The 228,519-nt window shown below is 71.0% G+C and carries 206 protein-coding genes, 7 pseudogenes and 2 riboswitches (1 of these 215 running past the window's edge); of the genes and pseudogenes, 116 read left to right on the plus strand and 97 right to left on the minus strand.

The window, feature by feature from the left end; translation table 11 throughout:
• Positions 1–531 precede the first annotated feature (531 nt).
• The 3 genes from efeU to efeO are packed head-to-tail and all read right to left on the minus strand — an operon-like array spanning position 532 to position 3,808.
• On the minus strand, positions 532–1,386 hold the full coding sequence (gene efeU, locus ACFY1J_RS07430; protein WP_390709319.1) for an iron uptake transporter permease EfeU: 855 nt from the start codon (positions 1,384–1,386) through the stop codon (positions 532–534).
• A 3-nt stretch (positions 1,387–1,389) separates the two neighbouring features.
• Complete coding sequence (gene efeB / locus ACFY1J_RS07435; RefSeq protein ID WP_390709318.1) at positions 1,390–2,652, minus strand: iron uptake transporter deferrochelatase/peroxidase subunit; 1,263 nt, start codon at positions 2,650–2,652, stop codon at positions 1,390–1,392.
• A 10-nt stretch (positions 2,653–2,662) separates the two neighbouring features.
• On the minus strand, positions 2,663–3,808 hold the full coding sequence (efeO, locus tag ACFY1J_RS07440; protein WP_390709317.1) for an iron uptake system protein EfeO: 1,146 nt from the start codon (positions 3,806–3,808) through the stop codon (positions 2,663–2,665).
• 171 nt (positions 3,809–3,979) lie between these two features.
• Between efeO and ACFY1J_RS07445 the strand changes: the two genes are divergently transcribed.
• Entirely contained in the window at positions 3,980–4,507 is a 528-nt protein-coding gene (locus tag ACFY1J_RS07445; protein WP_390730851.1) for a hypothetical protein, read from the plus strand.
• Positions 4,504–5,199, plus strand: coding sequence for a PhzF family phenazine biosynthesis protein (locus ACFY1J_RS07450; RefSeq protein WP_390709315.1), 696 nt, complete (start codon positions 4,504–4,506; stop codon positions 5,197–5,199). Before ACFY1J_RS07445 ends, ACFY1J_RS07450 begins: the two co-directional genes overlap by 4 nt.
• Here ACFY1J_RS07450 and ACFY1J_RS07455 read toward each other — a convergent pair.
• A complete protein-coding gene (locus tag ACFY1J_RS07455) occupies positions 5,196–5,849 on the minus strand; it encodes a heme oxygenase (biliverdin-producing) (RefSeq protein ID WP_390730852.1) in 654 nt (217 codons plus the stop codon). The genes ACFY1J_RS07450 and ACFY1J_RS07455 overlap by 4 nt on opposite strands.
• A 100-nt stretch (positions 5,850–5,949) precedes the next feature.
• Positions 5,950–6,807 (minus strand): type I methionyl aminopeptidase, encoded by an 858-nt coding sequence (gene map, locus ACFY1J_RS07460; RefSeq protein WP_390709313.1) that lies wholly within the window; start codon positions 6,805–6,807, stop codon positions 5,950–5,952.
• A gap of 58 nt (positions 6,808–6,865) precedes the next feature.
• Here map and ACFY1J_RS07465 point away from each other — a divergent pair, with 58 nt between their 5' ends.
• Positions 6,866–7,099 carry a hypothetical protein gene (locus ACFY1J_RS07465; RefSeq protein WP_390709312.1) on the plus strand — a complete coding sequence of 78 codons (234 nt, stop codon included), beginning with the start codon at positions 6,866–6,868 and terminating at the stop codon, positions 7,097–7,099.
• On the opposite strand, the pseudogene ACFY1J_RS07470 reads toward ACFY1J_RS07465, so the two are convergent.
• Both ACFY1J_RS07470 and ACFY1J_RS07475 read right to left on the minus strand, forming a co-directional pair.
• Positions 7,100–7,420, minus strand: a pseudogene (locus ACFY1J_RS07470) (MFS transporter); the annotation flags it as partial.
• Between the two features lie 504 nt (positions 7,421–7,924).
• Positions 7,925–8,521, minus strand: coding sequence for a hypothetical protein (locus ACFY1J_RS07475; RefSeq protein WP_390730853.1), 597 nt, complete (start codon positions 8,519–8,521; stop codon positions 7,925–7,927).
• A gap of 126 nt (positions 8,522–8,647) precedes the next feature.
• Here ACFY1J_RS07475 and ACFY1J_RS07480 point away from each other — a divergent pair, with 126 nt between their 5' ends.
• The 3 genes from ACFY1J_RS07480 (at position 8,648) to ACFY1J_RS07490 (ending at position 10,768) form a co-directional block, all read left to right on the plus strand.
• Positions 8,648–9,721, plus strand: coding sequence for an exo-alpha-sialidase (locus ACFY1J_RS07480; RefSeq protein ID WP_390730854.1), 1,074 nt, complete (start codon positions 8,648–8,650; stop codon positions 9,719–9,721).
• 37 nt (positions 9,722–9,758) lie between these two features.
• A complete protein-coding gene (npdG, locus tag ACFY1J_RS07485; RefSeq protein ID WP_390709309.1) occupies positions 9,759–10,472 on the plus strand; it encodes an NADPH-dependent F420 reductase in 714 nt (237 codons plus the stop codon).
• 110 nt (positions 10,473–10,582) lie between these two features.
• Positions 10,583–10,768 carry a hypothetical protein gene (locus ACFY1J_RS07490; RefSeq protein WP_390709308.1) on the plus strand — a complete coding sequence of 62 codons (186 nt, stop codon included), beginning with the start codon at positions 10,583–10,585 and terminating at the stop codon, positions 10,766–10,768.
• On the opposite strand, the gene ACFY1J_RS07495 is transcribed toward ACFY1J_RS07490, so the two are convergent.
• The gene (locus tag ACFY1J_RS07495; RefSeq protein ID WP_390709307.1) at positions 10,758–11,561 is read right to left on the minus strand and encodes a site-2 protease family protein; all 804 of its coding nucleotides are present in this window, start codon (positions 11,559–11,561) and stop codon (positions 10,758–10,760) included. The two genes, ACFY1J_RS07490 and ACFY1J_RS07495, sit on opposite strands and share 11 nt — an antisense overlap.
• A gap of 104 nt (positions 11,562–11,665) precedes the next feature.
• Here ACFY1J_RS07495 and ACFY1J_RS07500 point away from each other — a divergent pair, with 104 nt between their 5' ends.
• Positions 11,666–12,109 carry a DUF6578 domain-containing protein gene (locus tag ACFY1J_RS07500; protein WP_390730855.1) on the plus strand — a complete coding sequence of 148 codons (444 nt, stop codon included), beginning with the start codon at positions 11,666–11,668 and terminating at the stop codon, positions 12,107–12,109.
• 14 nt (positions 12,110–12,123) lie between these two features.
• On the plus strand, positions 12,124–15,453 hold the full coding sequence (locus tag ACFY1J_RS07505) for a BTAD domain-containing putative transcriptional regulator (protein ID WP_390730856.1): 3,330 nt from the start codon (positions 12,124–12,126) through the stop codon (positions 15,451–15,453).
• A 15-nt stretch (positions 15,454–15,468) separates the two neighbouring features.
• Here ACFY1J_RS07505 and ACFY1J_RS07510 read toward each other — a convergent pair whose 3' ends face one another.
• The 3 genes from ACFY1J_RS07510 to panB form a co-directional block, all read right to left on the minus strand.
• Complete coding sequence (locus ACFY1J_RS07510) at positions 15,469–16,347, minus strand: ABC transporter permease (RefSeq protein ID WP_390709304.1); 879 nt, start codon at positions 16,345–16,347, stop codon at positions 15,469–15,471.
• A complete protein-coding gene (locus ACFY1J_RS07515; protein WP_390709303.1) occupies positions 16,344–17,369 on the minus strand; it encodes an ATP-binding cassette domain-containing protein in 1,026 nt (341 codons plus the stop codon). The genes ACFY1J_RS07510 and ACFY1J_RS07515 overlap by 4 nt, the downstream gene beginning before the upstream one ends.
• A gap of 176 nt (positions 17,370–17,545) precedes the next feature.
• Positions 17,546–18,412 carry a 3-methyl-2-oxobutanoate hydroxymethyltransferase gene (panB, locus tag ACFY1J_RS07520; RefSeq protein ID WP_390709302.1) on the minus strand — a complete coding sequence of 289 codons (867 nt, stop codon included), beginning with the start codon at positions 18,410–18,412 and terminating at the stop codon, positions 17,546–17,548.
• A gap of 299 nt (positions 18,413–18,711) precedes the next feature.
• Between panB and ACFY1J_RS07525 the strand changes: the two genes are divergently transcribed.
• The 5 genes from ACFY1J_RS07525 (at position 18,712) to ACFY1J_RS07545 (ending at position 24,739) form a co-directional block, all read left to right on the plus strand.
• A complete protein-coding gene (locus tag ACFY1J_RS07525) occupies positions 18,712–20,310 on the plus strand; it encodes an MFS transporter (RefSeq protein ID WP_390709301.1) in 1,599 nt (532 codons plus the stop codon).
• 87 nt (positions 20,311–20,397) lie between these two features.
• Positions 20,398–21,027 (plus strand): TetR/AcrR family transcriptional regulator, encoded by a 630-nt coding sequence (locus tag ACFY1J_RS07530; RefSeq protein WP_390709300.1) that lies wholly within the window; start codon positions 20,398–20,400, stop codon positions 21,025–21,027.
• 184 nt (positions 21,028–21,211) lie between these two features.
• A complete protein-coding gene (locus ACFY1J_RS07535; RefSeq protein ID WP_390709299.1) occupies positions 21,212–22,276 on the plus strand; it encodes an endonuclease/exonuclease/phosphatase family protein in 1,065 nt (354 codons plus the stop codon).
• Positions 22,277–22,389: 113 nt separating this feature from the next.
• Positions 22,390–23,613, plus strand: coding sequence for an MFS transporter (locus tag ACFY1J_RS07540; protein WP_390709298.1), 1,224 nt, complete (start codon positions 22,390–22,392; stop codon positions 23,611–23,613).
• Between the two features lie 883 nt (positions 23,614–24,496).
• Complete coding sequence (locus ACFY1J_RS07545; RefSeq protein WP_390709351.1) at positions 24,497–24,739, plus strand: DUF397 domain-containing protein; 243 nt, start codon at positions 24,497–24,499, stop codon at positions 24,737–24,739.
• A 42-nt stretch (positions 24,740–24,781) separates the two neighbouring features.
• Here the strand turns inward: ACFY1J_RS07545 and ACFY1J_RS07550 are convergent, their stop codons facing one another.
• The 4 genes from ACFY1J_RS07550 to ACFY1J_RS07565 all read right to left on the minus strand — a co-directional run bounded on the left by ACFY1J_RS07550 (position 24,782) and on the right by ACFY1J_RS07565 (position 30,386).
• A complete protein-coding gene (locus ACFY1J_RS07550; protein WP_390709297.1) occupies positions 24,782–26,830 on the minus strand; it encodes an NAD(+) synthase in 2,049 nt (682 codons plus the stop codon).
• A 108-nt stretch (positions 26,831–26,938) separates the two neighbouring features.
• Positions 26,939–28,882, minus strand: a complete 1,944-nt coding sequence (locus ACFY1J_RS07555; RefSeq protein WP_390709296.1) for a protease pro-enzyme activation domain-containing protein — start codon at positions 28,880–28,882, stop codon at positions 26,939–26,941.
• A 209-nt stretch (positions 28,883–29,091) separates the two neighbouring features.
• Positions 29,092–29,718: a DUF305 domain-containing protein gene (locus ACFY1J_RS07560; protein ID WP_390709295.1), complete on the minus strand. Its 627-nt coding sequence runs from the start codon at positions 29,716–29,718 to the stop codon at positions 29,092–29,094.
• Positions 29,715–30,386 carry a DUF3105 domain-containing protein gene (locus tag ACFY1J_RS07565; protein ID WP_390730857.1) on the minus strand — a complete coding sequence of 224 codons (672 nt, stop codon included), beginning with the start codon at positions 30,384–30,386 and terminating at the stop codon, positions 29,715–29,717. Before ACFY1J_RS07565 ends, ACFY1J_RS07560 begins: the two co-directional genes overlap by 4 nt.
• 142 nt (positions 30,387–30,528) lie before the next feature.
• Here ACFY1J_RS07565 and ACFY1J_RS07570 point away from each other — a divergent pair, with 142 nt between their 5' ends.
• The gene (locus ACFY1J_RS07570; protein ID WP_390709293.1) at positions 30,529–30,963 is read left to right on the plus strand and encodes an RrF2 family transcriptional regulator; all 435 of its coding nucleotides are present in this window, start codon (positions 30,529–30,531) and stop codon (positions 30,961–30,963) included.
• 12 nt (positions 30,964–30,975) lie between these two features.
• Here ACFY1J_RS07570 and ACFY1J_RS07575 read toward each other — a convergent pair whose 3' ends face one another.
• Positions 30,976–32,163 (minus strand): globin domain-containing protein, encoded by a 1,188-nt coding sequence (locus ACFY1J_RS07575; protein ID WP_390709292.1) that lies wholly within the window; start codon positions 32,161–32,163, stop codon positions 30,976–30,978.
• Positions 32,164–32,465: 302 nt separating this feature from the next.
• Here ACFY1J_RS07575 and ACFY1J_RS07580 point away from each other — a divergent pair, with 302 nt between their 5' ends.
• Positions 32,466–33,827, plus strand: coding sequence for a glutamine synthetase family protein (locus ACFY1J_RS07580; RefSeq protein ID WP_263208043.1), 1,362 nt, complete (start codon positions 32,466–32,468; stop codon positions 33,825–33,827).
• Positions 33,828–34,053: 226 nt separating this feature from the next.
• On the plus strand, positions 34,054–37,050 hold the full coding sequence (locus ACFY1J_RS07585) for a bifunctional [glutamine synthetase] adenylyltransferase/[glutamine synthetase]-adenylyl-L-tyrosine phosphorylase (protein WP_390709291.1): 2,997 nt from the start codon (positions 34,054–34,056) through the stop codon (positions 37,048–37,050).
• 505 nt (positions 37,051–37,555) lie between these two features.
• Here ACFY1J_RS07585 and ACFY1J_RS07590 read toward each other — a convergent pair.
• On the minus strand, positions 37,556–38,419 hold the full coding sequence (locus ACFY1J_RS07590; protein ID WP_390730858.1) for a phosphatase PAP2 family protein: 864 nt from the start codon (positions 38,417–38,419) through the stop codon (positions 37,556–37,558).
• A gap of 199 nt (positions 38,420–38,618) precedes the next feature.
• Positions 38,619–39,653 (minus strand): LacI family DNA-binding transcriptional regulator, encoded by a 1,035-nt coding sequence (locus tag ACFY1J_RS07595; RefSeq protein ID WP_363298842.1) that lies wholly within the window; start codon positions 39,651–39,653, stop codon positions 38,619–38,621.
• 432 nt (positions 39,654–40,085) lie between these two features.
• Here ACFY1J_RS07595 and ACFY1J_RS07600 point away from each other — a divergent pair, with 432 nt between their 5' ends.
• The 5 genes from ACFY1J_RS07600 (at position 40,086) to ACFY1J_RS07620 (ending at position 46,758) form a co-directional block, all read left to right on the plus strand.
• A complete protein-coding gene (locus tag ACFY1J_RS07600; RefSeq protein WP_390709289.1) occupies positions 40,086–41,360 on the plus strand; it encodes an extracellular solute-binding protein in 1,275 nt (424 codons plus the stop codon).
• Between the two features lie 105 nt (positions 41,361–41,465).
• Entirely contained in the window at positions 41,466–42,470 is a 1,005-nt protein-coding gene (locus ACFY1J_RS07605) for a carbohydrate ABC transporter permease (RefSeq protein WP_390709288.1), read from the plus strand.
• A gap of 13 nt (positions 42,471–42,483) precedes the next feature.
• Positions 42,484–43,404, plus strand: coding sequence for a sugar ABC transporter permease (locus tag ACFY1J_RS07610; RefSeq protein WP_390709287.1), 921 nt, complete (start codon positions 42,484–42,486; stop codon positions 43,402–43,404).
• Between the two features lie 162 nt (positions 43,405–43,566).
• Complete coding sequence (locus ACFY1J_RS07615; protein ID WP_390709350.1) at positions 43,567–45,249, plus strand: glycoside hydrolase family 13 protein; 1,683 nt, start codon at positions 43,567–43,569, stop codon at positions 45,247–45,249.
• Positions 45,250–45,384: 135 nt separating this feature from the next.
• A complete protein-coding gene (locus ACFY1J_RS07620) occupies positions 45,385–46,758 on the plus strand; it encodes an alpha-amylase family protein (RefSeq protein WP_390730859.1) in 1,374 nt (457 codons plus the stop codon).
• A 10-nt stretch (positions 46,759–46,768) separates the two neighbouring features.
• Here the strand turns inward: ACFY1J_RS07620 and ACFY1J_RS07625 are convergent, their stop codons facing one another.
• Together ACFY1J_RS07625 and ACFY1J_RS07630 are read right to left on the minus strand one after the other, a co-directional pair.
• Positions 46,769–47,209 (minus strand): carbohydrate-binding module family 20 domain-containing protein, encoded by a 441-nt coding sequence (locus ACFY1J_RS07625; protein WP_390730860.1) that lies wholly within the window; start codon positions 47,207–47,209, stop codon positions 46,769–46,771.
• Positions 47,210–47,329: 120 nt separating this feature from the next.
• Positions 47,330–47,473 (minus strand): annotated as a pseudogene (locus ACFY1J_RS07630) (RNA-guided endonuclease TnpB family protein); the annotation flags it as partial.
• A gap of 306 nt (positions 47,474–47,779) precedes the next feature.
• On the opposite strand from ACFY1J_RS07630, the gene pulA reads away from it, so the two are divergent.
• Positions 47,780–53,182, plus strand: a complete 5,403-nt coding sequence (gene pulA / locus ACFY1J_RS07635; protein ID WP_390730861.1) for a pullulanase-type alpha-1,6-glucosidase — start codon at positions 47,780–47,782, stop codon at positions 53,180–53,182.
• Positions 53,183–53,214: 32 nt separating this feature from the next.
• Positions 53,215–53,580: a 5-carboxymethyl-2-hydroxymuconate Delta-isomerase gene (locus tag ACFY1J_RS07640; protein WP_390709283.1), complete on the plus strand. Its 366-nt coding sequence runs from the start codon at positions 53,215–53,217 to the stop codon at positions 53,578–53,580.
• A 5-nt stretch (positions 53,581–53,585) separates the two neighbouring features.
• Here ACFY1J_RS07640 and ACFY1J_RS07645 read toward each other — a convergent pair whose 3' ends face one another.
• From ACFY1J_RS07645 to ACFY1J_RS07665, 5 genes are all read right to left on the minus strand, one after another.
• The gene (locus ACFY1J_RS07645; RefSeq protein ID WP_390709282.1) at positions 53,586–54,275 is read right to left on the minus strand and encodes a TetR/AcrR family transcriptional regulator; all 690 of its coding nucleotides are present in this window, start codon (positions 54,273–54,275) and stop codon (positions 53,586–53,588) included.
• 68 nt (positions 54,276–54,343) lie between these two features.
• The gene (locus ACFY1J_RS07650; protein ID WP_390730862.1) at positions 54,344–55,393 is read right to left on the minus strand and encodes a PDR/VanB family oxidoreductase; all 1,050 of its coding nucleotides are present in this window, start codon (positions 55,391–55,393) and stop codon (positions 54,344–54,346) included.
• Positions 55,393–56,289, minus strand: coding sequence for a metal-dependent hydrolase (locus ACFY1J_RS07655; protein WP_363298832.1), 897 nt, complete (start codon positions 56,287–56,289; stop codon positions 55,393–55,395). Before ACFY1J_RS07655 ends, ACFY1J_RS07650 begins: the two co-directional genes overlap by 1 nt.
• 81 nt (positions 56,290–56,370) lie before the next feature.
• The gene (locus ACFY1J_RS07660) at positions 56,371–58,287 is read right to left on the minus strand and encodes a hypothetical protein (protein WP_390730863.1); all 1,917 of its coding nucleotides are present in this window, start codon (positions 58,285–58,287) and stop codon (positions 56,371–56,373) included.
• 48 nt (positions 58,288–58,335) lie between these two features.
• Entirely contained in the window at positions 58,336–58,911 is a 576-nt protein-coding gene (locus tag ACFY1J_RS07665; RefSeq protein ID WP_390730864.1) for a tetratricopeptide repeat protein, read from the minus strand.
• Positions 58,912–58,996: 85 nt separating this feature from the next.
• Here ACFY1J_RS07665 and ACFY1J_RS07670 point away from each other — a divergent pair, with 85 nt between their 5' ends.
• Positions 58,997–59,416, plus strand: coding sequence for a hypothetical protein (locus tag ACFY1J_RS07670; RefSeq protein WP_390730865.1), 420 nt, complete (start codon positions 58,997–58,999; stop codon positions 59,414–59,416).
• A 101-nt stretch (positions 59,417–59,517) separates the two neighbouring features.
• Here the strand turns inward: ACFY1J_RS07670 and ACFY1J_RS07675 are convergent, their stop codons facing one another.
• The 9 genes from ACFY1J_RS07675 to ACFY1J_RS07715 form a co-directional block, all read right to left on the minus strand.
• Positions 59,518–61,062, minus strand: a complete 1,545-nt coding sequence (locus tag ACFY1J_RS07675) for a DUF1996 domain-containing protein (RefSeq protein ID WP_390730866.1) — start codon at positions 61,060–61,062, stop codon at positions 59,518–59,520.
• Between the two features lie 195 nt (positions 61,063–61,257).
• The gene (locus tag ACFY1J_RS07680) at positions 61,258–61,911 is read right to left on the minus strand and encodes a LuxR C-terminal-related transcriptional regulator (protein WP_390730867.1); all 654 of its coding nucleotides are present in this window, start codon (positions 61,909–61,911) and stop codon (positions 61,258–61,260) included.
• Positions 61,896–63,167, minus strand: a complete 1,272-nt coding sequence (locus ACFY1J_RS07685; RefSeq protein ID WP_390709275.1) for a sensor histidine kinase — start codon at positions 63,165–63,167, stop codon at positions 61,896–61,898. Before ACFY1J_RS07685 ends, ACFY1J_RS07680 begins: the two co-directional genes overlap by 16 nt.
• A 51-nt stretch (positions 63,168–63,218) precedes the next feature.
• Positions 63,219–64,271, minus strand: a complete 1,053-nt coding sequence (locus tag ACFY1J_RS07690; protein WP_390730868.1) for an SDR family oxidoreductase — start codon at positions 64,269–64,271, stop codon at positions 63,219–63,221.
• A 77-nt stretch (positions 64,272–64,348) separates the two neighbouring features.
• On the minus strand, positions 64,349–64,912 hold the full coding sequence (locus tag ACFY1J_RS07695) for a winged helix-turn-helix domain-containing protein (RefSeq protein WP_390730869.1): 564 nt from the start codon (positions 64,910–64,912) through the stop codon (positions 64,349–64,351).
• A gap of 248 nt (positions 64,913–65,160) precedes the next feature.
• The gene (locus ACFY1J_RS07700; RefSeq protein WP_390730870.1) at positions 65,161–66,081 is read right to left on the minus strand and encodes a DUF6891 domain-containing protein; all 921 of its coding nucleotides are present in this window, start codon (positions 66,079–66,081) and stop codon (positions 65,161–65,163) included.
• Between the two features lie 85 nt (positions 66,082–66,166).
• Positions 66,167–67,195 carry a glutamine synthetase gene (gene glnII / locus ACFY1J_RS07705; RefSeq protein ID WP_390709271.1) on the minus strand — a complete coding sequence of 343 codons (1,029 nt, stop codon included), beginning with the start codon at positions 67,193–67,195 and terminating at the stop codon, positions 66,167–66,169.
• A gap of 415 nt (positions 67,196–67,610) precedes the next feature.
• Entirely contained in the window at positions 67,611–68,336 is a 726-nt protein-coding gene (locus ACFY1J_RS07710; protein ID WP_390709270.1) for a hypothetical protein, read from the minus strand.
• A gap of 120 nt (positions 68,337–68,456) precedes the next feature.
• Positions 68,457–68,825: an arsenate reductase family protein gene (locus ACFY1J_RS07715; RefSeq protein WP_390709269.1), complete on the minus strand. Its 369-nt coding sequence runs from the start codon at positions 68,823–68,825 to the stop codon at positions 68,457–68,459.
• A gap of 235 nt (positions 68,826–69,060) precedes the next feature.
• On the opposite strand from ACFY1J_RS07715, the gene ACFY1J_RS07720 reads away from it, so the two are divergent.
• Entirely contained in the window at positions 69,061–69,375 is a 315-nt protein-coding gene (locus ACFY1J_RS07720; RefSeq protein ID WP_363298820.1) for a hypothetical protein, read from the plus strand.
• A 66-nt stretch (positions 69,376–69,441) separates the two neighbouring features.
• Here the strand turns inward: ACFY1J_RS07720 and ACFY1J_RS07725 are convergent, their stop codons facing one another.
• Positions 69,442–70,641 carry a winged helix DNA-binding domain-containing protein gene (locus tag ACFY1J_RS07725; RefSeq protein WP_390730871.1) on the minus strand — a complete coding sequence of 400 codons (1,200 nt, stop codon included), beginning with the start codon at positions 70,639–70,641 and terminating at the stop codon, positions 69,442–69,444.
• Positions 70,642–70,836: 195 nt separating this feature from the next.
• Here ACFY1J_RS07725 and ACFY1J_RS07730 point away from each other — a divergent pair, with 195 nt between their 5' ends.
• Positions 70,837–72,177, plus strand: a complete 1,341-nt coding sequence (locus tag ACFY1J_RS07730; protein ID WP_390730872.1) for a DUF2252 domain-containing protein — start codon at positions 70,837–70,839, stop codon at positions 72,175–72,177.
• Between the two features lie 261 nt (positions 72,178–72,438).
• Here the strand turns inward: ACFY1J_RS07730 and ACFY1J_RS07735 are convergent.
• Positions 72,439–72,483 (minus strand): annotated as a pseudogene (locus tag ACFY1J_RS07735) (hypothetical protein); the annotation flags it as partial.
• Positions 72,484–72,625: 142 nt separating this feature from the next.
• A complete protein-coding gene (locus tag ACFY1J_RS07740; protein ID WP_390730873.1) occupies positions 72,626–73,393 on the minus strand; it encodes an alpha/beta hydrolase in 768 nt (255 codons plus the stop codon).
• A gap of 99 nt (positions 73,394–73,492) precedes the next feature.
• On the opposite strand from ACFY1J_RS07740, the gene ACFY1J_RS07745 reads away from it, so the two are divergent.
• Positions 73,493–73,762 (plus strand): hypothetical protein, encoded by a 270-nt coding sequence (locus ACFY1J_RS07745; RefSeq protein ID WP_363298816.1) that lies wholly within the window; start codon positions 73,493–73,495, stop codon positions 73,760–73,762.
• Between the two features lie 19 nt (positions 73,763–73,781).
• On the opposite strand, the gene ACFY1J_RS07750 is transcribed toward ACFY1J_RS07745, so the two are convergent.
• The 3 genes from ACFY1J_RS07750 to ACFY1J_RS07760 form a co-directional block, all read right to left on the minus strand.
• Complete coding sequence (locus ACFY1J_RS07750; protein ID WP_390730874.1) at positions 73,782–74,366, minus strand: hypothetical protein; 585 nt, start codon at positions 74,364–74,366, stop codon at positions 73,782–73,784.
• A gap of 2 nt (positions 74,367–74,368) precedes the next feature.
• Entirely contained in the window at positions 74,369–75,286 is a 918-nt protein-coding gene (gene htpX, locus ACFY1J_RS07755; RefSeq protein WP_390709265.1) for a zinc metalloprotease HtpX, read from the minus strand.
• 133 nt (positions 75,287–75,419) lie between these two features.
• Positions 75,420–75,875, minus strand: coding sequence for a MarR family winged helix-turn-helix transcriptional regulator (locus ACFY1J_RS07760; RefSeq protein ID WP_390730875.1), 456 nt, complete (start codon positions 75,873–75,875; stop codon positions 75,420–75,422).
• A 128-nt stretch (positions 75,876–76,003) separates the two neighbouring features.
• Between ACFY1J_RS07760 and ACFY1J_RS07765 the strand changes: the two genes are divergently transcribed.
• From ACFY1J_RS07765 to ACFY1J_RS07800, 8 genes are all read left to right on the plus strand, one after another.
• The gene (locus ACFY1J_RS07765; protein WP_390709263.1) at positions 76,004–76,330 is read left to right on the plus strand and encodes a rhodanese-like domain-containing protein; all 327 of its coding nucleotides are present in this window, start codon (positions 76,004–76,006) and stop codon (positions 76,328–76,330) included.
• A gap of 52 nt (positions 76,331–76,382) precedes the next feature.
• On the plus strand, positions 76,383–76,961 hold the full coding sequence (locus ACFY1J_RS07770; RefSeq protein WP_390730876.1) for a YceI family protein: 579 nt from the start codon (positions 76,383–76,385) through the stop codon (positions 76,959–76,961).
• A gap of 620 nt (positions 76,962–77,581) precedes the next feature.
• Positions 77,582–78,769, plus strand: coding sequence for an aminotransferase class I/II-fold pyridoxal phosphate-dependent enzyme (locus ACFY1J_RS07775; protein WP_390709261.1), 1,188 nt, complete (start codon positions 77,582–77,584; stop codon positions 78,767–78,769).
• Positions 78,759–79,259 carry a DUF6190 family protein gene (locus ACFY1J_RS07780; RefSeq protein ID WP_390730877.1) on the plus strand — a complete coding sequence of 167 codons (501 nt, stop codon included), beginning with the start codon at positions 78,759–78,761 and terminating at the stop codon, positions 79,257–79,259. Before ACFY1J_RS07775 ends, ACFY1J_RS07780 begins: the two co-directional genes overlap by 11 nt.
• Before the next feature lie 22 nt (positions 79,260–79,281).
• Complete coding sequence (locus tag ACFY1J_RS07785; RefSeq protein ID WP_390709259.1) at positions 79,282–80,088, plus strand: dihydrodipicolinate synthase family protein; 807 nt, start codon at positions 79,282–79,284, stop codon at positions 80,086–80,088.
• Positions 80,085–80,921, plus strand: a complete 837-nt coding sequence (locus ACFY1J_RS07790; RefSeq protein ID WP_390730878.1) for an iron-containing redox enzyme family protein — start codon at positions 80,085–80,087, stop codon at positions 80,919–80,921. Before ACFY1J_RS07785 ends, ACFY1J_RS07790 begins: the two co-directional genes overlap by 4 nt.
• Entirely contained in the window at positions 80,918–82,213 is a 1,296-nt protein-coding gene (locus tag ACFY1J_RS07795) for a methyltransferase domain-containing protein (RefSeq protein WP_390709257.1), read from the plus strand. The genes ACFY1J_RS07790 and ACFY1J_RS07795 overlap by 4 nt, the downstream gene beginning before the upstream one ends.
• Positions 82,210–82,920 carry a DsbA family protein gene (locus ACFY1J_RS07800; protein WP_390709256.1) on the plus strand — a complete coding sequence of 237 codons (711 nt, stop codon included), beginning with the start codon at positions 82,210–82,212 and terminating at the stop codon, positions 82,918–82,920. The genes ACFY1J_RS07795 and ACFY1J_RS07800 overlap by 4 nt, the downstream gene beginning before the upstream one ends.
• 213 nt (positions 82,921–83,133) lie before the next feature.
• Here ACFY1J_RS07800 and ACFY1J_RS07805 read toward each other — a convergent pair whose 3' ends face one another.
• The gene (locus tag ACFY1J_RS07805) at positions 83,134–83,391 is read right to left on the minus strand and encodes a hypothetical protein (RefSeq protein ID WP_363298809.1); all 258 of its coding nucleotides are present in this window, start codon (positions 83,389–83,391) and stop codon (positions 83,134–83,136) included.
• Positions 83,392–83,702: 311 nt separating this feature from the next.
• On the opposite strand from ACFY1J_RS07805, the gene ACFY1J_RS07810 reads away from it, so the two are divergent.
• The gene (locus tag ACFY1J_RS07810; RefSeq protein WP_390709255.1) at positions 83,703–83,969 is read left to right on the plus strand and encodes a hypothetical protein; all 267 of its coding nucleotides are present in this window, start codon (positions 83,703–83,705) and stop codon (positions 83,967–83,969) included.
• A gap of 115 nt (positions 83,970–84,084) precedes the next feature.
• Here the strand turns inward: ACFY1J_RS07810 and glnA are convergent, their stop codons facing one another.
• Positions 84,085–85,494: a type I glutamate--ammonia ligase gene (glnA, locus tag ACFY1J_RS07815; protein WP_390709254.1), complete on the minus strand. Its 1,410-nt coding sequence runs from the start codon at positions 85,492–85,494 to the stop codon at positions 84,085–84,087.
• A 210-nt stretch (positions 85,495–85,704) separates the two neighbouring features.
• Between glnA and ACFY1J_RS07820 the strand changes: the two genes are divergently transcribed.
• Positions 85,705–86,172 carry an RDD family protein gene (locus ACFY1J_RS07820; RefSeq protein WP_390709253.1) on the plus strand — a complete coding sequence of 156 codons (468 nt, stop codon included), beginning with the start codon at positions 85,705–85,707 and terminating at the stop codon, positions 86,170–86,172.
• 255 nt (positions 86,173–86,427) lie between these two features.
• Here ACFY1J_RS07820 and ACFY1J_RS07825 read toward each other — a convergent pair whose 3' ends face one another.
• The 4 genes from ACFY1J_RS07825 to lipB form a co-directional block, all read right to left on the minus strand.
• Entirely contained in the window at positions 86,428–87,126 is a 699-nt protein-coding gene (locus ACFY1J_RS07825) for a DUF4191 domain-containing protein (protein ID WP_390709252.1), read from the minus strand.
• 59 nt (positions 87,127–87,185) lie between these two features.
• Complete coding sequence (locus tag ACFY1J_RS07830) at positions 87,186–87,383, minus strand: hypothetical protein (protein WP_263207964.1); 198 nt, start codon at positions 87,381–87,383, stop codon at positions 87,186–87,188.
• A gap of 271 nt (positions 87,384–87,654) precedes the next feature.
• Complete coding sequence (lipA, locus tag ACFY1J_RS07835) at positions 87,655–88,620, minus strand: lipoyl synthase (RefSeq protein ID WP_390709251.1); 966 nt, start codon at positions 88,618–88,620, stop codon at positions 87,655–87,657.
• A 134-nt stretch (positions 88,621–88,754) separates the two neighbouring features.
• Entirely contained in the window at positions 88,755–89,552 is a 798-nt protein-coding gene (gene lipB / locus ACFY1J_RS07840; RefSeq protein ID WP_390730879.1) for a lipoyl(octanoyl) transferase LipB, read from the minus strand.
• 239 nt (positions 89,553–89,791) lie between these two features.
• Between lipB and ACFY1J_RS07845 the strand changes: the two genes are divergently transcribed.
• Complete coding sequence (locus ACFY1J_RS07845; RefSeq protein ID WP_390709249.1) at positions 89,792–91,228, plus strand: regulator; 1,437 nt, start codon at positions 89,792–89,794, stop codon at positions 91,226–91,228.
• A 7-nt stretch (positions 91,229–91,235) separates the two neighbouring features.
• On the opposite strand, the gene ACFY1J_RS07850 is transcribed toward ACFY1J_RS07845, so the two are convergent.
• Both ACFY1J_RS07850 and ACFY1J_RS07855 read right to left on the minus strand, forming a co-directional pair.
• Positions 91,236–92,591, minus strand: a complete 1,356-nt coding sequence (locus tag ACFY1J_RS07850) for an NAD(P)/FAD-dependent oxidoreductase (RefSeq protein ID WP_390709248.1) — start codon at positions 92,589–92,591, stop codon at positions 91,236–91,238.
• Between the two features lie 161 nt (positions 92,592–92,752).
• Positions 92,753–93,652 (minus strand): TIGR01777 family oxidoreductase, encoded by a 900-nt coding sequence (locus tag ACFY1J_RS07855; protein ID WP_390730880.1) that lies wholly within the window; start codon positions 93,650–93,652, stop codon positions 92,753–92,755.
• A gap of 37 nt (positions 93,653–93,689) precedes the next feature.
• On the opposite strand from ACFY1J_RS07855, the gene ACFY1J_RS07860 reads away from it, so the two are divergent.
• Complete coding sequence (locus tag ACFY1J_RS07860; protein ID WP_390730881.1) at positions 93,690–94,178, plus strand: GNAT family N-acetyltransferase; 489 nt, start codon at positions 93,690–93,692, stop codon at positions 94,176–94,178.
• 33 nt (positions 94,179–94,211) lie between these two features.
• On the opposite strand, the gene ACFY1J_RS07865 is transcribed toward ACFY1J_RS07860, so the two are convergent.
• A complete protein-coding gene (locus ACFY1J_RS07865) occupies positions 94,212–95,405 on the minus strand; it encodes a MarP family serine protease (RefSeq protein WP_390709245.1) in 1,194 nt (397 codons plus the stop codon).
• Between the two features lie 187 nt (positions 95,406–95,592).
• Between ACFY1J_RS07865 and ACFY1J_RS07870 the strand changes: the two genes are divergently transcribed.
• Both ACFY1J_RS07870 and ACFY1J_RS07875 read left to right on the plus strand, forming a co-directional pair.
• Positions 95,593–96,441, plus strand: a complete 849-nt coding sequence (locus tag ACFY1J_RS07870) for a peptidoglycan recognition protein (protein WP_390730882.1) — start codon at positions 95,593–95,595, stop codon at positions 96,439–96,441.
• Positions 96,438–96,629, plus strand: a complete 192-nt coding sequence (locus ACFY1J_RS07875) for a hypothetical protein (RefSeq protein ID WP_390731022.1) — start codon at positions 96,438–96,440, stop codon at positions 96,627–96,629. The genes ACFY1J_RS07870 and ACFY1J_RS07875 overlap by 4 nt, the downstream gene beginning before the upstream one ends.
• Before the next feature lie 29 nt (positions 96,630–96,658).
• On the opposite strand, the gene ACFY1J_RS07880 is transcribed toward ACFY1J_RS07875, so the two are convergent.
• From ACFY1J_RS07880 to ACFY1J_RS07900, 5 genes and pseudogenes are all read right to left on the minus strand, one after another.
• Entirely contained in the window at positions 96,659–97,177 is a 519-nt protein-coding gene (locus ACFY1J_RS07880; RefSeq protein ID WP_390709349.1) for a DUF4240 domain-containing protein, read from the minus strand.
• A gap of 56 nt (positions 97,178–97,233) precedes the next feature.
• Positions 97,234–97,650, minus strand: a pseudogene (locus tag ACFY1J_RS07885) (WYL domain-containing protein); the annotation flags it as partial.
• 507 nt (positions 97,651–98,157) lie between these two features.
• Positions 98,158–98,718 (minus strand): annotated as a pseudogene (locus ACFY1J_RS07890) (helix-turn-helix transcriptional regulator); the annotation flags it as partial.
• Positions 98,719–98,798: 80 nt separating this feature from the next.
• On the minus strand, positions 98,799–101,501 hold the full coding sequence (aceE, locus tag ACFY1J_RS07895; RefSeq protein ID WP_390730883.1) for a pyruvate dehydrogenase (acetyl-transferring), homodimeric type: 2,703 nt from the start codon (positions 101,499–101,501) through the stop codon (positions 98,799–98,801).
• A gap of 293 nt (positions 101,502–101,794) precedes the next feature.
• Complete coding sequence (locus ACFY1J_RS07900; RefSeq protein WP_390730884.1) at positions 101,795–102,418, minus strand: GntR family transcriptional regulator; 624 nt, start codon at positions 102,416–102,418, stop codon at positions 101,795–101,797.
• 288 nt (positions 102,419–102,706) lie between these two features.
• Between ACFY1J_RS07900 and ACFY1J_RS07905 the strand changes: the two genes are divergently transcribed.
• Entirely contained in the window at positions 102,707–103,447 is a 741-nt protein-coding gene (locus ACFY1J_RS07905) for a hypothetical protein (RefSeq protein ID WP_390730885.1), read from the plus strand.
• Between the two features lie 60 nt (positions 103,448–103,507).
• Here ACFY1J_RS07905 and sucB read toward each other — a convergent pair whose 3' ends face one another.
• From sucB to ACFY1J_RS07930, 5 genes are all read right to left on the minus strand, one after another.
• Complete coding sequence (sucB, locus tag ACFY1J_RS07910; RefSeq protein WP_390730886.1) at positions 103,508–105,292, minus strand: 2-oxoglutarate dehydrogenase, E2 component, dihydrolipoamide succinyltransferase; 1,785 nt, start codon at positions 105,290–105,292, stop codon at positions 103,508–103,510.
• 61 nt (positions 105,293–105,353) lie between these two features.
• Positions 105,354–106,742 (minus strand): dihydrolipoyl dehydrogenase, encoded by a 1,389-nt coding sequence (gene lpdA / locus ACFY1J_RS07915; RefSeq protein ID WP_390709239.1) that lies wholly within the window; start codon positions 106,740–106,742, stop codon positions 105,354–105,356.
• Between the two features lie 259 nt (positions 106,743–107,001).
• Positions 107,002–108,522, minus strand: a complete 1,521-nt coding sequence (locus ACFY1J_RS07920; RefSeq protein WP_390709238.1) for a leucyl aminopeptidase — start codon at positions 108,520–108,522, stop codon at positions 107,002–107,004.
• Between the two features lie 214 nt (positions 108,523–108,736).
• A complete protein-coding gene (locus ACFY1J_RS07925) occupies positions 108,737–109,357 on the minus strand; it encodes an RDD family protein (protein ID WP_390730887.1) in 621 nt (206 codons plus the stop codon).
• Between the two features lie 45 nt (positions 109,358–109,402).
• Positions 109,403–110,188, minus strand: coding sequence for an adenosylcobinamide-GDP ribazoletransferase (locus ACFY1J_RS07930; RefSeq protein WP_390730888.1), 786 nt, complete (start codon positions 110,186–110,188; stop codon positions 109,403–109,405).
• A gap of 110 nt (positions 110,189–110,298) precedes the next feature.
• Between ACFY1J_RS07930 and ACFY1J_RS07935 the strand changes: the two genes are divergently transcribed.
• Positions 110,299–111,066: a hypothetical protein gene (locus ACFY1J_RS07935; protein WP_390730889.1), complete on the plus strand. Its 768-nt coding sequence runs from the start codon at positions 110,299–110,301 to the stop codon at positions 111,064–111,066.
• A gap of 49 nt (positions 111,067–111,115) precedes the next feature.
• Here the strand turns inward: ACFY1J_RS07935 and ACFY1J_RS07940 are convergent, their stop codons facing one another.
• From ACFY1J_RS07940 to cobT, 3 genes are read right to left on the minus strand one after another with little or no spacing between them, the layout of a single operon-like run.
• On the minus strand, positions 111,116–111,871 hold the full coding sequence (locus tag ACFY1J_RS07940) for a hypothetical protein (RefSeq protein WP_390709234.1): 756 nt from the start codon (positions 111,869–111,871) through the stop codon (positions 111,116–111,118).
• On the minus strand, positions 111,868–113,676 hold the full coding sequence (locus tag ACFY1J_RS07945; protein ID WP_390730890.1) for a phosphatidylglycerol lysyltransferase domain-containing protein: 1,809 nt from the start codon (positions 113,674–113,676) through the stop codon (positions 111,868–111,870). The genes ACFY1J_RS07940 and ACFY1J_RS07945 overlap by 4 nt, the downstream gene beginning before the upstream one ends.
• A 42-nt stretch (positions 113,677–113,718) precedes the next feature.
• Complete coding sequence (gene cobT / locus ACFY1J_RS07950) at positions 113,719–114,870, minus strand: nicotinate-nucleotide--dimethylbenzimidazole phosphoribosyltransferase (RefSeq protein ID WP_390730891.1); 1,152 nt, start codon at positions 114,868–114,870, stop codon at positions 113,719–113,721.
• 133 nt (positions 114,871–115,003) lie between these two features.
• Here cobT and ACFY1J_RS07955 point away from each other — a divergent pair, with 133 nt between their 5' ends.
• Positions 115,004–115,987 (plus strand): class I SAM-dependent methyltransferase, encoded by a 984-nt coding sequence (locus ACFY1J_RS07955; protein ID WP_390730892.1) that lies wholly within the window; start codon positions 115,004–115,006, stop codon positions 115,985–115,987.
• A 3-nt stretch (positions 115,988–115,990) separates the two neighbouring features.
• Here the strand turns inward: ACFY1J_RS07955 and ACFY1J_RS07960 are convergent, their stop codons facing one another.
• On the minus strand, positions 115,991–117,199 hold the full coding sequence (locus tag ACFY1J_RS07960; protein WP_390709230.1) for a bifunctional adenosylcobinamide kinase/adenosylcobinamide-phosphate guanylyltransferase: 1,209 nt from the start codon (positions 117,197–117,199) through the stop codon (positions 115,991–115,993).
• A gap of 235 nt (positions 117,200–117,434) precedes the next feature.
• Here ACFY1J_RS07960 and ACFY1J_RS07965 point away from each other — a divergent pair, with 235 nt between their 5' ends.
• Positions 117,435–117,647: a hypothetical protein gene (locus ACFY1J_RS07965; RefSeq protein ID WP_390709229.1), complete on the plus strand. Its 213-nt coding sequence runs from the start codon at positions 117,435–117,437 to the stop codon at positions 117,645–117,647.
• Positions 117,648–117,717: 70 nt separating this feature from the next.
• Here the strand turns inward: ACFY1J_RS07965 and ACFY1J_RS07970 are convergent, their stop codons facing one another.
• Together ACFY1J_RS07970 and ACFY1J_RS07975 are read right to left on the minus strand one after the other, a co-directional pair.
• Positions 117,718–118,419, minus strand: a complete 702-nt coding sequence (locus tag ACFY1J_RS07970; RefSeq protein WP_363296971.1) for a methyltransferase domain-containing protein — start codon at positions 118,417–118,419, stop codon at positions 117,718–117,720.
• A gap of 83 nt (positions 118,420–118,502) precedes the next feature.
• Positions 118,503–119,108: a DUF3043 domain-containing protein gene (locus ACFY1J_RS07975; protein WP_390709228.1), complete on the minus strand. Its 606-nt coding sequence runs from the start codon at positions 119,106–119,108 to the stop codon at positions 118,503–118,505.
• 344 nt (positions 119,109–119,452) lie between these two features.
• Here ACFY1J_RS07975 and ACFY1J_RS07980 point away from each other — a divergent pair, with 344 nt between their 5' ends.
• The 4 genes from ACFY1J_RS07980 to ACFY1J_RS07995 are packed head-to-tail and all read left to right on the plus strand — an operon-like array spanning position 119,453 to position 122,482.
• Positions 119,453–120,229, plus strand: a complete 777-nt coding sequence (locus tag ACFY1J_RS07980) for a PspA/IM30 family protein (protein WP_390709227.1) — start codon at positions 119,453–119,455, stop codon at positions 120,227–120,229.
• A gap of 30 nt (positions 120,230–120,259) precedes the next feature.
• Positions 120,260–120,538 (plus strand): hypothetical protein, encoded by a 279-nt coding sequence (locus ACFY1J_RS07985; protein WP_390709347.1) that lies wholly within the window; start codon positions 120,260–120,262, stop codon positions 120,536–120,538.
• 43 nt (positions 120,539–120,581) lie between these two features.
• Positions 120,582–121,802, plus strand: coding sequence for a sensor histidine kinase (locus ACFY1J_RS07990; protein WP_390730893.1), 1,221 nt, complete (start codon positions 120,582–120,584; stop codon positions 121,800–121,802).
• Positions 121,799–122,482 (plus strand): response regulator, encoded by a 684-nt coding sequence (locus ACFY1J_RS07995; RefSeq protein ID WP_390730894.1) that lies wholly within the window; start codon positions 121,799–121,801, stop codon positions 122,480–122,482. The genes ACFY1J_RS07990 and ACFY1J_RS07995 overlap by 4 nt, the downstream gene beginning before the upstream one ends.
• 95 nt (positions 122,483–122,577) lie before the next feature.
• Here ACFY1J_RS07995 and nadA read toward each other — a convergent pair whose 3' ends face one another.
• Positions 122,578–123,762, minus strand: a complete 1,185-nt coding sequence (nadA, locus tag ACFY1J_RS08000; RefSeq protein WP_390709224.1) for a quinolinate synthase NadA — start codon at positions 123,760–123,762, stop codon at positions 122,578–122,580.
• A gap of 252 nt (positions 123,763–124,014) precedes the next feature.
• Between nadA and ACFY1J_RS08005 the strand changes: the two genes are divergently transcribed.
• Entirely contained in the window at positions 124,015–124,371 is a 357-nt protein-coding gene (locus tag ACFY1J_RS08005; RefSeq protein ID WP_363296976.1) for an iron-sulfur cluster assembly accessory protein, read from the plus strand.
• A 210-nt stretch (positions 124,372–124,581) separates the two neighbouring features.
• Here ACFY1J_RS08005 and ACFY1J_RS08010 read toward each other — a convergent pair whose 3' ends face one another.
• Together ACFY1J_RS08010 and ACFY1J_RS08015 are read right to left on the minus strand one after the other, a co-directional pair.
• The gene (locus ACFY1J_RS08010; protein WP_390730895.1) at positions 124,582–126,762 is read right to left on the minus strand and encodes a hypothetical protein; all 2,181 of its coding nucleotides are present in this window, start codon (positions 126,760–126,762) and stop codon (positions 124,582–124,584) included.
• Between the two features lie 131 nt (positions 126,763–126,893).
• On the minus strand, positions 126,894–127,103 hold the full coding sequence (locus ACFY1J_RS08015; protein ID WP_390709222.1) for a hypothetical protein: 210 nt from the start codon (positions 127,101–127,103) through the stop codon (positions 126,894–126,896).
• A gap of 130 nt (positions 127,104–127,233) precedes the next feature.
• Here ACFY1J_RS08015 and ACFY1J_RS08020 point away from each other — a divergent pair, with 130 nt between their 5' ends.
• Positions 127,234–128,208, plus strand: a complete 975-nt coding sequence (locus tag ACFY1J_RS08020; RefSeq protein ID WP_390709221.1) for a carbohydrate kinase family protein — start codon at positions 127,234–127,236, stop codon at positions 128,206–128,208.
• Here ACFY1J_RS08020 and ACFY1J_RS08025 read toward each other — a convergent pair whose 3' ends face one another.
• Positions 128,209–129,585 (minus strand): cysteine desulfurase/sulfurtransferase TusA family protein, encoded by a 1,377-nt coding sequence (locus tag ACFY1J_RS08025; protein WP_390709220.1) that lies wholly within the window; start codon positions 129,583–129,585, stop codon positions 128,209–128,211.
• 279 nt (positions 129,586–129,864) lie between these two features.
• Here ACFY1J_RS08025 and coxB point away from each other — a divergent pair, with 279 nt between their 5' ends.
• From coxB to ACFY1J_RS08045, 4 genes are all read left to right on the plus strand, one after another.
• Positions 129,865–130,824, plus strand: coding sequence for a cytochrome c oxidase subunit II (gene coxB, locus ACFY1J_RS08030; protein WP_390709219.1), 960 nt, complete (start codon positions 129,865–129,867; stop codon positions 130,822–130,824).
• Entirely contained in the window at positions 130,821–132,557 is a 1,737-nt protein-coding gene (gene ctaD, locus ACFY1J_RS08035) for a cytochrome c oxidase subunit I (protein WP_390709218.1), read from the plus strand. Before coxB ends, ctaD begins: the two co-directional genes overlap by 4 nt.
• A complete protein-coding gene (locus tag ACFY1J_RS08040) occupies positions 132,554–132,952 on the plus strand; it encodes a cytochrome c oxidase subunit 4 (RefSeq protein WP_390709217.1) in 399 nt (132 codons plus the stop codon). The genes ctaD and ACFY1J_RS08040 overlap by 4 nt, the downstream gene beginning before the upstream one ends.
• Positions 132,953–133,097: 145 nt before the next feature.
• The gene (locus ACFY1J_RS08045; protein ID WP_390709216.1) at positions 133,098–134,363 is read left to right on the plus strand and encodes an Ig-like domain-containing protein; all 1,266 of its coding nucleotides are present in this window, start codon (positions 133,098–133,100) and stop codon (positions 134,361–134,363) included.
• Between the two features lie 27 nt (positions 134,364–134,390).
• Here the strand turns inward: ACFY1J_RS08045 and ACFY1J_RS08050 are convergent, their stop codons facing one another.
• Entirely contained in the window at positions 134,391–134,792 is a 402-nt protein-coding gene (locus ACFY1J_RS08050) for a hypothetical protein (protein WP_390709215.1), read from the minus strand.
• A gap of 190 nt (positions 134,793–134,982) precedes the next feature.
• Between ACFY1J_RS08050 and ACFY1J_RS08055 the strand changes: the two genes are divergently transcribed.
• From ACFY1J_RS08055 to ACFY1J_RS08085, 7 genes are all read left to right on the plus strand, one after another.
• Complete coding sequence (locus ACFY1J_RS08055; protein ID WP_390709214.1) at positions 134,983–135,603, plus strand: heme-copper oxidase subunit III; 621 nt, start codon at positions 134,983–134,985, stop codon at positions 135,601–135,603.
• 81 nt (positions 135,604–135,684) lie between these two features.
• Positions 135,685–136,497 (plus strand): c-type cytochrome, encoded by an 813-nt coding sequence (locus tag ACFY1J_RS08060; protein ID WP_390709213.1) that lies wholly within the window; start codon positions 135,685–135,687, stop codon positions 136,495–136,497.
• The gene (locus tag ACFY1J_RS08065) at positions 136,494–137,552 is read left to right on the plus strand and encodes a Rieske 2Fe-2S domain-containing protein (RefSeq protein WP_390709212.1); all 1,059 of its coding nucleotides are present in this window, start codon (positions 136,494–136,496) and stop codon (positions 137,550–137,552) included. Before ACFY1J_RS08060 ends, ACFY1J_RS08065 begins: the two co-directional genes overlap by 4 nt.
• Positions 137,549–139,180: a cytochrome bc complex cytochrome b subunit gene (locus ACFY1J_RS08070; RefSeq protein WP_390709211.1), complete on the plus strand. Its 1,632-nt coding sequence runs from the start codon at positions 137,549–137,551 to the stop codon at positions 139,178–139,180. Before ACFY1J_RS08065 ends, ACFY1J_RS08070 begins: the two co-directional genes overlap by 4 nt.
• A 137-nt stretch (positions 139,181–139,317) precedes the next feature.
• Positions 139,318–140,382, plus strand: a complete 1,065-nt coding sequence (gene trpD / locus ACFY1J_RS08075) for an anthranilate phosphoribosyltransferase (RefSeq protein WP_363296989.1) — start codon at positions 139,318–139,320, stop codon at positions 140,380–140,382.
• A 74-nt stretch (positions 140,383–140,456) separates the two neighbouring features.
• A riboswitch (SAM riboswitch) is annotated at positions 140,457–140,573 on the plus strand.
• Between the two features lie 161 nt (positions 140,574–140,734).
• Entirely contained in the window at positions 140,735–142,123 is a 1,389-nt protein-coding gene (locus ACFY1J_RS08080; protein WP_390709210.1) for an aminotransferase class V-fold PLP-dependent enzyme, read from the plus strand.
• 64 nt (positions 142,124–142,187) lie between these two features.
• Positions 142,188–144,827, plus strand: a complete 2,640-nt coding sequence (locus ACFY1J_RS08085) for a PQQ-binding-like beta-propeller repeat protein (RefSeq protein ID WP_390730896.1) — start codon at positions 142,188–142,190, stop codon at positions 144,825–144,827.
• Here ACFY1J_RS08085 and ACFY1J_RS08090 read toward each other — a convergent pair.
• Both ACFY1J_RS08090 and ACFY1J_RS08095 read right to left on the minus strand, forming a co-directional pair.
• Positions 144,824–145,105 (minus strand): Lrp/AsnC ligand binding domain-containing protein, encoded by a 282-nt coding sequence (locus ACFY1J_RS08090; RefSeq protein WP_363296992.1) that lies wholly within the window; start codon positions 145,103–145,105, stop codon positions 144,824–144,826. The two genes, ACFY1J_RS08085 and ACFY1J_RS08090, sit on opposite strands and share 4 nt — an antisense overlap.
• A gap of 41 nt (positions 145,106–145,146) precedes the next feature.
• Positions 145,147–145,908 (minus strand): rhomboid family intramembrane serine protease, encoded by a 762-nt coding sequence (locus ACFY1J_RS08095; RefSeq protein WP_390709208.1) that lies wholly within the window; start codon positions 145,906–145,908, stop codon positions 145,147–145,149.
• Positions 145,909–146,063: 155 nt separating this feature from the next.
• Here ACFY1J_RS08095 and ACFY1J_RS08100 point away from each other — a divergent pair, with 155 nt between their 5' ends.
• From ACFY1J_RS08100 to ACFY1J_RS08120, 5 genes are all read left to right on the plus strand, one after another.
• Positions 146,064–146,303: a hypothetical protein gene (locus ACFY1J_RS08100; protein WP_263207863.1), complete on the plus strand. Its 240-nt coding sequence runs from the start codon at positions 146,064–146,066 to the stop codon at positions 146,301–146,303.
• A 37-nt stretch (positions 146,304–146,340) separates the two neighbouring features.
• Positions 146,341–147,684, plus strand: a complete 1,344-nt coding sequence (locus ACFY1J_RS08105) for an NYN domain-containing protein (protein ID WP_390730897.1) — start codon at positions 146,341–146,343, stop codon at positions 147,682–147,684.
• Between the two features lie 211 nt (positions 147,685–147,895).
• Positions 147,896–148,927 (plus strand): NlpC/P60 family protein, encoded by a 1,032-nt coding sequence (locus tag ACFY1J_RS08110; protein WP_390709206.1) that lies wholly within the window; start codon positions 147,896–147,898, stop codon positions 148,925–148,927.
• Between the two features lie 197 nt (positions 148,928–149,124).
• A complete protein-coding gene (locus ACFY1J_RS08115) occupies positions 149,125–150,135 on the plus strand; it encodes an NlpC/P60 family protein (protein WP_390730898.1) in 1,011 nt (336 codons plus the stop codon).
• 29 nt (positions 150,136–150,164) lie between these two features.
• The gene (locus tag ACFY1J_RS08120; RefSeq protein ID WP_390709204.1) at positions 150,165–151,358 is read left to right on the plus strand and encodes a hypothetical protein; all 1,194 of its coding nucleotides are present in this window, start codon (positions 150,165–150,167) and stop codon (positions 151,356–151,358) included.
• Here ACFY1J_RS08120 and ACFY1J_RS08125 read toward each other — a convergent pair.
• Positions 151,346–151,521, minus strand: a pseudogene (locus ACFY1J_RS08125) (PadR family transcriptional regulator); the annotation flags it as partial. The gene ACFY1J_RS08120 and the pseudogene ACFY1J_RS08125 sit on opposite strands and share 13 nt — an antisense overlap.
• On the opposite strand from ACFY1J_RS08125, the pseudogene ACFY1J_RS08130 reads away from it, so the two are divergent.
• Positions 151,515–151,754 (plus strand): annotated as a pseudogene (locus ACFY1J_RS08130) (MATE family efflux transporter); the annotation flags it as partial. The pseudogenes ACFY1J_RS08125 and ACFY1J_RS08130 sit on opposite strands and share 7 nt — an antisense overlap.
• 243 nt (positions 151,755–151,997) lie before the next feature.
• On the opposite strand, the gene ACFY1J_RS08135 reads toward ACFY1J_RS08130, so the two are convergent.
• Positions 151,998–153,233 (minus strand): glycosyltransferase 87 family protein, encoded by a 1,236-nt coding sequence (locus ACFY1J_RS08135; protein ID WP_390730899.1) that lies wholly within the window; start codon positions 153,231–153,233, stop codon positions 151,998–152,000.
• Between the two features lie 128 nt (positions 153,234–153,361).
• Here ACFY1J_RS08135 and ACFY1J_RS08140 point away from each other — a divergent pair, with 128 nt between their 5' ends.
• Together ACFY1J_RS08140 and ACFY1J_RS08145 are read left to right on the plus strand one after the other, a co-directional pair.
• Positions 153,362–154,504: a glycosyltransferase family 4 protein gene (locus ACFY1J_RS08140; protein WP_390709202.1), complete on the plus strand. Its 1,143-nt coding sequence runs from the start codon at positions 153,362–153,364 to the stop codon at positions 154,502–154,504.
• 168 nt (positions 154,505–154,672) lie between these two features.
• Positions 154,673–156,259 carry a GMC oxidoreductase gene (locus ACFY1J_RS08145; protein ID WP_390709346.1) on the plus strand — a complete coding sequence of 529 codons (1,587 nt, stop codon included), beginning with the start codon at positions 154,673–154,675 and terminating at the stop codon, positions 156,257–156,259.
• A 19-nt stretch (positions 156,260–156,278) separates the two neighbouring features.
• On the opposite strand, the gene ACFY1J_RS08150 is transcribed toward ACFY1J_RS08145, so the two are convergent.
• Positions 156,279–158,075: an AMP-dependent synthetase/ligase gene (locus ACFY1J_RS08150; RefSeq protein WP_390709201.1), complete on the minus strand. Its 1,797-nt coding sequence runs from the start codon at positions 158,073–158,075 to the stop codon at positions 156,279–156,281.
• A gap of 316 nt (positions 158,076–158,391) precedes the next feature.
• Between ACFY1J_RS08150 and ACFY1J_RS08155 the strand changes: the two genes are divergently transcribed.
• The 7 genes from ACFY1J_RS08155 (at position 158,392) to ACFY1J_RS08185 (ending at position 163,614) form a co-directional block, all read left to right on the plus strand.
• Positions 158,392–159,189 (plus strand): metallophosphoesterase, encoded by a 798-nt coding sequence (locus ACFY1J_RS08155; RefSeq protein WP_390709200.1) that lies wholly within the window; start codon positions 158,392–158,394, stop codon positions 159,187–159,189.
• Between the two features lie 122 nt (positions 159,190–159,311).
• On the plus strand, positions 159,312–159,755 hold the full coding sequence (locus ACFY1J_RS08160) for an SRPBCC family protein (protein WP_390709199.1): 444 nt from the start codon (positions 159,312–159,314) through the stop codon (positions 159,753–159,755).
• 43 nt (positions 159,756–159,798) lie between these two features.
• Positions 159,799–160,968, plus strand: a complete 1,170-nt coding sequence (locus ACFY1J_RS08165; RefSeq protein ID WP_390730900.1) for an ArsA family ATPase — start codon at positions 159,799–159,801, stop codon at positions 160,966–160,968.
• A gap of 3 nt (positions 160,969–160,971) precedes the next feature.
• Entirely contained in the window at positions 160,972–161,166 is a 195-nt protein-coding gene (locus ACFY1J_RS08170; protein WP_390709197.1) for a hypothetical protein, read from the plus strand.
• A 110-nt stretch (positions 161,167–161,276) separates the two neighbouring features.
• Positions 161,277–161,747 carry a DUF5304 domain-containing protein gene (locus tag ACFY1J_RS08175; protein WP_363297005.1) on the plus strand — a complete coding sequence of 157 codons (471 nt, stop codon included), beginning with the start codon at positions 161,277–161,279 and terminating at the stop codon, positions 161,745–161,747.
• 67 nt (positions 161,748–161,814) lie between these two features.
• Positions 161,815–162,768 carry an ROK family glucokinase gene (locus ACFY1J_RS08180; protein WP_390709196.1) on the plus strand — a complete coding sequence of 318 codons (954 nt, stop codon included), beginning with the start codon at positions 161,815–161,817 and terminating at the stop codon, positions 162,766–162,768.
• Between the two features lie 99 nt (positions 162,769–162,867).
• The gene (locus tag ACFY1J_RS08185) at positions 162,868–163,614 is read left to right on the plus strand and encodes an endonuclease/exonuclease/phosphatase family protein (protein WP_390709195.1); all 747 of its coding nucleotides are present in this window, start codon (positions 162,868–162,870) and stop codon (positions 163,612–163,614) included.
• A gap of 15 nt (positions 163,615–163,629) precedes the next feature.
• On the opposite strand, the gene ACFY1J_RS08190 is transcribed toward ACFY1J_RS08185, so the two are convergent.
• Both ACFY1J_RS08190 and ACFY1J_RS08195 read right to left on the minus strand, forming a co-directional pair.
• On the minus strand, positions 163,630–164,202 hold the full coding sequence (locus tag ACFY1J_RS08190; protein WP_390709194.1) for a hypothetical protein: 573 nt from the start codon (positions 164,200–164,202) through the stop codon (positions 163,630–163,632).
• Positions 164,195–164,974 (minus strand): alpha/beta hydrolase, encoded by a 780-nt coding sequence (locus tag ACFY1J_RS08195; protein ID WP_390709193.1) that lies wholly within the window; start codon positions 164,972–164,974, stop codon positions 164,195–164,197. Before ACFY1J_RS08195 ends, ACFY1J_RS08190 begins: the two co-directional genes overlap by 8 nt.
• 148 nt (positions 164,975–165,122) lie before the next feature.
• Here ACFY1J_RS08195 and ACFY1J_RS08200 point away from each other — a divergent pair, with 148 nt between their 5' ends.
• From ACFY1J_RS08200 to ACFY1J_RS08220, 5 genes are all read left to right on the plus strand, one after another.
• Positions 165,123–165,857 (plus strand): lysophospholipid acyltransferase family protein, encoded by a 735-nt coding sequence (locus tag ACFY1J_RS08200; RefSeq protein ID WP_390709192.1) that lies wholly within the window; start codon positions 165,123–165,125, stop codon positions 165,855–165,857.
• 46 nt (positions 165,858–165,903) lie between these two features.
• Positions 165,904–167,139: a MacS family sensor histidine kinase gene (gene macS / locus ACFY1J_RS08205; protein WP_390709191.1), complete on the plus strand. Its 1,236-nt coding sequence runs from the start codon at positions 165,904–165,906 to the stop codon at positions 167,137–167,139.
• Positions 167,136–167,813 (plus strand): response regulator transcription factor, encoded by a 678-nt coding sequence (locus tag ACFY1J_RS08210; RefSeq protein WP_363297012.1) that lies wholly within the window; start codon positions 167,136–167,138, stop codon positions 167,811–167,813. Before macS ends, ACFY1J_RS08210 begins: the two co-directional genes overlap by 4 nt.
• A gap of 121 nt (positions 167,814–167,934) precedes the next feature.
• On the plus strand, positions 167,935–168,963 hold the full coding sequence (locus ACFY1J_RS08215; protein ID WP_390709190.1) for a 6-phosphofructokinase: 1,029 nt from the start codon (positions 167,935–167,937) through the stop codon (positions 168,961–168,963).
• A 61-nt stretch (positions 168,964–169,024) separates the two neighbouring features.
• The gene (locus ACFY1J_RS08220) at positions 169,025–169,246 is read left to right on the plus strand and encodes a hypothetical protein (RefSeq protein ID WP_390709189.1); all 222 of its coding nucleotides are present in this window, start codon (positions 169,025–169,027) and stop codon (positions 169,244–169,246) included.
• A gap of 29 nt (positions 169,247–169,275) precedes the next feature.
• Here the strand turns inward: ACFY1J_RS08220 and ACFY1J_RS08225 are convergent, their stop codons facing one another.
• Together ACFY1J_RS08225 and ACFY1J_RS08230 are read right to left on the minus strand one after the other, a co-directional pair.
• On the minus strand, positions 169,276–171,219 hold the full coding sequence (locus ACFY1J_RS08225) for an anthranilate synthase family protein (RefSeq protein ID WP_390709188.1): 1,944 nt from the start codon (positions 171,217–171,219) through the stop codon (positions 169,276–169,278).
• A 102-nt stretch (positions 171,220–171,321) separates the two neighbouring features.
• On the minus strand, positions 171,322–171,378 hold the full coding sequence (locus tag ACFY1J_RS08230) for a trp operon leader peptide (RefSeq protein ID WP_078912442.1): 57 nt from the start codon (positions 171,376–171,378) through the stop codon (positions 171,322–171,324).
• Positions 171,379–171,485: 107 nt separating this feature from the next.
• Here ACFY1J_RS08230 and ACFY1J_RS08235 point away from each other — a divergent pair, with 107 nt between their 5' ends.
• Together ACFY1J_RS08235 and ACFY1J_RS08240 are read left to right on the plus strand one after the other, a co-directional pair.
• Positions 171,486–172,838, plus strand: a complete 1,353-nt coding sequence (locus tag ACFY1J_RS08235; RefSeq protein WP_363297015.1) for a class II 3-deoxy-7-phosphoheptulonate synthase — start codon at positions 171,486–171,488, stop codon at positions 172,836–172,838.
• Positions 172,839–172,998: 160 nt separating this feature from the next.
• Complete coding sequence (locus ACFY1J_RS08240; protein WP_390730901.1) at positions 172,999–173,238, plus strand: bacterioferritin-associated ferredoxin; 240 nt, start codon at positions 172,999–173,001, stop codon at positions 173,236–173,238.
• Here the strand turns inward: ACFY1J_RS08240 and bfr are convergent.
• Positions 173,235–173,714 carry a bacterioferritin gene (gene bfr, locus ACFY1J_RS08245; RefSeq protein WP_390709186.1) on the minus strand — a complete coding sequence of 160 codons (480 nt, stop codon included), beginning with the start codon at positions 173,712–173,714 and terminating at the stop codon, positions 173,235–173,237. The genes ACFY1J_RS08240 and bfr overlap by 4 nt on opposite strands.
• A 175-nt stretch (positions 173,715–173,889) precedes the next feature.
• On the opposite strand from bfr, the gene ACFY1J_RS08250 reads away from it, so the two are divergent.
• On the plus strand, positions 173,890–174,522 hold the full coding sequence (locus ACFY1J_RS08250; RefSeq protein ID WP_390709185.1) for a sulfite oxidase-like oxidoreductase: 633 nt from the start codon (positions 173,890–173,892) through the stop codon (positions 174,520–174,522).
• An 18-nt stretch (positions 174,523–174,540) separates the two neighbouring features.
• Here the strand turns inward: ACFY1J_RS08250 and ACFY1J_RS08255 are convergent, their stop codons facing one another.
• The 6 genes from ACFY1J_RS08255 to thiO all read right to left on the minus strand — a co-directional run bounded on the left by ACFY1J_RS08255 (position 174,541) and on the right by thiO (position 180,432).
• A complete protein-coding gene (locus tag ACFY1J_RS08255; RefSeq protein WP_390709184.1) occupies positions 174,541–175,065 on the minus strand; it encodes a DUF4396 domain-containing protein in 525 nt (174 codons plus the stop codon).
• Between the two features lie 76 nt (positions 175,066–175,141).
• Complete coding sequence (locus ACFY1J_RS08260) at positions 175,142–176,035, minus strand: deoxyribonuclease IV (protein ID WP_390709183.1); 894 nt, start codon at positions 176,033–176,035, stop codon at positions 175,142–175,144.
• 47 nt (positions 176,036–176,082) lie between these two features.
• Positions 176,083–178,008, minus strand: a complete 1,926-nt coding sequence (pknB, locus tag ACFY1J_RS08265) for a Stk1 family PASTA domain-containing Ser/Thr kinase (protein WP_390709182.1) — start codon at positions 178,006–178,008, stop codon at positions 176,083–176,085.
• A 244-nt stretch (positions 178,009–178,252) separates the two neighbouring features.
• Positions 178,253–179,047 carry a thiazole synthase gene (locus tag ACFY1J_RS08270; RefSeq protein ID WP_390709181.1) on the minus strand — a complete coding sequence of 265 codons (795 nt, stop codon included), beginning with the start codon at positions 179,045–179,047 and terminating at the stop codon, positions 178,253–178,255.
• Between the two features lie 3 nt (positions 179,048–179,050).
• Positions 179,051–179,251 carry a sulfur carrier protein ThiS gene (gene thiS, locus ACFY1J_RS08275; protein ID WP_390709180.1) on the minus strand — a complete coding sequence of 67 codons (201 nt, stop codon included), beginning with the start codon at positions 179,249–179,251 and terminating at the stop codon, positions 179,051–179,053.
• Positions 179,248–180,432 (minus strand): glycine oxidase ThiO, encoded by a 1,185-nt coding sequence (gene thiO, locus ACFY1J_RS08280; protein ID WP_390709179.1) that lies wholly within the window; start codon positions 180,430–180,432, stop codon positions 179,248–179,250. The genes thiS and thiO overlap by 4 nt, the downstream gene beginning before the upstream one ends.
• A riboswitch (TPP riboswitch) is annotated at positions 180,430–180,541 on the minus strand. It overlaps the preceding gene by 3 nt.
• 158 nt (positions 180,542–180,699) lie before the next feature.
• Between thiO and ACFY1J_RS08285 the strand changes: the two genes are divergently transcribed.
• From ACFY1J_RS08285 to ACFY1J_RS08305, 5 genes are all read left to right on the plus strand, one after another.
• Positions 180,700–181,932, plus strand: coding sequence for an NAD(P)/FAD-dependent oxidoreductase (locus tag ACFY1J_RS08285; RefSeq protein ID WP_390709178.1), 1,233 nt, complete (start codon positions 180,700–180,702; stop codon positions 181,930–181,932).
• A gap of 64 nt (positions 181,933–181,996) precedes the next feature.
• Positions 181,997–182,362 (plus strand): Rv2175c family DNA-binding protein, encoded by a 366-nt coding sequence (locus tag ACFY1J_RS08290; protein WP_263207802.1) that lies wholly within the window; start codon positions 181,997–181,999, stop codon positions 182,360–182,362.
• 134 nt (positions 182,363–182,496) lie between these two features.
• Positions 182,497–183,150, plus strand: a complete 654-nt coding sequence (gene thiE / locus ACFY1J_RS08295) for a thiamine phosphate synthase (RefSeq protein WP_390709177.1) — start codon at positions 182,497–182,499, stop codon at positions 183,148–183,150.
• A gap of 121 nt (positions 183,151–183,271) precedes the next feature.
• A complete protein-coding gene (gene metF / locus ACFY1J_RS08300) occupies positions 183,272–184,195 on the plus strand; it encodes a methylenetetrahydrofolate reductase [NAD(P)H] (RefSeq protein ID WP_390709176.1) in 924 nt (307 codons plus the stop codon).
• Between the two features lie 56 nt (positions 184,196–184,251).
• On the plus strand, positions 184,252–185,187 hold the full coding sequence (locus tag ACFY1J_RS08305; protein WP_390709175.1) for a hypothetical protein: 936 nt from the start codon (positions 184,252–184,254) through the stop codon (positions 185,185–185,187).
• 45 nt (positions 185,188–185,232) lie between these two features.
• On the opposite strand, the gene ACFY1J_RS08310 is transcribed toward ACFY1J_RS08305, so the two are convergent.
• The 5 genes from ACFY1J_RS08310 to ACFY1J_RS08330 all read right to left on the minus strand — a co-directional run bounded on the left by ACFY1J_RS08310 (position 185,233) and on the right by ACFY1J_RS08330 (position 191,411).
• Positions 185,233–186,765, minus strand: a complete 1,533-nt coding sequence (locus tag ACFY1J_RS08310; RefSeq protein ID WP_390730902.1) for a phytoene desaturase family protein — start codon at positions 186,763–186,765, stop codon at positions 185,233–185,235.
• Between the two features lie 46 nt (positions 186,766–186,811).
• Positions 186,812–187,426: a DUF4126 domain-containing protein gene (locus ACFY1J_RS08315; protein WP_390730903.1), complete on the minus strand. Its 615-nt coding sequence runs from the start codon at positions 187,424–187,426 to the stop codon at positions 186,812–186,814.
• A 358-nt stretch (positions 187,427–187,784) separates the two neighbouring features.
• On the minus strand, positions 187,785–188,414 hold the full coding sequence (locus ACFY1J_RS08320; RefSeq protein ID WP_390709172.1) for a TetR/AcrR family transcriptional regulator: 630 nt from the start codon (positions 188,412–188,414) through the stop codon (positions 187,785–187,787).
• A 65-nt stretch (positions 188,415–188,479) separates the two neighbouring features.
• Positions 188,480–190,564 (minus strand): YhgE/Pip family protein, encoded by a 2,085-nt coding sequence (locus ACFY1J_RS08325; protein WP_390709171.1) that lies wholly within the window; start codon positions 190,562–190,564, stop codon positions 188,480–188,482.
• On the minus strand, positions 190,536–191,411 hold the full coding sequence (locus ACFY1J_RS08330) for an ATP-binding cassette domain-containing protein (protein ID WP_390730904.1): 876 nt from the start codon (positions 191,409–191,411) through the stop codon (positions 190,536–190,538). The genes ACFY1J_RS08325 and ACFY1J_RS08330 overlap by 29 nt, the downstream gene beginning before the upstream one ends.
• A gap of 170 nt (positions 191,412–191,581) precedes the next feature.
• Here ACFY1J_RS08330 and ACFY1J_RS08335 point away from each other — a divergent pair, with 170 nt between their 5' ends.
• The 3 genes from ACFY1J_RS08335 to ACFY1J_RS08345 all read left to right on the plus strand — a co-directional run bounded on the left by ACFY1J_RS08335 (position 191,582) and on the right by ACFY1J_RS08345 (position 193,792).
• Positions 191,582–192,145 (plus strand): SAV_6107 family HEPN domain-containing protein, encoded by a 564-nt coding sequence (locus ACFY1J_RS08335; RefSeq protein WP_390709169.1) that lies wholly within the window; start codon positions 191,582–191,584, stop codon positions 192,143–192,145.
• A gap of 208 nt (positions 192,146–192,353) precedes the next feature.
• Positions 192,354–193,124, plus strand: coding sequence for a methyltransferase domain-containing protein (locus ACFY1J_RS08340; protein ID WP_390709168.1), 771 nt, complete (start codon positions 192,354–192,356; stop codon positions 193,122–193,124).
• Between the two features lie 278 nt (positions 193,125–193,402).
• Entirely contained in the window at positions 193,403–193,792 is a 390-nt protein-coding gene (locus tag ACFY1J_RS08345; RefSeq protein ID WP_363297039.1) for a DUF3040 domain-containing protein, read from the plus strand.
• A gap of 105 nt (positions 193,793–193,897) precedes the next feature.
• On the opposite strand, the gene ACFY1J_RS08350 is transcribed toward ACFY1J_RS08345, so the two are convergent.
• The 4 genes from ACFY1J_RS08350 to ACFY1J_RS08365 form a co-directional block, all read right to left on the minus strand.
• The gene (locus ACFY1J_RS08350; protein ID WP_390730905.1) at positions 193,898–196,282 is read right to left on the minus strand and encodes a DUF3488 and DUF4129 domain-containing transglutaminase family protein; all 2,385 of its coding nucleotides are present in this window, start codon (positions 196,280–196,282) and stop codon (positions 193,898–193,900) included.
• The gene (locus ACFY1J_RS08355) at positions 196,279–197,643 is read right to left on the minus strand and encodes a DUF58 domain-containing protein (RefSeq protein WP_390709166.1); all 1,365 of its coding nucleotides are present in this window, start codon (positions 197,641–197,643) and stop codon (positions 196,279–196,281) included. The genes ACFY1J_RS08350 and ACFY1J_RS08355 overlap by 4 nt, the downstream gene beginning before the upstream one ends.
• Positions 197,643–198,683, minus strand: a complete 1,041-nt coding sequence (locus tag ACFY1J_RS08360; protein WP_390709165.1) for an AAA family ATPase — start codon at positions 198,681–198,683, stop codon at positions 197,643–197,645. Before ACFY1J_RS08360 ends, ACFY1J_RS08355 begins: the two co-directional genes overlap by 1 nt.
• 250 nt (positions 198,684–198,933) lie before the next feature.
• Positions 198,934–199,545, minus strand: coding sequence for a beta-class carbonic anhydrase (locus ACFY1J_RS08365; protein ID WP_390709164.1), 612 nt, complete (start codon positions 199,543–199,545; stop codon positions 198,934–198,936).
• 358 nt (positions 199,546–199,903) lie between these two features.
• On the opposite strand from ACFY1J_RS08365, the gene rsmH reads away from it, so the two are divergent.
• The 17 genes from rsmH (at position 199,904) to ACFY1J_RS08450 (ending at position 218,371) form a co-directional block, all read left to right on the plus strand.
• Positions 199,904–200,860, plus strand: a complete 957-nt coding sequence (gene rsmH / locus ACFY1J_RS08370) for a 16S rRNA (cytosine(1402)-N(4))-methyltransferase RsmH (protein WP_390709163.1) — start codon at positions 199,904–199,906, stop codon at positions 200,858–200,860.
• A 42-nt stretch (positions 200,861–200,902) separates the two neighbouring features.
• The gene (locus tag ACFY1J_RS08375; RefSeq protein ID WP_390709162.1) at positions 200,903–201,472 is read left to right on the plus strand and encodes a septum formation initiator family protein; all 570 of its coding nucleotides are present in this window, start codon (positions 200,903–200,905) and stop codon (positions 201,470–201,472) included.
• Positions 201,473–201,477: 5 nt separating this feature from the next.
• A complete protein-coding gene (locus tag ACFY1J_RS08380) occupies positions 201,478–203,460 on the plus strand; it encodes a peptidoglycan D,D-transpeptidase FtsI family protein (RefSeq protein WP_390730906.1) in 1,983 nt (660 codons plus the stop codon).
• A gap of 40 nt (positions 203,461–203,500) precedes the next feature.
• Complete coding sequence (locus ACFY1J_RS08385) at positions 203,501–205,156, plus strand: UDP-N-acetylmuramoyl-L-alanyl-D-glutamate--2,6-diaminopimelate ligase (protein WP_390730907.1); 1,656 nt, start codon at positions 203,501–203,503, stop codon at positions 205,154–205,156.
• A gap of 4 nt (positions 205,157–205,160) precedes the next feature.
• A complete protein-coding gene (murF, locus tag ACFY1J_RS08390) occupies positions 205,161–206,567 on the plus strand; it encodes a UDP-N-acetylmuramoyl-tripeptide--D-alanyl-D-alanine ligase (protein WP_390709159.1) in 1,407 nt (468 codons plus the stop codon).
• Positions 206,567–207,637, plus strand: coding sequence for a phospho-N-acetylmuramoyl-pentapeptide-transferase (gene mraY / locus ACFY1J_RS08395; protein WP_263216381.1), 1,071 nt, complete (start codon positions 206,567–206,569; stop codon positions 207,635–207,637). Before murF ends, mraY begins: the two co-directional genes overlap by 1 nt.
• Positions 207,619–209,085: a UDP-N-acetylmuramoyl-L-alanine--D-glutamate ligase gene (murD, locus tag ACFY1J_RS08400; RefSeq protein ID WP_390709158.1), complete on the plus strand. Its 1,467-nt coding sequence runs from the start codon at positions 207,619–207,621 to the stop codon at positions 209,083–209,085. The genes mraY and murD overlap by 19 nt, the downstream gene beginning before the upstream one ends.
• 85 nt (positions 209,086–209,170) lie before the next feature.
• Positions 209,171–210,523: a putative lipid II flippase FtsW gene (gene ftsW, locus ACFY1J_RS08405; RefSeq protein WP_390709157.1), complete on the plus strand. Its 1,353-nt coding sequence runs from the start codon at positions 209,171–209,173 to the stop codon at positions 210,521–210,523.
• A gap of 6 nt (positions 210,524–210,529) precedes the next feature.
• On the plus strand, positions 210,530–211,621 hold the full coding sequence (murG, locus tag ACFY1J_RS08410; protein ID WP_390709156.1) for an undecaprenyldiphospho-muramoylpentapeptide beta-N-acetylglucosaminyltransferase: 1,092 nt from the start codon (positions 210,530–210,532) through the stop codon (positions 211,619–211,621).
• A 46-nt stretch (positions 211,622–211,667) separates the two neighbouring features.
• Entirely contained in the window at positions 211,668–212,462 is a 795-nt protein-coding gene (locus ACFY1J_RS08415; protein ID WP_390730908.1) for a cell division protein FtsQ/DivIB, read from the plus strand.
• A gap of 279 nt (positions 212,463–212,741) precedes the next feature.
• A complete protein-coding gene (ftsZ, locus tag ACFY1J_RS08420; protein WP_390730909.1) occupies positions 212,742–213,941 on the plus strand; it encodes a cell division protein FtsZ in 1,200 nt (399 codons plus the stop codon).
• Positions 213,938–214,669: a peptidoglycan editing factor PgeF gene (gene pgeF / locus ACFY1J_RS08425; RefSeq protein ID WP_390730910.1), complete on the plus strand. Its 732-nt coding sequence runs from the start codon at positions 213,938–213,940 to the stop codon at positions 214,667–214,669. Before ftsZ ends, pgeF begins: the two co-directional genes overlap by 4 nt.
• A 6-nt stretch (positions 214,670–214,675) precedes the next feature.
• Entirely contained in the window at positions 214,676–215,395 is a 720-nt protein-coding gene (locus tag ACFY1J_RS08430; RefSeq protein WP_390709152.1) for a YggS family pyridoxal phosphate-dependent enzyme, read from the plus strand.
• Positions 215,396–215,522: 127 nt separating this feature from the next.
• The gene (locus tag ACFY1J_RS08435) at positions 215,523–216,164 is read left to right on the plus strand and encodes a cell division protein SepF (protein WP_263207751.1); all 642 of its coding nucleotides are present in this window, start codon (positions 215,523–215,525) and stop codon (positions 216,162–216,164) included.
• A gap of 49 nt (positions 216,165–216,213) precedes the next feature.
• Positions 216,214–216,498, plus strand: coding sequence for a YggT family protein (locus tag ACFY1J_RS08440; RefSeq protein WP_263207749.1), 285 nt, complete (start codon positions 216,214–216,216; stop codon positions 216,496–216,498).
• Between the two features lie 53 nt (positions 216,499–216,551).
• The gene (locus ACFY1J_RS08445; RefSeq protein WP_390709151.1) at positions 216,552–217,724 is read left to right on the plus strand and encodes a DivIVA domain-containing protein; all 1,173 of its coding nucleotides are present in this window, start codon (positions 216,552–216,554) and stop codon (positions 217,722–217,724) included.
• Between the two features lie 134 nt (positions 217,725–217,858).
• A complete protein-coding gene (locus tag ACFY1J_RS08450) occupies positions 217,859–218,371 on the plus strand; it encodes a hypothetical protein (RefSeq protein ID WP_390709150.1) in 513 nt (170 codons plus the stop codon).
• A gap of 9 nt (positions 218,372–218,380) precedes the next feature.
• Here the strand turns inward: ACFY1J_RS08450 and ileS are convergent, their stop codons facing one another.
• Positions 218,381–221,518, minus strand: a complete 3,138-nt coding sequence (ileS, locus tag ACFY1J_RS08455; RefSeq protein ID WP_390709149.1) for an isoleucine--tRNA ligase — start codon at positions 221,516–221,518, stop codon at positions 218,381–218,383.
• Between the two features lie 619 nt (positions 221,519–222,137).
• Between ileS and ACFY1J_RS08460 the strand changes: the two genes are divergently transcribed.
• The 6 genes from ACFY1J_RS08460 to ACFY1J_RS08485 all read left to right on the plus strand — a co-directional run bounded on the left by ACFY1J_RS08460 (position 222,138) and on the right by ACFY1J_RS08485 (position 228,006).
• On the plus strand, positions 222,138–223,316 hold the full coding sequence (locus tag ACFY1J_RS08460; protein WP_390709148.1) for a TraR/DksA family transcriptional regulator: 1,179 nt from the start codon (positions 222,138–222,140) through the stop codon (positions 223,314–223,316).
• 67 nt (positions 223,317–223,383) lie between these two features.
• Positions 223,384–224,007: a signal peptidase II gene (lspA, locus tag ACFY1J_RS08465; RefSeq protein ID WP_390709147.1), complete on the plus strand. Its 624-nt coding sequence runs from the start codon at positions 223,384–223,386 to the stop codon at positions 224,005–224,007.
• 52 nt (positions 224,008–224,059) lie between these two features.
• Positions 224,060–225,004 carry an RluA family pseudouridine synthase gene (locus ACFY1J_RS08470; RefSeq protein ID WP_390730911.1) on the plus strand — a complete coding sequence of 315 codons (945 nt, stop codon included), beginning with the start codon at positions 224,060–224,062 and terminating at the stop codon, positions 225,002–225,004.
• Positions 225,001–225,468 carry a GNAT family N-acetyltransferase gene (locus tag ACFY1J_RS08475; protein ID WP_390709146.1) on the plus strand — a complete coding sequence of 156 codons (468 nt, stop codon included), beginning with the start codon at positions 225,001–225,003 and terminating at the stop codon, positions 225,466–225,468. The genes ACFY1J_RS08470 and ACFY1J_RS08475 overlap by 4 nt, the downstream gene beginning before the upstream one ends.
• Positions 225,469–225,555: 87 nt before the next feature.
• Complete coding sequence (locus ACFY1J_RS08480; protein WP_390730912.1) at positions 225,556–227,142, plus strand: Na+/H+ antiporter; 1,587 nt, start codon at positions 225,556–225,558, stop codon at positions 227,140–227,142.
• Between the two features lie 123 nt (positions 227,143–227,265).
• On the plus strand, positions 227,266–228,006 hold the full coding sequence (locus tag ACFY1J_RS08485; protein WP_390709144.1) for an SDR family NAD(P)-dependent oxidoreductase: 741 nt from the start codon (positions 227,266–227,268) through the stop codon (positions 228,004–228,006).
• 48 nt (positions 228,007–228,054) lie between these two features.
• On the opposite strand, the gene ACFY1J_RS08490 is transcribed toward ACFY1J_RS08485, so the two are convergent.
• Positions 228,055–228,519, minus strand: partial view of a mechanosensitive ion channel family protein gene (locus ACFY1J_RS08490; protein WP_390709143.1) — the 3' end only. The gene runs 639 nt beyond the window's last position; the window shows 465 of its 1,104 coding nt (coding positions 640–1,104); its start codon lies off the right edge, out of view; it ends in the stop codon at positions 228,055–228,057.

The raw sequence follows: 228,519 nt of genomic DNA on the forward strand, positions 1-228,519 counted from the left end.
GCCGGGGTGAGCCCGTCGTCGTTCTGGCGCCTTGTCAGGTGTTGTTGTGCGCGGCAGGAGGCGTTGGTTGCTGCGGTTCTTCGGAGGCGGTGAGGCTGGTCGGGGCGGGGAAGGCTGCTGGTGTCCGGATTGGGTGCGGAAGCCACGTGGTGGGCCGGCTCGGGCGGGATGGCGGGTGGGTGCCGGGTTCCGTCACTGGGTGTGGTGGCCGGTGGCCGGGATGGCGGCGGTGTCGTCCGGTTCGGTGGCCCGGGGTGAGCCCGTCGTCGTTCTGGCGCCTTGTCAGGTGTTGTTGTGCGCGGCAGGAGGCGTTGGTTGCTGCGGTTCTTCGGAGGCGGTGAGGCCGGTAGGGGCGGGGAAGGCTGCTGGTATCCGGATTGGGTGCGGCAGCCACGAGGTGGGCCGGCTCGGGCGGGATGGCGGGTGGGTGCCGGGTTCCGTCACTGGGTGTGGTGGCCGGTGGCCGGGATGGCGGCGGGGTCGTCCGGCCCCGTGGCCCGGGCGACCCCGCCGTCGTTCTTCGGTGTCTTGTCAGACCTTGTCGTGGACGGCCGGAGGCGTCGGCTCGGGGGTCTTGCGGGTGAGGAGGCCAGTTGGGGCGAGGAAGATGGCCAGTGTCGGGATCAGGTACAGGAGCCATACCGCGACCTGGACGACCGTCGGGTCGGGCTGGAAGTTGAACACGCCCTTGAGGAGCGTGCCGTACCAGCTGTCCGGCGCGATGGTGTCGCTGATGTCGAAGGCCAGGTTCCGGATGCCGGGGATCCAGTTGGCCTCCTGGAGGTCGTGGACGCCGTAGGCCAGCACGCCCGCGGCGACTACGACCAGCATGCCGCCGGTCCACGTGAAGAACTTGGCAAGGTTGATCTTCAGCGCGCCGCGGTAGAACAGCCAGCCCAGGAAGACGGCGGTGAGCAGGCCGAGGGCCACGCCGACCAGCGGGCGCGGAGTGCCGTCGCTGGCCGCGTGCACCGACGCCCACACGAACAGCGCGGTCTCCAGACCCTCCCGGCCGACGGCCAGGAACGCGGTCGCTACCAGCGCGCCCGTGCCCATCGCCAGCGCCGCGTCCAGCTTGCCGTGCAGCTCCCTCTTCAGATGCCGGGCGGTGCGCCGCATCCAGAAGACCATCCACGTCACCAGGCCCACCGCGACGATGGACAGAGTCCCGCCGAGCGCCTCCTGCGCCTCGAACGTCAGCTCCTGCGAGCCGAATTCGAGGGCGGACCCGAAGCCCATGGCGATGGCGACGGCGGTGCCGATGCCGATCCAGATGGGCTTGAGGGCGTCCTTGCGGTCCGTCTTGACCAGATAGGCGATGAGGATGCAGACGACGAGCGACGCCTCAAGACCCTCACGCAGGCCGATCAGATAGTTGGAGAACACGGGCTACGCCTCCTCGGAGAACAGCGTCCGGCCCCACCAGTCGCGCTTGTCCCGGACACCGGGCGGAACCGCGAACACCGCCGAACCCACATGCTGGATGTATTCGTTGAGCGCGTCCTTCGCCGACAGCTGCCGCTGCAGCGGGATGAACCCCTTGCGCACGTCGCGCTGGTAGGCCAGGAAGAACAGCCCCGCGTCGAGGCGGCCGAGCCCGTCCGTGCCGTCCGTGAAGGAGTAGCCCCGGCGCAGGATCGTGATCCCGTTGTTGGAGTCGGGATGCGCGAGGCGCACATGCGCGTCCGGCTTCATCGCCTTCAGGAACGGCTTGTCGTGCTCCTTGGCCTTGCCGACCGGCGCGCCCTCGCCCTTGTCACGGCCGAAGATGTCCTCCTGCTCCTGCAGCGAGGTGCGGTCCCAGGTCTCGATGTGCATCCGGATGCGCCGGGCGACCAGATACGACCCACCGGTCATCCACGCCGAGTTCTTGCCGCCGTCGCCCTCGCCGACCCAGACGTACTTCTTCAGCCGGTCCGTCTCCGTCCCCGCGATGTTGCGCGTGCCGTCCTTGAACCCCATCAGATTGCGCGGGGTCTGCGCGTCCGGCGTGGTCGAGGAGGTCTTGCCGAAGCCGAGCTGCGACCAGCGGATGACGACCTTGCCGAAGCCGATGCGGGCCAGGTTGCGGATCGCGTGCACTGCGACCTGCGGGTCGTCCGCGCAGGCCTGGATGCACAGGTCGCCACCGGTGCGGGTGCGGTCGAGGTTGTCGCCGGGGAACTTCGGCAGGTCCACCAGCGCCTCGGGTCGCCGGTCCGCCAGATCGAACTTGTCGAACAGCGACGGACCGAAGCCGATCGTCAGCGTCAGCCGCGAGGGCTTGAGGCCCAGCGCCTCACCGGTGTCGTCCGGCGGTGCCTCGGCCAGTCCGCCGTACGCGCCCTCGCCGACCGCCTTCCCGGCGGTCATCCGGTGCGCGGCCGCCGTCCAGTCCTTCAGCATCTGTACGAACTCGGCGCGGTCCTCGGTCTGCACGTCGAACGCGGCGAAGTGCAGCCGGTCCTGCACCGGCGTGGCGATGCCCGCCTGGTGGGCGCCGTGGAACTCCACCTCGGCGCCCGCCTCGGCGGCGACCGGGTCCACGTCGTCGCCGGTCCTGGCCATCGCCACCGCACCGCCGGCCGCGGCGGCACCGAGCGCGAGCCCGGCGCCGCCCCAGCCGATCAGCGAACGGCGGGTGGGAGAGGTGCTCTCCTGGGTCTCGGTCATCGCAGCGGCCCTACTTCTTCACGACGGCGACGGCGGCGGCGAGCTTCGACAGCGGTTCCGCGAGGGCGTTCACCGCGTCGGACAGCTCCTTGCGCTGGTCCTTGGTGACCTTGTCGTAGGAGACGAAGTCGTAGGAGGTCTTGTCGGAGCGGTACTTGTCGAGTTCCGCGTTCAGCGCGGTGAACTGCTTGTCGAGCTCGGTGGTCAGCGCCTGGTCGTTCTTCGACGCGACCGGCTTGAGCAGCTCGTACGCCTTCTCGGCGCCCTCGACGTTGCCCTTGAAGTCGACCAGGTCGGTGTGCGCGTAGCGGTCCTCCTCGCCGGTGACCTTGCCGGTGGCGACCTCGTCGAGCAGTTCCTTGGCGCCGTTGGCCATGGAGGTCGGGGTGATCTCGGCCTTGCCGACCCGCTCCTGCCAGTCCTTCAGGTCGGTCACCAGCTGGTCGGCGAGGGCCTTCTCCTCGTCGCCGATCTTCTTGTCCTGCCAGAGGGCCTTCTCCAGGCGGTGCCAGCCGGTCCACTTCTGGCCGTCCTCCAGGCCGTCCTCACGGACGTCGACCTTGGGGTCGATGTCACCGAAGGACTCGGCGACCGGCTCGGTCCGCTCCCAGCCGAGACGCGAGGGCGCGTACGCCTTCTGCGCGGCCGCCAGGTCGCCGTCCTTGATCGCCTTCACGAAGGTCTCGACGAGCGGCAGCGTGGCGTCGGCCTGCTCCCGGACGTACTCGCGGTAGTCGGCGACCGCCTTGTCCAGCTGCGGGTCCCGCTTGGCGGTCGAGCCGCCGCCGGTGACCGTGAGCTTCTGCCGCACGCCGTGGCCCTTCATGCCCGGGACACAGGCGATCGCGTACGAGCCGGCCTTGACCTCGGCGGTCAGCGTGTACTTGGTGCCGGGGCCGATGTTCTCCTTCTCGGAGACGATCCGGTCGTCCGGGAAGAGGATCTCGACCTCGGTGGCCTTCGAGCCCTTGTTCTCGATCTTCAGCGTGACATGGCCGGCCGGGACCGACTCGGCCGAGGTCTCGCACTTCGAGTCGGAGGCGGTCACCTGGATCGCGTCGCCGTCCTTGGCATCACTTTTCGCCGTGCAGGCCGTGAGGGCGGTCAAGGCCGCCGTGGCGACGGCGGCGGTGACGGAGAGTCGGGCGGCTCGCATGCTGGCTCCAAGCGGAAACGGTGTGGTGAGGCTTGCCTAACTTACATGAGGCTTACCTCACCACTACCCGCCCGGATCGTGATTCACCTCTCACGGAAATCTCACAGGCACGGCTTGATCTCGACGGCTCAAAGTAGACCCCAAGGAATGGTAAAGGAAAGGTCAAGCGATGTGCTGCGGGAACACCTCGCCCGGCTGGTCGTGGACGCCCGAGAGCAGCCGCTCGCTGAGAAACCCGACCGATGGACCGTCGACCGCGGCACGACCGGCGCACAGCATCGCGCCCCGGCGCGCACAGCCCACCCCGAGCGCCGGACCGTGCAGCACCACACCCACGCCGTCACCGGCGTGCGCTCTTTCCCGACGCTGCCGACGCGAAGCACCTTCGGTGGAGGCGAGGGTGTGGCCGGGGGCACCGCGCGCCTGCTGGGGGACGCCCCGGAGAGCCGGCCGATCCTCGACGGGCACGACCGCGCGGTGGCCGCGCTCGCGGAGGGCCGCAGCCCGGAGTGCGTGGTGCTGAGCCTGCCGCCCGACCAGGGCACTTGGCGGAACCGGGCCGCGGCGTCGGCCGAGGAGCGCCGGCGCGGCCTGGCGCGGCGGGAGGCGCGCCCCGGCCTCCCCTGGCCGGCCCCTGCCCGGAGGAGCCGCGGCCGGGGACGAGTCGGCCGGTGCCGCGATGCTTCAATGCCGGGGTGACTGATTACGACGTGCTGCGCGTGTTCTGCGCGGCGAACGGCGGATACGGCAACGAGCTCGGCGTCGTCCGTGACGGCTCACGGCTGCCCGACCGGGACGACCGGCAGGCCTTCGCGGCGAAGCTCGGTTTCAGCGAGACCGTGTTCGTGGACGACCCCGAGCGCGGGGTCATCGACATCTACACCCCCACCCTGCGCCTCCCCTTCGCCGGTCACCCCTGCGTCGGCACAGCCTGGCTGCTGGACGTGCCCGAGCTGGTCACACCCGCGGGCGTTGTCGGGGCCCGGCTGGACGGCGAGTTCAGCTGGATCGAGGCGCTCCCGGAGTGGGCCCCGCCGCGCACCCTGCGCCGGTACGCCACCGCCGCCGAGGTCGACGCCCTGCCCGTCCCGTCACCCGGCGAATGGATTTACGCCTGGGCCTGGGAGGACGAGTCGGCCGGCCGGATCCGCGCCCGTGCCTTCCCCGGCCGCGACGACGGCATCGAGGAGGACGAGGCGACCGGCGCGGCGGCGCTGCTGCTCACCGCGCAGCTGGGCCGGGCGCTCAACATCACTCAGGGTGCGGGCTCGCAGATCCTCACGGCACCGCAGCCGGGCGGCTGGGTCGAGGTCGGCGGACGGGTATTCCTGGAACGCCAGCCCGAGCGTCAGGCTGAGCGCCGGGCCGAGCGCCAGGCCCGGTCGGTCTAGGCGCTCTGCGGGAACTCCTCGCCCAGCTCCCGGAAGACCGCCGTGTTCAGCGCGAACGCCCGCTTGCACTCCGCGACGATCCGCTGCTTCTCCAGGTCGTCGGCGACGACCGCGTCCAGCAGCTCCCGGTAACCCCGCTTGAACGCGGCGGGGTTGGGGATCCCCTCGAACACATAGAAGCGGACGCCGTCGCCCTTCTTCGTGAACCCCCACGTCCGCTCCGCCCGGTCACGGATGATCTGGCCGCCGGAGAGGTCGCCCAGGTAACGGGTGTAGTGGTGGGCGATGTACCCGGCCGGCCACCGCTCGGCGCACTCCCGCACCCGGTCCGCGTACGCCCGCGTGGCCGGCAGCGCCGTCAGCCCCGCCCGCCACTTCGGCCCGCGCAGATGCGCCAGGTCCCGCTCCAGCGCCGCCAGCCGGTACAGCTCGGGCCGCACGAACGGCCCGGCCAACGGGTCCGACGCCAGCCGCTCGGCCTCGCCCTCCAGCGCCTCGTACACGAACCACAGCTGTTCGGTGTACCGCGCGTACGCCGCCACGCCGAGCCGCCCGCCGAGCAGGTCGCTCATGAACGTCGAGGTCTCGGCCTCCATGTGCTGCTCATGGGACGCCGTGCGGATGAGTGTCGAGAACGAGAAGGGGTCCATGGGCAATGTCCTCGGTAGTTTTGCCGACACCCTGTCGGTAAAAGTCTACAAGAGGAAGCCCGCCCTCCAAAGGCGGCGGAGGACGGGCTCAGGCGCAGGTTCACGGCAGGGTCAGGATCTCCGCCCCGGTGTCCGTCACCACCAGCGTGTGCTCGAACTGAGCGGTCCGCCTCCGGTCCTTGGTCACGACGGTCCACCCGTCGTCCCACATGTCGTACTCGTGCGTCCCGAGCGTCAGCATCGGCTCGATCGTGAACGTCATCCCGGGCTGCATGACCGTCGTCGCGTGCGGGCTGTCGTAGTGCGGGATGATCAGCCCGGAGTGGAAGGACGAGTTGATCCCGTGGCCGGTGAAGTCCCGCACCACGCCGTAGCCGAACCGCTTGGCGTACGACTCGATGACCCGGCCGATGATGTTGATCTGCCGGCCCGGCTTGACCGCCTTGATCGCCCGGTCGAGTGACTCCCGGGTCCGCTCCACCAGCAGCCGCGACGCCTCGTCGACGTCACCGACCAGGTACGTGGCGTTGTTGTCGCCGTGCACCCCGCCGATGTACGCGGTCACGTCCAGATTGACGATGTCGCCGTCCCGCAGCACCGTCGAGTCCGGGATGCCGTGGCAGATCACTTCGTTGACGCTGGTGCACAGCGACTTGGGGAACCCGCGGTAGCCCAGCGTGGACGGGTAGGCGCCGTGGTCGCACATGTAGTCGTGGGCGACCTTGTCCAGCCGGTCCGTGGTCACACCCGGCGCGATGATCTTCGCGGCCTCGGCCATCGCCTGCGCGGCGATGCGCCCGGCGATCCGCATGGCCTCGACGGTCTCCGGGGTCTGCACCTCCGGGCCGGTGTACGGCGTCGGCGCGGGCTTGCCGACGTACTCGGGGCGGCGGATGTTTCCGGGTACCGGACGGGTGGGAGAGAGCTCCCCTGGTACGAGCAGCGACTGGCCAGACATGCCAGCGAGTCTAACCAGCGGACATGGGGGAACATGTCGTTGGCGAGAGGAGCTGGTCATGGCCCTGTTCAAGAAGCGCACGGTCGGCAAGCCGGGCGAGTGGTACTACTGCCTGGAGCACAAGAAGGTCGAGGAGGGGCCGGAGTGCCCGGCCAAGGACCGCTTCGGGCCCTACGCCACCCGGGCGGAGGCCGAACACGCGATGGAGACGGCCCGCGAGCGCAACCTCGAATGGGAGAACGACCCGCGCTGGCACGACGCGCCGGCCGGCGGCGACCCGGACGAGGACTGATCAGGCCTTGGCCGGTTCGGCGGCGGCGCGCCGCTCGTGCAGCCGCACCGCGTGCTCGTTCGTCCGCGCGTCGTACGTCATGAGCCCCGGCAGGCACAGCGCCAGCAGCCCCACCGCGCCCGCGCACGCCAGCCCGCCGGACCAGATGGCGGCCCGCACACCCGCCCGGGCGGCGAAACCGCCCGCCCGGACCTGACCGAGCTGCGGCCCCACCGAGTACGAGAGCAGCTCGATCCCGGCGAGCCTGCCGCGCAGCTCGTCCGGGATCGTCTGGTTCCACATCGCGGCCCGGAAGATCCCGCTGACCATGTCCGGAAGCCCCGTCGGCCCTTCGGAGAGGCTGGGCGGGTCGTCAGGGGTGGCCGGGGGGGTGGTGTCAGGCTCTCCGCCAGTTCCGACGGGCAGTCGCGGAATCCTCGTCGGCCCTTCGGAGAGGTCGGACGGATCGCCAGGGCACGGCCGGAGGTGCTGCCACGGTCTCCGTCAGTTCCGACGGGCGGTTGTGGGAGTCCCGCTGGGCGTTCGGGGAGAACCGGCGGCTCACCGAGGGGTGGCCGGGGGTGTCGTCGGGGTTTGGGTGAGTTCCGACGGGCGGTTGTGGGAGTCCCGCTGGGCCTTCGGGGAGAACCGGCGGCTCACCGAGGGGTGGCCGGGGGTGTCGTCGGGGTTTGGGTGAGTTCCGACGGGCGGTCGTGGGACTCCCGCTGGGCCTTCGGGGAGAACCGGCGGCTCACCAAGGGGTGGCCGGGGGTGTCGTCGGGGTTTGGGTGAGTTCCGACGGGCGGTCGTGGGAGTCCCGCTGGGCCTTCGGGGAGAACCGGCGGCTCACCAAGGGGCGGCCGGAGGGGCCGTCAGGGTTTCTGCCAGGCGTGACAGGCGGTCTCGGAAGCCGCGCCGGGCCCTCGGAGAGGCTCCGTTCTCGCCTGCTGCCGCGCTTACCAGGTGTTGCACCGTGTCCAGGTCCAGTTCTGCGCCCTCCGGTACGGCCAGTGACTCGTGGGCCATTGCCTCCAGTTCGCTCCCGCCGGAGCCCAGGGCCAGGACCGTCACCCCGGACCGCCGGGCGTCGTGCACCCGTTCCAGCAGTGGCGCGGGCTCCTCGGGGGCCACGACCAGCAGGGTCTCGCCGCGCTGCGCCGCTCCGATGCGTCCCGGTCCGACCGCCAGATGCGCGGGGTCCGAGGGACGCGCGTCGTGCCGGACGAGCGTCGGGGCCAGCTCCGGCGTGCCCGACCACGCGGCCTCGTCCACCAGATGGGCCGCCAGATGCCACGGCTCGTACTCCCGTGTGCCCACGAGCAGCAACCCGCCCCCGTGCGCCACCACGGACCCGCGCAGCGTACCGGCGAACCGCCGCGTGGCATCCAGCCATTCCGTCCCGGCAAGTACTTCGCGCAGCAGCGCGACCCGTACGGCGTCCATACGACCGCATCCTGCCGCAACCAGTCACTCGTGACGCGGAGTTCACCACGAATTCGCCCAACTCGGGGACAACGCTCTGACAATGCCCTGTCACCGGAGACCCACATCTGCTTGGGAGCCCGCCAGATGACAGCAGTCACCGTCCCCTTCCGCGCGGGTAAAGAGGGCTACGCCAGCTATCGGATCCCGGCGGTCGTCGCCACCGCATCCGGCACCCTGCTTGCGTTCTGCGAGGGCCGGGTCGGCTCCGCGAAGGACCACGGCCAGATCGACATCGTGCTGAAGCGCTCCACGGACGGCGGCCACACCTGGAGCCCGCTCAAGGTCGCCGCGAGCAACGGCGACGACCTCGCCGGAAACCCCGCCCCCGTCGTCCTCGACACCGGCCGCATCCTGCTCGTCCACGTCCGCGCGGCCGCCGCCGCGAGCGAGGACTCCATCCTGCGCGGCAGGGTGAAGGCCGCCGACGGCCGCCGCGTATGGGTGCAGCACAGCGACGACGACGGCGTCAGCTGGTCCGAGCCGAAGGAGATCACCAAGTCGGTGAAGAAGGCGGGCTGGCGTTGGTACGCCACCTGCCCCGGCCATGCGATCCAGCTGCGCTCCGGCCGGGTGCTCGTCCCCGGCAACCACACCGCGCCGCCCGCCGGCACCGACCTGGGCAACGAGCCCAGGTACAACAGCGGCCACTGCCTGCTCAGCGACGACCGCGGCGAGACCTGGTTCCTCGGCTACGTCGACGAGAACACCGACGGCTATGTCAACGTCAATGAGACCACCGCCGCCGAACTCCCCGACGGCCGCGTCTACTTCAACACCCGCAACGACTCCCCGTCCCCCGGCAACCGCGCCGACGCCCACTCGAAGGACGGCGGGAAGACCCTCGTCAAACCGTTCCGCCCGCAGGCCGGCCTCACCGGCCCCGTCTGCGAGGCGAGCGTCCTCCAGCTCCGCGACCCCGACCTGCTCCTCTACTCCGGCCCCGCCGACCCCACCGACCGCGCCCTGATGACCGTCCGCGCCTCCACCGACGGCGGCACCACCTGGCGCCCGGTCCACACGGTCGACGGGCTGCCCGCCGCCTACTCCGACCTGGTCCGCGTCGACCGGGACACCGTCGGACTCCTCTACGAGACCGGCGACTTCGGCCCGTACGAGACGATCACCTTCCGGCGGTTGCCGGTCACGGATCTCACCTGACGCGGTGCGCGAACGAGGGCGGACGTAGAGTCGCCGCATGACCTCTACCGACAGTGCACAGCAGCCCGCGAAGGCCCCCGCCACGGACCCCTGGGACCTGCCCGACGTCTCCGGGCTCGTCGTCGGCGTGCTCGGTGGCACCGGGCCGCAGGGCAAGGGCCTCGCCTACCGGCTCGCCAGGGCCGGCCAGAAGGTGATCATCGGCTCCCGGGCCGCCGAGCGCGCCGAAGCCGCCGCCGACGAGCTCGGCCACGGCATCGAGGGCTTCGACAACGCCGAGACCGCCCGGCGCAGCGACATCGTGATCGTCGCCGTGCCCTGGGAGGGCCACGGCAAGACCCTGGAGTCCCTGCGCGAGGAGCTGTCCGGCAAGCTCGTCGTGGACTGCGTCAACCCGCTCGGCTTCGACAAAAAGGGCGCCTACGCGCTGAAGCCGGAGGAGGGCAGCGCCGCCCAGCAGGCCGCCGCCCTGCTCCCGGACTCCCGGGTGACCGCCGCCTTCCACCACCTCTCGGCGGTACTGCTGGAGGACCCGGAGATCGAGCGGATCGACACCGACGTCATGGTGCTCGGCGAGGAGCGGTCCGACGTGGAGATCGTCCAGGCGCTGGCCGGCCGCATCCCCGGCATGCGCGGCATCTTCGCGGGGCGGCTGCGCAACGCCCACCAGGTGGAGTCACTGGTCGCGAATCTGATCTCCGTCAACCGCCGGTACAAGGCACACGCGGGACTCCGTATCACGGACGTGTGAGCGCGGCCATCACAGATGTGTGAGCGCGCGGCCACCGTCGTGTGAGACGGGCGGGCGCATGGGGGACACTGGACGCCACCAGCAGTGTCCCCCGACAGGAGTCCGCCCCCATGCCCCGCCTCGCCCTCTACGCCCTCGTCGTCTGTGTACTCGCCGTGGCCGCGGCGGTCGTCTCCTTCGTCCAGGGCAGCTGGCTGGGGATCGTCTGGGTGCTGCTCGCGGGACTGTCGTCCAACATGACCTGGTACTACATCAAGCGCGGCCGCGGCGCCGGCGGCAAGTCCGTCACGGGCTGACGGCGCAGTACTCGTCGGTGCCCAGCCAGAAGCGGTAGAGCTGCTGGCCGCAGTACCGGTCGTCGCCGGTGATCCCCAGACCGCGCAGGATCGTGTCGATCACATCGAAGAACGCGTGGTTGAGGGACGGCACCCACAGCAGTGCGAACACGAACAACAGGCCGAACGGCGCGAACGGCTCCACCTGGCGCTTCACGCTGTACGACAGCCAGGGCTCGATCACGCCGTAGCCGTCCAGGCCCGGCACCGGCAGGAAGTTCAGGATCGCGGCCGTGACTTGGAGCAGCGCGAGGAAGGCCAGCGCGTACCGGAAGTCGCGCGGCACCCCGTCCAGGGCGTCCAGCCAGAACGGGGCCGTGCACACCGCCGCGAACAGCACGTTCGTCAATGGGCCCGCCGCCGAGATCAGGCTGTGCCGCCAGCGCCCCCGGATCCGGCCGCGCTCGATGAACACCGCGCCGCCGGGCAGACCGATCCCGCCCATGATCACGAACAGCACGGGCAGCACGATGCTCAGCAGCGCGTGCGTGTACTTCAGCGGGTTCAGCGTGAGGTAGCCCTTGGCGCCGACCGAGATGTCACCGCTGTGCAGCGCGGTGCGCGCGTGCGCGTACTCGTGCAGACACAGGGACACGATCCAGGCCGCCGTCACGAACAGGAACACGGCGAGCCCCGGCTGCGCGGCGAACCCGGTCCAGGTGGCCCACCCCGTGACCGCAGTGACGGACAGGATGCCGAGGAAGACGGGACTGATCCGCCGGTCGCTGCGGCTGCGGGCGGTTGCGGAGGTCATCGGCGGGGCTCCCTGGGGGACTGGGGCGGTCGGCGAGCCCGACCGTACCGGGCACGAGGGGAAAACGTCTCGCGATGCGCCCTCGGTTCCTGAAGGGTGGGCGCATGGGAATGTGGCGGGTGTTCTACGAAAGCTGGCAGATGGAGTGCTGCGGTACACCGTTCTCGGTGGGGGAGGAGGTGAGCTGGCCGCTCGCGCCCATGGACCCCGAGGACATCCGGGCGTGGAGCCGGGAGGGGGAGCATGACCGGTACGACGGGACGGTCAGGTTCGAGGGCCACGGAGGCCGCCTGCCCGCGACCCGGGGCCGGGTCCTCGACATCCGTCTCGTGCGCCAGGAGTACGCGGAGCGCAGCCCGGGAGCGCACACTCTCGAACCGGTGTCCGACACGAGGTTGCTCACGCCCGTCGACGCCTGCCCGAAGTGGTTCGAGCACGAGGAACCCCGTACGAAGTCGGGGCTGCGCCGCGCCCGCCTCGCGACCGGCGTCCTCGTCACCCTCGACGTCCCGGGCGCCCCGCCGCCGGAACTCCGTGACCGGCCCTGACACCACCGGAGACAATGGACCCCGTGCGCTATCGCATCCTCGGCACCACCCAGGCGCTCCGCCCCGACGGCACGGCCGTTCCCGTGGGCGGGGCGCGGCTGCGTGCCCTGCTGACCGTGCTGGCCCTGCGACCCGGCCGTACCGTCCCGGTGGGCCTGCTGGTCGACGAGGTGTGGCACGGGGACCCGCCCGCCGACGCGGCCGGTGCGCTGCAGGCACTGGTGGGCCGGCTGCGCCGGGCGCTCGGCGCGGACGCGGTCGCCTCGGCGGAGGGCGGCTACCGGCTCGCCGCCGCCCCCGACGACATCGATCTGCACCGCTTCGAGCGGCTCACCGGCGACGGCCTGCGCGCCCTGGCCGACGGCGACCCCGCCAAGGCGGCCGGCGCCCTCGACGACGCCCTCGCGCTCTGGCACGACCCCGCACTCGCCGACCTGCCCGACCGCACCGCGGAGGCCGCCCGCCGGGAGGCCCGCCGCCTCGACGCCCTGCGCGCCCGGCACACCGCCGCGCTGGCCCTGGGCGAGGCCGAGCACTCCCTGCCCGAGCTCACCGCCCTGTGCGACACCCACCCGCTGGACGAGCCCCTCCAGTCCCTGCGGCTGCGCGCCCTGCGCGAGGCGGGCCGCGCGGCGGAGGCCCTGGCCGCCTACGAGGACGTACGACAGCTGCTCGCGGACCGGCTCGGCTCCGACCCCGGCCCCGAACTGCGCGCGCTGCACGCGGAGTTGCTGGACCTCTCGGCGGGCTCCCGGGAGCACACCGGCGTGGCACGGGCGGACCTCTCCGTCGGTGGCCGGGCCGCGGACGCCCCCGCCGAAGTCCGCCTGACCGGCATGACCGGCAACCTCCCCGCCCGTCTCACCTCGTTCGTCGGCCGGGAGGGCGACATCGAGGCCATCCGGGGTGACCTCGCGGCCGCCCGGCTGGTCACGCTGCTCGGGCCCGGCGGGGCCGGCAAGACCCGGCTGTCGCAGGAGGCCGCCGAGACGGTGCGGTATGCCACCCGGGACGGGGTGTGGCTGGCCGAGCTGGCACCCGTCGACGACCCGGACGCCGTACCGGGAGCCGTCCTCACCGCGATCGGCGCCCGCGAGACCGTCCTGCACGGCGCCGGTGCCGAGACCGTGCGGGCCGCCGCCGGCGACCGGCACGACGACCCCGTGGAGCGACTGGTCGAGCACTGCGGCCGCCGCCGCATGCTGATCATCCTCGACAACTGCGAGCACGTCGTGGACGCGGCCGCCCGCCTGGTGGAGCGGCTCCTGGAACGCTGCCCGGAGCTGACGGTCCTGGCCACCAGCCGCGAACCCCTCGGCGTACCGGGCGAGTTGCTGCGCCCCGTGGAACCGCTGCCGGAGCCCTTCGCGCTCCGGCTGCTCGCCGACCGGGGCACGTCGGCGCGCCCCGGGTTCCGGGTCGACGACGACCGCGCGGCCTGCGCGGAGATCTGCCGCCGCCTCGACGGCCTCCCCCTCGCCATCGAGCTGGCGGCCGCCCGGCTGCGGATGATGACACCGCGTCAGATCGCCGACCGGCTCGACGACCGCTTCCGGCTGCTCACCTCGGGCAGCCGCACCGTGCTGCCCCGCCAGCAGACCCTGCGTGCCGTCGTCGACTGGTCCTGGGACCTGCTCGACGAGGACGAACGGGACGTCCTGCGCCGCCTGTCGGTGTTCGCCGGCGGCTGCGACCTCGCGGCCGCCGAGGCGGTGTGCGGACCGGTCGCACTGGAGGCGCTCGGTTCGCTGGTCGACAAGTCCCTCGTCGTGGCGGCGCCCGCGCCCGACGGCGCGATGCGCTACCGGCTCCTGGAGACCGTGGCCGAGTACGCGGGCGAACGGCTCGACGAGGCCGGGCAGCGCAAGGAGACCGAGCGCGGGCATCTGACGTACTACCGCGAACTCGCCCGCACCACCGACCCGTTGCTGCGCGGCCCCGGCCAGCGCGACGCCGTACGGCGGCTCCAGCTGGAGTATGAGAACCTGCGCACCGCCCTGCGCCACGCCGTCGCCGAACAGGACGAGCAGGAGGGGCTCTGCCTGGTCCTCTCCCTGGTCTGGTACTGGCAGATGCGCGATCTGCGCATCGAGGCCCGCACCTGGTGCCACGAGGTCATGACCCTCGGCCCCGACCCCTTCACCGAGCCGCCGCGCCGCGCCGAACCGGTCTGGCAGCGCTGCATCGACACCCCGCCCCCGCTGACCGGCGAACTCCTCGTCGAGGCCCGTCGCGGTGTCCACCTGATCCATCTCTCCTGCATGGACACGGAGCTGGACGCCTGGCAGGTACCGGCGGCGCAGGCGAAGCTGCGCGTGATCACCGAGGTGTACGAGCCCGGTCTGCCGCAGACGTGCCGTACCCCCGGCATGTACTGGTTCTTCGCCGTGATGCTGACCGGCAGCGCGGACCGGCTGCTGGAGATCGTCGACGGCTGCGTGCGCACCTGCCGTCAGACGCCGGGCTTCGAGTGGGAACTGGCCGGATCCCTGCAGATGCGGGCCAACCTCCTCGCCAACCGCACCGCCTGGGCGGGCGACGCGACCCGGGACGCGGAGGAGGCGCTGGAGATCTTCCGGCGCCTCGGCGACGACTGGGGCACCGCCGAGGCGCTGTCCGCCCGCGCCGAGGCCCGGGAACGCAAGGGCGACTACGTACGGGCCGCAGACGACTACCGGGCGGCCGTCGTGCACGCCGAACGCCTCGGCGCCCGCGCCCAGATGGCGGTGCTCAGCGCCCGGCTGGGCAGCGTGCTCATCGAAGCCGGCGAGACGGAACGCGGCGAGAGGCTGCTGCGCGAGGTCACCGCCGTCGGTGACGGCACGACCCACGAGGCCATGCCCATCGCGCGGCTCTTCCTCGCCTGCCGGCTCAGCCTGACCGGCCGCACCGCGGAGGCGCGCGAGCAACTCCGGCTGCTGCGCGAGGAGTTCAAGATCGCGCACTTCATCGTCTTCGACGCGATGATCCTCGGCCAGGAGGCCTGGGTGGACGCCGTCGACGGCCGCCACGCGGAGAGCCTGGTCCGGGTCCGGGAGGCACTCCGGCACGCCGCCGACCCGCTGTCCCAGGTCATCACCCCGCACCTGGACTCCATCTGCCTGACCGTCGCGGCGATGGCCCTCGCCGGCCTCGACGGAGGCACCCGTGCCGCCGACGCCGCCCGCTGCCTGGCCGCCGCCGACGCGCTGCTGCCGCCGGGCCATGTCGCCTCCAGTACGGAGCGCGAGGTGCGCGAGCAGACCGTGGCCCGGATCCGGGGCATGCTCGACGCCGAGGCGTACGAGGCCGCGTACGCGCAGGGCGGTCGCCTCTCCCTCGCGGAGGCCACCGCCCTGGTCTGACAGGCGCGACGAACGTCAGTTCTTGGTGCGGAACTTGTGGATCGCGACCGGCGCCATCACCGCGGTGAGGCCCGCCGACCAGGCCAGGGTCACCCACAGCCCGTGCGTGACCGGTCCGCCGACCATCAGACCGCGCGCGGTGTCCGCGAGGGCCGACAGCGGGTTGTACTCGGTGAAGTTCTGCAGCCAGCCCGGCATCGAGGCGGTCGGCGCGAAGATCGAGGAGCCGAACTGCAGCGGCATCAGCACCAGGAAGCCCATGGCCTGCACGGACTGCGCGTTCTTCATGATCACGCCGAGGGTGAGGAACACCCACATCAGGGCCGAGCCGAACACCGCGGACAGACCCACCGAGGCGAGCAGCCCAGGCCAGTTGGTGATGTCGAAGCCCACGAGCACGCCGACGATCACCAGTACGACCGTCGCGAAGAGCATCCGCATCAGCTCCACCGCGATCTTGGCGAACAGCACCGAGCCGCGCCCGATCGGCAGGGACCGGAAGCGGTCCATGACACCGGAGTTGAAGTCCTGGTTGAAGCCGGTGCCCACGCCCTGGGCCATGTTCATGCCCATCATGGCCATGAGGCCGGGCACGACGTACTGCACGTACTGGTCCTGACCGCCGCCCAGCGACTGCCCGATGGAGCCGCCGAAGACATACACGAACAGCAGGGTGAAGATCACCGGGAACAGGATGGCGTCGAACATCGACTCCGGGTCCTGCCGGATCCACAGCAGATTGCGGCGGATGAGCGCGCCGGTGTGGCGCAGGTGGGCGCGCAGCGGGATGGGCGCGTCGGCCTTGGAGGCCACTGCGGCCGGGCTGAGAGTGTTCGAAGGGGCGGCGCGAAGCGCCTCGTTCAGGGTGGTGGTGGGCGACGGGTGGGAGCTCATACGGCGACCTCCTCGCGGATCTCGGTGGGCGTGGTGTCCTGCGGGGCACTGGCGCGATGGCCGGTGAGGGACAGGAACACCTCGTCCAGGCTGGGCAGTTCGGTGGTGATCGAGGAGAGGGTGATGCCGCGCGCGGTGACCGCGCCGACCACGGCGGTCAGCTGCTCGTCGCTGAGGATCGGCACCAGCAGGGAGCCCGCGGCGGTGTCCACGGTCGTACTGGCCAGACCGGTGATGCCCAGTTCGTCGAGCATCCCGGCGAGCGGGCGCAGCTCCAGCGGATCCGCGGGCCGGACGCGCAGCGTGCGTCCGCCGACCCTGGCCTTGAGTTCCTCGATGCCGCCGTTCGCGATGACCTTCCCGCGGTCGACGACGGTCAGCTCGGAGGCGAGCTGCTCGGCCTCCTCCATGTACTGGGTGGTCAGCAGGACGGTGACACCGTCCCCGACCATGGCCTTGACCTCATCCCACACCTCGTTGCGGGTACGGGGGTCGAGTCCGGTCGTCGGCTCGTCCAGGTAGAGGACGGCGGGCCGGCCGATCATCGACGCGGCCAGGTCGAGCCGCCGCCGCATACCGCCGGAGTACGTTCCCGCGGGCCGCCGGGCGGCCTCCGTCAGCGAGAACCGCTCCAGCAGCTCGTCGGCGCGGGCGCGGGCCTCCTTGCGCGGCAGGTCCAGCAGCCGCCCGATCATGTACAGGTTCTCCCAGCCCGGGAGCTTCTCGTCCACCGACGCGTACTGCCCGGTGAGGCCTATGACCCGGCGCAGCTGCCGGGGCTGCCGTACGACGTCGTACCCGGCCACGGTGGCGTGTCCGGCGTCGGGGGCCAGCAGGGTGGAGAGGATGCGTACGAGGGTGGTCTTGCCGGCTCCGTTCGGCCCGAGCACACCCATCACGGTGCCCTCGCGCACATCCAGGTCGACACCGTCCAGTGCCCTGGTCTCGCCGTAGTGCTTGACCAGCCCCCGCACGGTCACGGCGCTGTTCGCGCCACTGGGGTTGTCGTCGATTCGCGTCATGCCCCAGACGTTGTCAGCCCCGACCGACAAACCACCTACAGACCGCCTACAGCAACCGACGGCCCACCGACATGTGCCGGACATGCGACAAGCCCCGCCGACGGGGGACGATCGGCGGGGCTTGTCGGTGGTGCGGCAATGGCTCAGTGGCGGGGCCGTGCCTCAGCGGCCGCGCCTCAGTGGACGGAGTGCTCCTCCAGCGGGAACGTCCCGCCCACGACGTCCTCGGCGAACTCCTTCACCGCGCTGCCCATGACCTCACGCAGGTTGGCGTACTTCTTCACGAACTTCGGCATCCGGCCGCCCGTCAGACCGAGCATGTCGGTCCACACCAGCACCTGCGCGTCCGTCTCCGCACCGGCGCCGATGCCCACGGTCGGGATGTGCAGCACGCGCGTCACCTCGGCCGCGAGCTCGGCCGGGACCAGTTCGAGGACCACCGCGAACGCGCCCGCGTCCTGTACGGCCTTGGCGTCGCGCAGCAGCTGCGCGGCCGCCTCCTCGCCGCGCCCCTGGACGCGGTAGCCCATGGCGTTCACGGACTGCGGGGTCAGACCGATGTGGGCCATGACCGGGATGCCGGACTCGACGAGCAGCCGGATCTGTTCGTAGGAGCGCTCGCCGCCCTCCAGCTTCACCGCGCCGACGCCGGCCTCCTTCACCAGCCGGGTCGCCGAGCGCAGCGCCTGCACCGGGCCCTCCTGGTACGAGCCGAAGGGCAGGTCGCCGACGATCAGGGCGCGCTGGGTGCCGCGCACGACGGCGGCCGACAGCATGGTCATCTCGTCGAGGGTGACGGGCACGGTCGTCTCGTACCCGAGGTGGCAGTTGCCCGCCGAGTCGCCGACCAGGAGGACCGGGATGCCGGCCTCGTCGAAGACGGACGCGGTCATCGCGTCGTAGGCGGTGAGCATGGGCCATTTCTCGCCCCGCTCCTTGGCGAGGGCGATGTCGCGGACGGTGATGCGGCGTGTGCCCTTGCCCCCGTACAGCGCTTTGCTGCCGTCGGAGGGCTTGTTCTGGGCAGCCGAAAGCTGCGTCATTGCAACGGCTCCTTCAGTCATCTCGAGGCGCCCTCACGGCGTCCCCGGATCCCCTCCATGGTGGCACCTCGTGCCAGGGAGGGCCAGGGGACCCCCGTGTGATCCCTTACGTCGTCCCTTACGCCATCCCATCGCACTCCGCTCGCACCCCGCCCGTGTGCCGCTCGGTCCCGGGTGGGCCGTGAACGAGCGGCACAACGAGCGGCACACGGTGGGCCATGACCGCGCTGCGTAAGGTCTCGGTAAAGGAATTAAAATACGAGACGGTTCCGTATTGGAAGTGGCCTAGGGTCGTCAACATGACAACTCCTGCCGACCGTGCCTCTCACGGTTCCCGGATACCTGAAGCGGTGCACCGCCGCCGCTGGGCGATCCTCGGCGTCCTGATGCTGAGCCTGCTGATCGTTGTGCTCGACAACTCGATCCTGAACGTCGCCGTCAAGACCATCTCCACCCCGGCGCCCACCGGACTGGGGGCCACCCAGAGCCAGATCGAGTGGGCGATCAACGCCTACACCCTCGTCTTCGCCGGCCTGCTGTTCACCTCCGGCCTCATCGGCGACCGGCTGGGCCGCAAGAAGGTCCTGCTCGGCGGCCTCCTCGTGTTCGGCATCGGCTCCGCCCTCGCCGCCGAGTCCGGCTCCCCGGGCGAGCTGATCGCCTACCGCGCGCTGATGGCGCTCGGCGCCGCCTTCGTCATGCCCGCCACGCTCGCCGTGCTGATGAACGTCTTCGAACGCGAGGAGCAGCCCAAGGCCATCGGCATCTGGGCCGGCGGCGTCGGACTCGCCATCGCCATCGGGCCCATCACCGGCGGTGCGCTCCTCGACCACTTCTGGTGGGGCTCGGTCTTCTTCGTCAACGTACCCATCGTGATCCTCGCCCTGGCGCTGATGATCTGGCTGGTGCCCGACTCGCGCGACCCGAAGCCCGGCCGCCTCGACCCGATCGGCGTCGTGCTCTCGGTCGTCGGCCTGGTCCTGCTCGTCTACGGCATCATCAAGGGCGGTGAGCTCGCCGACTTCACGGACGCCAAGGTCCTGGCGACCATCGCGGCCGGGCTCGCGGTCCTCGCCGGCTTCGTCGTCTTCGAGAAGCGCAGCGACCACCCGTCCCTGGACGTCACGTACTTCAAGAACAAGGTCTTCTCGGCCGCCATGAGTGCCATCGCGCTGGTCTTCTTCGCGCTGATGGGCGTGACGTTCTTCGGTGTCTTCTACACCCAGAGCGTGCGCGGCTACTCGCCGCTGGAGTCCGGTGTGCTGATGCTGCCGCTGGCCGCCGCACAGATGATCTTCGCGCCGCGGGCCCGGCTGGTCGTCGACCGGTTCGGCAACAAGGCCACCACCACCGCCGGTCTGCTCCTCATCGCGGTGACGCTGGTCATCTTCGCCACCTTCGAGGCGGACACGCCGATCTGGCTCCTGGAGGTCGACTTCTTCCTCATGGGCACCGGCATGGCGCACATCATGACGCCGACCTCCGTCGTCATCATGCAGGCCCTGCCGCGCGAGAAGGCCGGCTCGGCCTCCGCGCTCAGCAACACCTTCCGCCAGGTCGGCGGCGCCCTCGGCATCGCCGTGCTCGGCTCGGTCCTGGCCACCTCGTACCGCACCGGCATCGAGGACAAGCTGAGCCTGCTGCCGCCCGGCCTCAGGGACACGGCGGGCGAGTCCATCGAGGCCACCCTGGGCGTCGCCCGCAAGCTCGGACCGCAGGGCAAGGCCCTGGTCGGCCCCGCCAACGACGCGTTCCTGCACGCCATGCACGTCACCGCGCTGTGCGGCACGGGCGTGGCGATCCTCGGCGCGATCGTGACGGCACTCTTCCTGCCTGGCAAACCGCAGGCACCGCAGGAGGGCAAGCCGGAGCAGGAGTTGGTCGCCGCCGCGGACTAGTCCGCGAGTCGGCGTCCGGAGAGGCACCACGGGGGGAGGAGGCGGCTGCGGGACAATTCCCGCAGCGCAGTGAAAGGACGAAACGACGTGAGTCTTGCCGACAGCCGACCGCAGCAACTCGGTCCCGTACGGGGCCGCCCGCGCAGCGAGGCCGTGGAACACGCCATTCTGGAAGGCGTGATGAAGCTCCTGGAGGAGGGCGTGCCCCTCGCCGAGCTCTCCATCGAGCGCGTCGCCCGCACCGCCGGCGTCGGCAAGGCCACCATCTACCGCCGCTGGAGCGGCAAGGAGGACCTCTTCGTCGACGTCATGCGCGCCGCCGAGCCCCCCGACCCCGTGCTCCCCGGCACCTCGATGCGCGACGACCTGGTCGTCCTGCTCGAATCGCTGCGCCAACGCGGCCTGGTCAGCCGCTCGTCGGCGATCCTGCACAACGTCCACGCCCAGATGAAGAGCAGCCCCCGGATCTGGGCCGCCTACCACGCCGGCGTGATAACGCCCCGGCGCAACCTGGGCCTCGAAGTGCTGCGCCGCGGACAGCGCAACGGCGAGCTCCGCGAGGACGTCGACATCGAACTGGCCAACGACATGTTCGTCGGCCCCATGCTCGTCCGCTCCATCCTGCGCCCCGACGCGGAACTCCCGGAGGGGCTGGCGGAGCAGATCGTCGACACGGTGCTCGAAGGCCTACGGCCCGTCAGCCGACCCGGCACTTAGCCCGAATGTGCGCGTTTCGTCACAGTCCAGGCGGGTGTCGCCGCAGCCGGAACCCCTCGCGCCGACTTGTTCGTCATCGTCTTCCGTACGGCCGTCACACGGCGGCAGGAACGGATCCGATCATCCCCTAGGGTCGTAACCCGGGGGGAAGACGGTGCGCACGGCAGGTTGTGAGGCAGACGGTATGGCGCGGCAGGCGTACATGACGGAGACGGACAACGGCGGCTCGGGGCCCGAGCACCAGGGCTCCCGGCTTCGGCACCTGCTGGGGCGGCTGCGCAGAAGCCTGTTCGACGGCTGGCGCGGAGATCCGCACATCTGGCGCCGCGGCATCGTCACGGCCGTGATCGCGCTGCTGCTCGCCCTGCTGATGCTGGTGCACTCGCGCATCCCGAACCGGGTGGGCAACCTCGGCAGTCTCACGGAGACGTTCCTGCCCTGGCTGGGCCTGCTGATCCCGGTGCTCCTCGTCCTCGGTGTCGTACGGAAGTCGGCGACCGCGCTGATCGCGGTGCTGCTTCCGGCCATCGTGTGGCTGAACCTCTTCGGCGGCCTGCTCACCGACAAGACGAACTCCGGCGGCGACCTGATGGTCGCGACGCACAACGTCAACGCCGACAACCCGGACCCGTCCGCCACGGCCCGGGACGTGGCCGCGTCCGGCGCGGACGTGCTGGCCCTCGAGGAGCTGAAGGCGTCGGCCGTGCCGGTGTACGAGAAGGCGCTGGCGGCGACCTTCAGGTACCACTCGGTGCAGGGCACGGTCGGCCTGTGGAGCAAGTACCCGCTCACCGGAACCAGGGCCGTCGACATCAAGCTGGGCTGGACGCGCGCCATGCGCGCGACGGTGACCACGCCCGCCGGGCAGGTCGCGGTCTACGTCGCCCATCTCCCCTCGGTACGGGTGAAGATGGAGGCCGGATTCACCGCCCGCCAGCGCGACAAGAGCGCCGACGCGCTCGGCGAGGCCATTGCCGACGAGCCGCTGCGGCAGGTGGTGCTGCTCGGCGACCTGAACGGCACCATGAACGACCGTTCCCTCAACGCCGTCACCTCCCAGCTGCGCTCCACGCAGGGCGCGGCGGGCAGCGGCTTCGGCTTCAGCTGGCCTGCCTCGTTCCCGATGGCGCGGATCGACCAGATCATGGTGAAGGGGGTCGAACCGGAGAGCTCGTGGACGCTGCCGAAGACGGACAGCGACCACCTGCCGGTCGCGGCGCGTGTGAAGCTCGCCACATCCGCCCAGTAAAAAGGTGCTGGTCACCCGGTCTTAACGCACCGGAATACTTCGCCAGGGAGACTTTGTTCCGTCGTTGAACATACGATGCACGGAACTCCGCTCCTGAAAGGCAAAGCCCCTCCATGCCCCTGGCCCTGCTCGCGCTGGCCGTCGGTGCCTTCGGCATAGGCACGACCGAATTCGTCATGATGGGCCTGCTGCCCGACGTCGCGACCGACCTGCACATCTCGATCCCCACCGCCGGGCACCTGGTCTCGGCGTACGCGCTGGGCGTCGTCATCGGCGCCCCGCTGCTGGCCGCGCTCACCGCCCGGATGTCCCGCCGCACGGTGCTCATCGGCCTGATGGTCCTGTTCGTGGCGGGCAACGCGCTCTCCGCGCTCGCTCCTGGCTACGACTCCCTCCTCGCCGCCCGCTTCCTCAGCGGCCTGCCGCACGGCGCCTTCTTCGGCGTGGGCGCGGTGGTGGCCACGGCGATGGTCCCGCCGGAGCGCAAGGCGCGCTCCGTCTCCCTCATGTTCCTCGGCCTGACCGTCGCCAACATCGCGGGTGTGCCGGTGGCCACGCTCATGGGCCAGCACCTGGGCTGGCGGGCGACGTTCCTGGGCGTGAGCGCGATCGGGGTGGCGGCGATAGCGTCCCTGGCGCTGCTGATCCCGCACTCCCGCACTCACGCCCCCTCCACGGGCCTGCGCGGCGAATTGTCGGCGCTGACGTCGCTGCCGGTGTGGCTGGCACTGGGTACGACGGTGGCGGGCTTCGGCGCGCTGTTCGCGGCGTACAGCTACATCACGCCGATGCTCACGGACGCCGCCGGTTACGCCGACTCCAGCGTGACGCTGCTGCTGGCGCTGTTCGGCGTCGGTGCGACGGTCGGAAACCTGGTGGGCGGCCGCCTGGCGGACCACGCGATGCGGCGCACGCTGTTCGGCGGCCTGCTGTCGCTGACGGCGGTTCTGCTCCTGTTCCCGCTCCTCATGAGCACGCCGCTGACGGCGGCCCTGGCGGTGATCCTCCTGGGCACGGCGGCATTCATCACGGGTTCCCCCCTCCAACTGATGGTCATGGAAAAGGCCGCCGCGGCCCCGTCCCTGGCCTCCTCGGCCAACCAGGCGGCCTTCAACCTCGCGAACGCGGGCGGAGCCTGGATCGGCGGCCTGGCCCTGGCGGCCGGCTTCGGGGCGACGTCTCCGGCGGTGGCGGGGGCGGGGTTGGCGGTACTGGGACTTGCCGTGGCGAGTACGGCGTACCTGGTGGACCGGCACCGGGCGACTCCGCCGACCGGCCTCGCCGAGCGGGTGGTTGCCTCACACGTGCCGGAGCAGCCGGGCGCGCTGCACCACTGACGCGAGGGGGGTTGGCGCGGGCGCAAGCTGAAGGGGTGCTGTAGGGGCCGCTCGCTTCTTGGTCAGTGTCGTGCTTCCGCGAGGCGAGTAAAGGGCGCTGCGTTCCACTTCGTTCCACTCCGCGTCGCCTGACGGCGATGGCCCTGCGGGCCACCCTTGACACGCCTCGCTCCAGCACGGGTGAGAAGCGAGCGAGCGGCCCGGAAGGGCGGGGGCCCGGCCGGGGTTGACCCTTCGGCTCCGCTGCGAGGGTGCCGTCGGCGGAGGGGGCGCGGTCGCGCCTCGCCGGCACGCCGGGTCGGCATAGCGGCGAGCGGTGGGTGGGGGAGTGGGGTGGGGGAGTGGGGTCGGGTGGGTGGATGGGTGGATGGGGCGCAGGCGCACGGCCGGTTGGGAGCGGGAGCTGGCGGGGCACGGTCAGTTGGGGCTGGGGCTGGGGCTGGGGCTGGGGCTGGGGCTGGGGCTGGAGGCGCAGGGCTCGGGTGCGCGGGTCGGTGCCGCGGGCATCCACGCCGCTGGAGCCCCCGGGAGCCCGCCGGTGGCCGTTGGCGGTCACGCCCTCCAAGGCGATTGGTCGATTTGGGCCAAAGGGCCGGGGCATGGCGCCAGGTGGAAGGAATAGCTCGGCTCGGACGGTGGCCCAAACCTGCCAATCACCGCCTTCATGTGACTTGAGAGGCAGATGTGACGACTTCGTGGGGCGGCCACAGCCGTAGGCCTGTAACCCGCCCGCCGACCCACCCACCCTCCCTCCGGCCGCCTGCCCCCCGCCCCCGCCCCCACCCACTGCTTGCCGCTAAGCCGACCCAGCGTGCTGGCGAGGCGCGACCGCGCCCGTCGGCGCCGGACGCGGACGCAGCCAACGGTTGCCCGCGAACTCCGCCTGGCCACCCGTCTTTCCGGGCCGCTCGCTCGCTTCTCATGCGTCGAAGTGGCCGGCGACTTCCCCGGCACCGCCATCTGGCGCAAGTCGAGCTACAGCAATGGTGACGGCGGCAACTGCCTCGAAGTCGCCGACAACATCCCCGGCCTCGTCCCCGTCCGCGACTCCAAGCTCCCCCAAGCCCCCGCCCTGATCCTCAGCGCCGCCGCCTGGGCCCCCTTCGTCGCCTCGCTCAAGAGGTGAACTAGCTCAAGAGGTGAACCAGGGGCCCAGGGGCCGTCACCCTCACGCCTCCGGCATGTCGAACCGATCCAGGTCCCGCAACCACGCCCGCGCGGAGCTGTCCGACGGCGCGCGCCAGTCACCCCGTGGCGAGAGCGAACCGCCGGCCGAGACCTTCGGCCCGTTGGGCATGGCGGAGCGCTTGAACTGCGCGAACCCGAAGAAGCGGCGGCAGAAGACCTCCAGCCAGCGTCGGATCTCCGGCAGGTCGTACGCCACCCGCTTGGCCTCAGGGAAGTTCGGCGGCCAGGCGCCGGACTCCGGGTCGTGCCAGGCGTGCCAGGCCAGGAAGGCGATTTTCGACGGCCGGAAGCCGTACCGCAGCACGTGGAAGAGCGTGAAGTCGTGCAGCGCGTACGGGCCGATCCTGGACTCCGTGGACTGCATCTCCTCGCCCGGCACCAGCTCCGGGCTGATCTCGGTGTCGAGGATCGCGGCGAGCGTCTTGCCGGTCTCCTCGTCGAACTGGCCGCTGCTGATGACCCAGCGGATCAGATGCTGGATCAGCGTCTTCGGTACGCCCGAGTTGACGTTGTAGTGGCTCATCTGGTCGCCCACGCCGTACGTGGACCAGCCGAGCGCCAGCTCCGAGAGGTCACCGGTGCCGAGCACGATGCCGCCGCGCTGGTTGGCCAGCCGGAAGAGATAGTCCGTGCGCAGACCCGCCTGCACGTTCTCGAAGGTGACGTCGTACAGCGGCTCGCCGGAGGCGAACGGGTGGCCCATCTCCTGCAGCATCAGCCGTGCGGTCGGCGTGATGTCCAGCTCGGCCGCGGTGACGCCGAGCGAGTTCATCAGCTTGTGGGCGTTGTCCTTGGTGTGGTCGCTGGTGGCGAAGCCGGGCAGCGTCCAGGCCAGGATGTCGCTGCGCGGGCGGCCCGCGCGGTCCATGGCGCGGGCGGCGACGATCAGCGCGTGCGTGGAGTCCAGGCCGCCGGACACCCCGATGACCACCTTCGGACCGCCGATAGCCGCGAGGCGCTGCTGGAGGCCCTCGACCTGGATGTTGTAGGCCTCGTAGCAGTCCAGGGCGAGGCGGTCGGGATCGGCCGGCACGAACGGGAAGCGCTCCAGACGACGGCGCAACCCCAGATCGGTGAGCGGCGGATCGAGCTCGAAGGAGACCGTGCGGAAGTCACTCGTCCGCGCCTGATGCGTGCGGCGGTTGTCGTCGAACGTGCCCGTCCGCTGCCGCTCCTGACGCAGCAGGTCGAGGTCCACGTCGGCCACCGCGTACTCGTCGCCGAGCGGGAACCGCTCGGTCTCGGCGAGCAGCGCACCGTTCTCGTAGATCATGGTCTGCCCGTCCCAGGACAGGTCGGTGGTCGACTCGCCAAGGCCGGCCGCCGCGTAGACGTACGCGGCGAGGCAGCGGGAGGACGCCGAGCGGCACAGCAGCTTGCGGTCCTCGGCCCGCCCGACCGTGATCGGACTGCCCGAGAGGTTGACGAGGACGGTCGCACCGGCGAGGGCAGCCTCCGCGCTGGGCGGCACCGGCACCCACATGTCCTCGCAGATCTCGGCATGGAGCACGAGACCGGGAACGTCCTGCGCCGCGAACAGCAGATCCACGCCGAACGGTACGGTCTCGCCGCCGACACGGATCGATCCGCCGCGCTCGTCGGCGCCGTCGCCGATCTGCCGGCGCTCGTAGAACTCCCGGTAGTTCGGCGGGTACGACTTGGGGACCACACCGAGGATCCGGCCGCGGTGCACGATCACCGCGCAGTTGTAGATCCGGTTGCGGTGGCGCAGCGGGGCACCGACGACCAGCACCGGCAGCAGGTCCGCCGACCCGGTCACCACCTCGCCGAGCGCCTCCTCGACCTGGTCGAGCAGCGCGTCCTGCAGCAGCAGGTCCTCGATCGAGTAGCCGCACAGCACCATCTCCGGGAAGACGGCGACGGCGACCCCCTCCTCGGCGCACCGGCGTGCGTGGCGCAGGACCGCTGGGGCGTTGGCGTGCGGGTCGGCGATGACGGTGTGACCCGTGCACGCGGCGACACGTGCGAAGCCGTGCTGATAGATCGACCAGAAGTTCAACGGAGGCACTGGCCCAGTGTAATCGTCAGAGCGACGCGATGAGGGGCGTGGGTGTGATGAGGGGCGTGGAGTGTTGTGTACCCCACGCCCCTCTACGGCACCTACCGCGTCAGCGGATCAGTGACGGCGGTACGACTGCACGTAGCCGTCCGCGGGCGAGCCCACGCCGGTGACGTCGTCGTAGCCCTTCACCGCGGACAGCGAGCTGTCCTTGCCGAGGCTGCGGACCGAGGTCGCGAGGCCACCGGCGGCGTCGAAGCCGTTCACGAAGTCGATACGGGCCACCGCCAGGCCGGAGCCGGTCGGGTTGTCCGTGACGTCGTGGAAGACACCCGTCTTGCCGTACTTGCCGTAGATCGCCGGGTTGGCGAAGCCGATCGCCTTGCCGCCCTGGGCCTCCTGGGCCAGCGCCTGGACCGCCGCGATCACCGGCGCGGCCAGCGAGGTGCCGCCGATGCGGTACTCGCTGTACTGCTCGGTGCCGTCCGGGAAGGTCTGGGTCTGGCCGACCTTGAAGCCGGTGTTCGGGTCGGCGATGGCCGCGATGTCCGGGACGACGCGGTTGCCGGCGGCGTTGTTGGCCGTGGCCAGCGCCTTCGGGACGACGTTCTTCTGGTAGTACGGCTGCGGCACGGTCTTGCTGGTGCCGCCGCCCGCGCCCGAGGTGAAGGCGCCGGGGAAGCCGGTCCAGCTCTTGCCGTCGGCCGACAGGGTCGCCTTCTCGGTGCCCCAGCCGGTCTCCCACTGGTACTTGTCGCCCTTGCCGACGGCCAGCGAGGTACCGCCGACCGCGGTCACCCAGGCCGAGTTGGCGGGGGTGTCGACCTGCTTCGTACCGGTGTTGGCGACCTCGTCGCCGTTGTCGCCGGAGGAGAAGTAGAAGCCGATGCCCTGCACCGCGCCGAACTGGAAGACCTGGTCGTAGGCGGCCGCGAGGTCCGGCGTCTGGTTGGCCTCGATGTCGCCCCAGGAGTTGGAGACGATGTCGGCCAGGTGGTTGTCGACGATCTTGCTGAGCGAGTCGAGCAGATCGTCGTCGTAGCAGGAACCGGCGCCCACGTAGGTCACGTTGGCGGCCGGCGCGACCGCGTGCACGGCCTCGACGTCGAGGGTCTCCTCGCCGTACCAGCCGGCCGCGCCGCACTCCTTGGTCTTCGTGTACTTCTTCGGCAGCACCTGGCTCAGCTGACCGGTCTTCCAGGCCGCGTCACCGTGCTTGTTCGCGTAGGTGGCCGCGTCGAAGGCGATGGTCGGCGAGGCGTACGCGTCCGTGATGGCGATGCGGACGCCCTTGCCGGTGTACGTACCGGCGCCGTAGGCGGCGCGCAGCTGCTTGCCGGTGTAGCCCTGGACGGCGTACGGGATCTTCGTGCCGTACGCCTCCGGCAGCGTGGTCGCGATGTTCGAGCCGTAGTACGAGGAGAACGGCCCGGAGTTCTTGAACACCGCGTCCGGCGGGGGCAGTTGGTCGTTGTGCGTCGCCTTGTGCGGCGCGTTGTCCAGGCCGGTGACGGTCAGGACGGCGCCCTTGAGGCTCTGCGGCACCGAGGCCGTCTTCGACGGCGCGTGGTAGGTCTTCGCGCCCTTGGTGTAGTTGTGCAGCTGGGTGCCGAACGCCTTCTCGGCGGCGGACACGTCACCGGTGACGGCGATGTAGTGCTGCGTGACCTTCGTGACCGTGAGGCCCGACGACTTGAGCCAGGACTTGACGGCGGCCACCTGGGCCTTGGTCGCACCGAAGCGGGCCTGCGTCTGCTTGGCGCTCAGGTACTTGCCGTACGCCTTCGAGCTCGGGTCGGACACCGCCTTGGCATAGGCGGCGAGGCCGGCCGCGTTCCGGCCGGAGAGGTACACCCGGGCGGAGACCTGGGCGCTGTTCGAGGTGGCGCCCTTGTCCGCCTTGGTCGTTGCCCAGGCGGGCTTGGTGCCCGCGAGGGCGTTTCGGCCCGGGTTGTCCACGGCGTGCGCCGCGGGTATGCCGAGCGCCAGCGCACCGGCGATCATGGGCAGTGTCGCTGCCATGCTCACGCCGGCGCGCACCTTGGCGCGGTTGGATCTCATAGAACCCCCTGCGATGCGGTTCGCATGCATGTAGTGGTCGGTACGTCGTGGATCCGGGCGCCGGCCCGCGGCGGTTAGGCCCGCGAATGGATCACACGATGGGGGCCACTCTTTCGATGAACCGTTCATGCCAGGGGAACGCAAAAGTCAAGAGAACCCCAAGGAACCGTCATCCGGGGTGAATTGCGGCTTTCGTCCTGGTGGCCGTGTTACGAACGCGGCTTGGCGCCCCGTGCCTTCAGCATGTCGGCCATCAGCTGGATCTCGGACTGCTGTGCGTCGACCATGCCCTGCGCGAGCTTCTTCTCCACGCCGACGGTGCACTTGGCGACGCACCCCTCGGCCATGTGGATGCCGCCCTTGTGATGGTCCGTCATCAACTGGAGGAAGAAGATCTCGGCCTGCTTGCCGCTGAGGGTGCCGAGCTTCTTCAGGTCGGCGTTGGTCGCCATGCCCGGCATCAGCGCGCCGTCCTTGCCGGACGCCATGCCGCCCATGCCCATCCAGGTCATCGGCGGTTTCGCCGACACCTTCGGCAGCTCCCACAGGTCCAGCCAGCCCAGCAGCATGCCGCGCTGGTTGGCCTGCGTCTGCGCGATGTCGTAGGCGAGCCGGCGAACTTCCTCGTCCGTCGTACGGTCGCGCACGATGTACGACATCTCGACGGCCTGCTGGTGGTGGACCGCCATGTCCCGCGCGAACCCGGCGTCCGCCGAGTCGGTGCCCGGGGTCCGTGTCCCCGAGCCACCGTCCTCGGCGACCGCGTAGGTGATCGCGCCGGCGGCGACGAGCACGGCCGCCGCGGCGCCCGCGATCCAGCCGATGTGCCGCCTCACTTCATCGTCCCGCCGGTGCAGGAGGCGCCCGGCTCGGGCGTCTGCTTGCCCTGGACGTAGGTGGAGAAGAACTTGTCGACGGCCGGGTCGCTCGCGCTCTTCACCGTGAGCTGGTGGCCCCACGCCGAGAGAACGAGCGGCGCGGCCTGGTTCTCGTACGGGCTCATGAGCGTGTACGGCGTCTTCTTCACCTTGGCCGCGAGCGCGTCGACGTCGGCCTTGTCCGCCTTGCTGGTGTAGGTCACCCAGACCGCGCCGTGCTCCAGCGAGTGCACGGCGTTCTCGTCCTTCACGGCCGAGGTGTAGACGTCACCGTTGCAGTTGAGCCAGACCGGGTTGTGGTTGCCGCCCACCGGCGGGTGCATCGGGTACTTCACGGGCGTGGTGACATGGGTCCGGGCCAGCTTGCCGGACCAGGTCTGCACCCCGTCCTTGCCCATGGTGAAGTGGCCCGAGTCCCCGGAGCCCTTCGAGTCGCTCGCCGTGCTGTCGCTGTCCTTCTGCGAGTTCACGAGCACCACACCGCCGACGACGAGACCGGCGACCACCACCACGCTCGCGGCGATGGTGAGCACCCGGTTGCGGCGCTCGCGGGCCTGCTCGGCACGCCGCATCTCCTCGATGCGCGCCTTGCGCGCGGTGGTGTTGCTGTTCTTGGCGGAACCCATGGCTGTTGTCCTTCTGGGGGAAAGGGCCGGAACGGACGGGACGGTCGGGCTCACTGATCGTAATGGGGAAGAGGCACCCTGCCGCAGGGAGGGCAGGGAAAGAATATTTGAACGCCGAATGCGCATTATTTACGCTGCGGGTATGCGGCTGCTGCGCTCCACCGACCTCGCCCTGCGTCTCTTGATGCGGCTCGCCGTCGCCGGTACCTCCACCCCCACGACGCGCCAGGTCGCGGCGGACATGGACGTGCCGTACACGCACGCCGCGAAGGTGGTGGCGGAGCTCCAGCACCTCGGCCTCGTCGACGCCCGGCGCGGCCGGGGCGGCGGTCTCGCGCTCAGCGAGAAGGGGCGCGCGGCATCGGTCGGAGCCGTGGTGCGCACGTTCGAGGGGGACGGCGAGACCGTCGAATGCGAGGGTTCCTCGCCCTGCCCCCTGAACTCCGCCTGCCGGCTGCGCGGCGCCCTGCGCCGGGCCCAGGAGGCGTTCTACGCGGCGCTGGACCCGGTCACGCTGGAGGAGATGGTCGCGGAGCCGACCGGCCCACTGCTGCTGGGGATCTCCTCGCGGCCTTAGTGCCGCGCGTCCTCAGTTCTGCGCAAGCCACAGGTCGGGACCGAACACCTCGTAGTGGATGTCGGCCGGGGCCACGCCCCGCTCGATCAGCTGGGTGCGCACCGCGCGCATGAAGGGCAGCGGACCGCACAGGTACGCGCGCGTGCCGGGCTCCACCGGTACGACCGTGAGGTCGACGAGCCCCGAGCGGTCGGCCGGCTCGGCGTCCTGCTCGTAGAAGAAGTGCGCGGTGCCGTCGGCCAGCTTGGCGGCGTACGCCTCGTGGTCGTTGCGCAGCGCGTGGTCGGCGGGGGAGCGGTCGCCGTGCACGACGGTGACCGGGGCGCGATGGCCGTCCTCCGCGAGCTGCGCCAGCATCGCGATCATCGGGGTCACACCGATGCCGGCGGAGGCGAGGAGCAGCGGGGTGTCCGTGACGTCGTCCAGGACCAGGTCGCCGTAGGGGGCGGACAGTTCCAGCACGGTGCCCGCCGCCACGCGCGCGTGCAGGTGGTTGGAGACCTCGCCCTCGGGCGTCGTACCGCCGGGGACCCGCTTCACACTGAGCTGCCGCTCGGTCGCGTCGGGCGCCCCGGAGAGGCTGTACTGCCGTATCTGGCGGGCGCCGTCGGGGAGGGTGACGCGCACGGAGACGTACTGGCCCGCGCGGAAGCCGCGCACCGGGCCGCCGTCCACCGGCCGCAGCCGCAGGGTGATGACGTCGGCGGTCTCCGTGACCCGCTCGGTGACCTCCCACTCGCGCCAGCCGGTCTCGTCGGCGCTCTCCTCGTACAGCCGCCGCTCGATCGCGATCAGGGCGTTCGCCATCAGCCAGTAGACCTCGTCCCAGGCGGCCGCCACCTCGGGTGTCACGGCCTCGCCGAGCACCTCGACGATGGCGGCGAAGAGGTGCTCGTGGACGATCGGGTACTGCTCGGACGCGACGCCGAGCGAGGCGTGCTTGTGGGCGATGCGGCTCAGCATCGCGTCGGGCCGCTGGTCGGGGTGCTCGACGAGATGCGTGGCGAAGGCGGCGATGGACCCCGCCAGGGCCTGGCGCTGGGTGCCGGCGGCCTGGTTGCCGCGGTTGAACAGGTCGCGCAGCAGTTCGGGGTGGGCCGTGAAGAGTCCGGCGTAGAAACGTTCGGTGATCTCGCCGATGGCGGCGCCGACGGCGGGAAGGGTGGCTCGGACGGTGGCAGCGGACTGCTCGGACAGCATCGGGGCTCCTGGGCTCCTGAGGTGGGCTGTGGTCGTCAGCCATTAAAACTTGCATCTTGAATGCAAATTAAAGCGGGGGTGGGGGAACGCGACCGGCCATTACTTATGTCACTCCGAGCAGGCAAGATGGGCGGCAGAGCAGTACACCTGCCGGACGCGACGCGTTCAGGCCGAGGTCGGCCGGGCGATCATGGTCCGCAACGCGCGTGAAATGGTGTTGTGGTGTGATGCTCAGGTGCCCGACCGCCTCCCGGCGCCATCCGGGCAGGACGGCCTGACCAGCAAGGATGGGGAAGCGGAAGATGGACAAGCAGCAGGAGTTCGTGCTCCGGACGTTGGAGGAGCGCGACATCCGGTTCGTGCGCCTGTGGTTCACCGACGTGCTGGGCTTCCTCAAGTCCGTGGCCGTGGCCCCCGCCGAGCTGGAGCAGGCCTTCGACGAGGGCATCGGCTTCGACGGCTCCGCCATCGAGGGCTTCGCCCGTGTGTACGAGTCCGACATGATCGCCAAGCCGGACCCGTCGACCTTCCAGGTGCTGCCGTGGCGCGCCGAGGCCCCCGGCACCGCCCGCATGTTCTGCGACATCCTCATGCCGGACGGCTCCCCGTCCTTCGCGGACCCGCGCTACGTCCTCAAACGCGCCCTCGCCCGCACCTCCGACCTGGGCTTCACCTTCTACACCCACCCCGAGATCGAGTTCTTCCTGCTGAAGGACCGCCCGCTGGACGGCACGCGCCCGACGCCCGCCGACAACTCCGGCTACTTCGACCACACCCCCCAGAACATCGGCATGGACTTCCGCCGCCAGGCGATCACCATGCTGGAGTCGATGGGCATCTCGGTCGAGTTCTCCCACCACGAGGGCGCGCCGGGCCAGCAGGAGATCGACCTGCGCTACGCCGACGCCCTGTCCACGGCGGACAACATCATGACGTTCCGCCTGGTCATGAAGCAGGTGGCACTGGAGCAGGGCGTGCAGGCGACCTTCATGCCGAAGCCCTTCTCCGAGCACCCCGGCTCCGGCATGCACACCCACCTGTCCCTCTTCGAGGGCGACCGCAACGCGTTCTACGAGTCCGGCGCCGAGTACCAGCTCTCCAAGGTCGGCCGCTCCTTCATCGCGGGCCTGCTCAAGCACGCCGCGGAGATCTCCGCCGTCACCAACCAGTGGGTCAACTCCTACAAGCGCATCTGGGGCGGCTCCGAGCGCACGGCCGGCGCCGGCGGCGAGGCGCCCTCGTACATCTGCTGGGGCCACAACAACCGCTCGGCCCTGGTCCGCGTGCCCATGTACAAGCCCGGCAAGACCGGCTCGGCGCGCGTGGAGGTCCGCTCCATCGACTCCGGCGCGAACCCGTACCTCGCCTACGCCCTCCTGCTGGCGGCTGGCCTCAAGGGCATCGAGGAGGGCTACGAGCTCCCGCCCGGCGCCGAGGACGACGTCTGGGCCCTGTCCAACGCCGAGCGCCGCGCGATGGGCATCGAGCCCCTCCCGCAGAACCTCGGCGAGGCCCTGACCCTCATGGAGACCAGCGACCTCGTCGCCGAGACCCTCGGCGAGCACGTCTTCGACTTCTTCCTGCGCAACAAGCGCCAGGAGTGGGAGGAGTACCGCTCCGAGGTCACCGCGTTCGAACTGCGCAAGAACCTGCCGGTGCTGTAGGCGCCGGCAGGCGGAGGGGCTACGCCGTGGCCCCTCCCTTGCGGGCCTCGCGCTCCTCGCGCGTGGGGTCGCCCGTCCGGCCGTACGGTGGAGATCCGGAGCGGCTCGGCCACCGCGGACCAGGCGGGTGCGGCGGCGGAATTCCTCGCCGACCGCTTCGGAGCCGGTGTCGGGCTCTGCGGTTAGGCTCGGGCCAGGACGACCTTGATCCGAGGGGAGGCCGCGGATGACGCCGGGGCGCAGGAGCAGTACCTTCACGCGGCTGCTGCGGCACGGTTTCACCGACCCGTCGGCGGCCGAGCGGCTCCTGGACAGCGCCGAGCTCTCCGCCGTCCGCGACGACCCGGTCCTCCTGGAGGCGCTGGGCGCCACCGCCGACCCGGACCTCGCCCTGCACGGACTCGTACGGCTCCTGGAGGCCCAGCCCGGCCCCACGGCCCACCGCGAGCTGCTGGACACCCTGATAGCCGCCAAGCCCCTGCGCGACCGTCTGCTCGGCGTCCTCGGCGCCTCCGCCGCCCTCGCCGACCACCTCGCCCGGCACCCGCGCGACTGGGAGGCGCTCGTCACCTACGAGCCGCGCGACCTGCACCCCGGGGTGGAGGAGTTCGAGCGGGGCCTGGCCGGCGCGATCGACCCGGTCTCCCTGCGCGTCGCCTACCGCCGCTGCCTGCTGTCCATCGTCGCCCGTGACGTGTGCGGCACCACCGGAGTCGCCGAGACCGCCGCCGAGCTCGCCGACCTCGCCACCGCCACCCTGCGCGCCGCCCTGGGCATCGCCACGGCCGCCGCTCCCGACGACGCGGCCCTGTGCCGGCTCGCGGTGATCGCGATGGGCAAGTGCGGCGGCCACGAGCTGAACTACGTCTCCGACGTGGACGTGATCTTCGTCGGCGAGGCCCTGGACGGCGCCGACGAGGGCAAGGCACTGCGGTCCGCCACCAAACTGGCCTCGCACATGATGCGGATCTGCTCGGAGACGACGGTCGAGGGCTCCATCTGGCCCGTGGACGCCAATCTCCGCCCCGAAGGCCGCAACGGCCCGCTCGTCCGCACCCTCAGCAGCCACCTCGCCTACTACCAGCGCTGGGCCAAGACCTGGGAGTTCCAGGCGCTGCTCAAGGCCCGCCCGGTGGCCGGCGACAGCGAACTGGGGCAGGACTACATCGCCACGCTCGACCCCCTGGTCTGGAAGGCCGCGGAACGCGATAACTTCGTCGCCGACGTGCAGAAGATGCGCCGCCGCGTCGTCGAGAACATCCCCGCCGCCGAGATCGAGCGCGAGCTGAAGCTCGGCCCCGGCGGTCTGCGGGACGTCGAGTTCGCCGTCCAGCTGCTGCAGCTGGTGCACGCCCGGTCCGACGCCTCGCTGCGCAGCGGCACCACCCTGGACGCCCTCAGGGCCCTGGCCGAGGGCGGCTACGTCGGCCGCGGCGACGCCGTCCAGCTCGACGAGGCCTACCGCTTCCTGCGCTCCATGGAGCACCGCATCCAGCTCTACCGGCTGCGGCGCACCCACCTCGTCCCCGAGGAAGAGGCCGACCTGCGCCGCCTGGGCCGCTCCCTGGGCCTGCGCGCCGACCCGGTGGCCGAGCTGACCCGGGAGTGGAAGCGGCACACGGGCGTCGTACGGCGCCTGCACGAGAAGCTCTTCTACCGCCCGCTGCTCGACGCCGTTGCCCAGCTCGCCCCCGGCGAGGCCCGGCTGAGCCCCGAGGCGGCACGCGAACGCCTGGTCGCCCTCGGTTACGCCGACCCCGCCGCCGCCCTGCGCCACCTGGAGGCGCTGGCCTCGGGCGTCACCCGCAAGGCAGCCATCCAGCGCACCCTGCTGCCGGTCCTGCTGGGCTGGTTCGCGGACTCCGCCGACCCCGACGCGGGCCTGCTCAACTTCCGCAAGGTCTCCGACGCGCTCGGCAAGACACCCTGGTATCTGCGGCTGCTGCGCGACGAGGGCGCCGCGGCCGAGAACCTCGCCCGCGTCCTGTCCGCCGGGCGCCTCGCCCCCGACCTGCTGATGCGCGCCCCCGAGGCGGTCGCCCTGCTCGGCGACGGCGACGGCGGCAGCGGGCTGGAACCGCGCGGACGCGCGCACCTGGAGCAGGAGATACTCGCCGCGGTCGGCCGCGGCGAGAACGCGGCGCAGGGCGTCACGGCCGCGCGTGGCGTGCGCCGCCGGGAGCTGTTCCGTACGGCCGCCGCGGACATCGTCGACTCCTACGGCACCGAGACGAAGCCCGCCGAGCCCGACCAGGGAGCACTGGTCGACCGCGTCGGCACCGCGGTCTCCGAGCTCACGGCGGCGACGCTCGCGGGCACGCTGCGGGCCGTGGTCCGCGACGGCTGGGGCGACACGCTGCCGACCCGCTTCGCGATCATCGGCATGGGCCGGTTCGGCGGCAACGAACTGGGATACGGCTCCGACGCCGACGTCCTGTTCGTCCACGAGCCACGGGAGGGCGTCGAGGAACGGGAGGCCGCGGACGCGGCCAACAAGGTCGTCTCCGAGATGCGCCGCCTGCTCCAGATCCCCAGCGCCGACCCGCCCCTGCTCATCGACGCGGACCTGCGCCCGGAGGGCAAGTCGGGCCCGCTCGTACGGACCCTGAAGTCGTACGAGGCCTACTACCGCCGCTGGTCCCTGGTCTGGGAGTCGCAGGCGCTGCTGCGGGCCGAGCCGGTCGCCGGGGACGAGGAACTGGCCGGCCGCTTCATCGAGCTCATCGACCCCCTGCGCTACCCGGCGGAGGGCCTCGGCGACGAGGCGGTCCGCGAGATCCGGCGCCTGAAGGCCCGCATGGAGTCCGAGCGCCTGCCCCGCGGCGCCGACCCCAAGCTCCACACCAAGCTCGGCCCCGGCGGCCTCTCCGACGTCGAGTGGACCGTCCAGCTGCTGCAGCTCCGGCACGGCTGGGTGGAGTCCGGCCTGCGCACCACGCGCACCCGCGAGGCGCTGGCCGCCGCCCGCGCGGCGGACCTGATCTCCACCGAGGACGCGGCGACCCTGGACGAGGCCTGGGTCCTCGCCACGCGCGTCCGCAACGCGGTCATGCTGGTCCGCGGCCGAGCCGGCGACACGTTCCCCTCGGAAAGCCGCGAACTGGCCGCGGTGGGCCGCTACCTCGGCTACGGCCCCGGCCACGCGGGCGACATGCTCGACGCATACCGCCGCACGACGCGCAGGGCACGGGCGGTAGTGGAAGAACTCTTCTACGGAGCGTGAGCCTCCGGCGGTTCGGCAGGGGGGTTCACTGGTGCTGCGGGGCTTCACTGCCGTGGCGGTTGGGGCGCGTGGGTGTCACTGCCGTGGCGGTTCGGGGGCGTGTGAAAGCCATGGTGGTCCGGGTACGCGGTGAAACCGCCGGTCACCGCCGTCGTGGCCGGGCGCCGCTGCGGCGGGTTATGGGGCCGCCGGCCCCAGAGGGCGGGTGCGGCTGCTGCCCGGCCGCGCAGCCGCACCGCTCGCGCACTGCCGCGAGGCATCACGACCGCCGGTCACGGCCCGCCGCGAGGTGCTGTGGCCGCAGTGTCGACCGGTGGTGGCGTACTCCGCGGCGCCCTTGCGGCCCCACGGCCCCTGCCGTCGCCCCCGGCTGCGCCGTCGCCCGCAACCCCACAGCCGCGAGAACACCGCCGCTCACCAGAATCCGCCGCCACGGCGCTGAGCCGACACGGTGTCGACCGGCGGTGCCGTACCCGGCTGAACCCCCGGCCGGGCCGCGCAGCGGTCACGCCTTGTTCGGGAGTAGGGGGCCCACCCTGCCCCGGCCCGGCACCACGCGCGGCAGTGCGTACGGCAGGGTGCCGTACCACAGGCCCGCCACCGTGTAGCCGAAGGTGAGGCAGAGGATGCCGCCCACCGCGTCCAGCCAGAAGTGGTTGGCCGTGGCGACGATGACCAGCAGGGTCGACGCCGGGTAGAGCAGGCCCAGGACGCGGATCCACGGGGTTTTGGCCAGTGCGAAGATCGTGAGGCCGCACCACAGGGACCAGCCGATGTGCATCGACGGCATCGCGGCGTACTGGTTCGACATGTGCTTCAGATCCCCCGAGGCCATCGAACCCCAGGTGTGGTGGACCATCACGGTGTCGACGAAGTGGCCGCCGTTCATCAACCGGGGCGGGGCGAGCGGATACAGGTAGTAACCGACCAGGGCCACGCCCGTCGTCGCGAACAACACCAGACGTGTCGCCGCGTAACGGCCCGGGTGGCTGCGGTACAGCCACACCAGCACGGCCAGCGTCACCACGAAGTGCAGCGTCGCGTAGTAGTAGTTCATGCCTACGACCAGCCAAGACACCGAGTTCACGGTGTGGTTGACCGACTCCTCGACGGCGATTCCCAGCCGGTGCTCGGTCCTCCAGAGCCAGTCGGCGTTGCGCAGCGCCGCACCCCGTTGCTCGGGAACCGCGTTGCGGATGAGCGAGTACGTCCAGTAACTCACCGCGATCAGCAGGACCTCGAACCAGAGACGGGGCCGCCGCGGAGTGCGCAACCGGCGGAGGAAACCCTGTTCGCCCTCGCCCGTGACGGCCTGCGGAACGGCCACCTGCTCGCGACCTTCCGGTTCTGTCACGGTCGAGTCACTCATAGGCACAGAGTCTGCCAGAAAAGGCTTGTCCGACCGATCATCCCAAGGTCGGGTTCCTGCCGCACGTTCTACCGCGGGACGACTCCCGGGCCTCCTACCAGCGCAGTGTGCGGAATGGGGGATTTCTCCCCCTCAGGGAGGACTCCAGGCGGGTTCAGGAACCAGGCAGGGATCAGGGAGGAATCGGATCAGGGAGGAATCAGGGACGATTCCGCTCCCCCGGGGCCGAAGCGGTCGAGCCGCGCACCACCAGTTCCGGCATGAAGACGAACTCGCTGTGCGGAGCGGGCGTCCCCCCGATCTCCTCCAGCAGCGTGCGCACCGCGGCCTGCCCCATCGCCGGCACCGGCTTGCGGACCGTGGTGAGCGGCGGATCGGTGAAGGCGATCAGCGGGGAGTCGTCGAAGCCGACCACCGAGACGTCCCGGGGCACTTCCAGACCCCGCTGCCGGGCGGCCCGTATCGCACCGAGAGCCATCATGTCGCTGGCGCAGACCACCGCCGTACAGCCGCGCTCGATGAGCGCCGTGGCGGCCGCCTGGCCGCCCTCCAGGGTGTACAGCGAGTGCTGCACGAGCTCCGTCTCGATCACCTCGGCGCTCAGCCCCACCTGGTCCTGCATCGCGCGCACGAAGCCCTCGATCTTGCGCTGCACCGGCACGAACCGCTTCGGCCCCAGGGCGAGACCGATGCGGGTGTGCCCCAGGGAGGCGAGGTGCGTCACGGCCAGCGTCATCGCCGCCCGGTCGTCCGGCGAGATGAACGGCGCCTGCACCTTCGGCGAGAAGCCGTCGACCAGCACGAACGGCACACCCTGCGCCCGCAGCCGCTCATAGCGCTGCATGTCGGCGGTGGTGTCCGCGTGCAGTCCGGAGACATAGATGATCCCGGCGACCCCGCGGTCGACGAGCATCTCGGTCAGCTCGTCCTCCGTCGACCCGCCCGGCGTCTGCGTGGCCAGAATCGGCGTGTAGCCCTGCCGGGTCAGCGCCTGGCCGATGACCTGGGCCAGCGCCGGGAATATCGGGTTCTCCAGCTCCGGGGTTATCAGGCCCACCAGGCCCTCGCTGCGCTGCCGCAGCCGTACCGGACGCTCGTAACCGAGCACGTCCAGCGCGGCCAGCACGGACTGGCGGGTGGTGGCGGCGACGCCCGGCTTCCCGTTGAGGACGCGGCTTACGGTCGCTTCGCTCACCCCCGCCTGCGCTGCGATGTCGGCAAGCCGTGTGGTCACGGCACCGGACTGTACCGGCCGTACCTCACCTTGCGCACCAATGGGACGCCGTGCGCGAGCGGCCCCACGGCCCGCTGTGGGTTGCTGCGTCATCGCGCTCCCTCGTCCTTCGGGTCGGCTGGTCGGCGTCCGTTCCGCAAGGGATGATTCCCGTCTTGGAAAGCTGTGGCAAGAGCTTGCAGAGTCTTGCACAAGTGTGCGCCTGCCCGCTGATCGGCTGGGCAGCAGGGTTGCGGCGGGGTCTAGCCGAGGTCACAACGAGGTAACCCTCGTGTTCTCTTGCACTTTTTTTCTGCAAGGTCTTTCGCAACGCTTACATCGCTGTTACGTTCTCGACGCCCGGCGGCCGCAAAGGCGCAGTCGGCAAGTCGCAGGAGCGGCGGACGGGACCGCTCTCTGCACCACTCGGGCTTTAACCCTCAAGGAGAACTCATGCGGCGTGGCATAGCGGCCTCCGCGCTGGTGGCGTCCCTCGCCCTCACGGCGACGGCGTGCGGCGGGAGCGACAGCGGCAGTGACAAGGCGGACGGCCCGGTCACCATCACCTGGTGGGACACGTCCAACGCCACGAATGAGGCACCGACGTACCAGGCCTTGATCAAGGACTTCGAGGCCGCCAACAAGAACATCAAGGTCAAGTACGTCAACGTGCCCTTCGACCAGGCGCAGAACAAGTTCGACACCGCCGCGGGCTCCAAGGGCGCCCCGGACGTGCTGCGCTCCGAGGTCGGCTGGACCCCGGCCTTCGCCAAGAAGGGCTACTTCCTGCCGCTGGACGGCACCGACGCCCTCGCGGACAAGGACAAGTTCAAGTCCAACCTGATCACGCAGGCGCAGTACGAGGGCAAGACGTACGGTGTGCCGATCGTCACCGACACCCTCGCGCTCGTCTACAACAAGGCCCTCTTCAAGAAGGCCGGCATCAGCGAGGCCCCCAAGACCTGGACCGAGCTGAAGGCCGACGCCGCGAAGCTCAAGGCCAAGGCCGGCGTCGACGGCTACTGGGGCTCCACCCAGGCCTACTACGCCCAGTCCTTCCTCTACGGCGAGGGCACCGACACCGTCGACGCCTCCGCCAAGAAGATCACGGTCAATTCCGACGCCGCCAAGAAGGCGTACGGCACCTGGCTGAGCCTCTTCTCCGGCAAGGGCCTGCACAAGGCCGACACCACCGCGGACGCCTACGCCCACATCCAGGACGCGTTCGTCAACGGCAAGGTCGCCGCGATCGTCCAGGGCCCCTGGGAGATCACGAACTTCTACAAGGGCTCGGCCTTCAAGGACAAGTCCAACCTGGGCATCGCCACCGTCCCGGCCGGCTCCTCCGGCAAGGCGGGCGCCCCGACCGGCGGCCACAACCTCTCGGTCTACGCCGGCTCCGACAAGGCCCACCAGGCCGCCGCGCTGAAGTTCGTCAACTTCATGACCTCGGCGAAGTCCCAGTCGACCATCGCCCTGAAGAACTCCACGCTGCCCACCCGTGACGACGCCTACACCGACCAGGTCAAGGCCGACCCGGGCATCGCCGGCTACGGCACGGTCCTCGCCGCCGCCCAGCCGCGCCCCGCGCTGCCCGAGTACAGCTCCCTGTGGGGCCCGCTGGACACCGAGCTGCCCAAGATCGCCGGCGGCAAGGAGTCCCTGGACAAGGGCCTGAGCAACGCTGAGCTCGCGATCCAGAAGCTGGTTCCGGACTTCAGCAAGTAAGCCCCCTGTGGCCGCCGGATCTCCCTAGAAAGATGGGGGGAGAGATCCGGCGGCCACCGGCCGTGCCCAGCCCGTCCCCCTTGAACATCCAGAAGGTGTCGAACCATGACAGTCGCCATCGACCGCGCGACCGGCAAGCGCCGCGGTGACCGCGCGCCTCGGCCCGGGCTGGGCCAGCGCCTGAAGCACGGATTCCAGAAGCACTGGTACGCCTACGCGATGATCGCCCCGGTGGCCGTCGTGCTCGGCGTCCTGGTGATCTACCCCCTGGTGTACGGCCTCTATCTGACCCTCACCGACGCCAACAGCCTCAACACGGCCCGCACCATCGGCGTCAACCACATCGATGCGACATACAAGTTCATCGGCCTCGACAACTACAAGGACATCCTGTTCGGCCCGACGTCGTACGACCGCTTCTGGTCGCACTTCATCTGGACGATCGTATGGACGGCGCTCTGTGTCGCCCTGCACTACGGCATCGGCCTCGGCCTCGCCCTGCTGCTCAACCAGAAGCTGCGCGGCCGCACCTTCTACCGGCTGATCCTGATCCTGCCGTGGGCCGTGCCCACCTTCGTCACCGTGTTCGGCTGGCGCTTCATGCTCGCCGACGGCGGCATCATCAACTCCTTCCTCCACACGCTCAACCTGCCGACACCGGACTGGCTGGAGGACACCTTCTGGCAGCGCTTCGCCGCCATCATGGTCAACACCTGGTGCGGTGTGCCGTTCATGATGGTCTCGCTGCTCGGCGGCCTGCAGTCCATCGACTCCACCCTCTACGAGGCCGCCGAGATGGACGGCGCCAACGCCTGGCAGCGGTTCCGGTACGTCACCCTTCCGGGGCTCAGGTCCGTCAGCTCCACCGTCGTACTGCTCGGCATCATCTGGACGTTCAACCAGTTCGCCGTCATCTTCCTGCTGTTCGGCAACACCGCCCCCGACGCGCAGATCCTGGTCACCTGGGCCTACTACCTCGGCTTCGGACAGCAGCCGCGTGACTTCGCTCAGTCCGCCGCCTACGGCATCCTGCTGTTGGCCATCCTGATCGTCTTCACCTCGTTCTACCGCCGCTGGCTGAACCGCAACGAGCAGCAGCTCGCGATCTGAGGCAGGAGCCCCCATGAGCACCACGACACCTCCCGAGATCACCGCCGACAAGCCGGTGACCCCGCAGGCTCTTGCCGCGCAGAACCGCGGCCCCGCGCGCCGCCGGGGCGAGCGCGGCCTCATCGCCTCCCTCACCTCCCACGGCATCCTCGTCGCCGCGAGCCTGATCGCGCTCTTCCCGATCGCCTGGCTGGTCTTCCTCTCGCTCGGCCCGGACAAGGACGACTACCTCCACCCCGCAGGCATCTGGTCGAAGATGACGTTCGACAACTACTCGTTCGTCCTCCAGCACACGAACTTCTTCGACTGGATGAAGAGTTCGCTGATCGTCTCGCTGGGCACCACGGTCATCGGTGTGATGGTCGCCGCCACCACCGGCTACGCCGTCTCCCGCATGCGCTTCCCCGGCTACAAGAAGCTGATGTGGGTGCTGCTGGTCACCCAGATGTTCCCGATCGCCGTCCTCATCGTGCCGATGTACCAGATCCTCTCGGACCTGCAGCTCATCGACACCTACCTCGGCCTGATCCTCGTCTACTGCTCGACCGCGGTTCCCTACAGCGCCTGGCTGCTCAAGGGGTACTTCGACACCATCCCCTTCGAGATCGACGAGGCGGGACGCGTCGACGGCCTGAGCCCCTTCGGCACCTTCGCCCGGCTGATCCTGCCGCTCGCCAAGCCCGGACTTGCCGTCGCGGCCTTCTACAACTTCATCACCGCCTTCGGCGAGGTCGCCTTCGCCTCGACGTTCATGCTGGACGACAGCAAGTACACCTTCGCCGTCGGTCTGCAGAGCTTCGTCAGCGAGCACGACGCGCAGCGCAACCTGATGGCCGCCACGGCCGTGCTCGTCGCGATACCCGTCTCCGCGTTCTTCTACCTCGTGCAGAAGAACCTGGTGACCGGCCTCACCGCAGGCGGCACGAAGGGCTGAGCCCCTCAAGGAAAAGGCTCCCGCGCGCCTGACCGCGCGGGTGGCGGCCGCGGTGCCCTTCCGACCCCGCCGGCACCGCGGCCGCCTCATACACCCCCGCCGTACACCCGCCGCCGTACGCAGACCCCCATGACCCGAACCGAGTTACGCATCAAGGACGCCATGAGCCAGCAGCACCCTGCCGCCCCGGCCCCGACCGCCGCCGTCGTCACCGTAGCCAAGCGCCGCGACTGGTGGCGGGACGCGGTGATCTACCAGGTCTATCCGCGCAGCTTCGCCGACAGCAACGGCGACGGCATGGGCGACCTGGAGGGCGTACGCTCCAGACTTCCGTACCTGCGCGACCTCGGCGTGGACGCCGTATGGCTCAGCCCCTTCTACGCCTCGCCGCAGGCCGACGCCGGCTACGACGTCGCCGACTACCGCGCCGTGGACCCCATGTTCGGCAACCTCCTGGACGCCGACGCGCTGATCCGTGACGCCCGCGAACTGGGCCTGCGCATCATCGTCGACCTGGTCCCCAACCACTCCTCCGACCAGCACGAGTGGTTCAAGCGCGCGCTGGCCGAGGGCCCGGGCTCGCCGCTGCGCGACCGCTACCACTTCCGCCCCGGCAAGGGCGAGAACGGCGAACTCCCGCCCAACGACTGGGAGTCCATCTTCGGCGGCCCGGCGTGGACGCGCGTGACGGAGCCGGACGGCACTCCCGGCGAGTGGTACCTGCACCTGTTCGCCCCCGAGCAGCCCGACTTCAACTGGGAGCACCCGGCGGTCGGCGACGAGTTCCGCTCGATCCTGCGCTTCTGGCTGGACATGGGCGTCGACGGCTTCCGCATCGACGTCGCCCATGGGCTGGTCAAGGCGGCGGGCCTCCCGGACCTCGGCTCCCACGACCAGCTGAAACTGCTGGGCAACGATGTCATGCCGTTCTTCGACCAGGACGGCGTGCACGCCATCTACCGCCAGTGGCGCGTGGTCCTCGACGAGTATGCCGGCGAGCGCATCTTCGTGGCCGAGGCGTGGACCCCGACCGTCGAGCGCACCGCGAACTACGTCCGCCCCGACGAACTGCACCAGGCCTTCAACTTCCAGTACCTGGGCACGGAGTGGGACGCCGAGGAGCTGCGGACGGTCATCGACCGCACCCTGGAGGCCATGCGCCCGGTGGGCGCCCCCGCCACCTGGGTCCTGTCCAACCACGACGTCACCCGGCACGCCACCCGCTTCGCCAACCCGCCCGGCCTCGGCACCCAGATCCGCACCGCGGGCGACCGCGAACTGGGTCTGCGCAGGGCCCGTGCCGCCACCCTCCTGATGCTGGCGCTGCCCGGCTCGGCCTACGTCTACCAGGGCGAGGAGCTCGGCCTGCCCGACGTCGTCGACCTGCCCGACGAGGTGCGCCAGGACCCGGCGTTCTTCCGGGGCGCCGGTCAGGACGGCTTCCGCGACGGCTGCCGCGTCCCGATCCCCTGGACCCGCACGGGCTCGTCGTACGGCTTCGGCAGCGGGGGCAGCTGGCTTCCGCAGCCCGCGACCTGGGCCGACCTGAGCGTCGAGGCGCAGACGGGCGTGCCGGGTTCGACGCTGGAGCTGTACCGCTCCGCGCTGAGCGCCCGCCGCTCGCAGCCGGACCTCGGCGCCGGCGACCACGTCGAGTGGCTGCGCGCCCCGGAGGGCGTCCTGGCCTTCCGGCGCGGGGAGTTCGTGTGCGTCGCGAACACGACGGGGGAGTCGGTGACGATCCCGGCGTACGGCCGTCTCCTGCTCGCCAGCGGCGAACTGACGGAGGCCGACGGCGAGGCGAAGGTGCCCGCGGACACGACCGTGTGGTGGACGACCGCGTGATCACCGCCGCATAACTTCTTGCATCAACTTTCAACGGCCCGCTGCCCTTTTGGGTGGCGGGCCTTTAACATCTCGCCAACCGAAAGGTTTCAGCAAGGTTTCAGCAAGAGCCTTCAACGACGAAGGAACCCCCACATGGTACGTAGAACCCTCTCCGGGGCGCTGGCTCTCACGGCCGCCGCCCTTGTCATGACCCCGACGGCCGCACACGCCTCCCCGCCGGGCACCAAGGACGTCACCGCGGTCCTCTTCGAGTGGAAGTACGCCTCGGTCGCCGGCGAGTGCACCAACACCCTCGGCCCCGCCGGCTATGGATACGTGCAGGTCTCCCCGCCTGCCGAGCACATACAGGGCCCGCACTGGTGGACGTCGTACCAGCCCGTGAGCTACAAGATCGCGGGCCGCCTCGGCGACCGCACGGCCTTCCAGAACATGGTGAACACCTGCCACGCGGCGGGCGTCAAGGTCGTCGTCGACACGGTCGTCAACCACATGGCGGCGGGCAGCGGCACCGGCACCGGCGGCTCGTCGTACACAAAGTACGACTACCCAGGCCTGTACTCCTCCTACGACTTCGACGACTGCACCGCCCAGGTCACCAACTACGCCGACCGCTGGAACGTCCAGCACTGCGAACTCGTCGGCCTCGCCGACCTGGACACGGGCGAGGAGTACGTCCGCAAGACCATCGCCGGCTATATGAACGACCTGCTCACCCTCGGCGTGGACGGCTTCCGCATCGACGCCGCCAAGCACATCCCCGCGGAGGACCTGGCCAACATCAAGACCCGTCTGACCAACCCCTCCGTCTACTGGAAGCAGGAGGTCATCTACGGCGCGAACGAGGCCGTCCAGCCCACCGAGTACACCGGCAACGGAGACGTCCAGGAATTCCGCTACGCCTACGACCTCAAGCGCGTCTTCAACAACGAGCGCCTCGCCTATCTGAAGAACTACGGCGAGGGCTGGGGCTATATGAGCAGCTCGGTGGCCGGTGTCTTCGTCGACAACCACGACACCGAGCGCAACGGCTCCACCCTCAACTACAAGGACGGCGCGAACTACACCCTGGCCAACGTCTTCATGCTGGCCTACCCCTACGGCGCCCCGGACATCAACTCCGGCTACGAGTGGACGGACGTGGACGCGGGCCCGCCGAACGGCGGCACGGTCAACGCCTGCTGGCAGGACGGCTGGAAGTGCCAGCATGCCTGGCCGGAGATCAAGTCGATGGTCGCCTTCCGCAACGCGACGCGCGGCCAGTCGATGACGAACTGGTGGGACAACGGCTACCAGGCCATTGCCTTCGGCCGGGGGAGCAAGGGTTACGTGGCGATCAACCACGAGTCCTCGTCCCTGACCCGGACGTACCAGACGTCCCTGCCCGCGGGCACCTATTGCAACGTCCAGAACAACACCTCGGTGACGGTGAACTCCAGTGGGCAGTTCACCGCCACCTTGGGCAGCAACACGGCGCTCGCGATCTACGCGGGCAGGTCGAGCTGCTGAACCCCGCCTGCTACTTCCAGGTGTCGCTCGTCGTGTAGCCGGACGAACTGCCCGTCGTGTACGAGCGGTTCGTGCCGGACTCCCAGGTCACGTTCCCGGAGCCGTCCTTCTTGACGTATTTGTACTCGAAGGACGTGCTCTTGGGGACGATGACCGGCTTGCTCCAGGTCGGGTAGGACGCCGACGAGAGCGGGATCGCGTCGCCCGTGTTCCAGGAGCCGAGGGACGGGATGGAGCCGACGACGTAGACGTTGATGCCCGATGTCGTCGGCGTGGACCCGATGGCCGCCAGGTCGGCCTCGGGATGTGCTTGGCCGCGTCCACGCGGAAGCCGTCGAAACTCAGGCCCACCATGTCGCAGTTCCGGACCTGTGTGAGGTCCGAGTAGTCCTGGATCGTCAGATCGGAGGTCGGGCAGTCCGACGAGTCGTGGTAGTTCGCCTGGTCCCACTCCAGGGTCGTACTGGCTGGTGATTGTGGTGCCGTTGTAGCCGGTGCCGGTCTGTGCGGCGGTGTTTGATCACCGCGTCCGTTTGAAGTGCTCTCCCGGTTGAGGCCGGGAGATTCCCACCTACCTTGCGGTGGCGGGCTTGACGCCACGGGTGCGCCTGACGACTGCCCTCCCGGCAGCCGGGATGAGAGCGTGGCCCATCCGGTACAGGTGCAAGATGTTCCGGGCAGCGTTGTGGTCTGCGTTGCACGACCAGCCGCGATCACATCGCCCTTGGCTGTCGTGTCGGCCTGCGCGGGAGTCGGCGGCAGGGCGAGCGCGCTGGCGGTCATGGCCCCGGCCGTCCTGCGGAAGACGCCCGGGGGTCGGTGCTTGGTCATGTGCGGCTTCGAGTTGCGAGGGTGAGGCTTCAACAACCCGTGAGCGTGCGGCAGTTGAGAAGGACACGTCAAGGTTGACGCTGAAACTTCTTGCTATGAGTTTCAAGGGTCTTGCTGTAAACCTTTCGGCAGCGATACGGTCGCGCGGGGTCGGACCCAAAAGAGCCGCAATCGCAAGGAGTTCCCGCCTGTGATACCGAGATGGCCGGCGCCGCCGAAGCGCCGAACCGCCCCTGTCCGACGGGTCGCGGCCGTCACCGTCGCCGCGCTCGCCGCAGCCTTTGTGCAGCCCCTCGCCGCCCACGCGGACACCCCGCCCCCACCGCCCTCGGACGCGAAGCTCGCCGCTCAGCCCGCCCGGCACGACGACACGCGCGAGCAGTTCTACTTCGTCATGCCGGACCGTTTCGCCAACGGGGACACGTCCAACGACAAGGGCGGTCTGACCGGGTCACGCCTGAGCACCGGCTACGACCCCACCGACAAGGGCTTCTACCAGGGCGGCGACCTCAAGGGCCTGACCAAGCGGCTCGACTACATCAAGGGTCTCGGCACCACCGCCATCTGGATGGCGCCGATCTTCAAGAACCGGCCGGTGCAGGGCACGGGCGCCAACGCCTCCGCCGGGTACCACGGTTACTGGATCACCGACTTCACCCGGGTCGACCCGCACTTCGGCACCAACAAGGACCTCGAAACCCTCATCTCCAAGGCGCACGCCAAGGGCATGAAGGTCTTCTTCGACGTCATCACGAACCACACCGCCGACGTCGTCGACTACAAGGAGAAGGCCTACGACTACCTGTCCAAGGGCGCCTTCCCCTATCTGACCAAGGACGGGCGGCCCTTCGACGACTCCGACTACGCGGACGGCCGCAGGAGGTTCCCGGCCGTCGACGCCGACTCCTTCCCGCGCACCCCGCAGGTCACGAGCAACAGCAAGGTTCCGGCCTGGCTCAACGACCCGACGATGTACCACAACCGGGGCGATTCGACGTACGCCGGTGAGTCGACCACGTACGGCGACTTCTCCGGGCTCGACGACCTGTGGACCGAGCGTCCCGAGGTCGTCAGCGGCATGGAGAAGATCTACCAGCGCTGGGTGAAGGACTTCGGCGTCGACGGCTTCCGGATCGACACCGTGAAGCACGTGAACATGGAGTTCTGGACGCAGTGGGCGACGGCGCTGGACAAGTACGCCGCCGCGCACGGCCGCAAGAACTTCTTCATGTTCGGTGAGGTCTACTCCGCCGACGCCTCGATCACCTCCCCGTACGTCACCCAGGGCCGCCTGGATGCCACCCTCGACTTCCCCTTCCAGGAGGCGGCCCGCCAGTACGCCTCCCAGGGCGGCAACGCGCAGAAGCTGGCCGGGGTCTTCGGCGACGACTACAAGTACACGACCGACAAGGCCAACGCCTACGAACAGGTCACCTTCCTCGGCAACCACGACATGGGGCGGATCGGGTATTTCCTCGACCAGGACAACCCCAAGGCCACGGACGCCGAGCTGCTGAAGAAGGACCGGCTCGCCAACGAGCTGATGTTCCTCAGCCGCGGCAACCCGGTCGTCTACTACGGCGACGAGCAGGGCTTCACCGGCTCCGGCGGCGACAAGGACGCCCGCCAGACGATGTTCGCCTCCAAGGTCGCCGACTACCTCGACGACGACGAGATCGGCACCGCCCGCACCCACGCGAGCGACTCCTACGACAAGAGCGCACCGCTCTACAAGGAGATCGCCGCTCTCGCCAAGCTCCGGAAGGACAACCCGGCGCTCGCTGACGGAGTCCAGACCGAGCGGTACGCGGCCGACGGCTCCGGCGTCTACGCCTTCACCCGCACGGACGCCAAGGCCGGCGCCGAGTACGTCGTCGCCTTCAACAACGCCGGCGAGGCGAAGACCGCCACCTTCGCGACCGGCTCCGCGGACATGTCGTACCGCGGGATCTACGGCACGGACGCCACCGCGAAGACCGACGCCGACAAGAAGCTCACCGTCACCGTCCCGGCCGGCTCCGCCGTCGTCCTCAAGGCGGCCGGCACCCTCGCCAAGCCCGCCACCAAGGCGACGATCACCCTCAAGGCCCCGGACAGCGGTGCCACCGGCACCGTCGAGCTCTCCGCCGGCGTCGACGGCGGTCAGCTCAACCGGGTCGTCTTCGCCGCCCAGGTGGGCAACGGCAACTGGCGCGTCCTCGGCTCCGCCGACCACGCCCCGTACAAGGTCACCCAGGTCATTGGCAAGGACGTCCCCGCCGGCACCGCCCTGCGCTACAAGGCGGTCGTGATCGACTCCGCGGGCCGGACCGCGAGCGCCACCGCCGCGAGCACCACCGGCACCCCGCCCGCCCCGGAGGTCCCCACGGCCTCCTCCCGCGACTACGCGATCGTCCACTACAAGCGCACCGACGGCGACTACGCGAACTGGGGCCTGTACGCCTGGGGCGACATCGCCGACGGCGAGGCCACGAACTGGCCCGCCAGCCACCCCTTCGTCGGCCGCGACGCCTACGGCGCCTTCGCCTACGTCAAGCTGAAGTCCGGCGCCTCCAACGTCGGCTTCCTGGTGATCGACAAGGACGGCAACAAGGACGTCTCCGCCGACCGGACCATCGACGTCACCAAGACGGGTGAGGTCTGGGTCGAGCAGGGCAAGACGGACGTCCTGACGCAGCGGCCCGACTATCCCGCGCAGGACAAGACCAAGGCGGTCATCCACTACCACCGCGCCGACGGGAACTACGACGGCTGGGGCCTGCACGTCTGGACGGGCGCCGCGAACCCCACCGACTGGTCGAACCCCCTCGAGCCGGTGAAGACTGATGCCTATGGCGCGGTCTTCGAGGTGCCGCTCAGCGACGGTGCCACCAGCCTCAGCTACATCATCCACAAGGGCGACGACAAGGATCTCCCCGCCGACCAGTCCCTGGACCTCAAGTCCAACGGCTACGAGGTGTGGCTGTTGAACGGCCAGGAGAAGTACCTGCTGCCGCAGCCCGCGGGCAGTGCGGCCGCCCTCGACCTGACCACCTCCAAGGCGGTCTGGATCGACCGGAACACGGTCGCCTGGAACGGCGTCGACGGTGCCGTCTCCACCCAGCTGCTCTCCTCCCACGACGGCTCGATCGCCGTCAAGGACGGGACGCTGACCAGCGACGACGAGCGCTGGCTGCGGCTGACGAAGACCACGCTCACCGATGCCCAGAAGGCGAAGTTCCCGCATCTGAAGGACTACACGGCCTGGTCCGTCGACCCGCGTGACCGGGACCGGGTGCGCCAGGCGCTGAGCGGCCAGATCGTGGCCTCGCAGCGCGCGGCGAACGGCGCGGTGCTGGCCGCGACCGGTGTGCAGATCGCGGCTGTCCTCGACGACGTGTACGACGCGACCAAGGCGAAGCTGGGACCGGTCTTCCACGACGGCAGGCCGACCCTCTCCGTCTGGGCGCCGACGGCACAGAGCGTCGCCCTGGAGCTGGACGGCTCCAAGGTGGCCATGCACCGCAACGCCACCACCGGCGTCTGGTCCGTCACGGGCCCGTCGTCCTGGAAGAACAAGCCCTACCGGTACGTCGTGAAGGTCTGGGCCCCGAGCGTGCGCAAGGTCGTGACGAACAAGGTCACCGACCCCTACTCGGTCGCCCTCACCGCGAACTCCGAGCGCAGCCTGGTCGTCGACCTGAACGACAAGGCCCTCGCCCCGGGTGGCTGGTCGACCCTGCACAAGCCCAAGGCCGTGCCGCTGAAGGACGCGCAGATCCAGGAGCTGCACATCCGGGACTTCTCCGTCGCCGACAAGACGGTCCCGGCGAAGGACCAGGGCACCTACCTGGCCTTCACCGACCAGGGCAGCGACGGTTCCAAGCACCTGCGTGAGCTGGCGAAGTCGGGCACGTCGTACGTGCATCTGCTGCCCGCCTTCGACATCGCCACCATTCCCGAGAGGAAGGCCGACCAGGCCACCCCCGACTGCGACCTGGCCTCCTTCGCGGCCGACTCCGACAAGCAGCAGGAGTGCGTCGCGAAGACCGCCGCGAAGGACGCCTACAACTGGGGCTACGACCCGTACCACTACACGGTCCCCGAGGGTTCGTACGCCACCGACCCGAACGGCACCGCGCGCACGGTCCAGTTCCGCAAGATGGTCAAGGGGCTCAACGACGACGGCCTCCGGGTCGTGATGGACGTCGTCTACAACCACACGGCGGCCAGCGGCCAGTCGGACACCAGCGTCCTGGACAGGATCGTGCCGGGCTACTACCAGCGGCTCCTCGCCGACGGAAGCGTGGCCAACAGCACCTGCTGCTCCAACACCGCGCCCGAGAACGCCATGATGGGCAAGCTGGTGGTCGACTCGATCGTCACCTGGGCCAAGGAGTACAAGGTCGACGGCTTCCGCTTCGACCTCATGGGCCACCACCCGAAGGCCAACATCCTGGCCGTGCGCAAGGCCCTCGACGCGCTGACCCTCGACAAGGACGGCGTCGACGGCAAGAAGATCATCCTCTACGGCGAGGGCTGGAACTTCGGCGAGGTCGCGAACGACGCCCGCTTTGTGCAGGCCACGCAGCAGAACATGGCCGGTACCGGCATCGCCACCTTCTCCGACCGGGCCCGTGACGCGGTGCGCGGCGGCGGCCCCTTCGACTCGGACCCCGGTATCCAGGGCTTCGCGTCGGGGCTGTACACCGACCCCAACGCGTCCACGGCCAACGGCACGAAGGAGGAGCAGAAGGCCCGCCTGCTGCACTACCAGGACCTGATCAAGGTGGGCCTGTCCGGCAACCTGAAGGCCTTCACCTTCACCGACACCGCAGGCAAGGAGGTCAAGGGCTCCGAGGTCGACTACAACGGCTCGCCCGCGGGCTACGCGGACGTGCCCGGCGACGCCCTCGCCTATGTCGACGCGCACGACAACGAGTCCCTGTTCGACGCCCTCACCTACAAGCTGCCCAAGGACACCTCCGCGTCCGACCGGGCCCGGATGCAGGTCCTGGCGATGGCCACGGCCGCCCTCTCGCAGGGTCCGTCCCTGTCCCAGGCGGGCAGCGACCTGCTGCGCTCCAAGTCGCTGGACCGCAACTCCTTCGACAGCGGCGACTGGTTCAACGCCATCCACTGGAACTGCGCGGACGGCAACGGCTTCGGACGCGGGCTGCCCATGGCGGCCGACAACGAGTCCAAGTGGTCGTACGCGAGGCCCCTGCTCAGCTCGGTGAGCGTCGGCTGCCCGCAGATCACCGGTACCTCGGCCGCGTACCAGGACCTGCTCAGGATCCGTACGACGGAGAAGGCGTTCTCCCTCGGCACGGCCGCGCAGGTGCAGTCCCGGCTCTCCTTCCCGCTGTCGGGGAAGGACGAGACGCCGGGTGTGATCACCATGGAGCTGGGCGACCTGGTCGTGGTGTTCAACGCGACGCCGCAGCAGCAGGAGCAGCGGATCGGCGCCCTTGCCCAGGCGGCCTACCGGCTGCACCCGGTGCAGGCCGACGGCACGGACGCGGTGGTGAAGACCTCCTTCTACGCGGCCGGCTCGGGCACGTTCACCGTTCCGGCGCGGACCGTGGCGGTGTTCACCCGGGCGGCGAAGTAGGGTCGGGGCGTCGTCGTAGAACAGGAGTGTCCATGCCGCAGATCACCGTCGACTACACCGCCGTGCTGGAGGACTCGGATGCCTTCGACATGGACGGCTTCGCGCGGGCCCTGCACGAAGCTGTCGTCGAGATCGCGGCGGCCAAGCCGGAGGCGTGCAAGACACTGTTCCGGGACGCGCTCTCCGCGTACGCCTACGAGCCCATGGATCGGCAGCCCGCCATCGTGCATGTGACCATCGGGCTCCTCGCCGGGCGCAGTGAAGAGACGAAGGCGAGGCTGACGGAGGCCGTGCTGGAACTCCTCCGCAGGCATGTCACGCCGGAGGACGGAGGCACCCTGCGCGCCTCCGCCGAGGTGCGCGACCTGGATCCGTCCTACCGGAAGGTCGAAGGCTAGGACGGCTAGGACGCGAGGGACATGAGCCGGCCGACCAGGTCCGTGAACGGACCGTCGGCCGGCTCTTCCTTGAGCATGTCGCGCAGGAGGGCCGCCATCTCGTCGTCGTTGGCGGCGCTCACCGCGGCCAGCGCGGCGAAGTCGTGCACGAGCTGGACCTCCAGCTCGGCGCGCGGGATGCGCCGGCCGTCCAGCCAGATCAGGGCCGTCGACTCGGTGAGCGAGATCCAGGACCGTATGACCAGTTCCAGTCGCGCGGGCGGATCGGTGACGCGCAGATGCGAAAGGATCTGTTCGTACGCGGCCTGTCGTACGGAGTCGATGAGCGCGTTCGTGGCGGACGAGCCGACTGCCGGGCCGCCGCGCATCAGGGCCGAGAAGCCCGGCCCGTGCTCGTCCACGAAGTCGAAGAACCGGCGCATCACGCGCAGCAGCCGGCGGCCCAGCGGGCCCTCCTGCGGTTCGACGAACCGGCCGGCCAGGTCCTCCGCAGCACGCTTCAACGCGGCCTCGTACAGGCTGAGTTTGCCGGGAAAGTAGTGGTAGACCAGCGGGCGTGAGATACCCGCCGCCGAGGCTATCTCGTCGATCGAGACCTCGTCGGGCGAGCGGCGGCTGAACAGTTCGAGGGCGACGCCGATCAACTGCTGCCGTCGCTCCTCCACTCCCATTCTGCGGCGAACCCCGGTAGTCATGCGAACACCTTACCGATCGGATCCGGACCGTAACGGGCCGGACCGGTCGCTGCGTTCACATGGAACCGTCACATGTCCAGCACGAGACGCTCACTTCGCGCACGCGAGACACAGATCAGCATCGAGTCGGCCCGCTCCGCGTCCGTGAGCAGCTCGTCCCGGTGCTCCACCTCGCCCTCCAGCACACGCTGTTGGCAGGTCCCGCAGAAGCCCTGCTCGCAGGAGTACGCCGTGTCGGGCAGCTCCTTGCGCACGGCGGCCAGCACGGTGGAGTCGGCGGGGACGGTCAACGTCCGCCCGCTGCACTTGAGTTCGAGCTCGAACTCCGCGTTGCCGTCGAAGGACGCGCGCGGCGCGAACCGCTCCAGGTGCAGTGTGGCGCCCGCCGGGAGCCGCTCCTCGACCGCTGCCATGAGTCCCTCGGGCCCGCAGCAGTACACGGCGGCTCCCTCGGTCACGTCCGCGAACAGCGCGTCCAGGTCCGGCCGCCCCTCCTCGTCCTCGGCGACCACGGTCAGCCGGTTTCCGGCGACCTTCTCGACCTCTTCCAGGAACGGCATCGAGGCCCGCGACCGCCCGCCGTACAGCAGCCGCCACTCGGCGTGCTCCGGCAGGGCCCGCAGCATCGGCAGGACCGGGGTGATCCCGATGCCGCCGACGACGAAGACGTACGAGGGCGCCTCGACCAGCGGGAAGCGGTTGCGCGGCCCGCGCACCTCCAGTTCCATGCCCTCGGCAAGCTGCTCGTGGACCTCGCGCGAGCCGCCCCGGCCGTCCGGGACCAGCCGGGTGGCGAGCGTGTACGAGGAGGTGTCCTCGGGGTCCCCGCACAGCGAGTACTGCCGCACCAGCCCGGACGGCAGCACCAGGTCGAGATGGGCGCCCGGCTCCCAGCGCGGCAGCGCCCGTCCCTCCAGGCGCAGCCGTACGACCCCGTCGGCCACCGTCTCGTGCGAGGTCACCAGCAGCCGCTGGGCGCGCGACCGCGGCCGGCCGGAGATCGGCGGGTCGAGGGCGGGCAGCGGCCACAGAGGGGAGTCCTGGACCCGGCGCCGCAGGGCCCGTCTGGCCAGCAGCGCGGCGCCCGTGAGGACGACGACGGTCCGCAGCCTCGGCATCAGGACGCTCCCTTCTCGGCGGCCTGCGCCGCGGGGGAAGAGGCCAGATAGGCGACGGCCTGTGCGGTGCAGCCCTCCTGCGAGGGGTGGTAGGTCCGGCTGAGGTAGCGGGGGATGGACTTCAGCATGTCACCGGTCGCGGGCAGGGTGCCGCGTCGGCCGCTGAGATAGAAGTCCTTGAAGGAGGCCTTGCCGTCGAGCAGCGTGGGGTCGTTCTCCATGAAGAAGCGGGCCCCGCGCTGCCACAGGAACACCAGCGCGGTGAAGGCCGTCGCCCAGGTGCGCGCCCGGCGCCGGTAGCTTCCGTCGACGTGCATGAACAGGTCGAAGGCGACGGAGCGGTGTTCGACCTCCTCGGCGCCGTGCCAGCGCAGCAGGTCCAGCATGGTCGGATCGGCCTGGCGCCGGTCCAGTTCGTCGGCGTTCAGGACCCAGTCGCCGAGGAAGGCCGTGTAGTGCTCGATGGCCGCGATGAGCGCCACGCGCTCCAGCAGCCACCACTTGCGGGCCCGGCCCGGTGGCAGCGTGCGGTCGCCGAGCAGCTTCTCGAAGAACCAGTCGACCTGCGCGGTGTAGGGCGTCGGGTCGAGGCCCAGCTCCTTGAGGTGCGGCAGCACCTCGTCATGGGCCTGGGAGTGCATGGCCTCCTGGCCGATGAACCCGATGACGTCCTCGCGGAGCCGGTCGTCCCGGATGAGCGGCAGCACCTGCTTGTAGACGTGCACGAACCACCGCTCACCGGCGGGCAGCAGCAGGTGCAGCACATTCATGGTGTGCGTGGCGAACGGGTCCCCGGGCACCCAGTGCAGCGGGGTGCCCTCCCAGGAGAAGGACACCTTGCGGGCCTTGAGCGGTATCCGCTCGGACTCCACCGGCCGGGCCTGCGTATTAGACATGGCGTCAATGTACTGGCGGGTAAGTCCGAGGGGAACCCTGGTGCGCCCTACTTGTTGACAGAAGTGTCAGCTAGCCGGTGGCTAGCGCAGACCGTGCAGCGCGGACCCGTCGTCGAGGGTGCCCGACAGCTGTGCCTGGGTGCCCTGCTTCGCCGGTACGGCCAGTGTGCTGCCCCGGCCGGCGGCGGTGACCCCGCCGGTCGTGCGGATCGACGCGGTGTCCCTGCCGCCCGCGGCCAGCAGGTACCACGTCCCCGCGTGGGACTTCCACAACACCCCGGCCAGCACGTGCGGATCACGCGCGCCGCACGCCGTCACGTCCGTCGCCCTGGCCGCCACCGCCCCGTAGCGCCCGCCCGGTGTGTGGAACTGGGCCAGCGCCGCCGTTCCGTCGCCCCGCCAGGTCTCGGCGCGGGTGCACACCCACCTCGCCGTCCCGCTGTCCTCGGGCAGTGTCTGATCGGCGAACGCCCAGGCGTTGACGCTCCTGATCCCCGCCGCGCGCCCGGCGGACAGCGAGCAGGCGAACGGCGCCCAGGTGCGCAGCGCCTCCGCCCCGTTCGCCTCGTGCGGCTTGCCGGGCCGGCCCGTGGTGAGGTGGGCGGGGACCAGTTCGCCGAGGTCGGTGGTGAGCTGCGTGCCGGAGGCGTCGGTCAGTTGCAGCACGTTCCACGACGTGCACGCGCCGCCCTGCATGGCGGGGCTGGCCAGCGGGCCGGTGACACCGTCGGTCAGGCCGAGGTCCATCGCGCCCGCGCCGGGCTTCGTCAGGTCCCGCTCGGCGGCCGCCTTCACCCAGGGAGCCGTCAGATAGCGGACGTTGCCGTCGGCGCGGCCCAGCACCAGCGCGCTCGCCCCGACGCCGGTCGCGCCGTCGGCGCGGGCGAGGTCGAGGGCCGCGCCCTGTGTGCCGTCCTTGGGCTCGGCGTAACGGGCGATGCGCAGGCCGTCGTAGAGGATCACCACGCGGGCGTTGTCGACGTCGCCCGCGTACAGCAGCTGGGGCGGTCCGGCCGGGCCGCCGGTCTGGGTGCCGGGGGTCGCCGAGAGGCGGACCGTCTCCCCGGGGCGGGCCCAGACGGCGAGGGCGCGGCGCAGCAGGGCGGTGTCGCCGGTGAGGGGGCCGCGCGCGGGCCAGACGGAGAAGTCGGCGCGCGCCGAGGTCTTCCAGGCGGTGGGCGCGATCCTGGTCAGCCGGCCGGGGTCGAGGGCGGCCTCGGCCGCAGGGTTCTGGGCGTACGCGGGGGCGGCGGCGCCGTCGGGGCCCCAGCCGCCGCCCGGCAGGACGATCAGGGCGCCGCACACCGCGAGGGCGGCCGCGGCGGCGAGCGCGGCCTTGGTGTGCTGCCTGCGCCGCATCAGGTCGGTGGGCCGGGCCTGCAGCGAGCAGGGGTCGAACTCGGGGGAGGCGAGCAGCCCGTGGTGCGCGGGGACGTCGTCGGCCTCCAGCAGCGCCTCGTCCGGGTCCTCGGCCCCGGCGGCCGCCAGCAGCTGGTGTACGTCGCCGTCGGCGAGCCGCTCCAGACCGCGCAGCACATACGCGGCACGGGCCGGGCCGGACAGGGTCGCAAGGCGCTGGTCCAGGGCGAGTTCGTCGGCGCCGCCCGAGCGCGGGAACAGGCGCAGGCCCCAGACCTGGGGCAGCGGCGGCGGCAGCCGCCACATCCCGCGGCCCCGCGTCCGGGTGGCCTTCAGGGCCGAACGCACCACCTGGAGGCGGACGAAGGCGTAGCCGGGGTCCGTGTCACGGCCCGTCGACTGGGCCGGGATCGCGGCGGCCGAGGTGCGGCCCCGGGGCAGCGCGCGCTGGGTGAGGGCGTGCGCGGTCAGGACGCGGCGACCTCGACCGAGGCCCGGCGGCAGCACCAGATAGGCGAGCCGGACCAGGCGCGGGTAGTGCTCGACGAGCGCGGCCTCGGCCTGCTCGACGTCGACGACCGGGCCGGGGCCTTTGGCGGAGTGGGGTGCGTGACGCGGGGCTACATCCTGTGACTGCACGTCCTTCAGAACGAGTGAGCCGTTGGTTGGTCACCTGCACCGGGTTGCTCAGTCCTCCGGCTCGACCAGCGCCCGCGCGTAGTTGGCCATCGACCGCCGGTAGCGCGGCAGATGGGGAGCGAGGGCGCCGAGGACCAGGGACAGCCCCTCGCGGTCGCGGCCGAGGCTGGACAGGCACAGGGCGAGACAGGCGCGTACCGCGTCGTCCAACTCGTCCGACGGGGCGTCCAGTTCGGGCGTGAGCAGCTCGACGCCCTCCTCCGCCCGCCCGATGTTCCTGAGCGAGCTGGACAGCTGGATCCTGGCCCGGCGGCCCTTGTAGCCGTTCAGCCCGCGGGCGAGCGCCTCGCGGTACAGCGGTGCCGCCTTGTCCGAGTGACCGGTCGAGTCCCAGGCGCAGGCCCGCTCGAACGGGCCCAGCGGGCTGTCCTCGGGCAGTTCGGCGACGAGCGCGTCGATCACGGCCCGGAAGTCGGCGCCCGCAGCGGAGCTGCTGCCGGATGCAGTCTCCTCCGCGTAGTCGTCGAAGGTGGCCCAGGCGGTGGTCACGCGGTCTTCCCAGTCTCGGTTCACCGGCACACCCTCGCACGAGTGTGCCCACGGCGGCACTCGATTTGAGCGCATCGCCCCCGGCGCCCGTATCGAGGGGCGAGGCTCCTCGCGAGGGCTCTCTGCGGCATGCTTACGCCCATCAGGACCGGAGGAACAGATGAGGTTGACCCGACCGATGCTCGCCGTGACGGGCGCCGCGGCCGCGCTGCTGCTGGCGGGGTGCGGCTCCGGCGGCGGCAGGAGCGCGGCGGACGCCGTGCCGACGACGGCCACCGGCAGCCTGGAGAGCCTGGCGGCCGAGGTGAAGTGCAAGCCGAACATGCAGACGGACGCCGATGAGATCCGCCAGGCCATCTGCAAGAACACCGACGGCAAGTTCATCCTCGCCACCTTCGCCACCGACCGCGGCCAGCGCGAGTGGATCAACGACGCCAAGGACTACGGCGGTTACTACCTCGTGGGCCGCAAGTGGGTGGCCGTCGGCGACGACGGGGTGGTCAAGGCGCTGCGCGGCACGCTCGGCGGCGAGGTGGAGATCGGCACCGACCACGGCTCCCACGGTTCGCACAGCGGCTGACGGCCCGCGCGCCGGGCGCGGACAACGGCGAAGGCCGGTGGCGGGAGGGACCCGCCACCGGCCTTCTTCGGTGGGCCACCGAGGTGGCCCACCTCAGGGGATCATGCGCACCGCTGACCGTTGTTGATGCAGTTGGCGATCTTGTTCGCCAGGTTGTTCTTCGTGACGCTGATGAAGTCGTCGTGGTCGGTGGCCGGCTTGTGGAGCTGCTCCGGGAAGCCGTCGACCGCGTAGGCGTTCTTCACCTGGCCGTTCTGGATCGTCGGCGGGGTGATGTTGTACACCAGGCGCATCGTCAGCTGCGGGATCGCCTTGAAGCCGTTGCCGCAGACGCCGCTGGCCGGGTCGGCGAAGGCCACGTGCGTGCGGTGGTTGGCGCTGTCGATGTTCTGGCCGTCCCAGCAGCTCTGGAAGGCGAACGTGCGGACCACCTTGCTGCCCTGCGGGCAGATCGGGTACTGCCCCGTCAGCTGGACCTTGTTCTCGAAGCCGGTGCAGCTCCAGTGCGCGTTGGCGTTGGCCAGACCGTTGGTGGTGGTCTTGGCGTCACCGGTGATGATGCGCAGGAACTGGGGCATCGCGACGACCTTGCTGGCCGGGCTGCCGACGTACTTGATCTGCGCCTGGACCGGCGTCAGGATCTTGCCGACGTTGCCTTCCTTGCCGCCGCCGTCCGCGTTCTGGTCGAAGTCCTGCGTGCCGTCCTGGACGCGGACCACGGGCCAGTAGTACGACGACAGGTCGTTCTGGTTCTGGCAGCTGGTGCCGGCCTGCAGGAAGGTGTTGTTGCTGGAGAACGCGTTGACCTTCTGGTTGCCGACGTAGTCGTGCAGGTGGTGCGCGCCGTTGGCCACGCCGGGCGCCACGATCACGTTGTCGGTGTTGTGGTTCTTGTTCGCGTTCACACCGCACCGGGTGGTGAACGTACCGGTCGAGGCGTTGCCGCCGTTCTGCGGCTTGCCCTGGACGTTCGCCGCGACCTTCGTGATGTCCACGAAGTCCGCCGCCACCGGGCCGTTGCCGGCCTGTCCGCCGACGTTCTGCGCCTGCCCGCCGTTCTGCTGCTGGCCACCGTTGTTCGCCTGGCCACCGGTCTGGGCCTGCCCGCCGGTCTGCGCCTGGCCGCCGTTCTGCTGCTGGCCGGTGTTGGCCTGGCCGCCGGCGTTGGTCTGGTTGGCGGTCTGCGTCGTACAGGCGGCGAGCTGGGAGAGCGCGTTGTTGAACTGGCCGCCCACCCGCTGGATGTCGATCCTGATCCGGTCGATCGTGGCGGCCCGCTTCGACTTCAGCGGGTTGACGATCGCGTTCTGCACGAAGCTCGCGTCGTTCGTCTGCGCCTGACGCGTGGAAGCGAGCCGGGCGTAGGCCTCGGTGATCTGCTTGTCGAGGTTCGCCAGCTCCGCGGCGACACCGTTGCGGGCCGCGTTCGGTACGTTCGTCAGCTTCTGGCCGACGTCCGGGCAGGAGATCGTCGCCACCTGCGCGGCTGCGGCCTTGGTCTGGTTCTGCGCCGAGTAGTTGGATTCGTGCGCGGATGCGTAAAAGTTCGCCCAGATCAGCCCGCCCCCACCGAGCGCTAGGGCCGCCGATGCGGCAATGGCCTTGGTGGCCAGCGGCGTACGGCGTTTGCGTGTGTTGCGTCCCATGGAACTCCTCTGACTTCCTTGGCGGGGCAGCGTTGAGGCGCCCGACAGGAGTGAAGCTGCTTCCATCCATACGGACGGCGTCCCGGGCGTGTTCAGCCGCCTCACAAATTCATCAGAGGACTGGCCGTCGATCGTGCCTCAACAGCCCCTTGAACAGCAGGAGTTACGAAAAATTAGTGGAGAACTCGCGGAAGGTCAGCGGTCCCGGTCCAGATGGGCCAGGACCGCCAGGACGCGCCGATTGTCGTCGTCCGACACCTCCAGTCCCAGTTTGGTGAAGATGTTGGAGGTGTGTTTGGCGATCGCCCGTTCCGTGACGACGAGTTGCGCGGCGATCGCCGCGTTCGACCGGCCCTGCGCCATCAGCTCGAGGACCTCCCGCTCCCTGGGGGTGAGTTTGCCGAGCGGATGGTCGTCGGCGGACCGCCGGGACAGCAGCTGCTGGATCACCTGCGGATCCATGGCCGTACCGCCCGCCGCCACCCGTCGTACGGCGTCCACGAACTGCTCCGCGTCGAACACCCGGTCCTTCAGCAGATACCCCACCCCACCGCTGCCGTCGGCCAGCAGCTCGCGCGCATACAGCTGCTCCACGTGCTGCGAGAGGACCAGCACCGGAAGTCCGGGCCGGTCCCGCCGGGCCTTGAGGGCGCACTGCAGGCCCTCGTCGGTGTGGGTGGGCGGCAGCCGTACGTCGACCACGGCCACGTCCGGCTCCAGCTCGGCCAGCGCGCGGGTGAGCTCGGGTCCGGACTCCACGGCCGCCGCGATCTCGAAGTCGTAGGCCTCCAGCAGCCGGACGAGCCCGTCCCGGAGCAGGAACAGGTCTTCGGCTAGGACAACGCGCACGGAATCTCCATGGTCACCATGGTGGGACCGCCCGCGGGGCTGCTGACGGCCAGGACGCCGTCGAATGTACCCAGTCGGCGCTCGACTCCGGAGAGTCCGGAACCGGCTTGCGCCTCGGCGCCGCCCTTGCCGTTGTCGGTGACCGCGATCCGCAGCATGCCGTCGCTGTGGTGGAGGTCGACCCAGATCCGGTCGGCGCCGGAGTGCTTGACCGCGTTGGTGAGCACCTCGCTGACCGCGAAGTACGCCGCCGACTCCACCGGCGCGTCCGCGCGGCCGGGCAGCTCGACGGTCACCTCGGTGGGCAGCGGCAACCGCAGCGCCAACGCCCGTACGGCGTCGCCCAGTCCGCGTTCGGCGAGCACCGGCGGATGGATGCCGCGGACCAGGTCGCGCAGCTCGCTGAGCGCGTCGGCGGAGGACTGCCTGGCCTGGGCCAGGAGTTGCTTCGCCTTGGCCGGGTCTTTGTCCAGGAGCATCTCGATGGTGCCGAGATCCATGCCCATGGCGACCAGCCGGGCCTGCGCCCCGTCGTGCAGATCCCGCTCGATACGGCGCAGTTCGGCGGCCGAGGTGTCCACCGCGTCACGCCGGGTCTCGGTCAACACCCGTACGCGCTCGGCGAGTTCGCCCTGATCGGCGCCGAGGACGGCCCGGGTGAGCCGGAAGTGGACGACGAGCAGGCGCGGGGCGAGCCGGTAGGCGGCGACCAGGAGGACCGCGGCGGTGGCGCCCGCGCCGAGCGCGGTCGGCTGGCCGGTGACCGGCACGAAGCCGTACCAGTAGGTCTGGCCGTCGGCGAGCACCCGCCACAGCCCGGCCGCCACCGCGAACCCCTCGAAGGGGTAGAGGAGCAGGACGGCCGGAAGCAGCGCCGTGAGGTAGCCCGCCGTCATGTCCACCAGCAGCCACCGCAGATCCCGCCGGATCTGCGGGTCGCGGAGCATCCCGAAGCAACGCGCCCAGAGGTTGGCGTCCGGGGGTATCGGGAGGTACGCCGACGGGATCCGCACCCCGCACCACTCGGCCGCGAGCCGCCGCCGTACGTCCGCGAAGTCCCGCACCCCGCCCAGGACATAGGGGGTCGTGACGATGCCGATGCCGATCGGGATCGTCGCGATGGAGACGACGGCCAGCGTGAAGACGAGCACGGCGACGGGCAGCATCGCCAGGGCCAGCACGAGTCCCCGTACGGCGGCCAGCACCACTTCCCGGGTGCGCCCGCCGGCGCCGCCGCTCTTCGTGTCGGTGTTCATGGCGTCAGTCTGGCCGACCCCCGGGCGCGGGTCACTGGGCCCGGAACCCGGTCAGGAGGTGGTGTCAGATACACCCCGGACCTCTGCACCCCGGACCTCTGCACCCCGGACTTCCGCGAGCACCTTCGCCTCCACCTCCGGATCCAGCCCCTTGCGCGTCCGGTCCGGCCGCTGGGGCGCGACGCCGCCGATGTCCCGCAGCCAGGTCCAGGTGTCGGCGACGGTCTCGGCGACCGGGCGGCACTCCAGCCCCGCCGCCCCGGCCCGCGAGACGTCCGCGGAGTGCAGGGCGTCGTACATGTCGCTGCCGGGCGGCACCCACACCGGCAGCTGCGTCCACGGCTCGATGCCCGCGCCGAGGACGACGTCCGGGGCGGTCCACACCAGTTCGGCGTCCGAGCCGGTGACCTGTACGCAGGCGTCGAGAAGTTCCCCCATGGTGGCGTGCCCCTGCGGGCTCACCAGGTTGTACGGCCCGCTCAACCGCCGTTCCACCGCCCCGAGAACCCACTGGGCGAGGTCGCGGACGTCGACGTACTGCAGGCGCAGGTCCCGCGGTCCGGGCGCCAGGACGGGGCCGCCGCGGGCGATCCGGGTCAGCCACCAGGGCAGCCGGCCCACGTTCTCGTACGGGCCGAGGATCAGCCCCGCCCGCACCAGCACCGAGCGGTCCGCGCCGAAGGCCTCGACGGCGGCCAGTTCACCGCCCCGCTTGTCCCTCGGGTACTCGGTCTGCTCCGCGTCGGCCGACGCGTCCTCGACCACGGGCGCTTCCTCGGTGGCACCGGCCGGCGCGGGCCAGTCGTACACCGAACAGCTCGACACATACACATACCGCCCGGCGCGGCCCCGCAGCAGCCGCGCCGTCTCCCGCACGGCGCGGGGCGCGGCCGACCAGGTGTCGACGACGGCGTCACACTCCTCGTTCCCGGCGAGGGCAGCCAGTCCGTCGGGGGCGGTGCGGTCGCCGTGCAGCGCCCGCACCCCCGCCGAAGGAGAGTGCCGTCCCCGGTGGAAGACGGTCACCTCCCAGCCCCGCCCGAGGGCCGACTCGACGACGGCCCGCCCCACGAACTCCGTACCACCCAGCACAAGAAGTCTCATGCCCGAGATCGTGCCCGGCCGGGCCGCGGGACGGAACCGCGCTCTGCCGAGAGCAGAGGAGGTCAGGGCGGAGGAGGTCAGCGCCCGGTCGGCGGTGTGTACTTGTAGCCGACGCGCCGGATCGTCTGGATCGCCTTGCGGTGCTCGGCGCCGAGCTTGCGGCGCAGCCGGGCGATGTGGACGTCGACCGTGCGCCCGTCGCCGATGTGGCCGTAGCCCCATACGGTGCTGACCAGCTGGTCGCGCGTGTGCACCCGGCCCGGGTGCGCCACCAGATGCGCGAGCAGCTCGAACTCCAGGTAGGTGAGGTCGAGTTCGCGCCCGTCGACCTGGGCGGTGCGCTGCACGGTGTCGATACGCACGAGCGGGTCGGTGCCGTCGGACGCCGTGTCGGGCCGGTCCGGCACCGCGACCGGCGGGAACGGCGGCTGCTCGTCCGCCGGGACCAGCACCAGATAGCCGACCATCGCCGGGCGGCCGGGCAGAGCGGGCAGGGTGTGCTGCGGCGCGGGCAGCCAGGTGGCGCCCGGCGGCAGGAGGTCCGTGATCCGGGCCACCTCGTCCTGGTCCACGGCACGCAGCCGCTGACGGGCGGGGGAGGTCAGGGTGGAGGCGGAGGAGAGAGAACGAGTGGTCGCCATGAGAGGTCAGCTCTTTCGCGCGAGGAGTTCGTCGAGGGACGTACGTCGTCTCGCGCCGGCCGAAGACCGGGGTGTACGGCTTTAGAGGGCCGGCGCGTTCATCGCGCGGCAACACACCCGGTCGTAGTCGTGGTGCTGACGGGAGGGCCAGAAGGGCTCGAGGTCATGGCGACCCGTCGCGCTGCACTTCCGGAAGCTGGCCATGCCCCCATTGAAGCAGACACCCGCCTCCGGCAGGAGCCCTCGTCTCAGCCCACCAGACGTTTGTGCCAGGTCAGTGGTGTGACATTGATCGCGCTGTCCGGGCTGCCGTCCCACTCGGTGGACAACCCCGCGCCGGTGAGGGCGGCCACGACCTCGTGACCGACGGCCGTCGTGGTCTCGGCCGAGCCGTCGAACCCGCCGTAGTACAGGCTCAGTCCGTACCCCTCGGCGGCGCCTTCCGTGACCTGCTGGTGGAAGAAGACGAAGCCGCGCGCGCCCTTTCGTTCGGCCCCTATCTCCGACAGGCCGCAGCCCCGGCAGCACGTGAAGTGCGCGCGGGCCGTGATGCCGGTCTCCTCCAGCGCCCCGAAGGCAAGTGCCACTCGCTCCGGGTCGGTGACCCCCTCCCAGGCCGCCTGTTCCCCCAGCCGCTCCAGCCACAGCCGGTCCACCAACTGCCGGGCCTGCGCTCCCGACACCGGCCGCTCGTCCCCGTCGACCGGACAGTCCTCGGCGATCTCGGCCAGCGTCTTGCGGGTGTCGTACCCGCAGCGCAGCCGCAGTCGTACGCGCTCCTCGACCTTCTCGCGCACGTCGTCCGGGAGTTCCGGCACCTCCTCGCGCGGTCCGAGGTCCACCGGCTCCCAGTCCACGCCCGCGTCCCAGCCGTCGCGCTGCCGCGCCCAGCCGGTCAGCAACTCCGCCACCCGGTCCCGGTCCTTGAGGTTCGTGCCGAAGAACCGGTCCTCACCGAGGCGGTGCTCCAGCCGGTAGTCCCCGCGCTTCTCGTGCCAGACCTGAGCGAAGACATGCGGGATGTCCGGTATCCGCTGGATCACGAGGAACCGGTCTCCGGCGCGCCCGATCCGCTGCACCAGCTCCCGCAGACCGGGCGCGGAAATGTGGGCGTGCGTCTGCCCGTTCTCCGCCTCGACCTTGACGGCCAGGACCTCGTCGATCTCCATGCCTCCACCATGACACGCCCCACCGACAACGCGAGGGGGCGCCCACCGCGAACGGTGGGCGCCCCCTTGGAGCGACTGCGGGGGATCAGACCTGGCCGGCCTTCTCCAGCGCGGAGCAGCAGGTGTCGACGAGCAGCCGCGTCACCACGTACGGGTCGACGTTGGCGTTCGGACGGCGGTCCTCGATGTAGCCCTTGCCGTCCACCTCGACCTGCCACGGGATACGGACCGAGGCGCCGCGGTTCGAGACGCCGTAGGAGTACTCGTTCCACGGGGCGGTCTCGTGCAGACCGGTCAGCCGGTCGTCGATGCCGGCGCCGTAGTTCTTGACGTGGTCGAGCGGCTTGGAGCCCTCGCCGAGCGACTCGCACGCGGTGATGATCGCGTCGTAGCCCTCGCGCATCGCCTTGGTGGAGAAGTTCGTGTGCGCGCCGGCGCCGTTCCAGTCGCCCTTGACCGGCTTGGGGTCGAGGGTGGCGGAGACGCCGAAGTCCTCGGCGGTGCGGTAGAGCAGCCAGCGGGCCACCCACAGCTGGTCGGCGACCACCAGCGGGGCCAGCGGGCCGACCTGGAACTCCCACTGGCCGGGCATGACCTCGGCGTTGATGCCGGAGATGCCCAGGCCCGCCTTCAGGCAGTTGTCCAGGTGGGCCTCGACGATGTCACGGCCGAAGATCTCGTCGGCGCCGACACCGCAGTAGTAGCCGCCCTGGGGGGCCGGGAAGCCGCCCTCGGGGAAGCCCAGCGGGCGGGCGCCGTCGAAGAAGGTGTACTCCTGCTCGATGCCGAAGATCGGCTCCTGCGCGGCGAAGCGCTCGGCCACCTCGGCCAGCGCGGCACGCGTGTTGGAGGAGTGCGGGGTCATGTCGATGTCGAGGACCTCGCACATGACGAGGATGTCGTCGCCGCCGCGGATCGGGTCCGGGCAGGAGAAGACCGGCTTCAGCACCCGGTCCGAGGCGTGGCCCTCGGCCTGGTTGGTGGAGGACCCGTCGAAGCCCCAGATCGGAAGCTCGGCACCCTTGGCGTCGTCCGCGAGAATCTTCGTCTTCGAACGCAGCTTGGCCGTCGGCTCGGTGCCGTCGATCCAGATGTACTCAGCCTTGAAGGTCACGGGGCCACATCCTTCGGGGGTGGGTCAGGCGCACTTGCGGGTGCTGCGGCGCTGCGGCACTGGGGCGCCGCTGTCGATACCCGGAGCCTGTCAACAGGCGATTTCCCGATCATTGCTCGAATGTGAACCCCGTGTTACCTGGTGGTCCTGTGTCGCGTCTCACGTTGAGAGGTCCCGGTGCCCGGGGTATGCGGGCGCGCGGCCGGACGGCCGCCGGCTTCCCCTCCGTCAAAGCCGGTGACCGGTCCGCACCCGGCGCGGGACGCGCCGCGGGCCCCTGAACGTGCCGGTCCTGCCGCTCCTGGCCCGGAGCGGCAGGACCTGTGACTCGCACGGTTGTGACCCGCACGGTGGGGAGGCCGAGTCGCGCGCGCCGGACCGGCCCCGCCTCACCGCGTTACTGGACGCCCGGGCGTCACCCCACCTTCTCGATGACCGCGCGGCGGATCAGGAACTTGCCGGGCTCGCGGACCTGCTCGAAGGCCGCGTTGTTCAGCAGGACACAGCTACCGGAGACGGAGGTGACCTTCACCGTCGTGGACTTGTTGTTGTCCAGGTTGGTGACCTTCAGGGTGGTCCCCGCCGGGAACTGGTTGCTGGAGGCCGCCGGGGCACCGCCCTCGCCGGAGAGCGTCACGGTGGAGCCGTTGCAGACCTGCTGGCCCGAGCCCGCGGCAGCGCCACCCGCGTTGTTTCCCGCGTTCCCTGCATTCCCGGCGTTCCCCGCGTTTCCGGCGGGGGCGGTCTGCGCGGGCGGTGCCGTCTGCTGACCGTTCTGCTGTCCGGCCTGCTGACCGCCCGCCGCCTGAGAGCCCTGAGCCGACTCCCCAACGACGCATCCGGCAGCCTTCTGCTGGACCTTGATCTGCTCGATGACCGCCTCGCGGTTGGCGATCCGGGCCGCCGACTGCGCGTCCGGGTTCGCCTTCTGGCCGTCGATGAACTTCTGGTTGTTGCCGAGGGCGGTGGCCAGCCCCTGGCATACGTTCGAGTCGGCGGCGGCCAGGGGTTTGGCGTTCTGCGGGCTCTGCGCCGCGTTCGACGTGGCCGCCATGGCGAAGGCCCCGCCGCCCGCCACCGCCGCGGCGCTGACAAGCAGCGCGACCTTCTTCTTCGTGCTGAGAGTTCGCCTGCGCGACATGCGCGCCTCCTGAAGAGGTAGGGGAGCGTACGCCGCTATGTACGAGATCCCGAACGGGGTTACTCAACGGTCACAGGGAAACGCTGAAGTAACCTGCGTCACATGGGAGTTGAGATTTTCTCAGCTCTTGTTCCGGGAGAGGGCGTCCTGTACGGCCTCGTCCGTGCGCCCGACGACCGCCGTGCCGTCGTCCGCCGTGATGATCGGCCGCTGGATGAGCTTCGGGTGCTCGGCGAGCGCCTTGATCCAGCGGTCGCGCGAGGTCTCGTCCCGCGGCCACTCCTTGAGGCCCAGTTCCTTGGCGGCCGCCTCCTGGGTGCGGGTGATGTCCCAGGGTTCGAGGCCGAGGCGGTCGAGTACGCCCTTGATCTCGTCCTCGCTCGGTACGTCCTCCAGATAGCGGCGGACGGTGTACTCGGCCCCCTCGGCATCGAGCAGGCTGAGGGCGCTGCGGCACTTGGAGCAGGCGGGATTGATCCAGATTTCCATGCGGCCCACGGTACGCGAACCCCTGGAGGAGCAAGGTTGCTGTTCGATTTTCTCGGCACCTCGCAGATGCCTCTGCGGCACCCTGTGCAGCACCCGAAATCACCTTTCCCACCAGGGCGTTTGGGCGTGACTGCGACCTCGCCGATTGTCAGTGGGGGCCGGTAGACTGGAAGCAGTGTTCGAGGATGTCGCCGGGGTTTCCGGACGGCATCCTGACCGCGACCGGAGGATGCCTGTGCCCGCTGCCGCACTGAAGTCGAAGCCGCTGCCCACCCAGTCCACCGCGAAGCGTTCCGTCCTGCTCGACTCGCCCTACGCGCCGACGCAGAAGAGCCCGCTGCCGGCGGGCCGTCCGCGCGAGTGGTACGTCATGCACAACCGCCGCCTCAAGGCGATGCGCCTCGCCATAGCCCTGCTCGACTCGGGCGTCTACGTCCCCAACCAGGCCCGCAACGAGACGATCCGCAGCACGGCGGAACTGATCGGCATTCACCCGCCGTCGGACACGACGTGCCACATGGTGCGGGCGTTCATGCGGTATTCGCGGTGAGCCGTGGCGCCGGGTGCCCCTGAGTTTTCGGGTGCCCGGCGCCGACGGGACCGTCCCGCAGGCCGACTAGGCCGACAGCTCCCGCTCCAGCGGTGTCCGGAAGCGTGGGGTCACCCTGGAGCCGTTCAGCACGGTGCGCAGATGTTCCGCCTGCGCCGCGATCGCCGTCTCTCCCTCCCGGCCCACGCCCTCGGCGTCCAGGATCCGCCAGACGACCTCGCCGTCGGGCCGCTGGGCCCACCCCCCGACCACCCGTCCGTTCCACCACACGGTCGGCCCCACGTTTCCGCTGTAGTCGAAGAGACTCGGACGCAGCTCCGGTGCGAGGTACCAGTCCCGCTGCTGCCAGCCCATCGCCGTCGGGTCGAGCGCCGGGAGCAGCGCCGCCCAGGGTTCGACGGGTTCCGTCACCGGTCCCGCGTCGCCCTCCGTGACATACCCGGTGTCGCCCTCGTCCAGTGAGACCGCCTCCGCCCCGATCGCGGACAGCGCCCGGCGGACCTCCGTCACCCGCCACCCCGTCCACCACTTCAGGTCGGCCTCCGTCGCCGGACCGCACGCGGCCAGCCAGCGGCGCAGCAGTCCGGCCTGGGCCCCGGCGGCATCCAGTTCGGGGTGTGCGGGGGCCACCGCCCAGCGGAACTGGCTGGAGGTCCACGAGCCGAGCGGGCGGCCCCGGACCACCTTGCCCTCCACGCCCAGTACGCGCAGGAGCCGGGTGGAGACCGTGTGGACGCCCTCGTAGCTCTTCCCCGCCGCGTACACGAACTGCTCCCGCAGGCGCGGTTCGTCGGTCGCCAGTTCCGTGGCCGTCGCCTGCCCGCGCCGGGCCAGCGCGGCCAGCGTCGACTCCTCGACCTCCGCCAGCCAGGCCGCGTCCGGTGCGCCGGCCTTCGCCATGTCCTTGAGGAGCGAGGCACGCTCGCGGGCGGCCACGGTCAGGCCCGTCGACGCGTGGACCACCGCCGTGAGGTCCGTGGGGAACACGAACACCGTGTGGCGCATGCCGTGCATCCGCACCAGCGTGCGGTCCTCGTACAGTGCCCGCTCCGTCTCCGGCAGCGTCTTCACCGGGTCGGCCAGCCGCGCGCCCACCGCCAGATACACCGTCGCCGGGTCAGAGCCGTGCAGCGCCACCAGCGAGGCGGCGACCTCTTCGGGGGCCGCCGCCCGTGCCGCACCGGTCAGCCGGTGGCGCAGGGCGAGCCGGGCCCTGCGCTCCGCCGCCCCGATGTGCCGCCGTACCCCGCCGCCCACGCCGCCCATGCCGACCTCCGCCCGTCGAGTCCGTCCACCGCACCCAGCACGTCCTGTATGCATCTTCGCCGACGCCACTGACAGCCGGTCCCCGTCACCCGTTCTGCCTGCCGGACATGCGGGCACCCCCGCACACGGCCTTCACTTCGAATCAGAGACCGGAAGGTGCAGGAGGTGCCGGGACCAGAGGGAGGCCGTGCTCGGATGACCACCCCCACCGAACGCGCCCAACGCGGCAAGGCCGCCCGCAAGCGCGTCCTCCGCTCCTCCCACGCCCTCTGGCTCCCGCCTGTCGACCGGCCCGACCCGGTCGCCGTACTGCAGCGGCAGGGGCGGGACCGGTTGCCGGAACTGCTGCCGGTCCGGTACGGGCGGATGGCGACCTCGCCGTTCGCCTTCCTGCGCGGCGCGGCCGCCGTCATGGCCGCCGATCTCGCCTCGCAGCCGAACACCGGGCTCGGCGTGCAGCTGTGCGGCGACGCCCATCTGCTCAACTTCGGTGTGTACGCCTCCCCGGAGCGGGTGCTGCTGTTCGACCTGAACGACTTCGACGAGACCTTCCCCGGGCCCTTCGAGTGGGACGTCAAGCGGCTCGCGGCGAGTGTGGCGGTGGCCGGCCGGGAGAACGGGTTCCCCGAGCCGAAGGTCCGCGGGGCGGTCCTGGCCGCCGCGGCCGCCTACCGCGGGTCCATGCGGCGGCTCGCCGCGCTCGGCGAACTCGCGGTCTGGTACGAGCGCATCGAGGCCGAGAGCGTGCCGGCGATCGCCCGCTCCGCCCGCCGCCGCAGCCGCGTCGAGTCCACGCTCACCCGCGCCCGCCGCCGCACCAGCCTGCAGGCCCTCGGCAAGCTGACGGAGACGGTCGGCGGGCAGCCGCGGATCATCCAGGTCCCGCCGCTCCTCGAGCCGGCAGGCGCCCCCGACATGGCCTCCCTGCGCAAGATCTTCAGCGACTACCGCTCCACCCTCGCCGAGGAACGCCGCGTCCTCCTCGACCGCTACCGCTTCGTCGACGCCGCCCGCAAGGTCGTCGGCGTCGGCAGCGTCGGCACCCGCTGCTTCATCGTGCTCCTCCTCGGACGGAACGGCGACGACCCCCTGTTCCTGCAGATCAAGGAGGCCACCAAGTCCGTACTGGAGGACCATCTGCCCAGTGGGCCGTACGTCCATCCGGGGCACCGAGTGGTGGCGGGGCAGCGGCTGCTCCAGGCCGCCGGCGACATCTTCCTGGGCTGGATGACCGGGCCCCAGGGCCGCGCCTACTACTGGCGTCAGCTGCGCGACATGAAGGGCTCGGCCGACGTCGCCGGGATCACCCCGGCCGGGTTCGTCGAGTACGCCGGGCTGTGCGGCACCGCCCTGGCCCGCGCCCACGCCCGCTCCGGCGACCGTATCGCCATCGCCGGCTACCTGGGCACCACCGACGTCTTCGACCGTGCCGTCGCCGACTTCGCGCAGAGCTACGCCGACCAGACCGTCACCGACCACGCGGCCCTCGGCGCCGCCATCGCGGCCGGCGTGGTACAGGCGGCACCGGGGGTCTGAGAACGGCCGGGTCGGACGTGGCGCTCCAGCAGACCGACCGCATACGGCCTCCAGCCGTCCGCCCAGCACCGCCGGTGTCGGACCGGTACGGCCCAGCTCGCGCCGTGGCCCGGCGAGCTTTGCCGCGGCGGGGGAGCGGGCCAGGGCGTCCAGCAGCCGCCCGTGCCGGCCGTGCTCGGGGCCGTGCAGCAGCGCGAGCGCGGCCGAACAGTGGGCCACGTCCAGGTCGGCGGGGCCCCACGAGGTCGCCACCCGGTCGACCACCCCGGTGACGTGCAGCTCGGCGCCCGCGCCGGTGAACAGCATGTTCCCGGGGTGGAAGTCCCGGTGCAGGAAGGAGCCTCGTACGACGGCGGGTGACTGCGGAGCACGTCCACCGCCCGGTCCCACAGGGCACCGCCCGGAGTGCGGACGTCGCCGACCCGGACCGTGCCCGGCAGCCGGGACATCAGCAGGGAGCGGAGCTCGCAGCGCTTGTCGCCCAGCCGCCCTCGTCGAGGTCCCTCAGCAGCGCGTCCGCGAACTCCCGGCAGTCGTCCGGGCTGTCTCTGAACCAGAGGCCCAACTGGTGGGTGGCGTCGGGGAGTTCCAGGCGGGTGAACCGGGCCCGGGTGGACAGTGACTCCTGTACCGCCTCCGTCACCGCCGGTGGGATGACCGTGTCCGTGCCCGGCACCACGAGCACGGCGCGCCCCTCGTACGACTGCAGCACGTCGAGCGCGGGTGAGCGGTGCCAGCTGTCCGGGGTCCGGATGATCGCGCTGAACCGTCCGTCGCCCTCGCCGAACGGCACGTCCCACGCCTCCGGCGCATAGACCGCGGGGGCGCACAGGCCCAGCGCCGCGACCCGATCGCCGTAGTGGCGGGCGAGGTCCGCCACCGTCTGCCCGCTCATGCTGAACCCGACCAGGACCAGCGGCTCGCCCGCGGGCACCCGCGTGTCGAGCACCGACACGGCCTGCTCGAACCGCCGCCGCAGGCTCAACTCCCGTAGTGCGCCGGTGCTTTCGCCGTGCCCGGAGAAGTCGAAGGCGAGCCCGCGGCAGTCGCGGGCGGCGAACTCCGTGAGCAGCGGCCGCAGTCGCTCCTTGCTACCCCGGCCGGCGCCGTGCAGCAAGGCGACGGTGGCCCTGCCGGCCCGCCCGGGATCACCGCCGTACAGACCGCTGAGGCGTTCACCGTCGTGGGTGTGGGTGAAGGAGACCGGTTCGCTCATGGCGCCCATTCACTCACGGAAATCGAGATGCACCGCGAGTGACCGCTTCCCTACGCTGGATGCACACCGACCACACTTCGACGCCAACGGAGGACCGTCATGGGCACCATCGTCCTGTCCGGGACCGCCGTCCTGGTGATCCTGGGATTCGGAAACCACATGTGGTGGCTCGCCGCCGTCGCCGCGCTCTACCTGTACGTGCAGTACGGGCGGGGCACGACCCCGACCGCCGGAGGGGACTCGGCGGGTGCGCCCGCCAGCTACCAGGCGTACCGCGAGCGCCGTGACCGCCAGGCCAAGTGGGAGCGCCGCTACCGTCGTGAGCGCCCCCACGAGGCCCGGCGTCAGGAGCGCGAGAAGAGCGGGTGAGCCCCGCGGGAGCCCTCGGTCACAGACCGGGGGCTCCCCACACCGGGAACCAGCGGCTCAGGTCCTGCTCGATCCGCAGGTCGCTCGCGAGGGCCGCCTTTATTTGGAGTTCCAGTGCGTTGTCGCGCCGCTGTGCCCCGCCGGGCCGCGGCGCGAAGGGGTAGAACGTGCCCCGCTTGTACAGATAGACGAGGGCCAGGCTGCGGCCGGAGTCGTCCCGGAACCCGGCCAGCGAGCACAGCAGCTGCGGTCCGAAGCCGTTGACCTCCATCGAACTGTTCACCGCGTGCAGATCGTTGACCAGCTGCGGGAGCTGGTCGGGCGTGCGCTGCGAGACCAGCCAGGAGTAGCCGTAGTCGTCCTGGCGCAGTTCCACCGGGGGCCCGGCGCGCTCGGCGTCCGCGTCGAGCAGCGCCTGGACCTCCCGGTGGGTCTGCTCGAAGGCCGCGCCCTCCACCGTGGCGAAGCACACCGCGCCGCCTCCGGTGGGGGTGAACCCGGCCGCGACCTCCAGCGTGATGGCCGCCGAGGGCAGCGCGAACAGCTGGTCGAGGTCGGGTGCGACGGGCTTCGTACGCCCCAGCAGGATGTCCAGCAGCCCCATGCTCAGCCCGCCTTCCCCGGCGTCGCCGCCTCACCCAGTTCGGCGGAGATCCGCCCCAGTTGCTCCAGCCGCTGCTCCAGGCTGGGGTGGGTCGAGAAGAGCCCCGCCAGACCGGGCTCCGCGCCCAGCGCCGGGGTGAAGAAGAAGGCGTTGAAGGCCTGGGCCGTGCGCAGGTCCTCGGTCGGGATGCGGGCGATGTCGCCGGAGACCTTGGTGAGCGCGGAGGCCAGCGCCGAGGGGCGTCCGGTGAGATGGGCGGCCGCCCGGTCCGCCGCCAGCTCGCGGTACCGGGACAGGGCCCGGATCAGCAGGAAGCTGATCGCGTACACGGCCATCGAGATGCCCATCACGATCCCGAAGACGGCGATGGTGTTCTGGTCCTTGCGGCCGCGGAACAGCGACGAGTAGAAGGCGAACCGGACGATCAGGCCCGCCAGTACGCCCAGGAAGGACGCGACCGTGATCACGGCGACGTCCTTGTGCGCCACGTGCGACAGCTCGTGCGCCAGCACGCCCTCCAGCTCGGCGGGCTCCAGCCGGCGCAGCAGACCCGTCGTCACACAGACGACGGCATGGTCCGGGTTCCGTCCGGTCGCGAACGCGTTCGGCAGATCCATGCTCGACACGGCGACCACCGGCTTGGGCATGTCCGCCTGGGCGCACAGCCGGTCGATCACCCCGTGCAGATCGGGGTACTCCTCCCGCTCCACGACCCGGCCGTGCATCGCGTAGAGCGCGACCCGGTCGGAGAACCAGTACTGCGCGACGAGCATCCCCGCCGCGACCACCACGACCAGTACCCAGGACTTCAGCAGCACGATCAACGCGGCGACGAACCCCACGTACAACAACCCGAGCAGGAACAGCGTGACCCCCATACGCGCGGTCAACCGCCGATCGCTCCGGAAGCGGCTCTGCATCTTGCACCACCCCGCAGTCAGGCACTCGTCCCGCTGTCCAGTGTGCACCTGCCGGCGGCCATGAACAGGTACCGATCGGCCCTGGTACCGGCAAAGATTCCCAGTGGGCGCGGGTGTGCGCCGGGCGGCCGGGTCAGCCGCACTCCACGCCGTCGTCCCGCTGTGCGACCTTGTGCAGCGCCTTGGCGACGACCTGGGCGTCGTCGTCGGTCAGGTGTGCCGAGAAGTGGCGGCGGATGCTGCGCAGGTACACCGGCGCGGTGGCGCGCAGGGCGCCGGCGCCCTCGTCGGTGATGGCCGCCCAGGACACCCGGCGGTCGTGCGGATCGGGCATCTTGCGCACCAGCCCGGCGCGCACCATGTCGTCGACCAGGCGGCTGACCCGGGTGCGGCTGAGGACGACGCGGTTGGCCACTTCCTGCATGCGCAGGCCCTCCTCGCCGGCCGCCTTGAGTTCGAGCAGTACGTCGTACCACGTGAGGGGGACGCGGCCGTCGCGCTGGACGTCGCTCTCGATCGCGCGCAGGGCGGCGTTGTGGGCGAGCAGCATCGCCCGCCATGCCTCTAGTCCGTAGTCCCGGTCGGCCATCGCACGATTCTACCTGCCGTTGCGTGCGTGCGCACACACTGGTTATGGTGTGTGCGCACGCACGGAAATCGGGGCCGGGGTCCGGCCGCGTGGGTGCACGGAGCGCGAGTCTTCATCGGAGGTGCCACATGGCGCAGAACCTGACCCGTGACGAGGTCAAGCAGAAGATCGACGCCGGCGCGGTGACGGTCCTGGAGGCCCTGCCGGAGTCGTACTACAAGGAGGCCCACCTGCCGGGCGCCCGCAATCTGCCGCTCGACGAGGTGGACACCCTCGCGCCGGAGCTGCTGCCCGACAAGCGGGCCGAGGTGATCGTCTACTGCACGGGCACCACCTGCCCGAACTCGGGGATCGCCGCCAAGCGGCTGATCGAGCTCGGCTACGAGCGGGTCTACACGTACAAGGACGGCAAGGAGGACTGGATCGGCGCCGGGCTGCCGACCGAGTCCGCCTGACACCGGGCCGGCCAGTGACGAGGAAGTCGGAAGAGGGAAGAGGGTACGACCGATGACCGAAAGCGCAACGACACCGACCCGGCTGGTCGACGGTGCGGAACTCCCGGCGGCCGGCACCTGGAAGGTCGACCCGGGGCACGCCGAAGTCGGCTTCATGGGACGCCACTTCATGCTGACCAAGGTGCGCGGCCGGTTCACCGGTGTGGACGCCACCGTCCGCATCGGCGAGCGGCCCGAGGACAGCAGGGTGACCGCGGTGATCGACATGGCCAGCGTCGAGAGCGGGGACCGGACGCGCGACGACCATCTGCGGTCGGGTGACTTCTTCGACGCGGAGAAGCACCCGCAGGCCGTCTTCGAGTCCACCTCGGTGACCTGGAACGGCAAGAGCGGCAGGCTCGACGGCATTCTGACGATCAAGGGAGTGACCCACCCGGTCTCGCTCGACGTCGACTACCTGGGCTACGCCCGTGACCCGTGGGGCGGCGACCGGACGGTGTTCTCCGCCAGCGGGAAGATCAACCGCGAGGACTGGGGGCTGACCTGGAACATGGCCCTGGAGACCGGCGGCATCCTCGTCTCCAAGGAGATCGAGCTCTCGCTGGAGATCGAGGCGGTGCGGGAGGTCTGAGCCACCGGCCGCCCGGAGGGTGATCGATCCCGCCCTCCACATGGCTGGTTGTCATGCTCTGCGGCGGCCCGGCATCTGACCCGGGCCGCCCTTCACCATGCGGGTTCGGCGCCGTGCCGGGCCCGCTCTCAGGCATGCCCTCGGAACCCCAACTGCCGCTCTGAACTGGGAACTTGACAGGTTTCGGAGCGCTGAACGTACAGTCGGCTCCGGTCGCCGGACGCGTCAGTGACGGGCAGGGAAAGAGAAATCCACAACTGGCCTGTTTCACTTGTCCGTTCGAGAACGGCTGTGTAATCGTACGGATGCGGACCGGAGTCCGCAGACGGGGGACGGACGGGGGACACATGGCAGGGATCAGAGATTCCGCGCAGGTCGATCCGGGCTTCTCGGCCGGGAGGCCGGCACCTTTCACCCGCTGAGAGGCCGCCGCCCGAGCCGCCGGGCGCGTCGTACCCGGCAGTCGCCACCCTCTCGCACCACCACCGCTGCCGCCGCGGCACGGGCACGTATGTCCGCGGCCGGTGAGGACAACGCCACCCGGACTCGGAGGTCCGGTCCGAAGCGGTTCGGCACGTCTGTCTCCACAAGGTTGTTCCCGCACATGACCCGGAGGAAGCGTGAACTCGCACAGCACCCTGGTCGGTTCCGACAACCGGCAGTTCACCGATCTGACCCAGCACGAGATCCAGGCCCTGCGCACCCGCTTCAACCTGGCCGACGCCCACACCCACCAGCGCCAGTCCGCCAGCCAGCAGGACATCGTCGCCCGGCTGCCCGAGCTGTGGTACGAGGCGGAGAACGGGCTGCAGGCCACCTACGAACAGCGGTTCATCGAGTCGTTCTTCCGCCTCCACGGCCAGCGGACCGCGCCGGCCCGCAGGAAGACGATGCTCTCCTACGCCGCGTCCATCTCCACCATGGTCGCCGGCATGTACCTCAAGCAGCAGCGGATGTCGGTGACGCTCGTCGAGCCCTGCTTCGACAACCTCTACGACGTCCTCGACAACATGGGTGTGCCGCTCTACCCGATCGACGAGGCCGCGCTGCACGACCCCGACCGGATATACGCCGAGCTCAAACGCCGGGTGCGCACCGACGCGCTGTTCCTGGTCGACCCCAACAACCCTACGGGCTTCACGCTGCTGCAGTACGGGCGCCGGGGCTTCGAGGAGGTCGTCCGGTTCTGCAAGGACCACAACAAGCTGCTGATCTTCGACTTCTGCTTCGCCTCCTTCACCCTGTTCGGCTCCGAGCTGGAGCGGTTCGACGTCTACGAACTGCTGGAGAGCTCCGGCGTGTCCTACCTGGCCATCGAGGACACCGGCAAGACCTGGCCGGTGCAGGACGCCAAGGCGGCCATGATCACGCCCAGCGACGACATCCACGAGGACGTCTACAACCTGCACACCAGCGTCCTGCTCAACGTCTCGCCGTTCGTCCTCAACATGCTCACGCAGTACGTCGAGGACTCCCACGCCGACCAGCTCGCCTCGGTGCGCGAGGTGCTCGGCGTCAACCGGGACGCGATCGGCAAGGCCCTCGACGGCACCGTCCTCGAACTCCAGAACCCGGTCGCCGACGTCAGCGTCGCCTGGGCCCGCATCAACCACCCCGAGCTGACCGCCAGCGAGCTGCAGCGCGTCCTGGGCGCCCGCGAGGTCTATGTGCTGCCCGGCCGCTACTTCTTCTGGAGCCAGCCCGACAAGGGCGAGTCCTATCTGCGCTTCGCCCTGGCCCGTGAACCGCGCACGTTCGCCGACGCGATGGTGCGGATGCGCGAGGTGCTCGACCGCCATGCCGGCTGACGAGTACGGCGACGCCGCGCTGTTCCTCGGCATGAACAGTGCCGACGAAACCCTGCGGATCGCCTGCAAGACGTTCTTCGTCACCCGCCTGGACCGGACGCTGGCGATGAGCCTGGAGCAGGTCGGCCGCTGCGACGACGTCATCTGGGGCTACGGCCGTGAACTCCAGGACGCCTACTACCCGTTCATGGACAACCTGCACACCGTCATGGACATCCGTCGCCTCGGCTACGACGCGGCCGACCTGCGGCGGGCCCTGGACGGCGACGGCATCCCGGACCGGCTGCCGGCGCACGAACGGCTGCTGCTCGGCATGGTCGGCAACCGCAAGGGACTGCTGCACAGCGCGAGCCCCCGGCTGCCGCACCACACGGGGCTTCCGGTACGGGCGCCCGCCCCGGTCGACGGGCCTGAACCCGACTTCCCGGAACCGCTCGAAGCGCTCTACCGCCAGTCACTGGTGCTGCGCATCCCGGCCGATGCCCTGTGAGACGGCGAAAGGAGACCGCACGGTGATCGGGGGACTGGTCGTCGCACTGGTCACCCCCGTCACGGACACGGGGGATGTGTCCGAGGACGGGGTGGCCCGGCTGGTCGCGACGCTGCGGCCGCACGCCGATGCCCTGCTACCGGCGCTCAGCACCGGTGAGGGCACCCGGCTGACGGACCGCCAGTGGCGGACGATGGTCGCGGCGACCGTCCGGTACGCCGACGGGCTGCCGGTGTTCGCGGGCATCCTGCGGCCCACCACGGCCGAGGTCGCCGCCCGCGCCCGTACCGCCGAGGAACTCGGCGCCGCCGCGGTCGTGGCGACCACGCCGTACGGGCCCGGTGTGCGCCAGGAGGACATGGTCCGCCACTTCACGGACCTCACCCGGGCCACCGCCCTGCCCGTGATCGTCTACCACGAGTCCTGGGTCTCGGGAAACGCACTCGACCGGGACACCCTGCTGCGGATCTGCGCACTGCCCGGCATCGCCGCGGTCAAGGACTCGGCGGGCGACCCCCGCGCCACCCGGGAACTGATCGCGGCCCACCCCGGCGTGCCCGTACTCCAGGGGCTGGAACACCTGCTCCTGGAGTGCGGGCCGCTCGACGGCTGCGTCGTCGCCCTTGGCAACGTCGAACCCGGGCTGTGCCGGGCCCTGCTCGGTGAGCCGAGCGCCGCGGACGCCGTCCGGCTGACCGAGGCGTGCGCCCGCTACGGGCTCGACCGCGACGACTGGTACCTGACCCTCAAGACCGAACTGCACCGACGCGGAGTCCTGGAAACCGCCCGGGAGGTCCCGGAGCCCATGGACAAGGAGGTCCCGCGGTGAATGTCACCGCACACCCCACCGACAGCCCGCACAAGCGGCTGTTCCTGCTCAACCGCGCCCGGCCCACCGCCGGGACGGTCGCGCGCATCGAGGAGCTCGAAGCGGACTGGATCGGCCCGCTGCTGGCCCGCCTCACCGAGCGCACCGAACCCCTCGCCGCCCGCGCCGAGTGGCTCACGTGCCTGGACGAACTGCTCACGCACGAGCGCGCGGGCAGCCCGGCCGGCAGCTATCTCGCCGAGAAGGCCACCCGCGAGGAATTCACCCACGTCGTCCGGGAGTTCGCGCTCGACGGACTCACCGAGGCACAGAACTTCTTCCCCGCGATACCCCGGCTGCCGCTGCGCGCCCAGATGGCCGTGATGCGCGTCCTCATCGACGAGTTCGGCTGCGGCAACCAGCGCCAGGCCCACTCCCAGCTCTATCTCGACCTGCTCGCCGAACTCGGCCTGCCCCAGGACCTGGAGAGCTTCCTCGACACCACCGGAGAGGGGACCTACCAGTTCCTCAACGTCTTCTACTGGCTCACCCAGCGCGCCGAGGACATCGCCTACTTCCTCGGCGCCCTCGCCTACCTGGAGGCCAGCATCCCCGACGCCTTCAGAGTCCAGGCCCGCGCCTGCGAACGCCTCGGCATCGCGAACGGCCGCTACTACACCGAGCATCTGCACATCGACACCTTCCACATGCGGGAGATGCAGCTGGCCATCAAGGAGTGCGAAGCGGCCGGCGGCATCGATCCCACCCGGCTGTGGATCGGCGCCCAGCTGCTGTCCGAGCTGATCGGCGGCGCCTTCGAGGCGGCCGTGAACCGGGCCCGGGAGGCGGTATGAGCGACGCGGTGCTCGAAGAACTCCCCGGCGACCGCGTCCTGGTCAAGGTCGCGGGCCGCGAGTTCGAGATCGACGCGGCGTGCCCGCACCGGCTGGGCCGCCTGGTCCACGGCTACGTCAACCCACGCACCCTGCGCATCACCTGCCCCCTGCACCGCAGCAGCTTCGACCTGGCCACCGGCTGTCCGGTGACCGGCCCCGCCGAGACGTCCCTCACCGTCCACCGGGCCGGTGTCCTCGGCCAGGACTACCGTCCCGAGCAGGTGTGGCTGCCGGCCTCCGAGCGGCTCCTCGACTGGGACGACGGCTTCCACGACCTGATGCTCGGCGACCGGCTGCGCATGACCGCGTACCGCACCGCGATCGCCGAGGCGGTACGACCCGGCGCGACCGTGCTCGACCTCGGCACCGGCACCGGCATCCTGGCCCGCTGGGCGCTTCAGGCCGGCGCCGCCCGGGTCTACGGCATCGACCTCAACGAGAAGATCCTCGCCACCGCGGCCGACCGGCTCGCCGCCGCCGGCTTCGGCGACCGTTTCCACCCGCTGCCCGGCATCTCCTTCGACCTGGAGCTGCCCGAACCCGTCGACCTCGTCGTCTCCGAGATCATGGGCAACCTCGCCGACAACGAGAACTGCGTCGCCATCCTCGACGACGCCCGCCGGCGCTTCCTGCGCCCCGGCGGGGCCATGCTGCCGCGCGCGGTCGAGAGCTATCTCGTCCCCGTGGCCGCCGAGCGGGCCCATGCCCAGCTGCGCGACGGCGCGCCCCAGGACGCCGACAGCCGCGCGGGCTTCGCCGAACTGCTGCGCCGCCGGGGCGCGCGCAACCCGTTCGACCTCTACTACGACACGGTCGTCCCGGCCGCCGCCCGGCTCGCCGCACCCCGGCTGCTGCGTCGCTACGACTTCCGGAACGGCGCCGGGCACCCGGCCGAGTACAGCGTGCCGCTCGTCCACACCGTCCAGCGCGACGGCGTGTTCACCGGCTTCCAGGGCTACTTCGTCGCCGACCTGTCGGACACCGTCGCCCTGGACATCTCCGGCGACGACATCGGCGCGGACGACCCGGGGGCCCGTACGACCTCCGACAGCTGGAAGCACGCCTACCTGCCGGTCGCCGAGCCGGTCGCGGTACGGCGCGGCGACCGGATCGCCGTCACCGTCAGCCGGAGTGTGCCGACGGGGGAGGACTCCTTCGGGCAGGTCTACCGGTGGCGGGGCGGTGTCGTCTCCGGCGAGGTCACCATCGCCCGCTTCGACCAGCGGACCCGGCCCGAGGAGACCTCGTGAGTGACGATCCGCGGCTGCCCGCGACCCCGAGCACGATCGCCGTCTTCACCGACCTGAACTGCTCGTTCGCCCATGTCGCGGTGCACCGGCTGCACGAGACGCGGCACCGGCTGGGCCTCGTGGGACGCATCCGGTTCGACTTCCGGGCCTTCCCGCTGGAGCTGTTCAACCGTGAGGTCAACGCCCGGCCCGGCGTCGACTCCGAGATCTCGGTGCTCGGCGCGGTGGAACCGGACGCCGGCTGGCGCCTGTGGCAGGGCCCCGACTGGGCGTACCCGGTCACCATGCTCCCCGCCCACGAGGCGGTGCAGGCGGCCAAGGCGCAGAGCTGGGAGGCGAGCGAACGCCTCGACCGCGCCCTGCGCCGCGCCTTCTGGGCCGAGGGCCGGTGCATCTCGCTGCGCCACGTCATCCTCGACATCGCCGGGCGGACGGGCGCGGTCGACGTCGGCGATCTGGCCGCGGCCCTGGACACCGGGTCGTCCCGCGCGGCCGTGATGGCCCAGTACGACACGGCCCGCGACGACCGCGTCACCTGCAGCCCGCACATCTTCCTGCACGACGGCACGAACAGCGCCAACCCCGGAATCGAGGCCCACTGGCTGGGCGGCGATTTCGGGGCCGGCTACCCGGTGATCGACAAGGACCGCCCGGAGATCTACGAGGATCTCCTCACACATGCGGCGTCCCTGCTCCGGGCGACGTGACGAAGCGGGGCGATATCGACGCAGGGTGATCGGCGGTCACTCCCAGGAGCCGCCGGCCTGCGCGGCCGACCTCGTGATCTCCGCGCCGGCGCGGGCCGCGCGGGCCGATCGCTGCCGCCGCTTCACCGTCACACCGCGCGATCGCGCAGTCGCTCACCCGGCTCCCTCGACAGAGAGCGGGCGCGAGCTGTGACCGTCCCCTCCGGTGCGGATCTAGTACGGAGCCCGCATCTGGGCGTACCCGAGCAGGACTATCACCGCGGCGACGCAGCCGAGGACTATCGCAGTGGACACCCATGACGAGCGGCGGGGCCCCACCGGGTCCGGGTCGGCGCGGAACGGTGCCGGGTCCGGGGGGTTTTCCTTCCAGCGGGCGGCGAGCATCCGGGCCCGGGCGGAGGGCTCCTTGTGCTCGGCGGAATTCGCCCAGCGGTGATCGAACTCCCGCTCCCAGTCGTCCTGTTCAGTCATCCCCGTTCAACCTCTCTCGTCCGAAAGAACCAAGGAGGATGATCCCCCGAGTGTAGGAAGCCTGGGAAGCGCGGAAGGTTGCCCAGGATGCCGAGTGGACGGCGGACCACTAGCATCTGAAGGTGAGAGAGCCGCAGTGCGGGGTACGCCCTACGCCGGCGTAATCCCTGCTCACCAGGGAAAACCGACAGCGCTGCTCCTGGTAGACCAGGCGGCCAGACCTACGACCGCGCCGAACTTTTACCTCTGAGGTCGCGGCCATCCGATTCGTGCTTCACATACCGCACGAGGGGTGGAAGGAAGGTACGTCCATGAAAGCACAGCGTGCTAGGCGTCTCGTGGCGGCGTCCGCCGTCGGTGTGCTGCTGGCCGGCGGCACCACCATCGCCACAGCAGGAACGGCCTCGGCCGCCACTCCGACCCAGGTCACGACCAACCGCGGCTGCTTCAACGGCGGCTGGTGGAACAACTGTGGCTTCGGCTTCGGCAACTTCGGTGGCTTCGGTGGCTTCGGCTTCAACAACGGGTTCAACAACGGGTTCAACACCGGCGGCGTCGTGGTGATCCTGGTCGGCTGACGAAGGCGGTGTGACACACACAAGCACCCCAGCGCACGACTGAGGGCCGCCACCTGCAGTGTTGCAGGTGGCGGCCCTCAGCCAGTTACTCGGGCGTCGCTACGGACAGACGTCTTTACACGTCGAAGTAGAGCTCGAACTCGTGCGGGTGCGGACGCAGCTGCAGCGGAGCGATCTCGTTCGCGCGCTTGAAGTCGATCCACGTCTCGATCAGGTCGGACGTGAACACGTCACCGGCGAGCAGGAACTCGTGGTCGCGCTCCAGCGAGTCGAGAACGGCCGGGAGCGAGGTCGGGACCTGCGCGACGTTCGCGTGCTCCTCGGGAGCCAGCTCGTAGAGGTCCTTGTCGATCGGCTCGGCCGGCTCGATCTTGTTCTTGATGCCGTCGAGGCCCGCGAGGAGGAGGGCCGAGAAGGCGAGGTACGGGTTGCCGGAGGAGTCGGGCGCGCGGAACTCGACGCGCTTGGCCTTCGGGTTGGAGCCCGTGATCGGGATACGCATCGCGGCGGAGCGGTTGCGCTGCGAGTACACCAGGTTGATCGGCGCCTCGAAGCCCGGGACCAGACGGTGGTAGGAGTTCACCGTCGGGTTGGTGAAGGCCAGCAGCGACGGGGCGTGCCTGAGGATGCCGCCGATGTAGTAGCGGGCGGTGTCCGACAGGCCCGCGTAACCGGCCTCGTCGTAGAACAGCGGGTCGCCGCCCGCCCACAGCGACTGGTGCACGTGCATGCCCGAGCCGTTGTCACCGAAGATCGGCTTCGGCATGAAGGTCGCCGTCTTGCCGTTGCGCCAGGCGACGTTCTTCACGATGTACTTGAAGAGCTGGAGGTCGTCGGCGGCCGCGAGCAGCGTGTTGAACTTGTAGTTGATCTCGGCCTGGCCGGCGGTGCCCACCTCGTGGTGCTGGCGCTCGACCTTCAGGCCGGCCGCCTCCAGCTCCAGGGAGATCTCGGCGCGCAGGTCGGCGAAGTGGTCGACCGGCGGGACCGGGAAGTAGCCGCCCTTGTAGCGGACCTTGTAACCACGGTTGTCCTCGAGGGCACCGGTGTTCCAGGCGCCGGCCTCGGAGTCGATGTGGTAGAAGGACTCGTTCGCGCTGGTGGCGAAGCGGACGGAGTCGAAGACGTAGAACTCGGCCTCGGGACCGAAGTACGCGGTGTCGGCGATACCGGTGGAGGCGAGGTAGGCCTCGGCCTTCTTCGCCACGTTGCGCGGGTCACGGGAGTACTGCTCGCCCGTGATCGGGTCGTGGATGAAGAAGTTGATGTTGAGGGTCTTGTCGCGGCGGAACGGGTCGACCCGGGCGGTCGACAGGTCCGCGCGCAGCGCCATGTCGGACTCGTGAATGGCCTGGAAGCCACGGATCGAGGATCCGTCGAAGGCGAGTTCCTCGTCCGGGTCGAACGCCTCGACGGGCACGGTGAAGTGCTGCATGACGCCCGGCAGGTCGCAGAAACGGACGTCGATGAACTTGACGTCCTCGTCCGCGATGAACTTCTTGGCCTCGTCGGCGTTCTGGAACATCCAGCTCCTCCTACTCCCGACCGTCCTCGCCGGGGTGGTAGTTCGTTCGTGCGGCCAGTGCGGTGGCACACGCTGTCCCCGACCCTAGGGACGGGTGATTTCTCGGGCGTGACCCATTTGTTTCGCAGAAGTTAACCGGCTTCGGTTCCACGGTAGCCCCGACACACCCCGCCGTGCCCCGGGCATTCGAGCGGGCAGTACCGTGGACGGGTGGACAACAGGCAAGCAATGGGATCGTGGCTTTCCGGGCCGCGCGCGGCCATGGAAGACGCCGGTGCCGATTTCGGATACCGCGGCGAACAGCTCGGTCTGCCCGAGGAGGGGCCGGGTTCGATCGCGCGCCCGGGGCGCCGACTGGGGGCGCTGGCCGTGGACTGGGGCCTGTGCCTCTTGATCGCATACGGCTTGATCACCGACAGCTATAACAAGGCGGCGCAGGTCTGGGCGCCGCTCATCCTGCTCGTGCTGCTGGTCCTCACCCTCGGCACGGTCGGCTCCACGCCGGGCAAGCGGCTGTTCGGGCTGCGGGTCGTCGCCCTGGACACGGGCCGGGTGAACCCGCTGCGCGCGCTGCTGCGCACGGTCCTGTTCTTCCTCGCCGTCCCGGCGCTCGTCTGGGACCGCGACGGCCGCGGTCTGCACGACCGGCTGGCCGGGACGGTCGAGGTCCGTATCTAGGCGGTGTCGTTTGGATCAGGCCGGCCGTGACGAACGGTGCGGTCTGGCGGAGCGTCGGCGAGTGACGACAACGCGGCAGATGTGCGTGCCAGGGCCCGCGACGCCGGGATGATCCAAACGACACCCCCCTGGCGGCTTTCCAGCGGCCGTACGACGACTCTCCACCAGCGGCCCCGCGGCGACGCTCCAGCGGCCGTACGACGAAGGGGGCGCCCGGTGATTCCGGGCGCCCCCTTCGTCGTACCTCTGGGAGAGTCAGCGGGCCTTGCCGCCCTTGGGCATCCGCATGCCCTTGGGCATCGGGCCCTTCGGCAGCGGCATGTTGCTCATCAGGTCGCCCATGGCGCGCAGCCGGTCGTTGGTGGTGGTGACCTGCGGGCCGGTCAGGACGCGCGGGTACTTCAGCATGGTCGTGCGCAGCTTCTTCAGTTCGACCTGGCCCTCGCCCGTGCCGACGATCACGTCGTGCACCGGGACGTCCGCCACGATGCGGGCCATCTTCTTCTTCTCGGCGGCGAGCAGGCTCTTCACCCGGTTCGGGTTGCCCTCGGCGACCAGCACGATGCCGGCCTTGCCGACCGCGCGGTGCACCACGTCCTGGCTGCGGTTCATCGCGACCGCGGGGGTCGTCGTCCAGCCCCGGCCGATGTTGTCGAGCACGGCCGCGGCGGCACCCGGCTGGCCCTCCATCTGCCCGAACGCGGCCCGCTCGGCCCGGCGGCCGAACACGATCGCCGCCGCGAGGAACGCGAGCAGCAGGCCCAGGATGCCCAGATAGAGGGGGTGACCGATCAAGAAGCCGATCGCGAGGAGGACACCGAAGGTGCCGACGCCAACAGCCGCGAGCACAAGACCGATCTTCTTGTCGGCCTTACGGGTCATCTTGTACGTAAGGGCGATCTGCTTCAGTCGCCCTGGGTTCGCAGCGTCCGCTGCGGTTTCCTTCCTCGCCATGCCACGAAGTCTACGTGGCCCCGGGAGTGCCCACGACGGCAGTGCCCGGAGCGGGGGCGTCAGGGGCGGGTGGCCGCCTGCTCCAGGACGCGCTGCGCCTCGACCCGGTCCTTGGCGCGACGGCGGTCCTCCAGGACCGAGGTCCAGGCATTGCGGCGGGCGGTGCGCTGGCCGCCGCTCATGAGCAGGGACTCGACGGCACGGAGTGCGTCGGTGAAGGTCGGGATGGCGGTGGCGCGAACGGGCGCGGCCTGCATGGTGGAGGTCCCCCTCGACGGCGTCGGGTACGGGTGTACGTGGCGTGATACCAGGGTCACTGATTGGTGTTACCAGGGTGTGACTGACCGGTCAAACGCCAATGAAGCCTTGATGGGGCGGGGGTGGAGTGAATACGCGGCCCTGACGGCGCCCCCATCTGCGAGGACTGTCAGGACCGCGCGTTCTCGGTCGCTACTGGCCGGTAATTTCTTGTGCGGGAATTCACACGGTTGTCCCGCACTCGTACGGAGCAACGATGGTGACGATCTGTCAGACGGCCTGGGTGGCGACGTAGGTGCCACGCTTCTCTATGGCCATCTGGTACAGACGCCCGGCGCGGTACGAGGACCGGACCAGCGGGCCGGACATCACACCGGAGAAGCCGATCTGCTCGGCCTCCTCCTTCAGCTCCACGAACTCCTGCGGCTTGACCCAGCGGTCGACCGGGTGGTGACGCACGGACGGGCGCAGGTACTGCGTGATGGTGATCAGCTCGCACCCGGCCTCGTGCAGCTGCTTCAGCGCGTCGCTGATCTCCTCGCGGGTCTCGCCCATGCCGAGGATGAGGTTCGACTTGGTGACGAGGCCGTAGTCGCGGGCGTCGGTGAGGACCTTCAGGGAGCGGTCGTAGCGGAAGCCGGGGCGGATCCGCTTGAAGATCCGGGGAACCGTTTCGAGGTTGTGCGCGAAGACCTCGGGCCGGGTGGAGAAGACCTCTTCGAGGTGCTCCGGGACGGCGTTGAAGTCGGGAGCGAGGAGCTCGACCTTGGTCCGCCCGGCCGCGCGCTCCGCGGTCTGCTGGTGGATCTGGCGCACGGTCTCGGCGTACAGCCAGGCGCCGCCGTCCTCCAGGTCGTCGCGGGCGACGCCGGTGACGGTGGCGTAGTTCAGGTCCATGGTGACCACGGACTCGCCGACGCGGCGCGGCTCGTCACGGTCGAGGGCCTTGGGCCTGCCGGTGTCGATCTGGCAGAAGTCGCAGCGCCGGGTGCACTGGTCGCCGCCGATGAGGAAGGTCGCCTCGCGGTCCTCCCAGCATTCGTAGATGTTCGGGCAGCCGGCTTCCTGGCAGACCGTGTGCAGACCCTCGCTCTTCACGAGCTTCTGCATCTCCGTGTACGCGGGACCCATTTTCGCCCGCGTCTTGATCCACTCGGGCTTGCGCTCGATGGGGGTCTCGCTGTTGCGGGCCTCCAGGCGCAGCAACTTGCGTCCGTCGGGTGAGACTGCGGACACGACCGGCTCCCTGCTGATTGCTTTGAGTAGTCTTCGATTCTTCGGCGTACACCAGCGTACGCCCGTGGTTGTTGGGCCTATCCCGTGAGGCCAACCTCACCTCGACGGGGTCCATTCCCGAGGTCGGACGGGGGTCAGGCGGTCGCCTCCTCGATCACCCGCGGCTTCAGGTCGGCATTTTCGAGGATGTCCTTCAGATGCCGCTCGACCGTCGGCAGGATCTCCTCGACCGTGATCTCCCGGCCCAGTTCGCTCGCGAGGGAGGTGACCCCGGCGTCCCGGATGCCGCACGGGATGATCCGGTCGAACCAGGCGTTGTCCGGGTTCACGTTGAAGGAGAAGCCGTGCATCGTGACGCCCTTGGCGACGCGGATGCCGATCGCGGCGATCTTGCGGTCCTCGCGGCGCTGCCCCGCGTTGGAGGGGGCGTACTCCGGGCCGTTCAGCCTCGGGTCGAACTCCTCGTCGGTCAGCCGCGGGTCGAAGTCCAGGGAGAGTCCGCCGAGCGCCGGCCGATGCTCGACGGGGTCTCCGAGCACCCACACGCCGCTGCGGCCCTCGACCCGGGTGCTCTCGACGCCGAACTCGGCGCAGGTGCGGATCAGTGCCTCCTCCAGACGCCGTACGTGCGCGACCACGTCCACCGGGCGGGGGAGCTTCTGGATCGGGTAGCCGACCAGCTGACCGGGGCCGTGCCAGGTGATCTTGCCGCCGCGGTCCACGTCGATGACCGGGGTGCCGTCGAGCGGCCGCTCGCTGTCCTCGGTGCGGCGGCCCGCCGTGTAGACCGGCGGGTGTTCGAGCAGCAGGACGGTGTCGGGCACCTCGTCGGCGAACCGCGCCGCGTGCACCCGGCGCTGCTCGTCCCAGGCCTTCTGGTACTCGACGGCCTGTGCGCCGAACCCCATGCGGACGAACCGCAACTCACTCACGGCAAGCGCCTCCCTCGGCGACGGGTGTGTCAGGCATGTAATGCGCCCAAGCCACTGTACGACCGGTCCGCTTACGTCAGCCCAGGGGGCAATCCTCACACGATCGGATGAATGAACTACAAAGTGTGCGACTGGCTGCTCACTCTCCGCTACATTCGCGCCGTTCATGAGGCCATAAGGGCTGCTCACAGGCAATCCGGGCACTTCAACGGCCTGGAAGGCAGGAGACCGCACCGCAGATGACGGAACGACCCGCGCAGCGCACCCCCAATCGCCAGCTCGCCGCGCTCATCGCAGAAGCGGGATTCTCCAACGCAGGTCTGGCCCGTCGCGTCGACCAGCTCGGCCTCGAACACGGGCTGGATCTCAGATACGACAAGACATCCGTGACCCGGTGGCTGCGCGGACAGCAGCCCCGGGGCACCACGCCCGCGCTCATCGCCGAGGTCTTCACGCGCCGCCTCGGGCGCCGGCTCACGGCCCAGGATCTCGGCCTGGACGCCTGTGCGCCGGTGTACGCCGGGCTGGAGTTCGCGTCCACCCCCGAGGAGGCCGTCGACATCGTCAGCGGGCTGTGGCGCAAGGACTCCGGCAGCCATGCCGAGCTGCGCAAGATCGCCTTCACCCCGGCGGGGCTCGTCGTGCCCAGCCGGGACTGGCTGATCGGCCGGGCCGACGACCGGGTGGCCCGCGGCGAACCGCTGCCCAAGGTGCCTCCGCAGGGGCGGCCCGTCGTGCCGCGCCCGCGCGGCCAGGCCGAGCGAGGCCCCGGCCAGAAGGTCACCGGGGGCGACATCGCCGCGCTGCGCTCGGTCGGCGAGCTCTTCCGCACCCTCGACGACGCCTACGGCGGCGGCCACGCCCGCCAGGCCCTGGTGCGCTATCTGGAGCACGAGTGCGAGCCGATGCTGCGCGGCACCTACGGCGAGCAGACGGGCCGCCGGCTGTTCGCCGCGGCCGCCGATCTCACCCGGCTCGCCGGCTGGACGTCGTACGACATCGCCGCGCACGGACTCGCCCAGCGCTACTTCGTGCAGGCGCTGCGGCTCGCACAGGCGGCCGGGGACCGGACGTACGGCTCCTACGTCCTGGTCACCATGAGCCGCCAGGCCGTCTACCTCGGGCACGGCCGCGAGGCCGTCCAGCTGGCGCGGGTGGCGCAGCAGGGCGTGGGAACGACCGCCCCGCCCGTCGTGCAGGCACTGCTGCACTCGGCGGAGGCCCGCGCGCACGGCGTGCTCGGCGAGGTGCGGGCCTGCACCGGCGCGCTGGTCCGCGCCGAGCGCGCCCTGGAGGCGGCCCGGCCCGGGGACGAGGTGCCGTACTGGGCGCGGTTCTTCGACGAGGCGCAGCTCGCCGACGAGTTCGGGCACTGCCACCGCGACCTGCAGCAGTTCCGCGCCTCGGCGCAGCACGCGGAGCGCTCCCTGCAACTGCGCGCCCCGACGTTCGCCCGCAGCCGTCTGTTCTGCCGTGTCGTCCTCGCCACCGCCCGCCTCGGTCTCGGGGAGCTCGACCAGGCCTGCCTGCTGGGCGCGGAGGCGGCCGGGCAGGCGGTGGAGATGCGCTCGGTGCGGGCGATCGAGTACGTCAAGGACTTCGAGCGCCGTCTCGAGCCCTACAGGGACGCGGCACCGGTACGGGGCTACCGGGACAAGGTGGCGGCGCTCGGGTGACCGTCGGCTAGGCGGCGCGCTTCATCGCGGGCAGCGGGTCCGCCCGGTGCAGCGAGCCCGCCGCGCCCAGGTCCGCCAGGATCGCCGCCGCGGCCCGGTGGGCCGAGTGCAGGGCGCCCTGGACGGTGCTGGTGTCGCGGTGGTCGCCGCACACGTACAGGCCCGCCAGGAGCCGTACCGGGCGGCGTGGATCGTGCGGTGGGCGCATCGCCGGGACGGCCTCGGCGGTGTGGTGCACGGCGAGCGTCTCCCAGCGGCGGGTCGAGGTGCCGTACAGCCGGGACAGGTGCATCCGTACGGCCGTGTCGACGCCTTCCGGGGGAGTGCCCAGCACGGTCGACGAGACGAGCGCCCGGCCCGCGGGCGCGCGGCTCGGGTCGACGGCGCTGACCATCGCGGTGTGCGCGACGGGGCCGCCGCGGTCGGCGTCGAGCAGCAGTGAGGCGCCGGTGCCCAGGGGCTCGTCGGTCGTGTGGTGCACCACCGTCACCGGGTGGAAGTCCGGCACCCGCAGACCGGGCAGCAGCTCGGCCGCGGCCCGCGCGTCGGTGGCCAGCAGTACGGCACGGCAGCGGATCTCGCCGTGCTCGGCGGTGGTCACCGAGGTCGTGGAGACCGAGGTGGCCCGGACCCCCGTGTGCACGGTGCCGGGCGGCAGTGCGCGGGCGAGCAGCTCGGGCAGTGCCTCGGCGCCGCCCTCGGGCACGCTGAGCCGCCCGCTCGCGAAGGCGCGCAGCGCGAGGTCGGCGCACCGGCTGGACGTCCTCAGCTCCGGGTCGCACAGCAGGGCGGCGAGCAGCGGGCGCAGGAAGCCGTCGATCGTGCGGGCGGGCACCCCGCGGACGGCGAGCGCCTGTGCGGCGGGCAGTTCGGGGCGGGCCAGGATGCGCTCGACGGGCGTGGCGGCTATCCGGGCCAGCGCCACCCCGAGCCGGGCCTGGTCGACGGCGCCGCCCATGGGCGCGCCCGCGCGCGCGGGCGACGCGACCGCGCCCCTGGGAGCGCTCGCGAGGGCGCGCACCGCGTGGAGTGCGCCCCTTGCGCTCCCTCCGCCCGCCGGAGCGCCCGCGCGGTGCCGGCGTCCGTCGTGGTGCAGCAGGACGCCCGGGGCGAAGGGGCGCAGAACGAGGGCGTCGAGCCCTGGTGTCAGGCGTAGCTCGGGATAGGAGGTGGACAGGAGCTGTCCGATCCGGTCGAGCCGGAAGCCGTCGACCTTCTCCGTCGACATACGGCCGCCCACGTAGGGGGCGGCCTCCAGGACTGCGGTCGTGACGCCCGCGCTGGTCAGCCGATGAGCCGCCGACAGTCCGGCGATTCCGGCTCCCACGATGACGACGTCCGCCTGGTACACGGGCTCAAGCACGAGGCCCCTCCTCGATGTTGCGCGGCCGGTGGAGACGTGATGCCCCCAACTGGCTCCAGGGATACCCGAGTTCGGGTCGAGGTTAGGGCCGTGATCGGTCGAGGACAGTCGCGCACCGACAGAGCACGGTCGCACGACGGTCGCATACAGTCATTTCTCGGCTACGCCAGAGCCGCGCGGAGCGCGTCCTCGATCCCCGGGAAGGCGAACACGAAACCCGACTCCAACAGCCGTTTCGGCAGCACCCGTTGGCTGCCGAGCACATCTCCCGCCATCTCGCCCAGCACGGAGCGCAACACCGGTGCCGGGACCGGCAGGACGGCCGGCCGGTGCAGCACCCGCCCCATCGCCGCCGTGATCTCACGGTTGGTCAGGGGAGTCGGGGCAGTCAGGTTGACCGGCCCGGACAGGTCCTCGGTGTCGATGAGATGGCGGATCGCGGCCACCTCGTCGTGCAGCGCGATGAACGACCAGTACTGCCGCCCGTCCCCCATCCGCCCGCCGAGCCCCGCCTTGAACAGCGGGAACAGCCGCGCCCACGCACCGCCCTCACGGGCCACCACCAGCCCCGTACGGGCGAACACGGTCCGTACGCCCGCCTCCTCGGCCGGTGCCGCCGCCTCCTCCCACTCCACGCACAGGGAGGGCAGGAAACCGTCCCCGGGCGGCGCCGTCTCGTCCACGGCACGGTCCCCGGTGTCGCCGTAGACACCGATCGCGCTGCCGCTGACGAAGACACGCGGCGGCTCGTCCAGCACGGCGACCGCCTCCGCCAGCGCCGCCGTGCCGAGCACCCGGCTGTCCCTGATCCTCCGCTTGTACGCGTCCGTCCAGCGCCGGTCGCCGATGCCGGCGCCCGCGAGATCGACCACGACGTCACAGCCGACCAGCCCCGCCGTGTCCACGTACTGCCCCTCGGGGTCCCAGCAGACCTCCTCCGCGCCGCGGGCCGCACGGCGGACCAGCCGCACCACCTCGTGCCCGTCGGCGACCAGGGACCGCACCAGAGCGCTGCCGATGAGACCGGACGCGCCGGCCACCGCGATTCGCGAACGTTCCATGAACCCATCCTGCACTGCCACGTCTAAGGTGGCCGTCATGCCGGATCCGTACATACGCACCGCCCTGCCGGACGACGACGAGGAGTTGCGGCTCCTGGACCAGGCCACCTGGTCGTATCTGCACGCGGTGATGCCCGAGCCGCAGCCGCCCTACGACTCGTTCTTCAGCGAGCGCCACGCCCCCGACGACACGCTGGTCGCCGAGCTCGACCGGCGCATCGTCGGCTACATCCGCCTCGGCTTTTCGACCCCGCTCGCCTCGAACGCGCACGTACGGCAGATCCAGGGGCTGGCCGTCCACGACGACGCCCGCGGCAGGGGTGTCGGCCGCGCGCTGCTCCGGGCCGCCGTCGACGAGGCCCGCCGCCGCGGCGCCCGTCGCGTCACGCTGCGCGTCCTCGGGCACAACACCCCCGCCCGCAAGCTCTACGAGTCGGAGGGGTTCGTGGTCGAGGGCGTGCTGCCGGAGGAGTTCCTGCTGGCGGGGGAGTACGTGGACGACGTGTTCATGGGGCGCTCCCTCTGACCGTGCTGACCGTGCCGGCCCCGCTGCCGACCGCTACGAAGTGACCAGGTCCCCCGTGCCCACCGGCGCCGTCGCCGTGGCCGCGCGCCGCGCGTCGGGGGCCACCTCGTTCGCCGTCAGGACGTAGCCCGTCTCGTCGTCGGAGGTGGAGCGGGCGAAGACCACGCCGTACACCCGGCCGTCCGTGGTCAGCAGCGGCCCGCCGGAGTTGCCGGGGCGGACCGTCGAGCGGATCGAGTAGATCTCGCGGGTCACCGTGGCGTCGTTGTAGATGGTGCGGCCGTTCGCCCGCACCCGGTTCGCCACGGTCGCCGCCTGCAGATTCAGATCGCCGTCCTGCGGATAGCCCGCGACCACCGCCGAGTCCCCGCGCCCGGCATGGTCGTCGAACCGCAGCACGGGCGCACGGAGCCCGGGAACGTACAGCACCGCCACGTCCCGGTTCGGGTCGAAGAGCACCACCCGGGCCTCGTACGACCGCCCGACACCGCCGATCCGCACGCTCGGGCGGTCGATGCCGGCCACCACGTGGGCGTTGGTCATCACATGCTCGCGCGCGTACACGAAGCCGCTGCCCTCGCGGCCCTGGTTGCCGGCGGCGCCCTCGATCTTCACCGTGCTCGTCCTCGCGGCCTCGGTGGCGCGCGCCGTGACGCTGTCGCCGGAGGGCTTGGCGACTTCCGCCGTCGACTCGTTCTCGAACGGGTTGAAGACCTGCGGGAAGCCCGCCTCCGTGAGCGCGGACGTGGCGCGCGAGAACCACGAGGGCGTGGTGTCCGGCATCGCGTTCTGCACCGCACCCAGCAGCGCCGAGTCCCGTATCGCCGTCGTCACCACCGGGGACGAGGAGGCGCCCAGCACGCTCGCGGCCACCCAGGCCACGATCAGCACCGCGAGCGAGTTGGCCGCCGCCCCGCCTATCCCGTCCGCCACTCGCAGCCCGTCCCGGCCCGTACGGTCCAGTTCACGCCGCAGCCGCAGCGCGAGGCGCCCCGCCAGCTCGTGTCCCACCACCGCCGGGACCAGCACCGTCAGTACCGCGGTCACCGTGGCCGCCGTCGACCCCCGCGTGACCAGGTTCATCATCCACGGCAGCACCCACACCCCGAGCACCGCGCCGCCCACGAACCCGGCCAGCGACATGCATCCGGCCAGCAGTCCGCGCCGGTAGCCGGACCCCGCGTACACGAGGATCATCAGCGCAAGGAGGAGGTCGAGCAGGTCCACGGAGCCGCCTTTCTCTCGGAACCCCTAGTACGGGCGGGACGGGCCCAGTGATCAGTCGGGCGTGCGTGACTCGGGAACCGGCCACGCACGCATGTACCTCCAAAAACGCCTCGGACCGGGACGATGGTTCCACCAGGTGGCACACCACACATCGCGGACGGAGTGGATCACACCCACAGTGGAGCCCATGCGTTTCCTGCGAAGAACGCCTGGGCCGGGAAGGTGGCACGCCGTGCGCCTGCCCGGCCCCGTCCTGGTGCTGCTCGGCTGTCTGCCCGGCCTCGCCGCCGTCCTCGCCCTGGCACTGGCCGTGCGCGGCCCCGATCGGCCGGTCGCCCCGGCCCGGCCCGCACAGCCCGCGGCGGCCAGCCCGGCCCCGGCGCCGCACTCGGCGGCCAGGCCCCGCATCGTGCCGCGGGATGTCTGGCTGGACGGCAGCACGGCGCCCAGGCAGCCGCCCCCGCGGTACGACGACAAGGTCCTCGCGGTCTTCGTCCATCACACCGACTCGCCCAACGGCTACGACTGCGCCGACGCGCCCCGCATCATCCGTCACCTCTACGCGGGCCAGACCGGCGCCCGCAGCTGGGACGACATCGGCTACAACTTCCTCGTCGACCGCTGCGGCACGATCTACGAGGGCCGCGCGGGCGGTGTCGGGCGGGCCGTCACCGGCGCCCACGCCCAGGGCTTCAACCACCGCACCACGGGCATCGCGGCCATCGGCACCTTCACCTCGGGGGTGACCGTGCCGCGGGCGATGACCGACGCGATCGCCGCCGTCGCCGCCTGGAAGCTCGGCTCCGCCGGCATCGACCCGCGCAGCCGGGTACGGCTGGTCTCCAGCAACGGCCTCAGCCGTTACGAGGCCGGCACCACCGCCACCCTCCCCGCGCTCGCGGGCCACAACGACGGGTACATGACGAGCTGCCCGGGAGCGGCCCTGGCCGCGCGGCTCCCGGAGATGCGGGAGAAGGCGGCCCGCCTGCAGGGCAGGACACTCACAGCCGCACTCACCCCCACAGCCACGTCATAGGCGGCCCGCAGGTCCCTCAGATCCCCGCGTCCTACTGCGCGGTCGCGACGGTGATCCTCGGCCCGGCCGCGGTCACCGCATCCGCCCTCGACCAGGCCAACAAGGCACCCCTGCACCACGCGGTGCGGGCCGACCGGGCGCAGGCCTACATCCCGTCGGACACCGGCCGGCGGCGGACCGCGGCCTGACGCTCACCCCGGGGGGAACTCACTCCCGCTCACTCCCTGAACCGGTCCCACAGCTTGGGGTAGCGCTCCGCGAGCACCCGCTCGCTCTCGAAGTCGACGGGCGCCCCCTCCGGTTCGGAGGGCGCGGGCGCGAGGCCCAGGTCCGGGGCGACGGTACCGGTGAGCTGTTCGTACGCCTCGTCCGCGGCGTAGCCCAGTTCCTCGCCGTCCCCGTCGATCTCCTCGTCGAACTCGCCGAGCAGGTCGGCCAGCGCGTCCGGGTCGTGCAGGGCGCCCTCGAAGACGTCCCGGCCCTGACCGATCAGCCAGCAGCGGAAGAAGTCGAAGGCGTCGTCGCTGGCACCGTCGAGCAGCACCCAGGCCGCGCCCCACAGGTCCCAGCGGTAGGCCCTGTTGTAGCGGGACTCGAAGTGACGGGCGAAGTCCAGGACCGACTCCGGGTCCAGCTGGAGCAGCCGCTCCACGAGCAGGTCGGCCTGCTCCTCCGGGTCGCCCTCGGCGGCCTCGCGGGCGGCGTCCACCAGCTCCCAGAACTCCGACTCTTCCATCACGGGTCCAGCATCGGGCCTGAGCGGGTGGGGCGCACGTGGAGTGCGGCGGATTGTTATCGGCCGTAGAGCTCCGCCACGCGCGCCGCGTCCCGGGCGAACCGCTCCCGCAGGCCGGCCGGTGCCAGCACCTCCACTTCCGGACCGAGCGCCATGAGCTGGGAGTGCGCGACCTCCTCGGACTCCACCGGCAGCGTCGCGGTCACCCACCCCTCGCCGTCCGCCTCGTCCGCGCTGTGCAGCGCCTCGCGCGCGGACACGGGATCGACGACATACGCCAGCCTGCGCACACCCCGAGCGGACAGCCGTACGACGACCTCGTCCCGCAGGATCGCCCGCGCAAACCCCTCGGCCTGCGCCGCCCAGAAACCGGGCAGATCGAACGCGTCGTCCCGCACGAAGCGGGTGCCGTGATCGGCGACGGCGGTGATCCGGTCGATCCGATAGGTCCGAAAGCCACCGACGCCAGGCACCCCACTACGCCCCGTGCTGCCGCTCGCGCCGCCGCTCCGGATACTGCCCGCTTCCGGCGCGGCGGAGAAGCCGTGGAGCCCCTCCGCGTCACGCGGGCTGCCCGCGTTGCTGGTGTCGCCCGCTTCATCCGGGCCGTTTGCGTTGCCCGCGTTGCCGAGATGGTCTGCGGGGCCTGCGCTGCCTGCGTCGCCTGGGGCGTTCGAGTCACGCAAGCCGCCCGCGTTGCCCAGGCCGTCCGGACTGCTCGCGTTGCGCGGGCCGTCCGCGCAGCCCGCACTGCCTGCATCGCCCGGGCCGCCCGTGTCGCCCAAGCCATCCAGACCGCTGGCATTGCGCGGGCCGTCCGCGTCGCCGGCGTCGCCGAGGCGGTCCGCTTCGCCCGCGCCGCCCGCATCGCTCAGGCCGCCTGCGCCGCCCGCATCGCTCAAGCCGCCCGCGCCGCCCGCCCCGCGCACCCCCATCGCCCCGCGCATCCCGGTCTCGCTGTCCGCCGTGTCCGACGGCAGAACCCGTGCGCACAGGTACCAGACGCCTGCCTTCAGTACGAGGCCGTAGGGCTCTACGGTTCGTTCCACCTCCCGTTCGCCGCGGCGGTAGTGGGCGGTGAGGCAGCGGTCGTCCCAGACCGCCTCCGCGATCGTGGGGAGCAGCGTGGGTGTCCGTGGTTCGCGGAACCAGGCGGGTGCGTCCAGATGGAAGCGTTGGGATACCGTGCGGGGCGCGTCGCGCAGGGAGGGGAGGAGGGCGGCCGACACCTTCAGCCGGGCCGCCGAGGCGGCGTCCTCCAGGCCCAACTCCCGCAGCGCGCCCGGCACTCCGCTCAGGAACAGCGCCTCCGCCTCGCTCCGGGCGAGCCCGGTCAGCCGGGTTCGGTATCCGCCGATCAGCCGGTAGCCGCCGGCCCGGCCCCGGTCCGCGTACACCGGCACGCCCGCCTCCGACAGCGCCTGCGCGTCCCGTGTCACCGTCCGCTCCGACACCTCCAGCTCGCGGGCGAGTTCGGCGGCGGTCATGGAGGGGCGGGACTGGAGCAGCAGCACCATCTTGATCAGGCGGGCAGCGCGCATACCGTCATGATGCCCGGTCCCAGTGACAGCGAGGGGGCGCGGCAGATGGATGCCGTGCCCCCTCGCACCACGACGGGGACCTACAGCCCGTACTTCTCGCGGGCTTCCTTCACCGCGGCCGCCTTGACCTCGCCCCGCTTCGCGAGCTGGGCCAGGGCCGCGACGACGATCGACTGGGCGTCGACGCCGAAGTGGCGGCGGGCGGCCACACGGGTGTCCGACAGGCCGAAGCCGTCGGCGCCCAGCGAGGACCAGTCCTGCTCGACCCACTGCGCGATCTGGTCCGGGACCTGGCGCATGTAGTCGGAGACCGCGAGCACCGGGCCCTCGGCGCCGTGCAGGGCCTGCCGGACGTACGGCACCCGCTCCTCGCCGCGCAGCAGGGCGGCGTCCGCCTGCAGCGCGTCGCGGCGCAGCTCGGTCCAGGAGGTCGCGGACCACACGTCGGCCGCGACACCCCAGTCCTCGGCGAGCAGCCGCTGCGCCTCCAGCGCCCAGTGGATCGCCGTGCCGGAGCCCAGCAGCTGGATGCGGGGGGCGTTGGCCACGGGGGACAGGCCCGCCGACTCCGCCGTGTTGAAGCGGTACAGGCCCTTGAGGATGCCCTCGTCGATGCCGACGCCGGACGGCTTCGCGGGCTGCGGCAGCGGCTCGTTGTAGACGGTCAGGTAGTAGAAGACGTTCGGGTCCTCGCCCGGCGCCGTCTCGCCGTACATCCGGCGCAGGCCGTCCTTGACGATCGTCGCGATCTCGTACGCGAACGCCGGGTCGTACGACAGCGCCGCCGGGTTCGTCGCCGCGATCACCGGCGAGTGGCCGTCGGCGTGCTGCAGGCCCTCGCCCGTCAGCGTCGTACGGCCCGCCGTCGCCCCGACCAGGAAGCCGCGGCCGAGCTGGTCGCCGAGCTGCCACATCTGGTCGGCCGTGCGCTGCCAGCCGAACATCGAGTAGAAGATGTAGAAGGGGATCATCGCCTCGCCGTGCGTCGCGTACGCGGTCGACGCGGCGATGAAGTCGGCCATCGAACCGGCCTCGGTGATCCCCTCGTTGAGGATCTGGCCGTTCTTGGCCTCCTTGTAGTACATCAGCTGGTCACGATCGACCGGCTCGTACGTCTGGCCCTTGGGGGAGTAGATCCCGAGGGACGGGAACAGCGACTCCATACCGAAGGTGCGCGCCTCGTCGGGGACGATCGGCACCCAGCGCTTTCCGGTCTCCTTGTCGCGGACCAGGTCCTTGATCAGGCGGACGAAGGCCATGGTGGTGGCCACGTTCTGGGAGCCGGAGCCCTTGTCGAAGGAGGCGAACGCCTTCTCGGCCGGGGCCGGCAGCGGGGCGAGCGGGTGGACCCGGCGGGCCGGGGCCGGGCCGCCGAGGGCCGCGCGGCGCTCCTGGAGGTAGCGGACCTCGGGGGAGTCGGCGCCCGGGTGGCCGTAGGGGACCACGCCGTCGGCGAATTGCGCGTCGGAGATCGGCAGCTCCAGCAGGTCGCGCATCGTCTTGAACTCGTCCACCGCCAGCTTCTTCATCTGGTGGTTGGCGTTCTTCGACGCGAAGCCCTGGCCGAGGGTGTGGCCCTTGACCGTCTGGGCCAGGATCACGGTCGGCGCGCCCTTGTGCTCGACGGCTGCCTTGTACGCGGCATACACCTTGCGGGGCTCGTGACCACCGCGGGAGAGGTGGAAGCACTCCAGGATCTTGTCGTCGCTCAGCAGCTTCGCCATCTCGACGAGCGCCGGGTCGGCGCCGAAGAAGTCCTGGCGGATGTAGGCGGCGTCGCGGGTCTGGTACGTCTGGACCTGGGCGTCCGGCACCTGGCGCAGCCGGCGTACGAGCGCGCCGGTGGTGTCGAGCGCGAACAGTTCGTCCCAGGCGCTGCCCCACAGGCTCTTGACGACGTTCCAGCCGGCGCCGCGGAACTGGGCCTCCAGCTCCTGCACGATCTTGAAGTTGGCGCGGACCGGGCCGTCGAGACGCTGCAGGTTGCAGTTGATGACGAAGGTGAGGTTGTCCAGCTCCTCACGCGCGGCGAGCGCGAGGGCCGCGGTCGACTCGGGCTCGTCCATCTCGCCGTCGCCGAGGAAGGCCCAGACGTGGGACGCGGAAAGGTCCTTGATGCCGCGGTTGGTGAGGTAGCGGTTGAAGCGCGCCTGGTAGATGGCGGAGAGCGGGCCGAGGCCCATCGACACCGTCGGGAACTCCCACAGCCAGGGCAGCCGGCGCGGGTGCGGGTACGACGGCAGGCCGTTGCCGCCGGCCTCCTGGCGGAAGTTGTCGAGGCGCGCCTCGTCCAGGCGGCCGTCGAGGAAGGCGCGGGCGTAGATGCCGGGGGAGGCGTGGCCCTGGATGTAGAGCTGGTCGCCGGAGCCGTCGGCCTCCTTGCCCTTGAAGAAGTGGTTGAAGCCGGTCTCGTACAGCCAGGCCGCGGAGGCGAAGGTGGCGATGTGGCCGCCGACGCCGTGCTTGCTGCCGCGGGTCACCATCGCGGCCGCGTTCCAGCGGTTCCACGCGGTGATCCTGCGCTCCATCTCCTCGTCACCGGGCACGGGCGGCTCGGCGGCGGTGGGGATGGTGTTGACGTAGTCGGTCTCGGTCAGCCTGGGCAGCGAGATGCCGTTGCCCTCCGCGCGCTCCAGTGTGCGGCGCATCAGATACGCGGCACGGTGCGGCCCGGCTTCCCTGGCCACGGCGTCCAGTGAGGCCCGCCATTCGGCGGTCTCCTCCGGGTCGCGGTCCGGGAGCTGGTCGAGCTCGCTCGGCTGGATGGCGTAGGGGTCGGTCATGTCGCCGCCTTCCTCAGTCGAAGGGGGTTCCCTCATCGGTAAGGGTTCGGGGTGCCCTTGGTCTTTGGCAGGACAGGGCGTGGACTCGGGTGCGGTGTCGATGTGCGACTCCGTCGCGTGCCCGTCGGCGACTGTAACTCGCTGATCGATGATCGATCAAAGGGTTGCGGGGCAAAACTTCTTGATTTCGAGAAAGTCGGCACCCGGTGCCTTCATCGATGGCACCGGGTGACGTGGAATCGCCTTGTTTTCGCAGGTGGGGCGGCGTATGAGCGGGGGCGCGCTCTCCTGAATCAAGCGCGCGGCGCGCAGCCGAGGACGTGCGCCTTCACCAGCTCCGCGATCTGCGGATCCCGGCGCTTGAAGGCCTGCACCAGCTCCTCGTGCTCCTCCGCGTACGACTGCTGGACCGTGCCCAGCCAGCGGATGGACAGCGCCGTGAAGACCTCGATGCCGAGCCCTTCCCAGGTGTGCAGCAGCACCGAGTTGTCCGCCGCGCGCACGAGCTCGCGGTGGAAGCCGACCGTGTGCCGGACCTGGGCGGTGCCGTCGGCGGTGCGGTCCGCCTCGTACAGGGCCAGCACATGAGGCTCCAGCGCCGAGCAGTCCACGGCGAGACGCTCGGCCGCCAGCTCCGCCGCGATCGCCTCCAGGCCGGCCCGAACGGGGTAGCTCTCCTCCAGGTCGGCCGCCGTCAGGTTCCGCACCCGTACGCCCTTGTTCGGCGCGGACTCGATCAGCCGGAGCGACTCCAGCTCGCGCAGCGCCTCCCGCACCGGGGTCTGGCTGACCTCCAGCTCGGTCGCGATCCGCCGCTCCACGATCCGCTCGCCCGGCTTCCAGCGACCGCTCACGATTCCCTCCACGATGTGCTCGCGGATCTGTTCGCGCAGCGAGTGGATGACGGGCGCGGTCATGAGGGCTCCTTAGGGAGGGGCCACAGGCCCCCGGGGCGTTTGACGTTTAGACAATAAGGCCGGACCGCCTTCCGGGAGGGGCGCACGGGGGCGCTTTCGTGCAGGTGAGACGAGACTTACACGCTCTCAGGGCGGCTTGTTCCGTAAAGCCCCGTACCGGGCGAGCCGCGGAGCCGTCACCGCCGTGTCACCACCGGGCCACCGGCAGAACCCGCGGCGCCCGATGCGTGTCGCGGTCGGCAGGAGGGGTTCCGGCAGGGGCACCCCTCGGCACCACCGGGGGTCGGAATGGACATCGGGGGACGGGCCGGCTGGGCGGTCGTCGCGGTCGCTCTGGCGGCGGTCATGGGAGTCACGGCGTGCCGGCCGATGAGCACGGGCGCGCACCAGCCACGGCACACCAAGGCCAGGAAGGCGCAGAGCACGACGGCCTCGGCCACGGCGAGCACCGCGGTCCTGGCCGGCCGGGGGCAGCCCGCCGGTCCCGGCGGCGCCTGCGTCTTCGTCAAGCCGGACGGCGCCCAGAAGTTCGGCCACGTCGGCTGGGGCTTCCGGATCACCGGCACGAACACCTGGGAGTACGGCGGGGTCGAGAACCCCACCAACAGGCTCTACACCCCGCCCGGAGGGGACATCGGCGCCTGGCATGCGCGCGGGTCGTACGACCGCATGCTCGGCGACATGTCCCGCGACGCCCTCCCCCAAGCTCTCGGCTCCGCTCGAGCAGGGGGGACCTCCATCCCCGGCAAGTCGACCCATCCGTACAGCCGTTACCGCTGCACCTCGTCCTCGACGAGCGACGTGCGGGCGGCCCGGAAGATGATCCGCACCGTCGAGAGCCGCGGCTTTCTCGTAGGGGTCGATCCGAGGACGGGCGAGCTCACCTCGCGGGACTGCCTCGACGCCACCTATGACGTCCTGAAGGCCTACCGCACCGAGGACCTGACACCCGCGCCCCGCCTCTACATCCCGAACGTGTGGGTGGAGACGCTGATCACCTGGTCCGACGCGCGGCTGACGCCCAGGTGATACGACGGTGCCCCGCCCGGAGAGGCTCCGGGCGGGGCACCGCAGGGCAACTGCGAAGGCCTACAGGCCGAGCTCGACCTCGAACTCGCCCGCCTCCAGGATCGCCTTGACCGCCGTCAGGTAACGGGCCGCGTCGGCGCCGTCCACCAGACGGTGGTCGTAGGAGAGGGTCAGGTAGGTCATGTCGCGGACGCCGATGACCGTGCCCTCCTCGGTCTCGATGACGGCCGGACGCTTGACCGTGGCACCGATGCCGAGGATCGCGACCTGGCCCGGCGGCACGATGATCGTGTCGAAGAGCGCGCCGCGCGAACCGGTGTTGGAGATGGTGAAGGTCGCGCCGGACAGCTCGTCGGGCGTGATCTTGTTGGCGCGGACCTTGCCCGCGAGCTCCGCCGTGGCCTTGGCGATGCCGGCGATGTTCAGGTCGCCCGCGTGCTTGATGACCGGGGTCATCAGGCCCTTCTCGGAGTCCACCGCGATTCCGACGCTCTCGGAGTCGAAGTAGGTGATCGTGCCCTCGGCCTCGTTGATCCGGGCGTTGATGACCGGGTGGGCCTTCAGCGCCTGGGCCGCCGCCTTCACGAAGAACGGCATCGGGGAGAGCTTGACGCCCTCGCGCGCGGCGAACGAGTCCTTGGCCTGGGCGCGCAGCCGCATCAGGCGCGTGACGTCGACCTCGACGACCGACGACAGCTGGGCCTGCTCGTGCAGCGCCTTGACCATGTTGTCGCCGATGACCTTGCGGATGCGGGGCATCTTGACGGTCTGGCCGCGGAGGGGGGAGACCTCCAGGGTCGGCGCCTTCTTGGCCGGGGCGGCAGCGGCGGCCGGGGCCGGAGCAGCAGCGGCGGCGGCCTTCGCGGCCTCGGCGGCGGCGATGACGTCCTGCTTGCGGATACGGCCGCCGACGCCGGTGCCCTTGACGGTGGCCAGGTCGACGCCGTTCTCGGCGGCGAGCTTGCGCACCAGCGGGGTCACGTACGCGCCCTCGTCACCGGCGGTCGCGGCCGGGACGGCCGGGGCGGTCGGAACCGCGGCGACCGGCGCGGGGGCCGGGGCGGCCGGGGCCGGGGCGGCGGCGACCGGGGCGGGAGCGACCGGAGCCGGGGCCGGGGCGGCCGGAGCCACGGGAGCGGGCGCCGGGGCGGCCGGAGCCGGAGCCGGGGCAGCGGCGGGCGCCGGAGCCGCGGCCGGGGCGGCGGGAGCCGGGGCCGCGGCCGGAGCCGCACCCGGGGCGCCGATGACGGCCAGCTTGGCGCCGACCTCGGCGGTCTCGTCCTCGCCGACCACGATCTCCAGCAGCACGCCGGAGGCGGGCGCCGGGATCTCGGTGTCGACCTTGTCGGTGGAGACCTCGAGCAGCGGCTCGTCGGCCTCGACGGACTCGCCGACCGCCTTCAGCCAGCGGGTGACGGTGCCCTCGGTGACGGACTCACCGAGCGCGGGCAGGACCACGTCCGTGCCCGTGGCGCCACCGGCGGGGGCGGCCGGAGCCGCGGCCACGGGGGCCGGGGCGGGAGCGGCGGGGGCCTCGGCGACCGGCGCCGGCGGGGGAGCCGGAGCCTCGGCGGCGGCCGGGGCCGGAGCGGCGACGGGCGCGCCCGTGCCGTCGTCGATGACGGCCAGCTCGGCGCCGACCTCGACCGTCTCGTCCTCGGCGACCTTGATGGAGGCCAGGATGCCGGACGCGGGGGAGGGGATCTCGGTGTCGACCTTGTCGGTGGAGACCTCGAGCAGCGGCTCGTCGGCCTCGACGCGCTCGCCCTCGGCCTTCAGCCAGCGGGTGACAGTGCCCTCGGTGACGCTCTCGCCGAGCGCCGGAAGGGTTACGGAAACCGCCATGGTTTCGGTTGCTCCTTACGGAAGTGCGGAAGTCTGTGTCGTCGCGTGCGTCGACCGAGGGTCAGTCGTGCGAGTGGAGGGGCTTGCCGGCCAGGGCCAGGTGGGCCTCGCCGAGCGCCTCGTTCTGCGTCGGGTGGGCGTGGATGAGCTGCGCGACCTCGGCCGGCAGCGCCTCCCAGTTGTAGATCAGCTGCGCCTCGCCGACCTGCTCGCCCATGCGGTCGCCGACCATGTGGACGCCGACCACGGCACCGTCCTTGACCTGGACGAGCTTGATCTCGCCCGCGGTCTTGAGGATCTTGCTCTTGCCGTTGCCCGCCAGGTTGTACTTCAGAGCGACGACCTTGTCCGCGCCGTAGATCTCCTTGGCCTTGGCCTCGGTGATGCCCACGGAGGCGACCTCCGGGTGGCAGTACGTCACCCGCGGCACACCGTCGTAGTCGATCGGAACGGCCTTGAGACCGGCCAGGCGCTCCGCCACCAGGATGCCCTCGGCAAAGCCGACGTGCGCGAGCTGGAGCGTCGGGACCAGGTCACCGACGGCCGAGATGGTCGGGACGTTCGTGCGCATGTACTCGTCGACGAGGACGTAGCCGCGGTCCATCGCGACGCCCTGCTCCTCGTAGCCCAGGCCCTGCGAGACCGGGCCGCGGCCGACGGCGACGAGGAGGACCTCGGCCTCGAACTCCTTGCCGTCGGCGAGGGTGACCTTGACGCCGTCCTGGGTGTACTCGGCCTTCGAGAAGAACGTGCCGAGGTTGAACTTGATCCCGCGCTTGCGGAACGCGCGCTCAAGAAGCTTGGAGGAGTTCTCGTCCTCGACCGGGACGAGGTGCTTGAGGCCCTCGATCACCGTGACGTCGGAGCCGAAGGACTTCCATGCCGACGCGAACTCGACGCCGATGACGCCGCCGCCCAGGATGATCGCGGACTTCGGCACGCGGTCCAGGACGAGGGCGTGGTCGGAGGAGATGATGCGGTCGCCGTCGATCTCCAGGCCCGGCAGCGACTTCGGCACGGAGCCGGTCGCGAGGAGGACGTGGCGGCCCTGGACGCGCTGGCCGTTCACGTCCACGGAGGTCGGGGACGACAGCCGCCCCGTGCCCTCGATGTACGTCACCTTCCGCGAGGCGATGAGCCCCTGCAGACCCTTGTACAGGCCCGAGATGACCTCGTCCTTGTACTTGTGGACGGCCGGTACGTCGATGCCCTCGAACGTGGCCTTCACACCGAACTGCTCGCTCTCGCGGGCCTGGTCGGCGATCTCGCCCGCGTGCAGCAGGGCCTTGGTGGGGATGCAACCCCGGTGCAGGCAGGTGCCGCCGACCTTGTCCTTCTCGATCAGGGCGACGTCCAGGCCCAGCTGAGCCCCGCGCAGGGCCGCGGCGTAACCACCGCTACCACCGCCGAGGATCACTAGGTCGAAAACGGTGCTGGCGTCGTTCGCCACGTCACGTCCTCCATGCATGTGCGCCACGCCGGTCTTCGGTGACCGGTCGGCGGCTGGTGTCCGGCCGCTCATTCTTCGGCCCTGTGATGGGGGCCCTGTCCTGCCGGGCTCCATCTTCGCACTTGTCGCTTGAGTTCGAGACGCGGGGCCACAGTGTGAGGCGTCCCACTTGACCGGAGTGTGAGGCGTCCCACTCGACCGAGCGGACCGCGGCGCCCCCGGCCGGTGGGCGCCGCGGTCCCCGTCCCCGGGGGGAAGGTCAGACCAGTTCGCCGTCGGCGCTCAGCTCGGCCAGCCGCACCAGCGTGCGCACCGCCGAGCCCGTGCCACCCTTCGGGGTGTAGCCGAAGGGGCCCTGCTCGTTGAAGGCGGGGCCGGCGATGTCCAGGTGGGCCCAGGTGATGCCCTCGCCGACGAACTCGCGCAGGAAGAGACCGGCGACCAGGCCGCCGCCCGCGCGCTCACCCATGTTGGCGATGTCGGCGGTGGGGGAGTCCATGCCCTTGCGCAGGTGCTCGGGCAGGGGCATCGGCCACGAGGGCTCGCCGACCTGCTCGGCGGTCTCGTGCACCGTGCTGCGGAACGCGTCGTCGTTGGCCATGACGCCCATGGTCCGGTTGCCGAGCGCCAGCACCATCGCGCCGGTCAGCGTCGCCACGTCCACGATCGCGTCCGGCTTCTCCGCCGAGGCGGCCCACAGGGCGTCGGCGAGAACCAGCCGGCCCTCGGCGTCCGTGTTGAGCACCTCGACCGTCTTGCCGCTGTACATGCGCAGCACGTCACCCGGGCGTACGGCGGCGCCCGAGGGCATGTTCTCGGCCAGCGCCAGCCAGCCGGTGACATTGACCTCCAGGCCCAGGCGCGCGGCCGCGACGACGGCGGCGAACACGGCGGCCGCGCCGCTCATGTCGCACTTCATCGTCTCGTTGTGACCGGCCGGCTTCAGGGAGATGCCGCCCGAGTCGTAGGTGATGCCCTTGCCGACGAAGGCCAGGTGCTTGGTCGCCTTCGAGTTCGTGTACGACAGCTTCACCAGGCGCGGGGCCGCCGCCGAGCCGCCGCCGACGCCGAGGATGCCGCCGTAGCCGCCCTTGGCCAGGGCCTTCTCGTCGAGCACCTGCACCTTGAGGCCGTGCTCCTTGGCCGCGGTCTGCGCGATCGCGGCGAACTGCGCCGGGTTGAGGTCGTTCGGCGGCATGTTGATCAGGTCGCGGGCGCGGTTGAGCTCCTCGGACACCGCGGTGGCGCGGGCGAGGGCCGCCTTGTGCGCCGCGTCGCGGGGCTTGCCGCCGAGCAGGGAGGCCTCGGCGAGCGGCGACCGGCCGTTCTTGGCGTCCTTGCCGTTCTCCTTGTACGCGTCGAAGGAGTACGCGCCCAGCAGCACGCCCTCGCCTACCGCGCCGACGGCGTCGGCGTCGGCGACGGGCAGCGCGAAGGCGGCCTTCTTGGCCCCGGAGAGCGCGCGGGCGGCGACACCGGCGGCCCGGCGCAGCGTCTCGGCGTCGTAGGACGTGTCCTTCTCCGGCTCCGCGCCCAGGCCCACCGCCACCACGAGCGGTGCCTTGAAGCCGGCCGGGGAGGGCAGCTTCGTCAGCTCGCCCTCGGCACCGGCGGCGCCGAGGGTGTCCAGGACGTCGGCGAGCCGGCCGTCGTACGCCTTGTCCACGGCTTCGGCGCCCGGCGCGACGACGGGTCCCTTGGCGCCCTTGGCGACACCGATCACGATCGCGTCGGCCCGCAGGCCGGGCGCCGCGGCGGTGCTGAGAGTAAGAGCAGTCACTGTGGTGAAACTCGCTTCCGATGTGAAGTTGCTGTGGCCGAGTGGGTGGGTCGACCGGGCCCGGGGGAGCCGACCCCGGGCGGGGCGCGTCTCGAGCGGGGCCTTCACCCTGTCGGCGAACACCCGGGACGAGCCTACGCGCGTGTGTGCGTTCACTCATTCCCGCATGCCGTTCACCGGTGCGTGGCGCCATGGCCGGTTCCGGCGCGGGCGCCTACCAGGACCGCGTCGGCGCCGCCGGGCCCGGCTCCACGGCGGCGGGCGCGCCGAGGCCGAACCCGGTGACCGAGGTGCCGGCCAGCCGGTCGGCGAGCGAGCGGCGGCCCGGGAGGAGCACCGGCACGGCGTTGACCAGGAACAGCACCACCGCCAGCACCCACGCCAGCACCGACAGCGCGAACTGACCCTCGATCAGCAGGACGCAGGCGACCGCGTACACGGCGACGTCGGCCGCGGTGGTGACGGCGGCCCGGCGGGCGGCGTGCCGGGACAGCCGCGGGGTGACCCGGAGTCCGAGGAGCCCCTTGCCGACGGTGCGGCCGAGGAACGCGAGGCAGGCCCACTGGTAGAGGAACGTGACGACGACGAGTGCCGCGAAGGCCTCCTCCACGTCCAGCACGACCTTGTCCCACAGCGAAAGGCCCAGGTCGGTGGAGGCGTCGAGGACGTCACCGCGGGAGCTCAGCAGGTCGAACCCGCCGCGGGTCGCCAGCTCCGGAACGTCGGTGACGAGCGCGGATATCCGGTGGAAGGTGAGCACGGCGAGCAGCGAGGCCGCCGCGATCACCAGCCCGAAGTCGATGAACCAGGCCACGGCACGGCGCAGCTTCGGCATGGAGGTCCCCCGATCACACGTACTTGTCCATGTCGGCGGACGAGCCTAGCGACCCAGCGAGAGAACCACGAGTGCCGTCGTGGCGGCCGTCTCCGCGAGCCCGCCGAACACATCACCGGTGACCCCGCCGAGGCGGCGCGTGCAGTGGCGCAGCAGGAGTTCGGCCACGACGACGGCGGCGACGACCGCGAGGGCGGTACGGGCGATGTCGTACGGCCCGAAGAAGGCACCCCCGGCCGCGGCGAGCGCGACGACGGCGAGCGCGACGGCGGCCGCGCCGCCGCGCGGCACCACCCCGGCGACGGCCGCCCCCAGTCCGTCCGGCCGGGCGGCCGGTATCCCGGCGCGGGCCGCGAGGGTCAGCGCCAGCCGGGCGGCGGCGGCCGAGACGATCGCGGCGAGCGCGCCCCGGGCCCACGAGCCGCCGTACGCCTGGGCCAGCGCGGCCACCTGGGTCAGCAGGGCGAAGAGGAGGGTGATGACCCCGAACGGGCCGATGTCCGACTGCTTCATGATCCTGAGCGCGTCCTCGGCGGGCTTGCCGCTGCCCAGCGCGTCCGCGGTGTCGGCGAGACCGTCGAGGTGCAGGCCCCGGGTGAGGGCGGCGGGTACGGCGGCGGTGGCGACGGCCGCGAGCAGGGGCCCGGCGCCGAGGAACAGCAGCAGGCCACCGAGCGCCGCCGCGCAGCCGCCGACCACGAGCCCGGCCAGCGGGGCGCACAGCATGCCCCCGCGTGCGGCCTCCCGGTCCCAGCGGGTGACACGGACCGGGAGCACGGTGAGGGTGCCGAAGGCGAAGCGCAGGCCGTCCGGCCAGGGGATCTTGGACACCGGCGCAGGTTACCCGGCGGCCGGAGCGATCCGTACGGCCGCCGGGGAGACTGGGCGGGATCGCCGGGACACTCAGCGATAGACGCGACATTCAGGGATAAAGTGCGCACATGGGGCACTGGTTGGAGCGGAACATCATCGAACCCGGCAAGCTTCCGCTGCTCCTCGCGCTGGCCGCCTTCGTCCTGACCTTTCTGATCACCCGGGTCATCACCCGTCTGATCCGGGCGGGCAGAGGCCCGTTCGGGAATGTGAAGGCGGGCGGGCTGCACATCCACCACGTCGTGCCCGGTGTCATTCTCACCGTCGTCGGGGGGTTCGGGGCCGTCGCCGCCGCCGACCGGCACGGCTTCGGGGCGGCCGTCGCCGCGGTCGTCTTCGGTGTCGGCGCCGGGCTGGTCCTCGACGAGTTCGCGCTGATCCTGCATCTCGCCGACGTCTACTGGACCGAGGAGGGCCGCAAGAGCATCGAGGTCGTCGTCGTCACCGCCGCCCTCGTCGGGCTGCTCCTCGCGGGCTTCGCGCCGTTCGGCGTCAACGACCTCTCGCAGGAGGAGCTCCAGGACCGCGGCACGGTGATCGTGACCATCACGGGCAACTTCGTCTGCGCCCTCGTCGCGCTCTCCAAGGGCAAGTTGCGCACCGCGCTGTTCGGCGTGATCGTGCCGGTCGTCGCCCTCGTCGGCGCGACCCGGCTGGCCCGCCCCGCCTCCCCCTGGGCCAGACGCTTCTACCGCAACCGCCCCCGGGCCCGGGCCCGGGCCACCCTGCGCGCCTACCGCCACGACCGCCGCTGGGCCGGCCCCAGCCGCACCCTGCAGAACTGGATCGCCGGCAAACCCGACTCGAACCCGCCGAGCCTTCCAGGCCACCACTGAGGACACGGCGGACACGGCGGACACGGCGGACACGGCCGTCGGCTCGGGCTCAGGTGCGCAGCGGCGGCAATTCCCGGTCGGAGCCCGCTCGTCTCCTCAGGCGTACGAGGGCGTGGCGGTGGCGGTGCAGCAGGGCCGTCGCCCCGCACAGTGCCGTGACGCCCACGATCGCGGCCAGATGCTCCTTGCCCGCGAGGTTCTCCCTCACCACGACCTCGGCGATCATCGCCATGGCCACTCCGGCGGCCGTGACGTGGGCGCCGTAGCGCCACCCCACGTACACGGCGAGCCCCACCACGGCCGCCGACGGACCGGCGTCCACCACCAGCGCGTCCGAGGCCGGCAGGCCCAGCGGGGCATGCGGGCCCAGGGCGATGCCGAGGCGGGCGTACAGGGTTCCGGCGAGTGTGGCGACGTAAGCGATGGCCAGCGTCCGCCACCAGCCGAGGCAGATCTCGGCGATCCCGAACACGAACAGGATCTGGGCGAGCGCACCCCACACCGGCAGGTCCAGGGCCGGCACGAACAGCGACAGCGGAGTGCGCAGGAGCCCCAGCCACAGCGGGTCCTCGGCGCGCACGGCCCCGATGTTCTGCACGAACCGGTAGCCCCACGACTGGTTCTGCACGAACTGCAGCGCCGCGGTCAGGCAGACCGCCGCGAGCGTCATCGGGACCGCCCTCCCCCAAGCTCTCAACTCCGTTCGAGCAGGGAGGTACCCCCATCGCCGCTTGAGCAGCGGCTCGCGCACGGTGACCCAGAGCAGTCCCCATTCGGCGCGGACCCAGCGGGCGAGTGTCCTCATCTGTATGTCTCCAGGTGCTTGCGGTGCAGCCACTTCGGCAGTCCCGGCGCCGTGGGGCCTGTCGCCAGGAACCCCTCCGCGCGCGCCGACGCCAGGCCGATGCGCGGCAGGTCCGCGCTCTTCTCGAAGAGCAGGAACCGGGGCTCCCAGATGGGCCGGTACTTCGCGTTGGCGCGGTACAGCGACTCGATCTGCCACCAGCGCGAGAAGAAGCTGAGCAGCGACCGCCACAGCCTCAGTACCGGCCCGGCACCGAGGCGTGCGCCACGCTCGAAGACCGAACGGAACATCGCGAAGTTCAGTGAGACCTGAGTGATCTTGATCTCCCGGGCCCGCCGCAGCAGCTCGATGACCATGAACTCCATCAGTCCGTTGTCGGAGTCCCGGTCCCGCCGCATGAGGTCGAGCGACAGCCCGTGCGGACCCCAGGGGACGAACGACAGCAGCGCCTTCAGCTCGCCGTTCGCGTCCGTGCACTCCAGCATCACGCACTGCCCGTCGGCGGGGTCCCCGAGCCGCCCGAGCGCCATGCTGAAGCCGCGCTCGGTCGCCCCGTCCCGCCAGTCGTCGGCCCGGCCGACGAGGTACGCCATCTCGTCGGCCGGAATGTCCGCGTGCCGCCGGATGCGCACCTCGTACCCGGCCCGCTTCACCCGGTTGAACGCCTGCCGGACGGTGCGCATCGCCCGCCCCTCCAGCGTGAACTCGGCCACCTCCACGATCGCCTCGTCGCCGAGTTCCAGGGCGTCGAGCCCGTGCCGTGCGTACACGGTCCCGGCCTCCTCGCTCGCCCCCATCACGGCCGGGATCCATCCGTGCTCGCGTGCCTGGGCCAGCCACGGCACGATCGCCCCGGGCCAGGCCTCCGGGTCGCCGATCGGATCCCCGGAGGCCAGCGACACCCCGCCCACCACCCGGTAGGCCACCGCCGCCTTCCCGGTCGGCGACCACACCGCGCTCTTCTCCCGGCGCAGCGCGAAGTACCCGAGCGAGTCCCGCTCGCCGTGCCGGTCGAGCAGCGTCCGCAGCCGCTTCTCGTCGTCCTCGGTCAGCGGGTCGACCGCGCGCCGGGAGCGGAAGGCGGCGTAGAGGACGGCGAGGACGAGGATCGTGCTGAGCACGTTGATGACGACGTTGACCCAGTTGGGCGAGGAGATCCCCGGGAAGCGGGACTCGTCGGCGGCGACCGAGATCAGCCGCAGCGTGCCGTAGTGCCAGCGCTCCGTGAACGTCGAACGGGCCGCGTCCGGCGCCTGGTTGGTGACCGTCACCAGGAGCGCCGCCAGCAGGGAGGCGAGCAGCCCGCCGCCGACCGCGACGGTGGCGGCGAGCTTGGGGTTGGACCGGTCGCCCTTGGCGTAGAACTCCCGCCGCCCCACGAGCAGCGCGCCGACGAAGGCGGCCGTGAGGACGAGGGAGATCCAGTTCTGTGCGTACTGCCGGATCTCCGGGAACGCCATGGCGAGGGCGAACAGGGCCAGGAACACCCCGCTCAGCACCAGGTTCAGGATCCACGCGGCCCGCTTGCGGCGCCGCATGGTGATCGCCAGGAACGCGGTGAACACGCCGGAGGCGAAGCCGGCCGTCAGCAGATACGGCGTGAAGAAGTTCTCCTGGTTGTGCCGCCGCACGTCCTGCCCCAGGGACACCCACACCGCGCTGAGGAAGTTGATGAAGGCGACGGCCCGCAAGTACCAGACGGCGAAGGCGGCGGCCCGCCGGGAGGCCCCGGTGGACCGCCGCTCCGTGTCACCCGGGCGCCCCGGGCCGGCTTCCTGTTCCGCGGCAATTCGGGCATATCCCATAGGGGAGGATCATATGGGCGCGGACACGGCGAACCGCGTCATTCAGGCCGGACCGCCCTCTTCGGAGTCCTCTTCGACGCCCTTCTCGGTGTCCTTCGCGGCGTCCGCGTCGGAGCCCTCCCCGGCGTCCCCCTCGGCGTCCTTCTCCGGCTCTTTCTCGGGAAGCTCCGCCGCCAGCGCCGCCGCGGCCTGCACGAGCGGCAGCGCGAGCAGCGCCCCGGCGCCCTCCCCGACGGTCACCCCCTGGTCGAGCAGCGGCTCCAGGGCCATCCGGTCCAGCGCCTTCGCCTGACCCGGCTCCCCGCTGCCGTGCCCGGCCAGCCACCAGTCCGGCGCCCGGAACGCGACGCGCTGCGCGACCAGCGCACACGCGGCCGTCACGACCCCGTCCAGGATCACCGGCAGCTTCCGTACGGCGGCCTGCAGCAGAAACCCGGTCATCGCGGCGAGGTCGGCCCCGCCCACGGTGGCGAGCAGCTCCAGCTGGTCGCCGAGCACCGGCCGGGCCCGGCGCAGCGCGTCACGGACGGCCGCGCACTTGCGCATCCAGGTCAGGTCGTCGATCGCGAGCCCGCCCCGCCCGGTGACCACCGACGCGTCGGTCCCGCACAGCGCCGCGACCAGCACGGCCGCCGCCGTGGTCCCGCCCACGCTCACATCGCCGAGCACCACCAGATCCGTACCGGAGTCGGCCTCCTCGTCGGCCACCGCGACCCCCGCCCGGAAGGCGGCCTCCGCCTCCTCCGCGGTGAGCGCGTCCTCGATGTCGATACGACCGCTGCCGCGCCGCACCCGGTGCCGTACGACGTCCTGCGGCAGCGCGTCCGGCTCGCAGTCCAGCGCCATGTCCACGACCCGCACCGGCACACCGAGCCGCCGCGCGAGCACCGACACCGGGCTGGCGCCCTCCAGCACGGACCGCACCAGCAGCTCGGCGCTGCCCGCGGGCCGCGCGGAGACGCCCAGTTCGGCGATTTTGTGGTCACCGGCGAAGAGAACGACCCGCGGCCGTTCGACCGGTCGTACCGGCACCGCGCCCTGCGCGGCCGCCAGCCACTCACCCAGTTCGTCCAGGCGCCCCAGCGACCCGGGCGGCACGACCAGACGTTCCCGTCGCGCCTCGGCGTCACGGCGCACGCCCCCGTCCGGGCGCTCGATCAGATCGGTGAAGTCGTCGAGATTAAGCGAGCTCATTCGCCGAACAGTACCGGCAGAGAACCAACGGTTCCGCGCCACATCGCCACCCCACCCGGACGGCGTCTTGGCACCCAAGATCGGAATCCCATACGTTCCGTTTTGCAGCGGATTGTCGTACAGGGAGCCGCCCATGCCGCCCTTGCCCCCCACCTCGCAGTCCACCGACGGATTCCACGAGCCGCGCCGCGAGGACTGCCCCTGGTGCGGTTCCAGACGCCTGCGCACCCGGCTGCGCGCGCCCGACTTCACCCGGCACAGGCCCGGCACGTTCGTCGTCGACGAGTGCCGCGACTGCGCCCACGCCTTCCAGAACCCACGGCTCACCTCCGAGGGACTCGCCCTCTACCACCGGGACTTCCACGAAGGGCACTTGGAGGACTTGGCCGAGCGCATCCTCGCCGCCCGCGCCGGCCGGCGGCACCGGGCCGCGGCCCGCGCGATGCTGGCCCTGCCGGAGCCGGAGAGCTGGCTGGACGTCGGCACGGGCCACGCCCGCTTCCCGGAGACGGCGAGGGAACTCTTCGCCTACACGTCCTTCGACGGCCTGGACCCGACTCCCCGCGTGGAGCGGGCCCGTGCGGCCGGCCGTATCGAGGAGGCCCACCAGGGCCACCTCACCACCCCCGCCGTACTCGCCCGGCTGCGCTCCCGCTACGACGTGGTCAGCATGTTCCACCACCTGGAACACACCCCCGACCCGCGCGCCGAACTCCGCGCCGCCCTCACCGCCCTGCGCCCCGGCGGTCATCTCCTCGTCGAAGTCCCCGACCCCCACAGCGCGTTCGCCACGCTCCTGGGCAAGTGGTGGCTCCCCTACAGCCAGCCCCGCCATCTCCATCTGATGCCCCTGGACAACCTGCGCGCGGAACTGGAGTCCCAGGGCTGCACCATCGTCACCACGGACCGCAGAGCCCCTCACATCCCCTACGACCTGTCAGCGGCCCTCTCCCTGGCCCTGACCCACGTCCTGCCCAGGGCGTGGCGGCCGGCGACCACCCCCCTGGTGACCGCCGCGACAGCCCTCGACCACACCCTGGCCCCGCTCCTGCGCCGCACCCGCTTCTCGAACGCCTACCGCATCATCGCCCGCAAGGACCCGGCACAACTCCCGTAGCCCTCACGGCCGCAGTACCAGAGCCTGCCCCGCCACCACCAGCAGCACCTGCTCGCACTCGGCCGCGAACGCCGCGTTCAGCCGCCCCAGTTCATCCCGGTAGCGCCGCCCGGACGCGGTGGCCGGCACGATCCCCGACCCCACCTCGTTCGACACGGCGACCACGGTCCGCCGGGCGGCCCGCACCGCGGCCGTCAGCTCCCGCACCCGCTCCCGCAACGCCCGTTCACCCCCGGCCGCCCACTCCGCGTCGTCCCACGCCCCGACCGAGTCCATCGCATCCGTCAGCCACAACGACAGACAGTCGATCAGCAACGGCGGCCCGTCCTCCGTCAGCAGGGGCACGAGGTCGCAGGTCTCCGTCGTACGCCACGACCCCGGCCGCCGCTCCCGGTGCGCGGCCACCCGGGCCGCCCACTCGGTGTCCCCGCCCCGCGAACCGCCCGTCGCCACGTACAGCACATCGGGGAACGCCTCCAGCCGCCGCTCGGCCTCCACGGACTTGCCCGACCGGGCGCCACCGAGGACCAGCGTGCGCCGTGGCACGTCGGGCACCTCCTCGTACGCCCCCACCACCAAGGTCGCCCCGTCCGGCACCGCCCGCGCCCCCGCGGCGGCCAGCCGGCGCCGCAACTCCGCGCCCGGCGGCACATCGTGGTCCAGATGCACGGCGACCACATCGGTCGTCGGCCCCACGGCCTTCACCGCACGCAGCTTGGCCAGCGCGTCCGGCCGCCCCACGACGTCCGCGAGGACCAGGTCGTACACCTCGGCGGGAACCGTCCCCTCCTCCAGCCCGGCCGGCGCGGACCCGGGCGGCAGATACAGCAGCCGCTGCCCCGCCGGCCCGGTCACCGCGTACCCCGTGCCGCCCGCGTCCATCGCCAGCGCCCGCACCCGATGCCCCGTCAGCAGCGCCAACTCCCGCCCGTCCGGCACCCGCACCGGCTGCGGCAGCCCGGCCGGCACCTCCACAACGGGCCCGTCGTGCGGATGCGACAGCAGCACCTGCCGCACACCCCCCAGCGAACGCCCGGCCCGAGCGGCCGCGAACGCCGCCCCGGGCGTGAGATCGAGCAACAGCGCCCCGTCCACGAGCAGCGCGGCAGCAGCCCGCGCATCCGGCCCCAACGCGGTCGCACAGACGGCACAGGGACATGCGGGGCGGGGCAGTCCCGCGGGGGCACCGGTTCCGAGCAAGGTCACTTCCACGGACCGATTTTCGCTTGTAGCCGCAGGTATCGCGCATCCGCAGCCCCGATAGGGGCGCGGGACTGTGACATCAGCGGCTCCGCCGCGGGGCGCGACCAGCCCCCACCGGCCAGCAGATCATCGACAACCCGCGCCCTCTCACCGCCGACCCAGCGGAGCGAATAGGCTGAGGCGGGCTGGAGCCGATCAAGATTCCGGCCCCTGATCTGCACCTGCCGACACCTTGGAGGCGTACATGGCGGCATGGACGTGGCGGTTCGAGAAGGCCGACGGGACGGAGGTCCAGCCCGCGGTGCAGCCCGAGGAATTCACCACGCAGGGGGATGCCGAGTCATGGATCGGTGAGCACTGGAAGGCCCTTGTCGAGGGCGGCGCGGACCAGGTGCGGCTCTTCGAGGACACCGCGGAGATCTACGGGCCGATGAACCTGCACGCCGAAGAGTCGTAGGACGGCCAGGACGGCGCCCGCGGGGCGGTCCCGCCGACGCGGCCGCCCCGTTCCGTTTCGCCCCGGCGGCTCAGCCCCGCACGCCGCACAGATGCAGCAGCGCCGCGACCCCTCGGTAGGGATCCGTCCGCCCGGCCCGCTCCTCGGCGGCCAGCAGCGTGTCCAGGTCGGCCGGGATCTCCGTGCCGTCCGCGGCCGTGTCGGTGAAGACCCGCACGCCGTACCAGGCGTGCAGCGGGGCGCCGATCCCGGCCAGCGTGGCCGTCAGCGTCTCCAGCCGGTCGGCCCGTACGTCGAGCCCCAGCCGGTTCCGGTAGGCCGTCGTGTCGAACGCGCCCAGCGCGCCGGCCCAGTCGCCGGCCAGCCCCGGCCGCATGGCCAGCGCGTCCCCGTTGCGCACCAGCAGCGACAGCAGTCCGCCCGGGGCGAGCATCCGGGCCAGCCCGGCCACCAGCGGGTCCGGCTCCTCGACGTACATGAGCACGCCATGGCAGAGCACCACGTCGAAGCTGCCCGGCAGGAAGTGGACGCCGGTGTCCCGCCCGTCGCCCTGGACGATCCGCATCCGCTCACGGATCCCCTCCGGCTGCCCGGACAGGACCTCACGGGCGGCCGCGATCATCGTGGCGTCCTGCTCGACACCGGTCACATGATGCCCGGCCCGGGCCAGCCGCAGCGCCTGCGTGCCCTGGCCCATCCCCACGTCGAGCACCCGCAGCCGCTGCCCGACCGGGAACCGCCCGGCTATCTGCTCGTCGAGCTGCCGGGCCACCAGCTCCTGTCGTACGACATCACGCAGACCGCCCAACTTGCTCAGCCAGGCATCGGCCGCGCCCCCGGAGAAAGCCTCTGCGCTCAGGGCCGCTCTCCGCGCTTGACCTGCGGCTTCGGCAGGCGGAGCCGGCGCATCTGGAGGGAGCGCATCAGGGCGTAGGCGACTGCGCCCCGACGGTTCTGGTCCGGGAAGCGCTCGCCCAGCCGCTTGCGCAGCCGGAACGCCGAGACGATCGAGTCGAGCACGATCAGCACGATCACCACGAGCCAGAGCAGCAGCGCGATGTTCTGCAGCGAGGCCACCCGCACGACGCTCAGCACGAGGATGACCACGGCCAGTGGCAGGAAGAACTCCGCCACGTTGAAGCGCGAGTCGACCCAGTCGCGGGCGAACTTGCGGACCGGGCCCTTGTCGCGGGCGGGCAGATAGCGCTCGTCGCCGCCGGCCAGCGCCTGACGCTGCCGCTCCATCTGGGTGCGGCGCTCGTCGCGCTGTCGCTTGGCGGCCTCCTTGCGGGTCGTCGGCGTGTTGGCGACGCTGCGGCGCTGGGACTGGGCCTCACTGCGCTTGGGCGTGGGCCTGCCCTTGGGGGCCTGCGGGTCACGGGGCTGCGTGGAGTCGGTCACCGGCACCTTGTCGGTGGGCGCCTTCTCGTCCTTTGAACGGCTACGAAACACAAAACCCAAGGGTACGGGGTAACCAAAAGGTGCGGGGCCGCCAGGCCCCTCAAAATAAGGGTGGTGGTGGGCGACGGGCGGGAATGGACCCCGGCGGAGCGGGGAACGATCCGGCAACACCAGTCGTCTGTAGGGGGACAGAGGGGACGTTGCAGGCGGTTCACCCGGGGGCCACCTCGGGGGCCACCTACTCCCTACGCCGGAGCGGGACCGTCCGTAGTCGTCCTTGGGGATGAGCGCATCCGTCCCCGAACAGTGCGGTAATGGAGTCAGGGCCCGTACTGTGGGTTCTGTCGCAGATCTGTGAGCTGGAGTCCGTCAGAAGGGGGCGCGCGAAGCCCATGAGCGGTGTCATGAAGCGTATGGGGATGATCTTCCGCGCGAAGGCGAACAAGGCCCTTGACCGGGCCGAGGACCCGCGCGAGACCCTCGATTACTCGTACCAGAAACAGCTGGAACTGCTCCAGAAGGTCCGCCGCGGCGTCGCGGACGTGGCGACCTCGCGCAAGCGCCTGGAACTCCAGCTCAACCAGCTCCAGCAGCAGTCCACCAAGCTGGAGGACCAGGGCCGCAAGGCGCTCGCGCTGGGCCGGGAGGACCTGGCCCGCGAGGCGTTGTCCCGCCGCGCCGCCCTCCAGCAGCAGGTCACGGACCTGGAGACGCAGCACACCACGCTCCAGGGCGAGGAGGAGAAGCTCACCCTCGCGGCCCAGCGCCTCCAGGCCAAGGTCGACGCCTTCCGCACCAAGAAGGAGACGATCAAGGCGACCTACACCGCGGCCCAGGCCCAGACCCGCATCGGCGAGGCCTTCTCCGGCATCTCCGAGGAGATGGGCGACGTCGGCCTGGCCATCCAGCGCGCCGAGGACAAGACGGCCCAGCTCCAAGCCCGCGCCGGCGCCATCGACGAGCTCCTCGCCTCCGGCGCCCTGGACGACTCCTCCGGCATGGCCAAGGACGACATCCAGGCCGAGCTGGACCGGCTCTCCGGTGGTACGGATGTAGAGCTGGAACTGCAGCGCATGAAGGCGGAGCTGGCCGGCGGCTCGCCCCAGCAGGCGATCGAGGGCGGCACCGGCCAGTCGCAGTCCCAGCAGCCGCAGGACACCCCGCGCTTCGACAAGCAGTAGCCACAAGCCTGGAGGGCCGAGATGGCGGACATGATCGTACGGATCATGGGGGAGGGTCAGGTGAGGCTGGCCGGCAGCCACCTCGCCGAACTCGACAAGCTGGACGACGAGCTCCTGTCCGAGATGGAGAACGGCGACGGCCCGGCCTTCCGCCGCACCCTCCAGGCACTCCTCACCAAGGTCCGCGACCTGGGCGAACCGGTACCCGACGACTCCCTGGCCCCCTCCGACCTGATCCTCCCGTCACCCGACGCGACGCTGGAGGAGGTCCGGGAACTGCTGAGCGACGACGGTCTGATCCCGGGGTGACGGGGCTGGGGGCGGCGGCATCCGGCGACGTACTGTTCACCCCGTGAGCACCCTGGAACGCGCCCGCAGCCGGCTGAAAGCGCACCCCCTCGCGCTCGACGCGGCGATCGCGGCGGGCGCTCTGGTGTGCATGGTCGTCGGCTCCTTCGTGGACCCCCACGGGGAGGCCGACGTCATCCGGGGCATCCGCAGCCCGGACCTGCTCAGCCTCGTCCTCATGACCGTCGGCGCCGCCGCGCTCGTCTTCCGCCGCAGCGTCCCCAAGACGGTCCTCGCGATCACCGGCACCGTCGCCCTGGTGGAGTGCGTCACCGGTGACCCCCGCGCACCGGTCGCGATGGCCGCCGTGGTCGCCCTCTACACCGTCGCCTCCACCACCGACCGGCCCACCACCTGGCGCATCGGCCTGCTCACCATGACCGTGCTGACCGGCGCCGCCATGCTCGCCGGCCCGCTGCCCTGGTACGCCCAGGAGAACCTCGCCATCTTCGCCTGGACCGGTATCGGCGCCACCGCCGGAGACGCCGTCCGCAGCCGCCGTACGGTCGTCCGGGCCATGCGGGAGCGCGCCGAGCGTGCGGAGCGCACCCGGGAGGAGGAGGCCCGGCGGCGCGTCGCCGAGGAGCGGCTGCGCATCGCCCGCGATCTGCACGACGTCGTCGCCCATCACATCGCGCTGGTCAACGTCCAGGCCGGGGTCGCCGCCCATGTCATGGACAAGCGCCCCGACCAGGCCAAGGAGGCCCTCGCGCATGTGCGCGAGGCCAGCCGCTCCGCGCTCAACGAGCTTCGCGCCACCGTCGGTCTGCTCCGCCAGTCCGGCGACCCCGAGGCCCCCACCGAGCCGGCCCCCGGCCTCAGCCGGCTCGACGAACTCGCCGGCACCTTCCGCAGCGCCGGCCTCCCGGTCCAGGTCGCCCGCGCCGACCAGGGCACCGCAGTGCCCGCCGCCGTCGACCTGGCCGCGTACCGGATCATCCAGGAGGCCCTGACCAATGTGCAGAAGCACGCGGGCCCCGAGGCCAGGGCCGAGGTCAGCGTCGTACGCGTGGGACCGAACATCGAGGTCACCGTCCTCGACGACGGCTCCGGGGACGACGCCACCGTCGAGGTGGGCGGTGGCCACGGGCTGCTCGGCATGCGGGAACGGGTCACGGCCCTGCGCGGCACCCTCACCACGGGTCCCCGCTACGGAGGCGGCTTTCGCGTGCATGCGATCCTTCCGGTCAAGACCCGCACCGCCGCGACGGGGGAGACCGCATGACGATCCGTGTCCTGCTCGCCGACGACCAGGCACTGCTCCGCAGCGCGTTCCGGGTGCTCGTCGACTCCGAGCCGGACATGGAGGTCGTGGGCGAGGCGTCCGACGGCGCGGAGGCGGTACGGCTGACCCGGGAGCGGCAGGCCGACGTCGTCCTGATGGACATCCGGATGCCGGGCACCGACGGCCTCGCGGCCACCCGCCTGATCAGCACCGACCCTTCTCTCACGGATGTCCGTGTGGTGATCCTGACGACCTTCGAGGTCGACGACTACGTGGTGCAGGCGCTGCGCGCGGGCGCTTCCGGCTTCCTCGGCAAGGGGTCGGAGCCCGAGGAACTCCTCAGTGCCATCCGGATCGCCGCGGGCGGCGAGGCGCTGCTCTCGCCGACGGCGACCAAGGGCCTGATCGCCCGCTTCCTTGCCCAGGGCGACGCGGGGGACGACGGCCGTGACCCCGCCCGCTCCGACCGGCTGAACGCCCTGACGGGCCGGGAGCGGGAGGTGCTGGTCCAGGTCGCCGGCGGCCACTCCAACGACGAGATCGCCGAGCGTCTGGAGGTCAGCCCGCTGACGGTGAAGACGCATGTCAACCGTGCCATGGCCAAACTGGGCGCCCGGGACCGGGCGCAGCTCGTGGTGATCGCGTACGAGTCGGGCCTGGTCCGCGCACGAGCGGACTGACTCCGCCGCCTCGGAACCGGAAAAAGCGGTGCCCCTCGTCATGAGGAGCACCGCTCCGGTGTGTGCGGGGTGCTTCTGTGTACGGGGTGCTTCCTTTACGGCAGCGCCAGCATGCGCTCCAGCGCCAGCTTGGCGAACGCCTCGGTCTCCTTGTCGACCTCGATGCGGTTGACCAGGTTGCCGTCTGCCAGGGACTCCAGGGCCCAGACCAGGTGGGGCAGGTCGATGCGGTTCATGGTCGAGCAGAAGCAGACCGTCTTGTCGAGGAAGACGATCTCCTTGCCCTCGGGCGCGTAGCGGTTCGCCAGCCGGCGGACCAGGTTCAGCTCCGTGCCGATGGCCCACTTGGACCCGGCCGGGGCGGCCTCCAGGGTCTTGATGATGTACTCCGTGGAGCCGACGTAGTCGGCGGCGGCCACGACCTCGTGCGTGCACTCGGGGTGGACCAGGACGTTCACACCGGGGATCCGGGCGCGCACCTCGTTGACCGAGTCCATGTTGAAGCGGCCGTGGACCGAGCAGTGGCCCCGCCACAGGATCATCTTCGCCGCGCGCAGTTCGTCGGCGGTCAGGCCGCCGTTCGGCTTGTGCGGGTTGTAGACGACGCAGTCCGCGAGGGACAGGCCCATGTCGCGGACGGCGGTGTTGCGGCCCAGGTGCTGGTCCGGCAGGAACAGGACCTTCTCGCCCTGCTCGAAGGCCCACTCAAGGGCCCGCTTCGCGTTCGAGGAGGTGCAGATCGTGCCGCCGTGCTTGCCCGTGAACGCCTTGATGTCCGCGGAGGAGTTCATGTACGAGACGGGCACGACCTGCTCGGCCATGCCGGCCTCCGTCAGCACGTCCCAGCACTCCGCCACCTGCTCGGCCGTGGCCATGTCGGCCATGGAGCAGCCGGCGGCCAGGTCGGGCAGGACGACCTTCTGGTCGCCGGACGTCAGGATGTCGGCCGACTCGGCCATGAAGTGAACGCCGCAGAAGACGATGTACTCGGCCTCCGGGCGCGCCGCCGCGTCCCGCGCCAGCTTGAAGGAGTCGCCCGTGACGTCGGCGAACTGGATGACCTCGTCGCGCTGGTAGTGATGGCCGAGCACGAAGACCTTGTCACCGAGCTTTTCCTTGGCCGCGCGGGCGCGCTCGACCAGGTCCGGATCGGACGGCGCGGGCAGGTCGCCGGGGCATTCGACGCCGCGCTCGCTCTTGGGGTCGGCCTCACGGCCGAGGAGCAGCAGGGCGAGGGGAGTCGGCTGTACGTCGAGCTCCTGGGTCTGGGCGGTGGTCACGACACGCACCCTTTCTTCTTTTCGTCTAACTGACGCTATCTATCATAACCGGTTCACGTCAGTTTGACGATGGCGATAGCGTCGATGTGACGTGAATCCCGCCGGGCCGGCCCCGGGTTCACTGTTCGCTCCACGACGCGTGTGCGAGCATGAAGAGGAACCGAAAACGCAAGTGCTCGGCCTGGAATGAATTCGTGGGCCCCGCCGGTTGCACTGTCGGCAAGCAGTCTCCGTACAACCCGGGAGAGATAGATGTCCGTATCGGACGAGACCACCACCGTCACCGACGGCATCGTTCTGACCGACGCCGCGGCGTCCAAGGTCAGGGCCCTGCTCGACCAGGAAGGCCGTGACGACCTCGCGCTGCGCGTCGCCGTCCAGCCCGGCGGCTGCTCCGGCCTGCGCTACCAGCTGTTCTTCGACGAGCGTTCGCTCGACGGCGACGTCGAGAAGGACTTCGACGGGGTCAAGGTCGTCACCGACCGCATGAGCGCCCCGTACCTGGGCGGCGCCACCGTCGACTTCGTGGACACGATCGAGAAGCAGGGCTTCACGATCGACAACCCGAACGCGACCGGCTCCTGCGCCTGCGGCGACTCCTTCAGCTGAACCGCTCCCCGAACACCGCGAAAGGCGGCGGCCCCCTCCGACGGGGCCGCCGCCTTTCGCGCATCCCCGCGCCGCGGCTGGGCCCTGTCGTCAAATCCCCGCCTGCCCCGCGACGCCATGCACGCTCCCCCAAGCTCTTCGAGCAGGGGAACCCCCATGACGCCGCGGGGCCCGCCCTTCGGGCGGACGACGGGGATGTGACGACAGGACCTAGCGCGTCGCCGAGGACGGCTGCGGCAGTCGTGCTCCCGGCTTCCGCAGCGGGATCTCCTGGCCGTCCGAGCCGACGACCTTGCGGGTGCCGAGAGGTTCGTCCAGCTGGACGGTCTGCTGGAACTGCTTGGCGATCATGATGCAGATCTTGTTGGGCCACGGCTTCTCCGTCACCGTGACCGTCACCCGGTCCGCGCTCTCGTCCGCGGAGGCCGTGTAGTCGGCGCACACCCCGCCCATGAAGCTCACGGTCAGCTCCTTGTCTCCGGCCGTGTAGCCGTCGACGTGGACGTCCCTCGTCTTCGGCGCCGAGCTCGGCTCACCGCCCGGTGAGGTCGGTTCCGTGGCCGGCGCCGACGAGGTCAGATACTTCGGGTCGACCGCCGGATACGTCACCGTGAAGGAGCCCCGCGCCTGCGACCCCGTCACCTCGAACAGCCAGGACGGCACCAGCGCCTGCCGCCCCTCGACCGAGTGCGAGGCCAGCCCGAACACCGCGCGGTCCACCGTGACCGTGGACGGGTCCTGTGCCGGGGTGGGAGTCGCCGACAGCGGCGAGGTCGGTGCCGACGTCGACGTCGACGCGCTGCAGGGCTGTTCGAGCCGATCCTTCAGCGGTACGGGGGTGGCACAGCCGCCGATGCCCATGCGCGCGTCGGTCCGCGGTGCCGAGTTCATCAAGTCCAGCGTCTTCCGCGCGCTCAGCACGGGATACGTGTCGCCCTTGACCGGCGTCTTCAGCAGCCCGTAGCCGCCGATCACCTCCCCCTGCCTGCCGACGGTCAGACCGGTCGTCCAGCCGTAGGTGGGCAGCCCGCCGACCACCGGATCGGCGTTCACCACCCGCTGGGCGCCCATCACCTGGCTCGCGTCGGCCTTCGCGTCGTCCTGGCCCAGCGCCTTCAGGATCGGTGCCGCGGCCTTCTGCGCGGCCGCCACGCTCACCGGGTCGCCGGCCGGGGCGCCGGGGTCCTGGGTGCACACGAGGGTGCTCTTGCAGTTGTCGGTGCCCGGCGCGTACCGGCTGAAGGTCCAGCTGCCCGGCGCCTGCCTGTTCACCTGCAGACTCGGCCCCGAGCCGTCCTTGTCCGGCCCGACCCGCCAGGTCTGCCCCTCGGCCACCGGCGTCCCGTCGATCCCGAACGCCTCGGCCAGCCGGGCCACCTCGTCCTTGGTGACCTCCCCGGCCGGCCGGTACACGGCGGCCGAGCCGGGCCCGTCGGGCAGCTTGCCGCTCGCCTCGTAGGTCACGCCGTACGGATTGGGCTCACCGGGCGCGATGCCGTTCGTACCGCCCGACGCGGAGGCATAGCCGTCAAGGGCGAGCGGCGGGGGAGTCCCTCCGCCCCCGGGCGCCCCCGACCCGCTGCTCCCTCCCGAGCCACCACCGGCATGCGCGGCCAGATACGCCCCACCACCACCGACCAGCAACACGGCGGCCGCAACAGAAGCAACAAGCGCCACCGACCGCCGCCGCCCGCTCCGCGCATCCTCGCCGTCGAATCCCCGCGCGACCTCGGGAACCTCACGGCCCGCCCCAGCGACTTCAGCCTCCGCGTCGACCGACGGCACGCCGTCTGCGCCGACGGCGCTGTCCGTGCCCGTGCGCCCAAGCTCCGGCGCGGCGGGTTGGTCGTCTGCCGTCCTGTGCCCGGCTTCGGCCTCGGGGGCGTGGGTGCTCGGGGTCTTCGTTTCGGCCGACGGCACGCCGTCGGCGCTGTCCGTGCCCAAGCGCCCAAGCTCCGGCGCGGCGGGTTGGTCGTCCGCCTTCCTGTGCCCGGCTTCGGCCTCGGCGGCGTCGGTGCCCGGAGCCTGGGCTTCGGTCTGCGGTGTGAGGACGGCACTGTCCGAATCCGTGCGCAGGCCATCCGGCCCGGTGGCCTCCGCGCCCGCTGTTCCGCGTGCGGCCCGGGGCCCGGCGGCCTCGGGCTCGGCGTCGTCACCGTCACCGGGCGCTTCGCGCGTGGCTTTCGGTCCCGTGGCTTCGCCGTCCTGCGCCCCCGGGGCAGCGGACGTACCGGTGGACGCCTCCGCGGCCCCGCCGGCCGTTGCTTCGAGGGCCGCGCTCGGCGCCTGCGTCGTCTCCGAGTCGCCCGTGGGAGTTCCGTCGCCGGGCTCCGTGTTCCGCGGCCCGCCGGAGGCCTCCGCGTCGTCGTGGTCGGGTCGCTCGGTGTTCACCGCATCGCTCCTCGCTGGGTCGTATCCCGCATCCCCTTCACGGGGGACGGCAATGGGACGCAGCGGGGGAGCGCGCGGTTCCCTGAAAGGCGCCGGGGCGGATCAGGGGGCGTACTTCACCGGGTCGCCACTCAGTCGCCGTAGTCGGACATCGCGTCCAGCAGCCGGGCGGACCTGGCCGGGACCTTCACGCCGTGGATGAGTGACGGGGAGACCGGACGGGCATCGATGTGCTCGGGAGCGGCCCAGTGGGGAGCCATCCGCGCACAGTCCCCGCGCAGCGACGCCAGGTCGTCGTCGAGGTCGGCCGGAGCGGAGGCATGGACCTTCAGGTTCGTCATGGCGGAACCGTAAGCACGTCGAGCCGCGCGAAGAAAGATCTACTATCGGGTAGTTTTGCCAACTTCAGAGCCCAGCCCGAACCCGGTAGCGTGAACTGTCAACCCGCCTCCCTCCAGGAGAGTCCCCGCCGTGCGCATCGCAGTCACCGGCTCCATCGCCACCGACCACCTCATGACCTTTCCCGGCCGCTTCGCCGACCAGTTCGTCGCGGACCAGCTGCACACGGTCTCGCTCTCCTTCCTGGTCGACAACCTGGACGTACGCCGGGGCGGCGTAGCCGCGAACATCGCCTTCGGCATGGGACAGCTCGGCTCGAAGCCGATCCTGGTCGGCGCCGCGGGCTTCGACTTCGACGACTACCGTGCGTGGCTCGACCGGCACGGTGTCGACACCGAGTCGGTCCGTATCTCCGAGACCCTGCACACCGCCCGCTTCGTGTGCACCACCGACGCGGACCACAACCAGATCGGCTCCTTCTACACGGGCGCGATGAGCGAGGCCCGCCTCATCGAGCTGAAGACCGTCGCGGACCGCGTCGACGGCCTCGACCTGGTCCTGATCGGCGCCGACGACCCGGAGGCGATGCTCCGCCACACGGAGGAGTGCCGCTCCCGTTCCATCGCGTTCGCCGCCGACTTCTCCCAGCAGATCGCCCGCATGGACGGCGAAGAGATCCGGATACTGCTGGACGGCGCGAGGTACCTCTTCTCCAACGAGTACGAGAAGGGCCTCATCGAGTCCAAGACCGGCTGGACCGACGAGGAGATCCTCGGCAAGGTCGGCCACCGCGTCACCACCCTCGGCTCCCGCGGCGTCCGCATCGAGCGGGCCGGCGAGGACCCGATCGAGGTCGGCTGCCCGGAGGAGGAGCGCAAGGCCGACCCCACCGGCGTCGGCGACGCCTTCCGCGCCGGCTTCCTGTCCGGCCTCGCCTGGGGCGTCTCCCTGGAGCGCGCCGCCCAGGTCGGCTGCATGCTCGCCACCCTCGTCATCGAGACGGTCGGCACCCAGGAGTACCAGCTGCGCCGCGCCCACTTCATGGACCGCTTCACCAAGGCGTACGGCCATGACGCCGCCGCCGAGGTCCAGGCGCACCTGGCCTGATCAGGACACCCGGCGGACCACGTACGCCGACCCCTGGTCCGCCGGCTCCTCACCCACGTACTCCTGCCCCCGCATCTCGCACCACGCGGGAATGTCCAGCCGGGCCGCCTCGTCGTCCGACAGGACCCGCACCGTGCCGCCCACCGGCACGTCCCCGATGACCTTGGCCAGCTCGATCACCGGGATCGGGCAGCGCTTGCCGAGGGCGTCCACCACCAGCTCCTCGGCCCGCACCACGGTCGCCGGAGCCGGCGCCCCCAGCTTCTCCCGCACCCCGGCCACCGCCCCCGCGAGCACCCCGAGGAACCGCTCGACGTCCTCCTGCGCCGTCCCCGGCGGCAGCGACACCCGTACGTTCCCCTCGCTCAGCACCCCCATCGCCTTCAGCACATGGCTCGGCGTCAGCGTGCTGCTCGTGCAGGACGATCCGGACGATACGGAGAAACCCTCCCGGTCCAACTCGTGCAGCAGGGCCTCTCCGTCGACATAGAGACAGGAGAAGGTGACGATCCCGGGCAGCCGGTGCTCCGGATCGCCGACCACCTCCACGTCCGGCACCAACTGCGGTACCCGCGCCCGGATCCGCTCCGTCAGCTCCCGCAGCCGTACCGCCTCGGCGGCCGCCTCCGCCCGTACCGCCCGCAGCGAGGCGGCCGCGGCCACGACGGCCGGGATGTTCTCGAACCCGGCCGCACGCCCCGACTCCCGCTCGTCCACGGGCCCTTGGGAGGCGAACCGCACTCCCTTGCGCACGACGAGCAGCCCGACCCCGGACGGCCCGCCCCACTTGTGGGCGCTCGCCGCCAGCAGCGACCAGTCGCCCTCGACCCGCCCCCAGCCCAGCGACTGGGCCGCGTCCACCAGCAGCGGCACCCCGGCCGCCCGGCACGCCTCGGCCACCGCCGCGACCGGCTGCTCGGTCCCCACCTCGTGGTTGGCCGACTGCAGACAGGCCAGCGCGGTGTCCGGCCGCAGCTCCTTCTCGTACGACTCGACGCTCACCGCACCCGAACGCAGCACCGGCACCCGGGTCACCGTCCCGCCGTCCGCCTCGAACGCCTCCGCCGAATGGAGCACCGAGGAGTGTTCGACCGCTGACACGATCAAGTGACGTCCGACCCGCCGACGCCCGGCCAACGCACCCGCGACTCCCATATGCACGGCACGCGTACCGGACGATGTGAACACCAGCTCATCACTCCGGCACCCCACGGCCTCGGCAGCCGCCTCCCGTGCGGCGTCGAGCAGCAGCCTGGCCCTGCGCCCTTCCCGGTAGAGCCGGGAGGGATCGGCCCACCCCTCGTCGAGGGAGGCCAACAACGCCTGACGGGCAACAGGATGAAGGGGGGCGGCAGAGGCGGCGTCGAAGTAGGACATACAGCAACGTTAAAGCGTCCGGTCAGCAGACCAGGGGCGGGGGAACTGCGCGACCGGCCACAAGGCGACTTGCACCCGCCAAACCACCCGAACCCCCGAGCTACTAGGCGCTTTCGGGTGACCCGCAGCGCGTATGGCACCCTCCCCTCGAACCCCCGGAGGGCGTCGGCTAGGGTTTGGTCCGCATAAACATCAAACCCCTGCCCGACGCAGGACGGCGACCGACCAGCGAGAAGGCCGCAGCCAACCGCGCGGGCGAGACTCTCGGGAAGGCGCTACGTGAGTCCCAACGGCTCCGACCGCTCGCCGCGGCGCCCGATGCGGCGGAAGCTGCTGCAGGCAATGACCGCGGGCCTGGTCCTGGCGACCGCTACCGGTTGCACATACAAGGACTTCCCCCGCCTTGGTATGCCCACCCCGGTCACGGAAGAGGCTCCGCGGATCCTCTCCCTGTGGCAGGGCTCCTGGGCTGCCGCGCTCGCCGTCGGCGTGCTGGTGTGGGGCCTGATCCTCTGGGCGGCCATGTTCCACAGGCGCAGCCGCACCAAGGTCGAGGTACCTCCGCAGACCCGGTACAACATGCCGATCGAGGCCCTGTACACGGTGGTCCCGATCATCATCATCTCGGTCCTGTTCTACTTCACGGCCCGGGACGAGACGAAGCTCCTGGACCTCTCCAAGAAGCCCGACGTCACGGTCAACGTGGTCGGCTTCCAGTGGAGCTGGGGCTTCAACTACGTCGCGGACGTGCCCGGTTCCACCGGCAACGCCAAGACGTCCCCGGAACTGTTCGCCATTCCGGACCGGTTCAAGAAGGACTTCCCGGCGAACGCCGGCGGTGTCTACGACGTCGGTACGCCCGGCACGAAGAACCCGCAGACCGGCAACCCCGGCCCGACCCTCTGGCTCCCCAAGGGCAAGACGGTCCGTTTCGTCCTCACCTCGCGTGACGTCATCCACTCCTTCTGGGTGGTGCCGTTCCTGATGAAGGTGGACGTCATCCCGGGCCACACCAACGCCTTCCAGGTGATTCCCAACCAGGAGGGCACGTTCCTCGGCAAGTGCGCCGAGCTCTGCGGCGTCGACCACTCCCGGATGCTGTTCAACGTGAAGGTCGTCTCTCCCGAGCGTTACGAGCAGCACCTCAAGGACCTCGCCAAGAAGGGGCAGACCGGTTACATTCCCGCCGGCATCGCGCAGACGCCGCACGAGAAGAACCGGGAGACGAACAACCTGTGAGCATCCTCAACGAACCCCAGGGTGCCGCGGCAGCTGAAGACTCGTACGAGAACGAGCTGCCGGTCAGGCGCAAGCAGCCCGGCAACGTCGTGGTGAAGTGGCTGACGACCACCGACCACAAGACGATCGGGACGATGTACCTCGTCACGTCGTTCGCGTTCTTCCTGATCGGCGGCGTGATGGCACTGCTCATGCGTGCCGAGCTGGCCCGTCCGGGCCTGCAGTTCATGTCGAACGAGCAGTTCAACCAGGCGTTCACGATGCACGGCACGATCATGCTGCTGATGTTCGCGACGCCGCTGTTCGCCGGCTTCACGAACTGGATCATGCCGCTCCAGATCGGTGCCCCCGACGTCGCCTTCCCCCGCCTGAACATGTTCGCCTACTGGCTGTACCTGTTCGGCTCGACGATCGCGGTCGGCGGCTTCCTCACCCCGGACGGCGCGGCCGACTTCGGCTGGTTCGCCTACTCCCCGCTGTCGGACGCGGTCCGCTCGCCGGGCATCGGCGCCGACATGTGGATCATGGGTCTGGCCCTGTCCGGCTTCGGCACCATCCTCGGCTCGGTCAACTTCATCACCACGATCATCTGCATGCGCGCCCCGGGCATGACCATGTTCCGCATGCCGATCTTCGTGTGGAACGTGCTGCTGACCGCGCTGCTGGCCCTGATCGTGTTCCCGGTCCTCGCGGCCGCGCTGTTCGCCCTGGAGGCGGACCGCAAGTTCGGCGCCCATGTATTTGATTCCGCCAACGGCGGAGCCCTGCTGTGGCAACACCTCTTCTGGTTCTTCGGCCATCCAGAGGTGTACATCATCGCGCTGCCGTTCTTCGGCATCATCTCCGAGGTCATCCCGGTCTTCTCCCGCAAGCCGATGTTCGGCTACATGGGCCTGATCGCCGCGACCATCTCGATCGCCGGTCTGTCCGTGACCGTGTGGGCCCACCACATGTACGTCACCGGCGGTGTGCTGCTGCCGTTCTTCTCCTTCATGACCTTCCTGATCGCGGTCCCGACCGGGGTGAAGTTCTTCAACTGGATCGGCACCATGTGGAAGGGCTCGCTGTCCTTCGAGACACCGATGCTCTGGGCGACCGGCTTCCTGATCACCTTCACGTTCGGTGGTCTGACCGGTGTCATCCTGGCCTCGCCGCCGATGGACTTCCACGTCTCGGACTCGTACTTCGTGGTGGCGCACTTCCACTACGTGGTGTTCGGCACCGTGGTGTTCGCGATGTTCTCCGGCTTCCACTTCTGGTGGCCGAAGTTCACCGGCAAGATGCTGGACGAGCGCCTCGGCAAGATCACCTTCTGGACGCTGTTCCTCGGCTTCCACGGCACGTTCCTGGTCCAGCACTGGCTGGGCGTCGAGGGCATGCCGCGCCGTTACGCGGACTACCTCGCGGCCGACGGGTTCACCGCCCTGAACACGGTCTCGACGATCAGCTCGTTCCTGCTCGGCCTGTCGATCCTGCCGTTCCTCTACAACGTGTGGAAGACGGCCAAGTACGGCAAGCCGGTCGGCGTCGACGACCCGTGGGGCTACGGCCGCTCGCTGGAGTGGGCGACCTCCTGCCCGCCGCCGCGCCACAACTTCCTCACCCTGCCGCGGATCCGCAGCGAATCCCCGGCGTTCGACCTGCACCACCCGGAGATCGCCGCCATGGAGCAGCTGGAGCTCGCCGGTCACGGCAGCAGCGCCATCGCGGGCAGCAAGGAGGCCGGCAAGTGAAGATCCAGGGCCGGTTGTTCATCTGGCTGAGCGTCTTCTTCCTCGCCATGGCGGTCGTCTATGGCGTGTGGTCGAAGGAGCCGGCCGGTACCACGGCGCTCTTCCTGGCCTTCGGCCTGAGCATCATGGTCGGCTTCTACCTGGGCTTCACCGCCCGGCGGGTCGACGCGGGTGCCCAGGACAACAAGGAGGCCGACGTCGCGGACGACGCGGGCGAGCTGGGCTTCTTCAGCCCGCACAGCTGGCAGCCGCTCGCCGTGGGCACCGGTGGCGCGCTGGCTTTCCTCGGTGTCGCGGTCGGCTGGTGGCTGCTGTACTTCTCGGCGCCGATCATCCTGATCGGCCTGTTCGGCTGGGTCTTCGAGTACTACCACGGTGAGAACCGCACCCAGTAGCACGGCGCCGCGCCAACAGGGGAGCCCGGACACTCCGTCAGGAGGTCCGGGCTCCTTCCTTTGCGGTGCGGGGGCGCGCCGCGCCCGTCCCCCGTTCGGCCCCACCCACCGCGCCGCGGCCGACGAAGCTTCTTAGCGTGAGGCCATGAGAACCTCTCCGCGCACCCGCACCGTCGTCGTCGGCTGCACGCTGCTGGTGGCCGCCCTGGGCGCCGGCGCCACCGCGTGTGGTTCGGACGAAAACCCGCTGGCGGCCGAGCCGTACGACGCAGCGGACCAGATCTCCTTCAACAGCCCCACCGGGGCGGGGAAGAAGGTCGACCCGGACAAGCCCCTGGAGGTCACCGCGGAGGACGGTGAGGGACGCATCACGGACGTCACGGCCACCGACTCGACGGGACGCTATGTGGCGGGTGAACTGGCCGCCGACGGCAGCCGCTGGCACAGCACCTCCCCGCTGGCCGCGGACGCCCACTACACGGTGCGGGTCAGCACCGAGGACGAGGACGGGGCCCCCGGCCGCAAGGTCCTCACCTTCGACACGAGCAAGCCCACCACCAAGAAGACCCTGGACGTCACCTTCGGGCCCAAGGCGGGCCAGTACGGCGTCGGGCAGCCCATCACGGCCGACCTCAACCAACCCATCAAGGACAAGGCCCAGCGGGCCGTCGTCGAGCGCGCCCTCAGGGTGGACTCCACGCCCGCCGCGGACGGCACCTGGTACTGGGTGAACGACAAGCAACTGCACTTCCGCCCCAAGGACTACTGGCCCGCCCACGCGACGATCCTGGTGCACAGCAACCTGGAGGGCGTGAAGGTCGGCGACCGGCTGTGGGGCGGCAAGGCCAAGCCGCTGACCATCACCACGGGCGACAAGATCCAGGGCGTCACGGACGCCTCGGCGCACTCCATGACGGTCTACAAGAACGACGCGCTGATCAACACGATCCCGGTCACCACCGGAAAGCCCGGCTTCGAGACCCGCAACGGCGTCAAGGTGGTGCTGGAGAAGCAGTACTTCGTACGGATGCGCGGCACCACCGTCGGCATCTCCGAGGACAGCTCCGACTCCTACGACCTGCCGGTGTACTACGCGACCCGCGTCACCTGGTCCGGCGAGTACGTGCACGCGGCACCCTGGTCGGTGGGCTCCCAGGGGTCCGCGAACGTCAGCCACGGCTGCACCGGTATGAACACCAGCAACGCCGAGTGGTTCTTCGACACGTTCCACCCTGGCGACCTGGTCAAGGTCGTCAACTCCAACGGGCACGAGATGGAGCCGTTCGGCAACGGCTTCGGCGACTGGAACCTCGACTGGGCCAAGTGGCGCGCGGGCAGTGCCCTGACCAACGGCAAGCAGGACGCCCCGAAGCCCCAGGACGCGGACCGCCTCCGGCCGACGGCGGTATGACCGCCCCGCGCCCCTGCCCCCGGGCTCCTAGGCGCTCTGGAGCCTCTTCTGCCGCAGCAGGGACGCCAGGGCACCGGCGAACTCCACCGGCTCCACAGGGAGCGTCACAGCCGCGTCGGCGCGGCTCCAGGTGGCCAGCCACGCGTCCTGCGGGCGGCCGATCAGCAGGAGCACCGGCGGGCAGTTGAACACCTCGTCCTTGATCTGGCGGCACAGGCCCATACCCCCCATGGGCACGGCCTCGCCGTCCAGCACGCAGACGTCGATGCCACCCTTGTCCAGCTCCGTCAGAACGGCCGCGGGAGTCGCGCATTCCACGAACTCCACCACAGGGACGTCGGGAGCCGGCCTGCGTCCGGTGGCGAGCCGCACCTGCTCGCGGGTGTTGGAGTCGTCGCTGTAGACCAGCACCGTGGCGGTCGGCTGCATTGTTCCTCCGGGACGTCAGCGTCGTACGGACAGGACCGATGGGCCGGATGCTACCCCTTCCGACACCGTGTCAACAGCGGCTCGGACAGGACTTCGAAAGACCGCTGGATGGGCCATCCGGGCAGTACACACGGTACGGACACTCCGAACGGCACCCCCCGGAGTGAGGGCGGGATAAGCGACCGACATAATGTCGGTCGTGGCGACAGCAACGACAGTAGATACCGGGCACGCGCACCCGTCGGTCAATCGGCCGAACCTCACCAGCGTCGGAACCATCATCTGGCTGAGTTCCGAGCTGATGTTCTTCGCGGCCCTCTTCGCGATGTACTTCACCCTTCGATCGGTGACAGGTCCCGAGCACTGGAAGCACATGGCCGAGGCCTTGAACTTCCCGTTCTCGGCGACGAACACCACGATCCTGGTGCTCTCCTCCTTCACCTGCCAGATGGGCGTCTTCGCCGCCGAGCGCGGTGACGTGAAGAAGCTCCGGGCCTGGTTCACCGTCACCTTCATCATGGGTGCGATCTTCATCGGCGGTCAGATCTACGAGTACACCGAGCTGGTGAAGAAGGACGGGCTCTCGCTCTCCTCCGACCCGTACGGCTCGGTGTTCTACCTGACCACCGGCTTCCACGGCATGCACGTGACGGGCGGCCTCATCGCCTTCCTGTTCGTCCTCGGCCGCACCTACGCGGCGAAGAGGTTCACCCACGAGCAGGCGACCGCGGCCATCGTCGTGTCCTACTACTGGCACTTCGTCGATGTCGTCTGGATCGGCCTCTTCGCCACGATCTACATGATCAAGTAGTCGGGGCCGTTCCCGCACGCGTTTGTCGAAACGCACATCCCAGAAGCATCGACGCAGAAGATCCTGACACCGGGGTAATCCGTGAAAAAGCTCTCCGCACGACGACGCCATCCGCTGGCGGCGGTCGTCGTCCTACTCCTCGCGCTGGCGGCCACGGGGGGGCTGTACTCCGCGTTCGCGCCCGCGAGCAAGGCGCAGGCCGATGAAACCGCCCAGTCCCTGACCATCGAGCAGGGCAAGAAGCTCTACTCGGTCGGCTGCGCCAGCTGCCACGGCACCGGTGGCCAGGGCTCCTCCGACGGGCCGAGCCTGGTGGGCGTCGGCGCCGCGGCCGTCGACTTCCAGGTCGGCACCGGCCGTATGCCCGCCGCCACCTCCCAGGGCGCCCAGGCTCCGCGCAAGAAGCCCATCTACACGCAGGCCCAGATCGACCTGCTCGCGGCGTACGTCGCCTCGCTGGGTGCCGGTCCGCAGGTGCCGACGGGCGAGCAGTACAGCCCCGAAGGCGCGGACATCTCCAAGGGCGGTGAACTGTTCCGCACCAACTGCGCGCAGTGCCACAACTTCACCGGCAAGGGCGGTGCGCTGACCGATGGCAAGTACGCGCCGAGCCTTGAGGGCGTCGACCCGAAGCACATGTACGAGGCCATGCTCACCGGCCCGCAGAACATGCCGTCCTTCCCCGACACGACCCTGTCGGAGAAGAACAAGAAGGACGTCATCGCGTACCTGAACGCGGTCGACAGCGACCAGACGGAGAACCCCGGCGGCCTCGAGCTGGGCGGCCTCGGGCCGGTCACCGAGGGCCTGTTCGCGTGGATCTTCGGTCTCGGCGCATTGATCGCGGTCGCCGTCTGGGTCGCCGCTCGGACCGCAAAGGCCAAGAAGTCATGAGTAGCCAAGACATTCCAGAAGAGAACCTGCCCGCTGAGCAGGAGACCGCGCACGGCGCGGTGAGCATCGCGGACGAGAAGGACCCGTTCGCGGACCCGGGCCTGCCGCCCCACGAGCACCGGATCCAGGACATCGACGAGCGGGCCGCCAAGCGGTCCGAGCGCGTCGTCGCCCTGCTGTTCACGGTCTCGATGCTCGCCACCGTCGGCTTCATCGCCTCGTACGTGGCGATCCCGCACGACAAGTCGATCTTCGTCTTCCCGATCGGTCACCTCAGCGCGCTGAACTTCGCGCTGGGCCTGACCCTCGGCACGGCGCTGTTCTGCATCGGCGCGGGTGCGGTCCACTGGGCCCGCACCCTGATGTCCGACGTGGAGATCGCCGACGAGCGTCACGCGATCTCGGCGCCGCCGGAGGTCAAGGCGAAGGTCATCGCCGACTTCAAGCAGGGTGCCAAGGAGTCGGCGATCGGCCGCCGCGGGCTGATCCGCACCACGATGTTCGGTGCGCTCGCCCTGGTGCCGCTCTCCGGCGTCATGCTGCTGCGTGACCTCGGCCCGCTGCCCGGGACCTCGCTGCGGCACACCCTGTGGGCCAAGGGCAAGCTGCTCGTCAACATGAACACCAACGAGCCGCTGCGTCCCGAGGACGTCGCCGTCGGCTCGCTGACCTTCGCCAAGCCCGAGGGCCTGGAGGAGACCGACGAGGAGTTCCAGGAAGAGATCGCCAAGGCGGCCCTGATGATCGTCCGGCTCCAGCCGGACAACATCAAGGACAAGCGCGAGCTCGCGTGGTCGCACGAGGGCATCGTGGCGTACTCGAAGATCTGCACCCACGTCGGTTGCCCGATCTCGCTGTACGAGCAGCAGACGCACCACGTGCTGTGCCCCTGCCACCAGTCCACCTTCGACCTCTCCGACGGTGCCCGGGTGATCTTCGGCCCCGCCGGTCACGCCCTGCCGCAGCTCCGCATCGGCGTGAACGACGAGGGCTACCTCGAGGCGCTCGGCGACTTCGAAGAGCCCGTCGGTCCTGCATTCTGGGAGCGCGGATGAGCACCAACGAGAACAACGAGCGACGCGGCAAGGCGCCCGCCGGCGAGCGCGTCGCCGACTGGGCCGACGGCCGGCTCGGGATCTACTCCCTGGCCAAGTCCAACATGCGCAAGATCTTCCCCGACCACTGGTCGTTCATGTTGGGCGAAGTGTGCCTGTACAGCTTCATCATCATCATCCTCACGGGTGTGTATCTGACGCTGTTCTTCCACCCGTCGATGAACGAGGTGGAGTACCACGGCAGCTACGTCCCGCTGCAGGGACAGCTGATGTCCGAGGCGTTCAGCTCGACCCTGCACATCTCCTTCGACGTGCGCGGTGGTCTGCTCATCCGGCAGATCCACCACTGGGCCGCGCTGATCTTCCTCGCCGGCATGTTCGTGCACATGATGCGCGTGTTCTTCACCGGCGCGTTCCGCAAGCCGCGTGAGATCAACTGGCTGTTCGGCTTCCTGCTGTTCGTCCTGGGCATGTTCACCGGGTTCACCGGTTACTCGCTCCCGGACGACCTGCTCTCCGGCACCGGTGTCCGCTTCATGGAGGGTGCGGTCCTGTCCGTGCCGATCGTCGGCACGTACCTGTCGTTCTTCCTCTTCGGCGGTCAGTTCCCCGGCCACGACTTCGTGGCCCGGTTCTACTCGATCCACATCCTGCTGCTGCCGGGCATCATGCTCGGCCTGGTGGTGGGCCACCTGATCCTGGTCTTCTACCACAAGCACACGCAGTTCGCGGGACCCGGAAAGTCCGAGAAGAACGTCGTCGGCATGCCGCTGCTGCCGGTGTACATGGCCAAGGCCGGAGGCTTCTTCTTCCTGGTCTTCGGTGCCATCGCGGCCATCTCCGCGATCGCGCAGATCAACCCGATCTGGGCCATGGGCCCCTACCGTCCGGACCAGGTGTCCACCGGCGCCCAGCCGGACTGGTACATGGGCTTCTCCGAGGGTCTGATCCGCTTCATGCCGGGCTGGGAGGTCAACTTCTGGGGTCACACGCTCGTCCTGGGCGTGTTCATCCCGCTGGTGATCTTCCCGCTGGTCCTGGTGGCGATCGCGGTCTACCCGTTCATCGAGTCCTGGGTCACCGGGGACAAGCGCGAGCACCACATCCTGGACCGCCCGCGCAACGCCCCGACGCGCACCGCGCTCGGTGTCGCCTGGATGACGGTGTACCTGACGCTGCTGGTCGGCGGTGGCAACGACCTGTGGGCCACGCACTTCAACCTGTCGATCAACGCGGTCACCTGGTTCGTCCGGATCTTCGTCTTCGTCGGACCGGTCCTGGCGTTCCTCCTCACCAAGCGGATCTGCCTCGGCCTGCAGCGCCGGGACCGGGAGAAGGTGCTGCACGGTCGCGAGACCGGCATCATCAAGCGCCTGCCGCACGGTGAGTTCATCGAGATCCACGAGCCGCTCAGCCAGGAGCAGCTGCACACCCTCACGGCGCACGAGCAGTACGCGCCGGCCGAGATCGGCCCGACGGTCGACGAGAACGGTGTCGAGCGCAAGGTGCCGGGCTCGCAGAAGCTGCGCGCCAAGCTCAGCGACGCGCTCTACGGCGAGGAGTCCCAGATCCCGAAGGCCACCGTCGAGGAGTACAAGGAGATCACGAGCGGCCACGGCCACCACTGATCGCTGCGCACGCCACGCCACGGCAGGGGCCCCGTCCGGTGTTCGGACGGGGCCCTTCGCCATGCCCGGCGGCTGGATAGGGTGGACCTTGTTGAGATTCGCGTCCCGGAATCCGGGACCTCACCCAGGAGCGGCTTATGAGCGCTGTGACCCCCGCTGGAGGCGACACCGCGGCGGGCCGTTCCTGGCCCGAGGTACTGAACGCCCTGCTGGACGGTCGTGACCAGAGCGCCGACGCGACGGCCTGGGCGATGGACCGGATCATGCGCGGCGAGGCGACCGACGCGCAGATCGCCGGCTTCGTGGTGGCACTGCGGGCCAAGGGCGAGACCGTCGAGGAGATCACGGGTGTCGTCCGGGCGATGTACGAGCACGCCAAGGTGATCGAGGTGTCCGGCCGCACGGTCGACATCGTCGGCACGGGCGGCGACGGCGCGAAGACGGTGAACATCTCCACGATGTCGGCGCTGGTGGTGGCCGGCACCGGCGCCAAGGTCGTCAAGCACGGCAACCGGGCCGCCTCGTCGGCGTCCGGCTCCTCCGACGTCCTGGAGAAGCTCGGCGTGAACCTCGATCTGACGCCCCAGCGCGTCGCCGAGGTCGCGGAGGAGGCGGGCATCACCTTCTGCTTCGCCGTGAAGTTCCACCCGGCGCTGCGCCATGTCGCCGCGGCCCGCGGCCAGTTGGGCATCCGTACGGTCTTCAACGCCCTCGGCCCGCTGACCAACCCGGCCAAGGTCAGGTCCCAGGCGGTCGGCGTCGCGGACCCCCGGCTGGCGCCGATGATCGCGGGCGTCCTGGCCGAGCGCGGCAACTCCTCCCTGGTGTTCCGCGGCGACGACGGGCTCGACGAGCTGACCACGACGTCCACCTCCCGCGTCTGGGTCGTCCGGGACGGCAAGGTCACCGAGGAGAGCTTCGACCCGCGGGACGTCGGCCTCGAACTGGTGCCGGTGGAGGCGCTGCGGGGCGGAGACCCGTCGTACAACGCGGAGGTCGCCCGGCGGCTGCTGGACGGTGAGAAGGGGCCCGTACGGGACGCGGTGCTGCTGAACTCGGCGGCCGCCCTGGTGGCCCTCGACCCGGGCCCCGGCACCCTCGCCGAGCAGCTCGGCGCCCAGATGGCCAAGGCCGCGGAGTCGATCGACTCGGGATCGGCCAAGCGGGTGCTGGAGCGGTGGGTGGCCGCCAGCAACGCATGACATGAGCGGTCGGCGGTCCCGCGATCCGGACACGGGTTGCGGGACCGCGATCACTTCACGTACTTTCCTGTTCAGGTCATGAGTGACAGTCATGAGGCCCCGGCCGACTGTCCGGCAACCCTCCGTCCGTGGCGGGGTGCCCCGGGTGAGGACCAGGTCGTAGGCAGCGAGGTCTACGGCAAGCGCGGACCCCTCGTACACCAGGGGTCCTGGTCGTCGAGGGAGCCTTCTGTGAGCAAGCGAATGCGATAGGGCGTAGAGCCCCGCCTCCGCGTACCCCTTTCACCATTCCCACGCTTGAGCCGTGCGCGCTCGCGTGGTGGTTCCGTCTTGCTTCTCACGGGAGTTCACCATGTCCGTCTCCACCGCTGCCGCCGTCCAGACCGTTTACTGTGACATTCCGGGGCCGCTGCCCGTTCTGGGCGAGGACGTCACCGTCCCGCTCGTCACGGGCGGCGAAGTCACCTACGCCGCGCTCGACTACGCGGCCAGCGCCCCCGCCCTCCAGCGCGTCTGGGACGACGTGGCGGCCTACGCCCCCTACTACGGCAGCGTCCACCGGGGTGCCGGCTACCTCTCCCAGCTCTCCACCGACCTCTTCGAGAACGCCCGCAGGACCGTCGCCGAGTTCCTCGACTGCCGCGACGCCGACCAGGTGATCTTCACCCGGTCCACCACCGACTCCCTCAACCTGCTCGCCGCCGCGCTCCCCGCCGACTGCCAGGTCTTCGTCTTCGAGACCGAGCACCACGCCTCGCTGCTGCCCTGGAAGGACGCCCGGGTCAGCTACCTCGACGCCCCGCGCAGCGCGCAGCAGGCGGTCGCGACCCTGGAGCGGGCCCTCGCCGACCGCACTGTGTCCATTGAAGGGGGCCACGGCCCGGCCCTCGTCTGCGTCACGGGCGCCTCCAACGTCACCGGCGAGCTGTGGCCGGTCCGCGAACTGGCCGCCGCCGCCCACGCGCACGGTGCCCGGATCGTCCTGGACGCCGCCCAGCTGGCCCCCCACCACCCGGTGTCGGTCCAGGACCTGGACGTCGACTGGGTCGCCTTCTCCGGTCACAAGCTGTACGCCCCCTTCGGCTCCGGTGTGCTGGCCGGCCGCGCCGACTGGCTGCGCGCGGCCGAGCCGTACCTGGCGGGCGGCGGCGCCAGCCGCGGAGTCAGCCGCCGTGCGGACGGGGGAGTGGCCGTGGAGTGGCACGAGACCGCCGCCCGCCACGAGGCCGGCTCCCCGAACGTCATCGGCGTCTACTCCATCGCCTCCGCCTGCAAGGCCCTGACCGAGGCCGGCTTCGACACCCTGGTGGCCCGCGAGGAGTATCTGATCCGCAAGGTCAGGCAGGGCCTGGCCGAGGTCCCGCAGGTCCGTGTCCTCTCCCTCTTCGGCGACGACGCCCCGCGCGTCGGTGTGATCTCCTTCGTCGTCGAGGGCTGGAACAGCTCGCACTTCGCCGCCGCGCTCTCCGCCGAGTACGGCATCGGGGTCCGCGACGGCCTGTTCTGCGCGCACCCGCTCGTCCGCACCCTGCTGGGCAGCGACCCGCAGACCCAGGGCAAGTGCGGCGCTCCGGAGGCCGCGCCCGGCGAGAAGTCCCTCAACGCCGTCCGCGTCAGCTTCGGCGCGGGCACGCCGGACGAGCACGTCGACCGGTTCGTGAACGCCGTGAAGGAACTGGTCCGGGACGGCGCCAAGTGGCAGTACCGCACCGAGGACGGGCGCTGCGTGCCGGCCGTCTGATCGCCGTACGTCACCGCGGTATACGCTCCCCCTGTCAGCCGGACTCTTGACGGGGGAGCACGGGGTGGACGCGCTGCGCGCGGCGGATCCGCGGCGGATCGGGCCGTACGAGGTCCTGGGCAGGCTCGGCGCGGGCGGGATGGGCGAGGTGTATCTCGCCGAGTCGCGCACCGGACTCCGGCTCGCGGTGAAGGTGGTGCGCGCCGAGCACGCCGAGGACCGCACCTTCCGGGCCCGGTTCCGTCATGAGGTGCGGGCCGCGCAGACCGTCGGCGGGGCGGGCACGTACACCGCGCGGGTGGTGGACGCCGACACCGGGGCGGAACGGCCCTGGATGGCAACGGAGTTCGTGGAGGGCCCGAATCTGCGGGACGCGGTGCTGGACGGCGGCGCGCTGCCCCGGTCGGCGGTACGGGTCCTGGCGGGGGCCCTCGGGGAGGCGCTCGCCGCCATCCACGCCAAGGGGATGGTCCACCGCGACCTGAAGCCCTCCAACATCCTGCTGGGCGCGGACGGCCCCCGGGTCATCGACTTCGGGATCGTACGGGCCCTGGAGGCCACGGCGCTGACCCGCACCGGCGCGGTGGTGGGCTCGGTCGGCTATGTCTCGCCCGAGCAGATCCGCAACGGCGGCCAGGTGGGACCGCCGAGCGACGTCTTCTCCCTGGGCGCGGTCCTGGCCTACGCGGCGGCCGGACGCGAGCCGTTCGGCGAGGGCCAGGACTCGGTGATCCTGCTGCGCATCCTGACCCGCGACTTCGACCTGTCCGGGGTGCCGGACGACCTGCGCCCGCTGGTGGCGGCCTGCCTGCGAGAGGACCCACTGGAGCGCCCGACCCCCGCGGACCTCCTGACGTCCACCGGCCACACCCCGGCCTCACTGCGCACCGGCATCCGTCCGGGCTGGTACGCGGGCACCCCCGACCCCACACCACCCCACGCCACACCCCACTGGATCCCGGCGGCCCACGCGACCGGCGTGGAGTACGCGGCCCCGCACACCCCCACACCGCCGACTGGCGCGTTGGCGCCGGGGGCTGCCGTGCCCGGCACGGATAATGCCGCGTCCTTGATCGACGGCGGTGCGCCGGGGGCCCACATGGTCGCTCCCGAGCCTGACGGCAGAGTTTCCGCGTCCGGCGTTGCCACGCCTGCGACCGATGTCGACGCGTCTGCGTCGCACACTGTCGTGTCCGGCCCCGCGTCCGTGACTGATGCCGACCAGTCTGCGACCGGAAATGTCCTGCCCGTCGCCGACATCGCCGCGTCCGCGACCGACGGCGCCGCACCGGTGGCGGATGCCTACGCGGCTGTGGCCGAATCGGACGCGTCTGTGATCGACGCTGCCGTGCCCGAGGCCGAAGCAGTTGCAGCCGAAGCAGCTGAAGCAGTTGCATCCGGGACCGATGCCCCCGCGTCCGTGAGCGCTGCCGTTGCTCCGCCCGTGGCCGAAGCCCCCGTGTCCGATACCTACGCGAGCCCCGTCACCCCAGCGGGTGTGGTGGTTCCCGGGCGGCGGCGGTTGCTGAAGGCCTTGGCCGGTGGGGCCGTCGTTGCCGCGGGGGCCGGGGTCGGAGGGTGGCTCTGGCAGCGGGGGGCGGGGAGTGAGGGCGAGGGGGGAGGCACGTCCGTGGGGGCGCCCCGACCCGGCAGGGACCGTACCGGCGGGCCCGCCGTGCTGCGGTGGCAGTACGACGTCGGTGGCCTCGGCGGGCTGGACGGCCCCTGCGTCGCCCTCTCCCCGGACGGCTCCGCCGTCTACATAGGCACCTCCAGCGGCACCCTGCACGCCGTCTCGCGCACGGGAAGCCGCCGCTGGAAGATCAAGCTCGGTGACGACGTCTCGACCCCTGTGGTCACCGCGGCCGGCGTCTACTGCGTGACCTGGGACCACGACCGCAACCTGCGCCGCCTGCGCGCCGTGACCCTCGACGGCACCCCGAAGTGGCAGCAGACCCTCGGCGACCATGGTTACGGCATCCCGGTCCTGCTCGGCGACCACGTCCTCGTCGTCATGGGCAGCACCGACGCCGGCGGCCTGCGCTGCGTCGCCCCCGACGGCAGCGAGCGCTGGCTCGTGACGACCCCCGCCGGCCCCACCGGCATCCCGCTGGTCGCGGGCGGCGTGGTCTACACCGGCAGCTACGGAGACCGGCTGCTGGCGCTGGACGCCACGGACGGCTCCCGGAAGTGGTCGGTGCCGGGAGGGGCCGACGTGAGCGTGTCGGTGCTGGCCGGCACGACGCTGCTGGCCGACTCCGCCCCCGGCCTGCAGGGCTTCCGGAGCACGGACGGCAGGCGGCTGTGGCGCAATCCGGACAGCGGCCCGACGGCCCCGGTCCCCGGCAACCGGTCCCTCGCCGTCGCCACCGAGAACGGCGGCGTCTACGCGCTGCGGGCCGCCGACGGCACCAAGGCGTGGACGCGCCAAGTCGGCGACGGCACCTCTTCGCTTCCCGGCGCGGTGGTGTCCGGCGACACCGTGTACGCCCGCGTCGACAACCGCGTCCAGACCCTGGCACTGGTCGACGGCAGGCCACGCTGGAGCGCGGACATCGGCCGGAGTCAGGGCGACGACCAGCACACCCCGGTCGTCCGCGCCGGCCGCCTCTACGTCCCCTCGGGCACCGGGATCGCGGCGGTCGACGTGACCGTCCAGCCGTCCCGACCGAGCGGGGTCAGTCGTCCCGACCGAGCGGGCTAGTTGTCCAGCCCGATCGAGAACGCCGCCTCGAGATCGTGCTGCGAGTACGTGCGGAAGGCCACGTGCGTGTCCGTTCCCTCCACCCCGGGGATCTTGCTGATCCGGCCCGGGATGACCTCCGCCAGCTCCTCGTGCTCCTTGACCCGCACCATCGCGATCAGGTCGTACGTACCGGTGACGGAGAAGACCTCGCTCACCGAGTCCAGCGAAGCGATCTGCTCCGCGATCTCGGGGATCCGGTCCACGCTGGTCTTGATGAGGACGATCGCGGTGATCACGGCTGTTTCTCTCCCTCGGGGGCCTCGCTGGGGATCTCACCCTACTCGCGGTCCAGCCGGCTCGGGCGTTCTGCCGGGGGTCCGGGGGTCGCCCCCCGGGAAGACACGGCAGTCGTCCGCCCGAACCGCACCCACGCGAAGACGAAGCCCAGCGAGAAGCCCACCAGATGGGCCAGATAGGCCACCCCCGGGCCCTGGGAGGCGCGGCCCGCCGCCAACCACTGGATGGCCGCCCAGAAGGGCAGGACCACCCAGGCCGGGAAGCGCAGTGGGAGGAAGAGCAGGAAGGGGAGGAGACTGGTGACACGGGCATCGGGGAACAGGTACAGGAACGCTCCGAGTACCGCCGAGATCGCCCCGGACGCGCCCACCAGCGACTGCTGGGACGAGGCGTTGGCGGCCGCGTAGCCGATCAGCGCGAGATAGCCGCAGCCGACGTAGAACAGGGTGAACTGCACGCGGCCCATCCGCTCCTCGGTCATCGCCCCGAAGACGAAGAGGAAGAGCATGTTGCCGAGCAGATGCACCCAGCTGCCGTGCACGAAGAGGGCCGTGGCGGGAGTGAGGGCCTCCTGTGCCGGCTGCTCGAACAGCTTCGCGGGGATGACCCCCCAGTGCCGGAAGTACGCCCGCTGCACGGCGAGCAGCGCGTCCCCCGTGCCGTACGCCGGATTGAGCCCGGACGCCGGACCCATCACGAAGATCAGGCAGCACAGGGCGATGAAGGTGTACGTCATCGGCGCCGGCGTGCCCCGAACCGCCCTGAAGGTCCTCGCGGCCACCGCGCTCCAGTTGCTGATCATGGACACAGAGCATGACGTAAGGGGACGCACTCCCGCAGACCGCCTCGCCGCCATGGACGCACCAGCGACGAGTCCCCACCAGGCCGTAGGGTTACGAGCCACACGCGTCGGGCAGATGGCGCGTCACGGACACTAGAAGGAAGCGAACAGCCACGATGCCGGTTCCCCTGCCTACCGCCACGACGCGGTGGCGCTGCTCCCTCTGCGGCAACCTCACGCGTTTCGACGTGACGCGCGCTTCGAAGGTCGTCGAGTACGTCCATCTCGACCTGGCCGGAGAGCCGAAGGTCGAGGAGCGCGAGGTGGTCAGTGAGACCATCGAGTCGGTCCGCTGCCGCTGGTGCAACGCGGTGGACCAGGTGGAACTGGTGGACAGGCCGGGCGCCGACTCCTGACCGGGAGCGGCCCCGTACGGATATTGGGGTGTGACGGATGGTGGAGACCGCAGGCGGGGGGCCGGGCGACGGCACCGCTGAGGTGCTTGACCGTCCGCTGCCCGACGGCGTGCGACGCCGTGTCGTACAGATCGTCTCGGACGGTTTCGGCGGGCTGACCGTCGGCGAACTGCCAGCCCAGTTGCGGCAGTACGCCCGGTTCGCCCCGAACCGCCGGGCGAAGTTCGCCGGGAACGCCATGGCGGCGGCCCTGGAGACCGACGCCCTGTTCCGGCAGCGCATCGGCGAGAAACTGAGAGAGGCCCAGCCGGAACTCGCCGGCGCCCTCGACTCCGGCTCGCCGCCCCCGGCCGCGGACCCGCTCGACGTGGCGGCCGCGGCCTATGTACTGCGTCCCACGGGCTGGGTGAAGCTGGTCACCGCGGCCGGCGAGGAGGCCCAGCGGGCGGACGCCGAGCGCGCGGACGAGGAGAGCCGGGCCGAACTGGAGCGGCTGCGCGAGGAGCTCGACCGGGCCCGGGAGCAGACCCGGGCCGAGACCGAGCGGCTGCGCAGCGAGCTGGAGACGGCGAAGAAGGAAGCGGAATCGCTTCACCGCAAGCTCCGGGCGGCCCTGAGCGACGTCAAGCGCGGCGAGGCGGCCCTGCGTAAGGTCCAGGGCGAGATGGAGGCCGTGCGGGCCGAGGGGCAGGCCCAGGTGTCCTCCACCGAGAGCGAGACCCGGCGGCTCAAGGCCCGCCTGGGGGAGGCCGAGGCCGCCCTGGAGGCGACCCGGCGGGCTGCCCGGGAGGGGCGCAGCGTCGAGGACATGCGGGTACGGCTGCTGCTCGACACGGTGCTGGATGCGGCCCAAGGGCTGCGCCGGGAACTGGCGTTGCCGCCCGTCTCGGTCCGTCCGGCCGAGACCGTGGATGCGGTCGAACCGGGACGAATGACCCCGAAGGACATCGCCGCGCGGGCCTTGTCGGACAGTGATCCGGCCATTCTCGACCAGCTTCTCGCCCTGCCGCAGGCGCACTTGGTGGTCGACGGCTACAACGTCACCAAGACCGGCTATCCGCAGATGCCGCTGGAGAAGCAGCGCCTGCGGCTGCTCGGCCAGCTCTCGCAGCTCGCCGCGCAGACCGGCGCCGAGGTGACCTGTGTCTTCGACGGTGCCGAACTGGCGGCGCCCGTCCTGCTCGCCCCGCCGCGCGGCGTCCGGGTGCTGTTCTCCAAGCCGGGCGTCACGGCCGACGAGCTCATTCGCCAGCTGGTGCGCGCGGAGCCGCCGGGCCGTCCGGTCATCGTCGCCTCGACCGACCGCGAGGTGGCCGACGGGGTCGCCAGGGCCGGTGCCCGACCCGTCGCGTCTGCGGTGCTTCTGAAGCGACTGTCCTGAACGTTCAATGTGCATATGCAATGCCCGAATTGACCGGACTATCGCTCAACGTAGCGTCAATCGGAGATCACTGCATGTGAGTTGTGTGCAAAGAATGCACTGCGGGACGGGATTTTTTGGTGTGAGGATTTGAACTGATCACAGCAAGGTCACTAGGGTCAGGGCTCGAACCTCCACACGGGTGATCACTCAAAAGAAGGAGCCCGTCTCCGTGGCGTCCCACCGTCGACCCAAGCAGCCGAGCCGCACGCGCGTGACCGTGCTGACCACCGCAGCCGCCGCTGCCGTCGCCCTGAGCGCGAACGCCGCCAACGCGGCACCGAGCGAGAAGCTCAGCAAGGACGAGGTCAAGGCGAAGGTCGACAAGCTCTACGAGCAGGCGGAGCAGGCCACCGAGAAGTACAACGGGGCCAAGGAGAAGCAGGAGAAGCTCCAGAAGGAGATCTCCACCATCCAGGACAACGTCGCCCGCGGCCAGGAGGACCTCAACAAGCTGCGCGACGGCCTGGGTTCGATGGCCAGCGCCCAGTACCGTTCGGGCGGCATAGACCCGTCCGTCCAGCTCTTCCTCTCCTCGAACCCGGACGACTACCTCGACAAGGCGTCCACGCTCGACCAGTTGAGCAGCCAGCAGGTCGAGGCCCTGAAGAAGATTCAGGACAAACAGCGCGAACTCGCCCAGGAGCGGGCAGAGGCCACCGACAAGCTCAAGGACCTCGCCTCCACCCGCACCGAGCTGGGCAAGAAGAAGAAGGAAGTCCAGGGCAAGCTCGCCGAGGCGCAGCGGCTGCTCAACACGCTTACGGCCAAGGAGAAGGCGGCGCTCGCCGCCGAGCAGAGCCGCGCCAGCCGCTCCTCCACCGAGCGCGTGGACCTCGGCAACGACACCTCCGCCTCCGACCGGGCCGCCGCGGCCTTCTCCGCCGCGCAGAACCAGATCGGCAAGCCGTACGTCTACGGCGCCACCGGCCCCTCCTCCTTCGACTGCTCGGGCCTGACCTCCTACGCCTATGCGCAGGCCGGCGTCTCCATCCCGCGCACCTCCCAGGCCCAGGCGGGCATCGGCACCCGCCTCTCCATGAGCCAGCTCCAGGTCGGCGACCTGGTGTTCTTCTACGGCGACCTGCACCACGTCGGCCTCTACGCCGGCAACGGCCAGGTGCTGCACGCCCCGCACACCGGTGCCGTCGTGCGCTACGAGTCGATCAACAACATGCCGTTCCAGTTCGGCGTCCGCGTCTGACCCTGCGGCTGCCGCCCGAACGGGCGATTCGCGACAACCCAAACTGACTCCACGACCCGCTGCTGACCTGCGTCGGCGGCGGGTCGTCGCGTTGGGCGACCGGCTGAGAGGCTTTGGACGCTGCGTGTCCGCGCGGCTACTGTCTGGCGAGTTTCCGAACAGTCAGTCGTCCGCCAGCGGAAGGAGCGCGGCTTCCCGTGGGGTCCCATCGTCGCCTTGTACCGTCCGGGTTCAACCGGGGCGCCGTCGTCCTGTGCGTCCTGTCCGCCGCCGCCGCGGCCCTCGGCGCCGTACCCGCGGCCGCCGCGCCGCACGGCGACCCCCGTGCCGAGGTGGACCGCCTCTACCAGGAGGCGGAGAAGGCGACCGAGGCCTTCGACAAGGCCGGCGAACGCGCGGGCGTGCTGCGCAGGCAGGTCAGCGACGCACGGGACCACATCGCCCGTCAGCAGGAGCGCATCAACACCATGCGGGACGAGCTCGGTTCGCTGGCCGGCGCCCAGTACCGCTCCGGCGGCATCGACCCCACCGTGGCCCTGCTCTTCTCCGACGACCCGGACGACTACCTCGACAAGGCGGCCACGCTCGACCGGATCGGCGCCCACCAGGCCGGCCGGCTCAAGGAGCTCCAGTCGGCCCTGCGCGAACTCGCCCAGGAGCGCAGCGAGACGGTCGGCAAACTCACCGAGCTGGAGCGGAGCCGCAAGGCCGTCGCCGCGCACAAGCGGACCGTCGAGAAGAAGCTCGCCGAGGCCCGCAAGCTGCTCAACTCCCTGCCGGACGCGGAGCGCGCCGCCTACGAACGGGCCACCCGCGGCGCCCGCCAGTTCATGCCGGAGCTCTCGGGCGCCGCCGTCCCGGCCGGCCGCGCGGCCGCCGCCCTCGCCGCCGCCCGCTCCGCCCTCGGCCGCCCCTACGTCTGGGGCGCCAACGGGCCCTCCGGCTTCGACTGTTCGGGCCTGATGCAGTGGTCGTACGCACACGCCGGGGTCCAGCTGCCGCGCACCTCGCAGGAGCAGCGCTACGCGGGGCGGCGGATCCCGCTCTCCCAGGTGCGCCCCGGTGACCTGGTCGTCTACCGCTCCGACGCCGGTCATGTGGCGATGTACGCGGGCAACGGCCAGGTGATCCACGCGCCCCACCCCGGCGCACCGGTGCGCTACGACCCGGTCGGGATGATGCCCATCTCCTCGGTCACCCGGGTCTGACCCGGCGCGTCGGGCCGTACGATCGGGAAGTGGCTGGTCGCAGACGGGCGTGGCGCTCGGGAGTGGTGGGACTCTGTCTGCTGCTCGTTCCCCTGACCGGGTGCGGCGGCGGACGGACGGCCGCCGACTCCGCGCGCACCGAGGTGCAGCAGGTGCTCGACCGGCGGGCGGCGGCGCTTGTCGGCCACGACGAGACGGCGTACGGCAGGACGGGCTCGCGCACGCAGTACGAGAACCTCCGTACCGTCCCGCTGGACTCCTGGACCTACCGGCTGACCGGCCTGCACCGCACCGGCTCCACGGCCACCGCCGCCGCCGAGCTCCGCTACCGGCTGCGCGGCATCGACAGGGCCCCCGTGACCACCGGACGCACGCTGACGCTGCGGCGCACGGCCGACGGGCAGTGGTACGTCGCCGCCGACAGGCCCGCGAAGAAGGCGGCCCAGCAGCTGTGGGATCAGGGCGCGGTGACGGCCGTCAAGGGCGGGCACAGCCTGATCCTCGGGGTCGGACAGTCGGCCGACACGCTGCACACCTACGCGCGGCTCGCCGACCGCGCGGTGCCCGCCGTCTCCCAGGCGTGGGGCACGCACTGGACGCGGCGGGTCGTCGTGCTCGTACCGCAGTCCCTGGAGGGCATGGCGGGCGTCCTCGGCTCACCCGCCTCCTCCTACCGCGGGATCGCCGCCGTCACCACCGGCGAGGCGGGCGGCTCCGGCCGGGCACCCGCGGACCGGGTCGTGATCAACCCGGAGGCGTACGCCCTTCTCGGCGACGTCGGCAAGCAGGTCGTGCTCACCCATGAGACGACCCATGTGGCGACCCGTGCGGACACCACCCCGGCCACGCCGCTGTGGCTGTCCGAGGGCTACGCCGACTGGATCGGCTACCTCGGCACGGGCCGCACGCCCGGCGAGGCCGCGCCCGAACTGGCGCGGGCCGTCCGGGAGGACCGGGTGCCGGCCGGTCTGCCCGCCGACAAGGACTTCGGCTTCGACAGCGACCCCACCAGGCTCGCCCAGGCCTATGAGAGCGGCTGGCTGGCCTGCAGGATGATCGCCGACCGCTGGGGCGAGGTCCGCCTCGGCGAGTTCTACCGGGCCGTCGGCGGGCACGGGAAGCGGGCGGGCGCGGTCGAGAGCGCGCTGCGGAAGGTGCTCGGCACGACGCCCGAGGCGTTCACCGCGCAGTGGCAGGACTACGTGCGGGCTCAGCTGGGCTGAGCGAGCAGGTCGAGAGCCTCGCGCAGCCACTCGCGCTCCGCCCGGCCCGTCGCCCGCGCCACCCGCAGCATGCCCTGCCGGAACAGATCGTCGGCCTCAGAAAGGCCAGCACCGTGTTGAAGCGGACCTGGTCCGTGATGTCCGTCTGCTTGGGGTGCCGCATTCATCGCACTCGGCGGAGTCTTCGAGGGCAGCGGCGGAGCCCCGGCCCTGCTACGCGTAACGCTGCTCGGCACAGCAGTCCAACTCCCCCTGGCCCAAGCCCTGTCCCCCCTCGGCCTCCCGGGCATCTGCCTGGCACTGGCGATGACGCTCCAGTACGGCTTCGCGGCACTGCTGTTCAGCCGATCGCGGAAGCGGGAGGAATCGAAGGCCCCGTTCACCTGGGCGGCTTGATCTGGCGGGGGCGCTGTTCCAGGGGCCCGGTCGAGGAGTCCGGGGCGTGCGCCCGCCCCTGAGCCTCCGGCTCGCTCTGCCGGGGAGGGAGCGGGGTTTGTTGGTGCGCGCGGCCCCACTCGGCGGCAGTAGTTCGGGGGCGATGGCGGTGAGGTCTGGTGTGTGGAGTCCGGGGCATGGGTGCACCGCCCGGGGCGTCCACGCCGCCCGGGGCCTGCCCCCGGTCCGCCGCGAGGCCCCCGCTCAGGAAGAGACCGGTGTTTCGTTCGGGTGGGTCGGCTGGCTCGGGACCTGGGGGGTGCTGGGGGCGGGGACCGTGGTGTGCCACAGGGTGTGGGCGGCCAGGAGTGTGGTGGTGAGGAGCAGGCCGTTGCGCAGGAGCAGGAGGGCCGTGCCGTACAGGTCGCTTGCCACGACGTGGGCGAAGCCGATCGGGAACTCCAGGACCGTGACGAAGGCCGCCGTCACCAGGAGAAGGGCGGGCAGGCCCATGCGGCTGTGGCGGAAGCACAGGCAGACGGCGGCCAGGCCGATCAGCCACACCAGGTACTGCGGGCTGATCACCCGGCTGGTCACCGTGAACATCAGCACCGCCGTGAAGGCCGCCTCCGCGAGCGCCTGCGGCGGGAAGCGGGTCGCCCGCAGCCGCCACAGCACCAGCCAGCCGAAGCAGGCGCCGGTGAGAGCCAGGGCGGCCGTGCTCACCAGGCCGACGTACGGGCCGAGGAACTCCACCGAGCCATAGTTCAGCAGCACCTGGCCGTGCCAGCCGAAGTGCCGTCCCACATGGAAGACCAGCGCGCCCAGCGACTCCACCTCGGTGCCCCGGCCGCGCTGGGCGGTGAGGAAGGTGAAGGCCCCGGGCATGGCCACCGAGAACAGCACCGCCAGTGCGCCCGCGGTCACCGCCGCCGCGGCCCACGCCCGGCGCCGCACGGCCCCCACGAGCAGCAGCACCGGCCACACCTTGACCATCGCCCCGAAACCCGCCAGCACGCCCATCACCCGGGGGTGCCGGGCTCCCGCGAGCAGCGCGGCGACCGCCACCGCGGTCACCATCAGGTCGTAGCGCGCGTACACCGTGGGCCCGAGCAGCGGGACGCCGGCCACCCACACCCAGGCACCTCGCAGCGACGCGTCGGGACGCCGGCCCGCGTACAGCAGCAGCACCAGGACGGTCAGGTCGGCGAGGCAGGCCAGGACGAAGAACGCCGCGGTGTAGCCGAGGAAGGGCAGGACGCCGGGGGCGAGGATCGCCAGCGCCGCCGCGGGCGGGTACTGCCAGGTCACGTCGCCCACCGGGAAGCTGCCGTGGCGCAGCACCTCGTACCAGCCGTGGTAGATCACGGACACGTCGGTCGTGACGTCCACCCCCGGGATGACGAACACCTGCACCACGAAGAGCACCAGCACCACCCGGGTGACGCCCCAGGCGCCCAGCAGCCACACCGGGGACCGCCCCGCGCCCGTCCTGTTCACCTGAACCCCTGTTCGTCCGACTGCGGTGGGTGCGGACCCATGATCCCCCGTCGGCCTGTGCGAGTGCCATGAAGCACGGCCGCGGGCGCCCGTGCCCGTCGTGCGCCGGTTGGGTAGGGTCGGCGGCGATGCACAAGACCCTGATCGTGACCAACGACTTCCCGCCCCGGCCGGGCGGCATCCAGGCGTTCCTGCACAACATGGCGCTGCGTCTGGACCCCGACCGGCTGGTCGTCTACGCCTCCACCTGGAAGCGGAGCCGGGAGGGTGTCGAGGCGACGGCCGCCTTCGACGCCGACCAGCCCTTCACCGTCGTACGCGACCGCACGACGATGCTGCTGCCGACACCGGGGGCGACCCGGCGGGCGGTCGGGCTGCTGCGCGAGCACGGGTGCACCTCGGTGTGGTTCGGGGCGGCGGCCCCGCTCGGGCTGATGGCCCCGGCGCTGCGCAGGGCGGGCGCCGAGCGGCTGGTGGCCACCACCCACGGGCACGAGGCCGGCTGGGCCCAGCTGCCCGCCGCACGGCAGCTGCTGCGCCGGATCGGCGAGTCCACCGACACGATCACCTACCTCGGCGAGTACACCCGCTCGCGGATCGCCGGCGCGCTGACGCCGCAGGCGGCCGACCGGATGGTCCAGCTGCCCCCGGGCGTCGACGAGAAGACCTTCCACCCGGAGTCGGGCGGCGACGAGGTACGGGCGCGGCTCGGGCTGACCGAGCGGCCGGTGGTGGTGTGCGTCTCGCGCCTCGTGCCGCGCAAGGGGCAGGACACGCTGATCCGGGCCATGCCGGCGATCCTCGCCAAGGAGCCGGACGCCGTCCTGCTGATCGTCGGCGGCGGGCCGTACGAGCAGGACCTGCGCCGGCTCGCCCGGGAGACCGGGGTCGCCGACTCGGTGCGCTTCACCGGCGCGGTGCCCTGGTCGGAGCTGCCCGCGCACTACGGCGCCGGGGACGTCTTCGCCATGCCGTGCCGGACCCGGCGCGGCGGGCTGGACGTCGAGGGGCTCGGGATCGTCTATCTGGAGGCCTCGGCCACCGGGCTGCCGGTCGTCGCCGGCGACTCGGGCGGGGCGCCCGACGCGGTGCTCGACGGGGAGACCGGATGGGTCGTGCGGGGCGGCTTCCCCGAGGACGCCGCCGACCGGATCGTCACGCTCCTCGGGGACCCCGAACTGCGCCGCCGGATGGGGGAGCGCGGGCGGCAGTGGGTCGAGGAGAAGTGGCGCTGGGACTTGCTCGCCGAGCGGCTCAAGGCGCTGCTGTGAAGCGGCTCAAGGCGCTGCTGTAAAAGGCTGCTGCCCTGTAAAAAGCTGCTGCAAAGGTTCGATCCAGACCCTGCCGGTCCTCTAGGCGGAACCGGAAAATCCGCACATGCTGCGCGCATGACAGCAAAACTGATGCAGCGTCAGCTGACGAGACGTCAAATCCTGGGCATGGTCGCCCTCCAGACCGCCGCCACGGCCGGTCTCACCCGCATCGGTCTCCAGTCCGCCCACGCCGCCGAACCGGCCGCCGCCGAGAGCGCCCCCGCGATCGTCGTCGGCTCCGGCTACGGCGGCGCCGTCGCCGCCCTGCGCCTCGGCCAGGCCGGCATCCGCACCCTCGTGATCGAGATGGGCCGGCTGTGGAACACCGCCGGTTCCGACGGCAAGGTCTTCTGCTCCACCAGCGCCCCGGACGAGCGCTCCATGTGGTTCCGCACCCGCACCGAGGCGCCGCTGGCCACGTTCCTGTGGCTGGACCTCGTCAACAAGAACATCAGCTCCTACCCGGGCGTCCTGGACCGGGTGCACTACGACAACATGTCCGTGTACGTCGGGCGGGGCGTCGGCGGCGGCTCCCTGGTCAACGGCGGGATGGCGGTCACCCCGCTCCAGTCGTACTTCACCGAGCAGTTCCCGACCGTGGACGCGGCGGAGATGTACGGCACGTACTTCCCGCGCGCCCGTTCCATGCTCGGTGTGAACACCGTCGACCCGGCCTGGTTCGAGTCGACCGAGTGGTACAAGTTCGCCCGCACGTCCCGCAAGGCGGCCGCCAACGCGGGCCTGAAGACCACCTTCGTGCCGAACGTCTACGACTTCGGCTACATGCAGCGCGAGGCAGCCGGCACGGCCACCAGGTCCGCGCTCGCCGGCGAGGTCATCTACGGCAACAACTACGGCAAGCGCAGCCTCGACAGGACGTATCTCGCCGCCGCGCTCGGCACCGGCAACGTCACCATCCACACGCTGGAGAAGGTGAAGGCCGTCAGCCGGGCGGGCGACGGGACGTACGTCCTGACCGCCGACCGGATCGACACCACGGGCGCGGTCGTCGAGACCAAGCAGTACAGCTGCACCTACCTCTTCCTGGGCGGCGGCAGCCTGGGCACCACCGAACTCCTGGTCCGCGCCCGGGACACCGGCACCCTGCCCGACCTGAACTCCAGCGTGGGCACGGGCTGGGGCACCAACGGCAACACCATGCTCGGGCGCGCCAACCACATCTGGGACACGGTCGGCGCCAACCAGGCGACCATGCCCGTCCTGGGCATCGACGACTGGGCCAACACCGACAACCCGGTCTTCGCCGAGATCGCCCCGCTGCCCATGGGCTTCGAGCACTGGGTCAGCCTCTATCTGGCGATCACCAAGAACCCGGAGCGGGCGAGATTCACCTACGACGCGGCCTCCGGCTCCGTGAAGCTCGGCTGGACCCCGGCCCAGAGCGCGGTGTCGGTCGGCATGGCCAAGAAGCTGTTCGACCGGATCAACCTGGCCAACGCCACGATCTACCGGTACGACCTGTTCGGCTCGACCAGCAAGGTCTTCGCCGACGACTTCACGTACCACCCGCTGGGCGGCTGCGTGCTGGGCAGGGCCACCGACGACTACGGCCGGGTGAAGGGCTATTCGAAGCTGTACATCACCGACGGCTCGCTGGTGCCCGGGTCGATCGGCGTGAACCCCTTCGTCACCATCACCGCGCTCGCCGAACGCACCATGGCGCGGGTCCTCGCCGAGGACACCGCGCCATGACGCACCGACAGGGGGACCGCTACTTCTGGTAGATCGCCTCGATCTCGTCCGCGTAGTCCTTCGCCACCACATTGCGCTTGAGCTTCAGGGACGGCGTCAGGTGGCCCGACTCCTCCGAGAACTGGGAGGACAGAATGCGGAACTTCCGCACCGATTCCGCCTTCGACACCGCGGCGTTGCCGTCGTCGACCGCGTCCTGGATCGCAGCGATGAGATCCGGGTCCTCGCGCAGCGACGCCGCGGTGGAGCCCGCCGGCTTGCCGTGCTCGGCGGCCCAGCGGCCCAGGAACTCCTCGTCGATGGTGACCAGCGCGCCCACGAACGGCCGCCCGTCGCCCACCACCATGCACTCCGCGACCAGCGCGTGCGCCCGGATACGGTCCTCGATCACGGCCGGGGCGACGTTCTTGCCGCCCGCGGTGACGATGATCTCCTTCTTGCGGCCGGTGATCCTGAGGTAGCCGTCCTCGTCGAGGGTGCCGATGTCACCGGTGTGGAACCAGCCGTCGGCCAGCGCCTCGGCGGTCGCGGCCTCGTTGTTCCAGTAGCCCTTGAACAGGTGCTCGCCGTGCAGCAGCACCTCGCCGTCGTCGGCGATGCGCACGACCGAACCGGGCAGCGGCTGGCCGACCGTGCCGATCTTCTGCCGGTCCCACGGGTTGAACGCGGTCGCCGCACAGGACTCGGTCAGGCCGTAGCCCTCCAGGACCGTGAAGCCGATACCGCGGAAGAAGTGGCCCAGGCGCTCGCCCAGCGGGGCGCCGCCCGAGATGGCGTACTCGCCCCGGCCGCCGAGCACCGCGCGCAGCTTGCTGTAGACGAGCCGGTCGAAGACCTTGTGCTTGATCTTCAGACCGATGGACGGGCCCGACGGCGTGTCCAGCGCCTTGCTGTACGCGATCGCCGTGTCCGCCGCCTTGTCGAAGATGGCGCCCTTGCCGTCCGCCTGCGCCTTGGCGCGCGCCGAGTTGTAGACCTTCTCGAAGACGCGCGGGACGCCCAGGATCAGGGTCGGCCGGTACGCGGCCAGCTCGTCGGTGAGGTTCTTGATGTCCGGGACGTTGCCCAGCTTGATCGGCGCCATCATCGGCGCGACCTGGACCAGCCGGCCGAAGACGTGCGCGAGCGGCAGGAAGAGCAGGACGGAGCACTCACCGGTGCGGAACAGCGGCCGCAGCCGCTCCACGATGTTCCCGCACTCGGCGAAGAAGCTGCGGTGGGTCAGGACACAGCCCTTGGGCCGGCCGGTGGTGCCGGACGTGTACACGATGGTCGCCGGGTCGTCGGCCTTGGCGAGCGAGCTGCGCTCCTCGACGGTGGCGTCCGTGACGTCCTGGCCGAGCCGGCCCAGCTCCTCCACGCCGCCGGCCTCGATCTGCCAGACGTGCTTGAGGGCGGGCAGGCGGTCGCGCACCGAGTCGACGGCGGCGGCGTGGGTGTCGAGTTCGACGATGCACGCGGTGGCACCGGAGTCGCTCAGGATCCACTGCACCTGCTCCGGCGAGCTGGTCTCGTACACCGGCACGGTGATCGCGCCGGCGCTCCAGATCGCGAAGTCGAGCAGGGTCCACTCGTAGCGGGTACGGGACATCAGGGCGACCCGGTCGCCGGGCTGCACACCGGAGGCGATGAGTCCCTTGGCTGCGGCGCGCACCTCGGCCAGGAATGCCGTGGCCGTCACGTCCTGCCAGACACCGCCGACCTTGCGGGCGATGACGGCGACGTCGGGATGCTGCGCGGCGTTTCTGCGGACGATGTCGGTCAGATTGCCGTCCGCAGGGACCTCGTACAAAGCCGGAAGGCTGAACTCGCGCAAGACTGCTGCTCCTCATAGGGCGCCGGCGCCACGACGTTGTGCGATGCGACGGTGCGGTCCAAGGCTCGGGCAGGTACTCCGGTTGTCCACCACGAACCTCGAGGATCAGTGGTTGAAATCCAGAGCACGACTGGACTGCCCGGACGTTACCCGCCGGTATAGCTTTTTCGACAGGGGTTCCCGGCGAGATGTTCGCTGCGTCACACAGACTGGTGTTCCTTCGCGTACGGTAGTCCACCCCCTTACTGACTGGCCAGTAACCGCAGGTCCGACCGTCACTGTTCACCTGTGCCGCACACGCCTACCCTTGATCACCATGGCACCCACACCCGCCGGTAACCGAAGGACGCGCGTTCATGTGGTCAGCGACGTGCACGGCAATGCCCATGATCTGGCCAGGGCCGGTGACGGCGCCGACGCCCTGATCTGTCTGGGCGACCTGGTGCTCTTCCTGGACTACGCCGACCACTCGCGCGGGATCTTCCCCGACCTGTTCGGCGTGGCGAACGCCGACCGCATCGTCGAGCTGCGCACCGCCCGCCGCTTCGAGGAGGCGCGGGAGTTCGGGGCCCGGCTGTGGGCGGGCATGGGTGCCGACCGCGCCTCCGCGATCGAGAAGGCGGTGCGCAAGCAGTACGCCGAGATGTTCGCCGTGTTCCCGGCGCCGACGTACGCGACGTACGGCAATGTCGACATGCCGCCCCTGTGGCGGGAGTACGCCGGTCCCGGCACCACGGTCCTGGACGGACAGCGGGTGGAGATCGGGGGCTGGACCTTCGGCTTCGTCGGCGGCGGCCTGCGCACCCCGATGCGGACGCCGTACGAGATCAGCGACGAGGAGTACGCGGCGAAGATCGAGGCGGTCGGCGAGGTCGACGTGCTGTGCACGCACATACCCCCGGAGGTCCCGGAACTGGTGTACGACACCGTCGCGCGCCGCTTCGAGCGCGGCAGCCGCGCCCTGCTGGACGCGATACGCCGCACCAGGCCCCGCTACGCCCTGTTCGGGCACGTCCACCAGCCGCTGGTGCGGCGGATGCGGATCGGCCCGACCGAATGCGTGAACGTGGGGCATTTCGCCGGGACGGGACGGCCCTGGGTACTGGAATGGTGAACGACTCCAGATGGGGTGAAGGCGCCTGGTCGGGCGCGCGGTAGCCTTCACGCTGCACACACGTGCGCACGCTCGCGCACGTCGCACCCGACTACCGGCCCGCATCTGGAGGAGCCACGGCGATGGCGGAACACACCAGTTCGAGCATCACGATCGAGGCGGCTCCGGCCGACGTCATGGCGGTGATCGCCGACTTCGCCCGCTACCCGGACTGGACCGGCGAGGTGAAGGAGGCGGAGGTCCTCAAGACCGACGACCAGGGCCGCGCCGAGCAGGTCCGCCTCGTCATGGACGCCGGGGCCATCAAGGACGACCAGACCCTGGGCTACACCTGGACCGGCGAGAACGAGGTCTCCTGGACCCTGGTGAAGTCCCAGATGCTGCGCTCCCTGGACGGCTCGTACCTCCTCAAGCCCGTCGGGGCGGGCGCCACCGAGGTGACGTACCAGCTCACCGTAGACGTCAAGATCCCCATGCTCGGCATGATCAAGCGCAAGGCCGAGAAGGTCATCATCGACCGGGCGCTGGCGGGGCTGAAGAAGCGGGTGGAGTCGCCCGAGAAGTAGGCGCGACGTCGCGGGGCGGCGCGCGGCGGTAGCGTTCACCCTCATGCGCACCATCCTGATCACGGGCCCGGGCGGCTGTGGACGTACGACCGTCGCCGCCGCCACCGCCCTGCGTGCGGCGGGCGAGGGCAGCGACACCCTCGTGCTGAGCGCGGACCGCACGGACACCCTCGGTGCGGCGCTGGGCACGGCGACGGGACCCGCCCCGGCGCGGATCGCGCCGCACCTCACCGCGTGGCGCCCCGACGCGGCCGAACGCTTCCGGGACGACCTCACCGCGTTCCAGTCCCGCGCCGCGAACGTCCTCGACCTCCTCGGCGCCTCCCGCCTGGACGCCGAGGAGGTCACCCCCCTCCCCGGCGCCGAGGAGCTGTCCTTCCTGCGCGCCCTGCGGGACGCCGCCCTGTCCGAGCGCTACGACCTCCTGGTCGTCGACCTCCCGCCCACCCCGCAGGCCCTCGCCCTGCTGGCCCTCCCCGAGGAACTGCGCCGCTACCTGCGCAGGCTGCTGCCGCCCGAACGGCAGGCCGCCCGCGCCCTGCGCCCCGTCCTCGGCCGGCTCGCCGGAGTCCCCATGCCCGCCGAGTGGCTCTACGAGACGGCCGCCCGCTGGGACCTCGAACTGGCCGCCGTCGAGGCCGTCGTGGCCGACCGCGCCACGTCCGTACGGCTGGTCGCCGAACCGGGACCGGCCGGCGCCGACGCCGTCCGCGCCGCCACCCTCGCCCTCGCCCTGCGCGGCCTGCGCACCGAGACCCTGGTCGCCAACCGCATGCTGCCCGAGAACGCGTCCGACACCTGGCTCGCCGGACTCGTCGCCCAGCAGCGCAAGGCCCTCGCCGACTGGCAGGAGTCCTACGACGTCCACCCGGTCGCCCACCTCGGCCGCGATCCGCGCGGCCACGACGACCTGGCCGCGCTCGCCGTGCCCGCCGTCAACCCGGCGCCCACCCCCGTCGAGTGGCCCGTCACCGACCGGATCGCCGAGGACGGCGTGCTCGTCTGGACCGTCCCGCTCCCCGGCGCGATACGCGACGAACTCGACCTCGTCCGGCGCGGCGACGAAATCGTGATCACGGCCGGCCGCTTCCGCCGGATCGTGTCCCTCCCGTCCGCCCTGCGCCGCTGCACCGTCGCCGGCGCGGCCCTGCGCGAGCACGAGCTGCGTATCCGGTTTGCGCCGGATCCGGGCTTGTGGCCGCGCGGGAAGTGATTCTTGTTCGCCGGGCGGCGGGGCGGGGGCCGAGTCCGGCGTGGCGAGGGGGTCGTGATGACGGCCGGCCGGTTGCGTCGGATCGTGGTCCTCGCGTCCGCCCTGCGGCGCTGTACCGTCGCCGGCGCGGGCCTGCGAGAGGGCGAGCTGCGTATCCGGTTTGCGCCGGATCCGGGTCTGTGGCCGCGCGGGAAGTGATTCTTGCTCGCCCGGCGCCGGAGCGGCGGCCGATCCGGCCGCGCCGACGGTGAACCCCGCACGCCCATTCGGGTAACGTCGTAGAGACGAGCCGTAGTCAGGAGTCCGTCATGAGCGAAGAGCGCCCCACACCTGACGCCCCCGAGGCGGACGAAGAGGTTCGGGCGACCGACGCCGATGCCTGGTCCAAGGCCTGCGCCGAGGACCTGGAGGCCGAGCGGGCCCGCCGTCGTGCCCAGTACGGCTCTCCTCAGGGATCGGCCGCCGAGGAACTGCGCAAACTCGTCGACGCCGTCGCCGACAAGCTGTCCGGCCTCCAGTCCCCGCTCCTCGGGGCGGTCGCCGGGCCCGCCGCACAGCAGATGGTGCGGCAGGTGGTCCAGCAGGCCAAGGCCGCCGTCGAGCCCGTCATGGAGCGCAACCCAGATGTCTTCGACCACCTCGCGGCGGCCGGCAACGAACTGCTCGCCGCGTACCGCTCCGCCGTCCAGGCACAGGAACAGCGCTGGACGTCCCGCACGGAAGACCTGAAGGACCGGGGCGACGGCACCGGCTCAGGAGAACGCATCGACTTGGACTGACAGCCCCCGCCGGTAGGGCCTCGGGTACGGTTGGCCGTAGCGGGGCTCGACCGAAACTGAGGGATTCATGGGACTCACCATCGGCGTCGACATCGGCGGCACGAAGATCGCGGCCGGCGTGGTCGATGAGGAAGGCAACATCCTCTCGACCCACAAGGTGCCGACCCCGGGCACGCCCGCGGCGATCGTGGACGCCATCGCCTCGGCCGTGGAGGGCGCACATGCGGGTCACGACATCGTCGGCGTGGGCATCGGTGCGGCCGGTTACGTGAACCGGCAGCGCTCGACCGTCTACTTCGCCCCCAACATCGACTGGCGCCAGGAGCCGCTCAAGCAGGAGGTCGAGGCTCGCGTGGGCCTCCCGGTCGTCGTCGAGAACGACGCCAACGCGGCGGCATGGGGCGAGTACAAGTTCGGCGCGGGCAAGGGCCACCGCAACGTCATCTGCATCACCCTCGGCACCGGCCTCGGCGGCGGCATCATCATCGGCAACAAGCTGCGCCGCGGGCACTTCGGCGTGGCCGCCGAGTTCGGCCACATCCGGATGGTCCCGGACGGCCTGCTGTGCGGCTGCGGCTCGCAGGGCTGCTGGGAGCAGTACGCCTCCGGCCGTGCCCTGGTCAGATACGCCAAGCAGCGCGCCAACGCCACCCCGGAGAACGCCGAGATCCTGCTCGGCATGGGCGACGGCACTCCCGAGGGCATCGAGGGCAAGCACATCTCCATGGCCGCCCGCCAGGGCGACCCGGTCGCCGTCGACTCCTACCGCGAGCTGGCCCGCTGGGCCGGCGCGGGCCTGGCCGACCTGGCCTCCCTCTTCGACCCCTCCGCGTTCATCGTCGGCGGCGGCCTCTCCGACGAGGGCGAGCTGGTCCTCGACCCGATCCGCAAGTCCTACAAGCGCTGGCTGGTCGGCGGCAACTGGCGCCCCGTCGCCGACGTGATCGCCGCCCAGCTGGGCAACAAGGCGGGCCTGGTGGGCGCGGCCGACCTGGCCCGGGAGCCGGACCCGATCATGTAAGCACCCCGTGCTCCGCAGGGGCGCGAGGCTGAAGCCACGACGAACCGTCAGTCGCGCATGCACCTCGCGCCCCGAGCTACTGGGCGTACATTGATCCACATGGCGCTGCTCCCCAACTCCCGCACGGAGCCAGACGGTTCCGCGGTCATCCGCGTCCTCAGCTACAACATCCGCTCGATGAGGGACGACACCGCCGCCCTCGCCCGTGTGATCACCGCCTGCGCCCCCGACCTGGTCCTCGTCCAGGAAGCCCCCCGTTTCTTCCGCTGGCGCAAGAAACTGGCCCGGCTCGCGGCCGCGTCCGGGCAGGTGATCCTCACCGGGGGCGCCACCGCGGCGGGACCGGCGATCCTGTGCGGGCTGCGGGCCACCGTCGAGCGGACGGAGGACGTACTCCTCCCGCTCACGCCGGGACTGCACAGACGGGGCTTCGCCACCGCCGTCGTGAAGTTCGGCGGCACCCGGCTCGGCGTCCTGAGCTGTCACCTCAGCCTGCAGCAGGACGAGCGTTACGAGCAGGCCGGCATGCTTCTCGACCGGCTGGCCGGGATGGGCGTGGAGCACGCCGTCGCGGGCGGCGACCTCAATGAACGCCCCACCGGACGCACCTTCCGGCGCCTGGCCGACGGACTGACGGACTGCTGGGCCACCGCGCCCTGGGGCAGCGAATACACCTCCACCCCCGCCGATCCCCACCAGCGTATCGACGCGATCTTCGCCACCAAGGGCATCGAGGTCCTCGGCTGCGGGGTACCCCTCGGCCACCCCGGAGTGACCCGGGCAGACCTGAGGGCGGCCACGGACCACCTTCCGGTCCTGGCCGCCCTCAGAATCCCGTCGGCATAGCGGGTCGCGCCTCGCTCAGACGACCGCGCCCCGCCCGGGGTCGCCGTCCTCGTCGTCGTCCGTCTTCATCCGTGTCACCAGCGTGACGAAGCCGCCGAGGAAGCCGCCGATGCCGAGCGTCGTCAGCCACCACGTCATGTCCCAGCCGAGCAGCACGGCCAGCAGGAGCAGGATCGGGCCGCCCACCACCCCCAGCCAGGCGAACTTGGCGGTCGTGTCGGCGGCGGGCAGCGGCGGTGGCTCGGGCGGCACGAAGTGGCCCTCGTCGTCCTCGTCGAAGTCGTCGTCGGACGGTTCCGGCGCCGTGTAGTCGCGCGGCCCGACGCCGGGCGCGAAGGAGACGGAGCTGCCCAGCGGCTTCGGCGGCTGCTGCGCCTCGGAGTCGTCGTCCTCGTTCGGCCCGGTCTCGTTCGGCCCGGTCTCGGGCAGCGCGAGATCCTCGATCGACTTGAACGGCCTGGCGCCCGGCGGATCCGGCGGCTCCGCGCCGTATCCGGCGACGATCGCCGCCCAGGCCGCCTCCTCGTCGAAGGGCACGCCCTTCTCGTCCGGCTCGCGGTCCTCGCGGTCGGAGTCGTGCTCAGCCAACTGAGGCCGTCCCTTCTTTGCCGACACTGGGTGCGAGCCGGCCGATGAAGGCGAGGCTCTCCTCGAAGATCCGGTCCGCATCGTGGTCCAACGTCGCCACGTGGTAACTCTGTTCCAGCACGACCTCCGTTACGTCCAGGGAGGACACCCGGCTCAGGATGCGGGCCGAGTCGGCCGGCGGCACCACATGGTCCTGGGCGCTGTGCAGGAGCAGCAGAGGCTGGGTCACCTGCGGGAGCTCGCCGTCCAGCAGCCGGAAGTAGGTGCGCAGGGAATGGGCCGCGTGCAGCGGCACCCGGTCGTAGCCCGTCTCCGCGGCGCCCGGCTTGGCGATGTCGCTGGCGATGCCCTTCGTCGTCCGCACGAGGTGCCGGGCCGCCGGAAGGGCGTACGCGGACAGGCCGTGCACCTTGTTCGCCGGGTTGACGACCACCACCCCGTCGACCGCCTCCCCGTGCTTCGCGGCCAGCCGCAGGGCGAGCGCGCCGCCCATCGACAGGCCGGCCACGAACACCCGCGCGCAGCGCTCGCGCAGCACGCGCAGCTCGCGGTCCACCTCCGCGTACCAGTCCTGCCAGCCCGTGAGCTGCAAGTCCTCCCAGTGCGTGCCGTGCCCGGGCAGCAGCGGCAGCGACACGGTCAGGCCCTGCGCGGCATGATGCCTCGCCCAGGGGCGCAGTGACTGGGGCGAGCCGGTGAAGCCGTGGCAGAGGAGAAGACCAACCTCCCCGCCCTCGTGGCGGTACGGCTCGGCTCCGGGGAGAACCGGCACCTTTCGGTCTCCTGTCCATGAGAAGGGCGTGAACGACTCCGGTGTGCTTCACCGTACGCGACCGCACTGACACCGACCAGGGTCGTCGGTCCCTTTGCGAGCGCTCCGGGTTAAGGTCTGATCGACGGAAACAGGAGGCACTCGGTTGTTGTACGGCACGATGAAGGTCGCCATCGGGGGACCGCTGAAGGTCGCCTTCAGACCCTGGGTGGAAGGCCTGGAGAACATTCCCGCCGAGGGCGCCGCCATCCTGGCGAGCAACCATCTCTCGTTCTCGGACTCGTTCTTCCTGCCCGCGGTCCTCGACCGCAAGGTCACCTTCATTGCGAAGGCGGAGTACTTCACGACGCCCGGCGTGAAGGGACGGCTGACGGCGGCCTTCTTCAAGGGCGTCGGCCAGCTCCCGGTGGACCGCTCCGGCGCGCGCGGCGCGGGCGAGGCGGCGATCAAGAGTGGCGTAGAGGTCCTGGAGCGCGGTGAGCTGTTCGGTATCTATCCGGAGGGCACGCGCTCGCCCGACGGCCGCCTCTACCGCGGCAAGCCCGGCGGCCTCGCCCGCGTGGCACTCGCCACCGGCGCGCCCGTCATCCCCGTCGCGATGATCGACACCGAGAAGATCCAGCCGCCCGGGAAGGTCGTCCCGAAGCTGATGCGGCCCGGCATCCGCATCGGCAAGCCGATCGACTTCAGCCGCTACCAGGGCATGGAGCACGACCGCTTCGTGCTCCGCGCGGTGACCGACGAGGTCATGTACGAGATCATGAAGCTCTCCGGCCAGGAGTACGTCGACATCTACGCGACCGCCGCCAAGCGGCAGATCGCGGAGGCGGCGAAGGCCTCGAAGGAAGCCGAGAAGGCGGAGAAGCAGAAGAAGGAATCCTAGACAGGGGGCCGGGCGGGGGAGTCCGGGACCGGGGGTGGGGGAGCGCGTGCCGAAGCGCGAGAAGGTCATGAGGATGTCGGTCGAGCTGCCGCTGTGGCGTGCGCTCGCCGGCTACCGGGTCCTGACGATGCTGTACGCGGTCGGCCTGTTCGCCTCCGCGTACCACGACTACGACCGCCCCGTCGTCGCCATCGCCTACTACGTCCTGCTGTGCGCCTGGACGCTCGCCACGCTGCCCCGGGTGCGCAACGCGGTGGCCTGCACCAAGCGCTTCCTCGCCGTGGACCTCGCGGTCGCCCTCACCGGTATCGTCCTCACCCCGTGGGTGGTCACCGACCACCACATCGACCGCGGCGGCCCCACCCTGCCGTCGATCTGGACGGCCGGCTCGGTCCTCGCCTTCGCCATCAAGGGCGGCTGGCGCTGGGCCGCGTTCGCCTCCACGCCCGTCGCCGTCGCCAACCTCATCGAGCGCGGCAGGCCGGCCCGCGACACCGTCCACAACGTGATCCTCGTCTGGGTTGCCTCCATCGCCATCGGATACGTCGTCGAGGTCGCCCGGGCCTCCGAGCGCACCCTCGCCCGTGCCCTGGAGATCGAGGCCGCCACCCGGGAGCGGGAGCGGCTGGCCCGGGACATCCACGACAGCGTGCTGCAGGTGCTGGCGATGGTGCAGCGGCGCGGCGCGGTCATCGGCGGGGAGGCGGCCGAGCTGGGCCGGATGGCGGGGGAGCAGGAGGCGGCGCTGCGCGCGCTCGTCTCCGGTGGTCTGGTGCCGGTCCCGCGCGTGTCGTACGACGCCGCCGAGGGGGCGGTCGTACGGACCGTGGAGGAGCCCGACGACACCGCGGGGCCGGTCGACCTGCGCACCCTGCTCGTCCCGTACGCCGGTGCCCGGGTGAGCTTCGCCGAGCCCGGCGCCCCGGTGCCGCTGCCGCCCGGTGCGGCCAGGGAGTTGGCGGCCGCCGTCGGCGCGGCCCTGGACAATGTGCGCAGGCACGCGGGTCCGGACGCGCGGGCCTGGATCCTCGTCGAGGACGAGCCGGACGAGGTCGTGGTGACCGTCCGGGACGACGGACCCGGCATCCCCGAGGGGCGGCTCGCGCAGGCCGAGGGCGAGGGGCGGCTCGGGGTCGCCCTGTCGATCCGGGGGCGGCTGCGCGATCTCGGCGGCAGCGCCGAGCTGGTCTCGACTCCGGGGCAGGGCACGGAAGTCGAGTTGAAGGTACCCAAGACCCCGAAGGACCCGGACGTCTCCCGGGGGAAGGCGGAGAAACGATGACGCAGCGGCAGGGCCCGATCAAGGTGATGGTGGTCGACGACCACCCCATGTGGCGCGACGCGGTCGCCCGCGACCTGACCGAGTCCGGCTTCGAGGTGGTCGCCACCGCCGGGGACGGCGAGCAGGCGGTGCGCCGCGCGAGGGCCGCAGCACCGGACGTCCTCGTCCTGGACCTCAACCTGCCCGCCAAGCCCGGCGTCCAGGTCTGCAAGGAACTCGTCGGCGCCAACCCCGCGTTGCGCGTTCTGGTGCTGTCGGCGAGCGGCGAGCACGCCGACGTACTGGAGGCCGTGAAGTCGGGCGCGACCGGCTATCTCCTCAAGTCGGCCTCCACCGAGGAACTGCTGGACGCGGTGCGCCGTACGGCGGTCGGCGACCCGGTGTTCACCCCCGGCCTCGCCGGTCTGGTCCTCGGCGAGTACCGCAGGCTCGCCTCCGAGCCCGCGCCCGCCGCCGACGCCGACGAGCCGGGGGCGCCCCGGCTGACCGAGCGTGAGACCGAGGTGCTGCGGCTGGTCGCCAAGGGCCTGAGCTACAAGCAGATCGCCGAACGCCTGGTCATCTCCCACCGCACGGTCCAGAACCACGTCCAGAACACCCTCGGCAAGCTCCAGTTGCACAACCGGGTCGAGCTGGTGCGGTACGCGATAGAGCGCGGGCTCGACGACGCCTGACCGGTCCCGTCAACCAACCGCCTGACATTTCACCGGAATTGCGCTTCCCGCCCATCCCTGTGTGACCGGGATCACCATTAGCGTGACCTGTATCAGGCAACCGCGGCGAAGGGACTTTTCCATGCGGGTCGGAGTACTGACCGGAGGCGGCGACTGCCCGGGGCTCAACGCCGTCATCCGGGGCATCGTGCGCAAGGGCGTGCAGGAGTACGGCTATGACTTCGTCGGCTTCCGGGACGGCTGGCGGGGACCCCTCGAAGGCGACACCGTCCGCCTCGACATCCCGGCCGTGCGCGGCATCCTGCCCCGCGGCGGGACGATCCTCGGCTCCTCGCGGACCAATCCGCTCAAGCAGGAGGACGGCATCCGCCGGATCAAGGACAACCTCGCCAAGCACGAGATCGGGGCGCTCATCGCGATCGGCGGCGAGGACACCCTCGGCGTGGCCGCGCGGCTGTCCGACGAGTACGGCATGCCCTGCGTCGGCGTGCCGAAGACCATCGACAACGACATCTCCGCCACCGACTACACCTTCGGCTTCGACACCGCCGTCGGCATCGCCACGGAGGCCATCGACCGGCTGCACACCACCGCCGAGTCCCATATGCGGGTCCTGGTCTGCGAGGTGATGGGCCGTCACGCCGGCTGGATCGCCCTTCACTCCGGGCTCGCGGGCGGCGCGAACGTCATCCTCATCCCCGAGCAGCGCTTCGACCTCGACCAGGTGTGCGCCTGGATCACCTCCCGCTTCAAGGCGTCCTACGCCCCGATCGTGGTCGTCGCCGAGGGTGCCATGCCGAAGGACGGCGACATGGTGCTCAAGGACGAGTCGCTGGACTCCTTCGGGCACGTGCGGCTCTCCGGCGTCGGCGAGTGGCTGGCCAAGCAGATCGAGAAGCGCACCGGCAAGGAGGCGCGGACCACCGTCCTCGGGCACATCCAGCGCGGCGGCACCCCGAGCGCCTTCGACCGCTGGCTCGCCACCCGCTTCGGGCTGCACGCCATCGACGCGGTCCGTGACGGCGACTTCGGCAAGATGGTCGCGCTGCGCGGCACCGACATCGTCCGCGTCCCGATCGCCGAGGCCACGGCCAAGCTGAAGACCGTGGACCCGAAGCTGTACGAGGAAGTCGGCGTGTTCTTCGGCTGAACCCCGAACTCCCCAACCTCCCGAGGGGGTTGCCCGACATGCGAACGCCGCCGCGGCATCCGTGGCGGCGTTCTTCGTCGGTGGCGGCCGGCTCGGGGCGGAACCGGACGCCGGCGACTGCGTTCATGGGCGTGCCTCCGGCACGACGTGGACCGCGCAGCGCGTGCACCTCGCCGCTCGCGGCGCGGCTCAGCTCGACGTCGTGTGCGGAGAACTCCCGGAGGCCTCGTCGTCGCAGTGCGCCACGAAGCTGTACGAGGAAGTCGGCGTGTTCTTCGGCTGACCCGCGTGGGCCGGCCAAGGGCTCGCTTCTCAGCGCCGGTCGGCGAAACCCGGTCCGTCCGGCGCTGTACTCGTCCCGCGCAGCCGGCCGATCAGTTCCCGCACGATCATCGCCCCGTTCAGGGTGAGGACCGACTCGGGGTGGAACTGCACCCCGGCGAACCCGGGACCGCGCAGCGCGTGCACCTCGCCGTTCGCGGCGCGGCTCAGCTCGACGCCGTGTGCCGACAGCTCCTGGAGGGCCTCCTCGTCGCAGCGGGCCACGAAGCTGTTGTAGAAGCCGACGGTCTCCGGCCGCCCGAACAGGTCGACCGTCGTCTGCGCCCCCTGGTACGGCACCTCCTTGCGTACGATCTCCAGCCCCAGCTCGGCCGCGATCAACTCGTGCCCGAGGCAGACACCGAGGACGCCGTGCCGGTGCCCCCGGATCACCTCGGCGGTGAGCTCCCGCAGGAAGCGCATCTTCGGGTCGGCGAGGTCCGAGGGGTCACCGGGCCCGGGGCCCAGCACGACCGGGCCCTCGTGCGCGAGCACCGTCTCCCGCAGCCCCGGCTCGTCGTAGCGCCGGACGGTCACCGTCAGCCCGCTCGACCGCAGCACGTGCGCGAGCATCGCCGTGAAGGTGTCCTCCCCGTCGACGACGAGCGCATGGCCGGCGAGGGCCTCGGACCGCTCCTGCATCCGCAGCCAGAACGGCGCGAGCGAGGCCCGGCGCCCGTCCAGCGCCGCCCGCACCCGGGCGTCGTCGGCCAGCCCGGGGCGCGTGTGCTCTTCGCGGGGCCGGGAGGGCCGTACACCGAGAGCCGTCAGCACCCCCGCCGCCTTGGCGTGGGTCTCCGCGACCTCGCCCGCCGGGTCCGACCCCCGGACCAGGGTGGCGCCGACCGGGACGCGCAGCCTCCCCGCCGCGTCGATGTCCGCGGTGCGGATGAGGATCGGGGAGTCCAGCGTCTGGGCACCGCCCGGGTCGCGGCCGATCAGGGCCAGCGCGCCCGCGTAGTAGCCGCGGCCCCCGACCTCGTGCCGCTCGATGACCCGGCACGCGTTCTGCACCGGCGAGCCGGTGACCGTGGCGGCGAACATGGTCTCCTTCAGGACCTCCCGCACATCCAGGGAGGACTTGCCGCGCAGCTCGTACTCGGTGTGCGCGAGGTGCGCCATCTCCTTCAGCCGCGGGCCGACCACCACCCCGCCCATGTCACCGACCGTGCACATCATCTTGAGCTCCTCGTCGACCACCATCGACAGCTCCTCGATCTCCTTGCCGTCGGCGAGGAAGTCCAGCAGGTGCTCGGGCGTCGGGCCGCCGTCCGGGTAGCGGTACGTGCCGCTGATCGGGTTCATGACGACCGTGCCGCCGGACATCCGGACGTGCACCTCCGGGCTCGCCCCGACCAGCGTGCGCCCACCCGTCTCCCACCGCCGCCCTTCCAGGGAAGGCCCTTCAGGCCCTTTTTGATCTCCGGTGTGGATGACGAACGTCCAGTACGCGCCCCGCTCACCCTCCAGCAGCCGCCGGAACAGCGCGAGGGCGTCCGCGCGTCCGAACCCCGGGATCTCACCCCCGTACGTCCGCCGGATGACGAAGTTCGCACCCTCGCCCCGCCCGATCTCGTCGCGCAGCACCCGGCCGACGATCTCGCCGTACTCCTCGTCGTCGACGTCGAAGCCCCCGCCCTCGACCCGCACCTCGTGCGCGGGCAGTTGCGCCAGGGCGTCGGCCAGCGGCAGGGTCCGGGTCTCCTCGGGGATCAGCACGGCCAGCGGTGTGCCGTCGTCGCGCACGTCGAAGCCGCGTTCACGGATCTGCCGGAAGGGGACGAGCGCGAGGCCCTCGTCGGGCAGGTCCGCGAGCCGGTCGTACGTGGTGACGGGGCCCAGGAACACCTCCACGGTGTTCTCGTCACGGCCCGGGGTGCGGCGGCGGAGCAGGGCGAAGGGACGTGGGTCGGACAGCAGGTCCAGCAGGTTCATGGGTCGGTGATCCTTCTCGATCTTCTTGACGGAGAGGAACGACCCCGGAAACGCCGAAGGCCGCCCCTCGGGCGGCCTTCGCGAAGTCTTGCGTACGCGCAGTCAGTGGGCCGCCGGATGAGCGGTCCACCACCAGTTCTGGGTCGAAAGCGCGAACATGCGGTGCACCTTACCCGATCTCCGGCGCGTCCACAGGTGAGCGCACGACCGTCTCACCTGTCGAGCCGGGAGAAAACGACGCGACACGACCCCGTAGTGTTGAGTGCGTGACCGTGAACGCTAAGACCAGCGCGAGCGCTGGCAACACCTGGCGAGACCTGCCCGCGGCGCAGCAGCCCGAGTACCCCGACGCCGAGGCTCTGCGCGCAGCGATCGCGGACCTCGAGTCGTATCCGCCGCTCGTCTTCGCGGGCGAGTGCGACCAGCTGCGCGCCCGGTTGGCTGCTGTCGCCAAGGGAGAGGCGTTCCTCCTCCAGGGCGGCGACTGCGCCGAGGCCTTCGACGCGGTGTCCGCCGACCACATCCGCAACAAGCTCAAGACGCTGCTCCAGATGGGCGCCGTGCTGACGTACGCCGCCTCGGTGCCCGTGGTGAAGGTCGGCCGTATCGCCGGCCAGTACTCCAAGCCGCGCTCCAAGCCGACCGAGACCCGCGACGGCGTCACGCTGCCGGTGTACCGGGGCGACTCCGTGAACGGCTTCGACTTCACCGAGGCGAGCCGGATCCCGGACCCCGAGCGGCTGAAGCGGATGTACCACGCGTCCGCCTCGACGCTGAACCTGGTGCGCGCCTTCACCACCGGCGGTTACGCGGACCTGCGCCAGGTGCACGCCTGGAACCAGGACTTCGTGCGTTCGTCCCCGTCCGGCCAGCGCTACGAGCAGCTGGCCCGCGAGATCGACAACGCGCTGAACTTCATGCACGCCTGCGGGGCCGACCCGGAGGAGTTCAAGACCGTCGAGTTCTACTCCTCGCACGAGGCGCTGCTGCTGGCCTACGAGTCCGCCCTGACCAGGGTCGACTCCCGCACCGGCAAGCTGTACGACGTCTCCGGGCACATGGTGTGGATCGGTGAGCGCACCCGGCAGCTGGACCATGCGCACATCGAGTTCGCCTCGAAGATCCGCAACCCGATCGGCATCAAGCTCGGCCCGACCACCACGGCCGAGGAGGCGCTGCAGTACATCGACCGCCTCGACCCCGAGCGCGAGCCGGGCCGGCTGACCTTCATCGTCCGCATGGGCGCCGACAAGATCCGCGACAAGCTTCCCGAGCTGGTCGAGAAGGTCACGGCGTCCGGCGCCGCGGTGGCCTGGGTGACCGACCCGATGCACGGCAACACCTTCGAGGCGGCCTCCGGCCACAAGACCCGCCGCTTCGACGACGTGCTCGACGAGGTCAAGGGCTTCTTCGAGGTCCACAAGGCGCTGGGCACCCACCCGGGCGGCATCCACGTAGAGCTCACCGGTGACGATGTCACCGAGTGCGTGGGCGGCGGCGACGAGATCTTCGTCGACGACCTGCACCAGCGCTACGAGACGGCCTGCGACCCGCGCCTGAACCGCAGCCAGTCGCTCGACCTGGCGTTCCTCGTCGCCGAGATGTACCGGGACCAGTGACGGACCTGCCCGTCAGGGACAAGTGAAGTGGGGCGCGGATCACATACGATCCGCGCCCCTTCCCACTTTTGCGGTTCCTGAATGATGGGTAAGGTTAGGTTTGCCTCACCGATCACACGGGACGGCGCCAGTTATCGATCCCGTCGGGAGGTGAATCCGCGTGTACGTGTGCAGCTGCTTCGGTGTGACCGAGGCGCAGGTCAAGAAGCACGCGGAGGACGGCGCGTGCACCCCGCGCCAGATCGCCTCGCAGTGCAAGGCAGGCACGGACTGCGGTTCGTGCGTACGGCGCATCCAGTCGATCCTCGGCCGTGGCGCTTGCCCGCGCCGTGAGCTGGCCGACCAGGGCAGGCCGATCCTGGCCGAGCTCGACGGGGCCGAGCCGGCCGCGGCCGCCTAGCTCTCCGGCTGTTCGATCAGCTGCGCGATGTAGAGCGCCTCACCGAGCTTCTCCACCAGCTCCAGCTGGGTGTCCAGGTAGTCGATGTGGTGCTCCTCGTCGGCGAGGATGTCCTCGAAGATGTTCGCGGACGTGATGTCGCCCTTCTCGCGCATCACCTTGATCCCGCGCCTGAGCCGGTCGATCGCCTCCACCTCGATCTCCCGGTCCGCGTCGAACATCTCCCGGACGGTCTGCCCCACCCGCACATGGAACAGCCGCTGGTAGTTCGGCAGCCCTTCCAGGAACAGGATGCGGTCGGTGAGCACCTCGGCGTGCTTCATCTCGTCGAACGACTCGTGGCGCGTGTACTTGGCGAGCTTCGTCCAGCCGAAGTTCTCCTGCATCTTCGCGTGCAGGAAGTACTGGTTGATCGCGGTGAGCTCACCGGTGAGCTGCTCGTTGAGGAATTCGATGACCTCGGGATCGCCCTGCATCGCACGGGCTCCTTCCGCATGGGGGAAATGGGAGGCTGCGGCCGCATGATTGCACCGGCGTCGAAGATCGTCCAGTAAGTGCGTACTTAGTAAGTAAGCGCAGAGTTGTCGTTGTTTGTCCGATTTGGGGCAGGGCTGGTCAAGTGCACTGCTCCGGGTCTGTCAGGATGGAGTCATGGGTCATCCGGTGGAGCGCGCATCTGGAGAAGCGGCAGGGTCCGAGCTTCCGCCGGGGCAGCGACTGCAGCGCGGCTGGCCCGTCACGCACTATGGCCCGGTACCCAAGTTCCGGCCCGAGCGCTGGGAGTTCAGGGTCTTCGGTGCCACCGCCGACGGTGAGAAGCACTGCTGGAACCACGAGGAGTTCACGGCCCTGCCCTACACCACCGTCATGGCCGATCTGCACTGCGTGACGAAATACAGCATGCTCGGCGCGGAATGGGGCGGCATCCCGGCCCGGACGATCCTGGAGATCGCCCCGCCCGCGACCGACGCCACCCATGTGATGGTCTGGGCGGAGTACGGCTTCAGCTCGAACCTGCGCCTCGTGGACTTCGCCTCCGACCGCTCGATCTTCGCCACCCACAAGGACGGTGAACTCCTCACCGCCGAGCACGGCTTCCCGGTCCGCCTCGTGGTGCCCCACCTCTACGCCTGGAAGGGCCCCAAGTGGGTCCGCGGCGTGGAGTACATGACCGCCGACCGCCGCGGCTTCTGGGAGGAGCGCGGGTACCACAACATCGGCGACCCCTGGAAGGAACAGCGCTACTCCTACCAGGAGGAGCCCGGGGACGGCCCCGAGCTCTGACATCTCCCGGCGGTCCGCTCAGTGGTGGTACTGGTGCACCACCGCATGGCCCTTGCCCCGGCCGATCGTCCACTTGTTGACCGGCGTCGTGACCACGAAGGCCACCACGAGCGAGATCAGCAGCGAGCCCCAGAACAGCAGGTCGTCCAGCTGCGCGTCCATCGCGTCCGGCCACAGCGCGATCACGCCGTTGTCGATCAGCTCCATCACCGCGATCGACAGGGTGTCCGCGGCCAGCGCCACCCGCAAGGCGGTGCGGAAGTCGACGCCCGCCTTCAGCACCCCGCGCAGGGTGAGCGAGTAGCCGAAGAAGAAGGCCAGCACGATCGCCAGGATCATGGTCGGCAGATTCCCCCACCCGAGCGCCGTTCCCACGGCCATGCCCAGCACCTCGCCGATGGCGCAGCCGGTGAGGCAGTGCAGGGTGGCCCGGGCGGCGACGGACCAGGTGGCTAGGGCCGGCCCGTGGTGGTGGGCGTGCGCGCGCGGGTGCGTGTCCGCGTGCGCGTGCGTTTCCGCGTGTGCGTGTGCCTCGTGCTGCATGAGTGCCCCCAATGTCAGGTGACGGTTCCTGCACCGAGCAGGAACCGTATACCCCCCTGGGGTATTCCTCAATGCGTTATCCGTCGCGCAGTTTCTTCAGCCGCTCCACATCCGCCGCATGCCCTTCCTTCCCGCCGGGCGTCTCGATGATCAGCGGTACGCCCTCGGTCGCGGGGTGCGTCATCAGGGCCCTGAACGGGTCCTCGCCGATATGGCCGGAGCCGATGTTCTCGTGGCGGTCCTTGTGCGCGCCCACCACGTCCTTGGAGTCGTTGGCGTGGATCAGCTTCAGCCGGCCCTCGCCGACCGTGCCGACCAGCAGGTCCAGCGTCCGGTGCATGCCGTCCGGGCCGGTCAGATCGTGCCCGGCGGCGAAGATGTGACAGGTGTCCAGGCACACGCCCAACTTCGGATGCGCGTCCAGCGCCTCGAAGTACGGCCCGAAGTCCCAGGTGCGGGAGCAGAGCGAGGAGCCCTGCCCGGCGGTCGACTCCAGCAGCAGGAACGGATCGTCGTCGTGGGTGAGCTCGTCCAGCAGCGGCAGCATGTGCTCGCGCACCTGCTTCAGCGCCACCGCCCGCTCCCGGCCGCCGGTCGCGCTTCCCGTGTGCACGACGACCCCCAGCGCGCCGATCTCCCGCCCGCGCCGCAGCGAGTGCCGCAGGGACTCCACCGACCTCTCGACGGTCGCCTCGGTGTGCGAGCCGAAGTTGATCAGGTACGGGGCGTGCACATACGCGGGGACCGACTCCTCGGCGCACGCCGCCCGGAACGCCTCGTCCTGGCGCGGGCTGCCCGCCGGGGTGGCCCAGCCGCGCGGGTTGGCGACGAAGACCTGCACGGTCTCGGCCTTGAGGTCACGGGCGTACGACAGGCCCACGGAGTGCAGGCCGCCGGCCACGGGGACATGACCGCCGACGGGGTTGCGGGAGGGGCCGGGGACGGCACCGGAGGAATGCTGACTGCTCACCTGTTCAGGGTGTCACGCCCCCAGGTCGCCCCGACCGGCTGCTCCCGTCACCGGATGGTGATCGTGATCGTCGATCCCTTGGGCGCCGTGTCGCCGCCCGCGACCGACTGCTTCTTCACCGTGTCCCCGAACAGCCCGAGCAGCCCGCGGTCCTCGTCGACCTTGAAGCCGGCGCCCTCCAGCGCCTTGTGCGCGTCGTCGACGCTGTCCCCGACCACGTCCGGGACCTCGATCATCTCCGGGCCCTTGGAGATCGTCAGCGTCACCGTGTCACCCTCGGCGGCCCGACTGTCGCCCACCGGGGTCTGCCGGGCGACCTTGCCCTTGTCGTACTCGGAGTTCACCTGCTGCGCGGCGATCTCCACCTTGAGACCGGCGTTCTCCAGCTCCTGCTGGGCGTCGGCCAGGTCGTCGCCGGTGACGTCCGGGACGTCGATCGGGCTGCCCTTGCTGACGACCAGTGCGATCGCCGAGCCCGCGTGCCGCTTCGTACCGGCCGTCGGGTCGGTGCTGATCACCGAGCCCCTGGCGACGCTGTCGCTGAACTCCCGGGTCACCATCCCGGGCTCCAGCCCGTCCGCCGTCAGCCGGGCCCTGGCCTTCGCCAGCGGGATGCCCTGGACGTCGGGCACGTTCACGGTCTCCGGGCCCTTCGAGATGATCAGCGTCACCGCGTTGTGGCCGCGGATCCGGGTGCCGGTCGCCGGGTCGGTGCGGATCACCGTGCCCCGCTTCACCGTGTCGTCGTAGGCGCGCTCGACCTTGACGTCGAGCCCAGCCTCGCTCAGCCGCGCCTTCGCCTCCGCCTCGGTCTTCGCTAGCAGCGGCGGGACCCGGGTGAACTGACCGGAGTTGATGTACCAGACACCGGCGCCGACACCGAAGACCAGCAGCACGGCGGCGATGACCGTGAGCAGCGTGCGCCGTGGCCGGGCCGGGCCGCGCCGGTCGGGCACGGGCGGGGCCTGCAGCCGGCTGGTGCGGTCGACGGCCCCCACCGGGTCGTCGTCCTCGTTGACCGGCAGCAGCCGGGGCACGGTCAGCGAGCGCGGGATCACGCTCGTACGGTCCTCGGCGATGTCGTGCTCCGCGGAGAGCGCCTGCGGCGGCACGGCGTCCAACTGCTCGTCGGTGAGCCCCGCGCGGGCCTCGCGGAGCCGGGCCAGCAGCGCCACGGCGTCCTGCGGCCTGAGGTCCGGGGTGCGCGCGGCGGCCGCGGCCACCAGCTCGTCCAGCTCGTACGGCAGTCCGGGCACGGTGGCCGAGGGCGGCGGCACGTCCTCGTGGATGTGCTTGTAGAGCACCGTGGCCGGGGAGTCCCCGGCGTGCGGCTTCTCGCCGGTCAGCATCTCGTACAGGACGACACCGCACGCGTACACGTCCACCCGCGGGTCGGCCGTGCCGTGCTCGATCTGCTCCGGCGCGAGATAGGAGACGGTGCCCAGCACGGTGCCCGTGGTGTTCGTCACCGTGTCCACGGACCGCACCAGACCGAAGTCGGCGACCTTGACCCGCCCGTCGTCTCCTATCAACACGTTCTCGGGCTTCATGTCCCGGTGCACGAACCCGGCGCGGTGCGCGCCGCCGAGCGCGGCGAGCACCGGCTCCAGGATGTCCAGCGCCGCACGCGGCTGCAGCGCACCGCGCTCGCGCAGCACGTCACGCAGCGTGCACCCGGCGATGTACTCCATCGCGAGATACACATACGACCCGTCGGCCCCCTGGTCGAAGACCTGCACCACGTTGGGGTGCGCCAGCCGCGCCACGGACTTCGCCTCGCGGATGAACCGCTCCACGAACGACCCGTCGGCCGCCAGCGTCGGATGCATCACCTTGAGCGCGAGCACCCGGTCCAGACGGGTGTCCAGGGCCCGGTAGACCGTGGCCATCCCGCCGACCGCGATCCGCGCCTCGACGCGATAACGGCCGTCGAGCACCTGCCCGACGAGAGGGTCCTGAAGGGTCGTATCCACGCAGGTGAGTGTACGAGCCGCGACCGACAGGGCCGGAGGTTACGCCGTTCCGGGGACGGAATGCAGCAGAGCTGTGACTGTTGCGCGACTGGGGGGTGTCGTTTGGATCATCCCGGCGTCGCGGGCCCTGGCACGCGCTCCCCCAAGCTCTTCGAGCAGGGGGGACCGGGCACCCCCATGACCCCGCTCGGGGTCGGCCAGACCGCACCGTTCGTGACGGCCGGCCTGATCCAAACGACACCCCCTAGAACGCAGGGCGCTCGGGATCCAGGTGCGCGCGCCCCTCGGTGGGGGAGGAGGCCTCCGCGAAGTGCCGGGGCGGGATGCGGCCCGCCCGGCGTGCCAGGCGGCCCGCCTCCACCGCGTGCTTCATCGCCTCCGCCATCAGCACCGGCTCCTGGGCCCGCGTCACCGCCGAGGCGAGCATCACACCCGCGCACCCCAGCTCCATCGCCAGCGCCACGTCCGACGCCGTACCGGCCCCCGCGTCCAGGATCACCGGCACGCGCGCGTGCTCGACGATCAGCTGGAAGTTGTGCGGATTGCGGATGCCGAGCCCGGAGCCGATCGGCGAGCCCAGCGGCATGACCGCGGCGCAGCCGACGTCCTCCAGCTTCCGGGCCAGCACGGGGTCGTCATTGGTGTACGGCAGGACGGTGAAGCCGTCGTCCACCAGCGTCTCCGCCGCGTCCAGCAGCTCGACCGGATCCGGCAGCAGCGTCCGCTCGTCGGCGATGACCTCCAGCTTGATCAGATCGGTGCCCAGCGCCTCCCGCGCCAGCCGCGCCGTGAGCACGGCCTCACCCGCGGTGAAACACCCCGCCGTGTTCGGCAGCACCCGGATGCCGAGCCGCTCCAGCACCGACAGCACGGAGCCGTGCACCTCGGGATCGACCCGCCGCATCGCCACCGTCGTCAGCTCCGTGCCGGAGGCGACCAGCGCCCGCGCCAGCACATCCAGGCTGGGCGCACCGCCCGTACCCATGATCAGCCGGGACGAGAGGGGCGTACCGCCGAGGACAAAGGGATCGTCGGCCATGGGTCAGCCTCCTTGCACGGCGGTGAGGACTTCGACGCGATCTCCCTCGCAGAGGGCCGTGGCGGACCACTGCGCGCGCGGGACGACGGTTTCGTTGAGCGCGGCGGCCACGCCGCGGGGTGCCGCGGTGAGGGACCGCACAAGGGTGTCGAGAGCGGTGCCGGGCGCGATCTCCCGGCGCTCCCCGTTGACCGAGATGTTCATGCGGGCTGCTCCGAAGGGACCGGGGCCGACGCGACGGCGACTGCGGTACCGAACCGCTGCGGTGTGAAGGGGCGGGCCAGGTCCGGGAGTTCACCCGTGACCAGGACCTGCGCCATGACATCGCCGGTGACCGGTGTGAGCAGCACGCCGTTGCGGAAGTGCCCGGTGGCCATCAGCAGCCCGTCGAGCGCGGTCGGGCCGAGCATCGGCGCGTTGTCAGGGGAGCCCGGGCGCAGTCCGGCCTGCGTCTCCGTCAGCGGCAGCTCGGTGATCCCCGGCATCAGCTCATGGGCGTCCCGCAGCAGCTCGTACACACCGCCCGCGGTCACCGTCGTGTCCCAGCCCAGCTCCTCGCTCGTCGCCCCCACGACCAGCTCGCCGTTCTCCCGGGGCACCAGATAGACATGCCCGCCGCGCACCACGGCCCGCACGGTACGGCTCAGGAAGGGCGCGTACCGCCGAGGCACCGTCAGCCGCACCACCTGTCCCTTCACCGGCCGCACCGGCGGCAGCAGACCGTCCGGCACGCCCGCGAGCCGCCCGCTCAGGCTGCCGGCCGCGAGCACCACCCGGTCCGCGCCCAGGACGTCTCCCTCACGGGTGACGACACCGGCGGCCCGGTCCCGTACGACCGACAGCCGCTCCGCCCACGTGCGGTGGAACACCACCCCCGCGCGCTCGCACGCGGCCACCAGCGCGGCCGACAGCCGCCGCGGATCGATCTGATCGTCCCCGTCCACCCGCAGCCCGCCGCGCACACCGGGCGCGAGCATCGGCTCCAGGCGCCGGCACTCCCGCCCCGACAGCCACTCGGACTCCAGGCCCGACCGCAGCTGGAAGGCGTGCAGTTCGCGCAGATGGGTGCGGTCGTCGGCGTCCAGCGCGACGGCGAGCGTGCCGCACCGCCGGTAGCCGACGTCGTGGCCGGTGACCTCGGTGAGCTCGGCCACGAAGTCCGGATAGCGGCGGGCCGAGGCGAGGTTCAGGCCCAGCAGGGTCTGCTCGCCGTAGTGCAGTTCCGTGACCGCGGCCAGCATCCCGGCCGCCACCTGGGCGGCTCCGCCGCCCGGCTCGGGATCCACCACGGCGGTGACGAGCCCGCGCTGCGCGGCCCGCCAGGCCGTGACCAGGCCGATGATTCCGCCCCCCACGACGAGGACGTCTGACGTACGTGACGACATGGGCGTCCAGCCCCTCCCTTCGCCGGCATGACCCGGATCAGGTTCGTACGGTCGGAGGCCGCCAGCCTCCCTCTCAGCCCGGTGCGTCCGGGCTCCCGCGAGTGCTTGTACGGTGGCCACCCTAGCCCGCGGAGCTTCGCCCGGGTAAGGGAGCCTCCGTCCACGGCCCGATCGGGAGGCCCGGCGGGCCGGCGGAACGAACGTTGTGGAGCAGGTCACCCAGCTCGCCCCCTGACTGACAGTTTGTCAGTTGTCTATGGTGATCGGGTGAGCGAGCAGACGCAGCAACGGGGCACGTCACAGGCACGGCGCGTGGTCGTCGTCGGCGCGGGCATGGCCGGGGTGCAGACCGCGGTCGCCCTGCGGGAACAGGGCTTCACCGGCACCGTCACGCTGATCGGCGCGGAGCCGCACCAGCCCTACGACCGGCCGCCGCTGTCCAAGGCCGTGCTGCTCGGCAAGGCCGAGGGCTCCGCCTTCGACGTCGACTTCGAGTCGCTCGGCATCGAACTGCGACTGGGGTGCGAGGCGGACGGCGTGCGCCCCGCCGACCACGAGCTGGACACCGAGTCCGGGCCCGTTCCGTACGACGTCCTGGTCGTCGCGACCGGCGCCGAACCGATCCGCCTGCCCGGCACGGAGGGCGTCCCCGGAGTGCATCTGCTGCGCACCTTGGACGACGCCGAACGGCTGCGGCCCGTGCTCTCCCAGCGGCACGACATCGTGGTCGTCGGCGCGGGCTGGATCGGCGCCGAGTTCGCCACGGCCGCCCGCGAGGCGGGCTGTGCGGTGACGGTCGTCGAGGCCGCCGACCGCCCCCTCGCGGGAGCGCTTCCCGCCGAGGTGGCCGCGCCGATGACCGCCTGGTACGCCGACAGCGGAGCCGCGCTGCGCACCCACGCGCGCGTGGAGCGCATCGAGCCGGGCGCGGTGGTGCTCGACGACGGCGCGCGGCTGCCCGCGGGCGCCGTCGTGGTCGGCATCGGCGCGCGCCCCGCCACCGACTGGGTCGCCGACTCCGGCATCGAACTCGGCGCGCACCGCGAGATCGTGGCCGACGACCATCTGCGCGCCTCCACCCCCGACGTGTACGCGGTCGGCGACTGCGCTTCCTTCCCGTCGGCCCGGTACGGTGAGCGGCTGCTCGTCCACCACTGGGACAACGCCCTCCAGGGCCCGCGCACGGTGGCCGCCAACATCATCGGCGAGGCCCCGGCCGTCTACGACCCCGTGCCCTACTTCTGGTCCGAGCAGTTCGGCCGCTTCGTCCAGTACGCCGGTCACCACGCGTCCGCCGACACGCTGCTGTGGCGCGGCGACCCGCTCGGGCCCGCCTGGACCGTCTGCTGGCTCCGCGAGGACCGCCTCGTCGCCCTGCTGGCGGTGGGCCGGCCGCGGGACCTGGCCCAGGGGCGGCGGCTGATCGAGGCGGGCACGCCGGTGGTCGCCCAGCTGCTGACGGATCCGGCGCGGCCCTTGAAGCAGGCCGCGGCAGGGTAGTGAAAAAGCCCAGCTGGGACGGGCCCGGCTTCCGAGTGTCAGTCCGGGATGGCAGGCTGTTTCCGTGACCGAGATTGACGCAAAGATCGATGCTCTCGTCCCCGCCTGGCTCACGCTGCCCGACATCGCCGAACAACTCGGCGTCGAGGTGACACGTGTGCGGCAGCTGGTCAAGGAGGGCCAGCTCATCGCCGTACGCCGCGGCGAGAACCGCGCGCTGCACGTCCCCGCCGCCTTCATCGACGAGGACAAGGTGGTCAAGGGCCTGTCCGGGACCCTGACGCTGCTGCGGGACGACGGCTTCACGGACGAAGAGATGCTGGAGTGGCTCTTCACCCCCGACCCGAGCCTGCCCGGCACCCCCGCCCAGGCCCTGAGTGAGAACCGCGGCACGGAGGTGAAGCGCCGGGCCCAGGCGCTTGCCGTCTGATCCCAACACACCGATACGCCGGAACGACGTACGCCGAGGGGCCGTGGCCCGGCCCGGCCCCTCGGTGGCGTGCGCCCGCGCCGCCATCGGATCGCCTCGCACCTCTTCGTACCGACAACCGGGGGAGTCAACCCATGCCCGACACCGCCAGCGCACGTGCCCGTCTCGCCGACGCCCGGGTCTACCTCTGCACGGACGCCCGCAGACGGCAGGGCGACCTCGCCGAGTTCCTGGACGCGGTGCTGGCCGGCGGCGTCGACATCGTGCAGTTGCGGGACAAGGGCATGGAGGCGGCCGAGGAACTGGAGCACCTCCAGGTGTTCGCCGAGGCCTGCGCCCGGCACGGCAAGCTGCTCGCGGTCAACGACCGCGCGGACGTCGCCCACGCCGCCGCCTCCGACGTGCTCCACCTGGGCCAGGGGGACCTGCCGGTGCCCGCCGCCCGGGCCGTGCTCGGCGACGAGGTGCTGATCGGCCGGTCCACCCACGCCGAGTCGGAGGCCTCCGCGGCCGCGGTGCAGGAAGGCGTGGACTACTTCTGCACGGGCCCCTGCTGGCCGACCCCCACGAAGCCCGGCCGCCATGCCCCCGGCCTCGACCTGGTCCGCCACACCGCCTCCCTCGGCACCGGGCGTCCCTGGTTCGCCATCGGCGGCATCGACCTCGGCAACCTCGACGAGGTGATCGACGCGGGCGCCCGCCGGGTGGTGGTCGTCCGTGCGATCACGGAGGCGGACGACCCGGGAGCGGCGGCGGCCGAGTTCCAGAAGCGGCTGCGTCAGGTGTAGCAGCCGTCACTGTCCGTGTTCCCGCCCGCCTTCTGTCCAAGGAGTGGACAGAAAGTCGGCAAAACGGGCAAATCTCCGGCCCTCGGTTGGGCCTCCGCCCGCCCCTGGCTAACCTGCGGGTATGGCCCTCGGAACCGCATCGACCAGGACGGATCGCGCACGCACCGTGCGCGACATCCTCGGCACCGGCAAGACGACGTACTCGTTCGAGTTCTACGCGCCGAAGACCCCCAAGGGCGAGCGGAGCCTGTGGAACGCGCTGCGCAGGGTCGAGGCGGTGGCTCCGGACTTCGTCTCCGTCACCTACGGCGCCGGCGGCTCCACCCGGGCCACCACGGTCAAGGAGACCGAGCAGATCGTCGTCGACACGACGCTCACACCGGTCGCCCATCTCACCGCGGTCGACCACTCCATCGCCGAACTGCGCAACATCATCGGCCAGTACGCCGACGCCGGCATCCGCAACATGCTCGCCGTGCGCGGCGACCCGCCCGGCGACCCGATGGGCGATTGGGTGCCGCACCCCAAGGGCCTGACCTACGCGGCCGAACTCGTCCGTCTCATCAAGGAGTCGGGCGACTTCTGCGTGGGCGTCGCCGCCTTCCCGGAGATGCACCCGCGCTCCAGCGACTGGGACACGGACGTCGAGCACTTCGTCGACAAGTGCCGCGCGGGCGCCGACTACGCGATCACGCAGATGTTCTTCCAGCCGGATTCCTATCTGCGGCTGCGTGACCGGGTCGTGGCCGCGGGCTGCGAGACCCCGGTCATCCCCGAGGTCCTGCCGGTCACGAGCGTGAAGATGCTGGAGCGGCTGCCCAAGCTCAGCAACGCCATGTTCCCGGAAGCCCTGAAAGAGCGGATCCTCACAGCAAAAGACGATCCGGCGGCGGTACGCTCCATTGGCATCGAGTTCGCCACGGAGTTCTGCGCACGGCTGCTGGCCGAGGGAGTCCCCGGACTGCACTTCATCACGCTCAACAACTCCACGGCACCGCTGGAAATCTACGAGAACCTGGGCCTGCACCACCCCCCGCAGGCCTAGACCGGCCGCACGGGTATACGACACACTGCGTAGCGGTCACTGGGAGAGGGGCGTACATGGGCTGGACGGTCCTCTACATCGCGTTCGGCATCGTCGCGCTGTGGTTGCTCGGCGAGGTGCTGCTGCAGTACAAGGCGCGCCTGCGCTGGCGCCTGCTCGCCTTCGTCGGCTTCCTCGGCGTCGTGCTCGGCGTGCTGATCCCGTCCGTCGTGGTCATCGGACTGGGCGCGGCGGCCTTCGCGATCGGCCAGACCTACGTCACGCTGTCGTTCCGCCGTGGCTTCGCGGCCGGCTGGGCGGTCCGCGGTCCGGCCGCGGGCGGCGGCAGCAAGCGCCGCCGCGGCGAGCCGGTTGACCCCACCCTTGAGGTCTCCGACCTGGAAGAGGCCGAGGGGGACGACGACCGGGACGGCGCCTACCGCCGCGACAGCGTCTCGTACGGCGGCGACGACTACGACCGCGAGGACGTGTTCGCGCCGACCCGCTCCGCCGAGCCCACCGCCGCCGAGGCGACCGCCGTCTACGAGCCGCAGCCGCTCCCCGAGGACACGGGCTCGTACGGCATATACGGCGGCCCCGCCTATGCGACCGCGGGCCAGCCCCAGGACCAGAGCTACGCGACCGCCGCCCAGGGCACCGACCAGAACTACGCGTACGACTACTCCGGCTACGGCCAGCAGCAGTACGGCTACGACACCACCGGTCAGCAGCAGTACGCCAACTACTCCGACCCGTACGTCGGCAACCAGACCTATGGCGGTGCCTCGTACGACAACGGCTACGGCGGCCAGCAGTACCCCCAGCAGGGCTACGGCCAGGACCAGTACGCCACCGGCGGCTACGGCGAGACCCCGGCCGGCGGAGTCTGGGTCCCGCAGCAGCGCACCGACGAGACGTACGGCGGCGAGCTGCCGCAGGAGCAGCAGTACCCGTACCAGCAGGGCAACGGTCAGCAGCCGGGGAACGGCTACGACGAGCAGTACCGTTTCTGAACGGCTAGCGGGGCCTCACTTGGAGTTCTGAGGGCTCGCCGGGCCTCACTGGGAGCCCCGGAAGTCCGGTCCCTCCACGATCAGCCCCGCGACCAGCGCGCCCGACATGCCCGCGTGGGGGAGTCCACCGCCCGGGTGCGACCAGCCGCCCACCCGGTACAGGCCCGGCAGGCGCGTGGTGTTCGCCGGATGCAGGAAGCGCCCCCCGCCCGCGGCGAGCGCGGGAGCGGGCACCGGCCCGGCGCCGGTCTCGGCCGCACTGTGGCCGGGCGCACGCACCTCACGCCAGATGAGCCGCTCGCGCAGCCCGGGCAGGGCCGCCCCCGCGGCCTCCACCATCATGTCGGCGAAGCCCTCGACGGTGCTCTCCCGCTCCCAGCCGGCCTCTGTCGGCACGGTCGCCGACACGACCACCGACTCGTGGTCCGCGTCCGGGCACAGGGCGGGGTCGTCGGGCCGCAGCACGGTCACCGTGGGGCGCGCCGGCCCGGCGCCCGGCGAGGTCAGGAAGTCCAACTCGGCGTCCCGGTCCGGTGCGTGCACGACCGTGCGGTGCGCGGCACCGGCCTCGCGCGCGCCGCGCAGGGCCAGCAGCACGGTGAACCGTCCGGGCCGGGCGGCCGCGGTCTCGGCGCGTACGTCGCCCTCCGCGTCGAGCGGATGCCCCGTCAGCCCCCGCAGCCGTACCGGATCCACGTCCGCCACCACATGGTCCGCCTCGGCCACCGTCCCTCCCCCGGAGCCGAAAGCCTGGGAGGTGCCCCCAGCGAGTTCCACCCCCGCCGCCCGGCCGTCCTTCTCCAGGATCCCGGTGACCTCGGCGCCGAAGACGAACTCCACCCTGCGCGCCAGACACCGCTCGTGGACCGCGCGCGCCAACTCCCGCATGCCGCCGCGGACATGCCAGATGCCGAAGGCGTGCTCCATGTACGGCAGCACGGCCGCGCTCGCCGGAGCCACCCGGGGATCGAGGCCGTACGCCAGGGCGTGGCTCTCCAGGAGCGCCGCGAGCCGCGGGTCCCGCAGCTCCCAGGTGCCGACCTCGGCGAGCGTGCCGGCCCGGCGGGTGCGCAGCAGACGCCTGTGGGGGACGGACGGATAGGGCTCACGCTCCGCCAGCACCGCCCAGTTGCGCCACAGGGGCTCCTCCAGCAGGGGCCGGCGGGTGCGGTCCCAGGCCTCCCGGGCCCGTACGAGGAAGTCGCCCCAGCGCTGCCCCGTGCCCGCTCCGAGGGCCTCGTCCAGGGCGGAGACGACACCCGCGCGCGAGGCGTTGGGCAGGGACACGGCGGTGCCGTCCGCGAACACATGCCGGGACGACGGATCGACCTGCACCAGCTCGACGCAGTCCTCCAGCGGCTCCTTGCCGGTCTTGACGAACAGATCGCGGTAAACGGCGGGCAGGGGCAGCAGCCCGGGACCGGTGTCGAAGCGGAACCCGTCCCGCTCGAACCGGCGCAGCGCTCCGCCGTATGTCTCCGTGCGCTCGTACACCACCACCCGGTGGCCCGCGACGGCCAGCCGGGCGGCAGCCGCCATCGCGCCCATCCCGGCGCCGATCACCGCAATCCGTGCCATGCCCGCGACTTTATCGACCGCCACTGACAATCCCGCCCGCGGGCGGTCAGTCCGGCGGCCGGCCCTCGTGCGCGGCCAGCCGGCGCTCCTCCCGCCGCTGGGCCCGGCGCCGCAGGAAGCGGCGGATCCGTGAGACCAGGAAGAACAGCGCGATCAGTCCGGCGGCCAGCAGGACCGCCGTGATCACCGCCGCCGCCCCCGGATGGAACATGGCGAACGTGACGATGCCGGCCACCCCGAGATCCTCGGCCAGGCTCATGATCATGTTGCTGAAGGGTTCCGGCGAGGTGTTGATCGCCATGCGGGTGCCGGCCTTGACCGTATGGCTGGCGAGTGCCGTCGAGCCGCCGACCAGGGCCGCCGCCACATCGGACGGCGAACCGCTGTGCCCGGCGAGCAGCGCCCCGACCCAGGCTCCCGCGACCGGCCGGACCACCGTGTGCACGGAGTCCCACACCGAGTCGACGTACGGGATCTTGTCGGCGACCGCCTCGCACAGGAACAGCACGCCCGCCGCGATCAGGACCTCGGGCCGCTGCAGCGTCTCGGGGACGTCGTCGCTCAGCCCCGTCGCGCCGAAGACGCCGAGCAGCAGCACCACGGCGTAGGCGTTGATACCGCTGGCCCAGCCGCTCGTGAAGACGAGAGGGAGTACGGACACGGACGCGATCGTAACCAGTCGGCATCGGCGCGTCCTGGGCATGAGCGCGCAGGCCTGAGTACGCGTACCTAGGGGGTGAGATGAGTACGCGCGCGGATGGGGGCCGACCGGCGCGAACGAGACAGTGGAGACACGGAAAGGGCGCCACGTCCGGCACCGCCGACACGGGGCGGCGGAACGGCAGTCGCGCCCTGGTCCGCTCCTTCCGCCGATTCGTCGGCGGAAGCGAGACACGGGGGGAGCAAGGGGAAGACCCGGGGGAAGACCGGAACGGGGGTTCCAACGGGGGAGTACGGAAGGCGCCGGTCCGACGGTGGCCCGCGGGGGACGCGGCCACATCGGACTGGCGCTTTCGCGTTCAGCCCCGTCCGCTCACCCGTCCCTGGAGCAGCCGCGACAGGGCCGCGTGGACATCGTCCAGGGACCGCTCCGGCTGGAACGACTTCCAGTCCAGCGCGGCCACCAGCACCATGCCCACCAGCGCGGCCGCCGTCAGCTGGACATCGATCTCCTCGCTGAACTCGCCGTTCGCCACGCCCTCGCGCAGCACGCCCTCGACGACCGCGACGGCCTCCTGCCGGACCACCATCAGGGTGGACTGCCAGGCCCGGTTGGTGCGCCACAGCTCGGCCACGTACAGCTGGGTGAACGCCGGGTACCGGTCGATGAAGACGAGTCCGGCGCGGACCATCTCGTCCAGGGCGTCGACCTTGCTGCCGCCCTCGCGCTCGGTCCGTTCGGCCGCCTCCCGGAGGGAGGCGGTGAGGAGGCCCACGCCGTGCCGCAGCAGCTCCTCGAAGAGGACCGACTTGCTCGCGAAGTTGTAGTAGACCGTGCCCTTCGCGACCCCGGCCCGCTCGGCGATCTCGTCCACGGTGGTGGCGGAGAAGCCCTGCTCGGCGATGAGTGTGACGGCCGCCTCGTAGAGCTTCTGCCGGGTGGCCTCGCGGCGCGTGCGGCCGCCCGACGTGGTGCTGCTGCTTTCCATGGGCCCGATTGTCACAGGAACCGTGGCCCCAAAGGGCGTGGAAGCCGAGGTCATACGTGAGGTTGTCACAGGCTCAGCTCCGGGTGCAGCCGGTCCAGGGTCCACACCTGGCTGCGGCGGGCCGACAGGGCGGTCAGTGCCAGGGCACCGGCCGTGAAGGCGACCAGCACGGCGCAGGCCTGCCACACCGGGCCCAGGCCGCCGCCGGTGATCAGCCTTCTGAGGGCCGCGACGACATAGCTCATCGGCAGGAAGGGATGGATCGCGTTGAAGAAGCCCGGGCTGGTCTGCACGGGGTACGTGCCGCCCGCCGACGTCAGCTGGAGCATCAGCAGGGCGAGCACGAGGATCCGGCCCGCCGCCCCGAAGCGCGCGTTCAGCCACTGCACGAGCGCCCCGAAGCACGCCGCCACCAGGAACAGGAAGCCCACCGTCCCGGCCGCGCGGGCCATCTGCAGACCGATCGCCCAGTGCAGTACCGCCATCAGGGCCGCCGTCTGCAGCACGCCGACCGCGACCACCGGCAGCCAGCCCGCCAGCGCGATCCGCCAGGCGGCGGAACCGGCCCCCAGGGCACGTCGGTTGAGCGGCTGGATCAGCATGTACGCCACCATCGCGCCCACCCACAGGGACAGCGGGATGAAGTACGGGGCGAACCCGGTGCCGTAGTTGGGCGCCTTGTGCAGGTCCCGGGATGCGAGCTGGACCGGGTCGGCCATCACCTCGGTGCGCTGGTCGCGGTCCTTCTTGTCGTAGTCGGGGATCCGCCCGGCCCCGTCGTGCAGTCCGCCGGCGAGCTTGCCCGAGCCGTCGACGAGCTTGTACATGCCGCCGTTGAGGTCCTCGGCGCCCGTCTTGAGCTTGCCGACGCCCTCGTCCAGGTCGGCGGCGCCGGTCCGGGCCGTGCCGAGCCCGGTGTGCAGCTTCTTGGCGCCCGCGGCGACCTTGCCCGCGCCGTCGTTCAGCTTGTTGATCTTCTTGACGGCGTCGTCGACGTCCTCGGAGAGGTGTGGCGAGCGGTCGGCCAGGGCCTGGGCCTGCTTCTGGAGCGTGCCGAGGTTGGCGCGGAGCGTCTTCAGGTCGCCGTCCTGGTCGGCGATCAGCGTGTTGAGGTCGTCGGCCACCGTGGCCACGTCGGCGGCGGCCTCCTTGGCCTTCTTCAGATCGGGGCAGATCGGGTCGGGCAGCACCGTTGCCTCGCAGTGCGTCCGGTAGACCTCGTCGAGCGCCTCGGAGGCCGCGTGCGCGGTCCTGGCGGCGCCCGGGGCGGCCTTCACCAGGACGTCGAGGTTGTGGCCGACCGCCTTGGCCGAGTCCGCGACCAGCTGTGCCGTGTCACCGATGGTCTTCTCGTTGCCCTTGAGGAACGGGCCGACCTTGTCGTAGACCCCGTTGACGTTGTCCGCGAGCGTCTGCGTGCCCTCGGAGACCTGCTGCGAACCGTCCTCCAGGTCGCCGGCGCCCGTGTTGAGCTTCTTCAGGCCCTTGGACAGCTTGCCGCTGCCGCTCTTGGCGTCCGTCAGCCCGTCCGCGAGGTCCTTGGAGCCCTTCTCCGCCTTCCCGATGCCGCCCTTGAGCCTGTCGGCGCCGTTCGCGGCCTTCACGGTCTGCCCGTGGATGTCGGAGAAGGAGATGAAGATCCGGTCCAGGAAGGACCGGGAGGTCTTGGTGGACGCGGCCGTGCGCACCTCGCTGAAGACCGTCCGGGATATCTGCCCGACGATGTAGTTGTTCGCGTCGTTCGTACGCACCTGGAGGGCGCCCGTCTCCGGGGAGTCGCCCGAGCTGGAGGCGATGCGCCGGCTGAAGTCGGCCGGCATGGTCAGCGACAGGTAGTACGTGCCGTTCTCGACGCCCTTGCGTGCCTCGGCCGCGTCGACCTCGTGCCACTCGAAGGTCTTGCTGTCCCGCAGCCCGCCGACGATGTCGTCGCCCGCCGTGATCCTCTTCCCGCCGGCGGTCGCCCCCTTGTCGTCGTTGACGAGCGCCACGGGGATGCGGTCCAGACGGCCGTACGGGTCCCAGAAGGACCACAGGTACAGGGCGCCGTACAGCAGCGGCAGGACCAGGAGCGCGACCAGGGCGGCACGCGGCAGCTTCCCCCGGCCGAAGCGCCTCAGCTCAAGCGCGGCCAGCCTCGGCGAGCGCATCGCCGTCCTCCTTCGCCAGGTCGTCGATCGTGGTGTCGGTGTCGGTGTCGGTGTCGGTGCTGGTGCTGGTGCTGGTGCTGGTGCTGGCCTCGGTCTCGGTCTCTGTTTCCTTCGTGGTCCCGGTCGAGATGACCACGGCGTCGTCCGGGGCCTGGCTGCACACCGCGACCACCGTCGTCCCGGCTTCGGCGAGGGACTTCAGAAGGGCCCAGACCTCGGCCCGTTCGGCGTCCGAGAGCTTCAGGTCGACGTCGTCCACCCCGAGCAGCCGGGGCCTGCCGATGAGCGCGAGGGCGACGGACAGGCGCAGCGCCTCCAGCCGCTCCAGATCGCGTACGGCGGTGCGGGAACCCTTGGGCAGGGCCTCCCGGTCGAGCCCGGCGGCACCCAGCGCGGCGTCGATCCGCAGCCTCGCCTCCAGCGTCCGCTCCCGGTGCGGCCGCATCAGCCCGCGCAGCGAGTCCCCGAACCGCCGCTGCAGCAGCGCCCGTTCGCGCAGGTGCTCGCCGACGGTCAGGGCCGGTTCGAGGTCGGTGACACCGGCGACGTTGGCCACCGCGCTGAGCCGGCGCACCGCCGCGAGCTGCTTGGGCAGATGGGCCGGGCCCACGGCCGCCGTTCCCGTGGTGGCCTTCATCCGGCCGGTGAGCGCGAGCAGCAGACACGTCCGGCCGGAGCCGGACGGTCCCTCGACGGCGATCAGCGAGCCGGGCTCGGCGTCGACAAAGACCCCCTGGAACGCCCAGCCCCGGGGGCCCTTGAGGCCGAAATCCCGGGCGGCGACGGCGAGTCCTGGCGGACTGCTCACAGCTCCCCCATCCCTGGGGCCCGGGGACGTTCCCCGCATCCCCGATCGTTCCCCAATTTGAACTGACTGGTCAGTGCAAAAACTAGCCCGAACTTTCGATCGAAGCAAAACCCCAGGTCAGAACGGATTGTCAGTGGCATACCTCACGATGGGCACATACGGCATCACCGGACAGGTCGTGCCGTCACCCAGACGACAGGAGGTTCGTCATGGCCAACTCGTCCGCAGCCGCCGCACGTCGGCGCAGCGCCACCGGCCCTGCCCCCTCACTGACCGGCCCGGCGAGCGATGTGCACCCTGTGCTCCGCCGGACCACGGCCCCGCCCGCTGCCCTCGACCTGCTCGCCCAGGCCCGCGCCGGACTCGACGAGGCCGCCGTCCTCGAAACGCCGAACGAGCGCTATGCGACGGCCCATCTCGCCGCCCTGCGCACGGCCGCCGCCGTCCTCGCCGCGCGAGGCCGCCCGGAGCCCTCGCCCAGGCGCCGCCCCCGCATCAGGAGCGCCTGGGAAGTGCTCCCCGAGATCGCGCCCGAGCTCACCGAGTGGAGCGCACTGTTCGCCTCCGGCGCCCGGCGCCGCGCCCGGGCCGAGGCGGGCATCCAGGGCGCGGCCACCCAGCGGGACGCCGACGACCTCATACGGGACGTGGCGATGTTCGTCCGCCTCGTCGAGCGGATGCTGGTGCTGCAGCCGGTCCTGCCACAGCCACGCCAGGACACGGACGGGCCGGACCGCCCCCTCGCCCGCGGAGAGCTCCCGGACGCGGGCTGACCACCCGCCGCGGAGCGGGCTGACGGCGACCGGTGTCCGCCGTGCGAGACGGACGCGGCGGTACACCATCGCGGTGACCTGGTACGGCACCGGAGGCAATAGGGTGGAGAGCGCCTGCAGCCTTCCCTCCTCCGGTACCCCGGGCCGGGGAGGCACCCCGTTCGCGCCGCCGGGCAACAGGCGGTGCCGTGCCGAGGAGTCAACTGCCGTGTCGGATCCGATGCGCCCCCGTTCCTCCCTCCGTACCGCCGTGGTCTGGGAGGTCCTCCAGGACGCCCTGGACCGTCGCGTCAAGGCCACGGGCCGGGACTCGCTGGACGTGCTGGACACCGGCGGCGGCAGCGGCAACTTCGCCGTGCCCCTGGCCCGCCTCGGCCACCGCGTCACCGTCGTCGACCCCAGCCCGAACGCGCTGTTCGCGCTGGAGCGCCGGACCGCCGAGGCCGGGGTCGCCGACCGGGTCAGGGGCGTGCAGGGCGACGCTCACGGGCTCTTCGACGTGGTCGAGCGCGGCGGCTACGACGTGGTGCTGTGCCACGGCGTCCTGGAGTACGTGGACGACCCGGCCGAGGGCGTCCGCAACGCGGTGGCCGCACTGCGCCCCGAGGGCGTCCTCAGCCTCCTCGCGGCCGGCCTCGGCGGCGCCGTGCTCGCCCGCGCCCTCGCGGGCCACTTCACGGAGGCCAAGCAGGCGCTGGAGGACCCGGCCGGCCGATGGGGCACCGGCGACCCGATGCCGCGGCGCTTCACCGCCGAGCAGCTCACCGAGCTGGTCGAGGCCGCGGGCCTCCGGGTGGCCGCCGTGCACGGCGTAAGGGTCTTCGCCGACCTGGTACCCGGCGTCCTCGTGGACACCGAGCCCGGGGCCCTGGACGCCCTGCTGAAGCTGGAGGCCGCGGCGGCCGAGCTCCCCGCGTTCCACTCCGTCGCCACCCAGCTGCACGTCCTGGGCGAGACGAGGGGCGCGACCGGGGCCTGAGCCGCCCCCCGAGTCACGCTGCTGATCAGCGCCGCGGGCGCACATGGAGTACGCCACAGGCCCCCCGATCGAGCGGTTTGCGCCGTATGATCGAGGGAGACCGCCCGGCATGACGGGTCGGCCGCCGGGGAATGGAAGCCTCAGCGAGCCGGGCCGGCCATGGCGGGATTCCGGTTGGCCAATTGGCGTAGAGGGGCGGGTTTCACGGGGGCGATTCCCTGCCTATCCTGAAGGGACCCCCCGGGTCGCCCCGGCGACTGCACGATGAGGAGGACTCCGTGCCGCTCTCGGAGCACGAGCAGCGCATGCTCGAGCAGATGGAGCGAGCGCTGTACGCCGAAGATCCCAAGTTCGCGACAGCGCTTGAGGGAAGCGGGCTGCGCACGTACACCCGACGACGGGTCTACCAGGCGGTGGCGGGCTTCCTCGTAGGTATCGCGCTCCTCATGGCCGGAATGGTCGCACAGCAGATCTGGGTCAGCGTGGTGGGCTTCCTCGTCATGCTGGGCTGTGCGGTACTCGCCGTAACGGGGTGGCGCAAGGCTCCCAAGCCGGGCGAACAGCCCGCCGGCACCCCGCATGCGCGCCGTCAGGGACGGCCGAAGCGTTCCATGATGGACCGCATCGAACAGCGCTGGCAGCGCCGCCGGGACGAACAAGGCCACTAGTACCGCGCTTGCTTCGCCGGAAGATCCGAGCGAGACGCGCTGAGGGGTGACCACCCACCGGGTGGTCACCCCTCAGTTCTGTCCTCGGCCCCCGCTGGTCCGTCCTCAGCCCCGCTGGCCCGACGGCCTGCGCAGGGTGGGCCGGGCCGCCGCCGTGCGGGCCCTGAGCGACGCCCACCAGGCCGAGACCGCCCACAGCACCCGCACGCTGGACCGCGGGGCGAACCGCGCGCGCAGTTGCGTACCGCGGCCGACCGTGCCGCTCAGCCCGCCGACGGCCCGGCGCACGTCCTCGGCGAGCCCCGCCGTCGCGCGCGGCCGCGGCGCGTAGAGGACCTGCTCCACGGCGTCGGCCACCCGGTGCACCGCGGCCCCGGCCACCGGGTCCAGATGCCCGAGCCGGACGATCCGGGCGGCCGCCTTGCGCGGGGTCTGCGAGTCGTCCGGCATGATGCCGAAGTCCCATGCGGTGTCGGTCAGTTCCTGCCAGGCCGCCAGCGCGTGGGCCGCCGCGCCCTCGTCGCTACGGGCATGCCCACCCAGCCGTACGGCGCGCAGCCGCATCCGCCACAGCATCGGCGTCAGCGGGATCGTCACGACGGCCAGCCCGCCGAGCACCCACAGCGCGTACTCCCACCACCGGGGACCGTTGTCGTCCGTGTGCGGCGCGGCTGCCGCGGACGGGCTGGAGCACACGTCCTGCTTGCGCTGCTGGGCCGTGCAGCTCTCGCTCGGCGAGGCCTCCGTCGAGGGCACCGCACTCGCCGCCTGGGACGGGCGCACCTGGTCCGGCAGGGAACTGCCCGGCGTGTCCGTCTGGGTGTACGAGGGGGTCGTACCGCGGGTCGGGGTCGGCTCGAAGCGGGTCCAGCCCACGCCCTCGAAGTACAACTCGGGCCAGGCGTGCGCGTCCTTCAGACCGACCGACACCGAGCCGTCCGCCTGCGGGGAACCGGGCGCGAAGCCCACCGCGACCCGGGCCGGGATGCCCAGCGTGCGGGCCATCGCGGCCATCGCGAAGGAGAAGTGGACGCAGAAGCCCTGCTTCTTCTGCAGGAAGGCGGCAATGGCGTTGCGGCCCCTGCCGACCTCCACCTGGGTGTCGTACTGGAAGCCGCCCGTGACGGCGAAGTAGTCCTGGAGCTTGACCGCCTGGTCGTAGTGGCTCGTCGCGCCGTCGGTGACCTCCCTGGCGGTCTTGGCCACGACCGACGGGAGCGAGGAGGGCACCTTGGTGTAGTCGCGCTTCAGCGCCGCCGACGGCTCCGGCGCCGTGGCCAGCTGGTCCGCGGACGGCTGCACGTCCAGGCTGGTCACCTGGTAGGTCGCGCCGCGCGTGTTCTGGCCGTGGTCGCCGACGAGCGTCATGCCCACGGGTTCGTAGCGCCAGCTGCCGCCGACCTTCACGCTGCTCGGCGGGTAGGGCATCGGCAGCCAGTCCTGGGCGTACCAGTCCGCCGCCGAGATGGTGGTCGTGACCGTCTTGCGCTTGATGCCCTGGCCCAGGCCGATCGGCGTGGGGAACCGGTCCGGTACGCCGACGATGTGCCGCTGGGACGGCTTCCAGGTGACGCCGTCGAAGTCGTCCAGGGAGACGATGCGCAGATACAGGTCGGAGATGTCGTTGGTGTCGGTCTTCACGGACAGGACCTGGCGGTCCTGGTCCACGTTCAGACTGTCGCGCAGCGACACCAGGGGGTTGACCGCGGAGATCGTGCCGCCGTTCCCGTTGCCCGCGCCCACGCCGGTTCCGGTGCCGTCCAGGAGGCCGCCCTGCATCGCGGGCAGGGCGAGCGGCACGAACAGGGCGACGCCGAGCGCGACCGCGCCGATACGGCGGCCGGTGCGGACCGGTGCCACCGCGTTGCCCGCGGGCTCGCCCGGGGCGCGCGGCGCGCCGCCGAAGACGCGGCCCCACTGGGAGAGCCGGTCCCGGCCCTCGGCCAGGAGCAGCATCAGATAGCCGGCCGCCGCGACCAGGAACCACAGCCAGTCGGCGCCGCCGTCGGACAGCCCCGCGGCCACCGAGTACAGCGCGAGCAGCGGCAGTCCGGCCGGGGCCGCGCTGCGGAAGGTCACCGCGAGGGTGTCCACGATCAGCCCGATCACCAGGACGCCGCCGACGAGCATCAGCCGGATGCCGTCGGACAGCGGTGCCGGGATCGCGTACTGGTTGACGTCCTCCGAGCCCTGCCGGAACAGATCGGCGAAGTGCCGGATCGCGTCCGGACCGGGGATCAGCCCGGCGATCGCGTGCTCCCGGGCGAACAGCAGGGTCAGCAGCATCAGCGAGGTGAGCGCCTGTGCCGCCACGGTCAGCGGCCGGGCCAGCGGCACCCGGCGCGTCGCCGCGCCCACCCCCGTCTGCACCGCCACCAGGAAGACCGCCTGCAGCAGCCACGTGGGCTTGTCCACCAGCGGCAGCAGCGCACACGCCGCCATCAACGTCGCCGCGGCGGCACACATGGCCAGCCGTGCCCGCCCACTCATGACAGTGCCTCTCCGCCGGACACCGCGGCGACGCCCGTGCGTTCGCGGTCCGCCTGGCGCCACAGTTCGCTCAGTGAGGCGCCCCGGGGGACGCTCACGGCGGTCCAGCCCGCCTCGCGCAGCAGGCGCAGTCGCTCCCCGTGCTGCGCCGTGGGGCCGGGCACATCGGTCGGCTCGCGCATCCACGCGTCGCTGTCCAGCAGGAAGGCGACCGCGCCGCCGCTGCGCTGGCGCATCTTGGCCACCACCGCGGCCTGTTCGTCGTCGAGGTCGCCCAGGAAGGCGACCAGCAGTCCTTCGTTGCCGCCGCGCAGTACGTCGTAGGCCCGGGAGAGCCCCGTGCCGTCCGAGTGGTCGATCACGGCGAGGGTGTCCATCATCAGCCCGGCGGCGTCCGCGGTCTCCTGGCTGGCGCCCGCGAACCCGTCGGTGCCCTCGCCGGGCACGGCGCTGCCGGTGTCGGTCAACAGCCGCACCGAGAAGCCGCGTTCGAGCATGTGGACCAGGACCGACGCGGTGCCCGACACCGCCCACTCGAAGGGCGAGTCCGGACCCGCGCCCGCGAAGGCGATGCCGCGCGTGTCGAGCAGCACCGTGCAGCGGGAGCGCTGCGGCTGCTCCTCCCTGCGCACCATCAACTCGCCGTAGCGGGCGGTGGAACGCCAGTGGACACGGCGCAGGTCGTCGCCGTAGCGGTACCCGCGCGGGATCACGTCGTCCTCGCCCGCCAGGGCCAGCGAGCGCTGCCGCCCGTCGCCGTACCCCTTCGCCTCACCGCTGAACCGGACCGGTGGCAGCGACTCCACGCGCGGGATCACGGTCAGGGTGTCGAACGTCGAGAAGGATCTGGTCAGTTCGCACATCCCGAACGGGTCCGTGAGACGCAGCTGGAGCGGGCCGAGCGGATAGCGGCCGCGCAGGTCCGAGCGGACCCGGTAGGACACCTCGCGGCGGCCGCCCGGCTCCACCCGGTCCAGGACGAAGCGGGGCCGGGGACCGAGCACATACGGCACCCGGTCCTGCAGCATCAGCAGTCCCGTGGGCAGCCGCGAGACGTTGTCCATCCGCAGATGGACCCGGGCCTCGCTGCCGGCCGGCACCCGCGAGGGGGCGAGCCGGCGGCTGCCGGCGACCCGGTAACGGGTGCGGTAGAGCATGGTCGCGCAGATCAGGGGCAGCACGGCCAGCAGCAGCCCGACCCGGAGCAGATCGCTCTGCCCCAGGACGTACGCGCAGATCGCGGCCGCGATGCCCGCGGCCAGGAAGGACCGCCCGCGGGTGGTCAGCCCCGCCAGGGCCGTACGGACGCCGCCCTTCTCGTCGCGCTCGGTCTCCGCCTGCCCGGTCCCCCCGGCCGTCATCACAGCCTCCGCGGAGGCTGCGAGGGATAGGCGGGCGCGCCCCGGACCAGGCCGCCGAAGCCGGACTGCTGCTGGGGCGCCGCGGGCACCGGGGTGTGCTGCAGGATCTCCTGGACGACCTGCTCCGAGGTACGACGGTTGAGCTGGGCCTGGGCCGTCGGCAGCAGCCGGTGGGCCAGGACCGCCACGGCGAGGGCCTGCACATCGTCCGGCAGCGCGTACTCCCGGCCGCTGAGGGCGGCCGACGCCTTCGCCGCGCGCAGCAGGTGCAGCGTCGCGCGCGGTGAGGCGCCGAGTCTCAGATCGGGGTGCGTGCGCGTGGCGGCGACCAGGTCCACCGCGTACCGCCGGACCGGCTCGGCGACATGGACGCCCCGCACGGCCTCGATCAGCTTCACGATGTCGTGCGCGTGCGCCACCGGCTGGAGGTCCTCCAGCGGGCTCACCCCGCCGTGGATGTCGAGCATCTGCAACTCGGCCTCCACACTGGGGTAGCCGACGGAGACCCGGGCCATGAAGCGGTCGCGCTGGGCCTCGGGCAGCGGGTAGGTGCCCTCCATCTCGACCGGGTTCTGCGTGGCCACCACCATGAACGGGCTGGGCAGTTCATAGGTCTGCCCGTCGATGGTGACCTGGCGCTCCTCCATCGACTCCAGCAGTGCGGACTGGGTCTTGGGCGAGGCGCGGTTGATCTCGTCGCCGATCACGATCTGCGCGAAGATGGCGCCCGGCTTGAACTCGAAGTCCCGCCGCTGCTGGTCCCAGATGGACACGCCGGTGATGTCCGACGGCAGCAGGTCGGGCGTGAACTGGATACGCCGCACCGAACAGTCGATGGACCGCGCCAGCGCCTTGGCCAGCATGGTCTTGCCCACCCCGGGAACGTCCTCGATCAGAAGATGTCCCTCGGCGAGCAGCACGGTCAGCGAAAGCCGTACGACCTCGGGCTTGCCCTCGATCACTCCCTCCACCGAACTGCGGACCCGCTCCACAGTGGCAGTCAGATCAGTGAGGCTCGCTCGATCGTCATAGGTCGTCACCCGGCCCTCCTCGGCCCGTTCTTACTCCGGGCCGTCGCTCTGCGATGCGGACCGGCCCACCCCGAACACGGACACCACGCGTGAATGGTTCCGCGTGACGCCACACCCCGCATTCTTGCTGCCGTTACCGATTCGTGTCACTCGCCTGTGGACAACTGCCTGCACTATGTCGGTCTTACGGCGTTTTCGACCGGCGTTTTCGATGCCGGTGGCGGGACGTTCCGGAGCGGGCGGGCCGTCGGCGGGCCGGTCAGGCCGGGTCGACCTCGCGCAGCAGACCCGTCCTGACGTCGAACACGAAGCCCCGCACATCGTCGGTGTGCAGCAGGAACGGCGAGGTGCGCACCCGCTGCATGGACTGCCGTACGTCCTGGTCGACGTCCCGGAAGGACTCCACGGCCCAGGCCGGGCGCTGGCCGACCTCCATCTCCAGTTCGGTGCGGAAGTCCTCGGTGAGGGACTCCAGGCCGCAGCCGGTGTGGTGGATGAGGACGATGCTGCGCGTGCCCAGCTTGCGCTGGCTGATGGTGAGCGAGCGGATCACGTCGTCGGTGACCACGCCGCCCGCGTTGCGGATGGTGTGGCAGTCGCCGAGCTCCAGGCCGAGCGCGGCGTGCAGGTCGAGCCGGGCGTCCATACAGGCCACGACGGCGACGTGGAGGACGGGGTGCGCGTCCATACCGGGGTCGGAGAAGGCGGCGGAGTAGTGCTGGTTGGCCTCGACCAGGCGATCCGTCACGGTGCCGCCGTGAGTTATGGCGCCTTCGGATCCAGTGGGAGCTGCTGCGGAAGTCGTCATACCCATGACGTTACTGGTCACCGCTGGTCCGAGCCTGTTGTGAGAGTGGACAAAGAACGTCATCGTGGCTTGTTGTGAGCTAACCCACACGGAGGGCAAACCTGCGCCGGACGGGTGATTGCCGTCGAAATGCGCTCCTGCCCGAGGCGCGGTCCGCGACGCGCAGGCCGGTTGATTGACCGCGAGACAGGGTGGACTAAAGTGACGCGAAGCGGGAGGCGAGACTCTCCCTGCTGGACTGAATTCCCCCGGAGATCCCGGCTCCGTCCGGACCGTCTCCCCACGTGCGCGGCGCGTACGTACGGCTCGGCCTCCTCCCGCTCCCGGTCGGCTGACGCTTCCGGCGCCGGCAGGCCTCCCCTTCACGAGCGGGCGGGGACCCGGCGGTGCGTACGGCCCGCGCCGGACCTGAGAGGCCCCCTTGAGCCAGAGTCGACACGTCCCGGTGATGCTCCAGCGGTGCCTGGATCTGCTGGCGCCCGCACTGGAGCGGCCGGGAGCGGTGGTCGTCGACTGCACCCTGGGCCTGGGCGGCCACAGCGAGGCGCTGCTGAGCCGGTTCCCCGAGGCCCGGCTCGTCGCCCTCGACCGGGACAAGGAGGCCCTGCGGCTGTCCGGCGAGCGGCTCGCGCCCTTCGGCGAGCGGGCCACCCTCGTGCACGCCGTGTACGACGAGCTCCCTGACGTACTGAACCGGCTCGGCATCGCGCGCGTGCAGGGCGTCCTGTTCGACCTCGGCGTCTCCTCCATGCAACTCGACGAGGCCGACCGCGGCTTCGCCTACGCCCAGGACGCGCCGCTCGACATGCGCATGGACCAGACGACCGGCATCAGCGCGGCCGAGGTCCTCAACACCTACCCGGCGGGCGAGCTGGTGCGGATCCTGCGGGCGTACGGCGAGGAGAAGCAGGCCAAGCGGATCGTCGCCGCGATCGTCCGCGAGCGGGACAAGGAGCCGTTCGACAACAGCGCGCGGCTCGTGGAGCTGATCCGCGATGCCCTGCCGCAGGCCGCCAAGCGGACGGGCGGCAACCCTGCCAAGCGCACCTTCCAGGCGCTGCGGATCGAGGTCAACGGAGAGCTGTCCGTTCTGGAGCGGGCGATCCCGGCCGCGGTCAAGGCGCTCGACGTGGGCGGGCGGATCGCCGTGCTGTCGTACCACTCGCTGGAGGACCGCCTGGTCAAGCAGGTGTTCGCGGCCGGTGCCGCGAACACCGCGCCGCCCGGGCTGCCGGTCGTGCCCGAGCGCTACCAGCCCCGACTCAAGCTGCTCACGCGTGGTGCCGAACTTCCCACCGAGGAAGAGGTCGCCGAGAACCGCCGGGCGGCTCCGGCGCGGCTGCGCGGGGCCCAGCGCATCAGGGAAGACGTCGCATGAGGGGCGTGAGTGAGTTGGGTACCCGAACTCACCGGAGGGCATGTGAGTAGGAAACCCGAACTGAGGGGGAGGGCCGCCCGGCTCGCACGGCTCTTTCCGGCCGGGCGGGGGCAGGCGGCCCGGACGCCGTTCGTCCTCCTCGTCGTCCTGCTCCTCGGCGGTGGTCTCATCGGGCTCCTGGTGCTGAACTCGGCGCTCAGCGAAGGCTCGTTCCGGCTGGACGACCTCCAGAAACAGACGAAGAACCTCACCGACGAGCAACAGGCCCTCCAGCGGGACATCGACGCCTACTCCGCCCCCGACGCCCTCCAGCGCCGTGCCCGTGAACTCGGCATGGTGCCCGGCGGCGACCCGGCCTTCCTCGACCCCGACGGCACCGTCAAGGGCGTCCCCGGCCCCGCCGTCCTGCGGCAGTCCGCCACGACCACGACCGCGCCCCTCCCGCCCGAGGCGATCCTCCCGGCCGCCCCCGCGTCCCCGGCCCGGCAGACCACACCGGGCGCCCCGACCCCGACCTCCCCGGTCCCTGCCTCCCCGGCCCCCGTCTCTCCGGCGCCACTGACGCCCGTCTCCACCCCCCAGCCCGCCACGACCCCGACCCCCGGCAGGTGACGGAAGTGTCAGACACCTCTGGAGAAAGGCAACCGCCGCGCCGCCGCATCCCGGGCCCCGCCAAGCCGTCCCGGCCCGGGAACGGCGGCCGTCGGCAACCCGGTCCCGGTCCCGGGGCCCGCCCGGTCCGCCGCCCCCAGCAGGCCCGGCCGGCGGCCGCCCGCCCGCTGCGGCTCGGCAGCCCCCGCCCGCGCCTGCGCTTGGTCAGTCTCGCGCTGACCCTGGTGCTGCTCGCCTTCGTGGTGCGGCTGCTCCAGGTGCAGGCCGTCGACGCGAGCGCGTACGCCGCCAAGGCCGAGCAGAACCGGTATGTCGTCCACACCCTCGCCGCCGAGCGCGGCGGGATCACCGACCGCAACGGCGTGGCCCTGGCGATCAGCGAGGACGCGTACGACATCACGGCCGACCCGACGATGTTCACGCGCAAGCAGCTCGGCATCGACGACGGACCGGAGCGGGCGGCCGCACTCCTCGCGCCGATCGTCGGGCAGGACCAGGACACACTCGTCCGCAAGCTGCGGCCCGCCAACAAGGACCTGCGCTACGTCAAACTCGCCGGCCGCCGGACCCCGCAGGTCTGGAACCAGATCAAGGACCTGAGGAGCGCGCTCGCCCGGAAGGCGAACACGGACAAGACCACCGTCAACGTCCTCGCCGGCGTCTTCTCCGATCCCAGCAGCAAGCGCGTGTACCCGAACGGCGACCTCGCCGCCGGGATACTGGGCTGGGTCAATGCCGAGGGCAAGGGCGGCGGCGGCATCGAGCAGCAGCTGAACAGGACGCTGACCGGCACGGACGGCAAGATCCGCTACGCCCAGTCCGGCGGCCGTGAGGTGCCCACCGCGGGTTCCACCGAGACCCCCGCCGTGCCCGGCGCCGACGTCGAGCTCACCATCGACCGCGACATCCAGTGGGCCGCGCAGAACGCCATCACGGAGCAGGTGAAGAAGTCCAAGGCCGACCGCGGCTATGTCGTCGTGCAGGACACCCGTACCGGCGAGATCCTCGCCATGGCCGACTCACCCGGCTTCGACCCGAACGACCTGTCGAAGGCGGATTCCGCCGCGATGGGCAACCCGGCCCTCCAGGACGCCTACGAGCCCGGCTCCACCGCCAAGGTGATGTCGATGTCGGCCGTACTGGAGGAGAACGCCGCCACCCCGCTCACCCATGTCGTCGTTCCCAACCGGCTGCACCGCGGCGACCGCCTCTTCCAGGACGACGTCGACCACGGGACCTGGTACCTCACGCTCAACGGCGTCCTGGCCAAGTCCAGCAACATCGGCACCATCCTGGCCGCCGGCCAGCTCGGAAAGACCCAGCGGGAGGCCAACGACGTCCTCTACTCCTATCTGAAGAAGTTCGGCCTCGGCAGCTACACCGGACTCGGCTTCCCCGGTGAGACCAAGGGCATCCTCGCGCCCGCGGACAAGTGGTCGACGTCGCAGCAGTACACGATTCCTTTCGGCCAGGGCATGTCCCTCAACGCCATGCAGGCGGCCTCCGTCTACTCGACGATCGCCAACGGCGGCGTCCGTGTCGAACCCACCCTGGTACGCGGCACCGAGGGCGCCGACGGCCGCTTCACCCCCTCCGCCAAGCCCGAGAAGACCCGGGTGATCAGCGAGAAGACGGCGAAGACCGTCGCCCAGATGCTGGAGTCCGTCGTGGACGACCGGGAGGGCACCGGCACCAAGGCGCGCATCCCCGGCTACCGCGTCGCGGGCAAGACGGGTACGGCCAACCGCGTGGATCCGGCCACCGGCAAGTACCGCGGCTACACCTCTTCATTCGCCGGATTCGCACCCGCGGACAGCCCGCGGATCACCGTCTACTGCGCCATCCAGAACGCCACCGCCGGCAGCTACTTCGGCGGCCAGATCTGCGGCCCCATCTACAAGCAGGTGATGGAGTTCGCCCTGAAGACCCTCCAGATCCCGCCGACCGGGGCCAAGGCCGCGAATCTGCCGGTCACCTACAAGCCCTGACCTGCACCGGTACCTCGCACAGACCACCAGGAACGAGCTCGTGAGAACGATCACCCCGGACCCCGGGAACCACGGCCCCTTTGGCCCCTCGCTTCGCTCCACGGCGGGTGCGCCCGGTACGCTCACCGCCGTGCCACACGCTGATCAGTCCCAAACCACCCAGAAGGGCGCTTCCGTGACCTACCCGGGGCCGCCACGACCGGTTCAGGTCTCCGCCACACCCCTCGCGGAGCTCGCCGATCAGCTGGGTGCCGCCACTTCGCACCCTGCCGCCGAGGTCACGGGCATCACCCACGACTCGCGCGCCGTCCGCCCCGGCGACCTGTACGCCGCCCTCCCGGGTGCCCGGCTGCACGGCGCCGACTTCGTCACCCAGGCTGCCGGCCTGGGCGCGGTCGCCGTGCTGACCGACCCGACGGGCGCCGAGCGCGCCGCCGCGACCGGCCTGCCGGTCCTGGTGGTCGACGACCCGCGCGCGCGGATGGGCGAGCTGGCGGCCACGATCTACGGCCGTCCCGGCCGTGATCTGCTCCAGATCGGCATCACCGGCACCTCCGGCAAGACCACCACCGCCTATCTCGTCGAGGGCGGCCTCAGGACGGTGAAGTCCACGGGTCTGGTCGGCACGGTCGAGATGCGCATCGGCGACGAGCGCATCAAGTCCGAGCGCACCACCCCCGAGGCCACCGACCTCCAGGCCCTGTTCGCCGTCATGCGCGAGCGCGGCGTCGAGGCGGTCGCCATGGAGGTCTCCAGCCACGCCCTGGTCCTCGGCCGGGTCGACGGCTGCGTCTTCGACATCGCCGTCTTCACCAACCTCAGCCCGGAACACATGGAGTTCCACTCCGACATGGAGGACTACTACCGGGCCAAGGCAGAGCTGTTCACGCCGCAGCGCAGCAAATGCGGTGTGGTCAACTTCGACGACGAGTACGGCCGTCGGCTCGCCGAGGAGGCCCCCGTCCCGGTGGTCACCTTCTCCGCCGAGGGACACCCCGACGCCGACTGGCGTGCCGAGGACGTCCGGATCGGCCCGATGGACTCGACGTTCACCGTCGTGGGCCCCCGGGGCGAGCGGATCACCGCGAAGTCGCCGCTGCCGGGCCCGTTCAACGTGGCGAACACCCTCGCCGCCGTGGTCGCCCTCGCCGCCGCGGGCCTCGACCCGCAGACCGCCGCCGACGGCGTCGCCGCCGTACCCGGCGTGCCGGGCCGCCTGGAGCGGGTGGACGCCGGACAGCCGTATCTCGCGGTCGTCGACTACGCCCACAAGACCGACGCGGTCGAATCGGTGCTCAAGGCGCTGCGCAAGGTCACCAAGGGCCGGCTGCACGTCGTCCTCGGCTGCGGCGGCGACCGCGACCGGACCAAGCGCTCCCCGATGGGCGCCGCCGCGGCCCGGCTCGCCGACACGGCCGTACTGACCTCCGACAACCCCCGTTCAGAGGATCCCCTGGCGATCCTCGCCACCATGCTCCAGGGCGCGGCGTCCGTACCCGTGCACGAGCGCGGTGAGGTGCTTCTCTTCGAGGACCGGGCCGCCGCGATCGCCGCCGCGGTGGGCCGTGCCGCGCCCGGCGACACGGTGCTGGTCGCGGGCAAGGGGCACGAGCAGGGCCAGGACATCGCCGGAGTGGTCCGTCCCTTCGACGACCGCCAGGTGCTCCGCGAAGCTATCCAGAAGACCCAGGGATGAACTTGTGATCGCCCTCTCCCTCGCCGAGATCGCAGCAGTCGTCGGCGGGCAGACGCACGACATACCGGATCCGTCCGTCCAGGTCACCGGACCGGTCGTCCGGGACTCCCGCGAGGTGGTGCCCGGCAGCCTCTTCGTCGCCTTCGCCGGCGAACGCGTGGACGGCCACGACTTCGCGGCGGCCGTCGTCGAGGCGGGCGCGGTCGCCGTACTGGCGACGCGCCCCGTCGGCGTGCCCGCGATCGTCGTCGACGACGTCCAGAGCGCCCTCGGCGCCCTGGCCCGGCATGTCGTCGGCCGCCTCGGCGCGACCCTCGTGGCCCTCACCGGCTCGGCGGGCAAGACCAGCACCAAGGACCTCGTCGCCCAGGTGCTGCGCAGCAAGGCGCCGACCGTCTTCACCCCCGGCTCCCTCAACAACGAGATCGGGCTGCCGCTGACCGCCCTCAGCGCCACCGAGGAGACGAAGTTCCTCGTGCTGGAGATGGGCGCCCGCGGCCTCGGCCACATCCGTTACCTCACCGAGCTGACCCCGCCGAGGATCGGCCTGGTGCTCAACGTCGGCACCGCGCACATCGGCGAGTTCGGCGGCCGCGAGCAGATCGCCCGGACGAAGGGCGAACTCGTGGAGGCGCTTCCCGAGGACGGAGCGGCGATCCTCAACGCCGACGATCCGTTGGTCCGGGCCATGGCCTCCCGTACCAAGGCGAAGGTGATCCTTTTCGGAGAGTCGGCCGAAGCGGACGTACGCGCCGAGAACGTACGACTCACGGACAGCGGACAGCCCTCCTTCAGGCTTCACACACCCTCCGGTGCAAGCGATGTGACCATGCGCCTGTACGGTGAGCACCACGTGTCGAACGCGCTCGCCGCGGCCGCCGTCGCCCATGAGCTGGGCCTGTCCGCGGAAGAGATCGCCACCGCGCTCTCCGAGGCGGGCACGCTCTCCCGCTGGCGGATGGAGGTCACCGAGCGCCCGGACGGCGTGACCATCGTCAACGACGCCTACAACGCCAATCCCGAGTCCATGCGAGCCGCTCTGCGCGCGCTCGCGGCCATGGGCAAGGGGCGGCGGACCTGGGCGGTGCTCGGCAAGATGGCCGAGCTCGGGGACGAGGCGCTCGCCGAGCACGACGCGGTCGGACGGCTCGCCGTCCGGCTCAACGTCAGCAAGCTCGTCGCGGTCGGGGACAGGGAAGCGTCCTGGCTGCAACTGGGCGCATATAACGAGGGTTCGTGGGGTGAGGAGTCGGTGCACGTGTCCGACGCACAGGCGGCGGTCGACCTGTTGCGCAGCGAGTTGCGCCCGGGGGACGTCGTGCTCGTGAAGGCGTCCCGTTCGGTGGGTCTGGAGAGCGTTGCCCAGGCGCTGCTCGAGTCCGGTGCCGAGGGTGAGGTTGCCGCCCGATGATGAAGCAGATCCTGTTCGCGGGTGTCATTGGTCTGTTCCTCACCCTGATCGGCACCCCGCTGCTGATCAAGCTCCTCGCGCGCAAGGGCTACGGCCAGTACATCCGGGACGACGGCCCCCGCGAGCACGCCAGCAAGCGCGGTACGCCGACGATGGGCGGTATCGCCTTCATCCTGGCGACGATCGCCGCGTACTTCCTGTCCAAGGTGATCACCGGCTACGCGCCGACCTACTCCGGCCTCCTGGTGCTCGGCCTCATGACCGGCATGGGTCTGGTCGGCTTCCTCGACGACTACATCAAGATCGTCAAGCGGCGTTCGCTGGGTCTGCGGGCCAAGGCCAAGATGGCCGGCCAGCTGCTCGGCGGCATCGCCTTCGCCGTGCTCTCGCTCCAGTTCGCGGACGCGCGCGGCAACACCCCGGCCTCCACCAAGCTGTCGTTCATCACCGACTTCGGCTGGACGATCGGCCCGGTGCTGTTCGTGGTCTGGGCGCTGTTCATGATCCTGGCGATGTCGAACGGCGTGAACCTGACCGACGGTCTGGACGGTCTGGCCACCGGCGCCTCCGTCCTGGTCTTCGGCGCCTACACCTTCATTGGCGTCTGGCAGTTCCAGGAGTCCTGCGCCAACGCGGGGACCCTGACCAACCCCAACGCCTGCTACGAGGTGCGCGACCCGCTCGACCTCGCGGTCGTCTCCTCCGCGCTGATGGGCGCCTGCCTCGGCTTCCTGTGGTGGAACACCTCGCCCGCCAAGATCTTCATGGGTGACACCGGTTCGCTCGCCCTCGGCGGTGTGCTCGCGGGTCTCGCCATCTGCTCTCGCACCGAGCTGCTGATCGCCATCCTCGGCGGCCTGTTCGTCCTGATCACCATGTCGGTCGTCATCCAGGTCGGCTCCTTCAAGCTCACCGGCAAGCGCGTCTTCCGGATGGCGCCACTCCAGCACCACTTCGAACTCAAAGGCTGGTCCGAAGTCCTTGTAGTGGTCCGATTCTGGATCATTCAGGGCATCTGTGTCATCGTCGGACTGGGCCTCTTCTACGCGGGATGGGCAGCGGACAAGTGACCTCATCGGTGTCCTCGGCGGCTTCGGCGTCTTCCGGGGCGTTCGACTTCCGGGGCAAGCACGTCACCGTCGCCGGGCTCGGCGTCTCCGGCGTCCCGGCGGCCAAGGTGCTGCACGGGCTCGGCGCCCTCGTCACGGTCGTCAACGACGGCGACGACGAGCGTGCCCGCGCCCAGGCGGCCGACCTGGAGGCGCTCGGCATCACCGTGCGCCTCGGCGACGGCGCGACCCTGCCCAAGGGCACCGAGCTCATCGTCACCGCACCCGGCTGGCAGCCGGACAAGCCGCTGTTCACGGCGGCGGCCGAGGCGGGCGTGCCGATCTGGGGCGACGTCGAGCTGGCCTGGCGGCTCCGCGGCCCGGACGCCGCCCCCTGGCTGGCCGTCACCGGCACCAACGGCAAGACCACGACCGTCCAGATGCTCGCCTCCATCCTGGCGGCGGCGGGCCTGCGCACGGCCGCCGTCGGCAACATCGGCGTCTCGCTCCTCGACGCCGTCCTCGGCGAGGAGGAGTACGACGTCCTGGCCGTCGAGCTCTCCAGCTACCAGCTCCACTGGGCGCCGTCGCTGCGCGCGCACTCGGCCGCCGTACTGAACCTGGCACCCGATCACCTCGACTGGCACGGCTCCATGGAGGCGTACGCCGCCGACAAGGGCCGTATCTACGAGGGGAATCGGGTCGCCTGCGTCTACAACGTGGCCGACAAGCTCACCGAGGACCTGGTGCGCGAGGCGGACGTCGAGGAGGGCTGCCGTGCCGTCGGCTTCACCCTCGGCACCCCGGGACCCTCCCAACTCGGCGTCGTGGACGGCATCCTGGTCGACCGCGCCTTCGTCGAGAACCGCCACAAGAACGCGCAGGAGCTGGCGGAGGTCTCCGACGTCAACCCGCCCGCCCCGCACAACATCGCCAACGCCCTTGCCGCGGCGGGCCTCGCCCGCGCCTTCGGGGTGCCCGCCACGGCCGTACGGGACGGTCTGCGGGCCTTCCGGCCGGACGCGCACCGCATCGCGCACGTGGCCGACGTGGACGGGGTCGCGTACATCGACGACTCCAAGGCCACCAACACGCATGCGGCAGAGGCCTCGTTGGCGGCATATGAGTCGATCGTATGGATTGCGGGCGGTCTGGCGAAGGGCGCGACCTTCGACGAGCTGGTCGCCAAGTCGGCGAAGCGGCTTCGCGGCGCCGTCCTCATCGGCGCCGACCGCGCCCTGATCCGCGACGCCCTCGCGCGACACGCCCCGGAAGTACCCGTCGTCGACCTCGACCGGACCGACACTGGGGCGATGCTCCAGGCGGTCCAGGAGGCGAAGCGGCTCGCGCGGCCCGGCGACACGGTGCTCCTCGCCCCGGCCTGCGCCTCCATGGACATGTTCACCAACTACAACAAGCGCGGTGACGCGTTCGCGCAGGCGGTTCGCGAACTCGGCGCGGGCGCCTGACGGCGGGTCTCGGCCACAGCGGGTGCTTCGGGACCCTGGGAGGGACGCGTGACTCGCATGTGGCTCAGGCCGGGAGGAGCCGGGGATGTCCGGTAGCCGTACGGGCCGTCCGCCGGTCCGGCGGACCGCCGGACGGCCCACGGCCCCCCGCGGCCCGCGTGAGAACCCCGTACGACGGCTCTACACGCGCGCGCGAAAGGCCTGGGACCGGCCGCTGACCGCGTACTACCTGATCCTCGGCGGCAGCCTGCTGATCACCGTGCTCGGCCTGGTGATGGTCTACTCGGCCTCCCAGATCACCGCGCTCCAGCTGGCGCTGCCGGGCTCTTACTTCTTCCGCAAGCAGTTCCTGGCCGCCGTCATCGGCGGCGGTCTGATGTTCGCCGCCTCCCGCATGCCGGTGAAACTGCACCGGGCGCTGGCCTACCCGATCCTCGCCGGCGCCGTGTTCCTGATGGTCCTGGTGCAGGTGCCGGGGATAGGGATGGCGGTCAACGGCAACCAGAACTGGATCTCCCTCGGCGGCTCCTTCCAGATCCAGCCGAGCGAGTTCGGCAAGCTGGCGCTGGTGCTGTGGGGCGCGGACCTGATCGCGCGCAAGCAGGAGAAGAAGCTGCTGACCCAGTGGAAGCACATGCTGGTGCCGCTGGTCCCGGTCGCCTTCCTGCTGCTCGGGCTGATCATGCTCGGCGGCGACATGGGCACGGCGATCATCCTCACCGCGATCCTGTTCGGGCTGCTGTGGCTGGCGGGAGCGCCCACCCGGCTGTTCGTCGGCGTGCTCTCGGTCGCCTCCGCGATCGGTGTGATCCTGATCAAGACCAGCCCCAACCGCATGGCCCGGCTCGCCTGCATCGGCGCCACCGAGCCGCGCTCCGGGGTCACCGACTGCTGGCAGGCCGTGCACGGCATCTACGCTCTCGCCTCCGGCGGGCTCTTCGGCTCCGGCCTCGGCGCGAGCGTGGAAAAATGGGGCCAACTACCCGAAGCCCACACCGACTTCATCTTCGCCGTCACCGGTGAGGAACTGGGCCTCGCCGGGACGCTGTCGGTACTGGCCCTCTTCGCGGCTCTAGGCTATGCGGGTATCCGCGTGGCCGGACGCACGGAGGACCCCTTCGTGAGGTACGCCGCGGGAGGCGTGACCACCTGGATCACCGCGCAGGCAGTGATCAACATCGGTGCGGTGCTCGGTCTGCTGCCGATCGCCGGCGTCCCCCTCCCGCTGTTCTCCTACGGAGGTTCCGCCCTGCTGCCGACCATGTTCGCCATCGGGCTGCTGATCGCCTTCGCGCGCGACGAGCCCGCCGCGCGGGCGGCACTTGCCATGCGGCAACCTCGGTTTGGTAGAAAGCGGGCCGGGGGTACTCCGGGACCCCGGAGATGGAACACGATGCGACGGCGTGCCTCTGCGGCGCGCTCGTCCGGAGAGCGGTGAATTTCGGTGCATGTCGTACTCGCCGGTGGGGGGACCGCCGGCCACATCGAGCCCGCGCTCGCCCTCGCGGACGCCCTGCGCAGGCAGGACCCCACCGTGGGGATCACGGCCCTGGGCACTGAGCGCGGCCTGGAGACCAGGCTCGTGCCCGAGCGCGGCTACGAGCTCGCGCTGATCCCGGCGGTGCCGCTGCCGCGCAAGCCCACGCCGGAGCTGATCACCGTCCCGGGCCGGCTGCGCGGCACGATCAAGGCGACCGAGCAGATCCTGGAGCGCACCAAGGCCGACTGCGTGGTCGGCTTCGGCGGCTACGTGGCCCTGCCGGCCTATCTCGCCGCCAAGCGCCTCGGTGTGCCCATCGTGATCCACGAGGCCAACGCCCGGCCCGGACTCGCCAACAAGATCGGCTCCCGGTACGCGGCCCAGGTCGCCGTCTCCACGCCGGACAGCAAGCTGCGCAACGCCCGCTACATCGGCATCCCGCTGCGCCGCTCCATCGCCACGCTGGACCGCGCGGCCATGCGTCCCGAGGCCCGCGCCCGCTTCGGCCTGGACCCGAACCTGCCCACGCTGCTCGTCTCCGGCGGCTCGCAGGGCGCCCGCCGCCTCAACGAGGTGGTCCAGCAGGTCGCCCCCTGGCTCCAGCAGGCCGGCATCCAGATCCTGCACGCGGTCGGCCCGAAGAACGAACTGCCGCACGTGCAGCAGATGCCGGGGATGCCCCCCTACATCCCGGTAAGTTATCTGGACCGGATGGACCTCGCGTACGCCGCGGCCGACATGATGCTCTGCCGCGCGGGCGCGATGACCGTCGCCGAACTCTCCGCCGTCGGACTCCCGGCCGCCTATGTCCCGCTGCCCATCGGCAACGGCGAACAGCGGCTCAACGCCCAGCCGGTGGTCAAGGCCGGAGGCGGACTGCTGGTCGACGACGCGGAGCTGACCCCCGAGTGGGTCCAGCAGAACGTCCTGCCAGTGCTCGCCGATCCGCACCGGTTGTACGAGATGTCCCGCGCCGCCGGTGAGTTCGGCCGCCGGGACGCCGACGACCTGCTCGTCGGCATGGTGTACGAGGCGATCGCCTCGCACCGTCGCTAGTCCGAAGGGCGCGCCGGAGGGCAGCCGAGCCGTGGAAGGAGCGCGCGTGGCCGGACCGACCACCACCGAGCGTGGTGACCGCCAGCAGGAGTCGTCCGGCCCGCCGCTCGTCCGACGGTTGAGGAATACCCGCGTTCGTACGATCGTCATCCTGGCGGTTGTCGTCGTGCTCCTCGGTGCAGGTTCCGTCTGGCTGTTGTACGGCTCGCAGTGGCTGCGCGTGCACCATGTGTCGGTCTCCGGGACTCGTGTCCTGACGCCCGCACAGGTGCGCGAGGCGGCCGATGTGCCGGTCGGGGAGCCGCTGATTTCGGTCGACACCGATGCGATCGGGGCCCGACTCCGCAAGAAATTGCCCCGAATTGACACGGTTGATGTGGTCCGTTCCTGGCCCGGGGGAATCGGGCTGAAAGTGACCGAGCGTACTGCGGTCCTGCTTGTCCAAAAGGCCGGAAAGTTTGTCGAAGTGGACGACGAAGGTGTCCGTTTCGCCACGGTTTCGCAGGCACCGAAAGGCGTTCCGACGCTGGAATTGAAGGCACCTCGCCGGGGTTCGGCCACCGCGAGCCTGCGGCGCTTCGGGCCGGACCGGCTCGTGCGGGAGGCGGTCCGGGTCGCCGGCGACATTCCGGCCGCCCTCGCGCACGACACGAGGGTCGTCAAGGTCCGTTCCTACGACGACATCTCGCTGGAGTTGACCGGAGGCCGCACGATCGCCTGGGGCAGCTCCGAGAGCGGCCGCGCCAAGGCCCGCACCCTCACCGCCCTGATGAAAGCCTCGCCCGGCGCACGGCACTTCGATGTCAGTGTTCCCACCGCCCCTGCGTCAGCGGGCAGTTGACGCACATCAGCGCAGGCCAGCACCCTGGTTGGGCACCGCTATGCCTGATCACATAGGGTGAAAAGAAAAACGGGAGGTTCGGCGTGTTCGTTGAACGCGCGCCACTTGTCGACTTAGTGTCCTGTTCAGAAGACTCCAAGGAACGGAAACACTGGTAACCCTAAACTTCAGCGTTAGGGTTCGGGTCGGCGCTCGGACCGTCCCATTCGGCATCAGTCGGCGGAGCGCGGCGGACCCGCGAGACGACGGCAACGTAATTCGAGGCGAGAGGCCTTCGACGTGGCAGCACCGCAGAACTACCTCGCAGTCATCAAGGTCATCGGTGTCGGCGGCGGTGGTGTCAATGCCATCAACCGGATGATCGAGGTCGGTCTCAAGGGTGTCGAGTTCATCGCCATCAACACCGACGCGCAGGCGCTGTTGATGAGCGACGCCGACGTCAAGCTCGACGTCGGCCGCGAACTGACGCGCGGACTCGGAGCCGGAGCCAACCCGGCCGTCGGCCGCAAGGCCGCCGAGGACCACCGCGAGGAGATCGAGGAGGTCCTCAAGGGGGCCGACATGGTCTTCGTGACGGCCGGTGAGGGCGGCGGCACCGGCACCGGCGGCGCGCCCGTCGTGGCCAACATCGCGCGCTCCCTGGGGGCCCTCACCATCGGCGTGGTCACGCGCCCGTTCACCTTCGAGGGACGGCGCCGGGCGAACCAGGCCGAGGACGGCATCGCCGAGCTCCGCGAAGAGGTCGACACCCTCATCGTCATCCCGAACGACCGGCTGCTGTCCATCTCGGACCGCCAGGTCTCGGTGCTCGACGCCTTCAAGTCGGCCGACCAGGTTCTGCTCTCCGGTGTCCAGGGCATCACCGACCTCATCACCACCCCCGGCCTGATCAACCTCGACTTCGCCGACGTCAAGTCGGTCATGTCCGAGGCCGGCTCCGCCCTCATGGGCATCGGCTCGGCCCGCGGCGACGACCGTGCGGTGGCCGCGGCCGAGATGGCGATCTCCTCTCCGCTGCTCGAAGCGTCCATCGACGGCGCGCGGGGCGTGCTGCTGTCCATCTCCGGTGGCTCCGACCTCGGCCTGTTCGAGATCAACGAGGCCGCCCAGCTGGTCAGCGAGGCCGCCCACCCCGAAGCCAACATCATCTTCGGCGCGGTCATCGACGACGCCCTCGGCGACGAGGTCCGGGTCACCGTGATCGCGGCCGGCTTCGACGGCGGCCAGCCGCCGGCCCGCCGGGAGAACGTCCTCGGCTCGGCCTCGGCCGCCGCCCGTCGTGACGAGCCCGCTCCGGCGCGGCAGCCGGAGAGCCGCCCGTCCTTCGGTTCGCTCGGCAGCGTGACCCCGAAGGAGGAGCCGGAGCCCGTCCCCGCCCCGGTGAACGAGACCCCGGCCGTCCCGCCGATCACCCCGGCGCCGCGGACCTACGCCGACAGCGCGGCCGAGGAACTGGACGTGCCGGACTTCCTGAAGTGATAGGACAGCGCGACACCGTGAACGGCGCGCACTTCGCCTTCACCGACAGGTGGGGCGGGGTGAGCGCCGTTCCGTACGAAGAGCTCAACCTCGGCGGCGCGGTCGGCGACGACCCCGCCGCCGTCCGGACCAACCGCGAACGCGCGGCCGAGTCCCTGGGGGTCGACCCGGGCCGAGTGGTCTGGATGAACCAGGTGCACGGCGCCGACGTGATCGTGGTGGACGGACCCTGGGACCCCGCCGCCGAGATCCCCTCGGTCGACGCGGTCGTCACCGCCCGCCGCGGACTCGCCCTGGCCGTGCTCACCGCCGACTGCGTGCCGGTGCTGCTCGCCGATCCGGTCGCCAAGATCGCCGCCGCGGCCCATGCGGGCCGTCCCGGGCTGGTCGCCGGGGTCGTCCCCGCCGCCGTACGGGCCATGGTGGAGCTCGGCGCCGAGCCGTCCCGGATCGTCGCCCGCACCGGGCCCGCCGTCTGCGGCCGGTGCTACGAAGTACCGGAGGCGATGCGCGCCGAGGTCGCCGCCGTCGAACCGACGGCGCACTCGGAGACGAGCTGGGGCACACCGGCGGTCGATGTGAGCGCCGGAGTGCACGCGCAGCTCGAACGGCTCGGGGTGCACGACCGGGAGCAGTCGCCGGTGTGCACGCTCGAGTCGGGCGACCACTTCTCGTACCGCCGCGACCGCACCACCGGACGGCTCGCGGGCTATGTGTGGCTGGACTGATGGGGCATGACGGACCGTAAGACTGAACTCGCCCGAAACCTGGCGAAGGTGGAGGAACGCATCGCCGCCGCGTGCGCGGCCGCGGGGCGCAAGCGGGAAGAGGTGACCCTGATCGTGGTCACCAAGACCTATCCGGCGAGCGATGTACGAATGCTGTCGGAACTCGGTGTGCGTCATGTGGCCGAGAACCGTGACCAGGACGCGGCCCCCAAGGCCGCCGCCTGTTCGGATCTGCCCCTTAATTGGCACTTTGTCGGTCAATTGCAGACCAACAAGGTGCGATCCGTGGTCGGTTACGCGGATGTCGTGCAGTCCGTCGACCGTTCCCGACTTGTCACGGCTCTGTCGAGCGAGGCAGAGCGGGCCGGACGCGAGGTCGGGTGCCTCATCCAGGTCGCGCTGGACGCGGGCGCGGCCGGCCGGGGCGAGCGCGGTGGCGTGGCACCCGGCGGAATCGAAGAGTTGGCCGACCTGGTCGCCCGTGCTCCGGGGCTGCGGCTCGACGGACTGATGACCGTCGCTCCGCTCACCGGCGAATACGCGGGACGTCAACAAGCTGCGTTCGAGCGGTTGATGGATTTGTCGACTGACCTGCGCCGAATCCATCCGGCTGCGAACATGGTCTCTGCAGGGATGAGTGCGGACCTCGAGGAGGCCGTGGCGGCCGGGGCGACACATGTGCGCGTCGGCACCGCGGTGCTCGGAGTCCGCCCCAGCCTCGGGTAACGTCGCCAGGAAGTCGGACCACAGCAGAAAATATGGTCAATGCCGCCGAAGGCGGGCACAACGACCTCGTGGATCGCAGGACTTGGCAGTCGTCAGCCGATCCACCACAGAGCGGAGGACTCAGAGCATGGCCGGCGCGATGCGCAAGATGGCGGTCTACCTCGGCCTCGTGGAGGACGATGGGTACGACGGCCGCGGATTCGACCCCGACGACGACTTCGAGCCCGAACTGGACCCGGAGCCCGAGCGGGACCACCGGCGGCACGAGCCGTCACATCAGTCACACGCCGCACATCAGTCCCAAAGGGATGAAGCGGTACGAGTGGTGCAGCCGCCCGCGCAACGCGAACCGGTGTCCCACGCAGCTTCGCTGCCTGCGGAATCCGGGCGCCCCGCGCGGATCGCGCCCGTGGCGTCCATCACACAAGAACGTCAGTCCCTGGAGAAGAACGCACCGGTGATCATGCCCAAGGTCGTGTCGGAACGAGAGCCGTACCGGATCACCACACTGCACCCCCGGACCTACAACGAGGCCCGTACCATCGGGGAACACTTCCGTGAGGGCACCCCGGTGATCATGAATCTGACTGAGATGGACGACACAGACGCGAAGCGACTTGTCGACTTTGCGGCTGGTTTGGTGTTTGGTCTTCACGGCAGCATCGAGCGGGTGACGCAGAAGGTGTTCCTGTTGTCGCCTGCTAACGTCGATGTCACGGCGGAGGACAAGGCCCGCATCGCAGAGGGCGGGTTCTTCAACCAGAGCTGAGACGCAGACCGGTCGAACGCACGAAACAGGGGAGAGGGAAGCACGGATCATGAGCGTGTTCCTGGACGTGATCTACATCGCCCTGATGTGCTTCCTCATTGTGCTGATCTTCCGGTTGGTCATGGACTATGTCTTCCAGTTCGCCCGCTCATGGCAACCCGGCAAGGCGATGGTGGTCGTTCTGGAGGCCACCTACACTGTCACCGATCCACCGCTCAAGCTTCTGCGGCGGTTCATTCCGCCGCTGCGTCTCGGGGGCGTGGCGCTCGACCTGTCCTTCTTCGTACTGATGATCATCGTCTACATCCTGATCTCGATCGTGAGCCGGCTGTGAGCGATGTGAACTACCGTCTTGCCGAATGCCGACGACTACGTTGAGGTGAAGAGATGCCGTTGACCCCCGAGGACGTGCGGAACAAGCAGTTCACGACCGTCCGCCTCCGAGAAGGCTATGACGAGGACGAGGTCGATGCCTTCCTCGACGAGGTCGAAGCCGAGCTGACCCGACTGCTTCGCGAGAACGAGGACCTGCGCGCCAAACTGGCCGCGGCGACGCGTGCTGCTGCCCAGAACCAGCAGAACATGCGCAAGCCTCCGGAGCAGGACGGACCTCCCGGCATGCCTCAGCAGGGGATGCGAGGTCCCGGCGCTCCGGTGCCCGCCGGCATATCGGGCCCGCCGCAGCAGCAGATGGGTGGCCCCATGGGAGGCCCGCCCCAGCTGCCCAGCGGTGCTCCGCAGCTGCCGGCCGGTCCCAGTGGCCAGGGCGGTCCGCAGGGTCCCGGCCCCATGGGCCAGGGGCCGATGGGCCAGGGCCCCGGCATGGGTCAGGGCATGGGGCAGGGTATGGGCCAGGGCATGGGCCAGGGGCCCATGGGTGGTCAGCCCCCGATGCAGCAGATGGGTGGCCCGATGGGCGGCCCCATGGGTGGCCCGATGGGCGGCCACGGTCAGGGCCCCGGTGGCGACAGCGCCGCCCGTGTCCTCTCGCTGGCCCAGCAGACCGCCGACCAGGCGATCGCCGAGGCCCGCTCCGAGGCGAACAAGATCGTCGGCGAGGCCCGCAGCCGCGCCGAGGGTCTGGAGCGTGACGCCCGTGCCAAGGCCGACGCCCTGGAGCGGGACGCGCAGGAGAAGCACCGCGTCGCGATGGGCTCCCTGGAGTCCGCCCGCGCCACGCTGGAGCGCAAGGTCGAGGACCTGCGTGGCTTCGAGCGCGAGTACCGCACGCGCCTGAAGTCGTACCTGGAGTCGCAGCTGCGTCAGCTGGAGACCCAGGCCGACGACTCGCTCGCCCCGCCGCGCACCCCGGCTGCGGCTTCGCTCCCGCCGTCCCCGGCGCCTTCCATGGCTCCGGCCGGCGCGAGTGCCCCGTCCTACGGCGGCAACCAGCCCATGGGCGGCCCCCCGGCGCCTCCTGCCCCGTCCTACGGCGGTCAGCAGCAGATGTCCCCGGCGATGACCCAGCCGATGGCTCCCGTCCGTCCGCAGGGCCCCGGCCCGATGGGCCAGGCTCCCTCACCGATGCGTGGGTTCCTGATCGACGAGGACGACAACTGACGGCCGGCACGGTCAGTAGTACGCCTTAGGCGTCGGCGGCGTTCAACAGGGCGGGGCCCCGGATTTCGATCCGGGGCCCCGCCCTGTTTACGCGTGTTGACGGTGATGTCGGTGGGGGCTGTAGCGTGCGCACCGTGGACGATCAGGAGTTCGCCGGGTACCGGCAGGCCGACGCCGAGACGCTGCGGCGCTGGGAGGCGTGGGCGAGCGAAGCCCGTACGCAGTTGGCGGCGGCGGGACTGCCCGTGGAACCGCACGGACTGGACCCGGCCGTGGGAGCCGGCGCCGTCGTGGAGGTCGACCCGGGAGCGGACGAGGCGGGCGGGGTCTACGTCAGCTGGCGCCCGGCGCCGGTGCTGCGCGTGGCCGCGATGCGCTGTGCCATGGAGCAGCGGCCCGAGGACCCGGTGCTCGGGCACATAGGTGCGATCGACTCGGCGATGACGGAGGCGATCCGCGCCGTCCTCACCGCGGGCGGCTTCGACATCGGTGACAGCCCGAACGATTTTGCGGAGGGCGCGGTGTATGTGATCGGCCCTCCACGTCGACGGCTGCTGGAGTCGCTGGGCCTGGAGGCACCGTGCTGTGGGGGAGTGCCGGGCATGGGTCGGGGCCCGGCTCCCGTGGGAGGGCCGGGCCCCGAGTAGGCGTGCGGCTCAGGCCTTGCGCAGGCGGAAGGTGAGCGACAGGCCCTCGTCGGTGAACGGCTCGCCGTAGGTGTCGTCCGCCTCGCCCTGGGCGAAGTCGGTCGCCAGGACCTCGTCGGCGATCAGTTCGGCGTGCTCGCTCAGGGCCGCGATGACCGCCGGGTCCGTGGAGGTCCAGCGCAGCGCGATGCGGTCGGCCACGTCGAGGCCGCTGTTCTTGCGGGCCTCCTGGATCAGCCGGATCGCGTCGCGGGCCAGGCCCGCCTGCCGCAGCTCCTCGGTGATCTCCAGGTCGAGGGCGACCGTGGCGCCGGAGTCGGAGGCGACCGACCAGCCCTCGCGCGGGGTCTCCGTGATGATCACCTCGTCGGGGGCGAGGGTGACCGTCTCCCCGTCGACCTCCACCGACGCCGTGCCCTCGCGCAGGGCGAGGGACAGCGCCGCCGCGTCGGCGTTCGCGACGGCCTTGGCCACGTCCTGGACCCGCTTGCCGAAGCGCTTGCCCAGGGCCCGGAAGTTCGCCTTGGCGGTGGTGTCCACCAGGGAACCGCCGACCTCGGACAGCGAGGCCAGGGAACTGACGTTCAGCTCCTCGGTGATCTGCGCGTGCAGCTCCGGGTGGAGGGACTCGAAGCCCGCGACCGCCACCAGGGCACGGGACAGCGGCTGACGGGTCTTGACGCCCGACTCCGCGCGCGTGGCGCGGCCCAGCTCCACCAGGCGGCGGACCAGGACCATCTGCCTCGACAGCTCCGGGTCGATCGCGGACAGGTCCGCCTCCGGCCAGGCCGCCAGATGCACCGACTCCGGGGCGCCCGGGGTCACCGGTACGACCAGGTCCTGCCAGACCCGCTCGGTGATGAACGGGGTCAGCGGGGCCATCAGCTTGGTGACCGTCTCGACGACCTCGTGCAGAGTGCGCAGCGCGGCCTTGTCGCCCTGCCAGAAGCGGCGGCGCGAGCGGCGGACGTACCAGTTCGACAGGTCGTCGACGAACGCCGACAGCAGCTTGCCGGCGCGCTGGGTGTCGTACGCCTCCAGCGCCTGCGTCACCTGGTCGGTGAGCGCGTGCAGCTCGGACAGCAGCCAGCGGTCCAGCACCGGGCGGTCGGCCGGGGCCGGGTCGGCCGCACTGGGCGCCCAGTTCGACGTACGGGCGTACAGCGCCTGGAACGCGACCGTGTTCCAGTACGTGAGGAGCGTCTTGCGGACGACCTCCTGGATGGTGCCGTGACCGACCCGGCGGGCCGCCCACGGGGAACCGCCGGCCGCCATGAACCAGCGGACCGCGTCCGCGCCGTGCTGGTCCATGAGCGGGATCGGCTGCAGGATGTTGCCCAGGTGCTTGGACATCTTGCGGCCGTCCTCGGCGAGGATGTGGCCCAGGCAGACCACGTTCTCGTACGACGACTTGTCGAAGACCAGCGTGCCGACGGCCATCAGCGTGTAGAACCAGCCGCGGGTCTGGTCGATCGCCTCGGAGATGAACTGCGCCGGGTAGCGGCTCTCGAACAGCTCCTTGTTCTTGTACGGGTAGCCCCACTGCGCGAACGGCATCGAACCCGAGTCGTACCAGGCGTCGATGACCTCCGGCACGCGCGTGGCCGTCTTGGCGCACTGCGGGCAGCCGAAGGTGACGTCGTCGATGAACGGGCGGTGCGGGTCGAGCTGGGACTGGTCCGTGCCGGTCAGCTCGCTGAGCTCGGCGCGTGAGCCGACGACGGTGAGGTGGTCGTCCTCGCAACGCCAGATGGGCAGCGGGGTGCCCCAGTAGCGGTTGCGGGACAGCGCCCAGTCGATGTTGTTGTTCAGCCAGTCGCCGAAGCGGCCGTGCTTGACCGTCTCCGGGTACCAGTTGGTCTTCTCGTTCTCTTCGAGGAGGCGGTCCTTGACGGCCGTCGTGCGGATGTACCAGGACGGCTGCGCGTAGTACAGCAGCGCGGTGTGGCAGCGCCAGCAGTGCGGGTAGCTGTGCTCGTACGGGATGTGCTTGAAGAGCAGACCGCGCTGCTGGAGGTCCTCGGTGAGCTTTTCGTCGGCCTTCTTGAAGAAGACGCCGCCGACCAGCGGGACGTCCTCCTCGAAGGTGCCGTCCGGGCGGACCGGGTTCACGACGGGCAGGCCGTACGCGCGGCAGACCCGGAGGTCGTCCTCACCGAAGGCGGGCGACTGGTGGACCAGACCCGTACCGTCCTCGGTCGTGACGTACTCGGCGTTCACCACGTAGTGGGCGGGCTCCGGGAACTCCACCAGCTCGAACGGACGTTGATACGTCCAGCGCTCCATCTCGGCGCCCGTGAAGGTCTGGCCCGTGGACTCCCAGCCCTCGCCGAGCGCCTTCTCGACGAGCGGCTCGGCGACGACGAGCTTCTCCTCACCGTTCGTCGCGACGACGTAGCTGACCTCGGGGTGCGCGGCGACCGCCGTGTTGGAGACCAGGGTCCAGGGGGTGGTCGTCCACACCAGGAGCGCGGCCTGGCCGGCGAGCGGACCGGAGGTGAGCGGGAAACGGACGTACACGGACGGGTCGACGACCGTCTCGTAGCCCTGCGCCAGCTCGTGGTCCGACAGGCCGGTGCCGCAGCGCGGGCACCAGGGGGCGACGCGGTGGTCCTGGACCAGCAGACCCTTGTTGAAGATCTCCTTCAGCGACCACCAGACCGACTCGATGTACTCGGGGTCCATCGTGACGTAGGCGTCGTCGAGGTCGACCCAGTAGCCCATGCGGGTCGTGAGCTGGGTGAAGGCGTCGGTGTGGCGGAGTACGGAGTCACGGCACTTGGCGTTGAACTCGGCGATGCCGTACGCCTCGATGTCCTGCTTGCCGGAGAAGCCGAGTTCCTTCTCGACCGCCAGCTCCACGGGCAGGCCGTGGCAGTCCCAGCCGGCCTTGCGGGCCACGTGGTAGCCGCGCATGGTGCGGAAGCGGGGGAAGACGTCCTTGAAGACGCGCGCCTCGATGTGGTGGGCGCCGGGCATGCCGTTCGCGGTGGGCGGGCCCTCGTAGAACACCCACTCGGGGCGGCCCTCGGACTGCTCCAGGCTCTTGGCGAAGATCTTCTGCTCGCGCCAGAAGTCGAGCACCGCGTGCTCAAGCGCGGGCAGGTCGACCTGGGCGGGTACCTGGCGGTACGTCGGCGCTGTCATCTGCGAGCTTCCTCCAACGGACTTGCTGCCTTCCGTCGGAGGGACGAGAGCCGTATGTGCTACGTACGCCGTGTGCGGCGCGCTCCCGCGGTACCACCCTCCTTGGCTCCCCGCGCGCCGTATGCGCCGGTGAGCCCCCTCATTGGGGTCGCGATGCCGGTTCTACCGGCCCCTGGGCCTGCGCTGGGGCTTTCTTCCGGCGGCTCCGGGGTGATCTTCACGTCGCGCTCGCCCCCGGGCTTCCACCGTCCCCGGGTCGCTCTGGGCTGCGTACGTCGCTACTCGTCCCCATCCACGCTTTTCGCTCCGCCCAGTGTACGGCGCCGCGAGGACAGCGGCCGACCGGATTTCCGGCCCGGGGGCCGGAAGGCCCGGCCGGGGCGCCGGCCCGTGGGCGGCGAGATGACCCGAATGGCGAGGCGCGCGTGTTCGGATCCCGGTATGCCCGGCCCGGCGGATTACCTGGCGGGGAGCTGGGCACAACGCATGCAGACCTGCTGCGCGGGGGGCGCGGGGCGGGCGAATCGGGCGGCGTGCCCCGTTGCCGCGGGACTCAAGTCGATTTATCGTCCCAGCACGATTCGCGTGCAAGATCACAATATGTGAAGGGGCCGCGGCCATGGTGGTGAAACAGACCGCCGTACAGCAGTCGGCGTCCGGCAGGTCCAGGGGCGCGGCGGCCTCCGGCAGCGCGGATGCCTCCGGCGGTACGGCCAAGGGCATAGGCGGGAAGAAGAGCACGCAGAAAGGTGCCGCTGCGCGGACCGCGAACTCCGTGAAGCCGGTGAAGCCGGTCAAGGCCGTGCGGTCGGCCGGTGAGGGGGGCGGGAGACGAGCGGGCAAGAAGGCGGCGACCGGGACGGCGGTCACCGAGCAGGGTGCGATTAAGAAGGCCGCCTCGAAGCAGATTGCATCGAAGCAGGCCACCTCCAAGAAGGCCGCCTCCGAGACGGCCGCCGCGAAGAAGTCTGCCGCGAAGAAGCCCGCTGCCAAGAAGGTGACCGTGAAGACGTCGATTGCCGAACAGACGGCTGTTGAGGAGACGACCGGCGCCGACACGAGGACGGCAGCCAAGAGGGCCGCCACCTCGAAGAAGAAGGCCGCCGGGAAGACGGCCGCGGAGAAGAAAACCGCAGAGAAGAAAACCGCAGAGAAGAAGGGGGCCGCCAAGAAGACCGTCGGGAAGAAGGCGGTCGAGGGGAAGGCGGGTGCCGGGAAGGCCGCCGACTCCGGAAAGGCTGTCGCCAAGGGGGCGGCCAAGAAGAGCACGGCCAAGAAGGCGGGCGCGGCGCGGGCCGCGAAGCAGACGGGAGCCACGACGGTGGTTGCGAAGAAGACTCCTGGCACGGCCACGGCGGCGAAGACCGCCGTTCCCAAGGCGCGGGTTGCCGCGGTGGAGCCCGGCGAGCTCGCGGTGCGACCGGGCGAGGACCCCTGGACGAAGGAGGAGGTCGAGGAGGCACGCGCCGAGCTGCTGTCCGAGGAGGCGCGGCTGCGCGCCGAGATCACCAATTCCGAGGAGTCGATCGTCGGCCTGATGCGGGACTCCGGGGACGGCGCGGGCGACGACCAGGCGGACACCGGCACCAAGAACATCACGCGTGAGCACGAGATGGCCCTGGCCGCCAACGCGCGCGAGATGCTCGTCCAGACCGAGCGCGCCCTGGAACGCCTGGACGCGGGCACCTACGGCCTGTGCGAGAACTGCGGCAACCCCATCGGCAAGGCCCGGATGCAGGCCTTCCCGCGCGCCACCCTGTGCGTGGAGTGCAAGCAGAAGCAGGAACGCCGCTACTGAGCGCAGGGGTCGTCCGAGGCGTGCCGTAGTCTCGTCCTCAGTCAGGCACCTAGGTTGAGGGACTCACGTGGCAGAGGCGGAGCGCATCATCGGTACGCCGGACACCCCGGACGACAAAGGCGAGCGGGCGGCGGCGGCCGACGCGCCCGCAGTCCCCGGTGCGTCCGGCGCGGACGAGCGGGTGGCCGTGGCCGAGCGGCCCCGGGGCAAGCGCCGGATCGCCGTGCTGTTCGCGGTGGCCGCCTTCGCGTACGCCCTCGACCTGATCAGCAAGATGCTCGTGGTCGCGAGGCTGGAGCACCACGCGCCGATCAAGCTCGTCGGGGACTGGCTGGAGCTCAACGCCCTGCGCAACCCCGGCGCGGCGTTCGGCGTCGGGCAGGCCTTCACGATCATCTTCACGGTGATCGCGGCCGCCGTGATCGTGGTGATCATCCGCCTCGCCCGCAAGCTCTACAGCCTGCCCTGGGCGATCGCGCTCGGTCTGCTGCTCGGCGGTGCGCTCGGCAACCTCACCGACCGGATCTTCCGTTCGCCGGGACTCTTCGAGGGCGAGGTCGTCGACTTCATCGCACCCAAGGGCTTCGCGGTCTTCAACCTGGCCGACTCGGCGATCGTCTGCGGCGGCATCCTGATCGTGCTGCTGTCCTTCCGCGGTCTGGACCCGGACGGCACCGTCCACAAGGACTGAGGCCGCGGGCCTCTCGTACGGGGCTGTCTCACCCGTCCGGCATACTCGACGGGTGAGCACGATTCCCGAGATCCGTACCCTGCCCGTGCCCGACGGCCTGGAGGGCGAGCGCGTCGACGCCGCCATCTCCCGCATGTTCGGCTTCTCCCGTACGAAGGCGGCGGAGCTCGCCGCGGCAGGCAAGGTGCAGGTCGACGGCTCGGTGGTCGGCAAGTCCGAGCGGGTGCGCGGCGGCGCCTGGCTGGAGGTCGAGATGCCGCAGGCGCCCGCACCGGTGCAGGTCGTGGCCGAGCCGGTCGAGGGCATGGAGATCGTGCACGACGACGATGACGTGGTCGTGATCGTCAAGCCGGTCGGCGTCGCCGCGCACCCGTCGCCGGGCTGGAACGGACCGACCGTGATCGGCGGCCTGGCCGCCGCCGGCTACCGGATCTCCACCTCGGGGGCCGCGGAGCGCCAGGGCATCGTGCACCGCCTCGACGTCGGCACCTCCGGCCTGATGGTGGTCGCCAAGTCCGAGTACGCGTACACGTCGCTCAAGCGCCAGTTCAAGGAGCGCACGGTCGACAAGCGCTACCACACGCTCGTCCAGGGCCACCCCGACCCGACCAGCGGCACCATCGACGCCCCCATCGGCCGCCACCCCCACCACGACTACAAGTGGGCGGTCACGGCCGACGGCAAGCCCTCAGTGACCCACTACGACCTCATCGAGGCCTTCCGCGCCGCCTCCCTGCTCGACGTGAAGCTGGAGACCGGCCGCACCCATCAGATCCGCGTCCACATGGCCGCCCACCGCCACCCCTGCGTCGGCGATCTGACCTACGGCGCCGACCCGACCCTCGCCAAGCGTCTGCGCCTGACCCGCCAGTGGCTGCACGCCGTCCGGCTCGGCTTCGAGCACCCCGGGGACGGGCAGTGGGTCGAGTTCGAGTGCGACTACCCCGAGGACCTTCAGCAGGCCCTGGACCAGGTCCGCGAGGAGACCTGGGCATGAGCGCCCGCTGCGCCGTGCGGATCGCCGAGGACCTCGCCGACCGCGAGGCGTGCTTCGCGGTGCGCAAGGAGGTCTTCGTCGTCGAGCAGCGCGTCCCGCAGGACATCGAGTACGACGAGTACGACGCCGTGGCCGTGCACGTGCTGGCGGTCCGGGAGGACGGCGTGCCGCTCGGCACCGGGCGGCTGCTGTTCGGCGAGGCGGCCGCTTCGAAGACCGGCGGCGACCCATCGGTGGGCTCCCTGGGACGGCTCGCGGTCGCGCGGGAGGCGCGCGGGCTGGGCGTCGGCGTCGCGCTCGTACGGGCCATCGAGGAGGCGGCACGCGCGCGTGGCCTGACGGCGCTGGACCTGCACGCCCAGACGCACGCGCTGGGCTTCTACGAGCGGCTCGGGTACGAGGCGTACGGCCCGGAGTACCCGGAGGCGGGGATCCCGCACCGGGCGATGCGGCGCTCCCTGTAGCGGCCGGGCCGCCGACAGGCCGGTGCCGAGGCGGCCGTGGCAGGCTTGAGGCCTGCTGCGTGATCGTCGACTCCCGGAGCGCCGCCCGTGGATCAGTTGGCCCTGTTGTTCGTGTTGCTGCTGGGGGCCCTGGTGAGCGTGCCGGTGGGGGACCGGCTGGGACTGCCCGCTCCGGTGCTCATGACGCTGCTCGGCATCGCCCTCGCCGTGGCCGACTTCGTGCCGAACGTGGACTTCCCGCCCGAGCTGATCCTGCCGCTGCTGCTGCCGCCCCTGCTGTACGCGGCGGTGAGACGGACCTCGTGGCGGCAGTTCGCGGCCAACAAACGGCCGATCTTCCTGCTGGCCGTGGCCCTCGTGTTCGTCACCACGGCGAGCGTGGCCGCCGTCGCCGGGGCGATCGTGCCGGGGCTGTCGATGGCCGCCGCCGTGGCGCTGGGCGCGCTGGTGGCCCCGCCCGACCCGGTCGCCGCCACCGCGGTCGCGGGCCAGCTCGGGCTGCCGCGCCGGCTGGTGTCGATCCTGGAGGGCGAGGGGCTGTTCAACGACGTCACGGCGATCGTGCTCTACCACGTGGCGATCGCCGCGGTCGTCAGCGGCACCTTCTCGCCGTGGCGGGCCGGTCTCGACCTCGTGCTGTCCGCGGTGGTCGCCGTGGCCGTGGGGCTCGCGCTGGGCTGGGGCGCGAACAAGCTGCTCGACCTGCTGGGGGACCCGACCCTGCAGATCGGCCTGACCCTGCTGGTGCCGTACGCGTCCTACGTGCTCGCGGAGGAACTGCACGGGTCCGGGGTGCTCGCCGTGCTCACCGCCGCGCTGTTCCTCGCCGAGTACGCCCTGGGCGCCGACGACGTGATGACACGGCTCGCCGGGCACACGTTCTGGGACATCGTGGACACACTCGTCACCGGCGTCGCGTTCGGGCTGATCGGCCTGGAGCTGCACAACGCGATCCGGACCGCGTCCGGGCGGTGGGGCGAGATGCTGGGCTGGGCGGGCACCGTCGTGGCCGTGGTGGTGTTCGTACGGCTGGTGTGGCTGCTCCCCGCCACCTGGCTGACCAAGCGGCTGCACGCCAAGCGGGACTACGACGAGGACATCCCGATGAGCTGGCGGGAGACGGTCGTCATGTGGTGGTCGGGGATGCGCGGGGTGGCCTCGGTGGCGCTGGCGCTGGCCATCCCGCTGAAGACCGACGACGGCTCCGCCTTTCCCGACCGGGACGAGATCGTGTTCATCGCGTTCGGGGTGATCATGGCGACGCTGGTGCTGCAGGGGCTGACCCTGCCGTGGCTGGTGAAGCGGCTGGGCGTGCGGGCCGACAACGAGCGGGAGAAGGAGTTCGAGAAGCAGCTGGCCGTGCGGGCGGCGAAGGCGGCCAAACGCAGGCTCCGGGAGATCGAACAGGTCGAGGACCTGTCGGAGGACCTGTCCGAGCAGATGCTGCGCAGCGCCTTCGACATCGGGGCACGGATCAGCCCGGACGTGGGCGAGGAGGAGCGGCGGGAGGCCCACCAGCAGCGGGCCCGGAGGCTGAAGCGGGTGCGGCGGATCCAGGGGGAGATGCTGAGCGCGGCGCGGCACGAGGTGCTGGCGGCGCGGAGCGAGCCGGGGGCGGATCCGGAGATCGTGGACCGGGTGCTTCGGCATCTGGATGTGCGAAGCCTGCGCTGAGGGCGCACGACGCGACGCCGTCCATGTGACGGCCGCACACACGACGCGATGGCGGTCATACGAACACACGGCGGCTGTGGATATCCGGAGGCCGGGTCGTCGCGCCGCTCGTACTCTCGGATCATGGCTCGCAACATTGTGATCAGTGGTGGCGGTACGGGGATCGGGCTCGCGACGGCACGGGTCTTCGCGGCGGACGGGGACCGGGTGCTGCTGCTCGGGCGGCGCGCGGAGGTGCTGGAGAAGGCCGGGGTGCCCGGGGCACTCACCCGTGCGGCCGACCTCGGCGACCCGGCGGACGTGCGGGGCGTGGCCCGGTTCGTTGCCGAGGAACTGGGCACCGTGGACGTGCTCGTGCACAGTGCCGGGGGCAACGGGGGACTGGAACCCGGGCCCGGGACCGACGATCCGCTCGACGCCCTCGCACACGCCTGGGGCATCAACTTCCGGCTCAACACCCTCACCGCCGTGCTGCTCACGGAGGCGCTCAAGGACCGGCTGGCCGAGCCGGGAGGCCGGGTGCTGTTCCTGAGCTCCATAGCCGCCTTCCGCGGCTCGGGCAGCGGGGCCTACGCCGCCTCCAAGGCCGCCCTCCACCCCTACGCCCATGACCTGGCCCGGGAGCTGGGGCCGCGCGGTGTCACGGTGAACGTGGTGGCGCCGGGCTATGTCGAGGACACCGACTTCTTCGGCGGACCGATCGACGAGGCGCGACGGGAACGGCTCGTCGCCGAGACGTCCACCGGCCGGGCCGGCACCCCCGGGGACGTCGCCGCCACTCTGCACTGGCTGGCCTCCCCGCTCGCCGGGCACATCACCTCGCAGATCATCCAGGTCAACGGGGGTGCCGAACGAGGTCACTGACAGCAGCGGATCCGACGAAGGAGGGGTGCACCGGGGTTCACCGCGGGTTCACCCCCGGCCGGTCCGCGGCGGCTCGTGCGCCCGGCGCGCCGAGCCGTCGGGGGAGGGCACACGGCCCGGCGGCAGGACCGCGTCCGCGGTGTTGACCCGGGGCAGCGCGTACGGATGCTCCGCGCACAGCCAGCGGATCATCTGCTCGCGGACCGTGACCCGCACGGTCCACACGTCGTCCGCGTCCTTGGCGGTCACCAGCGCGCGCACCTGGAGGGTGTTCGGCGTGGAGTCGGTGACCGCGAGCCCGTAGTCACGGCCGTCCCAGGCCGGGCACTCGCGCAGCAGGTCCCGGAGCTTCTCGCGCATCGCCTCGACGGGCGCCGAGTGGTCGAGGTGCCAGAAGACGATCCCGGTCATCTGCGGGGTGCCGCGGGACCAGTTCTCGAAGGGTTTGGAGGTGAAGTACGACACGGGCATGGTGATCCGGCGCTCGTCCCAGGTGCGTACGGTCAGGAAGGT

It is taken from the genome of Streptomyces sp. NPDC001406, from assembly GCF_042895285.1.
Classification (GTDB): domain Bacteria; phylum Actinomycetota; class Actinomycetes; order Streptomycetales; family Streptomycetaceae; genus Streptomyces.

Coding starts and splice junctions, on each gene's coding strand:
- efeB (WP_390709318.1), bottom strand. CDS start 2,652: ATGACCGAGACCCAGGAGAGCACCTCTCCCACCCGCCGTTCGCTGATC.
- efeO (WP_390709317.1), bottom strand. CDS start 3,808: ATGCGAGCCGCCCGACTCTCCGTCACCGCCGCCGTCGCCACGGCGGCC.
- ACFY1J_RS07455 (WP_390730852.1), bottom strand. CDS start 5,849: ATGGACCCCTTCTCGTTCTCGACACTCATCCGCACGGCGTCCCATGAG.
- map (WP_390709313.1), bottom strand. CDS start 6,807: ATGTCTGGCCAGTCGCTGCTCGTACCAGGGGAGCTCTCTCCCACCCGT.
- ACFY1J_RS07465 (WP_390709312.1), top strand. CDS start 6,866: ATGGCCCTGTTCAAGAAGCGCACGGTCGGCAAGCCGGGCGAGTGGTAC.
- ACFY1J_RS07475 (WP_390730853.1), bottom strand. CDS start 8,521: ATGGACGCCGTACGGGTCGCGCTGCTGCGCGAAGTACTTGCCGGGACG.
- ACFY1J_RS07480 (WP_390730854.1), top strand. CDS start 8,648: ATGACAGCAGTCACCGTCCCCTTCCGCGCGGGTAAAGAGGGCTACGCC.
- npdG (WP_390709309.1), top strand. CDS start 9,759: ATGACCTCTACCGACAGTGCACAGCAGCCCGCGAAGGCCCCCGCCACG.
- ACFY1J_RS07490 (WP_390709308.1), top strand. CDS start 10,583: ATGCCCCGCCTCGCCCTCTACGCCCTCGTCGTCTGTGTACTCGCCGTG.
- ACFY1J_RS07495 (WP_390709307.1), bottom strand. CDS start 11,561: ATGACCTCCGCAACCGCCCGCAGCCGCAGCGACCGGCGGATCAGTCCC.
- ACFY1J_RS07500 (WP_390730855.1), top strand. CDS start 11,666: ATGGGAATGTGGCGGGTGTTCTACGAAAGCTGGCAGATGGAGTGCTGC.
- ACFY1J_RS07505 (WP_390730856.1), top strand. CDS start 12,124: ATGGACCCCGTGCGCTATCGCATCCTCGGCACCACCCAGGCGCTCCGC.
- ACFY1J_RS07510 (WP_390709304.1), bottom strand. CDS start 16,347: ATGAGCTCCCACCCGTCGCCCACCACCACCCTGAACGAGGCGCTTCGC.
- ACFY1J_RS07515 (WP_390709303.1), bottom strand. CDS start 17,369: ATGACGCGAATCGACGACAACCCCAGTGGCGCGAACAGCGCCGTGACC.
- panB (WP_390709302.1), bottom strand. CDS start 18,412: ATGACGCAGCTTTCGGCTGCCCAGAACAAGCCCTCCGACGGCAGCAAA.
- ACFY1J_RS07525 (WP_390709301.1), top strand. CDS start 18,712: ATGACAACTCCTGCCGACCGTGCCTCTCACGGTTCCCGGATACCTGAA.
- ACFY1J_RS07535 (WP_390709299.1), top strand. CDS start 21,212: ATGGCGCGGCAGGCGTACATGACGGAGACGGACAACGGCGGCTCGGGG.
- ACFY1J_RS07540 (WP_390709298.1), top strand. CDS start 22,390: ATGCCCCTGGCCCTGCTCGCGCTGGCCGTCGGTGCCTTCGGCATAGGC.
- ACFY1J_RS07555 (WP_390709296.1), bottom strand. CDS start 28,882: ATGAGATCCAACCGCGCCAAGGTGCGCGCCGGCGTGAGCATGGCAGCG.
- ACFY1J_RS07565 (WP_390730857.1), bottom strand. CDS start 30,386: ATGGGTTCCGCCAAGAACAGCAACACCACCGCGCGCAAGGCGCGCATC.
- ACFY1J_RS07570 (WP_390709293.1), top strand. CDS start 30,529: ATGCGGCTGCTGCGCTCCACCGACCTCGCCCTGCGTCTCTTGATGCGG.
- ACFY1J_RS07575 (WP_390709292.1), bottom strand. CDS start 32,163: ATGCTGTCCGAGCAGTCCGCTGCCACCGTCCGAGCCACCCTTCCCGCC.
- ACFY1J_RS07580 (WP_263208043.1), top strand. CDS start 32,466: ATGGACAAGCAGCAGGAGTTCGTGCTCCGGACGTTGGAGGAGCGCGAC.
- ACFY1J_RS07585 (WP_390709291.1), top strand. CDS start 34,054: ATGACGCCGGGGCGCAGGAGCAGTACCTTCACGCGGCTGCTGCGGCAC.
- ACFY1J_RS07590 (WP_390730858.1), bottom strand. CDS start 38,419: ATGAGTGACTCGACCGTGACAGAACCGGAAGGTCGCGAGCAGGTGGCC.
- ACFY1J_RS07600 (WP_390709289.1), top strand. CDS start 40,086: ATGCGGCGTGGCATAGCGGCCTCCGCGCTGGTGGCGTCCCTCGCCCTC.
- ACFY1J_RS07605 (WP_390709288.1), top strand. CDS start 41,466: ATGACAGTCGCCATCGACCGCGCGACCGGCAAGCGCCGCGGTGACCGC.
- ACFY1J_RS07610 (WP_390709287.1), top strand. CDS start 42,484: ATGAGCACCACGACACCTCCCGAGATCACCGCCGACAAGCCGGTGACC.
- ACFY1J_RS07615 (WP_390709350.1), top strand. CDS start 43,567: ATGAGCCAGCAGCACCCTGCCGCCCCGGCCCCGACCGCCGCCGTCGTC.
- ACFY1J_RS07620 (WP_390730859.1), top strand. CDS start 45,385: ATGGTACGTAGAACCCTCTCCGGGGCGCTGGCTCTCACGGCCGCCGCC.
- ACFY1J_RS07640 (WP_390709283.1), top strand. CDS start 53,215: ATGCCGCAGATCACCGTCGACTACACCGCCGTGCTGGAGGACTCGGAT.
- ACFY1J_RS07645 (WP_390709282.1), bottom strand. CDS start 54,275: ATGACTACCGGGGTTCGCCGCAGAATGGGAGTGGAGGAGCGACGGCAG.
- ACFY1J_RS07650 (WP_390730862.1), bottom strand. CDS start 55,393: ATGCCGAGGCTGCGGACCGTCGTCGTCCTCACGGGCGCCGCGCTGCTG.
- ACFY1J_RS07655 (WP_363298832.1), bottom strand. CDS start 56,289: ATGTCTAATACGCAGGCCCGGCCGGTGGAGTCCGAGCGGATACCGCTC.
- ACFY1J_RS07665 (WP_390730864.1), bottom strand. CDS start 58,911: ATGCGCTCAAATCGAGTGCCGCCGTGGGCACACTCGTGCGAGGGTGTG.
- ACFY1J_RS07670 (WP_390730865.1), top strand. CDS start 58,997: ATGAGGTTGACCCGACCGATGCTCGCCGTGACGGGCGCCGCGGCCGCG.
- ACFY1J_RS07675 (WP_390730866.1), bottom strand. CDS start 61,062: ATGGGACGCAACACACGCAAACGCCGTACGCCGCTGGCCACCAAGGCC.
- ACFY1J_RS07685 (WP_390709275.1), bottom strand. CDS start 63,167: ATGAACACCGACACGAAGAGCGGCGGCGCCGGCGGGCGCACCCGGGAA.
- ACFY1J_RS07690 (WP_390730868.1), bottom strand. CDS start 64,271: ATGAGACTTCTTGTGCTGGGTGGTACGGAGTTCGTGGGGCGGGCCGTC.
- ACFY1J_RS07695 (WP_390730869.1), bottom strand. CDS start 64,912: ATGGCGACCACTCGTTCTCTCTCCTCCGCCTCCACCCTGACCTCCCCC.
- ACFY1J_RS07700 (WP_390730870.1), bottom strand. CDS start 66,081: ATGGAGATCGACGAGGTCCTGGCCGTCAAGGTCGAGGCGGAGAACGGG.
- ACFY1J_RS07710 (WP_390709270.1), bottom strand. CDS start 68,336: ATGTCGCGCAGGCGAACTCTCAGCACGAAGAAGAAGGTCGCGCTGCTT.
- ACFY1J_RS07715 (WP_390709269.1), bottom strand. CDS start 68,825: ATGGAAATCTGGATCAATCCCGCCTGCTCCAAGTGCCGCAGCGCCCTC.
- ACFY1J_RS07725 (WP_390730871.1), bottom strand. CDS start 70,641: ATGGGCGGCGTGGGCGGCGGGGTACGGCGGCACATCGGGGCGGCGGAG.
- ACFY1J_RS07730 (WP_390730872.1), top strand. CDS start 70,837: ATGACCACCCCCACCGAACGCGCCCAACGCGGCAAGGCCGCCCGCAAG.
- ACFY1J_RS07740 (WP_390730873.1), bottom strand. CDS start 73,393: ATGAGCGAACCGGTCTCCTTCACCCACACCCACGACGGTGAACGCCTC.
- ACFY1J_RS07745 (WP_363298816.1), top strand. CDS start 73,493: ATGGGCACCATCGTCCTGTCCGGGACCGCCGTCCTGGTGATCCTGGGA.
- ACFY1J_RS07750 (WP_390730874.1), bottom strand. CDS start 74,366: ATGGGGCTGCTGGACATCCTGCTGGGGCGTACGAAGCCCGTCGCACCC.
- htpX (WP_390709265.1), bottom strand. CDS start 75,286: ATGCAGAGCCGCTTCCGGAGCGATCGGCGGTTGACCGCGCGTATGGGG.
- ACFY1J_RS07760 (WP_390730875.1), bottom strand. CDS start 75,875: ATGGCCGACCGGGACTACGGACTAGAGGCATGGCGGGCGATGCTGCTC.
- ACFY1J_RS07765 (WP_390709263.1), top strand. CDS start 76,004: ATGGCGCAGAACCTGACCCGTGACGAGGTCAAGCAGAAGATCGACGCC.
- ACFY1J_RS07770 (WP_390730876.1), top strand. CDS start 76,383: ATGACCGAAAGCGCAACGACACCGACCCGGCTGGTCGACGGTGCGGAA.
- ACFY1J_RS07780 (WP_390730877.1), top strand. CDS start 78,759: ATGCCGGCTGACGAGTACGGCGACGCCGCGCTGTTCCTCGGCATGAAC.
- ACFY1J_RS07795 (WP_390709257.1), top strand. CDS start 80,918: ATGAGCGACGCGGTGCTCGAAGAACTCCCCGGCGACCGCGTCCTGGTC.
- ACFY1J_RS07805 (WP_363298809.1), bottom strand. CDS start 83,391: ATGACTGAACAGGACGACTGGGAGCGGGAGTTCGATCACCGCTGGGCG.
- ACFY1J_RS07810 (WP_390709255.1), top strand. CDS start 83,703: ATGAAAGCACAGCGTGCTAGGCGTCTCGTGGCGGCGTCCGCCGTCGGT.
- glnA (WP_390709254.1), bottom strand. CDS start 85,494: ATGTTCCAGAACGCCGACGAGGCCAAGAAGTTCATCGCGGACGAGGAC.
- ACFY1J_RS07825 (WP_390709252.1), bottom strand. CDS start 87,126: ATGGCGAGGAAGGAAACCGCAGCGGACGCTGCGAACCCAGGGCGACTG.
- ACFY1J_RS07830 (WP_263207964.1), bottom strand. CDS start 87,383: ATGCAGGCCGCGCCCGTTCGCGCCACCGCCATCCCGACCTTCACCGAC.
- ACFY1J_RS07845 (WP_390709249.1), top strand. CDS start 89,792: ATGACGGAACGACCCGCGCAGCGCACCCCCAATCGCCAGCTCGCCGCG.
- ACFY1J_RS07855 (WP_390730880.1), bottom strand. CDS start 93,652: ATGGAACGTTCGCGAATCGCGGTGGCCGGCGCGTCCGGTCTCATCGGC.
- ACFY1J_RS07860 (WP_390730881.1), top strand. CDS start 93,690: ATGCCGGATCCGTACATACGCACCGCCCTGCCGGACGACGACGAGGAG.
- ACFY1J_RS07870 (WP_390730882.1), top strand. CDS start 95,593: ATGCGTTTCCTGCGAAGAACGCCTGGGCCGGGAAGGTGGCACGCCGTG.
- ACFY1J_RS07880 (WP_390709349.1), bottom strand. CDS start 97,177: ATGGAAGAGTCGGAGTTCTGGGAGCTGGTGGACGCCGCCCGCGAGGCC.
- aceE (WP_390730883.1), bottom strand. CDS start 101,501: ATGACCGACCCCTACGCCATCCAGCCGAGCGAGCTCGACCAGCTCCCG.
- ACFY1J_RS07900 (WP_390730884.1), bottom strand. CDS start 102,418: ATGACCGCGCCCGTCATCCACTCGCTGCGCGAACAGATCCGCGAGCAC.
- ACFY1J_RS07905 (WP_390730885.1), top strand. CDS start 102,707: ATGGACATCGGGGGACGGGCCGGCTGGGCGGTCGTCGCGGTCGCTCTG.
- sucB (WP_390730886.1), bottom strand. CDS start 105,292: ATGGCGGTTTCCGTAACCCTTCCGGCGCTCGGCGAGAGCGTCACCGAG.
- ACFY1J_RS07925 (WP_390730887.1), bottom strand. CDS start 109,357: ATGCCGAAGCTGCGCCGTGCCGTGGCCTGGTTCATCGACTTCGGGCTG.
- ACFY1J_RS07935 (WP_390730889.1), top strand. CDS start 110,299: ATGGGGCACTGGTTGGAGCGGAACATCATCGAACCCGGCAAGCTTCCG.
- ACFY1J_RS07940 (WP_390709234.1), bottom strand. CDS start 111,871: ATGAGGACACTCGCCCGCTGGGTCCGCGCCGAATGGGGACTGCTCTGG.
- ACFY1J_RS07945 (WP_390730890.1), bottom strand. CDS start 113,676: ATGGGATATGCCCGAATTGCCGCGGAACAGGAAGCCGGCCCGGGGCGC.
- cobT (WP_390730891.1), bottom strand. CDS start 114,870: ATGAGCTCGCTTAATCTCGACGACTTCACCGATCTGATCGAGCGCCCG.
- ACFY1J_RS07955 (WP_390730892.1), top strand. CDS start 115,004: ATGCCGCCCTTGCCCCCCACCTCGCAGTCCACCGACGGATTCCACGAG.
- ACFY1J_RS07965 (WP_390709229.1), top strand. CDS start 117,435: ATGGCGGCATGGACGTGGCGGTTCGAGAAGGCCGACGGGACGGAGGTC.
- ACFY1J_RS07980 (WP_390709227.1), top strand. CDS start 119,453: ATGAAGCGTATGGGGATGATCTTCCGCGCGAAGGCGAACAAGGCCCTT.
- ACFY1J_RS07985 (WP_390709347.1), top strand. CDS start 120,260: ATGATCGTACGGATCATGGGGGAGGGTCAGGTGAGGCTGGCCGGCAGC.
- ACFY1J_RS07995 (WP_390730894.1), top strand. CDS start 121,799: ATGACGATCCGTGTCCTGCTCGCCGACGACCAGGCACTGCTCCGCAGC.
- ACFY1J_RS08005 (WP_363296976.1), top strand. CDS start 124,015: ATGTCCGTATCGGACGAGACCACCACCGTCACCGACGGCATCGTTCTG.
- ACFY1J_RS08015 (WP_390709222.1), bottom strand. CDS start 127,103: ATGACGAACCTGAAGGTCCATGCCTCCGCTCCGGCCGACCTCGACGAC.
- ACFY1J_RS08025 (WP_390709220.1), bottom strand. CDS start 129,585: ATGTCCTACTTCGACGCCGCCTCTGCCGCCCCCCTTCATCCTGTTGCC.
- ACFY1J_RS08045 (WP_390709216.1), top strand. CDS start 133,098: ATGAGAACCTCTCCGCGCACCCGCACCGTCGTCGTCGGCTGCACGCTG.
- ACFY1J_RS08050 (WP_390709215.1), bottom strand. CDS start 134,792: ATGCAGCCGACCGCCACGGTGCTGGTCTACAGCGACGACTCCAACACC.
- ACFY1J_RS08055 (WP_390709214.1), top strand. CDS start 134,983: ATGTCGGTCGTGGCGACAGCAACGACAGTAGATACCGGGCACGCGCAC.
- ACFY1J_RS08065 (WP_390709212.1), top strand. CDS start 136,494: ATGAGTAGCCAAGACATTCCAGAAGAGAACCTGCCCGCTGAGCAGGAG.
- ACFY1J_RS08070 (WP_390709211.1), top strand. CDS start 137,549: ATGAGCACCAACGAGAACAACGAGCGACGCGGCAAGGCGCCCGCCGGC.
- trpD (WP_363296989.1), top strand. CDS start 139,318: ATGAGCGCTGTGACCCCCGCTGGAGGCGACACCGCGGCGGGCCGTTCC.
- ACFY1J_RS08080 (WP_390709210.1), top strand. CDS start 140,735: ATGTCCGTCTCCACCGCTGCCGCCGTCCAGACCGTTTACTGTGACATT.
- ACFY1J_RS08095 (WP_390709208.1), bottom strand. CDS start 145,908: ATGATCAGCAACTGGAGCGCGGTGGCCGCGAGGACCTTCAGGGCGGTT.
- ACFY1J_RS08100 (WP_263207863.1), top strand. CDS start 146,064: ATGCCGGTTCCCCTGCCTACCGCCACGACGCGGTGGCGCTGCTCCCTC.
- ACFY1J_RS08105 (WP_390730897.1), top strand. CDS start 146,341: ATGGTGGAGACCGCAGGCGGGGGGCCGGGCGACGGCACCGCTGAGGTG.
- ACFY1J_RS08140 (WP_390709202.1), top strand. CDS start 153,362: ATGCACAAGACCCTGATCGTGACCAACGACTTCCCGCCCCGGCCGGGC.
- ACFY1J_RS08145 (WP_390709346.1), top strand. CDS start 154,673: ATGGTCGCCCTCCAGACCGCCGCCACGGCCGGTCTCACCCGCATCGGT.
- ACFY1J_RS08155 (WP_390709200.1), top strand. CDS start 158,392: ATGGCACCCACACCCGCCGGTAACCGAAGGACGCGCGTTCATGTGGTC.
- ACFY1J_RS08160 (WP_390709199.1), top strand. CDS start 159,312: ATGGCGGAACACACCAGTTCGAGCATCACGATCGAGGCGGCTCCGGCC.
- ACFY1J_RS08165 (WP_390730900.1), top strand. CDS start 159,799: ATGCGCACCATCCTGATCACGGGCCCGGGCGGCTGTGGACGTACGACC.
- ACFY1J_RS08175 (WP_363297005.1), top strand. CDS start 161,277: ATGAGCGAAGAGCGCCCCACACCTGACGCCCCCGAGGCGGACGAAGAG.
- ACFY1J_RS08180 (WP_390709196.1), top strand. CDS start 161,815: ATGGGACTCACCATCGGCGTCGACATCGGCGGCACGAAGATCGCGGCC.
- ACFY1J_RS08185 (WP_390709195.1), top strand. CDS start 162,868: ATGGCGCTGCTCCCCAACTCCCGCACGGAGCCAGACGGTTCCGCGGTC.
- ACFY1J_RS08210 (WP_363297012.1), top strand. CDS start 167,136: ATGACGCAGCGGCAGGGCCCGATCAAGGTGATGGTGGTCGACGACCAC.
- ACFY1J_RS08215 (WP_390709190.1), top strand. CDS start 167,935: ATGCGGGTCGGAGTACTGACCGGAGGCGGCGACTGCCCGGGGCTCAAC.
- ACFY1J_RS08225 (WP_390709188.1), bottom strand. CDS start 171,219: ATGAACCTGCTGGACCTGCTGTCCGACCCACGTCCCTTCGCCCTGCTC.
- bfr (WP_390709186.1), bottom strand. CDS start 173,714: ATGCAGGGCGATCCCGAGGTCATCGAATTCCTCAACGAGCAGCTCACC.
- ACFY1J_RS08250 (WP_390709185.1), top strand. CDS start 173,890: ATGGGTCATCCGGTGGAGCGCGCATCTGGAGAAGCGGCAGGGTCCGAG.
- ACFY1J_RS08255 (WP_390709184.1), bottom strand. CDS start 175,065: ATGCAGCACGAGGCACACGCACACGCGGAAACGCACGCGCACGCGGAC.
- ACFY1J_RS08270 (WP_390709181.1), bottom strand. CDS start 179,047: ATGGCCGACGATCCCTTTGTCCTCGGCGGTACGCCCCTCTCGTCCCGG.
- thiS (WP_390709180.1), bottom strand. CDS start 179,251: ATGAACATCTCGGTCAACGGGGAGCGCCGGGAGATCGCGCCCGGCACC.
- thiO (WP_390709179.1), bottom strand. CDS start 180,432: ATGTCGTCACGTACGTCAGACGTCCTCGTCGTGGGGGGCGGAATCATC.
- thiE (WP_390709177.1), top strand. CDS start 182,497: ATGCCCGACACCGCCAGCGCACGTGCCCGTCTCGCCGACGCCCGGGTC.
- metF (WP_390709176.1), top strand. CDS start 183,272: ATGGCCCTCGGAACCGCATCGACCAGGACGGATCGCGCACGCACCGTG.
- ACFY1J_RS08305 (WP_390709175.1), top strand. CDS start 184,252: ATGGGCTGGACGGTCCTCTACATCGCGTTCGGCATCGTCGCGCTGTGG.
- ACFY1J_RS08310 (WP_390730902.1), bottom strand. CDS start 186,765: ATGGCACGGATTGCGGTGATCGGCGCCGGGATGGGCGCGATGGCGGCT.
- ACFY1J_RS08320 (WP_390709172.1), bottom strand. CDS start 188,414: ATGGAAAGCAGCAGCACCACGTCGGGCGGCCGCACGCGCCGCGAGGCC.
- ACFY1J_RS08325 (WP_390709171.1), bottom strand. CDS start 190,564: ATGCGCTCGCCGAGGCTGGCCGCGCTTGAGCTGAGGCGCTTCGGCCGG.
- ACFY1J_RS08330 (WP_390730904.1), bottom strand. CDS start 191,411: ATGCGGGGAACGTCCCCGGGCCCCAGGGATGGGGGAGCTGTGAGCAGT.
- ACFY1J_RS08335 (WP_390709169.1), top strand. CDS start 191,582: ATGGCCAACTCGTCCGCAGCCGCCGCACGTCGGCGCAGCGCCACCGGC.
- ACFY1J_RS08350 (WP_390730905.1), bottom strand. CDS start 196,282: ATGAGTGGGCGGGCACGGCTGGCCATGTGTGCCGCCGCGGCGACGTTG.
- ACFY1J_RS08355 (WP_390709166.1), bottom strand. CDS start 197,643: ATGACGGCCGGGGGGACCGGGCAGGCGGAGACCGAGCGCGACGAGAAG.
- ACFY1J_RS08365 (WP_390709164.1), bottom strand. CDS start 199,545: ATGACGTTCTTTGTCCACTCTCACAACAGGCTCGGACCAGCGGTGACC.
- mraY (WP_263216381.1), top strand. CDS start 206,567: ATGAAGCAGATCCTGTTCGCGGGTGTCATTGGTCTGTTCCTCACCCTG.
- murD (WP_390709158.1), top strand. CDS start 207,619: ATGGGCAGCGGACAAGTGACCTCATCGGTGTCCTCGGCGGCTTCGGCG.
- ftsW (WP_390709157.1), top strand. CDS start 209,171: ATGTCCGGTAGCCGTACGGGCCGTCCGCCGGTCCGGCGGACCGCCGGA.
- ACFY1J_RS08430 (WP_390709152.1), top strand. CDS start 214,676: ATGACGGACCGTAAGACTGAACTCGCCCGAAACCTGGCGAAGGTGGAG.
- ACFY1J_RS08435 (WP_263207751.1), top strand. CDS start 215,523: ATGGCCGGCGCGATGCGCAAGATGGCGGTCTACCTCGGCCTCGTGGAG.
- ACFY1J_RS08440 (WP_263207749.1), top strand. CDS start 216,214: ATGAGCGTGTTCCTGGACGTGATCTACATCGCCCTGATGTGCTTCCTC.
- ACFY1J_RS08445 (WP_390709151.1), top strand. CDS start 216,552: ATGCCGTTGACCCCCGAGGACGTGCGGAACAAGCAGTTCACGACCGTC.
- ileS (WP_390709149.1), bottom strand. CDS start 221,518: ATGACAGCGCCGACGTACCGCCAGGTACCCGCCCAGGTCGACCTGCCC.
- ACFY1J_RS08460 (WP_390709148.1), top strand. CDS start 222,138: ATGGTGGTGAAACAGACCGCCGTACAGCAGTCGGCGTCCGGCAGGTCC.
- ACFY1J_RS08475 (WP_390709146.1), top strand. CDS start 225,001: ATGAGCGCCCGCTGCGCCGTGCGGATCGCCGAGGACCTCGCCGACCGC.
- ACFY1J_RS08485 (WP_390709144.1), top strand. CDS start 227,266: ATGGCTCGCAACATTGTGATCAGTGGTGGCGGTACGGGGATCGGGCTC.